General features: G+C 60.2%; 175 protein-coding genes, 40 pseudogenes and 2 riboswitches (2 of these 217 cut by a window edge). Of the genes and pseudogenes, 87 read left to right on the forward strand and 128 right to left on the reverse strand.

Annotation, left to right across the window (positions count from 1 at the left end):
* Both LHFGNBLO_RS01920 and LHFGNBLO_RS01925 read left to right on the forward strand, forming a co-directional pair.
* On the forward strand, nucleotides 1–383 hold the end of the coding sequence (locus LHFGNBLO_RS01920; protein WP_258599795.1) for an NAD(P)/FAD-dependent oxidoreductase. Its footprint begins 1,204 nt before the window's first position; the window shows 383 of its 1,587 coding nt (coding positions 1,205–1,587); the start codon falls outside the window, past its left edge; it ends in the stop codon at nucleotides 381–383.
* A 51-nt stretch (nucleotides 384–434) separates the two neighbouring features.
* Nucleotides 435–839: a c-type cytochrome gene (locus LHFGNBLO_RS01925; RefSeq protein ID WP_183455384.1), complete on the forward strand. Its 405-nt coding sequence runs from the start codon at nucleotides 435–437 to the stop codon at nucleotides 837–839.
* 642 nt (nucleotides 840–1,481) lie between these two features.
* On the opposite strand, the gene scpB is transcribed toward LHFGNBLO_RS01925, so the two are convergent.
* Both scpB and LHFGNBLO_RS01935 read right to left on the reverse strand, forming a co-directional pair.
* On the reverse strand, nucleotides 1,482–2,186 hold the full coding sequence (gene scpB / locus LHFGNBLO_RS01930) for an SMC-Scp complex subunit ScpB (RefSeq protein WP_258599797.1): 705 nt from the start codon (nucleotides 2,184–2,186) through the stop codon (nucleotides 1,482–1,484).
* Nucleotides 2,187–2,191: 5 nt separating this feature from the next.
* A complete protein-coding gene (locus LHFGNBLO_RS01935) occupies nucleotides 2,192–3,229 on the reverse strand; it encodes a DUF1403 family protein (RefSeq protein ID WP_258599799.1) in 1,038 nt (345 codons plus the stop codon).
* A 125-nt stretch (nucleotides 3,230–3,354) separates the two neighbouring features.
* Between LHFGNBLO_RS01935 and LHFGNBLO_RS01940 the strand changes: the two genes are divergently transcribed.
* A complete protein-coding gene (locus LHFGNBLO_RS01940; RefSeq protein ID WP_258599800.1) occupies nucleotides 3,355–4,563 on the forward strand; it encodes a site-specific integrase in 1,209 nt (402 codons plus the stop codon).
* Between the two features lie 31 nt (nucleotides 4,564–4,594).
* Here LHFGNBLO_RS01940 and LHFGNBLO_RS01945 read toward each other — a convergent pair whose 3' ends face one another.
* From LHFGNBLO_RS01945 to LHFGNBLO_RS01975, 7 genes are all read right to left on the reverse strand, one after another.
* On the reverse strand, nucleotides 4,595–4,942 hold the full coding sequence (locus LHFGNBLO_RS01945; protein ID WP_258599802.1) for a helix-turn-helix domain-containing protein: 348 nt from the start codon (nucleotides 4,940–4,942) through the stop codon (nucleotides 4,595–4,597).
* On the reverse strand, nucleotides 4,939–5,094 hold the full coding sequence (locus LHFGNBLO_RS01950; RefSeq protein ID WP_258599804.1) for a hypothetical protein: 156 nt from the start codon (nucleotides 5,092–5,094) through the stop codon (nucleotides 4,939–4,941). Before LHFGNBLO_RS01950 ends, LHFGNBLO_RS01945 begins: the two co-directional genes overlap by 4 nt.
* Before the next feature lie 125 nt (nucleotides 5,095–5,219).
* The gene (gene repC / locus LHFGNBLO_RS01955) at nucleotides 5,220–6,425 is read right to left on the reverse strand and encodes a plasmid replication protein RepC (RefSeq protein ID WP_258599812.1); all 1,206 of its coding nucleotides are present in this window, start codon (nucleotides 6,423–6,425) and stop codon (nucleotides 5,220–5,222) included.
* Nucleotides 6,426–6,580: 155 nt separating this feature from the next.
* Entirely contained in the window at nucleotides 6,581–7,546 is a 966-nt protein-coding gene (gene repB, locus LHFGNBLO_RS01960) for a plasmid partitioning protein RepB (RefSeq protein WP_258599814.1), read from the reverse strand.
* A gap of 74 nt (nucleotides 7,547–7,620) precedes the next feature.
* A complete protein-coding gene (gene repA, locus LHFGNBLO_RS01965; protein ID WP_258581083.1) occupies nucleotides 7,621–8,823 on the reverse strand; it encodes a plasmid partitioning protein RepA in 1,203 nt (400 codons plus the stop codon).
* A 1,336-nt stretch (nucleotides 8,824–10,159) separates the two neighbouring features.
* A complete protein-coding gene (locus tag LHFGNBLO_RS01970; protein WP_258599816.1) occupies nucleotides 10,160–10,618 on the reverse strand; it encodes a transposase in 459 nt (152 codons plus the stop codon).
* 75 nt (nucleotides 10,619–10,693) lie between these two features.
* The gene (locus tag LHFGNBLO_RS01975; protein ID WP_258599823.1) at nucleotides 10,694–11,023 is read right to left on the reverse strand and encodes an IS110 family transposase; all 330 of its coding nucleotides are present in this window, start codon (nucleotides 11,021–11,023) and stop codon (nucleotides 10,694–10,696) included.
* 488 nt (nucleotides 11,024–11,511) lie between these two features.
* Here LHFGNBLO_RS01975 and LHFGNBLO_RS01980 point away from each other — a divergent pair, with 488 nt between their 5' ends.
* A complete protein-coding gene (locus LHFGNBLO_RS01980; RefSeq protein ID WP_258599824.1) occupies nucleotides 11,512–11,973 on the forward strand; it encodes a MucR family transcriptional regulator in 462 nt (153 codons plus the stop codon).
* 129 nt (nucleotides 11,974–12,102) lie between these two features.
* Nucleotides 12,103–12,438, forward strand: a complete 336-nt coding sequence (locus tag LHFGNBLO_RS01985; protein WP_258599826.1) for a hypothetical protein — start codon at nucleotides 12,103–12,105, stop codon at nucleotides 12,436–12,438.
* Between the two features lie 222 nt (nucleotides 12,439–12,660).
* Here the strand turns inward: LHFGNBLO_RS01985 and LHFGNBLO_RS01990 are convergent, their stop codons facing one another.
* From LHFGNBLO_RS01990 to LHFGNBLO_RS01995, 3 genes and pseudogenes are all read right to left on the reverse strand, one after another.
* The gene (locus tag LHFGNBLO_RS01990; RefSeq protein ID WP_258599829.1) at nucleotides 12,661–12,864 is read right to left on the reverse strand and encodes a helix-turn-helix domain-containing protein; all 204 of its coding nucleotides are present in this window, start codon (nucleotides 12,862–12,864) and stop codon (nucleotides 12,661–12,663) included.
* On the reverse strand, nucleotides 12,843–13,142 hold the full coding sequence (locus tag LHFGNBLO_RS33575; protein WP_413774628.1) for an autoinducer binding domain-containing protein: 300 nt from the start codon (nucleotides 13,140–13,142) through the stop codon (nucleotides 12,843–12,845). The genes LHFGNBLO_RS01990 and LHFGNBLO_RS33575 overlap by 22 nt, the downstream gene beginning before the upstream one ends.
* Before the next feature lie 75 nt (nucleotides 13,143–13,217).
* Nucleotides 13,218–14,338: pseudogene (locus LHFGNBLO_RS01995) on the reverse strand (tyrosine-type recombinase/integrase).
* 143 nt (nucleotides 14,339–14,481) lie between these two features.
* Between LHFGNBLO_RS01995 and LHFGNBLO_RS02000 the strand changes: the two are divergent.
* From LHFGNBLO_RS02000 to LHFGNBLO_RS02015, 4 genes and pseudogenes are all read left to right on the forward strand, one after another.
* Complete coding sequence (locus tag LHFGNBLO_RS02000) at nucleotides 14,482–14,733, forward strand: DUF1403 family protein (protein ID WP_258599830.1); 252 nt, start codon at nucleotides 14,482–14,484, stop codon at nucleotides 14,731–14,733.
* An 85-nt stretch (nucleotides 14,734–14,818) separates the two neighbouring features.
* Nucleotides 14,819–15,190 carry a DUF1403 family protein gene (locus LHFGNBLO_RS02005; protein ID WP_258599831.1) on the forward strand — a complete coding sequence of 124 codons (372 nt, stop codon included), beginning with the start codon at nucleotides 14,819–14,821 and terminating at the stop codon, nucleotides 15,188–15,190.
* Nucleotides 15,187–15,288, forward strand: coding sequence for a DUF1403 family protein (locus LHFGNBLO_RS02010; RefSeq protein ID WP_258599832.1), 102 nt, complete (start codon nucleotides 15,187–15,189; stop codon nucleotides 15,286–15,288). The genes LHFGNBLO_RS02005 and LHFGNBLO_RS02010 overlap by 4 nt, the downstream gene beginning before the upstream one ends.
* Nucleotides 15,289–15,292: 4 nt before the next feature.
* Nucleotides 15,293–15,556 (forward strand): annotated as a pseudogene (locus LHFGNBLO_RS02015) (SMC-Scp complex subunit ScpB); the annotation flags it as partial.
* A gap of 160 nt (nucleotides 15,557–15,716) precedes the next feature.
* Here LHFGNBLO_RS02015 and LHFGNBLO_RS02020 read toward each other — a convergent pair.
* Together LHFGNBLO_RS02020 and LHFGNBLO_RS02025 are read right to left on the reverse strand one after the other, a co-directional pair.
* Nucleotides 15,717–16,103, reverse strand: a complete 387-nt coding sequence (locus LHFGNBLO_RS02020) for a hypothetical protein (protein ID WP_258599834.1) — start codon at nucleotides 16,101–16,103, stop codon at nucleotides 15,717–15,719.
* The gene (locus LHFGNBLO_RS02025; protein ID WP_258599836.1) at nucleotides 16,104–17,945 is read right to left on the reverse strand and encodes a type II toxin-antitoxin system HipA family toxin; all 1,842 of its coding nucleotides are present in this window, start codon (nucleotides 17,943–17,945) and stop codon (nucleotides 16,104–16,106) included.
* A 363-nt stretch (nucleotides 17,946–18,308) separates the two neighbouring features.
* On the opposite strand from LHFGNBLO_RS02025, the gene LHFGNBLO_RS02030 reads away from it, so the two are divergent.
* Nucleotides 18,309–19,337: an IS110 family transposase gene (locus LHFGNBLO_RS02030; RefSeq protein WP_258599837.1), complete on the forward strand. Its 1,029-nt coding sequence runs from the start codon at nucleotides 18,309–18,311 to the stop codon at nucleotides 19,335–19,337.
* 457 nt (nucleotides 19,338–19,794) lie between these two features.
* Here LHFGNBLO_RS02030 and LHFGNBLO_RS02035 read toward each other — a convergent pair whose 3' ends face one another.
* Nucleotides 19,795–20,160 carry a response regulator gene (locus LHFGNBLO_RS02035; protein ID WP_258581075.1) on the reverse strand — a complete coding sequence of 122 codons (366 nt, stop codon included), beginning with the start codon at nucleotides 20,158–20,160 and terminating at the stop codon, nucleotides 19,795–19,797.
* Between the two features lie 91 nt (nucleotides 20,161–20,251).
* Entirely contained in the window at nucleotides 20,252–20,497 is a 246-nt protein-coding gene (locus tag LHFGNBLO_RS33580; RefSeq protein WP_413774615.1) for an ATP-binding protein, read from the reverse strand.
* A 157-nt stretch (nucleotides 20,498–20,654) separates the two neighbouring features.
* On the opposite strand from LHFGNBLO_RS33580, the gene LHFGNBLO_RS02040 reads away from it, so the two are divergent.
* Nucleotides 20,655–20,828, forward strand: a complete 174-nt coding sequence (locus LHFGNBLO_RS02040; RefSeq protein ID WP_258599838.1) for a hypothetical protein — start codon at nucleotides 20,655–20,657, stop codon at nucleotides 20,826–20,828.
* A 330-nt stretch (nucleotides 20,829–21,158) separates the two neighbouring features.
* Nucleotides 21,159–22,316, forward strand: coding sequence for an IS110 family transposase (locus tag LHFGNBLO_RS02045; RefSeq protein ID WP_258599840.1), 1,158 nt, complete (start codon nucleotides 21,159–21,161; stop codon nucleotides 22,314–22,316).
* A 649-nt stretch (nucleotides 22,317–22,965) separates the two neighbouring features.
* Here LHFGNBLO_RS02045 and LHFGNBLO_RS02050 read toward each other — a convergent pair.
* Nucleotides 22,966–23,337: a hypothetical protein gene (locus tag LHFGNBLO_RS02050; RefSeq protein WP_258600549.1), complete on the reverse strand. Its 372-nt coding sequence runs from the start codon at nucleotides 23,335–23,337 to the stop codon at nucleotides 22,966–22,968.
* Between LHFGNBLO_RS02050 and panB the strand changes: the two are divergent.
* The 3 pseudogenes from panB to pmtA all read left to right on the forward strand — a co-directional run bounded on the left by panB (nucleotide 23,306) and on the right by pmtA (nucleotide 25,710).
* Nucleotides 23,306–24,152 (forward strand): annotated as a pseudogene (gene panB, locus LHFGNBLO_RS02055) (3-methyl-2-oxobutanoate hydroxymethyltransferase). The gene LHFGNBLO_RS02050 and the pseudogene panB overlap by 32 nt on opposite strands.
* Nucleotides 24,149–25,037, forward strand: a pseudogene (panC, locus tag LHFGNBLO_RS02060) (pantoate--beta-alanine ligase). Before panB ends, panC begins: the two co-directional pseudogenes overlap by 4 nt.
* A 76-nt stretch (nucleotides 25,038–25,113) precedes the next feature.
* A pseudogene (gene pmtA, locus LHFGNBLO_RS02065) lies at nucleotides 25,114–25,710 on the forward strand (phospholipid N-methyltransferase PmtA).
* A 661-nt stretch (nucleotides 25,711–26,371) separates the two neighbouring features.
* Here the strand turns inward: pmtA and LHFGNBLO_RS02070 are convergent.
* From LHFGNBLO_RS02070 to LHFGNBLO_RS02080, 3 genes are all read right to left on the reverse strand, one after another.
* Nucleotides 26,372–26,641, reverse strand: coding sequence for a bifunctional hydroxymethylpyrimidine kinase/phosphomethylpyrimidine kinase (locus LHFGNBLO_RS02070; RefSeq protein ID WP_258599842.1), 270 nt, complete (start codon nucleotides 26,639–26,641; stop codon nucleotides 26,372–26,374).
* Between the two features lie 210 nt (nucleotides 26,642–26,851).
* Nucleotides 26,852–27,100 carry a DUF982 domain-containing protein gene (locus LHFGNBLO_RS02075; RefSeq protein WP_183455314.1) on the reverse strand — a complete coding sequence of 83 codons (249 nt, stop codon included), beginning with the start codon at nucleotides 27,098–27,100 and terminating at the stop codon, nucleotides 26,852–26,854.
* Nucleotides 27,101–27,139: 39 nt separating this feature from the next.
* On the reverse strand, nucleotides 27,140–28,789 hold the full coding sequence (locus LHFGNBLO_RS02080) for an MFS transporter (protein ID WP_258599844.1): 1,650 nt from the start codon (nucleotides 28,787–28,789) through the stop codon (nucleotides 27,140–27,142).
* A gap of 821 nt (nucleotides 28,790–29,610) precedes the next feature.
* Between LHFGNBLO_RS02080 and LHFGNBLO_RS02085 the strand changes: the two genes are divergently transcribed.
* Nucleotides 29,611–30,066: a GGDEF domain-containing protein gene (locus tag LHFGNBLO_RS02085; protein WP_258599845.1), complete on the forward strand. Its 456-nt coding sequence runs from the start codon at nucleotides 29,611–29,613 to the stop codon at nucleotides 30,064–30,066.
* 321 nt (nucleotides 30,067–30,387) lie between these two features.
* Nucleotides 30,388–30,690: a DUF982 domain-containing protein gene (locus LHFGNBLO_RS02090; protein ID WP_258599847.1), complete on the forward strand. Its 303-nt coding sequence runs from the start codon at nucleotides 30,388–30,390 to the stop codon at nucleotides 30,688–30,690.
* Nucleotides 30,691–30,802: 112 nt separating this feature from the next.
* Here LHFGNBLO_RS02090 and LHFGNBLO_RS02095 read toward each other — a convergent pair whose 3' ends face one another.
* From LHFGNBLO_RS02095 to LHFGNBLO_RS02105, 3 genes are all read right to left on the reverse strand, one after another.
* A complete protein-coding gene (locus LHFGNBLO_RS02095; protein WP_258599849.1) occupies nucleotides 30,803–31,438 on the reverse strand; it encodes an FMN-binding negative transcriptional regulator in 636 nt (211 codons plus the stop codon).
* Between the two features lies 1 nt (nucleotide 31,439).
* Nucleotides 31,440–32,105: a B3/4 domain-containing protein gene (locus LHFGNBLO_RS02100; RefSeq protein ID WP_258599851.1), complete on the reverse strand. Its 666-nt coding sequence runs from the start codon at nucleotides 32,103–32,105 to the stop codon at nucleotides 31,440–31,442.
* A 184-nt stretch (nucleotides 32,106–32,289) separates the two neighbouring features.
* Nucleotides 32,290–33,528 (reverse strand): PLP-dependent aspartate aminotransferase family protein, encoded by a 1,239-nt coding sequence (locus LHFGNBLO_RS02105; RefSeq protein ID WP_319944147.1) that lies wholly within the window; start codon nucleotides 33,526–33,528, stop codon nucleotides 32,290–32,292.
* 40 nt (nucleotides 33,529–33,568) lie between these two features.
* On the opposite strand from LHFGNBLO_RS02105, the gene LHFGNBLO_RS02110 reads away from it, so the two are divergent.
* On the forward strand, nucleotides 33,569–34,168 hold the full coding sequence (locus LHFGNBLO_RS02110) for a helix-turn-helix domain-containing protein (protein ID WP_258599853.1): 600 nt from the start codon (nucleotides 33,569–33,571) through the stop codon (nucleotides 34,166–34,168).
* Between the two features lie 84 nt (nucleotides 34,169–34,252).
* Here LHFGNBLO_RS02110 and LHFGNBLO_RS02115 read toward each other — a convergent pair whose 3' ends face one another.
* The 4 genes from LHFGNBLO_RS02115 to LHFGNBLO_RS02130 all read right to left on the reverse strand — a co-directional run bounded on the left by LHFGNBLO_RS02115 (nucleotide 34,253) and on the right by LHFGNBLO_RS02130 (nucleotide 39,904).
* Nucleotides 34,253–36,649 (reverse strand): transketolase, encoded by a 2,397-nt coding sequence (locus LHFGNBLO_RS02115; protein WP_258599855.1) that lies wholly within the window; start codon nucleotides 36,647–36,649, stop codon nucleotides 34,253–34,255.
* Between the two features lie 53 nt (nucleotides 36,650–36,702).
* Entirely contained in the window at nucleotides 36,703–37,653 is a 951-nt protein-coding gene (locus LHFGNBLO_RS02120; protein WP_258599857.1) for a PDR/VanB family oxidoreductase, read from the reverse strand.
* Nucleotides 37,654–37,658: 5 nt separating this feature from the next.
* A complete protein-coding gene (locus LHFGNBLO_RS02125; protein WP_258599859.1) occupies nucleotides 37,659–38,150 on the reverse strand; it encodes an MOSC domain-containing protein in 492 nt (163 codons plus the stop codon).
* A 227-nt stretch (nucleotides 38,151–38,377) separates the two neighbouring features.
* A complete protein-coding gene (locus tag LHFGNBLO_RS02130) occupies nucleotides 38,378–39,904 on the reverse strand; it encodes a PLP-dependent aminotransferase family protein (protein ID WP_258600532.1) in 1,527 nt (508 codons plus the stop codon).
* 81 nt (nucleotides 39,905–39,985) lie between these two features.
* Here LHFGNBLO_RS02130 and LHFGNBLO_RS02135 point away from each other — a divergent pair, with 81 nt between their 5' ends.
* From LHFGNBLO_RS02135 to LHFGNBLO_RS02150, 4 genes and pseudogenes are all read left to right on the forward strand, one after another.
* Nucleotides 39,986–41,221: a trans-sulfuration enzyme family protein gene (locus LHFGNBLO_RS02135; RefSeq protein WP_258599861.1), complete on the forward strand. Its 1,236-nt coding sequence runs from the start codon at nucleotides 39,986–39,988 to the stop codon at nucleotides 41,219–41,221.
* Nucleotides 41,222–41,281: 60 nt separating this feature from the next.
* Nucleotides 41,282–42,184, forward strand: a complete 903-nt coding sequence (locus LHFGNBLO_RS02140) for a dihydrodipicolinate synthase family protein (RefSeq protein ID WP_258599863.1) — start codon at nucleotides 41,282–41,284, stop codon at nucleotides 42,182–42,184.
* A gap of 33 nt (nucleotides 42,185–42,217) precedes the next feature.
* Nucleotides 42,218–42,862, forward strand: coding sequence for an FMN-binding negative transcriptional regulator (locus LHFGNBLO_RS02145; protein ID WP_258599865.1), 645 nt, complete (start codon nucleotides 42,218–42,220; stop codon nucleotides 42,860–42,862).
* Between the two features lie 267 nt (nucleotides 42,863–43,129).
* Nucleotides 43,130–43,720 (forward strand): annotated as a pseudogene (locus LHFGNBLO_RS02150) (IS5 family transposase); the annotation flags it as partial.
* Between the two features lie 808 nt (nucleotides 43,721–44,528).
* Here LHFGNBLO_RS02150 and LHFGNBLO_RS02155 read toward each other — a convergent pair.
* On the reverse strand, nucleotides 44,529–44,855 hold the full coding sequence (locus tag LHFGNBLO_RS02155) for a hypothetical protein (protein WP_258581068.1): 327 nt from the start codon (nucleotides 44,853–44,855) through the stop codon (nucleotides 44,529–44,531).
* Nucleotides 44,856–46,566: 1,711 nt separating this feature from the next.
* Here LHFGNBLO_RS02155 and LHFGNBLO_RS02160 point away from each other — a divergent pair.
* Nucleotides 46,567–47,943, forward strand: a complete 1,377-nt coding sequence (locus LHFGNBLO_RS02160; RefSeq protein WP_258599867.1) for an AAA family ATPase — start codon at nucleotides 46,567–46,569, stop codon at nucleotides 47,941–47,943.
* Nucleotides 47,944–48,308: 365 nt separating this feature from the next.
* On the opposite strand, the gene LHFGNBLO_RS02165 is transcribed toward LHFGNBLO_RS02160, so the two are convergent.
* A protein-coding gene (locus LHFGNBLO_RS02165) for an IS630 family transposase (RefSeq protein WP_258599869.1) occupies nucleotides 48,309–49,257 on the reverse strand; the annotation gives its coding sequence in 2 pieces (ribosomal slippage) (nucleotides 48,309–48,920 and nucleotides 48,922–49,257; 948 coding nt in all).
* A 637-nt stretch (nucleotides 49,258–49,894) separates the two neighbouring features.
* Here LHFGNBLO_RS02165 and LHFGNBLO_RS02170 point away from each other — a divergent pair.
* On the forward strand, nucleotides 49,895–50,170 hold the full coding sequence (locus LHFGNBLO_RS02170; protein ID WP_258599879.1) for a hypothetical protein: 276 nt from the start codon (nucleotides 49,895–49,897) through the stop codon (nucleotides 50,168–50,170).
* 450 nt (nucleotides 50,171–50,620) lie between these two features.
* Here LHFGNBLO_RS02170 and fdxB (LHFGNBLO_RS02175) read toward each other — a convergent pair whose 3' ends face one another.
* From fdxB (LHFGNBLO_RS02175) to LHFGNBLO_RS02190, 4 genes are all read right to left on the reverse strand, one after another.
* Complete coding sequence (fdxB, locus tag LHFGNBLO_RS02175; protein WP_258599882.1) at nucleotides 50,621–50,938, reverse strand: ferredoxin III, nif-specific; 318 nt, start codon at nucleotides 50,936–50,938, stop codon at nucleotides 50,621–50,623.
* On the reverse strand, nucleotides 50,935–51,138 hold the full coding sequence (locus LHFGNBLO_RS02180; RefSeq protein WP_258599884.1) for a CCE_0567 family metalloprotein: 204 nt from the start codon (nucleotides 51,136–51,138) through the stop codon (nucleotides 50,935–50,937). Before LHFGNBLO_RS02180 ends, fdxB (LHFGNBLO_RS02175) begins: the two co-directional genes overlap by 4 nt.
* Entirely contained in the window at nucleotides 51,069–51,629 is a 561-nt protein-coding gene (locus LHFGNBLO_RS02185) for a NifX-associated nitrogen fixation protein (RefSeq protein WP_258599886.1), read from the reverse strand. Before LHFGNBLO_RS02185 ends, LHFGNBLO_RS02180 begins: the two co-directional genes overlap by 70 nt.
* 362 nt (nucleotides 51,630–51,991) lie before the next feature.
* Nucleotides 51,992–53,149, reverse strand: coding sequence for a TlpA disulfide reductase family protein (locus LHFGNBLO_RS02190; protein ID WP_258599888.1), 1,158 nt, complete (start codon nucleotides 53,147–53,149; stop codon nucleotides 51,992–51,994).
* A gap of 537 nt (nucleotides 53,150–53,686) precedes the next feature.
* On the opposite strand from LHFGNBLO_RS02190, the gene LHFGNBLO_RS02195 reads away from it, so the two are divergent.
* The 3 genes and pseudogenes from LHFGNBLO_RS02195 to tnpC form a co-directional block, all read left to right on the forward strand.
* Nucleotides 53,687–54,073 (forward strand): transposase, encoded by a 387-nt coding sequence (locus tag LHFGNBLO_RS02195; protein ID WP_183445375.1) that lies wholly within the window; start codon nucleotides 53,687–53,689, stop codon nucleotides 54,071–54,073.
* Complete coding sequence (gene tnpB / locus LHFGNBLO_RS02200; RefSeq protein WP_183445374.1) at nucleotides 54,070–54,414, forward strand: IS66 family insertion sequence element accessory protein TnpB; 345 nt, start codon at nucleotides 54,070–54,072, stop codon at nucleotides 54,412–54,414. The genes LHFGNBLO_RS02195 and tnpB (LHFGNBLO_RS02200) overlap by 4 nt, the downstream gene beginning before the upstream one ends.
* A 76-nt stretch (nucleotides 54,415–54,490) precedes the next feature.
* Nucleotides 54,491–56,014 (forward strand): annotated as a pseudogene (gene tnpC, locus LHFGNBLO_RS02205) (IS66 family transposase); the annotation flags it as partial.
* On the opposite strand, the pseudogene LHFGNBLO_RS02210 reads toward tnpC, so the two are convergent.
* Both LHFGNBLO_RS02210 and LHFGNBLO_RS02215 read right to left on the reverse strand, forming a co-directional pair.
* Nucleotides 56,003–56,137, reverse strand: a pseudogene (locus LHFGNBLO_RS02210) (transposase domain-containing protein); the annotation flags it as partial. The pseudogenes tnpC and LHFGNBLO_RS02210 overlap by 12 nt on opposite strands.
* A gap of 85 nt (nucleotides 56,138–56,222) precedes the next feature.
* Nucleotides 56,223–56,897: an omptin family outer membrane protease gene (locus LHFGNBLO_RS02215; RefSeq protein WP_258599890.1), complete on the reverse strand. Its 675-nt coding sequence runs from the start codon at nucleotides 56,895–56,897 to the stop codon at nucleotides 56,223–56,225.
* A 119-nt stretch (nucleotides 56,898–57,016) separates the two neighbouring features.
* Between LHFGNBLO_RS02215 and LHFGNBLO_RS02220 the strand changes: the two are divergent.
* The 5 genes and pseudogenes from LHFGNBLO_RS02220 to LHFGNBLO_RS02240 all read left to right on the forward strand — a co-directional run.
* Nucleotides 57,017–57,196, forward strand: a pseudogene (locus tag LHFGNBLO_RS02220) (ISL3 family transposase); the annotation flags it as partial.
* Nucleotides 57,197–57,961: 765 nt separating this feature from the next.
* Nucleotides 57,962–59,320 carry a dicarboxylate/amino acid:cation symporter gene (locus LHFGNBLO_RS02225; protein ID WP_258581065.1) on the forward strand — a complete coding sequence of 453 codons (1,359 nt, stop codon included), beginning with the start codon at nucleotides 57,962–57,964 and terminating at the stop codon, nucleotides 59,318–59,320.
* A gap of 113 nt (nucleotides 59,321–59,433) precedes the next feature.
* Entirely contained in the window at nucleotides 59,434–60,258 is an 825-nt protein-coding gene (locus LHFGNBLO_RS02230) for an IS5 family transposase (RefSeq protein WP_258599892.1), read from the forward strand.
* A 224-nt stretch (nucleotides 60,259–60,482) separates the two neighbouring features.
* Entirely contained in the window at nucleotides 60,483–61,514 is a 1,032-nt protein-coding gene (locus LHFGNBLO_RS02235) for a LacI family DNA-binding transcriptional regulator (protein ID WP_258599895.1), read from the forward strand.
* 166 nt (nucleotides 61,515–61,680) lie between these two features.
* A complete protein-coding gene (locus LHFGNBLO_RS02240) occupies nucleotides 61,681–62,484 on the forward strand; it encodes a TIM barrel protein (RefSeq protein WP_183455299.1) in 804 nt (267 codons plus the stop codon).
* A gap of 50 nt (nucleotides 62,485–62,534) precedes the next feature.
* On the opposite strand, the gene LHFGNBLO_RS02245 is transcribed toward LHFGNBLO_RS02240, so the two are convergent.
* From LHFGNBLO_RS02245 to LHFGNBLO_RS02255, 3 genes and pseudogenes are all read right to left on the reverse strand, one after another.
* A complete protein-coding gene (locus LHFGNBLO_RS02245) occupies nucleotides 62,535–63,452 on the reverse strand; it encodes a LysR family transcriptional regulator (protein WP_258599897.1) in 918 nt (305 codons plus the stop codon).
* A 527-nt stretch (nucleotides 63,453–63,979) separates the two neighbouring features.
* Nucleotides 63,980–64,897 (reverse strand): LysR family transcriptional regulator, encoded by a 918-nt coding sequence (locus LHFGNBLO_RS02250; protein ID WP_258599899.1) that lies wholly within the window; start codon nucleotides 64,895–64,897, stop codon nucleotides 63,980–63,982.
* A gap of 258 nt (nucleotides 64,898–65,155) precedes the next feature.
* A pseudogene (locus tag LHFGNBLO_RS02255) lies at nucleotides 65,156–66,427 on the reverse strand (IS256 family transposase).
* Between the two features lie 561 nt (nucleotides 66,428–66,988).
* Between LHFGNBLO_RS02255 and nifA (LHFGNBLO_RS02260) the strand changes: the two are divergent.
* Entirely contained in the window at nucleotides 66,989–68,812 is a 1,824-nt protein-coding gene (nifA, locus tag LHFGNBLO_RS02260; protein ID WP_258599900.1) for a nif-specific transcriptional activator NifA, read from the forward strand.
* A gap of 140 nt (nucleotides 68,813–68,952) precedes the next feature.
* Here nifA (LHFGNBLO_RS02260) and LHFGNBLO_RS02265 read toward each other — a convergent pair whose 3' ends face one another.
* From LHFGNBLO_RS02265 to LHFGNBLO_RS02345, 17 genes are all read right to left on the reverse strand, one after another.
* Nucleotides 68,953–70,857 carry an ABC transporter ATP-binding protein gene (locus LHFGNBLO_RS02265; RefSeq protein WP_258599902.1) on the reverse strand — a complete coding sequence of 635 codons (1,905 nt, stop codon included), beginning with the start codon at nucleotides 70,855–70,857 and terminating at the stop codon, nucleotides 68,953–68,955.
* Complete coding sequence (locus LHFGNBLO_RS02270) at nucleotides 70,857–72,725, reverse strand: ABC transporter ATP-binding protein (protein ID WP_258599903.1); 1,869 nt, start codon at nucleotides 72,723–72,725, stop codon at nucleotides 70,857–70,859. Before LHFGNBLO_RS02270 ends, LHFGNBLO_RS02265 begins: the two co-directional genes overlap by 1 nt.
* Nucleotides 72,726–72,793: 68 nt before the next feature.
* Nucleotides 72,794–73,705: an SIR2 family NAD-dependent protein deacylase gene (locus tag LHFGNBLO_RS02275; RefSeq protein ID WP_258599905.1), complete on the reverse strand. Its 912-nt coding sequence runs from the start codon at nucleotides 73,703–73,705 to the stop codon at nucleotides 72,794–72,796.
* 35 nt (nucleotides 73,706–73,740) lie between these two features.
* The gene (gene nifT / locus LHFGNBLO_RS02280) at nucleotides 73,741–73,953 is read right to left on the reverse strand and encodes a putative nitrogen fixation protein NifT (RefSeq protein WP_183455292.1); all 213 of its coding nucleotides are present in this window, start codon (nucleotides 73,951–73,953) and stop codon (nucleotides 73,741–73,743) included.
* The gene (locus tag LHFGNBLO_RS02285) at nucleotides 73,950–74,270 is read right to left on the reverse strand and encodes a nitrogen fixation protein NifZ (RefSeq protein WP_183455454.1); all 321 of its coding nucleotides are present in this window, start codon (nucleotides 74,268–74,270) and stop codon (nucleotides 73,950–73,952) included. Before LHFGNBLO_RS02285 ends, nifT begins: the two co-directional genes overlap by 4 nt.
* A 68-nt stretch (nucleotides 74,271–74,338) precedes the next feature.
* Entirely contained in the window at nucleotides 74,339–74,533 is a 195-nt protein-coding gene (locus tag LHFGNBLO_RS02290; RefSeq protein WP_183455291.1) for a 4Fe-4S binding protein, read from the reverse strand.
* Nucleotides 74,534–74,563: 30 nt separating this feature from the next.
* Nucleotides 74,564–76,045, reverse strand: coding sequence for a nitrogenase cofactor biosynthesis protein NifB (gene nifB, locus LHFGNBLO_RS02295; RefSeq protein ID WP_258600533.1), 1,482 nt, complete (start codon nucleotides 76,043–76,045; stop codon nucleotides 74,564–74,566).
* A gap of 239 nt (nucleotides 76,046–76,284) precedes the next feature.
* A complete protein-coding gene (gene nifA, locus LHFGNBLO_RS02300; protein ID WP_258599907.1) occupies nucleotides 76,285–78,024 on the reverse strand; it encodes a nif-specific transcriptional activator NifA in 1,740 nt (579 codons plus the stop codon).
* Nucleotides 78,025–78,191: 167 nt separating this feature from the next.
* Nucleotides 78,192–78,491 carry a ferredoxin family protein gene (locus tag LHFGNBLO_RS02305; protein WP_183455289.1) on the reverse strand — a complete coding sequence of 100 codons (300 nt, stop codon included), beginning with the start codon at nucleotides 78,489–78,491 and terminating at the stop codon, nucleotides 78,192–78,194.
* Nucleotides 78,492–78,502: 11 nt separating this feature from the next.
* Nucleotides 78,503–79,810 carry an FAD-dependent oxidoreductase gene (locus LHFGNBLO_RS02310; protein ID WP_258600534.1) on the reverse strand — a complete coding sequence of 436 codons (1,308 nt, stop codon included), beginning with the start codon at nucleotides 79,808–79,810 and terminating at the stop codon, nucleotides 78,503–78,505.
* Between the two features lie 10 nt (nucleotides 79,811–79,820).
* Nucleotides 79,821–80,930 carry an electron transfer flavoprotein subunit alpha/FixB family protein gene (locus LHFGNBLO_RS02315; protein WP_183455287.1) on the reverse strand — a complete coding sequence of 370 codons (1,110 nt, stop codon included), beginning with the start codon at nucleotides 80,928–80,930 and terminating at the stop codon, nucleotides 79,821–79,823.
* Nucleotides 80,931–80,946: 16 nt separating this feature from the next.
* Nucleotides 80,947–81,798 (reverse strand): electron transfer flavoprotein subunit beta/FixA family protein, encoded by an 852-nt coding sequence (locus tag LHFGNBLO_RS02320; protein WP_258599908.1) that lies wholly within the window; start codon nucleotides 81,796–81,798, stop codon nucleotides 80,947–80,949.
* Nucleotides 81,799–81,979: 181 nt separating this feature from the next.
* Nucleotides 81,980–82,360, reverse strand: coding sequence for a nitrogenase stabilizing/protective protein NifW (gene nifW / locus LHFGNBLO_RS02325; protein ID WP_258599910.1), 381 nt, complete (start codon nucleotides 82,358–82,360; stop codon nucleotides 81,980–81,982).
* Nucleotides 82,344–82,667 (reverse strand): hypothetical protein, encoded by a 324-nt coding sequence (locus LHFGNBLO_RS02330; RefSeq protein ID WP_258599912.1) that lies wholly within the window; start codon nucleotides 82,665–82,667, stop codon nucleotides 82,344–82,346. The genes nifW and LHFGNBLO_RS02330 overlap by 17 nt, the downstream gene beginning before the upstream one ends.
* 6 nt (nucleotides 82,668–82,673) lie before the next feature.
* Nucleotides 82,674–83,825: a homocitrate synthase gene (gene nifV, locus LHFGNBLO_RS02335; RefSeq protein ID WP_258599914.1), complete on the reverse strand. Its 1,152-nt coding sequence runs from the start codon at nucleotides 83,823–83,825 to the stop codon at nucleotides 82,674–82,676.
* Nucleotides 83,822–85,039 carry a cysteine desulfurase NifS gene (gene nifS, locus LHFGNBLO_RS02340; protein WP_258599918.1) on the reverse strand — a complete coding sequence of 406 codons (1,218 nt, stop codon included), beginning with the start codon at nucleotides 85,037–85,039 and terminating at the stop codon, nucleotides 83,822–83,824. The genes nifV and nifS overlap by 4 nt, the downstream gene beginning before the upstream one ends.
* A 755-nt stretch (nucleotides 85,040–85,794) precedes the next feature.
* Nucleotides 85,795–86,115, reverse strand: coding sequence for an iron-sulfur cluster assembly accessory protein (locus LHFGNBLO_RS02345; protein ID WP_183455281.1), 321 nt, complete (start codon nucleotides 86,113–86,115; stop codon nucleotides 85,795–85,797).
* Nucleotides 86,116–86,833: 718 nt separating this feature from the next.
* Between LHFGNBLO_RS02345 and LHFGNBLO_RS02350 the strand changes: the two genes are divergently transcribed.
* The gene (locus LHFGNBLO_RS02350) at nucleotides 86,834–87,901 is read left to right on the forward strand and encodes a hemin-degrading factor (RefSeq protein WP_258599920.1); all 1,068 of its coding nucleotides are present in this window, start codon (nucleotides 86,834–86,836) and stop codon (nucleotides 87,899–87,901) included.
* Nucleotides 87,902–87,906: 5 nt separating this feature from the next.
* Nucleotides 87,907–88,473 (forward strand): hypothetical protein, encoded by a 567-nt coding sequence (locus LHFGNBLO_RS02355; protein ID WP_258599921.1) that lies wholly within the window; start codon nucleotides 87,907–87,909, stop codon nucleotides 88,471–88,473.
* Between the two features lie 22 nt (nucleotides 88,474–88,495).
* On the opposite strand, the gene LHFGNBLO_RS02360 is transcribed toward LHFGNBLO_RS02355, so the two are convergent.
* Together LHFGNBLO_RS02360 and LHFGNBLO_RS02365 are read right to left on the reverse strand one after the other, a co-directional pair.
* Nucleotides 88,496–88,672 carry a hypothetical protein gene (locus tag LHFGNBLO_RS02360; RefSeq protein WP_258599922.1) on the reverse strand — a complete coding sequence of 59 codons (177 nt, stop codon included), beginning with the start codon at nucleotides 88,670–88,672 and terminating at the stop codon, nucleotides 88,496–88,498.
* 436 nt (nucleotides 88,673–89,108) lie between these two features.
* Nucleotides 89,109–90,326 (reverse strand): MFS transporter, encoded by a 1,218-nt coding sequence (locus tag LHFGNBLO_RS02365; RefSeq protein ID WP_258599923.1) that lies wholly within the window; start codon nucleotides 90,324–90,326, stop codon nucleotides 89,109–89,111.
* A gap of 615 nt (nucleotides 90,327–90,941) precedes the next feature.
* On the opposite strand from LHFGNBLO_RS02365, the gene LHFGNBLO_RS02370 reads away from it, so the two are divergent.
* From LHFGNBLO_RS02370 to LHFGNBLO_RS02410, 9 genes and pseudogenes are all read left to right on the forward strand, one after another.
* Complete coding sequence (locus LHFGNBLO_RS02370) at nucleotides 90,942–91,310, forward strand: hypothetical protein (protein ID WP_244662172.1); 369 nt, start codon at nucleotides 90,942–90,944, stop codon at nucleotides 91,308–91,310.
* An 11-nt stretch (nucleotides 91,311–91,321) separates the two neighbouring features.
* The gene (locus LHFGNBLO_RS02375; protein ID WP_258599924.1) at nucleotides 91,322–91,882 is read left to right on the forward strand and encodes a type II toxin-antitoxin system VapC family toxin; all 561 of its coding nucleotides are present in this window, start codon (nucleotides 91,322–91,324) and stop codon (nucleotides 91,880–91,882) included.
* 886 nt (nucleotides 91,883–92,768) lie between these two features.
* Entirely contained in the window at nucleotides 92,769–93,986 is a 1,218-nt protein-coding gene (locus tag LHFGNBLO_RS02380; RefSeq protein ID WP_258599926.1) for a cytochrome P450, read from the forward strand.
* Nucleotides 93,987–94,029: 43 nt separating this feature from the next.
* Complete coding sequence (locus tag LHFGNBLO_RS02385; RefSeq protein ID WP_258599927.1) at nucleotides 94,030–94,275, forward strand: ferredoxin; 246 nt, start codon at nucleotides 94,030–94,032, stop codon at nucleotides 94,273–94,275.
* Nucleotides 94,276–94,442: 167 nt separating this feature from the next.
* On the forward strand, nucleotides 94,443–95,048 hold the full coding sequence (locus tag LHFGNBLO_RS02390; protein WP_258599928.1) for a nuclear transport factor 2 family protein: 606 nt from the start codon (nucleotides 94,443–94,445) through the stop codon (nucleotides 95,046–95,048).
* Nucleotides 95,049–95,382: 334 nt separating this feature from the next.
* Nucleotides 95,383–96,984: an SDR family oxidoreductase gene (locus LHFGNBLO_RS02395; RefSeq protein WP_258599931.1), complete on the forward strand. Its 1,602-nt coding sequence runs from the start codon at nucleotides 95,383–95,385 to the stop codon at nucleotides 96,982–96,984.
* Between the two features lie 316 nt (nucleotides 96,985–97,300).
* Nucleotides 97,301–98,353, forward strand: coding sequence for an LLM class flavin-dependent oxidoreductase (locus LHFGNBLO_RS02400; RefSeq protein ID WP_258599932.1), 1,053 nt, complete (start codon nucleotides 97,301–97,303; stop codon nucleotides 98,351–98,353).
* Nucleotides 98,354–98,650: 297 nt separating this feature from the next.
* Nucleotides 98,651–98,948, forward strand: a pseudogene (gene fdxB / locus LHFGNBLO_RS02405) (ferredoxin III, nif-specific); the annotation flags it as partial.
* A 21-nt stretch (nucleotides 98,949–98,969) separates the two neighbouring features.
* Nucleotides 98,970–99,590 (forward strand): nitrogen fixation protein NifQ, encoded by a 621-nt coding sequence (locus tag LHFGNBLO_RS02410; RefSeq protein ID WP_258600535.1) that lies wholly within the window; start codon nucleotides 98,970–98,972, stop codon nucleotides 99,588–99,590.
* Nucleotides 99,591–99,611: 21 nt separating this feature from the next.
* On the opposite strand, the gene rpoN is transcribed toward LHFGNBLO_RS02410, so the two are convergent.
* From rpoN to LHFGNBLO_RS02430, 4 genes and pseudogenes are all read right to left on the reverse strand, one after another.
* Entirely contained in the window at nucleotides 99,612–101,075 is a 1,464-nt protein-coding gene (rpoN, locus tag LHFGNBLO_RS02415; protein WP_258599934.1) for an RNA polymerase factor sigma-54, read from the reverse strand.
* A 73-nt stretch (nucleotides 101,076–101,148) separates the two neighbouring features.
* Nucleotides 101,149–101,682 carry a peroxiredoxin gene (locus tag LHFGNBLO_RS02420; protein ID WP_258599935.1) on the reverse strand — a complete coding sequence of 178 codons (534 nt, stop codon included), beginning with the start codon at nucleotides 101,680–101,682 and terminating at the stop codon, nucleotides 101,149–101,151.
* 1,536 nt (nucleotides 101,683–103,218) lie between these two features.
* Nucleotides 103,219–103,389 carry a hypothetical protein gene (locus LHFGNBLO_RS02425; protein ID WP_258599937.1) on the reverse strand — a complete coding sequence of 57 codons (171 nt, stop codon included), beginning with the start codon at nucleotides 103,387–103,389 and terminating at the stop codon, nucleotides 103,219–103,221.
* Nucleotides 103,390–104,233: 844 nt separating this feature from the next.
* A pseudogene (locus LHFGNBLO_RS02430) lies at nucleotides 104,234–105,557 on the reverse strand (IS1380 family transposase); the annotation flags it as partial.
* A 158-nt stretch (nucleotides 105,558–105,715) separates the two neighbouring features.
* On the opposite strand from LHFGNBLO_RS02430, the gene LHFGNBLO_RS02435 reads away from it, so the two are divergent.
* Complete coding sequence (locus LHFGNBLO_RS02435) at nucleotides 105,716–106,468, forward strand: carbonic anhydrase (protein ID WP_258581040.1); 753 nt, start codon at nucleotides 105,716–105,718, stop codon at nucleotides 106,466–106,468.
* 900 nt (nucleotides 106,469–107,368) lie between these two features.
* Nucleotides 107,369–108,730 (forward strand): lysine N(6)-hydroxylase/L-ornithine N(5)-oxygenase family protein, encoded by a 1,362-nt coding sequence (locus tag LHFGNBLO_RS02440; protein WP_258599938.1) that lies wholly within the window; start codon nucleotides 107,369–107,371, stop codon nucleotides 108,728–108,730.
* A gap of 146 nt (nucleotides 108,731–108,876) precedes the next feature.
* Here the strand turns inward: LHFGNBLO_RS02440 and LHFGNBLO_RS02445 are convergent.
* The 3 genes and pseudogenes from LHFGNBLO_RS02445 to LHFGNBLO_RS02455 form a co-directional block, all read right to left on the reverse strand.
* Nucleotides 108,877–109,701 (reverse strand): annotated as a pseudogene (locus LHFGNBLO_RS02445) (DPP IV N-terminal domain-containing protein); the annotation flags it as partial.
* Between the two features lie 132 nt (nucleotides 109,702–109,833).
* On the reverse strand, nucleotides 109,834–110,529 hold the full coding sequence (locus tag LHFGNBLO_RS02450) for an OmpW/AlkL family protein (protein WP_258600536.1): 696 nt from the start codon (nucleotides 110,527–110,529) through the stop codon (nucleotides 109,834–109,836).
* A 191-nt stretch (nucleotides 110,530–110,720) separates the two neighbouring features.
* Nucleotides 110,721–112,811: a prolyl oligopeptidase family serine peptidase gene (locus tag LHFGNBLO_RS02455; protein WP_258599940.1), complete on the reverse strand. Its 2,091-nt coding sequence runs from the start codon at nucleotides 112,809–112,811 to the stop codon at nucleotides 110,721–110,723.
* A 487-nt stretch (nucleotides 112,812–113,298) separates the two neighbouring features.
* Between LHFGNBLO_RS02455 and LHFGNBLO_RS33585 the strand changes: the two genes are divergently transcribed.
* Complete coding sequence (locus LHFGNBLO_RS33585; protein WP_413774629.1) at nucleotides 113,299–113,664, forward strand: hypothetical protein; 366 nt, start codon at nucleotides 113,299–113,301, stop codon at nucleotides 113,662–113,664.
* Nucleotides 113,665–114,226: 562 nt separating this feature from the next.
* Here the strand turns inward: LHFGNBLO_RS33585 and LHFGNBLO_RS02460 are convergent.
* The 8 genes and pseudogenes from LHFGNBLO_RS02460 to LHFGNBLO_RS02495 form a co-directional block, all read right to left on the reverse strand.
* Nucleotides 114,227–115,216 (reverse strand): annotated as a pseudogene (locus tag LHFGNBLO_RS02460) (adenosine kinase); the annotation flags it as partial.
* 106 nt (nucleotides 115,217–115,322) lie between these two features.
* Nucleotides 115,323–116,498 carry a methionine adenosyltransferase gene (gene metK / locus LHFGNBLO_RS02465; protein WP_258599942.1) on the reverse strand — a complete coding sequence of 392 codons (1,176 nt, stop codon included), beginning with the start codon at nucleotides 116,496–116,498 and terminating at the stop codon, nucleotides 115,323–115,325.
* A gap of 55 nt (nucleotides 116,499–116,553) precedes the next feature.
* Entirely contained in the window at nucleotides 116,554–117,891 is a 1,338-nt protein-coding gene (gene glyA, locus LHFGNBLO_RS02470; protein WP_413774630.1) for a serine hydroxymethyltransferase, read from the reverse strand.
* 2,186 nt (nucleotides 117,892–120,077) lie between these two features.
* Nucleotides 120,078–120,232 (reverse strand): annotated as a pseudogene (locus LHFGNBLO_RS02475) (IS6 family transposase); the annotation flags it as partial.
* Between the two features lie 169 nt (nucleotides 120,233–120,401).
* Nucleotides 120,402–120,932, reverse strand: a complete 531-nt coding sequence (locus tag LHFGNBLO_RS02480) for a tetratricopeptide repeat protein (protein WP_258598550.1) — start codon at nucleotides 120,930–120,932, stop codon at nucleotides 120,402–120,404.
* A 15-nt stretch (nucleotides 120,933–120,947) separates the two neighbouring features.
* Nucleotides 120,948–123,053 (reverse strand): type III secretion system export apparatus subunit SctV, encoded by a 2,106-nt coding sequence (sctV, locus tag LHFGNBLO_RS02485; RefSeq protein WP_258599945.1) that lies wholly within the window; start codon nucleotides 123,051–123,053, stop codon nucleotides 120,948–120,950.
* A gap of 410 nt (nucleotides 123,054–123,463) precedes the next feature.
* Nucleotides 123,464–124,354: a hypothetical protein gene (locus LHFGNBLO_RS02490; RefSeq protein WP_258599947.1), complete on the reverse strand. Its 891-nt coding sequence runs from the start codon at nucleotides 124,352–124,354 to the stop codon at nucleotides 123,464–123,466.
* Between the two features lie 408 nt (nucleotides 124,355–124,762).
* Nucleotides 124,763–125,044, reverse strand: a complete 282-nt coding sequence (locus LHFGNBLO_RS02495; RefSeq protein WP_258598547.1) for a nodulation protein NopC — start codon at nucleotides 125,042–125,044, stop codon at nucleotides 124,763–124,765.
* Between the two features lie 2,306 nt (nucleotides 125,045–127,350).
* Between LHFGNBLO_RS02495 and LHFGNBLO_RS02500 the strand changes: the two genes are divergently transcribed.
* Both LHFGNBLO_RS02500 and LHFGNBLO_RS02505 read left to right on the forward strand, forming a co-directional pair.
* Nucleotides 127,351–129,492 carry a hypothetical protein gene (locus tag LHFGNBLO_RS02500; RefSeq protein ID WP_258599949.1) on the forward strand — a complete coding sequence of 714 codons (2,142 nt, stop codon included), beginning with the start codon at nucleotides 127,351–127,353 and terminating at the stop codon, nucleotides 129,490–129,492.
* Nucleotides 129,493–129,754: 262 nt separating this feature from the next.
* Nucleotides 129,755–133,288 (forward strand): indolepyruvate ferredoxin oxidoreductase family protein, encoded by a 3,534-nt coding sequence (locus tag LHFGNBLO_RS02505; RefSeq protein WP_319944148.1) that lies wholly within the window; start codon nucleotides 129,755–129,757, stop codon nucleotides 133,286–133,288.
* 23 nt (nucleotides 133,289–133,311) lie between these two features.
* On the opposite strand, the pseudogene LHFGNBLO_RS02510 reads toward LHFGNBLO_RS02505, so the two are convergent.
* The 12 genes and pseudogenes from LHFGNBLO_RS02510 to LHFGNBLO_RS02565 all read right to left on the reverse strand — a co-directional run.
* A pseudogene (locus tag LHFGNBLO_RS02510) lies at nucleotides 133,312–133,735 on the reverse strand (IS66 family transposase); the annotation flags it as partial.
* A 440-nt stretch (nucleotides 133,736–134,175) separates the two neighbouring features.
* A complete protein-coding gene (locus tag LHFGNBLO_RS02515; RefSeq protein WP_258599956.1) occupies nucleotides 134,176–135,213 on the reverse strand; it encodes an EscU/YscU/HrcU family type III secretion system export apparatus switch protein in 1,038 nt (345 codons plus the stop codon).
* A gap of 1 nt (nucleotide 135,214) precedes the next feature.
* A complete protein-coding gene (gene sctT, locus LHFGNBLO_RS02520; RefSeq protein WP_258599958.1) occupies nucleotides 135,215–136,024 on the reverse strand; it encodes a type III secretion system export apparatus subunit SctT in 810 nt (269 codons plus the stop codon).
* A gap of 8 nt (nucleotides 136,025–136,032) precedes the next feature.
* A complete protein-coding gene (locus LHFGNBLO_RS02525; protein ID WP_183465589.1) occupies nucleotides 136,033–136,281 on the reverse strand; it encodes an EscS/YscS/HrcS family type III secretion system export apparatus protein in 249 nt (82 codons plus the stop codon).
* 29 nt (nucleotides 136,282–136,310) lie between these two features.
* Nucleotides 136,311–136,976, reverse strand: coding sequence for a type III secretion system export apparatus subunit SctR (gene sctR, locus LHFGNBLO_RS02530; RefSeq protein ID WP_183455254.1), 666 nt, complete (start codon nucleotides 136,974–136,976; stop codon nucleotides 136,311–136,313).
* Nucleotides 136,969–137,811: a type III secretion system cytoplasmic ring protein SctQ gene (gene sctQ / locus LHFGNBLO_RS02535; protein WP_258599961.1), complete on the reverse strand. Its 843-nt coding sequence runs from the start codon at nucleotides 137,809–137,811 to the stop codon at nucleotides 136,969–136,971. Before sctQ ends, sctR begins: the two co-directional genes overlap by 8 nt.
* 260 nt (nucleotides 137,812–138,071) lie before the next feature.
* Nucleotides 138,072–138,608 carry a hypothetical protein gene (locus LHFGNBLO_RS02540; protein ID WP_258599962.1) on the reverse strand — a complete coding sequence of 179 codons (537 nt, stop codon included), beginning with the start codon at nucleotides 138,606–138,608 and terminating at the stop codon, nucleotides 138,072–138,074.
* The gene (gene sctN / locus LHFGNBLO_RS02545; protein ID WP_319944149.1) at nucleotides 138,584–139,942 is read right to left on the reverse strand and encodes a type III secretion system ATPase SctN; all 1,359 of its coding nucleotides are present in this window, start codon (nucleotides 139,940–139,942) and stop codon (nucleotides 138,584–138,586) included. Before sctN ends, LHFGNBLO_RS02540 begins: the two co-directional genes overlap by 25 nt.
* Nucleotides 139,939–140,562 carry a type III secretion system stator protein SctL gene (gene sctL, locus LHFGNBLO_RS02550; RefSeq protein WP_258599964.1) on the reverse strand — a complete coding sequence of 208 codons (624 nt, stop codon included), beginning with the start codon at nucleotides 140,560–140,562 and terminating at the stop codon, nucleotides 139,939–139,941. Before sctL ends, sctN begins: the two co-directional genes overlap by 4 nt.
* Nucleotides 140,559–141,191, reverse strand: a complete 633-nt coding sequence (locus LHFGNBLO_RS02555) for a nodulation protein NolU (RefSeq protein ID WP_319944150.1) — start codon at nucleotides 141,189–141,191, stop codon at nucleotides 140,559–140,561. The genes sctL and LHFGNBLO_RS02555 overlap by 4 nt, the downstream gene beginning before the upstream one ends.
* A 12-nt stretch (nucleotides 141,192–141,203) precedes the next feature.
* On the reverse strand, nucleotides 141,204–142,070 hold the full coding sequence (sctJ, locus tag LHFGNBLO_RS02560) for a type III secretion system inner membrane ring lipoprotein SctJ (RefSeq protein ID WP_258599968.1): 867 nt from the start codon (nucleotides 142,068–142,070) through the stop codon (nucleotides 141,204–141,206).
* Between the two features lie 9 nt (nucleotides 142,071–142,079).
* Nucleotides 142,080–142,625, reverse strand: a complete 546-nt coding sequence (locus LHFGNBLO_RS02565; protein ID WP_319944151.1) for a nodulation protein NolB — start codon at nucleotides 142,623–142,625, stop codon at nucleotides 142,080–142,082.
* Between the two features lie 134 nt (nucleotides 142,626–142,759).
* On the opposite strand from LHFGNBLO_RS02565, the gene LHFGNBLO_RS02570 reads away from it, so the two are divergent.
* The 4 genes and pseudogenes from LHFGNBLO_RS02570 (at nucleotide 142,760) to LHFGNBLO_RS02580 (ending at nucleotide 147,088) form a co-directional block, all read left to right on the forward strand.
* Nucleotides 142,760–143,464, forward strand: coding sequence for a secretin N-terminal domain-containing protein (locus LHFGNBLO_RS02570; protein ID WP_258600539.1), 705 nt, complete (start codon nucleotides 142,760–142,762; stop codon nucleotides 143,462–143,464).
* Nucleotides 143,465–143,757: 293 nt separating this feature from the next.
* Nucleotides 143,758–144,219: a hypothetical protein gene (locus tag LHFGNBLO_RS33425; protein ID WP_319944152.1), complete on the forward strand. Its 462-nt coding sequence runs from the start codon at nucleotides 143,758–143,760 to the stop codon at nucleotides 144,217–144,219.
* Nucleotides 144,200–145,597, forward strand: a complete 1,398-nt coding sequence (locus LHFGNBLO_RS02575; RefSeq protein WP_319944153.1) for an HrpF/NolX family T3SS translocon protein — start codon at nucleotides 144,200–144,202, stop codon at nucleotides 145,595–145,597. The genes LHFGNBLO_RS33425 and LHFGNBLO_RS02575 overlap by 20 nt, the downstream gene beginning before the upstream one ends.
* Nucleotides 145,598–145,836: 239 nt before the next feature.
* Nucleotides 145,837–147,088 (forward strand): annotated as a pseudogene (locus LHFGNBLO_RS02580) (IS256 family transposase).
* A 471-nt stretch (nucleotides 147,089–147,559) separates the two neighbouring features.
* Here LHFGNBLO_RS02580 and LHFGNBLO_RS02585 read toward each other — a convergent pair.
* The 3 genes from LHFGNBLO_RS02585 to LHFGNBLO_RS02595 are packed head-to-tail and all read right to left on the reverse strand — an operon-like array spanning nucleotide 147,560 to nucleotide 150,314.
* Nucleotides 147,560–148,123 carry a CpaD family pilus assembly lipoprotein gene (locus LHFGNBLO_RS02585; protein ID WP_258599970.1) on the reverse strand — a complete coding sequence of 188 codons (564 nt, stop codon included), beginning with the start codon at nucleotides 148,121–148,123 and terminating at the stop codon, nucleotides 147,560–147,562.
* Nucleotides 148,124–148,133: 10 nt separating this feature from the next.
* The gene (locus LHFGNBLO_RS02590; RefSeq protein WP_413774631.1) at nucleotides 148,134–149,597 is read right to left on the reverse strand and encodes a type II and III secretion system protein family protein; all 1,464 of its coding nucleotides are present in this window, start codon (nucleotides 149,595–149,597) and stop codon (nucleotides 148,134–148,136) included.
* 27 nt (nucleotides 149,598–149,624) lie between these two features.
* Complete coding sequence (locus tag LHFGNBLO_RS02595; protein ID WP_258599971.1) at nucleotides 149,625–150,314, reverse strand: response regulator transcription factor; 690 nt, start codon at nucleotides 150,312–150,314, stop codon at nucleotides 149,625–149,627.
* 630 nt (nucleotides 150,315–150,944) lie between these two features.
* Between LHFGNBLO_RS02595 and LHFGNBLO_RS02600 the strand changes: the two are divergent.
* From LHFGNBLO_RS02600 to LHFGNBLO_RS02610, 3 pseudogenes are all read left to right on the forward strand, one after another.
* A pseudogene (locus LHFGNBLO_RS02600) lies at nucleotides 150,945–151,292 on the forward strand (coproporphyrinogen III oxidase); the annotation flags it as partial.
* A gap of 50 nt (nucleotides 151,293–151,342) precedes the next feature.
* Nucleotides 151,343–151,594, forward strand: a pseudogene (locus LHFGNBLO_RS02605) (IS6 family transposase); the annotation flags it as partial.
* Between the two features lie 541 nt (nucleotides 151,595–152,135).
* Nucleotides 152,136–152,501 (forward strand): annotated as a pseudogene (locus tag LHFGNBLO_RS02610) (group II intron reverse transcriptase/maturase); the annotation flags it as partial.
* A gap of 51 nt (nucleotides 152,502–152,552) precedes the next feature.
* On the opposite strand, the gene LHFGNBLO_RS02615 reads toward LHFGNBLO_RS02610, so the two are convergent.
* Nucleotides 152,553–153,803 (reverse strand): IS256 family transposase, encoded by a 1,251-nt coding sequence (locus LHFGNBLO_RS02615; protein ID WP_258600489.1) that lies wholly within the window; start codon nucleotides 153,801–153,803, stop codon nucleotides 152,553–152,555.
* 151 nt (nucleotides 153,804–153,954) lie between these two features.
* Between LHFGNBLO_RS02615 and LHFGNBLO_RS02620 the strand changes: the two genes are divergently transcribed.
* Both LHFGNBLO_RS02620 and LHFGNBLO_RS33590 read left to right on the forward strand, forming a co-directional pair.
* Entirely contained in the window at nucleotides 153,955–154,593 is a 639-nt protein-coding gene (locus LHFGNBLO_RS02620; protein ID WP_413774616.1) for a reverse transcriptase domain-containing protein, read from the forward strand.
* A 10-nt stretch (nucleotides 154,594–154,603) separates the two neighbouring features.
* Nucleotides 154,604–154,651, forward strand: a complete 48-nt coding sequence (locus tag LHFGNBLO_RS33590) for a group II intron maturase-specific domain-containing protein (RefSeq protein WP_413774632.1) — start codon at nucleotides 154,604–154,606, stop codon at nucleotides 154,649–154,651.
* 15 nt (nucleotides 154,652–154,666) lie between these two features.
* On the opposite strand, the pseudogene LHFGNBLO_RS02625 reads toward LHFGNBLO_RS33590, so the two are convergent.
* Nucleotides 154,667–155,490: pseudogene (locus LHFGNBLO_RS02625) on the reverse strand (IS5 family transposase).
* Nucleotides 155,491–155,821: 331 nt separating this feature from the next.
* On the opposite strand from LHFGNBLO_RS02625, the pseudogene LHFGNBLO_RS02630 reads away from it, so the two are divergent.
* Nucleotides 155,822–156,286: pseudogene (locus LHFGNBLO_RS02630) on the forward strand (IS6 family transposase); the annotation flags it as partial.
* A 1,686-nt stretch (nucleotides 156,287–157,972) separates the two neighbouring features.
* Here the strand turns inward: LHFGNBLO_RS02630 and LHFGNBLO_RS02635 are convergent.
* On the reverse strand, nucleotides 157,973–159,190 hold the full coding sequence (locus LHFGNBLO_RS02635; protein WP_258599972.1) for an MFS transporter: 1,218 nt from the start codon (nucleotides 159,188–159,190) through the stop codon (nucleotides 157,973–157,975).
* 595 nt (nucleotides 159,191–159,785) lie between these two features.
* Here LHFGNBLO_RS02635 and LHFGNBLO_RS02640 point away from each other — a divergent pair.
* From LHFGNBLO_RS02640 to queC, 4 genes are all read left to right on the forward strand, one after another.
* Nucleotides 159,786–160,412 (forward strand): AAA family ATPase, encoded by a 627-nt coding sequence (locus tag LHFGNBLO_RS02640; RefSeq protein WP_258600542.1) that lies wholly within the window; start codon nucleotides 159,786–159,788, stop codon nucleotides 160,410–160,412.
* Nucleotides 160,294–161,019 carry a response regulator transcription factor gene (locus tag LHFGNBLO_RS02645; protein WP_258600543.1) on the forward strand — a complete coding sequence of 242 codons (726 nt, stop codon included), beginning with the start codon at nucleotides 160,294–160,296 and terminating at the stop codon, nucleotides 161,017–161,019. The genes LHFGNBLO_RS02640 and LHFGNBLO_RS02645 overlap by 119 nt, the downstream gene beginning before the upstream one ends.
* A gap of 450 nt (nucleotides 161,020–161,469) precedes the next feature.
* Nucleotides 161,470–161,823, forward strand: a complete 354-nt coding sequence (gene queD, locus LHFGNBLO_RS02650; protein ID WP_258600546.1) for a 6-carboxytetrahydropterin synthase QueD — start codon at nucleotides 161,470–161,472, stop codon at nucleotides 161,821–161,823.
* A 4-nt stretch (nucleotides 161,824–161,827) separates the two neighbouring features.
* Nucleotides 161,828–162,595: a 7-cyano-7-deazaguanine synthase QueC gene (queC, locus tag LHFGNBLO_RS02655; protein WP_258599973.1), complete on the forward strand. Its 768-nt coding sequence runs from the start codon at nucleotides 161,828–161,830 to the stop codon at nucleotides 162,593–162,595.
* A 556-nt stretch (nucleotides 162,596–163,151) separates the two neighbouring features.
* Here the strand turns inward: queC and LHFGNBLO_RS02665 are convergent.
* Entirely contained in the window at nucleotides 163,152–163,400 is a 249-nt protein-coding gene (locus LHFGNBLO_RS02665; RefSeq protein ID WP_258599974.1) for a hypothetical protein, read from the reverse strand.
* A 207-nt stretch (nucleotides 163,401–163,607) separates the two neighbouring features.
* Here LHFGNBLO_RS02665 and LHFGNBLO_RS02670 point away from each other — a divergent pair, with 207 nt between their 5' ends.
* Nucleotides 163,608–163,820, forward strand: a complete 213-nt coding sequence (locus LHFGNBLO_RS02670) for a cold-shock protein (RefSeq protein ID WP_095495993.1) — start codon at nucleotides 163,608–163,610, stop codon at nucleotides 163,818–163,820.
* Between the two features lie 197 nt (nucleotides 163,821–164,017).
* Here LHFGNBLO_RS02670 and LHFGNBLO_RS02675 read toward each other — a convergent pair whose 3' ends face one another.
* On the reverse strand, nucleotides 164,018–164,482 hold the full coding sequence (locus tag LHFGNBLO_RS02675; RefSeq protein ID WP_258599975.1) for a MucR family transcriptional regulator: 465 nt from the start codon (nucleotides 164,480–164,482) through the stop codon (nucleotides 164,018–164,020).
* Nucleotides 164,483–164,776: 294 nt separating this feature from the next.
* Here LHFGNBLO_RS02675 and LHFGNBLO_RS02680 point away from each other — a divergent pair.
* The 3 genes and pseudogenes from LHFGNBLO_RS02680 to LHFGNBLO_RS02690 all read left to right on the forward strand — a co-directional run bounded on the left by LHFGNBLO_RS02680 (nucleotide 164,777) and on the right by LHFGNBLO_RS02690 (nucleotide 167,273).
* A protein-coding gene (locus tag LHFGNBLO_RS02680; protein ID WP_258599977.1) for an IS3 family transposase occupies nucleotides 164,777–165,906 on the forward strand; the annotation gives its coding sequence in 2 pieces (ribosomal slippage) (nucleotides 164,777–165,035 and nucleotides 165,035–165,906; 1,131 coding nt in all).
* Nucleotides 165,907–165,968: 62 nt separating this feature from the next.
* Nucleotides 165,969–166,465, forward strand: a pseudogene (locus LHFGNBLO_RS02685) (cytochrome-c peroxidase); the annotation flags it as partial.
* 451 nt (nucleotides 166,466–166,916) lie between these two features.
* On the forward strand, nucleotides 166,917–167,273 hold the full coding sequence (locus LHFGNBLO_RS02690) for a hypothetical protein (protein ID WP_258600548.1): 357 nt from the start codon (nucleotides 166,917–166,919) through the stop codon (nucleotides 167,271–167,273).
* A 468-nt stretch (nucleotides 167,274–167,741) separates the two neighbouring features.
* Here the strand turns inward: LHFGNBLO_RS02690 and LHFGNBLO_RS02695 are convergent, their stop codons facing one another.
* Entirely contained in the window at nucleotides 167,742–167,870 is a 129-nt protein-coding gene (locus tag LHFGNBLO_RS02695) for a hypothetical protein (protein ID WP_258599979.1), read from the reverse strand.
* Between the two features lie 655 nt (nucleotides 167,871–168,525).
* Here LHFGNBLO_RS02695 and LHFGNBLO_RS02700 point away from each other — a divergent pair.
* The 3 genes from LHFGNBLO_RS02700 to LHFGNBLO_RS33435 all read left to right on the forward strand — a co-directional run bounded on the left by LHFGNBLO_RS02700 (nucleotide 168,526) and on the right by LHFGNBLO_RS33435 (nucleotide 170,914).
* Nucleotides 168,526–168,912, forward strand: coding sequence for a hypothetical protein (locus LHFGNBLO_RS02700; RefSeq protein ID WP_258599981.1), 387 nt, complete (start codon nucleotides 168,526–168,528; stop codon nucleotides 168,910–168,912).
* Nucleotides 168,913–169,304: 392 nt separating this feature from the next.
* Nucleotides 169,305–170,435, forward strand: a complete 1,131-nt coding sequence (locus tag LHFGNBLO_RS33430) for a transposase (RefSeq protein ID WP_319944154.1) — start codon at nucleotides 169,305–169,307, stop codon at nucleotides 170,433–170,435.
* Nucleotides 170,436–170,440: 5 nt separating this feature from the next.
* Nucleotides 170,441–170,914, forward strand: a complete 474-nt coding sequence (locus LHFGNBLO_RS33435) for an IS66 family transposase (protein ID WP_319944155.1) — start codon at nucleotides 170,441–170,443, stop codon at nucleotides 170,912–170,914.
* Nucleotides 170,915–171,267: 353 nt separating this feature from the next.
* Here LHFGNBLO_RS33435 and LHFGNBLO_RS02710 read toward each other — a convergent pair whose 3' ends face one another.
* From LHFGNBLO_RS02710 to metK (LHFGNBLO_RS02725), 4 genes and pseudogenes are all read right to left on the reverse strand, one after another.
* Nucleotides 171,268–171,570: a DUF982 domain-containing protein gene (locus tag LHFGNBLO_RS02710; RefSeq protein WP_258599986.1), complete on the reverse strand. Its 303-nt coding sequence runs from the start codon at nucleotides 171,568–171,570 to the stop codon at nucleotides 171,268–171,270.
* Nucleotides 171,571–172,093: 523 nt separating this feature from the next.
* A pseudogene (metE, locus tag LHFGNBLO_RS02715) lies at nucleotides 172,094–174,443 on the reverse strand (5-methyltetrahydropteroyltriglutamate--homocysteine S-methyltransferase).
* A gap of 93 nt (nucleotides 174,444–174,536) precedes the next feature.
* A riboswitch (cobalamin riboswitch) is annotated at nucleotides 174,537–174,736 on the reverse strand.
* Nucleotides 174,737–175,139: 403 nt separating this feature from the next.
* Nucleotides 175,140–176,126 (reverse strand): annotated as a pseudogene (locus LHFGNBLO_RS02720) (adenosine kinase); the annotation flags it as partial.
* A gap of 79 nt (nucleotides 176,127–176,205) precedes the next feature.
* Nucleotides 176,206–176,937 (reverse strand): annotated as a pseudogene (gene metK, locus LHFGNBLO_RS02725) (methionine adenosyltransferase); the annotation flags it as partial.
* A gap of 116 nt (nucleotides 176,938–177,053) precedes the next feature.
* On the opposite strand from metK (LHFGNBLO_RS02725), the pseudogene LHFGNBLO_RS02730 reads away from it, so the two are divergent.
* Nucleotides 177,054–178,306: pseudogene (locus LHFGNBLO_RS02730) on the forward strand (IS256 family transposase).
* Nucleotides 178,307–178,371: 65 nt separating this feature from the next.
* Here LHFGNBLO_RS02730 and LHFGNBLO_RS02735 read toward each other — a convergent pair.
* From LHFGNBLO_RS02735 to LHFGNBLO_RS02780, 10 genes and pseudogenes are all read right to left on the reverse strand, one after another.
* Nucleotides 178,372–178,809: pseudogene (locus LHFGNBLO_RS02735) on the reverse strand (S-adenosylmethionine synthetase N-terminal domain-containing protein); the annotation flags it as partial.
* Nucleotides 178,810–178,864: 55 nt separating this feature from the next.
* Nucleotides 178,865–179,273: pseudogene (gene glyA, locus LHFGNBLO_RS02740) on the reverse strand (serine hydroxymethyltransferase); the annotation flags it as partial.
* 739 nt (nucleotides 179,274–180,012) lie between these two features.
* Entirely contained in the window at nucleotides 180,013–180,774 is a 762-nt protein-coding gene (locus LHFGNBLO_RS02745) for a hydroxymethylpyrimidine/phosphomethylpyrimidine kinase (RefSeq protein ID WP_258599988.1), read from the reverse strand.
* Nucleotides 180,765–181,370, reverse strand: a complete 606-nt coding sequence (locus tag LHFGNBLO_RS02750; protein WP_258599989.1) for a thiamine phosphate synthase — start codon at nucleotides 181,368–181,370, stop codon at nucleotides 180,765–180,767. Before LHFGNBLO_RS02750 ends, LHFGNBLO_RS02745 begins: the two co-directional genes overlap by 10 nt.
* Entirely contained in the window at nucleotides 181,367–182,140 is a 774-nt protein-coding gene (locus tag LHFGNBLO_RS02755) for a thiazole synthase (protein ID WP_258599990.1), read from the reverse strand. Before LHFGNBLO_RS02755 ends, LHFGNBLO_RS02750 begins: the two co-directional genes overlap by 4 nt.
* A 3-nt stretch (nucleotides 182,141–182,143) precedes the next feature.
* Complete coding sequence (gene thiS, locus LHFGNBLO_RS02760) at nucleotides 182,144–182,341, reverse strand: sulfur carrier protein ThiS (protein ID WP_258599992.1); 198 nt, start codon at nucleotides 182,339–182,341, stop codon at nucleotides 182,144–182,146.
* Nucleotides 182,310–183,311, reverse strand: coding sequence for a glycine oxidase ThiO (gene thiO, locus LHFGNBLO_RS02765; RefSeq protein WP_258599994.1), 1,002 nt, complete (start codon nucleotides 183,309–183,311; stop codon nucleotides 182,310–182,312). The genes thiS and thiO overlap by 32 nt, the downstream gene beginning before the upstream one ends.
* On the reverse strand, nucleotides 183,308–185,143 hold the full coding sequence (gene thiC, locus LHFGNBLO_RS02770; protein ID WP_258599996.1) for a phosphomethylpyrimidine synthase ThiC: 1,836 nt from the start codon (nucleotides 185,141–185,143) through the stop codon (nucleotides 183,308–183,310). The genes thiO and thiC overlap by 4 nt, the downstream gene beginning before the upstream one ends.
* Before the next feature lie 103 nt (nucleotides 185,144–185,246).
* A riboswitch (TPP riboswitch) is annotated at nucleotides 185,247–185,363 on the reverse strand.
* A gap of 524 nt (nucleotides 185,364–185,887) precedes the next feature.
* Nucleotides 185,888–186,752, reverse strand: a pseudogene (locus tag LHFGNBLO_RS02775) (radical SAM protein).
* A gap of 37 nt (nucleotides 186,753–186,789) precedes the next feature.
* Entirely contained in the window at nucleotides 186,790–188,040 is a 1,251-nt protein-coding gene (locus LHFGNBLO_RS02780) for an IS256 family transposase (RefSeq protein ID WP_258600489.1), read from the reverse strand.
* A 162-nt stretch (nucleotides 188,041–188,202) separates the two neighbouring features.
* Here LHFGNBLO_RS02780 and LHFGNBLO_RS02785 point away from each other — a divergent pair.
* The 5 genes and pseudogenes from LHFGNBLO_RS02785 to glnA form a co-directional block, all read left to right on the forward strand.
* Nucleotides 188,203–188,404 (forward strand): annotated as a pseudogene (locus LHFGNBLO_RS02785) (cytochrome B); the annotation flags it as partial.
* A 157-nt stretch (nucleotides 188,405–188,561) separates the two neighbouring features.
* Nucleotides 188,562–189,385: pseudogene (locus tag LHFGNBLO_RS02790) on the forward strand (IS5 family transposase).
* Nucleotides 189,386–189,664: 279 nt separating this feature from the next.
* Nucleotides 189,665–189,895, forward strand: a pseudogene (gene tnpB / locus LHFGNBLO_RS33595) (IS66 family insertion sequence element accessory protein TnpB); the annotation flags it as partial.
* A gap of 257 nt (nucleotides 189,896–190,152) precedes the next feature.
* Nucleotides 190,153–194,820 (forward strand): glutamate synthase large subunit, encoded by a 4,668-nt coding sequence (gene gltB / locus LHFGNBLO_RS02795; RefSeq protein ID WP_258600492.1) that lies wholly within the window; start codon nucleotides 190,153–190,155, stop codon nucleotides 194,818–194,820.
* Between the two features lie 113 nt (nucleotides 194,821–194,933).
* A complete protein-coding gene (gene glnA / locus LHFGNBLO_RS02800; RefSeq protein ID WP_258599997.1) occupies nucleotides 194,934–196,343 on the forward strand; it encodes a type I glutamate--ammonia ligase in 1,410 nt (469 codons plus the stop codon).
* Between the two features lie 161 nt (nucleotides 196,344–196,504).
* On the opposite strand, the pseudogene LHFGNBLO_RS02805 reads toward glnA, so the two are convergent.
* From LHFGNBLO_RS02805 to LHFGNBLO_RS02820, 4 genes and pseudogenes are all read right to left on the reverse strand, one after another.
* A pseudogene (locus tag LHFGNBLO_RS02805) lies at nucleotides 196,505–196,735 on the reverse strand (hypothetical protein); the annotation flags it as partial.
* Nucleotides 196,713–196,952: a transposase family protein gene (locus LHFGNBLO_RS02810; RefSeq protein WP_413774617.1), complete on the reverse strand. Its 240-nt coding sequence runs from the start codon at nucleotides 196,950–196,952 to the stop codon at nucleotides 196,713–196,715. The pseudogene LHFGNBLO_RS02805 and the gene LHFGNBLO_RS02810, both read right to left, overlap by 23 nt.
* Nucleotides 196,953–197,057: 105 nt before the next feature.
* Nucleotides 197,058–198,308 (reverse strand): IS256 family transposase, encoded by a 1,251-nt coding sequence (locus LHFGNBLO_RS02815; RefSeq protein WP_258600494.1) that lies wholly within the window; start codon nucleotides 198,306–198,308, stop codon nucleotides 197,058–197,060.
* 216 nt (nucleotides 198,309–198,524) lie between these two features.
* Nucleotides 198,525–200,153 (reverse strand): ISL3 family transposase, encoded by a 1,629-nt coding sequence (locus LHFGNBLO_RS02820; RefSeq protein WP_258599998.1) that lies wholly within the window; start codon nucleotides 200,151–200,153, stop codon nucleotides 198,525–198,527.
* Between the two features lie 361 nt (nucleotides 200,154–200,514).
* Here LHFGNBLO_RS02820 and LHFGNBLO_RS02825 point away from each other — a divergent pair, with 361 nt between their 5' ends.
* A complete protein-coding gene (locus tag LHFGNBLO_RS02825; protein ID WP_258600000.1) occupies nucleotides 200,515–200,991 on the forward strand; it encodes a hypothetical protein in 477 nt (158 codons plus the stop codon).
* Here LHFGNBLO_RS02825 and LHFGNBLO_RS02830 read toward each other — a convergent pair.
* Nucleotides 200,907–201,625: pseudogene (locus tag LHFGNBLO_RS02830) on the reverse strand (IS5 family transposase). The gene LHFGNBLO_RS02825 and the pseudogene LHFGNBLO_RS02830 overlap by 85 nt on opposite strands.
* Before the next feature lie 214 nt (nucleotides 201,626–201,839).
* On the opposite strand from LHFGNBLO_RS02830, the gene LHFGNBLO_RS02835 reads away from it, so the two are divergent.
* Entirely contained in the window at nucleotides 201,840–203,090 is a 1,251-nt protein-coding gene (locus tag LHFGNBLO_RS02835; protein WP_258600489.1) for an IS256 family transposase, read from the forward strand.
* Between the two features lie 253 nt (nucleotides 203,091–203,343).
* On the forward strand, nucleotides 203,344–205,014 hold the full coding sequence (locus LHFGNBLO_RS02840; protein WP_258600001.1) for an AAA family ATPase: 1,671 nt from the start codon (nucleotides 203,344–203,346) through the stop codon (nucleotides 205,012–205,014).
* Between the two features lie 216 nt (nucleotides 205,015–205,230).
* Here the strand turns inward: LHFGNBLO_RS02840 and LHFGNBLO_RS02845 are convergent.
* The 3 genes and pseudogenes from LHFGNBLO_RS02845 to LHFGNBLO_RS02855 form a co-directional block, all read right to left on the reverse strand.
* Nucleotides 205,231–206,291 (reverse strand): annotated as a pseudogene (locus LHFGNBLO_RS02845) (site-specific integrase).
* 686 nt (nucleotides 206,292–206,977) lie between these two features.
* On the reverse strand, nucleotides 206,978–208,522 hold the full coding sequence (locus LHFGNBLO_RS02850; RefSeq protein WP_258600003.1) for a Fic family protein: 1,545 nt from the start codon (nucleotides 208,520–208,522) through the stop codon (nucleotides 206,978–206,980).
* A gap of 162 nt (nucleotides 208,523–208,684) precedes the next feature.
* Nucleotides 208,685–209,026, reverse strand: a pseudogene (locus tag LHFGNBLO_RS02855) (carbonic anhydrase family protein); the annotation flags it as partial.
* Nucleotides 209,027–209,256: 230 nt separating this feature from the next.
* On the opposite strand from LHFGNBLO_RS02855, the pseudogene LHFGNBLO_RS02860 reads away from it, so the two are divergent.
* Nucleotides 209,257–209,361 (forward strand): annotated as a pseudogene (locus LHFGNBLO_RS02860) (IS3 family transposase); the annotation flags it as partial.
* Between the two features lie 243 nt (nucleotides 209,362–209,604).
* Here LHFGNBLO_RS02860 and LHFGNBLO_RS02865 read toward each other — a convergent pair.
* A pseudogene (locus tag LHFGNBLO_RS02865) lies at nucleotides 209,605–211,255 on the reverse strand (MFS transporter).
* A gap of 62 nt (nucleotides 211,256–211,317) precedes the next feature.
* On the opposite strand from LHFGNBLO_RS02865, the gene LHFGNBLO_RS02870 reads away from it, so the two are divergent.
* Nucleotides 211,318–211,710, forward strand: a complete 393-nt coding sequence (locus LHFGNBLO_RS02870; protein WP_258600004.1) for a DUF309 domain-containing protein — start codon at nucleotides 211,318–211,320, stop codon at nucleotides 211,708–211,710.
* A gap of 356 nt (nucleotides 211,711–212,066) precedes the next feature.
* Here LHFGNBLO_RS02870 and LHFGNBLO_RS02875 read toward each other — a convergent pair whose 3' ends face one another.
* Nucleotides 212,067–212,489 (reverse strand): hypothetical protein, encoded by a 423-nt coding sequence (locus LHFGNBLO_RS02875; RefSeq protein ID WP_258600005.1) that lies wholly within the window; start codon nucleotides 212,487–212,489, stop codon nucleotides 212,067–212,069.
* Between the two features lie 247 nt (nucleotides 212,490–212,736).
* Nucleotides 212,737–212,940: a hypothetical protein gene (locus tag LHFGNBLO_RS02880; RefSeq protein WP_111548097.1), complete on the reverse strand. Its 204-nt coding sequence runs from the start codon at nucleotides 212,938–212,940 to the stop codon at nucleotides 212,737–212,739.
* Between the two features lie 453 nt (nucleotides 212,941–213,393).
* On the opposite strand from LHFGNBLO_RS02880, the gene LHFGNBLO_RS02885 reads away from it, so the two are divergent.
* The 5 genes from LHFGNBLO_RS02885 (at nucleotide 213,394) to LHFGNBLO_RS02905 (ending at nucleotide 219,575) form a co-directional block, all read left to right on the forward strand.
* Complete coding sequence (locus LHFGNBLO_RS02885; RefSeq protein WP_258600007.1) at nucleotides 213,394–213,780, forward strand: MHYT domain-containing protein; 387 nt, start codon at nucleotides 213,394–213,396, stop codon at nucleotides 213,778–213,780.
* Nucleotides 213,780–215,831 carry a putative bifunctional diguanylate cyclase/phosphodiesterase gene (locus tag LHFGNBLO_RS02890; RefSeq protein ID WP_258600013.1) on the forward strand — a complete coding sequence of 684 codons (2,052 nt, stop codon included), beginning with the start codon at nucleotides 213,780–213,782 and terminating at the stop codon, nucleotides 215,829–215,831. The genes LHFGNBLO_RS02885 and LHFGNBLO_RS02890 overlap by 1 nt, the downstream gene beginning before the upstream one ends.
* Nucleotides 215,832–216,452: 621 nt before the next feature.
* On the forward strand, nucleotides 216,453–218,411 hold the full coding sequence (locus LHFGNBLO_RS02895) for a putative bifunctional diguanylate cyclase/phosphodiesterase (RefSeq protein WP_258600497.1): 1,959 nt from the start codon (nucleotides 216,453–216,455) through the stop codon (nucleotides 218,409–218,411).
* Nucleotides 218,412–218,816: 405 nt separating this feature from the next.
* Complete coding sequence (locus LHFGNBLO_RS02900) at nucleotides 218,817–219,119, forward strand: DUF982 domain-containing protein (RefSeq protein ID WP_258600014.1); 303 nt, start codon at nucleotides 218,817–218,819, stop codon at nucleotides 219,117–219,119.
* 207 nt (nucleotides 219,120–219,326) lie between these two features.
* On the forward strand, nucleotides 219,327–219,575 hold the full coding sequence (locus LHFGNBLO_RS02905) for a DUF982 domain-containing protein (RefSeq protein WP_258600015.1): 249 nt from the start codon (nucleotides 219,327–219,329) through the stop codon (nucleotides 219,573–219,575).
* A gap of 249 nt (nucleotides 219,576–219,824) precedes the next feature.
* Here LHFGNBLO_RS02905 and LHFGNBLO_RS02910 read toward each other — a convergent pair.
* A pseudogene (locus tag LHFGNBLO_RS02910) lies at nucleotides 219,825–220,629 on the reverse strand (aldehyde dehydrogenase family protein); the annotation flags it as partial.
* A 474-nt stretch (nucleotides 220,630–221,103) separates the two neighbouring features.
* Between LHFGNBLO_RS02910 and LHFGNBLO_RS02915 the strand changes: the two are divergent.
* Nucleotides 221,104–221,316 (forward strand): cold-shock protein, encoded by a 213-nt coding sequence (locus LHFGNBLO_RS02915; protein ID WP_023749661.1) that lies wholly within the window; start codon nucleotides 221,104–221,106, stop codon nucleotides 221,314–221,316.
* A 249-nt stretch (nucleotides 221,317–221,565) separates the two neighbouring features.
* Here the strand turns inward: LHFGNBLO_RS02915 and LHFGNBLO_RS02920 are convergent, their stop codons facing one another.
* From LHFGNBLO_RS02920 to LHFGNBLO_RS02960, 9 genes are all read right to left on the reverse strand, one after another.
* The gene (locus LHFGNBLO_RS02920) at nucleotides 221,566–222,030 is read right to left on the reverse strand and encodes a MucR family transcriptional regulator (RefSeq protein ID WP_258600017.1); all 465 of its coding nucleotides are present in this window, start codon (nucleotides 222,028–222,030) and stop codon (nucleotides 221,566–221,568) included.
* Between the two features lie 1,144 nt (nucleotides 222,031–223,174).
* The gene (gene panD / locus LHFGNBLO_RS02925; RefSeq protein ID WP_111548091.1) at nucleotides 223,175–223,627 is read right to left on the reverse strand and encodes an aspartate 1-decarboxylase; all 453 of its coding nucleotides are present in this window, start codon (nucleotides 223,625–223,627) and stop codon (nucleotides 223,175–223,177) included.
* A gap of 58 nt (nucleotides 223,628–223,685) precedes the next feature.
* Nucleotides 223,686–224,669 (reverse strand): beta-ketoacyl-ACP synthase III, encoded by a 984-nt coding sequence (locus LHFGNBLO_RS02930; protein WP_258600018.1) that lies wholly within the window; start codon nucleotides 224,667–224,669, stop codon nucleotides 223,686–223,688.
* Entirely contained in the window at nucleotides 224,666–225,931 is a 1,266-nt protein-coding gene (locus LHFGNBLO_RS02935; protein WP_258600020.1) for an adenosylmethionine--8-amino-7-oxononanoate transaminase, read from the reverse strand. Before LHFGNBLO_RS02935 ends, LHFGNBLO_RS02930 begins: the two co-directional genes overlap by 4 nt.
* Nucleotides 225,931–226,566, reverse strand: coding sequence for a dethiobiotin synthase (gene bioD / locus LHFGNBLO_RS02940; protein ID WP_258600021.1), 636 nt, complete (start codon nucleotides 226,564–226,566; stop codon nucleotides 225,931–225,933). The genes LHFGNBLO_RS02935 and bioD overlap by 1 nt, the downstream gene beginning before the upstream one ends.
* Nucleotides 226,567–226,576: 10 nt before the next feature.
* Entirely contained in the window at nucleotides 226,577–227,755 is a 1,179-nt protein-coding gene (locus LHFGNBLO_RS02945; RefSeq protein ID WP_258600023.1) for an 8-amino-7-oxononanoate synthase, read from the reverse strand.
* A complete protein-coding gene (gene bioB / locus LHFGNBLO_RS02950) occupies nucleotides 227,752–228,762 on the reverse strand; it encodes a biotin synthase BioB (protein WP_413774618.1) in 1,011 nt (336 codons plus the stop codon). Before bioB ends, LHFGNBLO_RS02945 begins: the two co-directional genes overlap by 4 nt.
* A gap of 189 nt (nucleotides 228,763–228,951) precedes the next feature.
* Nucleotides 228,952–229,833 carry a carboxylating nicotinate-nucleotide diphosphorylase gene (gene nadC / locus LHFGNBLO_RS02955; protein ID WP_183455240.1) on the reverse strand — a complete coding sequence of 294 codons (882 nt, stop codon included), beginning with the start codon at nucleotides 229,831–229,833 and terminating at the stop codon, nucleotides 228,952–228,954.
* A gap of 1 nt (nucleotide 229,834) precedes the next feature.
* A protein-coding gene (locus tag LHFGNBLO_RS02960) for an L-aspartate oxidase (protein ID WP_258600025.1) crosses the window boundary here: on the reverse strand, nucleotides 229,835–230,686 show its 3' portion. The gene runs 690 nt beyond the window's last position; 852 of the gene's 1,542 nt are visible here — the last part of the coding sequence; the start codon falls outside the window, past its right edge — the gene reads right to left on this strand; the stop codon is at nucleotides 229,835–229,837.

Consider the following 230,686-nt stretch of genomic DNA (forward strand, 5'->3'; position numbering starts at 1 on the left):
GCACCGACTATCACAGCCCGGGCAAGGGCGTGCTTCTCGGCGCCTTTTCATTGGAGGCCTGGGCTTACGAGTTCACGTCGCTGCCGCCGGAAGAGCGCATCCAGAAGGCGCTGGAGTACGGGGCTCAGATCCATCCGCAATACAAAGACGAGTTCGACAACGGCGTTGCCGTCGGCTGGCACCGCGTGCCATGGACGCTCGGCTGCTATGGCGAATGGACCGAGGAGAAGCGCAAGGAACACTATCATGCGGCAAGCTCGATCGACGGGCGCATCGCCATGGCCGGCGAGCACATCTCCTACATGCCGGCCTGGATGGAAGGAGCGATCCTGTCTTCGCTCGATGCGATCGGGCGTCTCCACCAACGCGTGGTCAGCGGCTGACGGCCCGCCGCCAGCCAGCTCGCCCTGATCGCAATCTGGAGACTTTTGGACATGAACCGGATCACCTCTTTCGCCGCCACCGTTGCCGTTGCGGCTTTCGCTGCGTTTCCTGTTTTTGGGCAATCGTCCGACTCGACCGGTTTTGGCAATGCCTCGAAGATCCAACCCAGAGATGGCGCCGGCATTTACGCGGCGATCTGCCGGGGTTGCCACATGCCGGAAGGCGTCGGCGCAGTCGGGGCCGGCAAATATCCGGCGCTCGCCAAGAACGAGAAGCTCGAAGCGGGCGCTTATCCGGTCGTCATGGTGGTCAAGGGTCAGAAGGCGATGCCGCCGCTCGGCTCCTATCTCGATGACGAGCAGGTGACGGCCGTGGTTAATTACATCCGTACCAATTTCGGCAACAACTACACGGATGCGGTGACTGTCGAAGACGTGCAGGCGGCGCGCCCGTAAACCCGGCCTGAACAGGTCATTGCAGGCGCATTACCGGCGGGCGCACGCTGACCTTCCTTGGCTCCGCGGCTATCTCGAACAGGAGTTGGTGCCGCTACGCTCTAAACTCCAGGCCACGAAAGCACTGGGCTGGAAAACGCCCGCTGAGGCGCTTGACGAGTGGTTGCGGTAGGTCAAACAGATTGGTGTTGCGACGACCGGCCTGAATCCGCCGAATTTTCGTGCGCTGCCCATTCCGGTCTTCTCAACCTGCACGGCACCCAGCCAAGCATGAGCCGCGTTGGCACTAGGACAATGCCGAGGCGGAAAACTTCATGAAAACACTGAAGCAGGACGTAGTGCAGGTCCTCAAGCGCCTCCTTCGGGAATCTCTTCCCCAAGGTTGCAGGCTAGGCCTGAGTCCAGGAACGCCCTAAGATCGAAAAGTCGGGCAACCGAAAGGCGCGGAACGTCAGTGGTCTTGACCGATGCAACCGCTGGATCGATCATCCAGGCATATTTCCCCCACCATTTTCTAGGCAACGCCCCACGCCCGACAGCGTCTCCTCACGTCATCTCGCGAACCCCGAGTCGTAGATCACGTTGAGGACGCCGCGAACTGCGGCCACCGGCCAGGCAGCGTATTATTCATCAGTGCCGACGCTAAGCATGCTCTTCCTCGTCGTCGGATAATCCTGGCATGATATCACCTGCGAGTAGCTTCTCCTTCGAGAGCAGTCCAGCGTCCTCGAGGGCTTCGAAATCCGGCAGATCGCGCAGCGTGTCGAGCCCGAACTCCAGCAGGAATTCTTTGGTCGTAACGTAGGTGTAGGGCGCGCCGGGCGTCGGGCTGCGCGGGCCGGACGCAATCAGCTTCGCGCCGCGCAGGTGACCGATCAGGTCGCGAGAAACTTCCTTGCCAAAAAACGACGACAGTTCTCCACGCGTGATGGGCTGGAAATAGGCGATGCACATTAGCACCAGCACGTCCGACTGCGTCAGGTCCACGGCACGCCCACCGCCGCCGCCGGCCGTGCCAAATGCACTGCGGATGGCATCAGCATAGGCCGGCCGGGTCAGGTGCCGAAAACCGCCGGCAACGGCGACCAGGTCATAGGGCCGGCCGCGCAGCTCCTCGCGGATATCGTCGATGAGGAGGTCGATGCTGCAACCTTTGCCGACGATCCGGGCGAGCGTTTCGCGGCCGACGGGCTCGTTCGCCGCAAAGATGGTTGCTTCGACCCGATGCATCCATTCGCGCCAGCGCGCCTCCGGCGGCAAGTGATCCAGTTCCTGATCAAACAGGCGGTCACCTGATCGGCCGTCATCTGGCCGGCTCCCCCCTCGCCTGGGCGTTGCCTCTGCCATGGTCGTCACAGTCCGTAGATGCGGAAGGTTGGGCGGCCGGACAGTTCACGCACGGCGCCGAGTTCGACCAGCCGGTCGAACAGTCGGCGCAGGCCGCGATCACTCATGCCGGCGATCTTTTCCGAAGCAACAATCGCATCGTCGGACAACAGTCTTTCGACGACGAGAGCCGACGCCCGAGCACGCAACTTCGGCGCCACCGCCAGTAGTCGCTCCGATCGGCGCCCGAGTTCGGCGGAAAGATCAATCGCGCGCAACGCAGCGCGCGCCTGCGCGGCAAGCAGATTTTTGACACGATCAGGATCTGTGTCAATGCCTGTCGCCACAGAGCTGGCTGCCGATCGACGCGGGCGGGCGCTTGTCCCAAAGGCTGCCTCGGCGCCTAGCAGCGGCACCGCGTGGGCCCAACCCAGCCGTTGCGCTAGCAGGGCGTCGGCGAGCCAGCATCCGAAGGCTCGTGCGAAGCCACGGCTTTCGGCGGCCATGAATGCGCCGGTCAGCATGCCGACCATTCCGATGCCCGCGGAAAGCTGTCGAAGATCGTCCGCCAGATCGCTGGCTGCCTCGTCGTCGCGGGCGTAACCGAACTCTTCCAACATCGCGGCGAGACTTCTCTTCGTGAGAAGCTCCTCGGCGGGCCGGGCTGCCAGCCGGCGCCAGGCGAGCAGCAAAAGACCGGCGGGCCCGACAGACAAAAAATCGCCCGGGCGTGTGAGCAGCACGGCGTCGCGCAATTGGCTTTCATCCTCGACGCGGCCGGCCTGCCTAGCCGTCACCGCTGCGGCGGCAAGCGCCAGGCGCTGCCGCCAGGCGCCGGCCCACCGCTGCTGCCGGCGGACCACTGCATCGAGCGCGCCAATGGTGGCGCCTGCGGCGAGCGCGACGTCCTCAAGGGCATTTGGCCCTGCGCCTTTTCCCGCAAGGCTTTGCGCATCAGGGATGGCCCGGCGCAGCCAGGCCGGGACGGGGACTGCCGGAGTGATGGCGGCCGCGCCAAGAAGCGTGCCGGGGTGGCGCGAGAGAGATGTGGGCCGCAGAATCATCGTTTGCAGGATGAATCATTGCGGCGCTTCCTGCAAGATAGAATGCATAAAACCGCCGCGCCTGTCGTGCCAACATAACGAACGATAATGTTGCATTATCGGTCGTTCTGGTGTCTACCTGAGAAATGGCCGATTTCGTCGACAAGAAATCCGAAAAACGCGTTGGGCCGACTTTCGGACCGCGCCACAGCACGGGCGCGGAGGATGGTATTTCCGCCGCCTGGCCGACGGCCGCCGGCGAGCCGATCGCTGACGACCTGCCCGACATTATCGACGTCGTCATGGAGATGGGGCGTACGCCGGACGAAGTGCAAACGGTCCCTGCCCTGCAGCCCGCACCGGGTCTGTCGGCCCATCTGGAAACACTGGCCGATCACGCGCGAAAATACGTCGAGGCGGCGTGTTCGGCCAACACCCGCCGCGCCTACGCCGCCGACTGGAAGCATTTTTGTGCCTGGACACGCCGCCAGGGCCTGGAGGTGCTCCCGCCCGATCCGCAGAGCGTCGGCCTGTACATCACCGCCTGCGCATCCGGCAAGGTAACAGGAGACAAGAAACCGAACTCCGTGGCGACGATCGAGCGCCGTCTGTCGTCCCTGACCTGGAATTACGGGCAGCGTGGCCAGCCGCTGGACAGAAAGGACCGCTACATCGCCACCGTGCTGGCCGGCATTCGCAACAGTCACGCCAAACCGCCGGTGCAGAAAGAGGCGATCCTGCCCGAGGATCTCATCACCATGCTGGAGACGCTCGACCGCGGTACGCTCCGTGGCCTGCGCGACCGCGCCATGCTGCTTCTGGGCTTCGCCGGCGGGCTGCGGCGCTCGGAAATCGTCGGCCTGGATTTTTCGCGCGATCAGACCGAGGAGTCTTCGGGCTGGGTCGAGATTTTGGACAAAGGAATTTTGGTCAACATACGCGGCAAAACTGGCTGGCGCGAGGTGGAGATCGGCCGCGGTTCCGCGGATGCCACATGTCCGGTAGTCGCTCTGCAGATCTGGCTGAAACTGGCGCGGATTGGCCATGGCCCTTTGTTTCGGCGCGTCACCGGTCAAGGCAAGGCCGTTGGCGCCGAGCGCCTCAACCCCCAGGAGGTCGCGCGGCTGGTCAAGCGCGCTGCACTGGCTGCCGGTGTTCGCGGCGATCTGGCCGAAGGGGAGCGTGGGGCAAAATTCTCGGGGCATTCGCTGCGCGCCGGCCTTGCCTCCTCGGCCGAGGTCGATGAGCGCTATGTGCAGAAACAACTCGGCCATGCCTCCGCCGAAATGACCCGCCGCTATCAGCGCCGGCGCGACCGTTTTCGTGTTAATCTCACCAAGGCATCAGGACTGTAAACGGCGATAAAACCCCTCCCCTGCCCAATTTTCAGTGAGGCGCCGCGGCGGTTTGAATTTCCTCGGCAGACTTGTCGATTGACAGAGCCCGCAAGACGGCTTCGGGCTCTTTCTCCATGATCCGAAGCAAGGTTCGAGCAGCATCACTGGGTTGCCGCTTTCCTTGCTCCCATTTTTTGTAGCCGGAAGGACTTGTACCGAGCACAGTCGCCATTTCATCCTGAGTGAGGTCAAGCTGCTTGCGGATTGCCTTCGCATCAACCGTGCCGACATCCACAGCGCTCACGCGAACGCCGGGAACATTCTTGCCCTGCGCATGAGCCAATGCTTCAGACATGGCCTGGATCAGATCCGCACCGAATTTCGTCATCTCGCTCATGTCCTGCTCTTGTTTGCAGCCTTGATCGCCTTTGCAAATGCTGCAACCGCCTTATATTTAGCCTCTTCCGGCTTCAAATCCGTCTTTTCGTTCTTGCCGTCGGCCAAAAGGGCATAAATCGGGGCATCGTCACTGTACCAGTAGTAGATCACCCGCTCTCCGCCCCGCTATGTACAGAAGCAGTTCGGCCACATGTCGACAAATTGGTATTCTATCGACATGATTAAACGACGTGTCGATGCCCACGACATATGCACATTCGTGGATGACCCCCATACTATCCGGTCATCCTTGCTGTCGAGCCATTGGCCTTCAGCGCCGCCATGAGCATCGGTCCGACAGAAAACTGCCCTCCCCTCGCCTTTTCGGTCAGCACCCGCAGATAGCCGCCTGCCGAGTTGATATGTTGCGCTCTTTGCAGGATGCAGGCGATCACGATCGCGGCAACTTCCTGGCCCATCACATGGCAGGCCTCCTCATACGCTGAGGGCGAAACGCCAAGGTACCCCCGCACCTGGGCAGCGGTCATCATCAAGTCGCGCCAATTTCCGATCCCGTTGACGGCATAGTCCGCAATTTCGGGGCACGCTCTCAGCACAAGTCCTATCGGGTAGCCTTTCGGCTTCTCGGTCGAAACAGATGTTGGCTCGACCGCCGCCCTGCTTTTTTCAGAAGCTGGTTCAAATACAAAAGTGGAGTCTGTGTTTGAATCAGATTGCTGCCGCTCATTTTGGGACTCATTGCCGCTAGGATTCCTGGATTTTGTGAAGCTTTCCAGCATCCTGTCCACTTCATCGTGCAATGCGGTCAGCTCCGCAACGAAGCCCTCCAGGTCAGATAGGCCGGCTCGGCGGGGAATGCCCCCCACGATGGTTCGGAAACGCCTCCAGATGGCTCCCCAGTCCCCAGGAACGGCCTCCTCGATCGCAGCCTCGACAAGCTTATGGATGTCACGGCGATGGAGCGTGACCCGCTCACGCATCAATTTGAGCGCCCTCGAGTCGGCGCGGACCTGGTCGGCCGCCAGCTGAAACTCCGCAGCCCGTGTCAAAAGGGGCGCCAACGAGAACCCGAATGCTTCCACGACAGCCCCGCCCTGCCCCTTGCGAGCGAACCTTTTGCCATTGGGGCTATCGCGGCGGATGATCAGACCGCAATTGACCAGCTCCGCCAAGTTCCTGCGCAATGTGGAATCGGCCATGCCGTGTGCGCGCAACGACAGCTGAGCGTTCGACGGAAAGACCATCAGGCCGTTTTCCTCGCTGATCTGGTCGTCTGGGTAGAACGTCAACAGGCCGCTCAGCACCGCCAGCGCGCGGTCTCCCACGCCGAGAGCCGACTTTCCCTCACAGAGCCAACGATAGACCTGCCACTTCTCGACGAGAGATCCTTTCGGGATCTCCCGCGATGCCGTATTCGCTTGCACCAGGGCAAGCGTCATCGGCCGCCGCCCGAAGGGCGTCGTCGCGTACCCACTCTTCATTTCCCTCACCTTTCAATCAGGCAAAAAAAATCTGCTCGCCGAAACGGCGCCACGACTCTTGACAGTGATTCGGGGAAGTGCGATTCTCAGCTTGCTAGAGACATGAGAAGGGCTTCCGCGACGGTGACGTTCGGGGGCCTTTTTCTTTTGCGGTTTTAGTCTCCTGTTTTCTTCGCAATTTCCGATTCCCGAAAAGCCTCGAAAAGCTCGTCGAGCTTGCCGGCAATGAATGCGCCGAAGGGTGATGCTCCCTTGGATTTCAAGGCAAGCGTAAACACTTTTCCAGTGTCGGTGATGTTGGCCCGGACCGATTTGTCCCGGGGGATCCACGACTTTTGCTGAGACTTCGATGGCGCCGGCGGGCGTTTCACCGGGCCACTCAGATAGTCGAAGAGATGGGCGAAACGGCCATCACTCCCCGGTTGGGCAAAATCGGCGCTTTCCACATACTCTGTCGCCCTGGCTGCAGCCCCAGGATGCTCCAACAGTTTGGCAAGTTGCCACCAGCGATCCCGGCCAATACCCTTGGCGGCGCCGACTGCCAGAATGACCTGCTCAGGAATGCTGCTGGTAACGGAGCGCATCTTCGAGAAGGTCGTATCATCGAGTGCAAGAGCCGACTTCACCGTATCCGGCGAATGGCCCCGCTTGAGAATGCGCTCCGCGAAAAGCGTCCGCTCGATGAAGGACAAATCAGACCTGGCAGCATTCTCTTGACCCTGGGCGATGACATGGTCCTCATCGCCCATCTTCTTGACGACAGCACGGACAGGCCTGCCCAGTTGGCGGGCGACCCTGACGCGCCTGTGGCCAAAGACGGTCTGAAACCGACCGGAAATCTCCGGATGAGGTCTGACCAGTACAGGGGAATCCTGTCCTCGGTCACGAATCGCCACCAGCAACTCCTGAAAGGCCTCATCGTCACCGGCCATGCGGTCAGAGACGAATGACGTGTCGACCAATGCCGGATCGAGATCGACGACAGAACTCTTCGAGAGCTCCTCGAACGACTGTATAATCGACCGTGATGCGCCGCGAACGGCATACCCCGATACATCCTGGTTATTCGCGACTCCAGTCGCTGGGCCCATAACACTGCCGAATATGTCCTTGCGCGCCATTCAATCGCTCCCATTCTCGGTTAGTCGACTGATTTCACGAGCAAACTTGTCACTTTTTACTGCCGTAAAAGCCGTCATGACCGTCCCCATGCGCGATGGACTAATGTCGCAATCTCCGAGTTCACCGCGTCCAGCGATTCGAGCGCCCGGTCGTAGGTTGAACGGGTAAAAGACGATTTCTCCACCTCGTAGAGCGTCTGTTTCGTCAGGCCCGCGTCCGAAATCGCCGTCGACTTGAGCATGGGATTTTCGAGGATCTGGCCAGCAAGCATCGATTGCATGAAGCCGACCATCTGCGCCTGCGGAATGTCTGTCGGTTCGTAGCGCGTGATCAGATAGCGAAACCAATCCAGCTGTATCGATGCGCCGGCCGCTTTGATGGTCTTCAAGATGCCGCCGAGCATCAGCAGAAACTGGCTCATCGACATCAAGTCGAGCATCTGCGGGTGAACGGTGATGAGAACGGATGTCGCCGCCGACATCGCCGTCAAGGTGAGATAGCCAAGCTGCGGCGGGCAATCGACAACGACGACGTCATAGCGGCTGTCTACTTCTGACAGCGCCTTTGCGATCCTGGTGAAAAACTGGCGGCCGGCATTGGACGATTTGTCCTGCATGGCGAGCGGCGTGTCGTACTCATACTCCTGCAGCTCGAGATTGGCCGGAATGATATCCAGGCCAGGGAAATTCGTCGGCACGATCACCTCGGAGATCGGCTTGCGCTCATCATCGTAGCGGATCGCCTCATACAGAGAGAGGTTGCGATCGAGTTCCGGCTGAAAGCCATGGAGCGCGGAGAGCGAGGCTTGCGGGTCGAGATCGATTGCAAGAACACGGTGACCGGTCAGCGCCAGGTGCTGGGCGAGGTGGGCGGCGGTCGTTGTCTTGCCGCTTCCGCCCTTGAAGTTGACGACAGCAACCACCTGGAGCTTGTCGCCGGGCTTGCGGTGGGGGACGTACTTTTTCACCTCGGTCCGGCCGTGGCGGTCAAGGAAATGGCGCAGCTCAAGCATTTGCTCGGCCGTGTAAGATCGGCGGCCGGAGGGGACTTGATCGGGCAGCGGCCCTTTGCCCTCAAGATGAAGGCGCTTCAAATTGTTTTGCGACACACCAAGATAGTGGGCCACCTCAGCCATCGAAAAAGAGCGTAGCGTCTTCGTCGCGTTAGGTGGGAACTTCTCCATGCGTAGCTGGTTGAGGCGTCGCGATATCTCGGCACCCTGCTCGAGAATTTTGTCATCGAACTCAAAGCGTGGTAGCCGCATGGCGATGTTCATTCTCGTCGGAACCTGAATTGGCGCTTTTTGCGATGAAACTATTCAACAACCGCCATTAAGCTCCGATTCGGCCAACCCCCGCAAGAAGTTTTAGGTTAAGAGAATGTTAACGATGCGGTCGGCCCTTTTGCTGACAAAGTCCGTACCCATTAGCCGAAACCCGGAGGTTTCCGCTCTCCCATCTAAATGCATGTTTTCTCTGCCATAAGGATCAGTTTTTACGGCAGTAAATCACGGTCGTCAGCAGCCAAAGATTGCAGATGCCGGCTGCGCAGGGCAGTGCGTGTGGTTCCCGCCGGCGAGACCGGGGAGGGACCCTTCGGGCATGGGTCAATCTGGCCATGTGAGACAGAGGCAAGGGCCGCCCGTCGAAGGGGAGGCAGGTGGCAATGGTCGAAGGTCCAAGCTCAATTGGGCAGATTGGCTCCCAGCAAGTCGCTGGGCGGCGTGGATGGAGTGGCTGTCGGCCCCCATTATCATGTTCGAGAAATCAAGCAGCCGTGTCGATAGCGGATGTCGGTGGCGTCGTGCGGGTGCATGAGTATCTCGCATTCGTATGCTTGATAATCCCCTTCCTCGGCGCTCAAAGGATAGAGGGCGTATAAACCGCAATCCATTGCGCGTCACCAACGTTGGACAAGCTTCGCGCCCGGGATGGAGGCAATTCGCCCCCGTCGTGGCGGTGAGCGGGACATCGCAGGATGCGTTCTCTAATTGCGGGCCCGGGGTCAACCGTTTTCTAGCCTTGCCGATGTCCGGAACGTGCACAGCGTCTGGATCGAGGTGCAGCGCGACCAGGTCGGCAGGGTGACCTTCACGCAGCTCCTCGGCGGCCAGCTTACGGTGCTGAAGTGTCCACAGAACCTAAATAGCCGCTCACGCCCTTCATTCGCGGATCGTTCTAGCAACACGTCGATCGCCAGATAAAATTCCTACTGGCCCTTGGACGAATGACCTGCCTCCTGCCGGTTTCAGCGTTCTCTTCGTGGTCGAACAGTGCTCGCCACAGCATGGCATCGGACGCTGCGGCTCCCAATGTCAGCAACGCAGTCCGCTCCGATGGAACGGCTGCATAGCTCCTGGCGGGTTTGCCGCTGCTTGTCCCGGCAAGGGACAAGATTACCGTCGAGCGACGGATTTCTTCGGGTTCACCTCCATCTTCATGCGACTGCCTCCGCTTCAGCGGCCGACCATCGGAAGGATACGCCATCCACCCACATGCGGTGCATGACTACTGCCAGCTTTCGTGCGACGGCGATCTTTGCCTTCTTCAAGCCGCTTCGCTTGGCGATCCGGAGGCCCCAGGCTTTGAGCGCCGACCACTTCTCGACCCTCGTCAGAAGCGTGCCGGCGGCCTCAAATAATAGGTACGGACAAGACCGTCTCCGCATTTCGAGATGCCCCTGTTGCGATCGATTTCACCCGACTGGTAACATCGCGGTGTCAGGCCGAAGTACGCGCCAACGCTTCTGGATTTCGGAAACTTGGACGGATCATCGACCGCTGTCACGAACGCAAGGGCTGTGAGTACGCCCACGCCAGGAATGGCCATAAGCTGCCGGCACACAGCACTCCCACGAGCACGGCTCATCAGTTGGCGGTCAAGCTGCCGAATCAGCTCCTTCAGGCAGGAATGGACGCACAACATCGACCGCACGGTTTGATTGAGCATGGGGTCGCTATTGTCGCACGCCTCATCCACGAGACGTTCGAACGGCTCGCCCGTTCGTCTTGATAGAACGACGCCGAACGTTTTGAGAATGCCCCAGATCTGGTTGGTGACCTCTACCCGCATTCCGACGAGTTGAGCTCGTGCTCCAAGCATCGAGCGGACCGCGTGGCTGTCGAGACTCTTTACCCCGACCTCCCGTTACCAGCCCGCCTTGACGATCTGGGCCAATCCATATGCATCATTCTTGTCGGTCTTGTTTACCTGGCCACTCATGGTCGCCTGCGCATGGCGGGAATCAAGACACAGCACCGGTAGCCCCATCGCCTTCAATGCGTGCCAGTGCCAGGTGGACAGGGGACCGCTTTCGAGCCCAATGCGTAGAACATCGGGTGCTTTGGATCTGATGTTTCCGGCTATGTCTTCTGGCGTCGATAGGCACTTCCCTTGCCAGACAAGCTTACCGTCGCTGCCGATAACGCACACGTGGGTCATCTCCTGCGAGACGTCTAACCCAACAAATTGGTCCATGTTGGCCTCCATGAGAATCACTGACGGCGAAGAATCTAGCATCGCCCGCAATTACCCCATGTCAGCATAGCGACGGCTGACGGCCGGGACGCGGGACCGACTGTACCCGCCACGGCGGTCCGTAGACTGCCTCAGGGATGGAAGCGGAGCGGCCGAGACCAGCCGTCCGGCCGACTGGGCGCGATCCTGGGCCGACATAGTGAGTTGAAGAGGGCTGCTAGCGCGATGTTTGTTTAGTGCGCGGCGATGCAGATCGGGCCCTATTGTTGATAGAGGCCGGATATGGCCAACGTGGCGCCTTCGGCTACCCAACGAGCTTCCGGCGAGAACGACTACGCAGTATTCGAAAGACGAGAGCGATTTCGCTCAGGCAAGCGGCGACAGTTGGCGTAGCGATCAGTGGAAGAAATATTGCAGCCGTAGTTGTAGTGATTGCGACGTCAGAATATGCCGATTAGGAACTAATGAGATCAACGAGGAGACTGACCATGGCGGACGACGCGAGTGAACAGGCAAACAGCGATCTGTTGGGCCTGACGGCGGGTATCGTTGCGGCTTATGTCCAGAACAACGCGACGTCTGTGTCGGGACTTCCGGACCTGATCGCAAGCGTCAATGCTGCATTGGCAGGATTGCTGCAGCCTGCGGCGCCAACGGCGCCAGTGCTCACACCCGCCAGTAGCCCAAAGCGATCAGTGACCTCAGATTTCATCGTTTGTCTGGAAGATGGAAAGAAGTTCAAATCGCTAAAGAGGTATCTTGCTACACACTTCGGTACGACCCCTGCTGAGTATCGAACCAAATGGGGATTGCTAGCCGACTATCCAATGGTCGCACCAAACTACACTGCACGGCGTTCCGCGCTTGCAAAGTCCATAGGCCTCGGCCGCACGCCAGCCGCAAAGACACCTGCCGAGAAAGTGCCGACAAAGCGGAAAGCAAAGGCCTAGCCACTTTCCTCCATCTCGATTCTGGACTCGCCTGCCTGGCTGACGCATTCTTCGCAGGGGCGTTGGGGCGGGTAGTTTAAGCAAGCGACGAAGGCTTGGCGTTCAATAGCTGGGACTAAAAGGGGGCAGGTGGCGCAGATCGTGGCGGTCGCATGTATAAATCACCTTCAGACTGCTCGCGTGTCGATGTTCACCTTATTTGATCAAGGATCGCCTATGCGAGAATTGCCAAAGAATATCGATTCTGACCTTGTAATCGAGATTAGTCAATTGCTCGATGATCATCCTCCTTTGGTTCCGGTTCCGGTCTATCAACTCACCGTGCTGGTTCGCCAGCGGGTCAAGACTGGTTTGCCCGATCGGTCCATTGAAGAGTTGATCGTCGAGATGGCTACGACACGCTTGCTGGCAATGGCTTTTGATCTGCCAGAGGGAAATGTTGTGCCCCTCCCGGTGAGACGATAGGACAGAGGCTATGCCTACCCAGGGCGCCTCAGAGAGATCTGGTCCAGTGCTTTTCGGCGACAATCAAGATTGGCAATCCTTGGTCGCGCCAGCTGGTAGCCTTGACCATTTTGTCTCCAAATGACGAATGTTTCCATGATTCGGTGGCATAGGCACCTATCACCAGAACGTCTGTCTTCTAGCTCACACTTCCCGAGAAGCCACCGCGGTCTGCAATCGAGCTTAGATCCAATTGCGCTTTGTCGCGATGTCGAGGGCCTGGTAGGTAGTCATGACGTTGAGCTTCCGACGGATGTTCGGCAGTTGGAACTCGACCGCCCGTCTTCTGACATTGCCAAGTGCTGCGATATCGCCGTTGGTCTTGCCCTGCAGGAGCCATGCGAGGCATTCCAGCTGATAGCTCGTCAGTGGGAGGGGGCTGCGCATATCAACCCGTCGTCGCTGCGGCTCTGTAGGTAGCCATCGATGAAGGCACCAAGTGTCAGAACGGAGTACCCGTCCGCTACCATCGCGGGGTCGAGTTTCCGCTCACGGGACGGGAAGGTAAAGAGGGCACGCCTTCCGGACCCGTCGAAGATCGGGATCGACATCTCCGAACGGATGCCAAACTTTCGGGCTTCGCCACAGAACGTTGGGTGAGACCTTCTTGCTGGAACGGGCAAACCTTGCTCCGACCAGGCGTAGGCTCCGCGTCTCGGGGAGATTAGCGAGGCCGCTGTCGCCCTTACCCCCCGATGTCAACTGAAACGCTAAGTAGAACTCTCGCCCTAGGGGGCCGTTCAAAGCCCGGAAGCCTTGGTGAGGTTGGTGCGGAACCGCTTACGCCGGCGCTGATATTTGCGGGGCATCTCGGCCGAGGCGTGGCCGAGTTACTTCCGCACGTAGCGCTTCTCGATCTCGGCCGAAGAGGCGAGACCTGCTCGCAGCGAGTGTCCGGCGAACAACAGCGCGCTCCGCTTCCGGAAGATCGGCGCGGACGCCACCGGCGAGCGCCGTTTGCTTGACCAGGCGGGCGATTGCTTGTTGGACAACCGCTCGACGTCGACGGTCTTGTTGTCCTTGAAGATGCGGCGGAAAAGCGGGCCTCGCGCAATGCGGCCCAGCCTGATCCAGGTCTCCAGCGCCACCACGGGGCAAGACAAATCGCTGGAGCCGCTGCCCACCTCGACCTCGCGCCAGCCGGTCTTCCCACGCAGCGTCACCAGCACGCCCTTGTCCAGAAAAATCTCGATCCAGCCGGCGCCGTCACTCTTGTCGTCTCGCACGACGTCGAGGCCGACGATTTCGGAGCGGCGCAGGCCGCCGGCGAAGCCCAGGAGCAAAATAGCGCGGTCGCGCAGGCCGCGCAAATTATGGCCGAGCGTCGCGATCATCGCCAGGAGATCGTCGCCGAGCACGGCTCCCTTCTGCCGCGGTGGCTTTGCGTGTTTTCTGCGAATGCCGGCAAGCACCATGGCGATATGCCGATCGGATCGATCGAGCGCAAAACCGCGCTGGGTAAAGTTCCAGGCGTGGCCGGACAGGCGGCGTTCAATTGTGGCGACCGAAAGGGGTAGCAAGCCCCGGTGGGCCTCACCGGCGGCGCTGCCTGAGGCACAGGCGCTGATATAGAGGCCGATGTTTGTACCTCTGGGGGCAGGGGCTCGAAACCGTTGCGCCGGCACCAGGCTGAAAAATGCCGCCAATCCTTGGCGTAGGCGGTTTGGGTGTTTTCGGAGCTGGCGGCCCTGGCGTAGCCTGTTGCCGTCTCGACGAGCGCTTCGAGATTCGCCGGCGCCCACGGGGTGGTGGGTGGGGCCCCCATTTCCAGCACCAGATCGACGATATCGGGCAGATCGCCATCTGGATGGTCGGCGGGCGAGAGGTCGATTTTGGCGGGTTTCGATGGGGAATCTTCCATGATTTGGCAGGCTAGCGCCATACGTCCGATAACAAGATTATCGTTCGTAACAGTTGCACGACAGGCGCGGCGGTTTCTGCTAAATTACGCTGCCAAAAGCGCCGCGCCGATTCATGCTCTCGGCGATGATTCTCCGCCCGAAATTGATCCGCCATCCCCCGCTTGTCACCGCGAGCTCGGGCCCGGTTGCGCCGGTCGCTCCGGTGCCGGCCTGGCTGCGCGCCGCGGCGGCCGCTCCGCAATCGCTTGAAGATGCCGCTTTTGCCGCCGCCGCGGCGGCGGAAGCGGCAAAACGCGCCGGCCGCATGGAAGACGCAGCGGCGTTGCGCGACGCACTGCTGCTCACCCGCCCCGGCGATAATTTCGGGCCCGCCGGCCGCATGCTGCTGATCTAGCGCAGGCTGGCCTCGCGTCCGGTCGCGACTTTGGTTGGCGACACGGCGCTGGGCGAGATAGGCGCGGATCTGGGGAGTTTCCTCGATGAGGACACGGCAGGGCGTCTCGGCGATGAAATCAAAGGGCTTGCTGGCGCACACGCGAACGCGGTCGGCGTGGCCGCCGATGTCATCGCGACGCTCGAGCGCCTACCCGCCACCGCCGACAGCCAGCGATCGGTTGTCGCCAGCGGACCAACGGCAAGCGCAGCCGGCATCGCGCCAACCCATTTTTGGCGCCTATGCGCGGGCGGCGCTGCAGGCGGTGGATCTTGCCGCCGAGCTCGGCCGCCGCGCCGATCATCTGCTGGCTGTTGCGCCAAAATTGCAGGCAAAAGGTGCGGACGCGGTGATCGAGACGCTCCTCGGCGATGACGCCGTCGTCGCCTCGCGCGGTGATACAACAAGACCGGCATGAGCGATCGCGGGTTACGCCGGCTGTTCGACCGGCTGCTCGAGTTTGGCGCCGTGCGCGAACTGTCGGGCCGCCCGACCTTCCGCATCTACGGATTGTGATCGAATGGTGGAACCGACACGACGCACACGAGAAAAAAGAGATGTCCAGCGAATGCTGGTCGACCGCGAGTTGGATCATCTGCTGGCGGAGGTTCGCTGGCGCGAGTGGATGCATCGCGTCGAGGCGACCATTTTTGCCGCCAGCGGACCCGTTTCGCGTGAGGCTCTTGCGCGCATCGTCAGCAAGAGCTGCAATCTCGATCTGATCATCGATGACATCCGCGAGGAACTGCGTGGCCGCCCTATGTCGGACTACGCATCCCTTGGGTTCCTTGCGCAAAGCGATTTCGGACGCGATCAGTAGGACGGGTCGCGCCGCTGCCAGCCATCAGATCGCCTGCTCCGCCGCTCGCAATTCGGGCGTAACATCCATGACGCCGGGTATGTCCCAGACAGTGTCGCGCAGCATGAACCTCCAGCCTTTGACACTATCGACGTACGTCGCGCGCGGTTCGACGACTTCGTACGGAATGATGGCTGCCCTGGTGACACGGAACTTGCCATCGAGCAGCCGCGAGCCGGTCAAAAGGTCTGTCGGGGAGTCGGCGGATAAATCCGAGCTGACGGGAACCGCCCAGTGTTTCAAGCTTGCGGCACTTTATCTGATAGCGCACCCCCTCGGTATCGATGGCGTCAGCATCGGCGGAAGAATTGCTGTTGAGGGTCCACCCGAAGGCTCTGGAGAATAGGAGCTCTCCGTAGTCGCCGGTTGGATTGTTGGCACTGCGCACGATCTTACGACGCCGCAGCTCTGCCAACAAATCGCCGTGCAGTTCAAGGAGGGCAGAGACCGGCGCGTCGGTGAGATCGATCATCTACGCAAACCCTTCGATACGTTCGCGGACAATCGCGCGCATTTGCTCCGCCATCTTCGCGCCTTGAGACCCGTCTGATAGAGGCGATGGCAATTCTAGGTGATCGAGTGCGTGCGAAAGAGCGGCGACAAGATCGTCAATTGCGTTGTCTGCTTCGGCAGCCTTGAGGCCTGCAGTGCTGGCGAACGTCTTGAAGTCGGCGCGGCGCAGACGATCGTCCTTGCCGTTCAGTTTGAGCGCCATCCGGTCTCTTTCGAGACGTGGAAACACGCGGGTCGTGACAGCATCGTAGAGCGGTGCCATGCGAACCGAGCTGAATTGCGCGCTGCCCGGCTCTGCGATCTTGAGGAGCGCCATGTTCTTAAGATGCATGTCGCCATCGGCGATCAGCCAGGCGAACAGGGATCGCTTCAGCACAAGCAGAACATCCTCTTCCGGGGCGGTTGATAGAGGTCTCAGAGCCCGCGCGATGCGCTCCATCGTGCCGTCGTATTTTGCTTCGGTGGGCACACCCAGCACGGAACAGAAATCCTCAAGCGCAAGAAGATGCTTGTCATCAAGGCTCGTCGTGATGTCGAACCGCTCAACCACGAGCGCGGGCGGCATCCCGTCAGGCATGGGAACGAGTGCGGTCGGGGCCGTTGTGAAACCGGATCGGCGGCCCAACGCGAGCGACTGCCATTCAATAACCGGCAGAGCCTCAAATCCGCTCGTGCCAGCAGGTTTGAGGATATGGGTGAAGGGTTTGCCGGTGCTGGGCGACAAGGTGCCATCCGCATCGAGGAACATTGGCGCTTTGATCTGGACACCCGACAAGCGGGGTGTATCGGTGCGCTCGAATATCTGTGCGAGATTGCGTTCGAAGCTTTGCTCCAGGTCGCCGCGGCCCGGCCCGGCATACTGGCCAGTGAATAGAGAGTTCTTAGTGAAGCCACTGAGCCGGGTCAGCAGTATGTCAGGCGGCAGGGCGGCGAGATCGTTCGCGCGCTCAACGATCGTGATGTTCGACATGTAGCGCTTGCCCGAGCGCAGCATCGCGCGCTCGTCGCGGTCGTTCAAGACTGACTCAAGCCAGCCTTCGGGCAGCAGCGACAAAATGAAGGGCGGGAGTTTACCCGGCGTGGTCTGGCGGACGAGCGGCGGGCCGTCCTGATCGTTGGGATTCCAGCGCCATTCAAAACCGTCATGAGTGAGGTTGCCCAGGGGCGCGCCGTGCCATGCGACAATCAAATCAAGTGCGGCCTCGTTGCGCGCTGCTTCCGCTGGCGCGGGACGCCGGAGCAGGAAGCGCTCGGCATGCTCACCTTCGCGATACCACTTATTTTCGCGGGCAAGTGACCATATGGCATCGGCCGCACCCTGGGCGCTGCCGTACTCTTCGATGAGGCGGTTCGCGATTGTCTCGCGCATCGTTTCGTCGATGGATGCCGCGTGCTCGCTGCGCAGACGGAAGGCTTCGAGGAAGCGTTGGCGCATTGAGGAAACGTCGATCCGGAATTCTCCCATGCCGTCATCAACAATCGCCGCGGCCACAGATGGATGATCGGGAGCCGCGTTCTGGATGATTTCGAGCAAGCGGATGCGCGTGCGCTGTATCCGCCGCCCGCTTAGGAACAGGCGGCCGTCGCGGGTTGGCCCGAGAAGGACAGCGCTCGCCGCTGACAGGTAGGCGTTGGGGTAGAGATATTTTGCGATGCGGACGGCATGCTTGAGTGCCGTCGCCTCGATATCCTCCCCGGCATCGACGTAGATGCCGCGCATCAGCTGGACGAGTTTGCCCGTCTCAGCCTGATAGTGGCTGCGGGTTTTGTCGATGTTCTCTCCAACTAGGTGCAGGGGCATTTTCTAACTTTCGCGTATCTCACATACGGGAAAGTAACACGGCAGGCTTGAAAAGGCAATGATTTCTAACTTTAGCGTATTTCAAATACGGGAAAGTTAGGAATCTGAGGCCCATGCCTCCAAGGCCGAGCTGACCGAACTAAGGGCGTGGCGACAACAAGCCGTGCAGCGGCTCATCGGCGAGGTCAGCGGCCCAGCGCCATACCTCGCTTCAGATTCCACACGTCTGGCGAGCCGGTAACATTCTTGGTGAGGCAGCCGGTAACAAAATTACGTGAGATGGGGTGGTTGCCGTCCTCCCCTAACGGCATCGCAGTGTGCCAAAATGTGGTCTGTAGAAGCCACGAAGAAGAGGGACGGCAAATGAAAGATACAATGATCGGGGTCGATCTAGCAAAGAATGTCTACCAGCTTCACGGAGCGTCGATGACGGGCCAGGTAAAGTTTCGCCGGAAGTTGCTGCGCGGACAGTTTCTGCGCTTCATGGAAAGCCAGCCTGCGGCTGTCGTTGTCATGGAGGCCTGTGGTAGCGCCCATCATTGGGCACGCGAATTGGTCAATCTTGGGCATGAGGTCAAGTTGATCGCACCGCAATATGTGCGCCCCTTCGTCAAGCGCCAGAAGAATGATGCCGCTGACGCCGAAGCCATCGTCACCGCCGCGCAGCGCCCTGAGATGCGATTCGTGGAACCGAAAAGCGCGGATCAACAGGCAAAGGGGATTCTCTTTCGAGCCCGGGAGCGCATTGTCCATCAGCGTACGGAACTGGTGAATGCATTGCGTGCCGTGCTCTACGAATATGGTCACGTTGTCCCTCTGGGGATCGGGCATCTCAAGCGCATTGACGCGATCGTCGAGGATGTCAGTGTTGTTCTCCCGGAACTCGTGCGGGAAGAATGCCGTGATCTTCTGGTTCAAATCGCGGAAAAGACGACCAGGATCGAAGACAAGACGCGGAAGATCGTCGAGCTTGCCAAGCAAGACGATAAGGCGAAGCGACTTCAGACCATGCCGGGTGTAGGGCCGATGATAGCAATGGCCATCGAGGCATTTGCTCCCGCGATGGAAAGCTTCCGAAGCGGTCGTGATTTTGCGGCATGGCTAGGACTTGTTCCCCGGCAATTCTCATCGGGGGGCAAGGAAAGACTCGGCAAGGTATCGAAGGCAGGACAAGCCGATATTTGCCGATTGCTGATCATCGGTGCAATGGTCCGCGTGAATTGGGCGAGCAGAAAGCCTCCGGCGCAGGGTTCCTGGCTGGCGCGGATGATAACGAGGAAGCCACGGATGTTGGTCGCGATCGCACTGGCGAACAAGATGGCCCGAAGAATGTGGGCCATGCTGACGAAACAAGAGGATTATCGAGATCCGGTGTTAACCGCCATGACATGACCTGTTGGTCAGCATGGATGGGTAACTCGGTATTGGGGGTGTGAGAAGGCGATGACCTGAATGGGCGCATGATCGAACCGATCTGGATCGGGAAAACCAACTGTTGCCTCGGTGCTTTCAAGCACGCACGTGAGATTTGGACTCGATCCGCAGATCACCATACCGGCCAGCGGCTTCGACAAGTGCCGCACTCAAAGGCCTGACAGAAGACCGCACTCGATCACACGTTCAGAAAGTCAGAAACTCCTTGCACAACGGACGGCAACCACAGAAGGCAATACGACAACCATCTCGACACGAGGAAGATGCGACGGCAGTGCACCCGGTTGGCCCGACGCTTGACAGTCTTTGCCAGACGTTCCGTGGGAGCAGCCTGCTCGTTCTCCTTCTCGCCGGCCGCCTCGATCCGCTCGGCTGCTTGCCCTTGCCAGGGGGCCGTACTGTTCGCTAGCGCAACTTACATTTCTTCCTTGTCAAGGAACGCGGCAAGGACCTCCAGACTCAGTGGCTTCTCGGTGACTTTGGCGCCAAGGGCTTCGGCCGCCGCGACCACCTCGTCGGTCAGATTGCCGCTCATCAACATGACCGGGGTATTGATTTGCGACGAGCGGAGGATGCTCATTAGCTGCAAGCCGGTCATCCTGGGCATATGCTGATCTAGGATAATATGGTCAAAATTCTCCAGCTCAGCGTTGAGGAGGTCCGCGCCTGAAGAGAAGCCTTCCGCAGACCGCCCGAGCGCATCGAGAAGAAAGTTGAGCGCCTTCCGAGCGTCCTCGTCATCGTCCACAACGGCAATCATGTTCCGATTGATATTACTCATGCAGATACCTTTGCAGCGGTTCGAAATGGCGCATTATGCGCCAAGCAGCCCACAAGAATAGATTAGCTCTCCAGCTCGTCCTTGATGCTAATCAAGCGGGCGCGGCTTTTTGCAGCGTTGCTGTCCCGCCTCCTGCGTTGTGCTCGGCCCACAACTGCCTCCTCGACTCGACCATTCGCCGACAGATCGACAGACCAATCTCCATGCCGGTGGATTTGGTGGTCACGAAGGGTGGGAACAGGCGGTCGCGTCCCTCCGGCGCTAAACCGGCGCCGGTGTCGGCTACTGCCACTGCAACCATGTCATGTGCAATGCGGGAGGTTGAAAGCCGCAGCACGTCTTCCGGCGCCCTCCTTGGCTTCTATTGCATTAGGATCGAGGTCCAGCAGGTGCTGTTGAACCTTATCCGCTGAGGTCATCGACGCATTGCTGGCGAAGCTTCTCGAGATAGCGGGCAAGCGCTCCGTCCTGGATGTCGAGGTAGCCGTCGCCCGTTGGATGATCTTGTCTCTGAGGCCTCGCTCAAGCTGGGTGCGCAACTGCCGCAGTTGCTTGTCAACGTGGCCGAGCTCAAGCCATGCCTGATTGTCGTCGAGCTCGTGATAGCCACCGATCGCTTTGCGGATGACCTGGCGGCTTTCACGATCCACGAGTTCGCCGGTGCGTAGCGCTTTCTGCGAGACCTTGAGGGCCTGGAGCGTTGGGCGTCTCGCAATGGAGCGGTACTTCGAAAGCGGGACGCGCGAACGCCATGTCGCCCGCAGGAAGCTGACCCGTGGGCGGGTCTTGGGGTGAGCTAATGCAAAAAGCCGGTTGACGCCGCCCGATCAGGAGAACCCAATTGGGCCGTGCACCTTCGAGTGCGAGCTTTCGATCGGGACCTGAGCCGCGCGAATGGCATTATGGCCAGCGGCATATGAAGAGCCGCACCTACAGATCCCATGATTTGCGGCGCAGGCAGATTAGACTGCGCCATTTCAAACTCTGGAGGCCTGATCATGTCGCAATCATTCAACGGCGCAGAAGTTGTCCAATACGATCGTACGCTCGTGCTGGCTATCGAACTAAGCAACAAAAACTGGGTTTTGGCCGCCCAGGTGCCCGGCCTGCCGCAGACCAAGGCGAAGCGTGCCATTGAGCCAGATAAGCTTGCTCTTCAGTCCGCAATCGATGGCTATCGTGCTCGTGCTGCTGCTGCCGGCCACCCGGTAGATCGGGTGGTTGCGACCTACGAAGCTGGATGGTCCGGGTTCTGGCTTGCCAGATGGCTGATTGCCAAAGGCGTGGAGGTCCATGTCATCCAGCCTTCCAGCGTGCCCGTCGATCGTCGCATGCGTCGCGCAAAGTCGGACGGGATCGACGCCGAGTTACTGCTGCGTACGCTGCTGGCGTGGCTTCGCGGCGAACCGCGCGTCTGCTCCATGGTACCGATCCCTGACGAAGCCGATGAGGATGCACGGCGCTCTGTCCGCGAACGAACAGAGCTCGTGTCCGAACGTGTCAGCCTTGCCAACCGGATCGGTGCTGTCCTCGCGACGCTCGGCGTCGAGGATTACAACCCGCTCCTGAAAAACCGCCGGCGGCGTCTGGCCGACCTTCGTACCGGTCTGGGTGACCCAATGCCACCTCACGCCCTCGCCAAGATCGAACGGTTACTGAGCCGGCTGGAGCTCGTTCTCGATCAGATCGCCACGCTGGAACACGACCGCGATGCGGTAGCGGAGGTGCCCGCTTCGGATGATGCCAGTCGGATGATCCAGCAGCTGTGCAGTCTCCGCGGTATAGGGGTGCAGAGTGCCACAATATTGGTCCGCGAGGCCTTCGTCCGTCGCTTCGCTAATGCCAAAGCGCTCGGATCTTATGCAGGTCTTACTGCGACGCCTTACAACAGTGGTGGGGTGGAACGCGAGCAAGGGATCGGAAAGGCCGGGAACCGGCGGCTTCGAACGGTGATGGTGGAGCTGGCCTGGCTCTGGCAACGCTACCAGCCTGGTGCTGCCCAGGTCGCCTGGTTCCGGGAACGCACCGGCTCTACTGGCCGCCGCGTCCGCAAGGTCATAGTGGTCGCCCTCGCTCGCAAGTTGCTGATCGCTCTGTGGCGCTTTGCCGTCGATGGTGTCGTACCCGAGGGAGCGACCATGAAGCCCGCCGTATAATAATTATCGAGATCGGGCAGCTCTGCGACGGCAAAGCAGCCCGGTGACCGAGGGAACGTCGCCGTTGTCCGGCGTGGTGCTTCAGTGCCGTCTTCACAGAGTGGTGCCGTTCCTTTGGAGCTCTCCCGTCCCGAATGCGGGACAGTGGTTGGGATATCATCCCGCCGGATGTGAGGTTAGCAGGCAGGCCCTGCAGGAAGAGAGCTCACCTCGGATTACACCCATGGAAAAACATTGACTGGAGAATCATCATGTGAGGTCGGATACATGGCCGCACCAACCAGCAACTGCAGAGCGCTCAAATAGAACCCTTGCCAACGGAGAGCCGTCCATACGGCCCCAATCAAGACCTTCAACGCCGAGATTCTGATCGCCGTCCCTCGGCGCGAGGCTGACGTCTGGATCGGAGAGCAAAGACGTTTTCAGTCCTATGTTTGTGCTTCGATAGTCGCATAAAAAGGCAGTCTCGAATACGGGGCTGCTGCCACGGGTTCGAACCGATGGGGCCCCAATCGTCGCCTTTGGTCGTCAAAATGACTCGCCATTCGATGAACGTCCGCTCGTCGGTCGTCCCTCTGCCTGCCGACCGGAGCCAACGCGCTGGAACCTGCGTCTGCAGCGCTTTATCGGGCACTGAGCAATGGGTCCCTCAGGCTCCAGCGCGCTTGTATGGCGAAGCATTAGCCTGCCCGATGGTAAGCATGCCTGGCTCACCATTCGTCAGGGCGACCACGACGGCGATCAGGACCGCTTTGACGTCGTTCGCCTTGCCTCCCGATCTGCCTTCCTGGTTGGCTTTGCCTGATGGCCATGATCCCTGGGCCGGTTGGCAGGTGCGCTGCTGAAGCAGCTTGAACCGATTTGATTGATTCTGACGATGACTGTGGCCCGTCAACACCACGCGCATCGCGAATTTAACTCTTCGCACCTGCACAAAAATGTGCCAAACGCGGCACCCATGGTTGGTAACGTTGGGGAAGGAGTCCTTGTTGAGTGCGGTTGCTAACACCAGGGCGATCACACCGCCGGATATTCGTGCGCGGAAGGGCGGAACGCCGCTCGTCTGCCTGATGGCCTATACCACGCCGATCGCAAAACTCGTTGATCGGCATTGTGACATTGTTCTCGTCGGCGACAGCGTCGGCATTGGTGCTCCACGGCTTGCCGTCGACGCTGGGCGTGACGCTTGAGATGATGGTCATGCACGGTCAGGCCGTGCGCCGTGGCCTGGAGCAGGCGCTGCTGGTCGTCGACATGCCGTTCGGCTCCTACGAGGAAAGCCCCGAGCAGGCCTTCCGCAATGCTGCACGTATCATGGCGGAAACCGGCTGCGCGGCGGTCAAGCTCGAAGGTGGCGAAGCAATGGCGGAGACGATCCGCTTCTTGGCCACACGCGGCGTGCCGGTCATGGGCCATGTCGGCTTGACGCCACAGGCGATCAATATCTTCGGCGGCTACCGCGTGCAGGGCAGATGCGGTGATGCGGAGCGCGTCGGGGCCGACGCGCGTGCCGTGAGCGAAGCGGGGGCATTCGCGGTGGTGCTGGAGAAGGTCCCCGAGGCGCTCCCCCGCCGGATCACCGCAGAGGTGGCGATCCCGACGATCGGTATCGGCGCCTGGGCAGCCTGTGACGGACAGATTCTCGTCGTCGACGACATGTCGGGCACCTTCGGCGACTTCCGGCCCAAATTCGTCAAGCGCTATGCCGAACTCGGTGAGATCGCCGGGGAGGCGATTGCGGTCTATGCGCAGGAAGTGCGCGACCGCCGCTTTCCCGCGGCCGAGCATCTGTTCGGCGATGCGCCAAGGACGGTCAATGGTGGAGAAGGCGCATGAGCGTTCCGACCGCACGAACCGTCGCCGAATTGCGCATGGCTGTGGCCGGATGGCGTCAGAATGGCCTGAAGGTCGCTGTCGTGCCGACTATGGGTGCCTTGCATGAAGGCCATCTGAGCTTGGTGCGTGCCGCGCTTGCCAAGGCCGACCGGGTTATCGTGACGCTGTTCGTCAACCCGAAACAGTTTAACAGCGCGGCCGATCTCGCGGCCTACCCGCGCACTGAGCATGACGATGCCGCCAAGCTTGCGCCGCTCGGCGCTCATCTGCTCTACGCGCCAAATGCAGCGGACGTGTATCCGGAAGGTTTCGCCACTACGATCTCGGTGAGTGGGGTGAGCAGGGGCCTATGCGGCGCGTTTCGTCCGGGCCATTTCGACGGCGTGGCAACCGTCGTCGCCAAGCTCTTTTTACAGACGCGTGCTGATCTCGCCTTCTTCGGCGAGAAGGATTTCCAGCAACTGCACGTCGTTCGCCGGCTCGTCCGCGATCTCGACATTCCAATCGAGATTGTAGCATGTCCCACGGTACGTGAAGCCGACGGCCTGGCGATGTCGTCGCACAATGTCAGGCTCTCGGCCGCACAGCGCCTGGCAGCGCCAAGGCTCGCCGAAGTCCTGTCGGCTTCGGCCGGGCGATTGTCGGCGGGATTGCCAGCCGAGTGTGCTTGCCGAGGTCAGGCAAGCGATCCTCGCTGCCGGTTACGACGAGGTCGAGTATCTCGAGCTACGAGCAGACCATGACCTGTCGCCGCTTTCCGCCGCGGATCGACCGGCCCGCCTGATCGTCGCCGCCTGGCTCGGCGGGACGCGGCTTATCGATAACGTCGGAGTTCTTCCCGGGCAGCGCAAAGGCGAGTTGCTCGCGGCAGCCAATGCCGCATGATTGAAAATGCCGCAAGGCTTGTACAAAGGCGCCTCGGCAGAATGACTCAGACAAATAGCAGTAGCAGGGAGTGGATATGGTCTTTCGATTGAAGGAGCGCCTCGGCAGGAAGTTCGAAGAAGAAGTGCAATTCTTCAAGGGCTAGCAGAAGGACAAGAAACGAGTGGGTGCGCTTATGCCAACGTCCGTACATGCCGCGCGTCGTATGGCAAGCGTGATTAACCCGGCATCCGGATTGCCGGTTCTTGAACTTGGCGCGGGAACTGGCGTCATCACCAGGGCAATCCTGCAAAGAGGCATCAAGCCGCATCAGCTAATTTCGGTCGAATATTCCAAGGATTTCTATCGGCGCCTGACGCGAGCCCTTCCGGGCGTGGATTTTCGATTGGGCGATGCGTTCGCGCTGGGGGAAGTGCTGGCCGAGCGGAGCGGGGAGCAATTCGACTGTGTGATAAGTGCGGTGCCGTTGTTGAGCTTTCCAATGGAACAGCGCATTGCGTTGCTCGAGGATTTGCTCGCCCGAATTCCTCGCGGGAGGCCCGTGATCCAAATCACCTACGGACCTTTGTCGCCGGTGATCAAAATGCCCGACCGCTACGTCGTGTCTCACTATGATTTCGTCGTCCGCAACATCCCGCCCGCACAGCTCTGGACTTACCGACGAGCAGTCTGAGCCGCAGCACGCGCGGAAAGGCGGCATTCCGCAAAATCCTGCTGAAGGACACGACGGTGATCGTCACGAAATTCGCATCGATTGTGCTTTTGTAGCCGCCTCCGCTTTGCGGAAGCGGCTATGCCTTTTAGCGCACACTCATCTGCTACGGACTTCGCCCTGCGGAAAACAGACAGCGAAGCTACCGCCACCTCGAAAATCTCGCGACGGCGTCTCGATGCCGGGACCGGCCTGCCATTTTTGAGAAGTGATCCGTGCAGGTGCCTGACGCAAATCTTGCCATCCCGTCCTTGACCATGTCATAGCCATCGCCCTCTTTCAGCTGCCTGAGCCTCCCGGCAGCCGGATCAATGATGACGATCCCCCGAATATTCCTTTTTTTGAAGAGCGTGACGGTCTACGCCATCTTGTGGTGCCTCAGCTTGTACGATGGCCTCCTGGCCTTCCGTGCCATGCAAGCGACGAGGTTCGGTCACTTTACCGTGCAATGGCGTTCGGAAATACGACAGGCGAACCACAATAGTCATGTTTAGGCTGAAGACTTTTCAGTGGACCGCGAAAAAAGAAAACTGCAGCCCTTCCAGTTCTTGCAAAGCGCTTTAATTCGCTTTCGTTGGAGAAGCGTCGTCGCTAGTCCAACTCTTCCGATCGTCACTCGCTGTCATGTGACTGCATGCTTCAAGAGCTTCTCGAACACAAACAGCTTGCCTTCGCGCACGCTGTCTTCAAGGGGCCGCGAGTGCGCCAAGTGCGCCGCAATCGCGCCGGCCAGCATGCAACCCGTCCCGCGCATCGATGCGGTGAGGCGCGGCGTGTCGAAGCGGATCGGTTGTTGATCGCGGAGTAACAGAATGTCGGTCGATCGAGGTCCCGATGCGTGGCCGCCCTTGATCAGCAGAGCCTGAGGCCCGGCGGCCAGCGGCGCGTTCACCCTGGAGATCGGATACCACCTGATTTCGGGCGAAGGCTTTACGCTGCTTGCGGGCGTTGCTGAAGACGTAGACCGGTGCATTCTTGTCAGCCAAAGCGGCTCTTTACATATTTTCTCGCCGCTTCGGTCAGCGTCGGGCGACGCGGGCTCGACGTGTTAAACGCTCGTTCAGCTAATGGAGGAACTGATGAACGATACGATTTTTGACCTTTAATCGCCGCGTAGGATATTTGCTTCGCGCGCGGCCGCGACGAAGGCCCTTCGGGCGGCGGGTGGATGAGCCTTACCCCGTAGTGCCTTCAAACAGGCGTCCATCGCTGCCCTGCGCTTCTCCGTCTGACGACCAGAAACCTGCAGCAAGATGGCGGCCGCATCATTGACATCGAATACGGCACGTTCTGGGCTGTGGCGGCCAATCTGGACCACGACTTGCCTCTCAAATCTCACCAAACCGGTCATCTCGCTGTCCCCCAAGCTCTACCAACCCAAAGCCGGCGATCACAGCCGAAAGAAAAATCGCGTCGATTGATCCCGCCTCTGGGTTGCCACGGTCGGTCGTTCAATCGAAAGCTTGGTACGAGGCGGATTTGCCATGTTCAATTCGAGCAGATGTTGGTCCAACGCCTTGTCCGCCGTCGTCAGGCGATGATTCAGCCGCAAATAATCCATCCAGGTCGGCGTGCGGAAGGTTTCTGTCCAAAGCAAAGGATCCTGAAGATCGCGCTGGAGGTTCCAGTGCCGAGCACCGACGCGGCTTTGCACTCGCCGTCGTTCCTGCATCCGGTCCAGGAAAGCTTCGACGTTTGCCTCCGGTATTGAGTACTCGATCTTGACGACGATCGGCCCGCTTCTCGGCTTTAGGTCGAGAGCGAGCTGTGGCGTTTCGAAGCCAAAAGGATCCTGATCAGAGTCCTGCCATTGACGGATAGGCATCAGGAAGCCGGTGGCCGCGACCATTACCAGCGCTCCAGCGGAAACCTCGAGGGACAAGGTAAGCGAATAGGTCTCAGCCACTGAGCCCCACAGCCAGCTGCCGGCCGCGATACCGCCAGACGAGAGGGCATAGTGGATCGAGAGCGTGCGACCGACGACCCACCTTGGGCTTGCCAATTGGACACTCACGTCGAGCCCCGTCCAGGTGACGACCCAGCCCGCGCCGCCGAGCGCCAGCGCAATAGCCGCCACCGCCACTGAAGTAGTGAGAGCAAGAGATAGACAGCACGCCGCACAGGCAATGCATGCCAGTGTTGTCAGCCGCTCCTGGGACAGCGACCGCCTCAAGACATTGTTGCAAATGCCGACGCACAAGGCGCCCGTCCCGAAGCCGGCCATCAGGACACCATAAACGATTGGTCCTCCCCCTAGTTGATCGCGGGCAACGAGAGGCAGCAGCGCGAGTATCGAGATGCTGGTCAGGCCAAAAAGCGCTCCACGCGCGATTGCCGCCTTGATCTCCGCCGACAGGGCCGTGAAGCGCGCTCCGTCATGGATGGCGGTGGTCAAAGGCTCGCGCGGGAGAGGTGAGGTGCGAACATCCCATTTGCGACGCCCTATGGTCCACAGCAGCGCTACATAGGTCAGTGTCGCCACAGCGAAAGCTGTCAGAGGTCCAAAGGAGGCAACGACGATGCCACCGAGCGCCGGGCCGACGCTTCGAATGGCGTTGTATCCAACCGAGATGAGCGTGACCGCGGCTGGGACTTCGCGTTTTCGTAAGATATCGCCCACCGACGCGTGCCAAGCAGGATCGGTGAAAGCGGCGCCCGCTCCGGCCAAACAGCTGAAGGCAAGAACCATCCATGGATTGAAAATCCCGAGGGCCGCAAGAACAGTCAGCATCGCCGAGGACAACGCTATCATGCACCAGCCAGCGAACATGAGATTGCGGCGGCTGTAATTGTCCGCCAGGGCCCCGGCGATGATCGACAGGACGAATATGGGGAGTGTCGTCGAAGCCTGAACCAAGGCGACCATCACGTCCGAAGTCGAGATGGTCGCCATCAGCCAACTGATGGCGACAGTTTGAATTAGCCAGCCAAGGCTGGCGACCTGGGTGCCAAGCCAGATCGATCGAAAGGTCGCATTTTCGAGCGGCGCAAATGTCGCCGACGAAGCTGGACTCGCATCTGCGCGCGGCACCCTGCTCATTGGGTTGAGCCCTCCCTCGGTCTATCGGTCGTTTTAGAGGTGCCCTCCCGGCGCACGTGCCCATGGAGGAATGGCACCATGAGCGCATTTTGTCGGGGCAGCGCAAGATATTTCTTTACCGCTGGCACTCTGGCGCAAGCGATTACTTCATCTGGAATTGCCGCCAACGCGCTTTCATGATTGCTGGGTCTATGTCACGTCCTCGCGAAAAGAATTTCCCGGACTACGCATACCTGCCTGGCAACCATCCACATCCGGTTCGCGACCCCTTGGGTCACAGTTATCAAAGCGACCCAGTGACCGGTTGCGGTCGAGGAATCACTCGTGAGTCTTGGCCCTAAGCCTACAATCAGGCGTTCCCATATATGGCGCGACCGGCCCGTCCCATTCTGCAGCGATTTTAACCATCTAAAAAATCACCGCCCTCATCAAGGCCAGAATAATCTTAATAGAGTTGGTAACGGCTCCTTCAGCGCCAATGTCTAAAGAAACAACATGACACCGCGCGCCAAGCGTATTTTGGGAAAATCATTAGACGATAATTGCGGTCGTCGCGACCTTCGGTCTGTCGTTTATGGCTAGACTTGCGCTTCAGATGCCTATCGACTGGCTGAGTTGGGTGGAATGTACGTTCATTCCAATTCTGATCGGAATGCCGGTCAGTGCCTTCATCTTCACGCAGTCGGAAACGATCCAGGAAACATGTGACAAGTTGGAGAAGTCACATGCAGCCCTGAAAGAGACGCATGACAGGCTCACCTTCGTCACCAGTCATGTCCCGATGACGGGGCTCCTTTAGTCGCGGTGGATTTATGGCAAGGATGGACAGAAGCCGCGAAGAAGGGGAATGCGACACACTCCTTCTGATCGATCCAGATCACTTCTCTTCGTTCAACGATAAGTACGGACACTCCAAGGGCGACGAGGCTCTGGTTCGGATTGCAAAGGCGCTCGTCTATATGACTCGCCCTGGGGACTCGATTGGTCGCCTTGGCGGGGAAGAGTTTGGGGTCTTGTTACGCGGCGTGCGCATTGAGCAGGCAACTACCGTCGCGGAGAACATTCGTCGACTTATCGAGGGGATTTCTTGGGTGAAGGGGCAACAAGACGGCGTGAAGGTGACGGTCAGCATTGGTGGTGCGGAAATCCCGCATGATGCAGATACTCAGGATGTCCTTCGCACTGCCGGCCGATGCCTTTTTGAAGCGAAACAACGTGGGCGGAACCGCGTTTCGTTCGCCTTTGAAGCAGCCAAGTTGCGGGTCGTGGCACCGTAGCCGATCCGGTTTGGGCCGCCGAGGTGCAAAAACTGTCTGTGCCGAGATCCCTGATTCACGGCTTTCGAGATACTCCGCGGTGTAGCCCAGGCTTGTTCCCCTGACTGTACGGTAGACAAAAAAGAGCCTGGCCATCGCATCCCTATTGCGAGGATTCGGGAGGTACGGGATTGGAATCGGCCTGTTGGCCGCTACTCTCCTCTTGAAACCGTCATCTCTTGAAACCGTCATCGCCCTGACAACACATTCTGCAATGGTCGGCGGGTGTCGATGAGGCGCCTGTTCAAGCAAACCAGCTGTTCAGCAGGTCGGGAGGAACGAATGAACTCTGAGGCGTTCAGCAGCCCACTTTTCGTGAAGCGTGCAGCGTACATCGTACAAGAGATTGCCAGTCTTGCGGACGCTGTCGATTTCCTCAACGAATGGCCAGAAGATCGCAGAGACCTGGTCCACGAAGCCGCCCTCAGGGCGTGCTATGATGCATACGATGGGCGAAAACCTGTAAGCGCAGCGCGCAATGCCTTTTTCGGCTTTGCGAAACGGGTCGCTATATTGGAAGATGCAAGCTCCGCGATGCAGTGGCTCGCTGCCTGCAAGTCGGGCACTGGGAAAGTGCAAGTTTAGGCGTCGGCGCCGTGTGTGGCTGGCGGGGGCACGCCGAGGAGGGCATTGTGTCGAGATTTCATAGATAGTCGAATGCAGAAGCAGTTCGCCACATTACAGCAGAACGGCAGATCTACACGACCTTCACTCGCTCGGCGAGGGCTCGTGCCAAGATCTCGCCCGAGTGACCGGCGGCCTCAAGCCCGCGGCGTGTGCCGTCCAAATCGGCGTCGTTCTCTTCCTCATTCAGTTTCCATGCTCCCTCGAGGCGCTCGACGCGAAATTCCAACCCGACAACGCCCCGCATCATCCTGTCGATATATTCTTGCGGCGCATCCGACACGCTCCAGGGCGCTGGACGCGTGGCCTCGTGCCGGTCGGTCATGTCTTCAACCTGGCGCCGCAGCCAGGCCCTATCCTCAATCGCCGTCAAGCTTCCGTGCGCGTGTATGGCGATATAGAGCCATGTGGGGACGACCTTTCCCGTCTCGCGCTTGGTCGGATACCACTGCGGCGACATGTAGGTGTGAGGGCCCTGAAAAATCGCGAGACTGGCGCTGCCTTCTGGTACCCGCCAATGCGCGTTGGCACGCGCGACGTGGGCCGCGAGGATCAGGCCTCCATCCGGCGCCTGCCGCGCGATGGTCGGCACATGCGTGGCCTCGATGCCTGCAGGCGTCGGCGTCACGATCGTGGCGAAGCCGATCTCGCGGATCGCGGCCAGAAGCACATCGGGGCGGTCTTCGACAGATTGACGGGGCCGGTACATCTTAGTTTTTCTCGACTGCGCGGCTCAAGGACCCGGTTGACGTATTCAACCCAGCGATTTCGATCTGGGCATTTGGGCACAGTGCCTCAATCACCCCGGTCAGTTGCGCCCCAGCGGCCTTCAGCCGCTCCGAAGACATGGGCTCGAGCGCCTCGAGTACAAGCCAAAGGGAACGCGAATCGGCCGTCACCATAGTCCGCCGCCCCTGCCTCCAGTTCCAGCGGCGGCAGGTGACTCCGGCGTCATCGCACCAAACGATTTCGCCCGGCTCAGGATGCTCGGTGACCGGTTCGCCTCGGCTGACGGTGTCGAACGGCTCCACCCCCGTCGCGATCAGAAGTCTCGGAAGACCTTGATAGTGATCGAGGTCTTCGCCCCCAACCGGAATGCCGTAGAGCACGCTGACGGCGTTGTAGGCGTCCACCAGCGGGGAAATCCGTGGCAATGAGCCATCCTTGCGAATCCGCTTGAGAAGCGTCGCAGCCGAGCAGGGTGTCCGACTACCCTTGGCACCGAAGGCGCTGTAGGCTTCGACCCAAGCCGCAAGATGCGCATCCCTTTGGGCATCGTCGCCAAGCGCGGCCTGCTCCGCGGCCGCGATCGCGTCGGCGAGCGCCGGGGCCTGCGGCACGTCGACTTCAGCGTTTCGCACGACGATGCTCAGCAAGTGAAAGCTCGGGTGCCGGGCCTAAATCTCGGGGGTGATCATGGGCGTGAAAGACATGGGCTGCTCCGTCCTGCGGGAAGGCTCTGCGTTACGGTTCATTCAGGGCAATATCGAACATCGCGGGCAAGGCGAACTCCTCGGACTTGTGGGAATCCGGTCGCGCATGTCGCACAAGGCCGCCTGGTCATCCGGCCACCGACAAAGCCTGCTCGAGATCGTCAATGATGTCCTGTGGGTGTTCAAGCCCGACGGAGAGTCGCAACAGCCCCGACGGAGCCATCGACTTCGGCCCTTCGACGGAGGCCCGGTGTTCTATCAGCGAGTGCGTGCCCCCGAGGCTCGTGGCCCGCACCACGAGCTTGAGCCGGCCAGCAACCGCCATCGCGGCCTCGGCACCACCGCCGACGATGAAGGAAAGCATGGCACCATAGCCCGACATCTGCCGCCCGGCCAAGGCATGCCCCGGGTCGCCCGGTAGGCCAGGAAAGAGGACGGCTTCAACAGCGGAGTGCTTTCGCAAGGCTTCGGCGACCTTTTGAGCGCCCTCGCAATGGGCTCGCATACGAACCGGCAAGGTCTGCAGCCCGCGCAGCGCCAGCCAACAGTCGAAGGGGGCCGCAACGCTTCCCTTGTGACGTTGAATCATGCGCAAGGGGCGTTCGAGCGGCGAAGCCTCCGGCAGGACGACGACCCCTGCCATAAGGTCGGAATGGCCGCCGATGTATTTCGTTGCCGAATGAATGACGGCATCAGCCCCGAGCTCGAATGGGCGCTGTAGGATCGGCGTTGCCCAGGTATTGTCCACCACCGCGAGCGCACCAGCCTCGTGCGCGAGGTCACAAGTCGCCCGGATGTCCACGACACGGATAAGCGGGTTGGAGGGGGTCTCGATCCAGACGAGGCCGGTGGGCGCTGCACCGACAGCCGCGCGCAAGGCGTCCATGTCGCGCATGTCAACGGCGACGAAGTCGAACCTGTGCCCGATGTCGGTTTCATCGATCAGCGAGCGGATGCCGAAATACATGTCGTCCGGGACGACGATGCGATTTCCATTGCGAGGATGCGCTTCGAACACTGCGGTGATCGCGGCCATGCCGGACGAAAAGGCGACAGCGGCCTGGCCGCCTTCGAGCGCAGCCATCGCCGTCTCAAACGCGTGCCGCGTCGGGTTGTCATCCCGGATATATTCGTAGCCCGACGGGAAGGAGCCGTCCGCGCTTCGCTCGAAGGTCGTGCTGGGATGGAACGGAAGAGTGATGGCTCCGGTGGACGGATCGACCTTCCGGCCTGCATGAATCGCCTTGGTCTCGAGGTACATGGTGCGCTTCCTCAGCTTGATTTCAGAAGGAATAGGGCTGGAAAGACCAGGAACATCGATCCTGGCGTTTCGAGACAGCGCGGTTGAACTGTCCGCGCCGGTCATTATAGTGACCGTATGGGATCCGTCAGTGGAAGTCAATATAATGACCGACAATGAAACAGCAGCGGCAACGGAGAAGCAACTTGGGACGGCACTATCGTTGAGGGTGCAACATCTGCGCCGGGCCCAGAATTTGAGCCTGGATGGACTTGCTGCGCTCTCCGGCCTGTCGAAGGGCACCGTCGTAGCCATCGAACAGGGAAAGGCCAATCCGAGCATTGGAGTGTTGTGCCATCTGGCGGTCGCCTTCTCTCTGTCAGTTACCGATCTGTTGGGCGCGTCATCCGAGGAGGTCTCGGGTGGACCGATTGAGCGCACCAACCCCGCAACACTTTGGAAAACACCGTATGGAAGCGAGGCGAAATTGGAAGCCTCGACCGCAGGACGGACGATGTTCGAGATCTGGTCCTGGACGATTGTGCCCGGCGACGTTCATCGCTCGGACGCTCACAGTCGGGGCACCCGTGAGCTTCTTTCGGTCGTGCGCGGAAGTCTCAAGGTCACCGTCGGCTCGCAGACGATGACATTGCAGGCCGGAGAAGCCGCGCGGCTCGTGACCGATCAGCCGCATTCCTATGCTGCCGCGGACAATCAGCCTGTTTTGTTTTCAATGGCTGTGCTCGAACGCGGGGAGGAGGCATGACCCATCCGTCGTGATCAGCTTCGGATTGATCTGGCTCTTGCGCAACCGACATCGTGGGAACCGCGCAAGACATCCGGCGGCGGCTTAAGGGAGCGACTTCAAATAGCGAATGCTGCGTCCGGCACTCACCGCCTGCGCTGCATGCGCGATGGCATTCGCATCGAGCCCGTGGTGACGATAGAGGTCTGAAATCGTGCCGGTCTGGCCAAAATGCTCCACCCCCAGGGGCTTGACGCGATGACCGTTCACGCCACCGATCCAGGCGAGCGTGGCAGGGTGGCCGTCAATCACGGTGACGATCCCGCAATCGCGCGACAGCGGTGCCAGCAGGCGCTCGATGTGGCTCTTCGCGTCGACTGTTCCGCGCTGCCGGGCACGTTCCGCGGCCTGCCAGCCCGCATTGAGCCGGTCCGCAGATGTAATCGCCAACAGCCCGACATCGCGCCGGTCTTCCGCAATAAGACCCGTCGCGGCAATCGCTTCCGGCGCGACGACGCCCTGGTAGGCGATGACAACGCTGGCGTTCGGTCCGAGTGGGCGCAGCCAATAGGCACCGTTGACGATGTCGCGCGCCAGCTCCGCACCTATGTCGCGATGAGGTTGCTCCAAGGGCCGTGTGGACAGGCGCAGATAAACCGATCCGCCCGTCTGATCACGCAGCCATGTCGTCTCGTCTGGATCGCCTTCGCCGTTCCGCTGCATGTAGTCGAAGGCGAAACGCATGATCACCGCAAGCTCATCCACGAAGGCCGGCTCGAAGGCGCAAAGCCCGTCCTGCGCCATGCCGATCAGTGGCGTGCCGATCGACTGGTGCGCTCCTCCCTCAGGGGCAAGGGTTACGCCGGAGGGCGTGGCGACCAGCAGAAAGCGCGCGTCCTGGTAGCAGGCATAGTTCAGCTGATCGGCCGCGCGATAGATGAAGGGATCATACACAGTCCCGATCGGCAGCAACCGCACACCGTTCACGGAATGCGACAGCCCCAGCGCCCCGAGCATAATCATGAGATTGGATTCGGCGATGCCGAGTTCGAGGTGCTGCCCCTTGGGCCCGAACTCCCAGGTGTAGGTTGAAGGGATACGCTCGGCCTTGAAGGTATCGGCCATGCTCTCGCGGGCGAAGAGTCCGCGTCGATTGACCCAAGCGCCGAGATTGGTCGACACCGTGACGTCCGGGGACGTCGTGACGATGCGCTCGGCGAGCGGCGTTTCACTGCGCGCGATCTCGTTGAGGATCTGGCCGAAACCCATTTGGGTTGAGACCTGCTTGCCCCCCTGTGCCGGCGCGGGCAGCGCCTCGGGAACCGGAACCGCGGGTGCAGAGAGCCTGCGCCGGCCCTCGCTGAAAAACGGCGCTTGGGCGATGAAGGCCTCCAGTTCTGCCGGAGGCAACGTCGCCGCGGCCCATTTATCCCATTCCTCGCCGGGCCGGACTCCCATCCGCTGGCGGAAGCGTTCCATCTGGGTGGGCGTCATCTGGCCGGCATGGTTGTCCTTGTGGCCGGCCAGCGGCAAGCCATAACCCTTGATCGTGTAGCAGATGAAACAGACCGGTCGGTCATGCCGCGAGGCCGCCTCGAAGGCTTCGAGAAGGCTCGGCAGGTCGTGGCCGCCCAGATTGACCATGAGCGCCTGCAACTCGTCGTCAGAACGGCGTTCGATTAGCTCAGTGACCGACCCCTGATCGCCAATCTCGTCGAGCAGCCGCCTCCGCCAGGCGGCACCACCCTGAAAGGTGAGCGCCGAATAAAGCTGGTTGGAGCACCGCTCGATCCAATCGCGCAACTTCTCTCCTCCCGGCTCGGCAAAGGCGGCCTGCTGGAGGGAGCCATGGCGCAGGATCACCACGTCCCAGCCGAAGTTCTTGAATATCTGTTCGAACCGCTGCCAGAGACCTTCGCGGATGACCGCATCGAGCGACTGACGGTTGTAGTCCACGATCCACCAGCAATTCCGCAGCCCGTGCTTCCAACCCTCGATCAGGGCCTCGTAGATGTTGCCCTCGTCCATCTCGGCGTCGCCGATCAGGCTGACCATGCGCCCCTCGGGCCGATCCTTCATCCAACCGTGGGCGGATACATAGTCCTGCACGAGGGAGGAAAAGAGCGTCTGTGCGACACCCAGGCCCACCGAGCCGGTCGAGAAGTCGACATCATCCACGTCCTTCGTTCGCGAGGGGTAACTTTGGGCGCCCTTATAGCCGCGGAAGTTTTCGAGTTTCTCGCGTGTCTGGTTCCCGGACAGGTACTGAATTGCATGGAAGATCGGTGCGGCATGGGGCTTGACCGCCACCCGGTCCTGCGGACGCAGCGCAGCGTAGTAAAGCGCGGTCATGATCGTACCGAGAGAGGCGGAGGAGGCCTGGTGACCACCAACCTTGATCTCGTCGCCTTCCCGCACGTGGTTGGCATTATGTATCGTCCAGGCGGCAAGCCAGGAGACACACCGCTCGATTTGGTTCAAATAGGCAGTTTTCGATGTCATCCAATTTCCCCGCAATTGATGCGTCGCACCGCTGCTTCCAATTAGGGCTGTCTTCACAGATCTAGTCTCAGCACGCCGGTTGCGCGCGATATGCATGGAATGAACCGATGAGTCCGAGCGTCCTTGGACAGGACAGCATCCCGATGGATCGGCTGCCCTTCCAGAATTCCGCATTCGCAGGTCCCGCAAACCCCGTTCTCGCACGATGCCATGAGTAGCACGCCGGCGGCGCGCAACGCTGCGAGTGCCGAGGTATCGGCCGCGACAGGAACCACTGTCCCGTCGCGAAGGGTGATCGTGAAAGGTTCGGGTGGCCCATCGTTGTGTTCCGGCGGCCGAAAGGCCTCGAAATGCACGGTTCCTTCCGGCCAGAGCGCGGTTGCCCGATCCACGGCCGCCATGAAACCAGGTGGACCGCAATAATAGAGCTGTGCGTCGAGGGAACGCGTCGATAGCAAGGATTCAATATCCTGCCTGGTCTCCGGTTCGTCGTCGAAATGCAGCCACACGGTGTTGCAGTCGAGCTCCCGCTCGATGACCGACAACAGAGGCGCGAGTGCTCGGCTGCGGGTGAAGTAATGCAGCTCGTACGGCTTGCCCTGCCGCTCCAGGGCACGTGCCATTGCCAGGATCGGGGTGATCCCGATGCCTCCCGCCAGCAGCACGGTTGGCCCTTCGCGTTGGGCAAGCGGAAAATGATTGCGAGGAGCAGAGACTGGGAGCACGCATCCGACGGCCACTGCGTCATGGATCCACGCCGAGCCGCCGCGACCAACATCTTCGCGCTTCACCGCGATTGTGTAGCGGCTCAGTTCTGTCGGATCGCCGCAGAGCGAATACTGGCGCACTTTCCTATCAGGCAGATGAACATCGACGTGAGAGCCCGGTTCGAAGGGCGGCAGCAGAGGTTTGCGCGTGTGCTTCAGGTCGAGGACCAGGACGTCGCCTGGCTCCTTGCGGACGGCGGTCACGGTCAGTTTCATGATGATGCGGGGCGAGGCCATATCGATTACCCGTCAATTGGTAGAATCGGATCACCGGGGCGGATCACGCCGCCAACCTCGATCGCGCAGTTGAGGCCAGAGCGGTTCAGAAGCCCCTCGTAGAGACCGGGAATGCCGAGCAGTTGCTCGATATACTTGCAGGGAAAATTCATCCGCGCCGCCCGCAGGACGGTTTCCCCGATCCGAAAGCGCGTGCCGACCAGGTGCCCCAAGGGTACGCCGCGCGTGGTTAGGTTCCGCCGATGATCTTCGGGCGCGAGCTTGGCCTTGAAACCCGGAATCCTGGGTTCTCCCTGTGCCATGGCTTCCAGGACTTCGACCTCGATCAGTGTCACTTCGCGCACATCGGGTTTCGGAGAGTAGGTCCCCGTTCCAAGGTAGTACCGATCCCCGACAATGCCGCGCCCGGCAACGAGTTGTGCCTCCGTCAACTCTTCCATCTCGTAGGACGCCGCAGGTGCAACGTGGATGTGAAGCAGCGTTCCCTGCCAAGTCATGCATTGTCCTCCGAAACCATGGCCGCAGCCTTAAAGTGAGAGCCAGGATTTAGGATATGCACGGGCTGTTGTACCTCTGCCCCGACCCTTCGGGGAGTCATGGCAACGGACCTAATCCCGGGAGAACTCGGCCGGGGAACTGGTCTGATCGACAGTGCCAGTTTCTTGGTATTTTTCTAGTCCAGTACGCCTGAACGTGGCTGGATGCTCATGGTCACAAGACCGGCTTAGTCATCGCCTCGCGCCAAGCCACTGTCGCGGCCATCGGTCTCGGAGAATTCTCCTTTCACTTGTTCGACAGCCTCCAGCAGAATTCGAACACCCTTCTCGATCTGCTGTATGCTCAAGGCGGAATAGCCCATGACCAGCCCGACCTGGTCAGCACGGCCTTCGCCCGTTTCGCAATCGTATAGGGGGGAAATGGAGTGTATGCCCACACCTGAGCGTCGCGCGTTTCCAATCAGCGGTGCTTCCAGTGATCGCGACAGCTCCTTGAACCAGACGACAACATGTAGCCCGGCATCGGCGCCCTCGATGGCGATCCGATCTCCGAATCGGTGTCGCAGGGCATTCAAAAGGGTCTCCCGGCGCTCACCATTCAGCCGGCGCACGCGGCGCACATGGCTTTCATAGGCGCCGCTCTCGATGAGCAAGGCTAAAGCCTGTTGCTCGGCCACCGGAGAGTGCCGGTCCAGGAGTTGTTTGGCCGTCGCAAAGACGTCCTGCAATTCCGGGGGGACAACGAGATAGCCAATGCGCAGCATCGGAGAGAGAGTCTTGGAAATCGTGCCGAGATAAATCACAGAACCGCGGTCTTCGAGCTTGTGCAGTGGGGGCACCGGATTGATGTCGTAGCGGTACTCGCTGTCGTAATCATCCTCGATCACATAGGCGTCGTTGCGCCGCGCCCATTCCAGGAGCTGATGCCGGCGCGCGATCGGCATGACGCCGCCCAGTGGGAACTGGTGCGAGGGCGTAACATAAGCCAGCCGCGCCGCGACTCCTTTGAGTAACTCCGTCTTCATTCCACCCTCGTCGACAGCGACCGAGACAGGCGAGGCACCTGTGCTGGCAAAAACCTGGCGAGCCATCCTGTAGCACGGGTCTTCGATTACGAAGCGGTCCACGGGATCGAGCATCAGGCGCGCGCACAGATCGAGACCCTGCTGCGAGCCACTGACGATGATGATCTGGTCAAGGTCGCAGCTCAACGTTCGGGCGCGCCAGAGATAGCTCTGCAGCGCCTGGCGCAGGCGACGCGATCCGCGGGGATCGTCATAGGCCAGCCGCACGGGACGTTGCGCCATCGCGGCGTTCATGGCGCGCTTCCAGATCAGCGCGGGGAAATCGGACGGCGCCAGATCGCCATAGCGGAAATCAATCTTCAGCGCGTTCGGCAAGTAATCCGGCCAGGGCGGACTGGCGCGCAGGCGCCCGCCATAGTCGGACAGTCTAACCGGGGCGGCTCGTTTCAAGCGCGCGCTGCTCGGGCTTTGTTCGAGCAGCGATGATGCAACGCGGGGTCGTGCGCCTTGTCGAATTTCGATGAAGCCCTCCACAGCCAGCTGCTCGTAAGCGACAGTGACCGTCGTTCGCGAAACGCCGAGCTCATTCGCCAAACTCCGGGAGGACGGCAAGTGACTGCCGGTTTCATAAACACCGCCAAGAATCTGGTCTCGAAGCGCCATGTAAATCTGGCGCGCACCCATCGCGTGCTCACGGCCCGAAGAGCCGGGATCTTGAGACTGGACCATTTCAATCGTCGCCAACTGGACATTTCATATAAACCAGTTTGAGCGCATTCTGCCGAAAATCCAAGAGGACACCACAGACTGATGACCCGAACGACCGATCAAACTAAAATGTATGCTCCCGAGCAGTCGCAGAGCGACGCTGATCTCGGCTTCGCCACCCGCGCAATCCATTTCGGCTACGATCCGGTCGGATTTTCGAACGCAGTCCAGCCTCCGGTCTTCCTGACCTCCACATACGGCTTCGAGAGCGTGGCGGCCAATGAGGCTGCAGCCGCGCTCGGCGGCAGGCTTTATGCACGCGAATACAATCCAACAACTGAGATCCTTGAAAAACGGCTTGCCAATCTCGAAGGAGCTGAAGCCGGGCTGGTCGTCGCCTCGGGGATGGCGGCTTTCGGCACGCTGATCCTGTCGCTGCTGTCGCAGGGCGACGAACTCATCGTCCACAAGACCCTTTACGCGAACACGCTCGCCATGGTCGAACAGGCGGTCCCGCGTTTTGGCATCAAGGTCGTCGCGGTCGATCTGTCCGAGCCAAACAATCTCGATGGCGCGATCACTGACCGGACCCGGCTTGTTTTCTTCGAGACCCCGGTCAACCCGCTGAGCCGCATCCTCGACATCGCGGAAATCGCCGAACGCGCACACGCGCGCGGAGTAAAGGTGGCCGTGGACAGCACCTTCGCCTCGCCCGCGCTCCAGCGGCCGCTGGAACACGGGGCCGATATCGTGATCCACTCGCTGACGAAGTATATCAACGGCCACGGCGATGCTCTCGGCGGGGCAATCCTTGGTGACGCACAGACACTCAATACGCTGCACGAAACGGGTCTGCGCTATATCACTGGTGCAGCACTGTCACCGCTCTCGGCGTTCCTGATCCTGCGCGGGCTGAAGACGCTCGCGCTCCGCATGGAGCGACACAGCGCGACGGCTCTTTCGACCGCGCAAGCGCTCGAAGCGCATCCCGCGGTGGCATGGGTGAGCTACCCGTTCCTCGGTACGCATCCCGATCAGGCGATTGCCCGAAAGCAGATGTCCCAGGGATCAGGCATGTTGGCTTTCGGCCTCCATGCCGGGTTCGAGGGCGCGCGCCGCATGATGGACCGGCTTAACCTGATCACCCGAGCGGTCAGCCTCGGCGACGCTGACAGCCTCATCTACCATCCGGCCAGTGTGACACGTGCCCGCAAAAGCATCCGCAAGGATGCTCATCTTGCCGACGGCGTCGGCGAGGATCTCATGCGTCTTTCGGTCGGTCTGGAGGACGCCGGCGACTTGATCGCCGATCTGAGGCACGCGCTGGACGTGCTCTGATAAGCGGGTTCCCATCTCGCTTCCAACACAGGCGCTCATGCAGAAATCTGGAGCAACGCAATGGCATTCCTGAGCGGGCTTTCCGCATTCCCCATCACGCCGAGTGACCGTGACGGCCGCGTCGATACCAAGGCCCTGCGCAAGCTGATTACACGGCTTTGCGCCGCAAAGGTCGATTCCATCGGCCTTCTTGGCAGCACCGGCACCTACATGTACCTGTCGCGCGAGGAGCGGCGAAGGGCCCTCGCCGAAGCTTTGGACGAAGCCGGTGCGCAGACGCCGGTCGTGGTGGGCGTCGGCGCGTTGCGCACCGACGAGGCGGTAAGGCTGGCGCAGGACGCCAAGGCCCTCGGCGCTGCCGCAGGCTTGCTTGCGGCTGTCTCGTACGCCCCGCTCACCGAGGACGAAGTGTTCGAACATTTCTCGACCGTGGCGCGCGAAGGCGGCCTTCCGATTGTCATCTACGACAATCCCGGAACGACGCATTTCCATTTCACTCCGACGCTTGTCAGCTGCTTGGCCAAGGTGCCGCGGATCGTCGCCATCAAGAATCCAACCGACAAGAGCGACGCGATCGAGAGCCATCTGGCCGGGCAGAGAAGCATCGTGCCGGAAGGCTTTTCGATCGGTTACAGCGGCGATTGGAATGCTGCTGAGGCCATGATCGCCGGAGCTGACACCTGGTATAGTGTGCTGGCCGGCATCCAGCCCGAGGTCTGCATGAAGATTGTCAGGGCGTCGCAGGCGGGCGATGCGGCCGAAGCGCGCCGCCTCGACGCCGCATTGACGCCAATCTGGGATCTGTTCAAGCGGTTCTCTAGCCTCCGCGTCGTCTATGGGCTCGCCGAATTGCTCGACGTCTGCCGCACTGAGCCTCCGCGCCCGCTCCTGCCGATCTCCGCAGTAGCAAAGCGTCAGATCGCCGAGGCGCTGGAACGCCTGCCGGCGGGCATTGCTCGATGAACCGTGAAACCGGCCCACAGTGAAGGAACCGTCATGTATGTACCTCCACATTTCGACGAACCCAGCCAAGAGGCTCTCCACGATCTGATCGAGACGAGTGCCCTCGGCGTATTGATCACCCATGGCAGGAGCGGCCTCGATGCCAATCACATTCCCTTCGACCTCAATAGGTCGCAGGGTGAAAACGGCACACTTCACTGCCACGTCGCCCGTAACAACCCCGTCTGGCAGGACGTGTCGACCGGCGATGAGGTGCTCGTCGTGTTCCGCGCGGCCGACGCCTATATCTCGCCGCAATGGTATCCGAGCAAGCAGGAGTTCCACCGGCAGGTGCCGACCTGGAACTACCTCGTTGCACATGCATACGGACGGATCACCGTCCGTGACGACGAGAGCTATGTCCGTCACAACGTCGCCAGACTGACCCGCAGGCACGAGGCGGCCCAGCCTGTCCCGTGGAAGATGGGTGACGCGCCCAGGGACTTTATCGACACAATGGTCAAGGCGATCGTCGGGGTGGAGATCGAAATTACCCGTCTAGTGGGCAAAGCCAAGCTCAGCCAGAACAAAGAACCGCGCGACATTCGCAATGCCGGCGAAGTGCTGAACGCCAAAGGCGACCGGCGCCTAGGCGAAGCGATGCTTGCGGCCGCCGCCTCGAAGTCCGAACAGGGCTGAGGAAGTTGCCCGTCACATCGTGGCGGCAGAAACTGTGACCGGTCGTCTTGGCCCATCTTTCGTGAACGAAGCCTACGACTGGTGGGCCTTGGAGGATCACGGCACGCTGAAAAAATAGGTGTTGTTAGCCATTAGATGCTCAGCGCTCAAGGTCCTCTAGTTTTGCCGGTGGAAGCCCAGAAATAGCTTGGCGGACCAAGCGTCCTCGATTTTGTATCAAGCCTATTAAAACCGAGTTTTTCGCTCTATTGGCGCAGTTTGTTGCAGACGGTCTATAGCTGGTTCCGCGAGTTGGCACGGCGCTTCCTGTTTCACACGATCCACGACGTGGAACTGATGCTCGACCGCGAGCGGCAGGGTCGCGAACCTTCACCCAGCGCTGGTGTGATTGATAGTCAGTCGATCAAGGCACCCCATGCAAAAGCACGAGGCTACGACGCGGGTAAGAAGATCGTCGGGCGCAAGCGCCATATTGCGGTCGATACGGACGGACGGCTCCTGATGGTCAACCTGACCACCGCTGACATCTCCGACAGCGCGGGTGCGCAGGCGATACTCGACGGCATCCGCAAACGCTGGCCGTGGGTCAAGCATCTCTTCGCCGACGGGGCCTATGACCGGCTCAAGCTGATGGATAAGGCCTGCTATCTCGACTTCATCGTCGAGATCATCCGCCGCTCCGACGACCAGAAAGGCTTCAAGGTTCTACCGCGTCGCTGGGTCGTCGAACGGACGTTCGGATGGATGATCCGGTGGCGACGCCTCGTGCGCGATTACGAGCAGCGCATCGATGTCTCGCAGGCCATGATCCTCGTCGCCATGGGCGGCATCATGCTACGCAGAAACGCCCATCCGTGATTTTCCAAACCGACTCTGAGATCTCTTGTCGTTCGAGCAGGAGAAGCTGACAGGATACTGTTGAGATACGTGTCGAACTTACACGCAGCCAGCAACTTCATGCCAGTGTCGGTGGCGCTTGCTGCACCTAAGGGACCAGATATAAACATCGATGTTTTTTCGTCCTTACATAATGGCAGGAGTAATCATTTCGATAACCGTCTTTTTCTTCGCACTTTGGCGGTTTTCTTGTTCACAAAGGACGCGGGTAAGATCACATTTGCTGACAGCATGCTCAGAACAATAATTGGCTTCTACATCGGCATCGTCACCAGCCTTTTGGGATTACCGCGGTAGGCCAGTCCCTGCGCGAGCGCCTCGGCTGGCGTATTCGACGTTCCGCCGACCCCTCGATATCGCGGCGAAGAAGATCGCCGCGCGGCTCAATGAAGAAGGCGTGAATGCTTGGTAAAGTGCTCCTCTGGACCCCCTATTTCGCTTCTCCCACTAAAGTTCCAGCCGTTCTGAACGCGAGTAAGTCTGAACACGTATGCCCGGCAGGAGACTGAGCTCGCTGCCGGGCCGGGTACGCCTTGGGAGGTGGCGTAAGTCAGCGGCTCTCGTGGCGGTGGGACCACTCAGTCCGCGCGTTTGCTGAACAGCGCGCATGTAGCGTGCCAAGCCAAAAAGCATTCAACCTGTCAAAATCTCCTGACGCAACCTTCCCAAAGCACTTCAATGACGTAAAACAAACCCCGCCGAAATTCGACGGGGTTTGTCAGCGGTCTGAGGTCAGCCTCGAGGCTGACCTTTCCCTTTGCGTTGCGGGTCAGACTTTAAGAGCGTCCTCCTCGCAAAGATTGATATCCCGGATGACCTTTTTGCGGCCATCTTCGTACTCAATCAGCACATCGAAGCGGCACAAGCCGCCCGGCCGCTCCACCATGATCTCGGAGCCTGGATCCAAGTAGGACGAACCCAGAAGATCCGGACCCCAGCGCTTGGCGCGGATGGGCTTTATGTGGAGCTCTTCTACGGCAACGTCACTGTGATTTTCGACATCGATCCAACATTCGTAAATCTCTGACAGTGCAAAGGATGGAAGGGAAGAGGCAATGATAGCCGCCATTGCCAATACGCGAAGTCTGTTTTTCATGTTACTTCTCTGTGTAGTATTGCTTCATCTTCAGCAGGGCGGACAGGCGACCCTGTCGCCGTCGACGATGAGAACCTGGTCCGCCATGCTCGTTTGTCTGCTCCGATTCGAAACTGTGCAGGCCCGACATGTAGCTTTCCTTCTTCTGTTCGATTCATCGCGGCTGCCCGCGACATGAATGCCGGTCGGCAGCTCTCGCCGCCTCGAACCGAAGGGCTTCAAGACTCGTGCCAACTTGGCCGAGTTGGGCCGAAGTTCTCATTTTATAAGGTCTCCTGATTGGTTGTTCCGATAACACCCCCCTTTTGCCAGCCCTAGCTGACAGCAGCCTGAAAGCTACCGGCGATTTTGCGCGACGGTGATCCTGCGTGGTGTCGCGAACACGCGTGAGAAACGTGACGAAGGGAACCTTTTTTGAACGGTCATTCAGCTTGCTCCTCTAGAAAAACTGGCGCACTGGACTGAGCTGGCGGGAGTACCGCGCTGGGGCCCCGTACCAGGCGCGAGATGATGCCACGCGGCTCCCGATCCATGGGAACGGTCCGGCTCCAGATGTTCCTCACCCGAGCGGTATCGATGTGAGGGATGAGGGGACTTTCGAGCGGCTCGATCCGTCCTACCGCGACTGCGGCGCCGGAACCGGCATGGATCACCCACTGCTCATGCCCGGGGTGAAACTCTTGGCAGCCGGAAATGGCCAGTAGCGGGATAAGCGTATGAGCCGCAAATGTGAGTCTCCACGCCACAGACCGGCGTAGCTGAACTGGTTCAGCGTATTGGGTGGACTTGCCTGTTTCCGGCCGACGTGGGCTCTGGCGAAACTTTGAGGAGCCTCTTGGCCACTGACATGCAGATGCGGACCGGTACAGGGCAAATGCGCGAGCATCATCTGGCGTGTCGGCATCGGACCCCATCTGCAAAGCGACCTCCGAGGACGGATCTCCGAACCGGACGATGTCCCGGTCTTCAGCGATGACGACCACCGTCGCCTTTGTCGATCGTTTAGGGCTTCGCGTGTCAACCATGGTCCGGTAGTCGCTTTCTTCCTGGTTTGATGGGCTCTAAGCACGAGGAGCAAGCGGCATGCCATTTCCAATGAAATGCTTCTGCACAAACGCTTTGGCTTCGACGACGTGTTCGCCAAGGTAGGGTGCGCGCTATGGCCGCCCAGGTCATCGCATTGAAACAAAAGTCCTGTGTAGCGCGGAATTTCACGCTTCCGCACCGGCTGGCAAAAGACGGACCAGACAGCGCAACCCCATGCAATACCGCACACGGGGGGCATTGCAGCGATTGCACAGTGTCTACCCTAGCGTGTTTTTGTGTACGCAGAGCCGCGACTAGCGCGAACGCACGCCCGTGGCAGCACCCCAATGGCCAGCCGCTCTTCAGCAAGCGCCTTCGATGAGCATCGAATTGGGCTGGGGTGGGAGGTTTACATGCTTGGGGTTCCAATTTGGTCTCGCCGAGCGTGCGTATCGAGACCTTCTTGTGTCCGGAACTGGACTAGAATGTCGCAAGGCCGACCGAAAGGTCGCCAAGAAGCGCCGCTGGCTAGCGGGAAGCGGTGGAACGCCAACGGAGCGCCAACCGGGCACGCAAATTGCTTCCATAATCTTGCCGGTGGGAGCGATTCGGGGGAGCTCGGCGCCGTAACGACAAATGATGCAGTCGAATCGTTCTTCCCTCAACCGCAAAAAAGGATTCAGCTGTGACCGATATCGATCGCTATGCCTGGCAGGCACTAAATCGGCATTTCAAAACCGATGATTTGACGGGTCTCGCTAGCTCGCGCCGAAAGTTTGCTGCCCATATGCTGCCTGACCTTCAAACGGTCATTGAAGAGCAGATTACGACTTTATCTCCCAAGCTCATCGGCGTCCACCAGTGGGACGAGTTCGAAGCCATGAAGCTGTCGGACATGGTGATTCGCGACGGTGACGCCGTTGCGCTGACACCCTTGCAATATCAGGACATCGATATCGGCGAAGATGTGCCCTACGCGTCTCTGCACAATGGCCTCTGGTTGTTCCTTGTGGGCCAAGAGCCTGTCGCGATCCTCCTATCGCAGTTTTTTGACCACTGGGGCGGCCGAACGGTTCAAGTGGAAATCGCCTATCTGCCTGGCGAGCAGGCATGCGCCTTCTCGCGCGGATTTCTGAGCAAAATCCAGGCGGCAGGCGAAAGCTCGCGATACTACCGCAACAAGGTTCTCTCTTTCGAATTCGATGCACGAAACTCCGGGATGCCGGGAACGATTCGGGTTCATCGCCTTCCCGCCGTACCCCGGAACGACGTGGTGCTTTCGGAGGCAACTATGGCGCGTCTTGATGCCAACGTCTTCGACTTTGATCGACACCGAGAGGGGTTGAAGCGCCTCGGCCAACACGCGCAAAAGGGTATTCTGCTTTATGGTCCCCCTGGCACAGGCAAGACGCACGTCATCCGTTATGTTTCTGCCAACCTGCCCGGACGCACTACCGTTCTGGTTACGGCTGAGCAGACAACGGATATTGCGTGCTACATCGCGTTGGCCCGCACCCTTCAGCCGAGCATCGTCGTACTTGAAGACGTGGATCTGGTGGGTCGGTCGCGAGAAAACATTTACAGCTCAAAAGCCGAATGCTTGCTCAACCGTCTGTTGAACGAGATCGATGGCCTTGAACCAAATGCAGATATCCTCTTCCTCCTAACGACGAACCGGCCGGAGGACATTGAGGACGCGCTCGCCTCGCGCCCAGGCCGCGTGGACGAAGCAATTGAGATCCCGCTTCCCGACGCCGGTTGCCGCGAGCGGCTGATCGCGCTGTATGGTCGTGCGCTCGTCTTCGAAGACGGGGCGCTGGCGGATGCCGTCGCACGCTCGGAGAACAGCAGCGCGGCCTATGTCAAGGAGATGGTCCGTCGTTTGGCTCAACGGAGCCTGGCACGGGATGGCAGTGATGTCGTCTCGCGCGAGGATGTGGAGATGGTCTTCGGCGACACCCGAACATTGTCGAGCCGTCTCAATAGCCGCCTTCTCGGCCTCAGTGAGAAAACCTCAAGAGGGCAAAGAGCCGAAGAAGATGAGAGTGGGTGCTGCGGCTAATGTTCTGCGGCCAGAGTTCGCCTTGTGCTGGTTTTTCAATGCTGAGCTCTTGCACGGCGCCGAAGGTGCCGCATACGTGCGGCCCCTTTCGGGCGTCCTGCCCCCCGCCAGGCCACCTTAGCGATGCGCCCCTCGAGCACGACGCGCTTCCATCTCGGCCCAGTCCATTTCGACTCAGGTGGACCGCCCCGGTGATCCGACGGTCTCAATTCCGGCCGGGTGTGCTTGTCACTGGTCACACCGAGGCGCAAGGGCTTGCGCGCGCCGGCTCTGCAGGTCCAGAAGGCACTGAAACCCGATCCTTTGGGACTTCTTTTCTGTTTCGGCGGATCTTGAAGGTGATCTGGCACGGTGGCTAGAGCATTTCATGTTTTGACGGAAGCGTATCCCGCATTTTCGAAGTAATTCTTGCATTCGGCTGCCTCGATGGTTTCGACGAGGTGGCCGATGTGGCGCCAAGTTTCCTCGACAGTGCGTTTCTGAGCCTGGCGCATCCAGTGTTTGATCTTGGCGAAGGCCTGCTCAATCGGATTGAGGTCCGGAGAGTAAGGCGGCAGGTACCAAAGCCTGGCGCCGGCAGCCTTGATCATCTGCCTGATGGCCGCCGACTTATGACTTCCCAGATTATCCATGACGACGATGTCGCCGGGCTTCAGAACGGTGACGAGCTGCTGCTCGACATAAGCGCGGAAGCATTGGCCGTTGATCGGTCCGTCGAAGACACAAGGTGCTGCGAGCCGATCCCAGCGCAGCGCGCCAAGGAAGGTCAGCGTGCGCCAGTGGCCGTGCGGCGCCAGGCCGCGCAGCCGCTTGCCCTTCGGCCCCCAACCGCGCAGCGGAGCCATGTTGGTCTTGATCCAGGTCTCATCGATGAAGACCAGGCACTGTGGATCGAGACCGGTCTGCCAAGATCGCCATCGCTGGCGCCTGCGGGCAATATCAGCGCGGGCCTGCTCAAGGGCGAACAGTGTTTTTTTTGAAGCTCAGGCCCTCGCGGCGCAGGAACATCCAGATCGTATTGTGCGAGACCTTGACCCCGCGCGCTTCCAACTCGTCTTTCAGCCTATGCAAACTCAGCTCAGAGGTCTGATTGATCCGCTCCACGATGAAGGCCCGATGCGGCTCAAGAATGCGCTTGCGATGTCCGCCCATCTTGCCCGGCGCCACCGAGCCGGTCGCTCGATAGCGCTGCGACCACTTCACGACAGAGGAAACTGCAACGCCAAAGCGCGATGCCACGGTACGGCAATTCTCGCCTGCGCCAACTGCTTCAACAACACGCTCACGAAGATCGTTTGAAAGCGCTCGCGTCATTAGATGCTGGCCTCCAACCCAGCCTGCGTCTTGAATCACAAACAGCCTGATTTGGGAATCCTACGATTCTCTCAAAGTAGGAAACGCTCTAGAGGGGCATGCCGGTTCACCAAAGGGCTGAAGCTGGCTGCGATCACTGAGGCGCCGGTTCTGATCTCCACCGCTCGCCTCGCCCAGCTGCTCTTAGAAAGAGGCCAGTGCAGGCATTCCAACCCTTCTTAGGTTGCTCCACGGCGCTGCCTTCATGTTTTGGGAGGGATCCTTTTGGGAGCCGCAAAGAGAGCTCCATAACAAACGTTCTCTGGCTCGCCACCATAGACTATCGCAGGCCCGGATAATCCGCTGTCGCTGCGCCTCTCGCCGCCGGTTCAGTGATCTCTCAGGCCCGCCATCCGTGGAAAACGTCGGCTCCGCGACACGTTTTGTCGGGGTTGTCAGGTCCCCGCCACAGGCTCGGCGACTCAAGTCTGTGATTGCCGCAGGCTATGGGCTTGAAAACGAAGCATAAACTTCTGTCGCCGGCTCGGTCCGCCAGATTGGCACGATCTTTGAACTCTTCAGGGTGAGACGCCGGCAGCAACCGACGGCTCTCCTGTCGCGGGTGACGCGATCGACACAACCAAGGAAGGAACCCACCATGGCACAGCGGCACCGCAAGCCGAAGAACGCGGCGATTGCGGGCGCGAGCGATGGGTTGGCCGTAAATCGTCTGGCCGGCATCGACCTTGCTCGCGGCTTGGCTGTCTTCGGCATGTATGCCGTCCATGTCGGACCCGGCGGGGGCGAAGGACTGGTCGGGGGTGTGATGCAATTCGCCTATGGGCGCTCGTCCGTCCTGTTTGCCGTATTAACGGGTTTTTTCGCTCATCCTCATTACCGGCCGCAACGCGCCGCGATCGGGGGTAGCCGGTAGACAGGCCATTGCCAAAGTCGCAATTCGTGCCCTTATTTTGCTCGCCCTTGGCCAAATCCTGACCCACCTCAAGGCGCCGGTCTACGTCATCCTGGCATACTACGGAGTCTGCTTCCTGTTGGTCCTGCCGCTATATCGGCTGAACGCAAAGCAGCTCGGTTTGCTCGCCGCGGCGACAACATTGGTTCTCCCGCAAGTGCGGTTCCTCCTTCTCCCAATGTTTGGCTCCGAGAGCTCGGACCCCGAGGTGTTCAAGCTCCTGGTCAGCGGCTACTATCCCGCGTTGACCTGGGTTCCTTTGTTGATCGCAGGCATGGCCATTGCGCGCTTTGACCTTCGCACGCGCGCAATGCATTGTCGCCTTGGTCTAGCCGGCGTCGCGTTGGCCGTGTGGGGTTTTGGGGGATCCTCGCTCGCGCTGCACGCCGTTCTCCTGGTTTGTCCGCCAGATCATGCTGCGACCTGGTCGGCCGCAACATGGGTCTGGCAGTTCTTCGGGCAAACGCGGGCGCAGGCTCCGCAGCCAATGCAGCGGCCGGCATGATCGACAACCATGATCATGCGATTGAGCTTGCCATCGAAGTCGTCGTCCTCGCCGTCGCAGACGCCGAGGATTTCACCCGCGTCATCGACGCCGTGAAGGTGCATGACCTCGCGCGAGCAGACCTTGAAACAGCGGCCGCAGCCGATACAAGTCCTGCCATCTATAGCGGTCAGATATTCCGGCATCCATATGGAGCCGTCGCGGGTGGTGAATGTGCTCCTCATCGTAAATTCTTCATTGCAGCGAGCTCTCTCTTGGCATCATCCAACTCGGCAAAAACGGCGTACGCTTTCTCGGCAACCTCCTCTAGCTCAGTCCATTGGACCGGGAGATCCTCTGCAAGGTCGCGCAATTTCATCTTCGCAACTGCCGCGCGCAGCTGAAGCTTTCGGACTTTCTTCCCCATCTCATCCAGGTTTGACATAAATCCTCCTCGAAATCGGTTTCTTCACGGCCGCGCCACGGCGGGAAGCCAATAGCTGCAGTCGCATCGTCGACCAGTTTCGTACCGGCCTCCGCGAGTTTCCGGAACGTCTCGAAGCCAAACCGGTGGACGTCTCGACAGAACGACCAACCGCCCGGCCGTGGAAACCAGGCGCCCGAAGCCCCCATCGGTTTCATCTCCTTCATTGGCGATGTGATCAGGCCGGAGCGCTCCTCGATCGCAAGACTGACGGCGGTGTAAAACATGTCCAGCCTCCACAGCACGTCCGGATCAGGATCGCCGATGATGGGGATGGCACGGCGCTGTTCCTTCGTGATGATGAAGCCGGCCAGCAGCTCGGTGTCAGCCTTGCCTCGCCATGAGCCGTCGAAGTCTTGAGCACGGATCAGCCGCACGAGGCATTTGACAAACGGGGTGGCAAGGGCCGCCTCGTGCTCGTTTACAGCAGGGCTAACCGCGGCATCAGACATTTCACCTTCTCCTCAATTTCAGTCCTCGTCCTCGAAGGAGGATTTCTGTTTTCGGGGACCCCTGCTTCGGGCACACTTGCGCAGCCGACGTCCGGCTCCGGGCGGCCGATTCCACGCAATTTATGTCCCGCTGGCCGATCTTGAAGAGGTCCTCGACTGCGGGGTCTTCCACCGCGGCCAGAATCGCGTCGAGTATCCCGTCTCCCGCGATGCAGCCGGAGGGCATCGCAAGTTTTGAACTCCAACCTGCGGCAAGCGATGCGCCCTGTGCTGCAATGGACATACTTACCGCGGGCCCGCCGCAGAAACTGGACGAATTGGCCAGGGTTCAATTCCAATTGTCATCCCTTTGCGATCTTTGCTCATGAGGCGACTGCGGTTTGAGTTTCGGAAGTCTTGTTTTGCGGAACCACGCAAAGATCCGCGTAACAGGCGTGCTCACCCGTGTAGTTGGCCAGGGCTTGGAGCAATGGGCTAAGGTAGTACTGTTTGAAGTGGTCCGGCATTGTCTCCGGATCACCCAGAGATTTCAATGCCACCTCGATCAACTCCATCGCGCGATCCTTGTTGCCGCTCTCGTAATAATACTGAGCGACCGGGAGGTACCAACGGAATTTAAGGGGTCCGTCGCCTTGTGGGGGATTCAGTGTCAGGATCTGTTCCGAGAGCTTGTCGCCCATCGCAAAGCGCTCAGCACGGGGGAGATGGGAGTTGTCCATTTCCGGATCGAAGAGTTGGTTCAGGGCCATGACCATCCAAGACACGGCCTCGAATTTTTTGTCGATCGCGTCCTCGACTAATTGGCGCATGGCTGGCAAGCCGGCCCGCATGTCGCGCCGCTTGTGAAGCAGTAGATTCGCATGAGTTTCCCGGAACCCGCTATCATCTGGCATTAAGGCGAGGCCTTCTTCGATGGCCGTGAGTGCCGCCATCCAATCCTCGGCCTCCATCGCCGGCCGAAGTTTGGCGTATATCGGCATGGTCAGCGATAGTTCGCGTGCTGTGCGTTGGTTACTAGCGACTCGCCGTGTATCGGCGGCTTTCGCTTCATCGCTGCTGCGCCAGCTGCCGTTAAGAACCTTCGGCAAAACGTCCTCGAGGTCCGCCGGGTCGCCGATAAAGGCGATGTGGCCGTCTCGGTCGACCACGAACGAGGCCGGAATCCCGACGGACAAGCTGGGTTCCATCCAAAGCTTGTTCATTTCGCCTGTGTGGTCGAACGCGATCCGATAGTTCAGATTCGAGCACTTTTCGGTCAACCACGCGTCCAACTTGGTGCGGGCCTCTTCGGCCGTTGGAGCGTCTTCATCAGCCGCGACGCCGACGACCTCAAGTCCGCTGTCCTTGTATTTCTCCTGCAGCTGCACCAGGTGGGGCATCGCCGCCACGCATGGTCCGCACCAAGTCGCCCAAAATTCGACGATGTACACTTTGCCGGGCTGGAAGTTCGTGAGGGGCTGGCCACGCGGCCAGTCCTCCACTTTGATCGAAGGAGCCGGGGACCCCATCTGCAATATCATGTTGCTCTCCAAAGCTATTGCGAAAGGTTGCGCGCTTTATGCGCGAGCTTGTTTCCCTCAGGCGGGGCAACACGGGAAAGGAGAGCATCGCTCGTCTTGTTCGTCTGCATGCAGTCAGCCTTCACTCAGTGTTGCCGCATCTCAATTCGCAAAGGCCGTGCCAGCACGCTCAGCGCGCAATAAGCCCATGATTGCGCTTTGAAAAACCTCCAAGTGGCCAAGATGGCCGGTTGTATTGAACCCGACATGTTTTCTGCCGCTGTCAGGTTTTGGACACGCATCACGCGCTTCGCGCCGCCGGAAAAAGCGTGGCCTCGGACGACGCAACATATATTCGGATTGAGGGACGAGCAGATGGACATCATGACTGCGCGGGCCACGCCATGCTCCTATCATCGTCCGCTGCGATGGAATTCCTAGCTGGCGGCATAGGAGTTCTTCACGACGAAGCCGGTCCAGCGTAAGCGCGTAGGCATCCCCACGTAGCGTGCAGGCGGTTGATCGCTCATTTTCAGCATGAATCATGCGGAGAATCCTATGAGCGACAGTATGAGCCATCATCGAACATTCGAGATTTTGACGGCGGAGCCTGTGCCGTCCCGACGCAAGCCGCGCCATCGGTCGGACGAAGAGAAGGCACGGCTTGTCGCCGAAGCGTTCTCGCCAGGGGGTAATGTGTCGGCGGTTGCGCGTTCCGAGGGGCTGGACCCCTCGCAGCTCTATGCGTGGCGCCGCAAGGCGCTTTCGTCGGGCATGGTTGCGCCACTGACGGAGGGAGCGAGCAAGCCGGCGAAGTTCACGCGCTTTGAAGCGGTGGGCAGCGACACGGTGGAAATCGTCATTGGCGACGCAGTGGTGCGCGCCGGCGGCGATGTCGATCCCGATCGCCTGGCGAGGATCATCCGCGCGGTTCGTAAGGCATGATCGCTTCCGGTGTGGTGGTTTACGTGTCGTGCCAGCCGGTCGACTTCCGCAAGGGCGCGGCATCTTTGATGGCGCTGGTCAGGGATGGCGGCCTGGACCCATTCTCGGGGGCACTTCACGTATTCCGTTCGAAGCGTGCGGACCGGGTTCGCATCGTGTGGTGGGACGGCAGCGGGGTTTGTCTTTATTCGAAGACTCTGGAAGATCACAGCTTCTGCTGGCCGGGGATATCGGCCGCGCGCATGCGTCTCGACCACGCCCAGTTGATGGCGCTTCTGGCCGGACTGGACTGGAAAAAGATTCGTCCGGCCAGGGTCAGGCGGCCGTTATCGACGGGCTGAAACCGGCCTGCGGCAAGATGAATCATGCGGCTGGAACGGTTGGGAAAGCGGCTGTTTTTGTGCTCTGTTGCTTGCCATGGTTCTACCGGGTCTTGCCCTTCCCGACGACGTTGATGCGCTGAAGGCGATGATCCTTTCCATGGCTCGCGAGCAGGCTGCAAGCGAGGCCCGGATCGCAGTCGCCGACGCTCGGATCGCAGCATCTGAGGCGGAGGTCGCCCGGCTGAAAGCTGTCGAGAAAAGCGCCAGCGAGCGGATCGCCAATCTCACGTCAATCCTGAAAGTTTTACAGCGCACGCAACATGGCACGCGTTCCGAGCGGCTACGCCTGGCCATCGACGACGAGCAGGCCTCCTTTGCCTTCGAAGAGGTCGAGACCGGCCTTTCGGAAATCCGGAGCGAACTCGACCGCGCGGTCGGGAACAAGCCGAAGCGCGCCCCGCGTCCGCGCAAGGGCTTTGCTGCCCACCTCGAACGCATCGAGGAGGTCGTCGAGCCGGAAATCCCGGGCGACTGCGAGGGGCTTGAAAAGGTTCTGATCGGCGAGGATCGATCCGAGCGGCTGGACGTCGTGCCGCCGAAGTTCCAGGTCATCGTCACGCGCCGTCCCAAATACGCCTTCCGGGGCCGTGACGGCGTGGTCCAGGCTCTGGCGCCGGCGCACATCATCGAAAGCGGCCTGCCGACGGAGCGGCTGCTCGCCTATATCGCCGTCTCCAAATACGCCGACGGCCTCCCGCTTTATCGGCAGGAGGCGATCTATCTGCGCGACGGCGTCGAGATCAGCCGGTCGTTGATGGCGCAATGGATGGGGCATCTGGGCTTCGAGCTGCAGATGCTTGCTGATTACATACTGGAGCGCATCAAGGAGGGCGAAAGGGTCTTCGCCGATGAGACGACCTTGCCCACCCTTGCCCCTGGTTCCGGGAAAACCACGAAAGCCTGGTTGTGGGCCTACGCACGGGATGACCGACCCTATTGCGGAACCAGTCCGCCAATGGTTGCCTATCGTTTTGAAGACAGCAGAGGTGCGGATTGCGTGGCGCGCCACCTCGCCGGATTCAGCGGTATCCTGCAAGTGGATGGCTACTCGGCCTATACCAACCTGGTCAAGGCACGGGCCAAAGCCGGCAGCAATGAAACAATCCGGCTCGCCGGGTGCTGGGCTCACCTGCGGCGCAAATTCTACGACCTGCACATCAGCGGGGTCTCGCAGGCCGCGACGGTAACGATCATCGCCATGACCGAATTGTGGAAGCTCGAGGACGAGGTTCGCGGCAAGGATGCCGGAAGCCGCGCCGCGCTGCGTCAGGAAAAGTCCGTGGCCATTGTCGCGAGCCTCTTCTATCTATGGGAAGCGGAACTGGGCAAGGTCTCCGGAAAATCCAAGACCGCCGAGGCGATCCGCTACGCGCTCACCCGGCGGGAGGCGCTGGAACGCTTTCTGATGGACGGTCGCATCGAAATCGACTCCAATATCGTCGAGCGTGCAATCAGGGCCCAGACAATCACGCGAAAGAATAGTCTATTCGCCGGCAGCCAAGGCGGTGGACGAACCTGGGCGACGGTAGCCACCTTGCGTAAGCGGTCAGCCGATAACGTCAGGCCTAAAGTTCCAAGGCATGAGCATTTCGATCTCGGATGCCGGCCAGCCTTGAGCGATGCGGGTCAAGGTCTGCGAGAGCCAGTCGAGCGGATCGACGCTGTTCATTTTGCAGGTTTGCGATTGAAATGGATTGCGCGCAGATACATTGTGCGTCCTTATTCCACGCATCGTCTTACGTGCTCGGCGCCAGACATGACTGCGCTCAAAACGTCAGCTTGAAGCCGGCCGACACGGTGAAGGCATAGAACTCCATGCCAGCGCCATCCTTGAAGATCGCGCTTTCGGCGCCCCACATTGTGGTATCGCCTTTCTGGCGGAAGTACTTATCGAAATTGCCGGCTAGGAAGAGGCTGGCGCGTTCGGTCATTTGAAAATCGGCCTTGGCGCCGACCGAGATAAAGGGGATGACACCGAAGGCATCTTCAAACAGCCGAGGCTTGCCCGTCCAGTGATGGTCAATATCGTTTGCGTCGATGGTAAGGCCGCCGCGGAGCAGACCCGAGAGCGTCAAATTGCCGAATTTCGTGATCGATTCCGCACCAAGGAAAACGCCCGGATAGCGCTGTTCGTAACTGATGCCAAGTTCGCCGTCCTGGAACTTACCGCGAGTGTCGCGGAAGCGTATCTCACTATAGACGAACGAACCGCCATAGGCGCTCCACATCACGTTGGTGTACTTGAAGCCGCCATGCAGGTTGATGGCCGTGGCATCGTTGATCACGACGTCTCGGCCTACTGCCATGTCTAGGCTGATGTAGCGGTCAAGGTGAGTGTCGGGGTGGATCGACTGATGCCACCAATCGGCAGCAGCAAAGCTCGGTGCAACCCAATCATCGTCATCAACGGAATATGGTGCAACCCAATCATAGTCTACCATGTGACTGCGCGCCGGAACTCTTGAAGGCGGGTGACTTGGCTCGACGTTTCGCTGCACTGATACGCGGCGACGATGATGCCGGCCTCGAGCAATTGATCGAGGACGCCACGGACAGCGAACTGGCTTCCCTTGCAGCAGGCATCGGCCGTGACATTGCGGCTGTTCGGGCCGCAATCACCCAGCCCTGGAGCACCAGTCCCGTCGAGGGACAGATCAACCGTCTCAAGACCATCAAGCGCCAGATGTATGGGCGCTCCGGGTATCCGCTGCTGAGAAACAGGCTGCTGGCAGCCGCCTAACGACCGTAGAAACAGACGGGGGAACCAAGGGAACGACGCACCTGCACCAAATATGCGGAAGAACCCAGAATTGTCGCGCCACAGGTTGGGAACGTCGCCCGGCTTTGAAGCGCGGCGCTACTGTCGAAGTGCATCTTGGCTGACGCCGGCGTAATGCCGATCTTGTCGGACCTGACGTAGACCGTATGGAGAACCGCTGGAGTGCCATCAAATGGAGCCGTACGGGGAGAGCCTCCATTTGAGATCGGCGGCGGTGGCGTGGGAATGTTTGGTAGGCGTGTCTGAGCCCTCCTGACTCGACGAGTTTCTTCGTCTGGCGGGCTGAGCGGGCCCCACCCTCGCGCCGATCATCTGACGCCCGTAGCAGGGGGCGGAACAAACACCCAACCAACCTGACTTATGCTGTGAGGGTTGCAACTTGAGGTCAAGTGAGAGCGACACCCCACTCGGTTTATGGCCTGCGACTGGAATCAATGAGGGCGGAAACGTCCGTCTTCTGCCGCAGGGAGCTATGAAGAGCACGTCGGGAAACAAGTGGCTCGGCGATCTTCGACGCAATGCTCCGCTCAGGTGCCGCAAACCAGACGGAAAATGCGGGGTCATCCAACTGCTGGCAAAACGCAAGCCTGAGGGGCGTCTGGCGAAGGTTTTCATTTGGCACGGCACTTGCGGCCGAGATGGCAGCAGCGTTGGACCGGGGCGCCGCGTGGGAGAAGCCTGGGAAGGGAGGAAGCGCCCGCCCCGACCCGGTCAGGGAGAGAGACAGTGTTAGCTCCAGAGATCCGCAGCGCGAACGCAGGCCCTCATAAACCCCATTTTGCGCGGCTTTACGTGCAGGTGCTTGCCGCAATCGCGCTTGGCGTCGCACTTGGCTATTTCTATCCGGAGATCGGCGAAAGCGTGAAGCCACTCGGAGATGCATTCATCAAGCTCGTCAAGATGGTCATCGCGCCTGTCATCTTCCTGACAATTGCGACCGGCATCGCCGGCATGAACGATCTTCAGAAGTTGGGCCGGGTCGCCGGGAAGGCGATGTTCTATTTCCTAACCTTCTCGACGCTGGCACTGATCGTCGGCCTCATAGTTGCTAATGTCGTTCAGCCCGGCGCCGGCCTCAACATCGATCCGGCGTCGCTCGATGCCCAGGCGGTGAGCACCTATGCCGCAAAGGCGCACCAGCAGTCGGTGATCGGCTTCCTGATGAACATCATCCCGTCAACGGTCGTCGGTGCCTTCGCGGAGGGCGACATCCTGCAGGTCCTGTTCTTCTCGGTTCTGTTCGGCATCGCTCTGGCAAAGGGCGGAGACACGGGGAAGCCTGTGCTTTCTCTGCTCCAGGCGCTCATCGCGCCGGTGTTCAAGCTGGTCGGCATTCTGATGAAGGCCGCACCGATCGGGGCTTTCGGCGCGATGGCCTTCACCATCGGCAAATATGGAATCGGTTCGATGGTCAACCTCGCCCTGCTGGTCGCGACGTTCTATCTCACCGCGTTCCTATTCGTGTTCGGGGTGCTCGGCGCGGTCTGCCGTTACAACGGCTTCTCCATCTTTTCTCTCATTCGCTACATCAAGGAAGAGCTGCTGCTTGTTCTGGCAACGTCCTCTTCGGAGGCCGCGCTCCCCTCGCTCATGGAGAAGATTGAGCGGGCTGGCGCCAAACGTTCTGTCGTGGGTCTCGTCATCCCGGCAGGATATTCATTCAATTTGGACGGCACCAATATTTATATGACGCTGGCCGCCCTCTTCATAGCACAAGCGACGAACACGGATCTGTCGATCGTCGATCAGGTGCTTCTGCTGCTCGTTGCGATGCTTTCCTCAAAGGGTTCTGCAGGCGTAACAGGTGCGGGCTTCATCACGCTTGCCGCTACGCTCGCCGTAGTACCCAGTGTCCCCGTCGCTGGCCTCGCTCTTATCCTTGGCGTCGACCGCTTCATGTCGGAGTGCCGAGCGCTGACGAACTTGGTCGGCAACGCGGTGGCAGCGCTCGTCATCGCCCGCTGGGAGGGCGAATTGGATAAAGCGCAGTTGGAAGCCGCCTTCTCCGGTCATCAGCTTGCGGAGACATTAAACCGGCCGATCGATCGTGCGCCCATCGCGCCTGCTAAGTGGCCGGGCCCGTGACTAGATCTAACGATCGCCTCGCTGGCCTGAAAAAGCGCTTGGCGCTAAGAGGCTGTTTGGAAAATCGGATTTGAGGGGTTTCGTTTGCGCATGAAGTCTGATTCAGAGCGTGGATGTGGACCGAACAGAGCCGTGGCCGTGTTGCCAAGATCGCGCGTAAGACGAAGCGTTATCCGTGTGATCTGACAGATGAGGAATGGGAGCGGATCGCGCCACTGATGCCGGTTCCTGGTCGGCGTGGGCGTCCCCGCGAGGTGGATTTTCGGGAGGTAATCAACGCGGTGCGCTATCTGGTGCGCTCAGGCTGTGGGTGGCGGATGTTGCCTATTCATTTTGGGCCGTGGCAGACGGTCTATAGCTGGTTCCGCGAGTTGGCACGGCGCTTCCTGTTTCAGACGATCCACGACGTGGAACTGATGCTCGACCGCGAGCGGCAGGGTCGCGAACCTTCACCCAGCGCTGGTGTGATTGATAGTCAGTCGATCAAGGCACCCCATGCAAAAGCACGAGGCTACGACGCGGGTAAGAAGATCGTCGGGCGCAAGCGCCATATTGCGGTCGATACGGACGGACGGCTCCTGATGGTCAACCTGACCACCGCTGACATCTCCGACAGCGCGGGTGCGCAGGCGATACTCGACGGCATCCGCAAACGCTGGCCGTGGGTCAAGCATCTCTTCGCCGACGGGGCCTATGACCGGCTCAAGCTGATGGATAAGGCCTGCTATCTCGACTTCATCGTCGAGATCATCCGCCGCTCCGACGACCAGAAAGGCTTCAAGGTTCTACCGCGTCGCTGGGTCGTCGAACGGACGTTCGGATGGATGATCCGGTGGCGACGCCTCGTGCGCGATTACGAGCAGCGCATCGATGTCTCGCAGGCCATGATCCTCGTCGCCATGGGCGGCATCATGCTACGCAGAAACGCCCATCCGTGATTTTCCAAACCGACTCTAAATGCCATCAGGAGCGTTAAAAGCGGTGAGTGCATATTATAAGTGGCCTAAGCAAACCGAATCGTATGCTGATACGCGCTCGCAGTGCTGTCCATCGATAATGATGTCGACCACGGGCATGCCGAGCCCTTCACTTGCAGTCTGGGATCACCGCCCAGGCTGCTCGATCATAGAGCCACACCGCTCATAACCATTCAGATTTGATAATGGCCAAACGTCCCACAATTGTCGATCTTGCCCGCGAAGCCGGGGTCAGTGTTGCAACGGTCGATCGGGTTCTGAACGCCCGCCTTCCTGTGCGCGAGGAGACTGCGCGGCGCGTCCACGAAGCAGCCCACGCGATCGGCTATCATGCTGCCGGTCTCATCACGCACCGCTTGAAGCGGCACCTGCCGCGCTACCGGCTGGGCTTCATCTTGAGAAACCCGGCCCAGCATTTCTACCAAGAGTTCGCGCGCGAGGTCGAGGCCTCGGTAAGTTTGTCCCAATCCTTCCACGGCATTCCGCTCATCGAATTTGCTCCGTCACATTTGCCCGGGGATCTGATCCCGCTCCTTAAGAGCCTTGGGAACCGCTGCGACGCGATCGCCATGGTGGCGCCGGACCACCCGAAGATCACGGCAGCGGTCGAGGAGCTCAAGGCGAAAGGCATCCCGGTGTTCTCGCTGCTTTCTGACTTCGCCTGCGGGGTGCGCGAGGGTTACATCGGTCTTAATAATCGCAAAGTCGGGCGGACGGCCGCTTGGATGTTTTCCAAGGCCGCCAAACGGCCTGGGAAGGTGGCCGTGTTTGTTGGCAGCCACCGTTTCCAGGGGCATGAGCTCCGGGAGGTCGCCTTTCGTTCCTATTTCCGTGAGAACGCACCTACCTTCGAAGTGCTCGATACGCTCGTGAACCTGGAAGAGCGGCAGATCACTTACGAAGCCATGCTGGATCTCATTCAGCGGGAACCTGAGCTCGTGGGCTTCTATATGGCCGGCGGAGGCATGGAGGGCGCTATCTCCGCGCTGCGCGAAGAGGGCAAAGGTGTGGATCTTGTCGCGATCGTGAATGAAATCACGCCCGAGACGCGGGCAGCGCTCGCAGATGAAATCGTCACCATGGCCGTCGCCACTCCACTGCGTCGGCTTTGCCAGGAGCTGATGTTACTCATAGACCGAGGCATCAAGACCGGCACCGCGGAAATGCCGGGCCAGACATTTCTGCCGTTCGACATCTATGTCCCGGAAAACATCTGACATTGATGTGATTCTATCACGGAGCCCAAATTCCTTTCATAAATGCAAGGAACGCTCGATTGACTGGCTTGCTTCAATCAGGCTTGTGCATCGGCCTGCGCTGGGGGGCGCGGCATAAGCCAGACAGGCAAACTGGCGGCCGCACTTCTGAAAGGAAAGCCAAGCCATGCGCCAGGTATCTCCCCGCTTTGCGGTCAACCACATGGCAGCGCCCCCTCTTGACGTCAGTGCATTTTTCGCGCTTGCGCGTGACCAGGGCCTAACCGATGTTCAAATCCGTGACCTTCATTTCAGCAATCCTGTTGCATGCGCCATTCCTGCTGCGGACGTCCGGTCTGCCGCCACCGAAGCTGGCGTAACCATAATCTCGGTCAACGCCTTGCAGCGCTTCAACGACTGGACTCCCACGCGTCAGTCGGCGGCGATCAAGCTCGCCGACTATGCGGCGGCGTGCGGGGCCAAGACGGTCGTGCTGGAACCGGTCAACGACGGCTCGTGGGCGTGCAATGGCGAGCGCCATGACAGTCTGCGCGTCGCTCTAAACGCGCTCAAGCCGATCCTCCAGCCGCGCGGTCTGATAGGTCTCATCGAGCCGCTGGGCTTTCGCACCTGCTCGCTTCGATCAAAGAAGCAAGCGGCCGAGGCCATTGCCGCGGTTGACGGCCAGTCAGTGTTCCGCCTCGTGCACGACACGTTCCACCACACCCTGGCCGGGGAGACGTTCTTGTTCTCCGAGCTTACCGGCCTGGTGCACATTTCAGGTGTGAATGACCCGACGTTCTGGATTTACCCGGATCGCTTCCTTGGAGGTTCCGACAATGGCAGCCAGATCCAGGCGCTGCTTGATGGCGGCTATGAGGGACCCTTCTCGTTCGAGCTGATCGAGGTGGTCCGCACGCTGGACGATCTTGCAGGCGCACTTGCTGCCAGCATTGACTTCATTCAGCGCCGGCTATTGACGCCAGATTAAGGAGTGGCAGGGGTACCAAATGTAAGTTCGCCTGGAAGCCTCCCGTGGTTTCAGAGCGGAGGAGCCATCCGAGATGCCTCCTGCATCATGATCTCCCGCATCCAGATGCTTGCCGGATCGCTGTTGTGGAGTGACGGCCAACAGAGGGTCTCGGTGAATGCGGGAAGCGGCAGCGGAAGTTCGACGATCTGCAGGGGGAACGATTTTTCGAAATGCCTGACCAGCCGGGAGGGGATGGTCGCGATACGGGCCGTGCCGGACACCATCGGCGGGACCATGCTGAAGCCCTGCACGGCGACCTCGACACGTCTCTTGAGGCCATGTTCAAGCAAGAACCATTCCTCGATGGAGGGCTTCATTAGACGCCCGAACCTGACCGAGACGTGCCTCATCGACATGTATCTCTCGAACGTAAGCTGCCGTGGCAACTGCTTGTTGGTGCGACAGCCTACGCACACGAGCCTCTCCTCAAACAGTGCCACGCTTGAGTGCGCGCTCGACGTGAACAAATCCGGAAGAATTAGAAAATCGACGTCACCGCGCTGGAGAAGCTCATCGGGGCCGTCGTCGACAGGCAGCAATTCGAAGCTGACGCCGGGGGCTTCGCGCGCAACACGCTCAACGACTTTCTCAAAAAACACGAGCGTGGCGAAATCGGAAAGAATGATCCTGAAACGGCGGTCGGATTGAGCTGGGTGAAACGTATCCGAGGAAATAATCGAGCACTGGATCTGCAGGAGAGCGTCGCGAACCGCGGGGGCAAGTGCTGCCGCACGCGGGGTCAGAAAACGTTCGCGGCCGCTCGTCGTAAACAGCTCATCGCCGAAATAATCGCGCAGCCGGGCGACGGCCGCACTCATGGCCGGCTGGCTGAGGTTGATGCGGCGGGCCGCCGCCGAGAGATTGCGCTCCCCCAGCAGCGCGTCGAGCACAACGAGGAGATTTAGGTCAAGCCCTTTGAAACGCATGTCTTTAGCTATCCATAGCGTGGATGCCGTTGATCGAAACAAACCATTTTATCACTTTTCCGAAATCTCGCATGGACAAAACACCTGACGCACCGATCACCCGCTGCTCTATCGCGTGACCTGTGCCTTATGACCAGCTCGAAAGAGAAAAATTTTCTATTTACTGCGAAGTGGGGTGGGGTTGTGCGGGGAGAATGGCTTGCAACTGGCTAAGCATGTCGAATCCGCCCTTTTCCAAAAAGCCTGCGCAGCGCGAGCGCGGAGGTTCACGCAATTGGCAGCGACTCACGTCCCTCATCATCGGAGCCTCCGCCGTAGCCCGGCCGGAACTCACTGCGGCTTCTATGATTGCTGGGCTCGGTCCGTCGGACAAGCTTGAGGCGAATTTTCGCGACGCGACGGTCTTCAGGAAAGGGGCGCTCCGACCCGCGGATCAGAGTCCGTCGTCTCTTCACTCCTGACAACGACGTGAGAGTGGGTGGCGTGACGCTGAGTAAATCCAGGAGCGCCTGGAGCCTCCCTTGGTTTCACAGCGGAGCAGCCATCCGAGATGCCTCCTGCATCATGATCTCCCGCATCCAGATGCTTGCCGGATCGCTGCTGTGGTGAGCCGGCCATTGGACGGCTTCGGTGAACGCGGGAAGCGGCAGCGGAAGTTCGACGATCCGCAAGGGGAACGTTTTTTTGAAATGCCTGACCAGCCGCAAGGGCATGGTCGCGATACGGGCCGTGCCGGACACCATCGGCGGGATCATGCTGAAGCCATGCACGACGACCTCGACACGTCTTTTAATACCATGCTCAAGCAAAAACCATTCCTCAAAAGCCGGCTTCAGCATACGCCCGAACCTGACCGAGACGTGCCTCATCGACATGTATCTCTCGAATGTAAGCTGCCGTGGCAACTGCTTGTTGGTGGGACAGCCTACGCATACGAGTGTCTCATCGAACAGCGCCACGCTTGGATGGGGGCTCGACATGAAGAAATCCGGAAGAATTAGAAAGTCCACGTCACCGCGCTGGAGAAGCTCGTCGGGGTTGTCGTCGAGAGGTAGCAATTCGAAGCTGACGGCGGGGGCTTCGCGTGCAACACGCTCCACGACTTTCTCAAAAAACACGAGCGTGGCGAAATCGGAAAGAATGATCCTGAAACGGCGGTCGGATTGAGCTGGGTGAAACGGATCCGAGGAGATAATCGAGCAATGGATGTGCAGGAGAGCGTCGCGGACGGCGGGGGCAAGTGCTGTCGCACGCGGGGTCAGAAAACGTTCGCGGCCGCTTGTCGTAAACAGTTCATCGCCGAAATAATCGCGCAGCCGGGCGACGGCCGCACTCATGGCCGGCTGGCTGAGGTTGATGCGGCGGGCCGCCGCCGTGAGGCCGCGCTCCGCCAGCAGCGCGTCGAGCACAACGAGGAGATTTAGGTCAAGCCCTTTGAAACGCATGTCTTCCGTTATCCACATGGCGGATATATTTCGGCGAAACAATCGCAGTTTTGCAGAACGTCGCAAGCGCAACTTTCAAAAGCGCCCTAAACAAAACTTGATGTCTGCGTTGGCTGCGAGCACATTTATCTGACGTATGCCTTCCGGTTTAGGCCGAACAGCCGGGTCGCACGTCGGTTCCTGCTAAGCCCCTCGCTGATCTGGGGGATGTCCCGAAGCTTGTTGAACTTCGGCTGAGCGACGTTGCGCGATATCATGTTAGGCAGCCCTCGATGCCGGAGCAACGGGCTTTGCGGCGAGGCGCTGCTGATGGGCGATCAGCGCAGCGCCCAGGACCGGCAACTGCTTGTGAGCCTTGAGCTTGCGGAAGCCCTTGGTGGCCTCGATCATGCCGGCTGCGACCCATCTGAGGGCCATCTTGCTATTGCGCCAGCGCTTCACGTTGCGCGTGACGCGGCGGATCGTGCCCATCATGTTCTCGGCAATGTTGGTGCAGGCGAGCGAGCGGCGAAGCTGCACGGGCAGCTTCGGCCGGACGACGGTGAGGATCTCGTCCAGTCCTTCCAGGATGCTGGCCGCGACGCCTGGCCGATCCTGGTCGAGCCGACGCGCGAGGTTTCGGATGAGCTTCGGCCTTGCCGGCGTCGTCGAGCTCCCAGGCTTGGCGCAGCACCCGGCGCGTCGAGGCGTGAAGCTGCTTGGGCAGCCTATCCATGATGTTGCGCGCCTTGTGAATCTGGCAGCGCTGGATCAGGCTGTCCTTGCCGAAAGTCGCGCGGATCGCCTTGGACAGCGCCTTGGCGCCGTCGACGATGAACAACCGCGCTACCGCCGGATCGAGCCCACGTTCTACGAGATTGTCCAGAAGCGCCTGAACGGTGGCGGCGTTCTCGGTCGCGCCCTCGACCAGCGCGAGAGGATGCTTGCCGCCTTTGCCGTCAATGCCGATCGCGGCGACGAGCACGAGATCATCGCTCACATGCAGCCCGTCGATCTGGATGACCAGGAGGTCGAGATCAGACAGATCCGCGCTCATGAAGGCGTCGAGCTTCTCCGTCGACAAGGCCACGAAGCGTCGCGACACAGCCGATTTCGACACGCCGCTGCCATGACCCGCCGGCTCATCGCCTTCCGGAAGTCGCACCGCCCGTCCGAACCGCCGCGTCGAGACGTTGATCAGCATCAGGTTCATCGCCCAGCGGCCGAGCCAGTCCTCCGACATCGCGCGATCCCAGCTCGGCAGTGCCATCTCCCGCCCATCGAGGGTCCGGATCCGCGGACGCTCGACCGCGACCTTGCCGCCGTGAACCCGATCCGGCCGCGCGTCGAGCCCAAGCGGTGCGCCTCGCGCTCTTCAACCCGGCCGTGGCGCGGGCCGCAGGCTGCTTCGACGTCCGCCTCCATCATCGCGCCCAGCGCCTCCATTCCGGCCGCAAGGCAGAGCCTCTCGAAGCTCTCCTGAACGTCGGCGAACGCTTCTTCCAAAGCTCCGCTCGCCGCAGCCGTCGGCAATGTGATATTCCTTTTCATCGCGTTGCTCTCCTCAGTGGAATCGACACCCCGAGCCTACAGGCTCGAGGCGACCAACGCCGCCCCTTCAGAATTTCAACAATGACCGGGACATCCCCCTGATCTGCGCAAGCTATATCGCGTCAGCTCGATGTGTGCTTAGGCGCCTACTCAAGGAAACACGAAAAGTTACGAGGTCTTTCCATGCGCAGGGAGTGCGGTGGACGTTGTGCTTATCGTCAGCCTGCGCCTTCTACGAAGCCATTCGAAGCGGCCGTAGTGGGCCCGCGCGAGGCCGCAGGTCCGTAGCCTTGGCAGCGACGAGCACGGCCGTTACATCCACCTGCCACCTGCCCGAAAATTACATGATGGGATTCTCTCATGGGCGTCGAGTTTACTTTCACAAATGAAAGAAAGCTCGGTTGACTAGCTTCCCTCCTTCCCGTCTGTAGACCAAAGTATGGTTGCGCTCGGGAGGAGCCTGAAACGCGGCACGCCACTTAACGGGAGCGTCTACGCGCTGCGGCGTTGCAGGCCATATTGCGCGAGTGTTGCTTTTCGCGGCCCGAGATCGAGGATGACATGCTAGACTCAGACAATGCTCGTGAATCCGAACAGAGTGCCGGGGAGACGCCGTCATGCTGCATATCGCTTCAGGACGCGAAAAGGGCTAGCTCAGAGCCCGAGACGAACAACGCGGTCCCCATTGTGCCCTCGCAGGAGAGCACGCTTACCGGGATCTTCGAAATATCGAAAGCACTCACCGCCGACTCTCGGCTCGAAGTCGCGTTGGCCAAGGTCGTCGATCTTCTGCGGTCGTTTGTGCAGATGCGGCACGGCATGATCTCTCTCTTCGACGGTGATGGCGAACTGGACATTACCATAGGCGCCGGCTGGAGCGAGAGCTGCGATGAGCGCAGCCGGATGTACCTGCCGCGGAAGGCAATCGACCAGATTGTGACGACGGACACGCCCCTCTACGCCGAGAACATAGCGGTGCATTCGGCCTTCAGTGCCGCCGACACGGACGTGCTCGGGGTCTCCGACAACATGCCAGTGTCCTTCATCGGCGTTCCCATTCGCGTCGATGCGAATATCGTGGGCACGCTGACCATCGACCGCATACTGGACAACAGGTCAAGATCTTGGCTCGATTACAACCTCCGTCTGCTACCCGCGATCGCCAACCTGGTTGGACAGGCAGTGAAGTTGCATCGCTCATTCGCCTGCGACCGCGAGCAACCGATGGCGGAGAAGGAGCGGCTGCAAAGGCAATTCCGCGAGCTCAAGCATCCTGCGCGAGAGCGTAAGAAGGTTCACGTCAAGGGGATGATTGGCGACAGTCCGGCGCTACACGGTATGCTCGAGAAGGTCGCCGGGGTGGCCAAGGCGAAGATTACGGTTCTGTTGCGAGGCGAATCCGGTACCGGGAAGGAGCTGGCCGCCAAGGCTATCCACGAGTTGTCGCCGCGCGCCAAGCGGCCCTTCATCAAGTTCAATTGCGCGGCGCTGACCGAGACAGTCCTGGAATCCGAATTGTTCGGTCATGAGAAGGGTGCATTCACAAGCGCGTTCAACTCGCGCAAGGGGCGCTTTGAGCTCGCCGACAAGGGGACGTTGTTCCTGGACGAGATCGGCGAGATCTCGCCCTCGTTCCAGGCAAAGCTCTTGCGCGTGCTGCAGGAGCAGGAGTTTGAGCGCGTCGGCGGCAACCAGACCATTAAAGTCGATGTTCGCATCATTGCCGCCACGAACAAGAACTTGGAAGAGGCAGTTGCCAGCAATGAGTTTCGTGAGGACCTCTATTACCGCATCAGTGTGGTTGACTTGCTGGTGCCGGCGCTACGCGAAAGGCGCAGTGATATTTCGCTCCTCGCAGCCGAGTTTCTCAGGAATTTCAACGGTGAGAACGGCAGTATGCTGACCTTCGATCCCAGTGCGATTGAAGTGCTGATAAACTGTGATTTTCCCGGCAACATTCGCGAGCTCCAAAACTGCGTGAATCGGACAGCGGTGCTGGCCGCGGGACCATCAATCGGGAGAGACGACTTTGCATGCTACCAGGGCCAATGCTTCGCTGCGGCGCTGCATAAGGCCAAATCTGGCAAACTCGCGCTGCAACCCCGGCCGATCGTGCCGGTGCCAGTGGTTCCGGCCATACCGCCGGCTGCTGCCGGGAGTTCTGCCGCCGTCGCAGTCCCGCCTGAGACCGCAGGGGAGCCGCCGCTGGGCCCTGCCGGCGCAGTGCACTTAAATGGTGCGAGAACGACCGATGCCGAACGTGTCATCGCAGCGATGGAAAGATGTGGCTGGGTCCAGGCGAAGGCGGCACGCCTGCTTGGACTGACGCCGCGCCAGATTGGTTACGTGCTGAGGAAATACGGCATCGAGATCAAGCGTCTGTGAAAGGACGACTAAGCCAATAACCAAGACAATTCATGCGCTGGTGTTTCAGTGGGGCCATGCGCCAAATGGAAGAGGCAGGCGCCAACGAGACCAAGAAATTCGCTTGGAGATCAATTGGTGTCGCAGCGCAGAAGTTTGCATTAGGTCGAAGAGGAGGCTTGTACCCCCGTATCGGATTTCTTTTCGGGAATGTCGTCGAAGGATGAGTAGTTGAGATTGTATAGCTTGGAATAGAGCCCACCCAGGGCCGTTAGTTGGTCGTGGTTTCCGGTCTCAAAGACTTGGCCGTTCTGAAGCACGATGATGCGATCGGCACTGCGGATCGTGGCGAGCCGGTGGGCGATGATGAGGCCAGTGCGGCCTTTAAGCAATTTTGAAAGAGCCTTCTGGATCAGCATTTCCGTGTAGCTGTCGATATTGGCGGTGGCCTCGTCAAGAACGAGAATCTTGGCGTCGGCAACGAGAGCACGCGCGAAACTGACAAGCTGGCGCTGGCCGAGAGAAAGGTTGCCGCCGCGTTCGCCGAGCTGGGTATCGTATCCGTCTGCAAGGCTCATAATGAAGTCATGGGCGCCGACTGCCTTGGCGGCCTCGATCACGTTGTGCCACGTGGCATCCGTCTTGTGGTAGCGAATGTTTTCGAAGACCGTCCCGGTGAACAGGAACGGCTCCTGCAGCACCATGGCGACCTCTCGGCCGAGCGATTCCTGGGTGAGATCTCGCACATCGTATCCGCCGACCAGCACTTGGCCCTGCTGAACATCATAGAAGCGGTGGACGAGGGCCATCGCGCTCGATTTACCAGAACCGGTCGGCCCGACCAAAGCGACCGTCTCGCTGGGCATGACCCTGAAGGAAACGTTTTTCAGCACCGGATGGCCGGGATTGTAGCCGAACGTGACGTTCCTGAACTCGACCGAGCCATCCATTTCCGGCGAAAGCACTCTGGCATTCGGTTTGTCCTGAACATCGATCCTAACGTCCAGCACATCGGTCAGCCGCTTGCCGGAGGCCATGGCGCGCTGCATGACCGAATACTGGAGGGTAAGGGAGCGAATTGGGTCAAAGAAGCGCTGGATATAGAATAGGTAGGCGACCAAAACGCCCAAGTCGATGCGACCATTCATGATCATGGAGCCGCCGGCCACGATGACGATAGCCATGGCGAGCCCGGTGAGGCCATCGACGATCGGCACCATCACCTGTGCATACTTGGCAGCGGTCAGGTGAGCACTGAGGTCGGCATGCGCCTTGTCGTCATAAAGCATGAAATTTATCTGCTGGCGGTCCATGCACTGGACGGTGCGCACGCCATGAATGGCTTCCGCCAGCGCGCCATTGACGACCGAATTGGTTTCGTGTGCCGCCATGAAGGCTTCGCGGGCACGCGGCAGCCAGACGATGCGGGTGATCAACAGGGCCGGCAAGACCGAGAGTGTCAGGAAGCCGAGGCGGAAGTCGAGGCACAGCATCACGAAAACGATGCCGAAGAGAAGAGCAATGTCTCCTACGGAATAGACTGAGGTCTCGACGAATTCGTGGATCGAGCTAACGTCGCCTTGAAGGCGGGACATCAGGCGTCCCACCTCGGTCTTGTCCATGAAGGAGAGCGAAACTTTCTGCAGATGGGCAAACATTGCGCGGCGGATATCGAAGAGGACGTTGTCAGCCATTTTTCCGACTACGGTTTCCTGCGCGTAGGCGGCGCCGAAATTAACCAGAATAGCGAGCGCAAACGCGCCGGCGGCCCTGAGCAGGGCGGAGCGATCAACGCCTGCCGGAGTTATGGCGTGATCGATCGCGCGGCGGATGATCAGGGGGATGAGAAGCTGCGTGCCGACGAAGATCAGCAATGCGGCACTCGAGATGACTACCCTAGCACGGTAGGGACGAACGAAAGTCCAGATGCGTCGAACGATGCTCTTGTCGAAAGCCCTGCCGAACATCTCCTCCTTGATGCGGTGGGAGCCGACCACCGCGTGCGGGGGGCGTCCGCCGCCGTCATTAGGTTCGATTTCAAGTTCGGCGGCGTGCCCCTTGGTCATCAGGGCGCGCCTCTGTGCGTGATCGCACTGTCATCTTCCGGGCGCAACTGGAGATCATAAAGGGCCTTATAGCGTCCTCGCTTAGCCAACAGCTCTTGATGGGTGCCGCGTTCCACGATCTCGCCATTGTCAATAAACAGGATCCGGTCGGCGTGCCTGAGCGAACTCAGCCGGTGGGCAATGATGATCGTCACCCTATCCTTGGCGAATCGCCGTATCGCCGCGCGGATGCGCTGCTCAGTGGCGGCGTCGATCGCGGCCGTTGAGTCGTCGAAAATGACGATTGATGGGCGCAGCATCATTGTGCGAGCTATCGTGAGACGCTGGCGCTGGCCGCCCGAGAGGGTGGCGCCGCGTTCGCCAACGACCGTCTTGTAGCCTGCGGGGAGGCTGAGGATGTAATCGTGCAACTGGGCGGATTCGCTGGCGCGCTCGATTCGCTGTTCTTTCGCCCAGGGATCGCCATAAGCGATGTTGTTCTCGATCGTGGTAGTGAACAGGAATGCATCCTGCTGTACGACTGCGACTTCCTTGCGAAGTGTGGCAAGGGTGACCGCGCGGATGTCCTGCCCGTCAAGCGTGATGGTGCCCCCGGTGACGTCATAAAAGCGGGCGATCAGGTGAGCGATTGTCGATTTGCCCGAACCCGGCGGACCGACGATAGCGATCGTTTCGCCTCTACGGGCGCAAAAGCTGATATTCTTCAGAATGGGGCGGTTTCCGGTGCCGGGATATACAAACGAGACATTATTGAAGCTCAGAGTGCCTTCACTGATCTCGAGCGGTTTGGCGCCGGAAGCATCCCTGATCGTGATGTCCTGGTCGAGCAGACCGAAGAGGCGCGAGCCGCAAGTGTAAGCGCGGGCGAAGCCATTGACCATTAGGCCGATCTGCCGGACGGGCATTTGCAGAATGGTCATAAACGCAAGGAACGTGGCGAGCGTTCCGACGCTGATTTGGCCCGCGATGAGCTTGTTGCAACCGATCCAGAGGACCAACCCCATGGCCAAAAAGAATGACAGCGTCATCGCCGACGTGTTGGGCACGTAGACGTCAACCTGCTCGTGGGCGAGGGCGAGCGCGTTCTTCGAGGCGCGGTCGAACTTCACCATCTCATAGGCCTGTGCCGAAAACGCGCGGACAACGCGGATGCCTGCGAGATTCTCCTCCATCACGCGGCCTAGAACCGAAAGCCGCTCCTGCAGGTCGAGCCAGGTGGCGCGTAGCTTTAGCTGTGTGACCGACGAGCGCCAGGCTGCGAAAGGGACGAAACTCAGCGCGATCACCCCGAGCACCGGGTCGGTTGATATCATCGTGTAGGCGCCGATGCCCATCAGCATGGTGAGCAGAAGCATACGAACCAGGGCGGTGGAAAAATACATCCGCACGCCGTCGAGATCGAGCATGCCGAGGGTGATTAGATCGCCTGAATGAACCCGGTCGTGAAAAGAAAAGCTGAGACGTTGGATCTTGTCGTAGCAAGCAAGTCGCAGTTCGTACGCGACGTGATGCCCGACGGCCTCCGCAAAATAGTTCTGCGCCATCGTGAACAGGCCGCGTAGCGTACTCGCGGCGAGCAGCAGGAGAGCCGAAGTCCAGAGCGCTTGTTCTGCGGGGATCGCCGCAATACCGCCCTCAATCGCTACCTGAGTGTGGTCGACAGCCTGGCCGAGAAGCTGGGGAATGAGCAGCTGGAGGATTGCCGCTACGATCGTCGATCCGAAAGCGAAGGCGACCTGCCACCGGTTCCGCAAATTCATGCGGGTAATGCGCAGCAGCGTGCTGAAGCCACGGCCCCACCCGGCCGCTTGCTCATGCTTGGACGAATTCAGAGGCTTCGTCGCGCCGCCAATTGCATCAGTACCCACGTGTATGTTCCAGACTGAATTCCGACGCTTCCTGAGGCAAGCGAGAGACCCACAACTAACGACGCCCGTTAACGAAAATCTTGGCCACCATCTACAGCAGTGCCCGATCCGACGAGGCGAGCAGCGGCTTCACCTAAGGGCATATCGATGACCGTAATTGCGCTTGCCGCAAGGAAACGGCGTTCGTTCTTGGTCAGTATTGCCGCATCCATCACCGCATAGTGTGGCCCTTTGGAGCGCTTCATGATCTGTCGGGCGAAGGTGCGCAGCATCTGATCGTTGAAACGGCAACCGACGAAGAAAAGGCCTCGATAGGTGCGCCGTTCCTTCACCACATCAGGAATCGGCGTCTGGAGATCGATCTCGGTGAGCACTTCGACATAATCGGAATCCGCGACCAGAAAGTTTGCGGCCGGCCTAATGCTGCCGTGAGGCGTATAGAGAACCGTCTTTGCGGCTGATCCGGGTTCGAGTTCGCTCCCAGACAAGTCGTAGGCTTTCGTCCAAATGTCACCGAATTCGTTCGCCCGCGTGACGCCTTGTATCTCAACGACGTCCGTTCGACCGGCCTCTGCGAGGGTCGTGCGCATGGCACTGTCGTACCAGCTATCGATGATTAGGGAGAGCGGCAGTCTCGCGAGCCAGGTGTGGAGAACAGTCGGCGCCGCCGGCGCTGCGAATATCTCCGCCATCCATGCCTGAAGCGTCCGGCGATGCCGGCGCTGTTCGATGAACTGCGCGACGGACCACATATTGGTGCGAATCTTTGAAGGGGCTGGCGCCCGGCTATTTAGCGCCGCGGCGACGGCTTCCGGCGTGCACGGTACCGACGGTTCAGCGGAACTGAGGCGGAGAAGGCCCGGACCGAGATATGGGATCATCTCATCGGCCCCGAGCGCGTTGCGCGCAAGGTCAAGCAGCTTTTCGGCAAAACTGCCCTGGATGACGACGAGGTGGCCCAAGTTCAGGATCGTGTTCATGCTCATTGCTCTCGCACCCTCTTCCACCCGCAACATCAGTCCTCGTCGGAGATCTTTCTTGCCTCGACGGTGATCGGCAAACGCGTATCGGGCGGAAGGTCGGGTAGGACGAACTGCCAGCCGTTCCTGAGTGTTATGGCCCCGCCCCACAAATGTTCGTTCTCCAGCTTGATGATGGCCTCTTCGCAATCCTTCTTTGGGAGATACGCCGACAAGCCAGCACCGGTCCTGCGGATCATGACTTTCATCGAGCCGTTCCTTCACGGGCACTGCTTTCGGCACTGCAAGGAGCCTCCGCTTTGTCGAGGCTCATCAGTTCACGCGCTCGCATGCCGACCACCGTGCCGCGATCGATCCATTCGACCGCGTAGATGAAGAACTGCTGGAGAAAGGTGCCAATGTCGCGCACATAACCTTCGTCGCCCTTCCGCACGAGGTTTTCGCCGATCTCCCTGCCAGGATAGGTGCCGTCATTCTTTATGTGTCGTGTGGCACGCACCCGCTCACCCGGCGTAAATCGCGGAGGCTTGCGGATTTCGATGTCCTGTTCGCGTCCGAGCCACATGCGATTCATTCCTTTCGAGTTAGAGCCTCCTTCTGAGGCGACGCGGTCGCGGCGAAGCCGAAACGGAGTCAAGCAGGGACGCAGGTCTTCGGCACCGGACATACCGATACGCATTGCTGCGTGTCGGCGGCCTCCTTGCATTCGGTGCATTTGTTCGGATCGATCACATAGGCCTCGCCCTTGAATTTGATCGCTACAGAGGGACATTCGAACTCGCAGGCGCCGCATTGGGTGCATTGGGACGCGATGATCTTGAAAGCCATTTTAACTCCTGGTGGATTGGAATGAGACGGCTAGGCCGTTGCAGCCAGTGGTCCGATCGCAAACGCGGTGGCGTAAACTGCGCTAATTGCGGTTTCGATGTAGTCATGACCATAAGCGTCCGTTGCTCGGATTCCCGCTTCCGCGAGCTGATCCTTCGGGCAATTTCCGATCTTGGCGCAGAGCACGATGTCTATGCCATCCAGCGCAGCGATGACGCCGTCGAGGGTGGCCTTTTCGCCCCAGCCTCCGACGCAATACTGCTCGACCTTGCGATGCCCAACAAAGCTGATCCCTTTCGGCGAGGCTTCAAAAAGTTGGAATTCCCTTGCATGACCGAAGTGTTCATTGACACGGCCGCCCCCCTTAGTCGCCACCGCGACGAGAAGGGACTTGCCGGAGCCTGCTGCCTTGACCATTCCGATCGCCGCGCTCCTGGCCGCCACATGATCACGGCGCTCGTGCGCGACCACCTGTCGATAGGCCTCGCGCTTGCTGGAGTCGTAGGTGTCCTTGCCGGCAATCCGGTCGAGCGTGAATTCCTGGCCACGATCCCCGCCGAGCAGGCCGACGGCATCGGCCCGGCACTGCCGGCAGTGGCGCATCAACTTGGCGCCGCCGTCGAGACGATCCTGAAGCGCCTTCAACTCTGTTGCATTTGGACCGCGCTGCCCAGTCAGGCCGTAGTGCGTACCGTGCGCCGGGTCGGAAATCAGCGGCATGACGTTATGCAGGAACGCGCCACGCTCCTTGACCAATTTGTTCACGTCGATCAGATGCTCGTCATTGACGCCGGGAATCATCACCGAATTGATTTTCGTGAGGATGCCGCGCGCGGTGAGCATCTCCAGGCCCAACATCTGCCGCTCGTGCAGGATTCGGGCGGCCTCGATGCCGGCGTAGCGGCGATGATCGTAAAAGATCCAAGGATAGATCTTTGCGCCGACTTCCGGGTCGACCATGTTGATGGTGATAGTCACGTGATCGACGTTCATGTCGGCGAGCTCGGCGACATGGTCAGGCAGCGCGAGCCCATTGGTTGAGACGCAAAGCTTGATGTCGGGGATCTCTCTGGCGACGCTTTCGAAGGTTGCCCTTGTCTTTTTCCAGTCGTAACAGGCATCGCCCGGTCCGGCGATCCCGAGTACGGAAAGCTGCGGCACCTCGTTGGCGACCGCGATCACCTTGCGCAGCGCCTGGTCGGGTGTCAGTTTTTCCGAAACGACCCCAGGCCGACTTTCGTTGGCGCAGTCATACTTGCGATTGCAGTAGTTGCACTGGACATTGCAGGCCGGTGCGACCGCGACGTGCATGCGCGCGAAAAAGTGATGCGCTTCTTCCGAAAAGCACGGGTGATCCTTGATCTTGTCCCAGACAGCCGGATCCATGTCCTCCGGCTTTCCCGCCACGCCGCAGGTTGACGATGCGCAGCCACCGGACCTCGCGGTCGCCAGCAACTCGTCGAAGACTGTCGTGCTGGTCAGGCCCTGAAGCGAAATTGTCGGTGCGGACATCAAACGGCTCCGTTGCTGGTAACGTCGCAGTTCAAGGCGCAAGAGTTATGCCGGCTCAAAGAGCGGTTCTAGTTCCCGATTGGCTCTGCGTGTCGCATTCTGTCGGTTTGCTCCGGCACAATTTTGTCCGGCTTGTGACAGCGCACAAGCCAATCGGGTCGAGGAGGCACCGCGTCCTGGGCACGCACAGCGTGAGGACGACACTCCGAACTGACGTTTGAAGTCGCCAGCACGCCTGGCTAGAATTTCTTCACCTCGATACCATACCGGCGCAGAGCGTAGCCGACCTGCCGCGGCGTGAGGCCCAGGACACGAGCCGCCTTGGCCTGAACCCAACCGGCCTTCTGCATCGCGTCGGTCAGCCGCTCGCGTTCCGTCAGGTGCCGGCCCTTTGCGGGGCAAGCGGGATCATTGGGATCGCAGGCCTTCACGGGCGAGAACCCTTCCGGGGCCTCGATGCGCCGGATCGGCATCTTCGAGAGCTCGTCCGTGGCATTGCCGCCATGCGAAGGGCCGGCTCCTTTCCAGAGAAGCGAAGAAAGGCATTGGTTGTTCTGGCAAGCGAAATCCGATGGAGTGATCGTCGTCGAACGCGCAAGTGTCGCTGTCCTTTGAACGCAGTTTTCCAACTCGCGGACATTGCCAGGGAAATAGCATTGCGAGATCAGGTCAAGCGCCAGCGGCGCGAAGGCGAGCTCGCGATGGTTTTCCTTGTTGAACCGCTCGAGGAACGCGTTCGCAAGGCGTGGAATATCGCCGGCGCGCTCTCTGAGCGGGGGTAGGATGATTGGCATGACATTGATGCGGTAATAAAGGTCGGCCCTGAACTCCCCATTTAAGACAGCCGTCTCAAGATCCTTGTTGGTGGCGCATATGAGCCGGACATCGACCTGAAGCGTTCTCGTGCCGCCGACTCGCTCTAGTTCGCCTTCCTGCAGGACGCGCAACAGCTTGGCTTGAAAAGCAGGCGAAATCTCGCCGATTTCATCAAGTAGCAGCGTTCCGCCATTTGCCAGTTCGAAGCGGCCGGCGCGCTGCGAGATAGCCCCGGTGAAGGAGCCCTTTTCGTGCCCAAACAACTCTGATTCCAGAACGCTTTCAGACAGTGCTGCGCAGTTTAATTTGACGAAAGCCTTCTTCCCCCGGGCTGAAAGCTTGTGGATGGCTTGGGCAAAGAATTCCTTGCCAGTGCCGCTTTCGCCCCGCAGAAGCACTGTGGAATTGGTTCTCGCCACGACCGAGACGGTTTCGAGTACCCGCTTGAGCGCGAGACTTTCCCCGATGATCCCGTCGATTTTGATATGCCGATGCCGGGCTGCGTCGGCCCTGTTCTCGTCGAACGACTTCTCCGGTCGCCCTTGCTCCTCAATGTATCGCTGACCATCCATACTCAGCATACGATGGAGACGAATGGTGCGGCCGACAAGGTTGGCCACCATGGTCAGGAACCGTACGTCCTCGTCGCCGGAAGAGATGCTCTCGCCCTCACCGACGCGGTCGATCGACAATGTTCCAAGGATCTCGTGCTCGGCTACTAGCGGGATTCCGATGAAGGCAATTGGGATCGTGCCGCCACTCGAAGACGGCTGAACCTCAGCCTGAAATAGTTCGGACTTGCCAACGTCCTGTATTATGAGCGGCGCCTCCGTAGCGACGATCCGGTCTATCGCGGCTTGCGGTATGACGCGGCCAATTTCTGATTGAGATGGGTGGGAACTGCCGACGATTGCGGTAATCCCCGGCGCTGCTTCGGCGTCCAGGACGACGATGGCTCCATGGCGCAATTGCACAAATGAAGAAAGGGTATTCACGACATTGGCGATGGTAATCTCAAGCCGGGTGGGGGCAGTCAGGACCTGCGATATTTCGTAGAATCCCCTGAGGGAGATGTCCGGTTCGTGGATGGAGTTGATCCGTGGTTCAGGCAGGGTGTTCGAAGGTCCTTCTTCTTCGAGCCTATCGCTCGGCATGAGAGCCATGGAAACACCTCAGGGGTCTTCCAGAGTGCTCCTTCCATGCGCCATTTTGGATTCTGAAATTCGAAAGCACAGAATTCATGAGCTCCTCTCAAACTGCGAGATCGGTCTAAAAAATGCTTTGGCGTTTGCTTGCATTTCAGGTGCAGCCGAAACGGTGCGATCGCCGATCACCCGAATTTGAAGAGGACACCGAAGCCGCCGCGCGGGTAGTTCCACTCGATCTCGCCATTGCTCTCGCACAATATCCGGCAAGTGCCGCACTCCATGCAGCCGTCGGCGGTGATCTCCACTTGACCCTTGTCGTTCAACTCATAGCATTTCGCCGGGCAGATGTGGGTAAGCGCGCGCAAGTTCGCGCTCGGGCTCTCGTGCGGTCGCACTTTGATATGCGGCCGGCCAGGATCGACCAGATAGCGGTTCTGGTAAAGCTTGTCCTCGACGCGTAAATTCGTCACTGCGATCGTCATCCTGTCTTCCCTCAGCGCCAGGCCAATGCCAGGCGGACCGCGTCGCTGACCAGCCCCCAGCGAGAACGCACGTTGATAAAGGCGCGCGTGGTGGCCTTTTCCTTTTCAATCTTCGGTGTGCCGTCGACACGCATCAAGTTCTGCGCGGCCAGGGATATCAAGCGCGGATAAGTCGTGAAGAAGTTGCTGGAATTCGTGTGGATCAAGGCCGGCATGTCTTTGTATTTCCGAAGGTCTTTGACCACGAAGGAGTTGTCCAGCATGGTCTTGTAGATGGTGAGGTTTCGTCTGGTCATCGGATTGTTGCGGCGCTTGACCCCGACGATTGCCTCAGCCGCGATCCGGCCGGAGGTCATGGCGAGGTTCGAACCTTCGCGGTGAATCGCGTTGTTAAATTGGGCGGCATCACCGACCACGACCCAGCCGTCGCCAAAGAGCTGCGGAATCGCCTTGTGGCCGCCTTCGGGAATGAGATGCGCGGCATATTCCTTCACCTCAGAGCCGGCGATCAGCGGCCGGATCGATGGGTGGTTTTTGAACGCATCGAGAAGGACGTAAGGGCTCTCCATCGTCGCGGCGAAATCGGAGACGAGGCAGCCTATGCCCAATGAGATTGACTCCTTGTTGGTGTAGAGGAAGCCGAGCCCAGCCATGCTGCGGGAGATCGTCCCCACCGCCTCGATGACGCAGCCTTCATCGCCCTTGACGCCGAACCGCTGCTCAATGACCTCTTCGGGCAGGAAATGCATTTCCTTTACGGCGAGCGCCACGGTTTCTGGTTTCGGCATCTTGCGCAGGCCGGCGCGCGTGCCAAGCAGTCCCGAGACACCTTCTGCGAGAACGACCACGTCCGCGAAGATCGGCCCGCCGGCCCGGTCCGTGCGGACGCCGACCACCTTGTCCTGGGCATCACGGACGAGTTCCGTTACGGTCGTCTCGCACAGAACCGTCGCCCCGGCCTCGCGCACCTTGCGCGAAAACCATTTGTCGAACTGGGCGCGTATGATCGTGTAGCGGTTGGGCTTTGCCTCGTTGAAGTCATCCGACCGATAGTGAATCCCGGTGTGGGAGGTCTCGTCCATCACCCAAAGCCGCTGTTCAACCAGATGCCGCTCAAGAGGCGCATCATCCCGGAAATCGGGGATGATCTTCTCCAGCATGTTCGCGTACATGATGGCGCCCTGAACGTTCTTGGAGCCCGGATATTCACCGCGCTCCAATTGCAGCACGTTCAGGCCGTTGCTTGCCATGATGTAAGCAGCTGCGTTCCCGGACATGCCGGCCCCGACGACGATGGCGTCGAATTTCTCCTCGATCATATCCGTTTCCTTAGCTTGCAAGCTTGTCGCGACTGTGCGGAGACAGCCGCCGGGTAAAGGCTTCCGTAAGCGCGGGCAGGAAGCGGATGGCATCGGTCACGATCCCGAGGTGGGCAAAATCGAAAATCGGCGCGGTCGGGTCGGTGTTGATGGCCACGATGAGATCGGCGCCCTCAACTCCAACCCGGTGCTGAATGGCGCCGGAAATCCCCGCCGCAATGTAAAGCTTCGGCCGGATGGTCTTGCCAGTTTGGCCGATCTGTCGATCAGCCGGCATCCAGCCTTTCTGGACCAGCGGGCGCGAACAGCCATGTTCGGCGCCAATTGCTCGAGCGAGATTCTTCACAAGCTGCAGGTTCTCCGCCGCGCCGAGGCCAAGGCCTCCCGCAACCACGACGTCGGCATAGGCGAGATTTGCCTTTGCCGACTGGCTATCAGGCAGGAAGCCGAGGACTTTGGTCACGATCTCGTCCTCGGCCAGAGATACCTTGTGCTGGATGATACGCCCGACGGGCTTATCCGTGCGCTGCGGCATGGGCATGACCCTCGCCCGCACTGTCGCCATCTGCGGCCGGTAGTTGAGCGTGTAGATCGTGCATAACAGGGAACCGCCGAAAGTCGGACGGGTAGCCGCGAGCGAACCGTCGGTATCCACGTCAAGTTCGGTGCAGTCGGCCGTGAGCCCGGTCTGCAAGGTCGTCGCCACGGACCCGGCAAGATCCCTGCCGAGCGTGGTCGCTCCGAGAAGAAGGATCTCGGGTTTGTGGGTATCGACCAGATCCGTCATCACCTTGGTAAACGGCTCATTTCGATAATCGGCGAGCAGCGGTGCCTCGGCGATGTAGACAAGGTCGGCGCCATAAGCGAACGCCTCGGCAACGGCATACCAGGTGGCTTCTCCTGGCGGTCCGAGCACGACGCCCGCAAGCTGGACGCCAAGCTTGTCGGCCAGCTTGCGGCCTTCGCCGAGCAGTTCGAAAGACACGGGATGGACTTGGCCACGTTCGAGTTCGATGAAGACCCAGACGTGCCGGTAGTCCTTGAAACGGTCAGGCAGTTCTTTCTTTATGCCGGCACGGCCGGCGGCAGGGCGAGCGGGTTCTCGATTCGCTGTCGACATTGTCTACTCCTGGCCGTCACGCGCCGTTGTTGAAGGCGAGTTCATGTTCCAGCGGCGGCTGACGGGTGAAGATTGCGGCGATGAGTTCGTCAGCGGCATCGCGCAAGGTCTTCTCCGCGGTCTCGATTTGCTCCGCTTTTTCCGCCCGCGCAGTCGGGGCAAAAACGCGCTTGACGACCGTCGGCGAGCCGCGCAGCCCACATCTGGTAAGGTCCTCAATGCCAGCGGCGACCGCAGTCCACTTGACGATCTGACTGCGCGCGGCGCACAGCGCGTCCTCGAACGAGCCCCGCCGGATCTCGTTTGTGCCTTCCAGCATGGTGATGAGGCAAGGCAGCCTGCTCTTCAGCATCTGCGTGCCGCCTTCGCAGCGGCGCTCGACCTCGATCTCGCGGGCAGCAAGATCAATGGAGCCGATTTTCGCGACGTAGGTGAGTTGTTGGAGGTCGAGGCGCTTGGCTATGCCAGGCCCGACCTGGGCGGTGTCGCCATCGATCGTCTGCTTGCCGGTGAACACGATGTCGGGCGGGCCAAACGTTTCGCCAACCTTCGCTATTGCTTGGGAAAGAGCGAAGGAGGTCGCCAGCGTGTCCGAGCCGGCAAAATAACGGTCGGTCAAGAGCACCGCCCGATCGGCTCCGTAACCGAGCGCCTTGCGTAGCGAGTCTTCTGCCATGGGCGGACCCATGCTGAGCACGGTGACCTCGCCACCATAAGCGTCGCGCAGTCTGAGTGCTTCTTCCAGGGCAAACAAGTCATAAGGGTTGATGATGGTCGGAACACCCTGGCGCATGATCGTGTTCGTCACCGGATGGACCCGTATTTGTGCCGAGTCCGGCACCTGCTTGATGCAGATTACGATGTGCATTGGCGGTTTCTCTAGGCTCCTATCGGGATACGGGCTTGGCAGTTCATCTTCTCCCCCGCATCATTCGTGCCAATTTTGCGTGCCCATATTCCTGGAAGTTCGGTTGGTTGCGCTGAGGGCGGCGTCGTGATGACCGGATTTGTCGGCTTCTCGACAATGTCCCGTCGCAATCGTGTCGCGCTCATTCCTTTTCGAACCGCTTCAATGCGGCGTCGAACGGGACGAAGGTGCGGCCCGGCATGGCAGGTTTGTTCGGATCGTGGTCCTTAAGCACCTTAAAGACACGGTGCGTGAGCGGCGAGGAAGCAGCGAAATCCTCGTAGGCGCGTTCCAGCTTGGTGCGCACCCGCGCGGCGATCACCCGGTCAGGCAGACCGGAGAAATCTTCTTCGGCAAGGTATTCTCCCACGCGCTTCATAATATGGAGCCGTGAGACGTTGAGCACCTTCGGGTCATAGGAAGCGCCAAGGACCGCGAAGAACTCCTCCGCAGCCGAAAGGCCCTTCAGTCGCGCGAGAATGTCCGTCACGTCGACGGTATGGCCATCAGCAGAACAAGTCATTGCACTCTCCCTTGGGTCGGAAACCGTGGTGTCTGGTGCGTTCGTCGCACCGGCTAATCTGCAGTCGCGAATGGGATGCCGTCATCGGGCAGATGACGTCGAGATCGAAGCGGCCATTCAGGAACGCGGCAACGCCGACCAGCGTCACGCGAGGCGGGACGTTCTCCATCAGCGCATGGGCGCCGACCCGGCGGTCGCGCGCCTTCACATCGGCGATGACCTTATGGACCATCAGGGCTAGCCGAGCGGCTTTACGCCGCCCCGCGCGGCTACCAATCCGGAGGAAATGGTCGAGGATAAATGACATCGCCACCTACTCCTTTCCAAGGTCTCGGCCGGCTGCCTCGCTGCGCAGTGTGTCGTAGAGCTCGACCAGTTGAGTTGCGGTGACGGTCGATTTGATCTCGGTCGCCTTGCGGCGGACGCGGGCAACCATCGCGGCTGCCAGATCCGGGTCGAGATCGCGGCCACTATCGCCCAGCACATAGGCGATCGCGGTCGCACCGGAATGCTTGCCAATGACGATTCGCCGGCAGCGGCCCACGAGAGCCGGATCGAGCCCCTGATAGGTACGCGGGTCCTTCAGCAGCCCCGCGACGTGAATGCCGGACTCGTGGCTGAAAACATCGGCGCCGACGATCGGCTTCATGGCCGCGGTCTGCCGGCAGGCGGCCCAAGCCACCTGGGCGGCGAGGTCCGGCAATGCGGTCAGCTCGATGCCTGTATCCGCGCCGTCGAGAACGGCCATCGCGGTGGCCACCTCTTCCAGCGCGGCATTGCCCGCCCGCTCTCCGAGCCCCAGGACGGTGACGGAGGCATGGCGGGCGCCGGCGCGTATTGCTGCCAGCGTGTTGGCGACCGCAAGGCCGAGATCGTTGTGTGCATGGAATTCGAGGTCGATGGGAGACAGCGCCGCGAGCTGAGCGACAATCTCGAAGGTCGAAAAAGGGTCGAGAACGCCGACCGTATCGGCCAGCCTGACGCGCTTTGCGCCGGCTCGCGCGGCCGTCTCAATGACGCGGGCCAGATGATCCCGATCGGCTCGCGAGGCATCCTCGCAGCCGACGGCAACGAAAAAGCCGTGGGCGGCTGCGCGCCCGACCATCTGCGCGATGATCTGGAGCGCTGCCCCCTGATCGAGGCCGAGTTTGGCGGCCAATTGGATGTCCGATGCAGGCAGCGACAGATTGACGGCGGTGACGCCGCTCTCGATCGCCGCCTCGAGATCCCGCGACGTCATCCGGCACCAGGCCGTGAGCCGCACCGGGAGACTCCTGGCGACCGCGGCGCGAATTGTTTCGATCTCGTCGCCGCCCATGCTCGGCGTGCCAATCTCGATCTCTGGGATGCCGGCTGCCGCGAGAGACTCGGCGAGCTCCAGCTTTTCCGCAATGGTGAAGGAGACGCCGGGTGCCTGCTCGCCATCGCGCATGGTGGTATCGTTGAGGAAGACATCACGGTTCATGAAAGGAAGTCTATTCTGCTGCCGCTCTGGCCTAGACCCGATTGATGATCTTCATTACCTCGCCTCGCCGGCCCAGGACTGGGTGAGCCACGCACCTTCTCCACGATCGGCGGCAAGACCTCGAGCACTCGGTCGATGTCCGCTTCGCCGTTGTCGCGCGCGAGGGAGAAGCGGACTGCGCCGTGCGGCGTTTTCATGGCCCTCAGAACGTGGCTCGATTCCAATGAGCCGGAGGTGCACGCGGAGCCGGAGGAACACGCAATTCCGGCGCGGCTGAGGAGAAGTGGGATTCTATCGCCTTCGACATGTGCAAAGCCAATGTTTGCGGTGTTTGGCAACCGCTCCAGCGGATCGCCATTGACGAAGGTGTTTGGGACGCGCTCGAGTATCCCGTCTTCAAGGCGGTCGCGCAGCGACTTTACCCGTGTGGTCGCGTCGTCCACGAATTTCAAGGCGAGTTGGGCCGCCATGCCCAGCCCGGCTATGCCAGGCGTATTCTCGGTGCCCCCACGCCGATCGTGCTCTTGGTGCCCGCCTTTGATCATCGAGCGGAAGGGCACGCCACGTTTTACAAAAAGCGCTCCAATCCCTTTCGGGCCATGCAGCTTGTGGCCGGACAGCGACAGCATGTCGATTGCGGTCGATTTCAGGTCCATGGGAACTTTGCCGACCGCCTGCACAGCATCAGTATGGAAGAGGGCGCCGGCTTCCTTGGCCAACTCAGCAAGCTCGCCAACAGGGAAGATCGTGCCGGTCTCGTTGTTTGCCCACATGATCGAGACGATTGCCACGCGTGGGCTCAGGGCGGACCTGTAGGCGTCGAGGTCGAGCCGGCCCTGGCGATCCACCGGGATCCTGTGCACCGTGACGGCCCGCGTCTTCTCAAGATGCGTGCAGAGTGTCAGCACCGCAGGATGCTCGACCGCGGAAATCAGGATCTCTGTCCGGCTGGGCAACACCTCCAGCGCCGAAAGAATCGCTGCATTGTCGCTTTCCGTCCCGCCCGATGTGAAGATGATCTCATGGTCGAGCTCGGCGCCGATCAGCGCTTGCAGCTGCAGGCGCGCCTTATTCACCGCCGCAAAGGCCGAGGCGCCTAAATCATGCGTCGACGAAGGGTTGCCGAATCGATCCCTAAAGAACGGCAACATCGTTTGAACGACCTCAGGATCGACCCGTGTCGTGGCGTTGTTGTCGAGATAGACAGGTCTCATGCTGTGATCCCTCAGTTGACCAGAACGAAGCGACGCGGGAGATCGGTCGCATGGAGCTCTGGCGCAGGCCCTTGGTGGGTGATGGAGACTGTCGGCCGGTGCAGGCGTCCGAAAGTCTGACGTCGACATGGTCGCCGTCGATATCGTCAAGTTCGCCTCCCCGGCGAGGGCCTCCGGTTAACTCCCCACAGCGTCTACTATCAGTCGAGTTTGCTGCAGCGCCGTCACTGGGCGGCCGGCAACTTCGGGCCCTCCAGGAGCTGAACTGTTTCGGGCGGGGACGTTCCGCGCATCCCACCTGAAGCAATCGCCGGTCCCGAGACGGGCTTCGACCTTGCCTCCTTGTTGAAGGCGCGGGCGTCTGTTTTGGCGGGCGTCTAGACCGGCTCTGCCGCAATAGACCCCGCCGCAGGCATTTCTCCCTGGACCAGTACAAGCACTTCCACGATGGCTGCGAGGCATCCCGGGGCAGCCTTTGTGTAGCAACTGATCTGCTCCATGGCGGTTTGCCGATGGTGAGTTCGATAGCCGCCGACAATGAGGCGACCGCGGCGCGGCCGCTGAAGGTCTGGCGCTCGGCGGCAGTGATCCTTGACGTCCCCCGGTCGATGCCGTTGACAGATTCAAACATGTCGCCGTAGCGGATGGTCCCGAGCTTACCTCCTGAATTGGCTGTTTCCAGAACGTCGGCATGCGTCCGGTTGAAGTGTTCCTTGGCCTTCCCGCTAAAGTTCCACATGCGGCTTCTCGGGCGATCAGCCGAAGGACTTGCCGCAAGCGCACTTCTCCCGCGCGTTGGGATTATCGAAGACGAAGCCGGAGGACTCCAACCCCGTGACAAAGTCGACGGTCATGCCTGCTACATGGGGTTGTGACCCTACGTCCACGAATACCTTGACCCCATCTGCCTCAATGATCGCATCGCCCTCGCGCAAGACGCTCTCGGGGCCCATCGAGTATTTGAAGCCGGCGCAGCCGCCGGTCTGGACCATGATCCGAAAGCCTTCCGCCGGCTCGCTGGCGCGGGAAAGGACGGTCTTGACGGCAGCAACTGCGGTGTGGGTGAGCGTAATCATGGCTCGAATTTCTCCTCAATCCGTTACGCATTTGCGGACGACAGTGCACGTGCCATGCCAAAGTAAAACGTTTTTAAAACAAAAGCTTGGCCCTTCAGCCCTGTGTCGGATGTGCGACATTGTCGGAAGTGCGTACGTCGCTCGTCACGTGAATTGCGCCGTAGCAATCCCGTCCTCGTTCCTGGAAGACGGCTGGGCGACACAACTGATGGTTTGTCTAACCCGCGACACAGTGGTCTCGGCGTGGGTCGTGCCACTCCTGCCTAAACCCTTGACCCGTATGCGAACGTCTTTCCGAGGTCGTTTCTACGCAATTGGCACGACTTTTGAAGCCCCGCTTTGGAAGGCGGCACAACTGCCGACCGACACTGATTCGCGGGTGGCCTCGCGATCAGTGGAACGATGTAAGGGAAGCAAGATGTCAGGTTTTGACCAGATCCGCTTTCTGAAGGAAAGCAGCCCGGCCCGTCCACCCCCAAACGCGGGATCGCTCGGTTGGCGTCGACCTCTACAATCGCTCGCTACCAGCCAGTCGCCGGCGACCGCTTGATGGGAGACCGACATCTCGCTGTCAGTCTCGTTGCGCCGTCGTACAGGAGCCAGCGCCTTTCGAGCCGGTGGTCCTGGCCGAGCAAAAGATCGGCATCGAGCACACGGGCGCGCTCGATTGGAACAGGACAGCTGATCCTCAACAATTATGTGGAAGCAGGGGTAAGACATGGACCAGCGCGAGAAACCCTCTCCGGACCAAATCCGGCGGGCACAGGAAGACAGTCCGAAAATCCGCGAGCATGATCTCGCCGCCAAATTGAGCATTTCGGAAGCGGAGCTGGTCGCGGCGCATTGCGGTTCCGGCGCGGCGCGCATCGAGCCGCGCGTCAATGATCTGCTGATAGGCCTCGAAGCCGTGGGCGAGGTGAGGGCGGTGACCCGAAATCAAAGTGCCGTGCACGAGAAGATTGGCTTGTACAACAAGGTCGTAACCGGCAGCCACCATGCCATGGTTCTCGGCGACGACATCAACCTGCGCATCTTCCCGAAGGGTTGGGCGCATGGCTTTGCCGTTGAAAAGCGCGACGACGGCAACATCCGCCGCAGCCTGCAATTCTTCGACGCTGCCGGCGCAGCAGTGCATCAGGTGGATGTCAGGCCGGCCTCCAACCTCTACGCCTATCAAAAGCTGGTGGCGGAGCTCGCATCCTCGAACCAGGAGCCGATCTTGCGGGTTAAGGCAAACGGAGCCGACTCTGACGCAGAGGTTCGGGACCAAGCCGCCATGGTCACGGAGCTGCGCGAGCACTGGAGCCGGCTGACCGACGTGCATCAGTTCTTCGACATGCTGAAGACGCTGAAGCTCAGTCGCTGCCGGGCGCTGCGCATGGTTGGCCAGGATTACGCCTGGCAACTCGACAATGCCGCCGTTGGCGCCATGTTCCAATGCGCGAGCGAAGACGAGATGCCGATCATGTGCTTCGTCGGCAACCGTGGCTGCATCCAGATCCATTCCGGCCCGATCAAGTCGGTCAAGCCCATCGGGCCGCGGATCAATGTGCTGGACGAAACCTTCCGCCTGCATCTCACAACCCACCACATCCGCGAGGTTTGGGCCGTGCGCAAGCCGACCAGGGACGGTCACCTCACCTCACTCGAAGCCTATGGCGCCGACGGCAGAATGATCATCCAGTTCTTCGGCGAACGCCGCGAAGGCGAATGCGAGCGCGGCGACTGGCGGCTCCTGGCCGAGACCCTGCCGCGTATTCCAACCCCGACGGACCGCGTGAGGTAAGACCGATGCATGGTGATTTCCGTTTTCGCTCGGTGCCCGCGCCGGTAATGTGGGTTCTGCTGGCTACCGCTCTGCCTGCCGCTGCCACCGAGGGCGCAGCTGTCTTTTCGGATCCGCCGCGGATCGCCTCGATTGGAGGTTCCATCGCCGAGATTGCCTATGCCGTTGGAGAGTATGGTCATCATAGCTCCCGTTTCGACGACCCGAACGCCGCGCTGAAGCTATGGCTCAGCTGCCCCGCGCAGGGGGGGTCTGTCGCTCCAGGGTCCAACATTCTGGCCTTGCTCGACGGAGGGCAAGTGATGGACGTGAAATCGATTGGTCCCATTATCACTATGCCAGAGCACTGCCTCCACAAAGGCATACTCGAAAGATCCGCGTCGCCGGCAAGGCGCGGTCGACGCCAGGGCCAGGAAGTCCTGTGCCGACAGGGCATAGGCCGAAAAGCAGACGGCCTCGATCAAAGGACGCGGAAAGACCGCGAACGCTTGGTCTATGCAGCCGCACGCAAGGTATTCATTGCGCCATTCCTTGCTTGTGACCTGTACAACCTCTGGAGGCGCAACATCTAGCTACAGACAAAATCCAGTGTTTTCAGCATTGATGGTAGTGCTGGATGTACAGCAGGTCGGCATGCCTTGGGCGGCCGGGCCGGGGTTGGCGGGACCAGATGAGCTGGAGGCGGTCCTCTCCTTCGACCTGGATGGCAGCCGGGAAGCTCGAGTCGTTGATGTCGCGACGCCGCGCCAAAAAAGGCCCGGCATTCAGCATCGGCACCAATCCTGCTCATCGCGTAAACTGCAATTTGTCGCCGGGAGGAGCCATGGGTAGACAAGCTGTTCATCTGTGAGATCAAGCCGTCCGAAACTGGCAACCAGAATAACGCGATCCGGGGAGACGTCGCTCCTCAAGCGTGTCGCCGCCATTGCGAGAGACCGGAAACGAGTCGACGCTTCTAGAACCGCGCCTAGTCACCATCAGCTGCCAAGCGCGACCGGCGCTCGCCCGGGCTGCGTAACCCTGACCAACTCCGCCCGGGCGAACGCTGACCGCTCCCCGTAGGCGCGGAGGTGGGCCGGTGAGGGCGCTGGCGCTTGTCCATGCCCGATCTGAAGCCGACGTTGAAGTGACAGTAGCCGCGATCCAGGCGGCTGATGCGATTGCATCTCTCAGCGCGCTGAGCTGAAGGCATTGCCTGTCGGGCCGTCTAGGTTGCGCGCTTCGGGCCAAGCAGGAAAACTGTGAGGGCGGCGAGGAACGTGGCAACCGCGCTGTAGGCAAAGACACTGTGAACGCCGGCATATTTCACCAGTAGTCCGCCGAAAATCGCGCCCGCCGCGATGGCCACTTGGAACGTTGCGGCCGTCAGCACACCGGCGCTTTCGGCCTGCCCGGGAACGGCGCGCAGCACCATCCACGTCTGTAATCCCACCGGCACCGCACCGAAGGCAAAGCTCCATACGACAATCGCAATCGCCGAGGCCCAGGCCGATGCTCCCAGCATCAGCAACGAGACAGCGGCTATCGCCATGAGCAGGGATGGCAGGGCCGCGACTGCCTTGAGGCTGTGTTGGGCCAGGAATGCGCCAGCTAAATTGCCGAAGATGCCGCCTATGCCAGAAGCGAGCAATACCAGCGGGATTGTCTTGCTATCGAGCGCGGGAATCCTCTCAAGGACGGCGCGGATGTAGGTGAAGCTGGCAAAGTGCCCAGAAGCGACCAGGACTATGACTAAAAGGGCGACCTTGACGGTCGGCTTTTTGGCCACATCCAGCAGACTTCGGAATCCAGCCATTTCAACCGGAGGCAGCGTCGGCATCGTTACGAGTTGCACCAGCAGTGTAACGGCATTAACGACCGCGGTGATCATGAAGGGCTCTCGCCATCCCCAGATGTCGCTGACATAGGCGCCGATTGGAGGCGCGCATACGACAGCGACCGAAACGCCGGTGAGGATGATTGACATGGCGCGCGGCAGAAGGTGATTTGGAACGAGCCGCATCGCCACCGATGCCGAAATCGACCAGAAGCCTCCGAGCGCAATGCCGAACACGACGCGCGCCGCCAGGAAAACCGGCAGCGACCACGCGACTTCCGCCAGAAGGTTGGACAGGATCTGCAGCAGCATCATCGCCCACAGTACGATCCTGCGGTCCAGGCGCTTTGTGATGATGGCCATCGTCGGCGCCGAGATCGCCGCAGCAATCGCGGTCGCTGTCATCGTCTGTCCAGCCGCACCCTCGGTGATACCGAGATCGTGCGCGAGCAGCGTCAGCACGCTGGCCGGTAGAAACTCTGCCGTCACCAGCCCGAAGGTGCCCAAGGCAAGCGAAATGACCGCACCCCATGCGGGACGCGACCGTTCATCTGGCTTTTTTGGGTCGTGCGGAACAGCCTCCAGGAAGCCTGTCGCGGATTCGGTCATCGATAAGCTCGCCAGTTTGGATGCTGCAAAATGGATTGGCTGCGTTGACGCATTAAAGCCAGAAGCGCCGCTGCTCCCGGCGTTCCACGGAAGATGTTCATCGCTGCCGGACATGTTGTGATAGTGCCGCGTGCAATATCCGTGCCGGCTTCTCTGAGCTGGACGAGGGTGTCATTGTTGGAAGGCACTCCATCGGGCGATTCTATGGCTACCATCACCTTCGGTCTCGGGCCGGCCATGCGCAAAGCAGCTAGCGAGGACGGAAGTCTGAAGGAAACGATGTCCCGCGGCGGGAACGGGGGCACGCTCTCCTCAGCGCTCCTACAGAGCTTCGCGTCTCGGCCATGGTTCTGCTTGTAGCTTTCTTCGTGCCATGATGGGCTTTAACGATGAGAGCAAGCGCCATACCGCTTTACTTGGAGGCACCCGATCGATTTTTTGCAGCGACCCTTTTTGGCTTTAGCAGGAGCCCTTCGCCGAGACCGAGCACGCCGCACATTTGCCGGAACGAATGACTGCTCAGCAATCTGAGCGAGCTTCCGAGTGACAAAGCAGCTCCCACCTGTTATGTTCGACAAAACACACGCCTTGGCTAACAGCGTCGGAGATGGCGATATGACGAAGACCCTGGGAATGCGGTCGTTATCGACTGCTCCGCAACAGCGCCTCGTTGCGAAAAAGAAGCGCAAGCGGAGTCTGATCCGTAAGGACGCCAACAAGGACATGCCGGGCGAGCAGAAGTTTGTCGTTCGGCAGACGCTTCGTGCTGCCATTCGCAAAGGCCTGATCGGCTCTAAAGACGAGCGGATCACAGCACGTTTGAGCCATGCCCTCATTGAGCAGGCTAAGCGCCAGACGGGCATTAAGGGTGACACCGAGCTGCTTGAATTCGCTCTTGCGAATGTCGCGCTCGAGGACAATTTCCCCGCGACCATGGACAAGCTCGCGGGAACCATCGATCCAGACATCAAGCTCGGCTTCTGATTGAGGTTTGAGTGTCAGAATTTGATGTTGAAGCAGCCCTTCGCTCGCTTCGTGGCTTTCCAACCAAAACACTTGCTCGCCGACCTGATGATCAGCTGCCCTTCGTGAACGAGGGCGAGCTCGGCGGGCAAGCGCTATTGCTCGACACCTGTGTGTACATCGACAGGCTCCAAGGCAAAGCGCCTGCGTTGGTGAAGCAGATTATGGACGGTCGGCACAACAACCATTCAGCCATCTGCATCCAGGAGTTGGCCCACACGCTTGGTGTCCTGAAGCCCGACGATCCCCGCACCGGGGGCGTGCATAAGGCTGTGTCCGAGGTAATCCGATCCATGCCCGGACACCGGATCCTAACGCCCGATGCCGACGTCCTTGGCCGCGCTGCTGTTCTGAATGGCGTGCTCTGTCGCCTGCAGCGCTACCAGGATGACCAGAAGCTGCGCTGCCTGCATGACTGCACTCTGTATCTGCAGGCATCGAAATCGGGGCTTGTCCTGTTGACTCGGAACACCGCCGACTACGACTTCTGCCGACAAGTCACTCCTGGGGGCAAAGTGCTTTTCTACAGGTAGCGCCACTCTCAATGGATTGAGGAGGAAGGTTTATTCTTTGACACCGACATGCCTATCAAAACAATCTGCACGTCGGGAAGCACGTCTTTAGACAACACCAAAATCGGTCGGGGCGACGGTTTAGAAATGCCGCATAGCAGCTGTTCCGCACGGCTGCGTCCAGCCTCCGTCCGCCACCCTCTGAGACTTGAAAATAGCCATTCGCTATCAACGGGTTGAATAAGCTTTTGCTACCTCTTGCCGCACATTCGCTTGGTCACCGGGACCGAGCAATGGTGCTATATGGTTAGGGTAAATCTGCACTTCCGCACCGGCTCGGGAAAGAGGTAAGCCGTTCCGGACGGGCCGGCCGATGCATTGTCGCACACTGGCTGGCACTGTGTGTCGACCGCGTAAGGAGCGCTGTCTCTAGATCGTGCGCAGTCGCGAACACACGCTGTGGCAGCATCCACGACGCGCACTGTTGCTATTCCCGCTCTGTCGAGGGGGCTTTGACATCCTCCAGCTCTTCAGCAAGCGCGCCACTCCGGAAGTGGTGAGGACCAAATTCGGCTCGGGTCGCGGCGTTTGCATGCTTGAGGGTCCTTTCATTTGCTCCTTCGTGTGTCCGAAGCTGAACAAGAATGTCGCAATCCGACCAAAAGGCCGCCAAGACCGGGCCACCGGTTCGGGCCAACTGGTGCAACGCAAACGGTGCGCTAATCGGCACGCAACTTGCCCCGACAAGTTTAGTCAGGGGACGTCAGCACTGCTTGATGGAGTTCAGCGGTGACGGCCAATCTTTACGGCGCCTGAGCCAGGACGTGCCGAACGCTGGTAATCGACGTGTGACCAGCCGTGGGATCCCGATCGAGCGCCAGAACGCCTGACATTGAGGAGAAGCCAAATGGCGATTAACTGGGTTCCAGATCACATCCCGCCCGAAATGGTGAGGGACTTCAGCCTGTTTACGTCGCCAGGCATGCTGCCGGCGCCCAACGGGGACCCGCACGCAGCGGTCGCTTGCGTCCATGCCGGGCCGCCGATCTTCTATTCTCCCTACAACACGCGCGATGGCCGCGGCACCTGGGTCATCACTCGCGCCAGCGACCAGCGCCGGGTGCTGCAGGACGCTGAAACCTTTTCGAGCCATCGCAGCATCTTCGCATCCGCGCTGGGCGAAAACTGGCCGATGATCCCGCTCGAACTTGACCCACCGGCCCATGGCGTTTTTCGCTCACTGCTCAATCCGCTGCTTTCGCCAAAGCGGGCCATGGTATTGGAGCCGGCTATCCGCGAGCGAGCGGTCGCGCTGATCGATAGGATTGCGGCAGCGGGCACAAGCTGCGACGTCATGAAGGAGTTCGCCTTTCCTTTCACGGCCAACATCTTCCTTCGCTTTCTAGGGTTGCCGGATCACCGGCTCGATACATTTGTCGGCTGGACGAAAGATCTCATCCACGGCGACCATCTGAAACGACCGGCCGCTGCCCAGGCAATTGTTGCCTTTATCGACGAGCTTGCGACCAAGCGCCGCAAGGACCCGGTCGACGATTTTATGACCTTCATAGTGCAGGCACAGGTCGAGGGCCGCCAGCTAAGCGACGTGGAAGTCCGTGGCATCGGCGTGCTTGTGTTCGTCGCGGGGCTCGACACGGTGGCAGCTGCTATAGGCTTTGACTTGGCGTATCTCGCCCGCAACCTCAAAGATCAGGAACTGCTGCGGAGCGAACCGGACCGGATCGCGCTCGCAGCTGAAGAATTGCTGCGCGCCTATCCGACCGTTCAGATGATCCGAGTGGCAACCAAGGACATCGACTTCGAAGGCGCGCCGATCCGTAAGGGGGATTACGTTTCCTGCGCCACGATGATTGCCAATCGTGACCCGGCAGAATTCGAATGCCCCAACACGATCGATCTGGCGCGAGAGAACAACCGCCACGCCGCCTTTGGCTATGGTCCCCACCGCTGTCTTGGCTCACACCTTGCCCGGCGAGAGATTGTCATTGGCCTGGAGGAGTGGCTGGCGCGCATTCCGGCCTTCCGGATCAAGAAAGGTACGGCACCCATCACCTCTGGCGGCCATGTATTCGGGATCAAAAATCTGATCCTGCATTGGTCCTGATGGAGCCCAGCCCCGAGCGGGCACGGAAATTGAAGGTAGCGGTATGCGCATCATCGTCCATAAACCCAAATGCCAGGGTCACGCGCGATGCTCGGCGCAAGCGCCCGATATCTTCAAGCTCGATGACGAGGGCTACATCCTGCCTGGTGACATTGAGGTTGCGGAGGGGAAGCACCTACTTGCGTCACGAGGCACGCGATCTTGCCCCGAACGTGCACTGGAACTCGACGCTACACCCGCTGCGCGGGCTGAATCGGATGTCATTAAACCGAGAGGCCGGCGGGTTTGATTGCGGGTCGACCATGTGGCCGCACACTGGAAAGAACGGCATGCGGCGCGCCGCCGTCCTGGGCCAACGGTGCAGGGGCATCTCCGGAAACGAGGTGCTCCCATGGTGTGAAAAAACTTGGGCGGTTTAGCGAACCTCTTCCGATCACAGGATTTGCGACAAAGACGATGGACCAGGGAAAAATTACCGAACTACTCGACCGTGAAGCGATCCGCGACTGCCTCTATCGGTACTGCCGCGGGATAGACCGCGCGGACGAGGCGGCGTTGCGCAGCGCGTACTGGCTCGATGCGCATGACAATCACGGCGCCTATTGCGGCTCGGCAGAGGGCTTCATCCGGTTTGCGCTCGGGGTCTTCCAGACCGGGCCTCGCAACATCCATCAGATCACGAACATCCTGATTGAATTCATCACCCCGACAGAAGCCGCGGTCGAGAGCTATTTCACCGCGCTGCAACGCGGACCGGACAAACACGGAGAAGTACGCCAGACGCTCCTCTGCGGGCGTTACTGCGATCTGTTTCAGAAAAGGGAAGGGGAGTGGCGGATTGCCGAACGGACGGTGGTCTACGATTGGCTCGAGGAGCAGATCCCAGCAGCGATCCCTGAGGCAGAACGGTTCGGGTCGCGGCAGCCTATCGGCGCACCTCATCCGGATGACCCAGTCTACGCGCTTGAGAAGCATCGCATCCTCCTCGCCATCAGGCCTGCAGAGGTTCCGAACGGAGACAAAAGCTATGATGATTTTGCAATGGCACAGCGATCCCGGTGAGAGCCTGCCCGGTAAAGACGTAGCCGAGAGGATTGTCTTTCTGCCCCGTAGCGGTGTGACCGCAACAGCGGTCTGCTCTGTCGCTGATAAATTTGCTGACGCAAGAACGGGACTCTGTTGCGCGGCAGTCACCGACCCCCAAGCTCAGACCGGAGGACCGGTTCGCAGAGGCAAGTGGCTTACCTGGATCCAGATCGCCTCTCATCAAAGGGTCCGTCGCCAGCTTCGCCGGCCAACTGGCCATCACCAGGACGTGCTGCTTTGCCGCAACGGATCATTTGGCCGCCCAATATTGATGGGGTGACATCGCAGAGGCTCGGCGCGGAGAAGTTCTATGAAGCGGGCAGGACGCATCGTCATCATTACAGGCGCCGCGGGCGGGATCGGCCGGGCCCTGGTCGATATTCTTGCCGGGGGTGGAGACACTGTTGTTGCAGTGGACCTTCCGGGCAGCGGCGTGGTTGAACTGGCCCGTGGCCTCGGCGACCCGCATCTTGGCCTCGAATGCGACGTCTCGCGAGACGTGGAAGTCCTCGCCCTTTATGGCCGGGTCGAAGCGCAGTTCGCTCAGATCGACGTTCTCATCAACAACGCGGCCATCGGACCGACCATGACTGCGACTGTCGACACGGCAGCCGATGCCTTCCGGCGCGGCTTGGCAGTAAACCTGATTGGGCCGTTTGTCATGGCCCGCGAAGCGGCGAGGCGGATGAAGCCGGACGGCGCCATCGTCAACGTCGCTTCGCTGGCGGGGATGGTCGGCAGTCCCAGGCGCAATGCCTACGCAGCCTCGAAAGCGGGCCTGATCTCGTTGACGAAGTCGCTTGCATGCGAATGGGCTTCGCGCGGGATACGCGTGACGGCGGTTGCGCCAGGCTATGTGCGCACGCCGATGGTCGCAGAACTGGAACGCGCGGGTAAAATGGACCTTGCGGCGATACGCCGCCGCGTGCCGATGGGGCGCATGGCTCGGCCCGACGAGATCGCCCGGGCCGTGCGTTTTCTGACCAGCGTTGAGGCGCGCTACATCACCGGATCAGTGCTGGTGGTCGACGGCGGCTGGACGTCATTCAACCTGCCGGGGGACGCGCACCCGGCGGTGGAAGGGACGCCCAGAGCCGAGCTCTCTTCTGAGAGCGAACGAACCGATGCGCGAATCGTGCTCGTCACGGGTGGCGCGAACGGCATAGGCGCCGCCATAGTTCGCCGTTTTGCAGCGACCGGCGATACCGTCGTGATTGCTGATAAAGATCGCGCTGCCGCCACTGTACTCGCTGGATCGCTCGGCGGAAAGAACCTGGCGAAACTCGTGGATGTGGCCATCGAGAGCGAGGTGGTGGCGCTGTTCGAGGAGATGAGGGGACGCTTCGGGCGCATCGACATCCTCGTCAACGGTGCTGCTATTGCCGACACCTTTGTGGCGGGCATCGAACAAATGCCGGCAGAAATCGACCAGGTCCTGGGTGTCAACCTCACCGGCGCCTTCACTTGCGCGCGTGAGGCGGCCAAAGCGATGCGCCCCGGCGGCGTGATCCTCAATCTCGGATCGATCAACAGCTTTCTGCCCTTTGCGCCGCGCCATGCCTACGGCGCCTCGAAAGCGGGGTTGGACATGCTGACCCGATGCATGGCGGCCGAACTCGGGCCGGTCGGCATTCGGACAGCCACCGTCGCTCCCGGTTACATCCGCACGCCTGCACTTGCTCAGTTGGTGAAGGCCGGCCGCATCGACTCAACAGCGATCGCACGACGAATCCCGATGGGCATGATGGGACGGCCGGAAGACGTCGCAGACGCGGCGTTTTTCCTCGCTTCGTCTGACGCCTCATACATCAACGGCTCGATCCTCTATGTGGACGGCGGCTGGACCTCGTTCGGCGATGCGGGAAATGCCAGCGAATTCTATGACGAATATTTTGCGGAGGACGCGGGTTGATTATCGCCATTCGCCATTCGCCATTCGACGGCTGCGGCTCGTCGAAGCCGACGACATCCAAGGCTTCAAGCTCGGCCCGCGCCGCGCCCGCAGCGCTGTCTACGATCGAAGATGTTCGGCGGCGACGAACACGTCCGCATCGCGGTCGAAGCAGTTCCACCCGCTCGCGGGCGCGCGTGCAACCGCAGAATGCGAGCGGTTTGCCGCAAGACTATGCCGCCGCCAAGCATCGGATCCACACCGTGGCCAAAGCCTTCTGTGCGCATGCCGATCGCATTCCCTGATCTACCAATTCCCTCTGGAGAGATGAAAGACCATGGAATTCGCAACCTTCATCCTGGCCGCCCAGCGCGGCTATCATCAATCTTCCGACAGCGTCATCCGCAACTCAATCGAACAAGCCGTTCTTTCGGAGCAGGCTGGCTTCAACACCGCTTGGTTCGCCGAGCACCACTTCAACAATTACAGCCTTGTTCCGTCGCCCTTGATGATGGTAGCGCACTGCGCCGGCCTGACAACCACCATTCGCCTCGGCACTGCCGTCTGCGTGTTGCCGCTCTATCACCCGCAGCGACTGCTTTCCGAGATCGGCTTCGCCGACGTCGTGGCGAACGGCCGTCTCGAGCTCGGAGTCGGCGTGGGATACCAGCAATTCGAGTTCGAACGCTTCGGCGTCAACATCGATGAGGCGCCGGCCATCTTTTCGGAATATCTGGACATCCTTCTGAAGGGCCTCAACCAAAATATCTTCGAGCACGATGGCCGGTATGAGAAGATACCCCCGACGGCGATTTCGGTGCCCACCGTCCAGAAGCCGACCCCGCCGATCTGGATCGCCGGCGGTCCCCCGCGCATGAGCCGGGCCTATCGCGAGGGACACAATTTCTTTGTCACAGCATTCCACAACGGCTTAGAGACTTTGAGCACGCTGCGCGAATCGATCGAGGAGGCGGCGGCTTCCGAAGGTAAGAATGTCACGGACGCCAAGATATCGCTGCTGCGTTGCTGCTATGCCAGCGACGACCAGGCAGAGATAAACAGCTATCTCGACAATGCCCGCTTCCAGCGCCGGCTGTCTGAGGCACTGCATCAGCGCCGCCAGCAGAGCCTGGACGGCTATTTGCTGCAGGAAACGCCGACGCAGCAGGATCTGTCATTGGAGACTATGCGCGAGAACCTGCCGATCGGCAGCGTGAATCGCGTGATTGATCGCCTACTGGAAGAGATGGATATCCTGAAACCGGACCAGATCGCAATTCAGACCCAATTGGGGGATTTCGACCAAAAGACAATGCTGCGCCAGATCGAGCTCTGGGGAGACAAGATCATCCCGGCGGTCAACAAGTCCCTCCCTCAGGCGAGGGTTTGAAATCCGCAACGGCTTGAGCTTCCACCTCATCTGCTTGTCGTCTCGAAAGGGCAGAAGCGCGCGCACAAGGTAGGACGGATTCTCCAGGTCGCTTGTCGCGATGGGGTTGGGGGTAACCTATGTCGAAGATCAGTCAAACCAGTGCCTTGCCAGGCTATCCATCGCTGTGGCTCCGGTCTGCGGCCCGGAAGCGGTGTCACTACGCCGCTCGCATAGTGAGGATGCGGCTTCCGCATGCCCGCGGTACCCCGGGCGCTCAGCAGCTGCAAGAAAGCTCCATGCATTGGGGAACTCCCGATGAGCGCTTTCGTCACCCGCGACGCCTCCAGATGGGTGCCGCGATATCTGACCACTCTCGACGGCACGACCTGCATCGGCTTCGGCCGCTGCTTCAAGGTCTGCTCGCGCGCGCGGTGCACCTCCATAGCGTCGATCAGCGAGTGAACCCCTCGGTGCCGGCGAGGGCGAACACCTCGACGCCGAGCTCAACCGCATGATCATGCTCGTCGACCAGGCCGGCCGCTGCATTGGCTGCGGCGCCCGCGTTTACCCAAAGAACTGCCAGACGCATGTTGCGGCCGACAAGGTCGCGGCAGACGACCAGGAGAACGGCACCATGTTCGCTCATCACTATGGTTGGCTCTGCGCCCGCCAATGGCCGCGGATCGAGTTGAAGAGGGGGTTCGATCAGCATGTGCTTGCCTGTGTGCTTTCGTGTGCGCTCGAGGAGGTCGAGGCCGGCGAGGCGACGGCGACGGAGTCGACTGGCCTTTCGCGCGCAGAGCTGCGCGACGTGCTGACCCACAGTTTCCGCGCTACCGCGATGAACGCCTTCGCCTTGGACGAGCTATGCGACCCCAAGCCGGAAATGGAAGAAGAACTTCTGCACAGCCTGCTGCTGGCGCATGCCCGGCCGGGCGACCCGGCGAGCGCCTGGTTCGCTAAGATCGTCGCCCGGCGTGCCATGCGCAACAACCATCTCTGGCAGGATCTTGGCCTTCTCAATCGGGCCGAGCTCAGCCGCCTGCTTTCCACGCATTTTCCGACCTTGGCAGCCGGCAACACCCAAAACATGAAATGGAAGAAGTACTTCTACCGCAAACTCTGCGAGGCCGAAGGTTTTTCGCTATGCACCGCGCCCACTTGCCGGGAATGCAATGATTTCGAAAGCTGCTTCGGCCCCGAGCAAGGCGAAAGCCGCCTCGCACACATCAAGAACGGGATCGCTTTGGATTAAGCGCCGCTTTCGTCAGCGCTGCTAGGCCGCGGAGCCTTGATCGCCCTCTAGCCATAAGCGCTTTTCCCGTCGCCGTTGCACAGAGGAGGGGATGTTCATCGCTTCGCGATATTTTGTGACGGTGCGGCGTGCAACATCGATGCCGGTTTCCTTGAGCCGGGCAGCGATATCATCGTCGGAAAGCACGTCAGCAAGCGATTCTTCGGCGACTATCGCTTTGATCCGATGACGCACAGCTTCGGCGGAGTGCGCGTCGCCGCCTTCGCAGGAGGCGATCGCGACAGTGAAAAAGTACTTCAGCTCGAAAACACCGCGTGGGGTAAGCATGTACTTGTTGGATGTCACCCGGCTTACCGTCGACTCGTGCACGTTGATCGCTTCAGCGACAGTCCTGAGATTGAGAGGCTTCAGGTGGGAGACGCCATGTTCCAAAAAGGCCTCCTGCTGGCGCACGATTTCAGTCGCAACCTTAAGAATCGTGTTGGCGCGCTGATCGAGGCTGCGGATTAACCAGTTCGCGTTTTGCAAGCATTCGTGGAGAAATGCTTGATCTTTCGAATTTTGGACGGCCGCGCGCGAGACTTCGGCGAAGTAGGTATGGTTGATCAGCAGCTTGGGTAGCGTGTTCGGATCAAGTTCGATTTGCCACCCACCGCCAGGCGAGGGCATGACCCAGACTTCGGGCATGACGCATTCCGGCCCTCCGGTGTGGAACTGATTTCCAGGCTTGGGGTCGAGAGCACGGATTTCATGCAACATGTCTAGAAGGTCTTCTTCATCGACGCCGCAATGCTGCTTCAATGCCTGAAAATCGCGTCGCGCAAGCATCTCAAGGTTGGCAACCAACGCTGCCATCGCCGGGTCGAACCGGTCTCGCTGGCGCAACTGGATCTCAAGGCATTCGCTGAGCGTTCGCGCAAAAAGTCCTGGTGGATCAAAGTGCTGCAAGATTCCGAGCACCCGTTCCACATCGTCCGCCCGGACGTTTAGGCTGCTGGCCAGTTCCACAAGGCTTACCTGAAGATAGCCAGTATCTTCCAGGTGAGTGGCAAGCTGGCCAGCAATCAGCCTCTCCTGCGATGTGAACGCAGTGAGGGCGATCTGACGCGCGACGTGGTCGTGCAATGTTTCGGCGGAGACGGAAAAATTGTCGACTGCATTGCCCGCGCCCGGCGGGGCGTTGGCTGTGTTGCCGGTCGATTTCGATTGCATGAGCCTTTCCGGGGCCTCGGCACTGATCGGCTTGTCAAAGTCCTTTTCACGTACGCCGATGTCGGGAACCACTTCCGGAATCGACCAATCATCTCCAGACGGCCCTTCCTCGCTTGGTGCCAACTCCAAAAGCGGGTTCTTTGCGATTTCCTGCCCCACGTACTGATGCAGCTCGGTATGCGCCAGTTGCAGCAATCGGATCGACTCAATCAGTTGAGGCGACGCAATCATAGATTGCTTCTGACGTTGAAGCAGGCTTGCTGAGGATTGCATGGTGGGCGCGACTCCTGTCGAGCGTTGCTCTGGCGGTGGCCAATGGGATCTGCGAGGCTTTGACGCTGCTAGGTCATGCGGCAGCCTTGAGGGTTTCAAGAACGTTCTGCGGGGATGATACGCCATAGGGGTCGGCCTCGCAGTTGTCGGAGAAACCATCCTCCTCAAACCACTGCTCCACCACGCCATTGTTGATAAGGGCGGCGTAGCGCCAAGAGCGCATACCGAAGCCGAGATTGTCCTTGGCAACCAGCATGCCCATTTTGCGCGTAAACTCGCCCGATCCATCCGGGATGAGCCGTACCTTCTGCAGGCCCAAGGATTTCCCCCACGCATTCATGACGAAGGCATCGTTGACGGAAAGGCAGTAGATGGCTTCAATTCCCTCCTTCTCAAACTCGTCATAGAGGTCTTCGAATTTGGGCAGTTGGTAGGTCGAGCAGGTCGGCGTGAAGGCGCCAGGTAGCGAGAACAGGATGACGCGCTTGCTGGCAAAGTAGTCGTCGGATGTCTTTTCTTCCCAGCGATATGGATTGGGCCCCTGAACTGACTCATCGCGCACACGCGTGAGAAAGGTGACGAAGGGAACCCTCTTGTGGACGGTCATCAGCTTGCTCCTTTAAATGAAAACTTGTGCACGCCTTCTGGGCGTGCCGACATTTGTCGGCCTCGGCGCCCCAGGCACCAGATAAGGCCTTGCGGTTCCCGACCCGCTTCGATTCTCGTGGGATGGGAGCATCTTGGCTTCTGGTCTTCATCACCCGAACGACGTCGACATAGGTGATCTTGGTGGCTTCGGGCGGCGCCGACAGCCTTTTGCGGCGATCGCCTGAAGGGGACATCGACGACCCGCTGCTCGTCATCGAGGAAACAGGCGTGGTGATTAGAAGGGTCAGTTACGAAATAGGGCTGTGACGCGCCAACTGTTGGGTTGCGAGAGAGCCCCGATTTCGGAGTACCGAAGGTGGTTGGCAGTGACGCGCCGACGTCAGCTTGGGCATCCCTTTTTGGGAGTTCTTTGACACTCACACATTGATCAGGACCGGCCAGCAATTGGGGGAGCGCCATGAATTGGCGCGTCGGTCCCAGAACAGCCATGCGCAAGACAGCTACCGAGCACGGAGGTCTGGAAGAGATGATACTTCGATGTATAGCCGGAATGGGCATAGTTTCCTCAGGCGCTTGCATGCAGCTTCGCGTATAGGCCATGGTTCGTTCGTGGCTTTCATATGTGCTGGATGCCTTCTAGGGACTACATCGCAAGCGCCATGCCATTTGACTTGAAGCAGGGGTTCACTGCTTCGCAGGCAACCGTTCGGCGCGAGCAGGAGCGGGGCGCGCCTTTAGTCGTTTACTCGCCCCTCAGCAAAGGTACTGAGCTCGACCAGGTCACCGTATCAGCGTTCCCTGGATCGAAGTGGTATCGATCGGCTATGTCGTAAAGCTCGGAAATCCGCGGGCTCGCAAGACAGGCAGTTTGCGGTGGGCGTCCAATCACACCCCGAAGGTCGCACAACGGGCGCGTACTGTCAGGCGGTCACAACTTCCGCTCTGGCTCAGGTGGCTGCCGCGTTCGTTCAGGGCAGGTCGGTCCGTTTGCGCGACTGAGGTGGGGTGAGGTGAGGTATCTACCAGCAAACCATGTTGTGTCTGAGACTGGACGAGAATGTCGAAAGCCCGACGAAATCGTGACCTGGCCGGGCCGCTCGCACGGAGAAGTGGTGCAGCATCATCGGCGCAAGTCCGGCACGCAACTTGCTTCGATAATTCTGCCTGTCGGCCGCGCGTCGCGGAGGGCCCAAGCGGCTTGAATTCGCGACCGATCTCATCCGCGCTTGTGGCGGGTGGACTGCCTCCGCAACAGCCGCCTCCGGCGGGACTGTACAACCTACTGGTGACCGACTGTGTGATCAGCAGTGCGATCTCAATCCGGTGCATGAACACTGACCTCCGAGATAAACCAGATGGCGACCAGACCGGTTTCAGACCATGTTGGGTTCGAAGTAGCGATGGACCCCAACCTGTTTATGTCGCCAGGCATGCCACCGACGCGCAGAAACGCAGCTGGTCGCCAGCGTCCCTGCCCGCCGCCGCCCGTCGCCTTTTTTTGTTCGCCGTATAACACGCGCCATCGTCGGGGTGACTAGATCATCACTTCCTCTAAAGAGACCAGCGCGGGGTGCTGCAGAACACCGAAACCCATCTTCGCCTCCGCATCCGCCGGATCCTTGCTGCTCATCCGCCGCTGCCGCGGCATTGGTAAGCAGAAAGGCGAACGCGACATCAAGATATCCATCCCGTAAATGTGCGCCATCCAACCAATCGATTTTCCAAAGCTCCGCCGAGAAATATATGAAGGCGCTTGGTTTTGGTGGGCCGTATCACAAGTAGTATTGGGATAACAATGGGTATTCGGGTAGCTCAAGTTCCGAAACCCTCGGCAGCGAGGGTCACGACGTGCTCTTGGATTTTCAAGAGCAATGTCTGGAACGACGTTTAGTCGAGGCGATGACGCCACCTTGGCTTGCGAGGGCAAGGATCAATCGGTCGCGAACAAGGCTGGGACGCACTCTCCCGTGACAGCGGCCGCGACAAACCGCGTAGTTTCTGTGAGGAGAATGAGAAGTTCTACGATCCCGGCGAAAAGTCCCCTACGCTGGTGACGGCTGCCGTGGGCGCCATGTTCCAGTTCCACGATCGAATGTCGAAGCACTTTTGCCTCTGCCGCCGCGAATGGCGAGAACAATTCGCAAGATTGTACGCAACCCTAGATGGGGTACCGCCGCGAGTCATTGGTGTGCCACCAAGTTCAGGTCTGCTCAATGTCAATCTGTAATCGGTTAGCCTAAATCAGCGCGGTTGCGGGGTCGAAGCCGCCAGTCTGCTTCATGGACGGAAGCCAAGGCTTGCGCCAGGCGTCGCCCCGCACTTGACCACATGCGTCGCCCTATTGGCGATCAGGGGCCTGCTAGCCGCCTTAATGCACGGCGATAAGCTTTTGACGGCCTGAAGCGACGCTGTGGTCGCCGTTGCGGTGCTTTTCCACGCGCCTCGTCAGGCGCCGGAATTGCTCCGTCGTGATGGCAGGCGGGGGTTTGCAGGTTGCGGTCGACGGGTTCGTTTCGGGGCGTCTGCGCCCCATCGTTATGTCGCGAGTTGGGGATGCGATCGAGGACGATGCGCAGAATACGCTGGTCGGGGCAGGATGTCGGCAGGTGCAGGCGGATTTGCGTTTTCATCTCGACCACCCGCGCGGCGATTTTGATGAGGCGCAATCGCAGCGTGTCGAATTGGGCGACGGCAAAGCTCGAGCGTTTCGGCATCGCAGCGCGCAGCCCCACATCAGCCAGTAGGCGCCGGCATGCAGGAAGAGCCGGAACTGGTTGGCCGTCGCTCTTGTGCAGGATGTGCGGTCGGCGGCAAGATGCGTCTTCCAGGACTTGATGTGGTTCTCGGCCGCGCCGCGCCGGCAGTAGAGGTCCTCGTAGAGCGTCTTGGCCTTGCCACTGGCCAGATTGGTGACGATGAAGCGGGTGTCGGCTCCTTTGGCGCCGACCTCGACCCGCGCGATGATGCGCTCGACGCGGCTCCAACTAGCGGCGCCGTCAACGAACTCCTTGAACCTGCGGACCTTGCCTGTCTTGGCCGACGCTTCGAAGCGCGCCGTCGTGCTGGCCTCCAGATCCGCGACATGCTTGCGCAGGGTCGTGGTCGGCGCGAGGCCAAAGATGAAGTCGACGTCGTTGGCGCGGCACCAGTCGATGACCTGCGGGCTGCAATAATGGCTATCGCCGCGGAGCAGGATTCGAATGTTCGGCCAGTTGATCCGGATCGCCCGCACCAGACGGCGCAGGTGGGGGCGGATCTCAGCCCCGCTCGGCCGCCTGGCCGGTCGCAGGATCGCGCTGACGAACCGGCCCGCACCGTCGAACACTACGATCGGCTGGAAGCCGTATTGTCGTAATGCGCGTTGAACAGGCGAAGCTGTTGGCCTCCGTGCACAGCGTCAAACGTGTCGTCGATGTCGAGCACGATCCGCTTCGGCACCTGCCGGAAGGAGGCGCAATAGAGATCGACCATCGCCCGCCCCATGGCGACCAGCTCCCGCACGCCGGGCAGGTTCTCCAGCCGGCACAGCGTCGATTGTGAGGCCAGATCCCGACCCGACGGCAGCGCATCCTGGGCCATCTTGAAGACCGGATCGCGGCGCAGCCGGTTGGCGTCGTTGCCGTCCTCGTAGCCGGCGGCAATCATCTTCATGCGAAAGCCGATCATGTCCGCCAGGCTGTGGACGACCTGGTCCGGGCAGCGCGGATCGTCGATGCAACGCGCCAGACGCTCGGCCACCCGCAACCGCTTTTCCACCTCGGCCAAAGCCAGAACGCCGCTGTTGGACGACAGCATGCCGCCGTCGAAACGGGCGACGACGGACTTGCCGCCGACTGATGACAAACCGCTCAGCGGCAGCGTAAGATCGTTCATGGTGGGTGTGGTCTCCGGGAAATGGTTCGGATCGGCTTAAGCAACCAAATCCTAAGTCATTTCAACGGCTTGCGCCACATCCACCAACCCCCATGAATTTTTCAGGCTAGGACAGCCGCAATCGGAAACATCAGTTCGCATTAAGGAGCAAAAACAATATGCATCGTCGTAATCTGATTAAAGGGTTCGTCGCCCTCGGCGCATGCCCGGTTTGCGTTCAAGCCGCGCATGCGGCCAGCACTCATTGGGGATATACAGGCCCGGACGGACCGGAGCACTGGGCCGATTTGGACAAGAAAAATTTCGCCTGCTCGGCAGGCACGCAGCAATCACCGATCAATATCAAGAGCGCAGTCAAGGCCGAGATTCCACATATCGCCATCGGTTGGGGAAAAGGCGGCGGCAAGATGGTGAACAACGGCCACACCATCCAAATCAATATGCCGGAAGGCAGCACGCTGACTCGCGGGGATCGTGTCTACGAACTGGTACAGTTCCATTTTCATGCGCCGAGCGAACACCAGATGGCGGGCAAGACCTTCCCGATGGAAGCGCATTTCGTTCATAAGGACACACAGAGCGGTGGTCTGGGTGTGCTGGGCGTCTTTTTGAGGCCGGGCGCGACAAATGTCAGCTTTGCCGGCCTTGCCGCGGCCTTTCCCGGAAAGTCAGGCGAGGAGATCGCGGTCGACGAGGTCGATCCCAACGGGCTCCTGCCGGCGTCGCTTGGCTACTGGACCTACGAGGGGTCATTGACGACACCGCCATGCACCGAAAACGTCGAGTGGATGGTGGCAATGGAGCCGGTCGACGTCGACCCCGCAGACATCGAGCGATTTACCTCACTCTACCCGTTGAACGCGCGGCCTATCCATTCACCTAATCGGCGCTTCATTCTAGGCCTCGGTTGAGTCGGCTCTGTTGCGGTTCCATCCAGCAAAGCTCAGCAAATGGCACGAGCTTTGAAACTTAAGTGCGAGTCGGCGAGAGCTGCCGACCCGCATCACTTCCAACCAGGAGAACGGCCTTGCCCTTTGGAACTTTTATCGCGTCTGACGCGTCACTGGTCCTATGCAGTAAAGCTCTAATTGTCTCGTCCAGCATTCCATCCGCAACAGTCTGCACAACGCTGCGGTTTCGGGCGGCGCATATTCAGCTGGTCGTTTACCCACCCTTTCACCGTTCACGATTATGACCGCACCCTCAAACTGGCAGGCTTCAATAGTCGCTTTCTCGATTGACCGGATATCGTGAACGTGAGGCAAAATCACTTTTGCTGTGAGATCGGCCTGGCGGGCAACACTAATGATCTGCTTATCGGGGAATCGTTCTCTAAACATTTTGGCCGTTGCAACTTGGTCTGAGTCTGCCGTGAGCAGATACCCGACCCGATCACGAACCTGCTGCCCGTTGGTTTGACATAATTTCCTTCTGGCACGTTCGATGCAGGGGACATTCAGAACGCCCCAGCGGATGTCCTCCTATGATCAGCCTCATCGAAAAATACTGTCGCTGCATTCAACACCGCAGCCTTGACGGTCACCAAGCCGGTCGAAGGTCGGCGCATCATGGCCAAGGCGGGCGACTGCGCCGATTAGATACGGGAGGCTTGGAAGCATGTCGCTGACGGCGACGTGGCGGACATACGACAATCCGCCCAAGCGCGACATGTCGCCGGCATGAGTTGTTGATCTTATCACTGGGCTGGATCCACGGGCTTCACACCCGACAACACGAACGCGAGGACAAACTGCTGCAAATCCAGCGGCACCAAGGTCGAGAATCCCTGCTGGAGGGTAAGCCCAACAGCTATGGCCGATACTTGCCGCGAACATCCCTTATTGGGAAACGCTATAGGAGCAAGACAAGTGGAGCACTCTTGCATTGGGGTCGGTGCTGGCCCGTCTAATTTGAGCCTTGCGTGTCAGTTACACGAGGAAATCGGGCAAGGGGCACTGTTCCTGGATCGGCAAGTCGACTTCCGCTGGCATCCAGGCAGCGCATTCGATTCCTCGGAGCTCCAGGTCAGCCACTTCAAGGATCTGGTCACGCTGGTGAATCCGCGATCGGCCTACACTTTCGTAAACTACCTGCACGAGAACGGGCGTCTGTACCACTTCCTGAACGCACAGTTCGAGGCCGTGCTCAGAGCTGAGTTCGAGCAGTACCTGAACTGGGCTTTCCAAAAAAATCCGCTTGTCCGCGGCGGAAAGACGGTGCGCGAAATCCGCTTTGACGGCGAGTTTCGGGTGCGGACGGACGACGCGGTTCTTGGCGCCAGAAACGTGGTGGTCGGCATTGGCAAGCAGGCGCAAATTCCGCCTCAGTTTCAGGGCTGGACTGGGGCCAACCTGTTCCACTCATCTGATGTACTGCACATCCATCCAGAAGTGCGGAAAAAGGATGTCTGCGTGGTTGGCGGGGGACAGTCGGGAGCCGAGGTGCTGTTGCATCTTGTCAGCCGGCCGAACGAACAGCGGCCTGCCTCGATCACTTGGGTCTCACAGCGCGAAAACTACCTGCCCATCGACAACAGCCCGTTCACAAACGAGTTGTTCATGCCCTGCTTTTCGGATCGTTTCGCGGCGATGAGCGAGTCGCAGCGGAAGCTCTTCCTTCGGCGTTTTGTGCTTGCCTCGGACGGCATTTCGGAAAGCACGCTGCGCGCTGTGTATCAGGCGCTGTACCGCCACGAATTTCTCGAGCCAAACCGATGCGAAATCACACTGCGGCCGGGTTGCAACGTCTCGCGCTGCATCAACGCCGGCGCGGGTCACAGGCTGACCCTGCAGCGCGGCATTGACGATATCGAAGAAGTCACGGCCGACATCGTCATCCTGGCCACCGGTTACGAGAACGCGGTGCCAGGCTTCTTGGAACCGATCGCGGACCGGCTGGAACAGATCGACAAAGAGATGGTTATTGGCGAGGACTTTTCGGTGTCCTGGGACGGACCGCGTGACAGACGCATCTTCGTACAGAACGCGAACCTCGGGCAGCGCGGGCTGGCCGATCCGAATCTTAGGCTGCTGGCCTGGCGCGCACGTCGCATCCTCAACAGCCTTCTTGGGCGCTCGCCATACGCGAACCCCGAGCATCCTGGATTCATCAGTCGTACCTCCCTTGAGAGCTGGTGCGACACCGCAGGCGAAGAAATGGGCAGCGGGATATGACTCGTCGACTCTTGGTCATTGGCGGTGGCATCCAAGGAATGATGTCCGCCGCGGTTGCGGCCAAGTTCGGCGCCTGCTCAAAAATGACCGTGACGGAACGAGGCCTTGGACCCATCTGCGCATCGCACTGTTCCGGGAGGGTGTATTTCTCGCGGGTTCAACCCGCTCGCCTCGAACCGGATCTGGCGCCTGACCGAATCGACATGGTTTACCCCCCGGACCACGTACTCACCTCGGGTGATCTGGCTCTTGAGCGCGCCCGTCCGTCCGTCGAACAGGTACAGGTGCTCGTGCCCGTCGCGCTCGGACACCCAGATGATCTCCTTCCCGTCATCGACATCGTGACGAAAGGTTTTTCCGGTACCTTCCTGACCCCGCCGCCAGCGGCCGGTAATCGACGGAGGTCTCACTGGTTTCATCGATCAGGCAGCGCGCGCGGCAGTGGCGGCGTCTACCTCGACGAGCCTATAGAGCTGATGCCCGCGCTGGTTATATTCGAAAGTGAAGCCGCGCCTTCCTCCCACCATTGGAGAGAGGAAACTTCGAAAGGGTTCGAGAACAGGGCGTTGTCAATCGCGACCTAGCGCTGGCTGGCAATGTCGAACAGGTCCAGCTGGGGCAGCGGAAGGACATGCCCGGCTTGGGATAGACCATCGTTGAATATTCGCGCTGCAACTGGTCCGTCGACGAATTGAGGTAGGGGATCTCCCGCTTGTAGCCGGGGCGAACGCGGTAAGCCGCGAGGTGGCGCGAGTCCGGCGACCAGCTCAGTGTCGAAAAGACGTAGTAATTGCCCTCGGATCCGTCCCGGCTCAGCGCAACATCCTGCAATCGATAGAGGCGATCCATTTGCCGTCCGGCGAGACGCTCCTCTGGTCGGGGTTATTCTCAGCCGGTGGCGTGTAGTCATGGCTGAGCTGCGTGTCCGGGGCCTCCACATCCCATGTTGTGCTGGTGCAGGCATAGGTCGCATATCCGACAGCTCGGACAACCTGGGGGGACGGTTGGTTGACAAAAGTGGACCGGCGGGCCGACGGCAAAAGGGCGCACGAGGCGCCCTTAATGTCAGATCGGCTGTCGGAGAGCCACCTTCGCCTTCCGTATCAGAAGCGGTAAGTGACACCTGCGCCTATCAACCATGGATCGAGCTCGGCCTTGCCCGTCAGTTTCGCCCCGGCCACGGTGACGTCGAAGTCTGGCTTCAGGAAAAGCTTCTTCACGTCGAAGTTGACGCCCCAGTGTTGATCCACCATGTAGTCGAACCCGACCTGCAGCGCGGTGCCGAACGTGTTCTTAACCTTGAGAGCATCGGCGCTGCCGGCATGCTGGTTATAGAAGATCGTGTAGTTCACGCCGGCACCGACATAGGGCTTGAAGGCGCCGAAATCGGTAAAATGATACTGCACTGTGAGCGTAGGCGGCAGCAGCCAAACCTTGCCGATGTTGCCCAGCCCGCCGAGCGTTCCTTGGCCGTCGATGTTGGCATAGGTGGTGCCGAGTATGAGTTCGGCGGCGATGTTGTCCGTGAAGAAATACGAGATATCGAGTTCCGGGATCACGGTGTCCGAATAGGAAAGACCGGAGCCGGGCACTCCGTTGACGTAGCCCGAATCCTCAGTGATGACCCCCAATCCACGCAGGCGGATCTGCCAAGGGCTTGGCGCTTCCGTGACCGAGACCCCTGCCTGCGGGACGCTTGCGGCTACCGGAGGCTCCGCCGCGACGGCCTGCTGTCCCACCATCATCAGGACGACGGCCGCTGTTACTCCCCGCGCCACGCCCATTCGCTTTCTCGCCATGATATTCTCTCCTTTATCTTCAGAAATGATGAACTGCACTACTAAGAATCTCCTCTGGTGAATGTATATTGAAACAACCTCTAATGCTAACTTGCACGAGACTGTGCCGACATTACTCGCGCCTTCGCACAATCACCGATCTGTGCTCACTTTTGTTTGACACGTTGTCATTGTTCGGGTTGCGCGCCCACCTATCGAACGCCATCGCCGTGCCAGCCGATGGCACTGCGAAGGAAATTGTTGCCCAGGGCAATGAATGCGGCCCGCTCCCGGTTGTCCTTGCCGTGGCTGTGCCCACCCGCGCTGGGCTCGTAGAAGTAGGCGGGATAGCCAAGAGCCTGCAGCTTTGCGGCCATCTTACGCGCGTGGCCCGGGTGGACGCGGTCGTCCCGCTTCGTGGTGGCGAGCAGGATCGGCGGATAGGGCTGCCCTGGCGCCGCGGCGTGATAGGCGGAGATTTCCTTTAGGAAAGTCCAATCGGCCGGCTTGTCGGGATCGCCATATTCGTCAATCCCGCTTGCGCCCAAAAGCCTGGTGTAGCGGCGCATGTCGATAAGCGGGACTGTGCAGAACAGCGCGCCGAAACGCTCAGGATAGCGGGTAAGCATATTGGCGATCAGCAGGCCGCCATTTGAGCCGCCCTCGGCGGCAATCCGCCTCGGCAGCGTAATGCCCCTTCGCACGAGGTCGGCCGCAACGGCGGCGAAATCGTCATGGGCGAGACGCTTGCCCTGTCTGCGCCCGGCGTCGTGCCAACGGGTGCCGAACTCGCCGCCCCCACGGATGTTCGCCACCACGCACGTGCCGCCGCGTTCGAGCCACAGCTTGCCCAGCGCGGAGTTGTAGGAGGGCAGGAGCGATATGCCGAACCCGCCATAGGCAGTGAGATGAACCGGGGCATCGCCTTTCCCGTCCGCCGGACCGACCTGCGTATAGGGAATCATCTCACCATCGATCGAGACTGCCTCGTGGCGCGTGACCGTCAGTCGGGATGCGTCGAAATTCTCCGGGTTGAGCTTCAGGATCACTGGCTTACCGAGAGGCGGCGCGGCATTGAGGTCAAATAGGAGAAGCTGCGGCGGCGTGATCGGGTCCTGAGCCGAAACGAGGATCTCTCCATTGGTCTCGTGATCTTCCGCATCGAGGGACCACAGGTGGACAGTCCCTTCGGCGGGCACGGTGTCCAGGGCTCGACGCGTCCATTCCTGCCGGCCCGGAGTGAACGCCTCGAAACGCGGAACGAGGTTCGCCAGATAGGAGATGATGAGCTTCCCGTCGTTCCAGAAAAATGACTGCAGAGAGCGCCTGTCGCCAGGTTCGAACAGGGTGACAAAGCCGCGCTCGCCGGCGATGAATGAGGAAAGCGAGATGCCGATCAGTACGTCGGGGGCATAGGTCGTCCCTCCCACCGTCCAGGGTTTGCCCGGCTTTACCGCCAGCCAATCGCCGAAGACACCCCACCAGGCGTCCCGAGGAAAGTCGATTTCAATCTTCGGCCCGCTCTTGTCGCCGGTTCGGACTATCTGCTCGAAGAAGCCAGTATTCTCGATGAACCAAAGGCGCTCGCTCTCGGCGGTGCGGTCCACATGACCAGACACGCCTAGGGATTCGGAACAGCCGGTCTCGAAGATTGCCGGCGCGGTGAGGGGATCCGCGCCACGCTTCCACAACCGCACGGTACGCGCGAAGCCGGAGCGGGTGACCATGCCATCACCAAGCGCACTGGAAAGCAGAAGCGTGTCAGGGTCGAGCCAATCAATGAAGCCCTTGGCCTCCGGGAGATTGAAACCGTCAGCGACAATGCTCCGAGACCTCAGGTCGAATTCGCGATGTACGACCGCGTCGCTGCCGCCGCGCGACAGGCGCAGAACGGCCTTTTCGCGTCTCTGCGGCTCGATCGACGCGCCGCCCCAGATCCAGTCCTTTCCGTCGCTAGCCGCGAGGGCATCCAGATCGAGCAGTAGCTCCCACTGGGGATCCGCCTTCATGTAGGCGGCAAGGGTGGTCCGGCGCCACAATCCGCGCGGATTTCCGGCATCTCGCCAGAAATTGTAGAGGTACTGACCGCGGCGCGTAATCGCGGGAATCCTGTCGAAACGGTCGAAAATCATCGTCAGAGCCGCGCGGTCGCGCTCGAACCGCGCTCCCCCGCAGTGCTTCAGCGTCCTTGCCGACTGGCTGGCGGTCCAGTCAAGGGCCCGTTCGCCTTCCACATCTTCGAGCCAAAGGTAGGGATCGTCGTCGGGATCATTCAGCGTTGGACGGAAATCGAATGCGGTCATGTCCGCACAACCCAGGAAAGAAAAGCGCAATGGCTTCCGTCGGCTTGGGAAAGCTCAGTGTTTGCGGGGGCGACCGCATGTTCGAAAAGGGTGATCATGGGATGAGGTCTTCTCAGTCGGTGCGGCGCGGCAGTGCGATTGCGGATAGGACCGCATGTGTCGTGCCAACTGAGAAAATCGTTTCAGAACAAGCGATCACGCTGATAGCGTTGAGTCTCATGTCCGACATCGTCGGAAATCCGACAACGAGTGGGTAACGCCTGATCGGTCTCCTGCGCGAGCTCGTTGGGCATTGCGGAAGACTCAAGCAGTAAGGCTCATCGTCAACTGCATTGCCCACGCCGTCATCCCCGCCGGCATGGCTGGTGGACCGCTGACACCGCCAGCGTACCATCCAGAACTCCAGCACGATCGCCTGGCGCGGCTCGTCGGCTGCCGCTCCTGTCTCAAACCTTGATTATGAGCTACCTATGCTCTACGCTGCCCTATTCAGCCGCACGGCGATCCAGGTTTGGCGCCGGAGATCGTCGCGAGTTCATTGAGCCCGATCCGCTTGCCATTACCTTTGATCCGGCAATCGGGTCATGCTGGTTCCGGACAACCACACCTTGATCAAGCCATCGCTTTGTCCGGGCAGTATATCGGCACGGCCGTCATGCGCGTCCCTGCCACGCGGTATTCGGATGGGGTAGGTGCTTCCTTGGAGCTGAAGCCCGACCTGGCGGACGCCTGCGCCAACATCCGTATGGCATGGAGCTTTCGGCAAGGCTACGGCATCAATACAGATGGTACGGCAATACGATCGATGAGGCCTCGACGGGAAAAGGCGGCGGAGGGAGCAACGAGGCGATGATAGGCAGCCGTTGCGGTCGACATGCGCGACGAATTCTTGAAGGGGGCGCCGAGATCTGTCTCGTACGATCCGCTTATGAGGGAGTCATGCGCAGCACTTGCCCATTTGAGACCCGCGGCCGAGAAGGCGCAAAGGGCTAAGGCGGGCTAGCTGAAGGGCGTAGCGCCGAGACGCAGCTATCTCGCGAACTGCCCTGTGTCGGTCCTAACTATTCAAAAAGGAAGAACAGGTCGACCGCGAGGGATCGGTGCGCGATTTCTGTGGGTGTTTTAAACCGCCCGGCCAGAATCTGGCACGGTGGTGCCAAAGGAGAACTGAAGCACGGCTCCGGCGCCAAGGTTTCGCGTTGCCCAGCAGCAACTCTCTGCCTAAATCCGATTGAGACGAGGCTTGGCTCTGCCGCCGCGAAGACACGATGGAACCCAGATATTATCCCTCTGCTGATCTGGACGCAGACGGAAAGCCGCCGCCTATCGGGGATCGCGGGGTTTCAATTTACCCGCGGTCCCTGGACAGCCTTCTCAACGGGAAGGCGAGAGCCAGCGATTGGAACGTGCGGATGGACGAGTCCCGCCTGCTCGGCCTCGCGGCGCAGGTTCTGGCGCGGGCGCGGGCCGATCTGCTGGATCACCAATCCGGCCGCCAGTGAGCCAAGATCGCCGCAGGTCTTGAGGTCGCGGCCTTGCGTGTAGCCATGCAGGAAACCGGCGGCATAGAGGTCGCCGGCGCCTGTCGTGTCGACCAGTTCCTTGATCGCCGTCGCCTGGATGACCACGGTCTCGTCGCCGCGCACGATGACCGAGCCCTTTTCCGAGCGGGTGACGGCGGCGATCGTGCAATCCTTGCGGATCTGCGCCAGCGCCTCGTCGAACGACGATGTCTGGTAGAGCGACTTGATCTCGTGGCTGTTGGCAAAAACGATATCGACGGTGCCCGAACGCATCAGGTCGAGGAACTCGTCGCGGTAGCGGTCGACGCAGAACGAATCCGAAAGCGTCATCGACACCTCGCGGCCCGCTGCGTGCGCCAGCTTCGCTGTCTGCCGGATCGCTTCCTTGGCACGCGGAGGATCCCACAGATAGCCCTCGAAATAGGTGACCTTGGCGCCGGAAGCCTTGTCGGCCTCGACATCTTCCGGCCCTAGCTCGACGCAGGCGCCGAGATAGGTGTTCATAGAGCGTTCGCCGTCGGGGGTGACGAAGATCATCGAGCGCGCCGTCGGCGGCAGGCCCTTGAGCGGCCTGGTGTCGAAGGCGACGCCCTGGGCATGGATGTCGTGGATATAGATTTCGCCGAGCGGATCATTCGACACCTTGCCGAAGAAGGCGGCGCGACCGCCGAAGCTGGCGACACCCGCCGCCGTGTTGCCGGCGCTGCCGCCGGAGGCCTCGATCGCCGGCCCCATGCGGCTGTAGAGCAATTCGGCGCGCTGGGTGTCGATGAGGTTCATCGCGCCCTTGATGATGCCGTTGGTCTCGAGGAATTCCTCGTCGCACTGGGCGATGATGTCGACAATGGCATTGCCGATGCAAAGCACGTCATATTCCGGCATCAAAGTCTCCGCTCAACGGTCCGCTGGCCTTCTGCCATGCCGGCCGGGCGCGGGTCTCGGGAGTTGGAATGGGTTGCCGCATGTAGCTGGATCCAACATCGGCGCCTCACGCAGCTGCCGGTCCTGCCTCACGCAGCAAGTCGTCAGCTCTGTCCGTCTTCTCCCATGTGAACTCAGGCTCTTCACGGCCGAAGTGTCCGTATGTCGCGGTCTTGCGGTAAATCGGGCGCAAGAGATCAAGCATCTTGATGATGCCTTTCGGTCGGAGATCGAAAAGATCGAGAATAAGGTGCTCGATCTTTTTTTCCTCGATCTTTGCGGTCCCGAAAGTGTTGACGAGGATAGACACCGGGGCAGCCACGCCGATTGCGTAGGCAAGCTGAACCTCGCAGACCTCCGCAAGGCCGCTGGCAACGACATTCTTTGCGACGTACCGCGCGGCATAGGCGGCCGAGCGGTCAACCTTGGATGGGTCCTTGCCCGAGAAGGCGCCGCCGCCGTGACGACCCATCCCACCGTAGGAATCGACGATGATCTTGCGTCCGGTGAGCCCGCAGTCGCCGCGTGGCCCACCGACCACGAACCGGCCGGTTGGATTGACCAGGAACCTGATCCCCGTCGTGTCCAAGTTGGGAGGCAGGACCGGCTTTATGATCTCCTCGATGACGCCTTCGCGGACCGTTTCTTGTGAGACTTCCTCCGCATGCTGCGTCGACAGGACTATGGTATCCAGCGCCACCGGGCGCAAACCTTCATAGCGGACGGACACTTGAGATTTTACGTCCGGGCGCAGCCAGCCAAGCTGTCCCGCCTTCCGCACCTCCGCCTGCCTTTTCGTCAGACTGTGGGCGAGTTGGATCGGCAAAGGCATGAGTGTATCGGTCTCGCTGCATGCGAAGCCAAACATGAGGCCTTGGTCCCCCGCTCCCTGGTCGAGATCCTGCCCTCGTCCCTCGTCAACGCCCTGGCTAATGTCGGGCGACTGCTCGGTGAGAGCCAGAACGACGGCGCAACGGCGACCATCAAAGCCGATGGCATCGTCATCGTATCCAATATCGAGTATCGTCTCGCGGGCAACTTGGCTGTAATCGACCTGCGCATCGCTAGTGATCTCGCCAGCCAGAACGACCATCCCTGTTTTCACCAACGCTTCGCACGCGACGCGCGCCTTCGGATCGGTGCGGAGGATCGCATCCAGGATGGCATCCGAGATGTTGTCGGCCATCTTATCCGGGTGTCCCGCGCCGACGGATTCGGAAGAGAATACGAACTGCCTAGTCATTGAATGTCCTCGCTTCAGATGTTGGAGTTAGGTGGCAACCTTCGATTTGCCCGCCTTACCTGTCGGTGATGCCAGGGACCTCGAACGCAGCGCAGAAGTCGGCGACCTCTCTCCGCACCCAGGCATGGACATCCGGATCATTGGGCTGGCGGCAGACCAGGTCGATGAAGGCGGCAATCTGCACCATTTCCGCCTCGCGCATGCCCATGGACGTCATAGCTGGCGACCCCAGGCGAATTCCGCTTGTGACCGCCGGATGGCGCGGGTCGCCCGGCACCATGTTAAAATTCGTAATGATGCCTGCCTTTGCCAATCGCTCCGCATAGGCTTTGCCTGACAGTGGTCGATCGCGCATATCAAGGATCAGCATGTGATTGTCAGTCCCCCCGGTGACCAGGTCATACCCTCGCTCCAGAAGCGCCTGGGCCAGCGCCTTGGCATTCTTGACGATCTGCTGACCGTAGACACGGAAGGACGGGTTCGCGGCTTCCTGCAAAGTGACAGCTAGAGCGGCGATGATATTCATATGCGGTCCGCCCTGCAGGAGAGGGAACACCGCACGGTCTATACGTTTGGCCAGATTGTGTTTGCTTTTCGGATGATAGAGCGCCTGATAGCGATCTTCATTCCTTGACAAAATGAAGCCCCCGCGGGGACCGCGGATTGACTTGTGAGACGTGCTGCTGACGACGTCGCAATGGCCGACGGGGTTCGGGTGCGCTCCCGCGACAATGAGGCCGCTTATGTGCGCGATGTCGGCCACGAGATAGGAGTTCACCTCCGAAGCGATTTCCGCCATTGCCGCATAGTCAAAAACGCGGGCATAAGCAGTTCCGCCGACCCAAATGAGTTTCGGCCGTTCCCGCTTGGCCGTCTCGCGCAAGCGGTGATAGTCAATCTGCTGCGTCTTTTCGTGCAGCCCATAGGGGACGCGTTTGTAATCAGCGCCGGAGAAGTTGACGGCCCATCCATGTGTCAGATGACCCCCACCGGGGAGAGACAAGCCCATCACCTTGTCGCCCGGGCTCAAAAGCGCGCGATAGACAGCCTGATTGGCCGGCGAGCCGGAATAAGGCTGGACGTTGGCGTGTTCGCTGCCAAATAGTGTTTTCAAGCGCTCAATGGCGAGGTTCTCAAGCTCATCGACGATCTCGTTTCCCGCGTAGTAGCGCGCACCGGGGTATCCCTCGGCGTACTTGTTCGTGAAAATCGAGCCGGTCGCTTCCAGCACGGCCGAAGAGGCGAAGTTCTCAGAAGCGATCAGTTTGAGCGTCGTGCGCTCCTGCCGCTCCTGTCTAAGAAGCAGTTCGTGAGCGCGGCAATCGACCGCGGCCAAGGGAGACCGTCCGTAGGTGTCGGGCTGCGCGATGGCGCCGTCGGCGGAGTTGTCAATGATAGTTTCGCGCTCCGCTTTTTTGGGTTGGTCTGTCTCGACGATTAAGCAGGAGGTCCCCTTCGCCCGAGCGTCTTGCATCGTCGCTTCGAGGCGTTGTAGGTCTCGTTTATGATGGCCATGGTTGGGGGGCAGGAGATCGACCAAGAATTGAACCAGACCGCCGTCCTTGCCTCCTGCTTTCAGATAGTAGGACCGACGTTGATCGTCGCACCAAAGAAAATCGGCTCTGGCGAGCAGCCTAAGGTGTCGCAGAACGTGCTCGCGACGCAGACCCATAATCTCGGCCAGCTCGCAGACAGTTAGGTCTGCATGCGCGCAAAGGCCCAGGATTCGAAGGCGATCAAGATGCGCTGCCGTCCGCAGACGTCTGACCAGTGTCATCATCGGTCAGCACCAATCCGGGTAGCATAAGCAAACATTGCCACTTCCATCTCCTTCAACCAGGATGAGATCTCTTCTTGGCATTCGCTCAATCGAAGACTAAATGCTGCGCGGCGGTCGGACATATGAAACAAGTCAGGGTTTTGCCGCCAGGGACTTGGATGTTGTGGCGAGCGTATCATTGCCGACAATTTTTTGCGCTAAGTCTCTGTGAATTTCGTTGAAGGATATATTTCAACCCCAGAAAATGGACATTGCGATATGCTGGTCAGGCAGTGGCCGGCGAACTGCTTGGCCAGGCAGGTATGCGGAATCAAACGTCTACCTCGTCTGTCGTTTTTGCACGACTGGATCAGTGTTTTTGGAAGCGCCGGCCGGTAAACCTTTCGATGCCGTCCTTAGCCCGGCCAGTAGGGGGCGCCGCGCTGTTTGCGAAACGTCCTGTCACGTTGAGGGAGTGTCTGTTGGGATTGGTGACAATGTGACACGGTTTCGCCACAATTTAGCCGCGCCGATGCCTCAATGTTTGACGAGATACGCGGCGTTGCCTGAGACGGTTCGGTCCGGCACCGGCTCGTAGCCCCCCGCCCACGGGTCAGCGTCGGATCGAACCTCGGCTTTCCTGGAAAATGAAACTACTCCCCAGAATAGCCCTCCCGAAATTGCAGAGGCTTCTTCTGGAGATAATTCGGTCAAACCGTAAGCTGACATATCCGCCCTTGTCTCCTTTCTAGAGCTCAAATAGGACGATGAATCCGTGATGCCGGTCCGCGGCAGGTGCCGCCGCACAATGAGAACCTCAAGAGTCATGCCAACCCGCGCAGGAAGCGCCTCAGAACAACCGTTCCGAATGTCTATTCAATGGCTCAACTGAGAGTGCGGCGGCACGCCGACTGAAACATCACCCTGTTTGGGACGCGACAAACCCGACAACACGGAGCGCGAGGTGCGAGAACGGCAACGAGTAAATTGTGCAATCGGGCGAGCCGCTGACGCTTGTGCTGAACCGCGCGGCCCGCGAAGTCAGTCTGTCGTCCGGATGCTCGACCGCAGTTGCCCCCGCCCAGAGGGCCAAATCACCGCGGCCCTCATTGGCCTTCGACGACCTTCGACTCGTCGGCTTCTCGAAAGCGCCAGTTGTCAGAGCAATGAGGAAATTCATGGCAGGGTGGCAATTTGCGAGCCTTGATCAACCAGAGGGGCCATAACAGTGTCGGCTGTGAGTCCTGCCGGAACGCACACGCCAGACAGTGACCCACGCAGGGCTGCCGGATCCGCTCCCCCGGAGTGCGCCACCGAACCGGTGGATCTCGGTTCCGGCGGCGACAGGCGTGCCGATCTCGACGGCCGCCACCTCGTTGGCCTCAAGCCCCCCATCTGACCTGCTACCACCACGCGACAAGCGCCCCCGCCATGGAAGAGATCGTCTCGACATCAGGTGCAGTTCCGGCATCCCGCTCGAACACATGCGGTGCTCGCCTCAGCGCCATCGCTTCTCGCGTGCACGCCTCGTGAGGCTAGCAAAGGGGATGGAATGTGCCCGACGGCTCGGCCGCAGCATGCAGGATCAGGAACGACCATGGCTGCCGCGCCCGCGATCGTGCCAGTGCACTCCGCTCGACTTCCCGGAGTGCAACGTCTCTGTTTCGAGAGCTTGCCAAGATAGCGCTTGTGCCGCGCCATGTCGCATCATAGATGCGCCCCGCATAACCACCAGGGCGGGGACGCCGCAGCAGATTGCCGCTTCGCTGCAAGAGCCGCCGCCCCGCGCTGCAATACCGTCTCAAATACTTTGTCGATCATCGCCTGCTCAGTCGTCGAATGTACTCGATCCGGAACTTCCTGACCCAACGACGGATTGTCTCGTAGGGGACCACAATGCCGCGCTCCAGCAGCATTTCGTCAACCAGACCCAAGCTCAGCGGAAATCGGAATAAAGCCGGACCGCGTGAGCAATGACCTCGGGCGGCGGTGGCGATTGTAGCTAACGGGCGAACCGTTCATACCGTCGCCCTATGCTCCAAAAGCTGACCGCCAGTTAACGTAACACCGCCTGCATACCTGCTGTGTCTGCTTGTGTAGGTCCAATGCCGTCACAGCTCGCGTACAGCGCTCCCGCTATGCCTCTATCGCGATGGTGCCAACGCACTCCGTTTGGACTTCCCGTCAAACGCTAGCGACAGGTTGAGATTATGGTGCAACATCTGATTCTCTGGCTCTGCTTCGAGAGCTTGGCGGTATAGCGCTTGTGCCGCGTCATGCCGCCCCTCGTTATCCAAGACAACTCCCTTCGCATTCAATGCACGCAAATTTCCTGGGACGGCAACTAAGACGCTGTCGAGTACCTGAAGCGCCTCATGCGCGCGTTCCTGCGCCAGCAAGGCCTTCGTAAGACGGATTGCCGCATCGACATTGTCCGGATGCTGCTTCAGATCATCCCGCAAAGCCTGCACTTGAGAATCCTGACTGACTGCGCGCCAAATGCGTTCGCGCATAGCCGGATCGATGTTATTGGCGCCCAGCAACTCTGGTGGCGATGTCTCCTTCACTGAAAGACCCGGCTTATTCCAGCTAGCGCAACCCGCGAGAGGCAGAATGGCGAGCACTGCGAAGAGAACTGAGTACGGCGCAGCGACTGCATTCTCATGTGAATTCATGCTTGGTTTTCCCTATCATCGAGCGCTTTGGCTGTCAGTTGGCGGCAACGCCGATATTGCGCGGTTTCCGTGATGTTCCAATATTGGTTCCAGTCGGAGCTTGATCGATCCGGCGGGCTGAATCGTGAAGTCGGAGGCGAGGTCCTGATAAGACAGAACAGCAAGATCGATCCCGTTTCGGCTTAGAAAACCGCGGACGAAGCGTCGGACATCCATTGAAGTCAATACGACAGGGAGGGTCTGACCTGGTGCTGCGCTGGAAAGGATCTGACGCATCTGTGACAGCAGCGCTTCGCTTTGCCGATCCTCTAACACGAGATATGGGCCTGCAGCCGAATCCCGAACCGCGCTGCGCATGAAATCCTCAGTCTCACGTTCGATAACGAAGGCGGGCACGATTCCGTGTGTGGCATAGCGGTGACAGATCTGCCGCTTCATGCCAGAACGAACGTATTCCGTGAGCAGTGCGACGTTTTGCTCACGTTCGCTCCATTCGGCCAATGCCTCCAAGACGAGTCGGGTATTGCGGATGGGGATACCTTCATCCAGCAGGCGGCGCAGCACATCGGCAATCCGAGGGATTGGCGTGGTGCGCAGCACCTCCTTCACCAGATCAGCGTATTCCTGCTCCATGCGACCCAGCAAATGGCGGGTTTCTTGGATGCCCACCAAGCGCGGTGCATAGCGGGTCAAGGTCGCATGGATACGCAACGCGAGGCGTTCGCTGGGACGGTGATGCCCGATGCCGGCGGCATTGAGAGCCGGCGCATGGCTTTGTTCGACCCAGATTTTGTCCATTTCTGGATCATGCCGAAATGGGATGCCGCTCGATTCAATGCTCGCCAGATCGTCTGTGAGGGTGAGCTGTGTCGGATTAATCAAATCCTGTTCGACTGGCACGCCCTCGACATCTATCCTGAATTGCGACTCGGGCAGCTGCTGGTCGACCGCGACTGGGATGCGCGGAACGACAATGCCGAGATCGGCTGAGACTAGTTGCGAAACGCGTGCAATGTGCTGTTGTAATTCAACTTGGTCGATCGCATGCGTAAGGCTCGGCGCAAGGAAGAAGGCGATCGGACATGCCTCTGCAGGGACGGTTTCCTTCTCTACTGGCGCTGCAGTTGCAGCATCGACCTTGCCGGCGCCCGGCACATCACCCTTGACAATGCTTGCCGCGGCGAAGACTGCGGCCAAGATCAGAAAGACGGGCAGGGGGAAACCAGGAACGAACCCCATCACAACCAAGACGCAGGCCGCCAGCCGCAATGCTCGCTTACTGGCGGTGAGTTGCTTGACTATGTCCGTACCAAGGTTGGAACTTGCAGCCCCAGTTACGCGAGTGACGATGGTCGCCGCCGTAATTGAGAGCAGCAGGGCCGGAATCTGCGAGATCAACGCATCACCTATCGTCAGCAGAGTATAGTGATGCAGCACCTCGCCGAACGACATGCCCTTCGAGAGCAGGCCGATCGAAATCCCACCCAGCATGTTGATGAAGATAACCACCAGCCCCGCAATGGCGTCGCCCTTCACAAATTTCATCGCGCCATCCATCGCGCCATAAAGTTGGCTTTCCCTCTCCAATGTGGCGCGCCGCCTGCGCGATTCGTTGGCATCGATGTGGCCGTTGCGTAACTCTGCGTCGACCGCCATTTGCTTGCCCGGCAGAGCGTCGAGCGTGAAGCGCGCCGCCACTTCTGCGACACGTTCAGCGCCCTTCGCGAGGACCATGAATTGCACCATGGTCACGACCAGAAATATGACAAAACCTACGACGATATTGCCTGAGATTACGAAATCGCCGAAGGTGTGGATGATGCTGCCTGCCTCCCCCTCGGCCAGGATCAGTCGCGTCGTTGCGATGGTGAGCGCCAGACGGAATACCGTGGATATCAAAATGACGCCGGGCAACGACGAAAAATCGAGTGGCGTGCTGACATACAGGGCGACCAATAGCAGCAGTATGGCCAATCCCATATTGAATCCGATCAGCGTGTCGATCACCATGATCGGGATTGGCATGACCATCATAGCTACGGCTAGAAGCAGCATCAACGCGACCATTAAGTCCGGGTTGGCCGGCGCACGCTCGATGAAGTTACGCAAAACGTTGGCCATCCGAGGCCCCTCTATGATGGTTTGAGAATTGCTCTGCTGCTACGCAGCTTTCGAAGACCCATCAGAGGGCATCGCTTGCGCTTGAGAACGAGAGGCAGGCACGAGGACGTGCTTGCCAGGAGGTACCCAGTCTGTCCAGAACCGTAAGGGCCTCACCGCTGATGACCTTCGAGATGAACGCATACGCGATCAGCTGTATATCCCGAAAACTACCGTGGGCAGCGAGCCGCAACCGGAGCCGCTAGCCTTTGATCAAGCTGCTCCGGTTCTGCCGGAGCAGCACAATTCGCCGTAACTCGTCCCGCGGGACGACGATGCCTTCACGCACCGCACGATAGCGAGGCGACAGGATAGATGGGGCAGCTTGACCACGGCGTTCTCCTTAATATGGCCTGCGAACTTGGAAATCATTAATACGGGAGAGCAGCAAGGCGGCCATTTCGGCTGAGCAGGACACGACGGTCCTCGATCCGATCGACCATCCACCCATCACCCAAAATGGCGCCGACAAAATACTTCTCACCAGCGATTACGACATACGGCAGGGGCCCGCGCCAAACAGCTTCAACGGCGATTGCGGATGGCGCCTTCTCCTCTTTGATGACCACTCCATTGACCAGTGTTAGAGCGCCCTTCGTGCGATGATCGAACCACTGCTGAACCTTCTGCCAACCGATGACCGATGCAGACGTGACGGTCCCTTCAGCGGTCACAACACCCTTTGCGGAGCCGATCTTAATATCGAGCAGGCCCGCTTTGTCGACTTCCTGTTGCAGGTCTTTGGCCGCTGCCACGTTAGTCTGATCGTCAGCGCGGTTACTGCTCAGCTTGGACTCAAGGTCGGCACCAGGTGAATTGGTGCTCAATGCACCAGCGTTGCCGTAGTAGGAGAAAATGGCCGAGAGCGCGCCGATCCCGAGAGAGCCGAGTAACACCAAGGCAAGCACGGAGATGGAAAGACGTGGTATGCCGATCGCACTGGCTGGCGCAGCATCCTGCACTGACCAGAGAATGGACATCGCGCCTGCATGAATGACGACCGGAAGGGGCACCACAACGCACTCCCCTGCCGCAATATTCCTGTTGTCTTCCATCCTGAGGCCGGCTGCAAGCGCCTCGACCTCGATCGAATTGCCAAGAAGAGCCATACGAAAATGATGCGGCGCGAGTCCTTGCTCGACGAAGATTATATCCGCATCGAGGCCACTGCCGATCAAGCCCGTTTCTAGAGCCGCCTTACCGGTCAGTCCGCAATAGAGCCCCGACAGAACTTCGAAATGAAGGGAAACGGCGTCATTCAAGGATGATCTCCCGAACAAGAAGAGAAGCCGCACGGCAATTGCCATGCGGCTCATCTTGGTTCCACATCGCGCCACCTGGGGGGGGGCACGTTCGGGGCTACTCTAGAGCCCCGCTTCCGACACTACTGAACGCGTTCGTCGGCCGCCTTCTTGATTGTGTTGAGGTTGGTCGTAAGAGTGCGCAGCTGGATACTCCTAGCCGTAGCCTCCAAGCTAACCGCCGTTAGCTCCGCGAGTTGCGCCTGGAACGCGGCAGCCCCAGCAGCTTTGGTAGCTACGTCTACAGCACCTGAAGCGGCAGTACCAGCCGCACTAGTAGCAGTACCTACTTTACTCATGTTGTTTTCCTTTCTGTTCAAACTGTGCCGTCACCAACAGCACGCACCTCCTGACGCGGACCATCCGACGTCAGGCATCCTCTTCAGTTTCTGCCATAGCATCCTCCGCTTCATCCATGGCATCGCTTGCAATTTGCAGCGCAACCGCACGAAGAGTGCTTTCGAACTCGCTTTGAACTGCAGCTTGGTCAGAAATGGTTGGACGATCCGCCGGTTCGCTCCCGCCAACCGGCCTGCTCTGACCAGAAGACCCGGTGGATCCTTGATGCGGCTGTCCATCCGAATGTCCATGGCCCTTTTGGGCCAAGGAAACACCGATGTTGCCACCTCCACTACCAATTGCTGCGACCATCAGTTACTCCGGCATCTGTTTCCATTGGTGGCGACGCGTAACAAGCTCAATCTCCTCAAGCTATGAGCGTGAGCTTTCGAGAAGCTGACGAGTCTCAACAAAATGCGGCGCTACCGCAAAATAAATGGTCGTGCACGATCTGGCCTTCGTGCGCGGCAAGGTCATGATGTGGACAGTCGGTTCTAGCGCGGCAGTTGTAGTGACGCGAATGATGTTGTCGCCTTAAGATGGCGCAAAGAAAGCCAGGACATGTCAGGCCGTGACTGAGCGCCCACCGTCGGTGCGGTCCTCCTCACAGGTGACGCCGGTTGCCGCCTGCCATCAGGCTGTGCTGTGGCCGTACTCCTGCTCTCCGCTCTCTCTTAGTCACCGATTGCACGCACGCGACGCCTGTTTGTGCCGGTATTAAACGTCTGCGATCCGCGCGTCGGCCGCCCAACCTACGGCGCTACCGCGTGCGCATCACCTGGATATCCATTCGGTCGTCCTACGCTTCCGGCGCGTCCAGGCTGCGCCACTGCGCTATCAATAGCCGCTGCCGGTCAGTGACCCGCCGGCCTGAGCGCGTCTGTGCTCCCCGCCTTCGATGCGAAGTTTTTTCAGCGGGCCACCAACGCAGCTTCGGGGAACTAAACGCGGTGTCCACTGGATCATTGCCATCCTTCTTGCGCGAGTTGACATCAAGCAGGGCGCCACGCCGGAATCGACGTGGCACGAAGAGAGGCGGCGGTTGCGTTCATTTGGGCCAGGCAGCGCTCGACGACCAAGCGTCTAAGGATCACCGACAACGCTGAACGTATCTCCCCTGCATCGGAGCTAGACCATGACTGGTATTGGCCGAACCGGGAAATCGTTCATTTGGGAACCTGCAGCCGACCGCATCAGGGGAGGGCACGGCTCTCGCGCTGATCTTGTGAGGAGGCGCTGGGGTAGACGCACGTTCATGGGTTGTGGCGGGCTGTCGAGCAGGACTGATATGTTCTCGACGGGAACGTCCAGGATCGCCGCAGTACCAAGGCCGCTAGGCGCCTGCTCACCGTCTGTTGAACAACAGGCCTGGCACCAACGCGCATCATTACCGACAGCTGCGCTCCTACAGAGCGACGAAACGGCAGGTCATCCCGGATGTCGAGCACCGCGCGCACAGGGGCCCTAACATTGGGCCAAGAATTCCCACGAGCCGCTGCAAAAGCGCACGAGCAAGGCTTCCGTTCGCTGGAAAACCTGCAGCACTTCTTCGATCTTCTCAACCTTCCGTAATCTGTTCGCGCAGCCGGCTCAAAGCGCTCCATCGGTCAACGCTATCGCGGAACGGAAAGTTATGGCCCGAGCCCCCGCCTGACATTTCCGTCTGCGCTCCCTTCACGTCCAACTAAGATACCCCAATCGCTAACGCATGAGCCAGGTCGGTTTTTGCGTCCCGAGGAGCCCTTCGTCAGCTAATCGTCAGATAGGCGGTCTAGACCTGCCACGCCAAGCCAGCCTGAACTCAATGCGAAATATAGGAGTGCGAATCGTCATGTATGGTCAATTGGTGGCTCGTCCGATGTGCACTACCCCCACTTTGGCTAAGCTGACCTTGGTAACCGCCCGGCGATCGGACGCAGAAGCCAAAGGCTTGCAGACATGGCTGCCCGGATGCGCTTAGCCGGAGCAGGTTCCAGCGGCAGCTCATTTTCGGCGTAAGTGGGCGAACAACCGTGCCGGTGAAGGCAGCAAGCAAGCCCACACTAGTCTCTGCTGAGGACAAAGAGCAGTGGTACAGGGCGCACCAAGCTCCCGCAGGTCAGGGCCCAGATCCACTACGGCTGAGCGACATCAGCCCCAACACAATGGCGCATTCTTGCCAATATCGGAGATGTAATATGACGGGCATTGGTCGATCTGGCAGATCGCGCATAGGGAATGCTGGAGCCGACAGCACGTTGGGGGCGAGCAGTTCGCGCTCGCAATCCAGTGTTGCTCCTGGGGACGGCAGTCAATCGTTCGGATCCGTTGTCGAGCGGATCCGCTCTGGGGCTCAAGATAGAGGGACGTCCTCCGCGCGCGGTGCCGATGATGCCCTGGGCGACGGGTCTTCCGGCCACTCCGTTGGCGCACATCGAACCCTGACTGCTGCGCCACGTGAAGCCGCTGCGCCACCTGCGGCGGTTGCGCGGCAACGCGATTTTCCCTCAGTCTCGGAGGGTGGAGCCACGGCGTCCGAGGGCGGAGCTACGGCGCCGGTCGCCAGCCAGCCTGCAAGTTCGAGTGTGGCAGTTCCCACTTCTTTGACAGGCGAAGAAATCAACGCGGCAAAGCTACGAATGCTCGGCCTGCTTAACGAGCTTGACGGTTGCCGTGATGCGGCCCTGCGCGGACACAACTCGTGGGAGGAGGCGCAAGATCAGATGGATCGGCTCATCAATGCAGGCTCGACAGTTCTGAACTACTACGCAAGCCTGCCCCCGGCAGTGGCGCGTAGCATTCTGTCCGACGATCGGGCGCGTGAATTCCGCGACGAAACGCTCAATCGGGCGAAGCAATGCAACACGTTGGCCACCAATATACTCTACAACTTGCGCGAAAAAAGGGAGGCTGCGGACGCGGTACTCCACAAGTTGCGCGCATCCAGCACTCCCCGCGACCAGCTGAGCCGAGCAGTTTCCAGTGTGGCGAAGCACTATGTGGCCCTCATGGAGTGGTGGGAAAAGAAGCTGCGGCGCTGCGAACGGATGCGGTCCGTCTGCGCCGCCACTGCCAACTTACCGAGCGCAACGGCCGAGATGCGAGAGGGCGAACAGGCCGCACTGCGCGTGCACACCGGCTGGGCAGCGAATTTGAAGGTCATGGTGCTGCAATCGCGGGTCGCTCTCGCGCAGCTCAAGATTGAGCCGCTGGCGAGCACATTCGAAACAGCCGTGAGGGAAATCCTCATAGGTGAGGACCGGAAGGTGCGTCTGCTGGGGACCTTCATCAGCGACGTTTTTCCGGCATTCCACTCGACCCGCGACGCTGTGATGTCCAGCGAAGGGCGTCCACTCGACGCAGAGCACCGCGCCGTGCTGGAAGGAGTCATGGAGCGGCTTTCGGAATTTGGATTGGCGTTGCACGACATGCTTGCCAAGTTAGGCGATGACCGAACAGGTGCCGGCCTCCCATTGGAACTGTTGGGCCAGATCGTGGACGACGCATGGATCACTGCGCACGAGGTCATGCACTTCCTGGAACTGCAGCCGAAGTCGCCAGCCATCATTGCATCGCCGGCAGCCGCTGGTGCTGCAAAACCGGCCGGCACTGCCGGCACGGCTACAATCGCCGAAACCTTGGCACAACAACTGCAGACCAAAGCCATCATTGCACCGCCGGCCGACGCTCGCGCTGCGATACCGGCCGACACTGCCAGCGAGGCTGCAGGGGCCCAAGGCACTGCAGTGGGCAAGAAACGGAAAGCGAAAGGGAAAGACAGGCAGGCCGCTGGCGCCGGCACTTCGGCCGCCGGTGCTAGCTCTTCGGCCGCCGGCCAGCCGGAGCCGCAAGTCGCTGCAAACGACGGCGATCCGGCGCCAGCAGCCAAGGTTGTCGTGCTTTCCGATCTAGGTACGAAAAAGCTCGTGAGTGCGGAGGAGGCGCCGGATGCGAGTGCGTCGGCGGCGGCTGCACGCTTGGCGATCTGGCAGGCCCCGGCTTCGGAGCAGATGCTGGCACGGTTGGCCGAACTCCTGAAGTTCGATCTGGCTGGTCAGCAAAAGGCCGTCTCGCAAGCGCGCCAGATGAAACCCGAGAACGCCGAACACGTCGTGGACACCGTGGTCGAGCGTCTGCAGACCCAGGCCGCCGAGATGCAGGCCTGTCTGGCCGCGTTTAAGCAGCATGATAGTCTCCTCCGACTCTCGCCTTCGCAAGTACCCAAAGTGCACGAAGACACAGAACAGCTCAAGAGAATGTTGGGCCAGGCGCAGGGACTGGCCAAGGCTTTGAAAGAGCAAAAGGCCACGATTACGATCGAATGCATGAAGACCTACGCATTTCCGTCGCAGAAGTACCTTGAACACTTGCGGCAGGCCAAGGAGTTGACGCCTGCGGATCCACCGCAGCCGTTGAGGGGGGAGCCAGGGACGCTGTTCGAGATCCGGCTGCAGCCCAAGGCGCTGCGCAATGGTGCAAAGCCGAAACCGATGTGGGTGCACATCCATACGAAGGAGTCGGTACATGCGGGGCAGTTGGCGACGCTGAATGACGCCGACTTCGTCGCTTGCCACGTCAAATCCAATGAACAGCGCGGCCACAATCGCCAGTGGCAGGACGCCCGGGCTGCGATCGGTCACGAGAACGTCGTAATCCACCGCGGCAAGCTCACCCCTGCGTTCTGCAAGTCCCTGTTGACCGGAGGGCTCAGCGGCTACCCACGCCATCCGCTTGCCGCGGTGGAGCACCGGTCAACACCGGCTGCTCGACACGCGATATAGTCGGGGGCTCGCAGTAAAGTGCCGCTTGTGGTGACACCATGAGTCATACCTCCGAAATCTGGAGGCCAGAGGGTCGTTGGTCCAGATGCTGGCAGTTGAGCCTCTCTGGTCTTGAGCCAAACAGCGTATGCCGCGAACTGCACGGGTTGCCGGCCCCGCACCTCAATTATCGCAAAGAGGGCGAGCGGCGCTGGTGCGCGGAACACTCCGGCCAAAACTTGCCTGAAGCGGACGCCCGATTTGAGCTGTCGCGTCGAAGGAATTGCAGATGACGCTTCATGACATTGCGCTCGACGACAAATTCGACCTTTCCAAGGAGCGCATCTTCCTGTCGGGCGCGCAGGCGGTCGTGCGTATGCTCCTCATGCAGCGCGAGCGCGATCGCCGCGCGGGGCTTAACACCGCCGGCTTCGTTTCGGGCTATCGCGGCTCGCCGCTCGGCGGTCTCGACCTCCAGCTCTGGAAAGCCAAACGGCAGCTTGCCGACGCCAGCATCGTTTTCCAGCCCGGGCTGAACGAGGAACTGGCCGCTACGGCCTGCTGGGGTACGCAGCAGACGGAACTGCTCGGTGAAGGCAAATATGACGGCGTTTTTTCGATCTGGTACGGCAAGGGTCCGGGCGTCGACCGCTCCGGCGACGTTTTTCGCCACGCCAATCTCGCCGGATCGTCCAGGTATGGCGGTGTGCTCGCCCTGATGGGCGACGACCACATGGCGGAATCATCCAGCAACGCGCACGCCACCGAGTTCGTGTTCGTCGATACCATGATCCCAATCCTCAATCCGGCGGGCGTGCAGGAACTGATCGAATACGGCCTTTACGGCTACGCCATGTCGCGCTTCGCCGGTACCTGGGCGGCGATCAAATGCGTCAAGGACAATATCGAATCGACGGCTTCGGTGGATGCGTCGCTTGACCGGCTGAACATCATCATCCCCGAGTTCGACATGCCGCCCAGCGGTTTGAATATCCGCCACGAGCTCGACCAGCTCGGCCAGGAAGCGCGTCTGCACGAACACAAGCGTGCCGCAGCGGCGGCCTTCATCAAGGCCAATGATCTCAATCGAATCGTCTATTCGGGCGGCCGAAATCCGAAGATCGGCATCATCACCATCGGCAAGAGCTATCTTGACGTACGCCAGGCGCTGGAGGATATCGGCGTCGACGAGGCCCGCGCCAACCAGCTCGGCGTGCGGCTGTTCAAGATAGGCTGCCCGTGGCCGCTCGACTTCGAGCACATTGCGGATTTCGTGCGTGGCCTGGAGAAGGTGATCGTCGTCGAGGAGAAGCGCTCGCTGATCGAAGTCCAGCTGCGCGAGAGCCTCTACAACACGGCCATGCAGCCCATGGTGATTGGCAAGAAGGACGAGCGCGGCGGCTGGCTTTTCCCGGCCAAGGGTTCCCTCGACCCTAATGATATCGCGATCGCGCTCGGCGAGCGCATCGTCGAGACGATCGGACCGTCGGAGGAGATTTCTGCACGGGTCGCTCGGCTAAAGCAGTTCCAGGCGATGCTTGCCGACAAGAAGGACATTGGCGCGCGCACGCCATTCTTCTGCTCCGGCTGTCCGCACAATTCCTCGACCAAGGTGCCGGACGGCTCGATCGCCGCAGCCGGCATCGGTTGCCACTTCATGGCGCTGTGGATGGACCGCAACACCCTTGGCTTCACCGCCATGGGCGGCGAGGGCGCGCAATGGGTCGGCCAGGCGCCGTTCTCGAAGCGCGACCACATCTTCCAGAACCTCGGCGACGGCACCTACAACCATTCCGGCACGCTGGCTATCCGCTTCGCGCTGTCGACCGAGGCCAACATCACCTACAAGATTCTCTACAACGACGCCGTCGCTATGACTGGTGGCCAGCCGCTCGAAGGCAATCTGACCGTCGACATGATCGCGAGCCAGGTGCACGCCGAGGGCGTCGAGCGCATCGCCATCGTCACCGACGAACCCCGCAAGTATGCCGCCGCCGGGATAGGGTTTCCCGCCGGTTCCACCATCCACCATCGCGATGATCTCGACCTGGTGCAGCGGCAGTTGCGCGAGGTGAAGGGCGTGTCCGTGCTGCTTTATGACCAGACCTGCGCGGCCGAAAAGCGCCGCCGCCGCAAGCGCGGAACCTTTCCGGACCCCGACAAGCGCGTCATCATCAATGAGCTCGTCTGCGAAGGCTGCGGCGATTGCGGCGTCCAATCCAACTGCGCCTCGATCCAACCCGTCGAAACTGAGTTCGGCCGCAAGCGCCGCATTGACCAGTCGAGCTGCAATAAGGATTTCTCCTGCGTCAACGGCTTTTGCCCGTCCTTCGTCACCGTGCATGGCGCGAAGATTCGCAAGGCCGAAGGCATTGCAGGAAAATTCGATCCGCTCGAAGGCGTGCTGGAGCCACAGCTTTTTGCGCTCAACGGCGACGGCTGGTCGTCGATCATCGACGGCGTCGGCGGCACCGGCGTCGTCACAGTCGGCGCCATCCTCGGCATGGCGGCGCATCTGGAGGGCAAGGGCTGCGGCATGATCGACATGGCGGGCCTGGCGCAGAAGGGCGGGGCGGTCTTTTCACATGTCCGCATCGCAAAAACCCCTGAGGATATCCACGCCATCCGCGTCTCGGCGGGCAAGGCCGACCTCGTTCTCGGCTGCGACCTGGTCGTGTCGGGCAACAAGAAGGTGCTGGCGGCGGTGCGCGAGGGCCATACGATCTTCGTCGCCAACACCGCCGAGATCATGCCGGGCGACTTCGCGCGCTCGGCCGATTTTTCGCTGCCCGTGGAGCGGCTGAAGGAGGCCATTCGCGAGGCTGCCGGCGAAAACAAGGCGCATTTCTTCGACGCCACGCGCACTGCGTCGGCGCTGTTCGGCAATTCGCTCGGGGCCAACATGTTCATGCTGGGCTTCGCCTACCAGCATGGCGGGCTGCCGCTGCCGGCGGACGCGATCGAACGCGCCATCGAACTCAATGGCGAGTCGGTCGCCATGAATATCGCAGCTTTCCGCTGGGGACGGCGCGCGGCGCATCAGCCGGATTTCGTCAAAGGAATGCTCGGCCGACATGGCCAGGCGGCGGAGCCCGGTATCGCACAGACGCTTGACGAGATCGTCGCGCGTCGAGTGGAGTTCCTGACCGCCTATCAGAACGCCGCCTATGCGAAGCGTTACGCCGATCGTGTCGCGGCCGTCCGCAAGGCCGAGCAGGCAGTCTTGCCGGGCTCCGCCCCGGTCGCCGAGGCCGTGGCGAAAAACCTCTTCAAACTGATGGCTATCAAGGACGAGTATGAAGTCGCCCGCCTCTACACGGACGGATCGTTCCAGCGCCAACTGGCGGCGCAATTCCAGGAATACGACCGGCTGGAATTCCACCTCGCGCCCCCGATCATGGGCCGGCGCGGCGCGGACGGAAAGCCAAAGAAATCAAGTTTCGGGCCGGGGATGATGAAGGCATTCAGCCTGCTTGCGTCGCTGAAGGGCCTGCGCGGATCAGCGCTCGATCTGTTCGGCTATTCGGCCGAGCGGCGGACGGAGCGCGGCCTGCTCGCAAGCTACGAGGCCGATGTCGACCTTATCGCCCGCATCCTGACGCCAGCGAAGTTAGAGGCGGCTGCTGCCTTGGCGTCAGTCCCGGCTCTCATTCGCGGCTACGGCCACGTCAAGCAGGCCAGCGTGGAAAAGGCTGCGGGAGAGCGGGCCCGGCTTCTGGCGCGCCTTGAAAGCGCAGAGGCGAAACCGGAGCCGGAACGGCGGAACAAGCCGCTTTCTGTGGCAAGTATATCCTTGTACAATCCGACCTTAACGTAAAGATTTCCCTGGTACGCGCATGGTCCTCTTTTAGGCGATTGTGGCAAAGCTTGGCTCCCGGCGAGCTCGAACAATTTGCGCGCGCATTCGCCCTGCTTCGAGTACCGGCGGCGCGTAGCGTTCGCCATAGCCGCCATAGGCGTCGGCCTGCAGGATCGCGGACCAGGTGCCAAGATGGGCCCGTGGATGTTCGGCACGCCGGTAGCGCGAATAATGAAACAGCCCGGCGGACGGATCGACACCGCCGAACGCTGACATAGACCCGCAGCCTGCCATTATCGGCCTTGCCCTTGGCGAGGACCCGCACGTTTGTATCGCCGCCGTGCCAGCGGTCGGCGAGGAGGACATGAGGCTCGATCGACGATGGATGGGCACGAGCGCGAATGTGGCCGCGCCAACCTGGTCGGCGAGCGTCGGCAGGCTCAGCGGCACTCCTTCACGCGCAAAACACCCGGTCCTGGCGGTCTAATGGCCAAGGTCTCTCAAGTCGCCGCGATCGAGGTCGATCCGGTGATACGCCCTCCTGCATCCGTCTGCCCGGTGGCACTACGCGTGCAGGGATATCGGACGAGCCACCAATTCGACCATACGAGGCGGTCGCCTACTAGGCCGGCTTCGGCTACAAGGCGAAAGCCTTCGCGAGGATTGCCGCATCCTTGGGCTCAAGCCCATCCGCATCAAACCTACACGCCAAGACCAACGCAAGGCCGGGCGCTTCATCAAGCGTGGTCTTGGGGAATAGGCCTATGCCGTCCCATGCCCGACTTCCCAGCGCCGTCGAGCCGCCTGCCTGGCTTAATGGCTAGTGGAACAGACCCGCAGCCTAAACCCACAACGCCAATCAGCAGACGCGGCCTCACCGAGGACAGCCTGTTGAGGCGCCACATCTAGGCTAAGCCTGCGGCGAAGAGTGCTCTCGCGACGGGCTCGAAATGTTGCCTAGGAACGGCGTTGCCCAGTTTCGTCGCGCTGATGAGCTGATGCGCTAGGACATGATCATCGACAATAGTGAGATGTAGCGCCTGCGCCTCACAGAACATGTGCGAAGCGGCCTCGCCCTCGGCGCGGCAAACTAGGACCGGCACCCCGGTCTCACCACGAATGTAGCGGAGACCGACCAGTATCGCCTTTCCTTTGAAGATCAACGTGGCGCGATTCAACCCAAGCGGAGCCTCGCCAGCCGTCTCGTCGCGGATGCGACGCCGTTCACTCTTCAACTCTGGCGTCCCCTGCTGTTCCTTCAACTCGCGCGTCACTTCGGTCTTGGTCATGCGCATTTCGCGCAGAAACAACGAACGCTGCAACAGGAGATCGATCAGCCCGCCCACCAGAAGTGCACCGGCGCCAATCCCCATCAGCAGTTTCGCCTCCGTAAAGACCAAGCCGAGACAGCCCATGCCGCAGACTGGCAGATAGATCACCGTCTTCCACATGCCGAAAAGCAAGATAAGAAAGGTGGTGCTGAGGACCACTACCTTAAACAGTGTCTTCCCAAGCTCGACTGCTGAACGCGCAGACACCATGCGTTTCAGCCCTTGAAAAGGGTCAATCTTCTCAAACTTGGGCTTCATAGGCTCGAGAGAGAAGACAAATCCACCATTGGCTATCAATCCCGCCAAAATTACCGCGGCGACGAGAGCTCCAAGCAGCGGGCCAACGGCCCCCAGGGTGAGTTCGATCAGCAGGACCAATGCCTGCCGGACCGCGATATCGAAAGGAAGGTTCTGCAGCTTGTCGACCAATAATAGCGCTTCCTGGCATTTGTCTTCGATCACGCTCCCTCTCAGCCAAAGGTAGCCGAACCCAGCGCAAGTGCCGGCCGCGCGGACGAAATCGGCGCTGCGCGGTATCTGCCCGTTTTTGCGCGCTTCCCTTAGCTTCGTCGGGGTGGCGGCGTGATTCTTTTCTTCACTCGTGTCGCTCATTTCAGTTGCCGAACCACTCAAGCGCGCCATTCGCTTGTGCAATCTCCAGTTTCATGCCCTCGACCAGATAGGCGGTGTAGGTGACCATGATAATCGGAAAGCCGATATTCTTGAGCGTCGGGGACAGTTGGCTCGACTTGAATTGCGGCGCAAAGCGACGGAGTATCATCATTGATACATCCACCAGCAGCAGGAAGATCACTACAGGGCCGGAGACCAATAATGTCGTGCGCATAATGTGGTCGAGGAGCCCTAATAGCTCCATTGCTCCTTGCGGGCTCAATGTGGGGTGAAACCGAAAAACGGGCCAGATCAGGTAGCTGCCATAAAGAGCACTGATGACAGCCTCCATACCTCCTGATGCGACGAAGATCGTGATTGCAGTGATCCCGAGAAAAACGCCCATAGCGGAAGCCTGGCTGTTCGTTGCGGGGTCGGTCGGAGCGGACGGGCTGGTGATGCCACGTTGGTTATCGATAAACTCACCAGCCGCCTGAAGGCCCCATAGGGGGATGCCGAGCAAAGTGCCAAGTAGCACGCCGACAAAAACCTCCTTCAAACCGAGCAGAGTTACATGGATTAGAACCGTTTCAGGATCCAGCGCGTGCAGCCCCTCGCTCACCTGTGCCAAGCACGGCAGTCCGAAGGCAACAGCCAGGCAGCTGCGGATCAGCCCACCGACCTGAGATCGTGTAAATACAGGAAGTACCAGCATAATGCCTATCGCGCGGGCTGCGCCAAGACTGGCCGCAACGACGAGCTCGAGAGCCGCATGGATCAGGATTTGTATCTCGCCCGATGACGCATACATGGCGGAGGCTAGTAGCTTGGTGTCATTGCGGGAAACTCAGTAAAGATCTGGTCGGCAAGCTCTATGAGCGGGGCGCTCAGCACAGGGGCAAACAGGCCAATTACCGCGACAACGACCAGAAGCTTCACCGTGAGCGGCAAGCTTTCATCCTGAATCTGCGTTGCCGCCTGGATGATGCCAATGCCCAGGCCAACAACCACCGATGCAATGAGCGGCGGCAGAATCCAGATCATGAAAACCATCAAAGATTGGCTCATAAGTGTGACAATAGTCGATTCAGTAATAGTTAACCTCCCGGTATCGTGTAACTCAACACAAGTCCGTGCATCAATCTCGACCAGCCATCAATAGCGACAAACAAAAATAGTTTGAAAGGTACAGATATAACCGTCGGGGATACCATTGACATGCCCATCGCCATCAAGATTGTCGTTACGATAAGATCGATGACGATAAAGGGCAGATAAAGGAGAAAGCCGATTTCGAATGCACGCTTGAGTTCTGAAATTAGAAAAGATGGTACGAGAATGGCAAAATCATCAGGTGTGGCTTTGGCGCGCATTTCCTCTGGCCAGACTTTTTCAGTCGAGGAAAGGAAAAATCGCCGCTGCTCTTCGTTCGTGAACTTCTTGAGATGATCGCGCAAGGGTTCACTTCCTTCTTGAGCGGCACTTATCCAGTCATCGATCGTCTGATAACGCAGTTTCGGATCTGTGAGGCGATCATAGGTCTGTTCAATAACAGGCGCGCTAACGAACATGGTGAGGATCAATGCCGCGGCGTATAGTACCACGTTCGGTGGTATCGTCTGGGTCCCGAGCGCATTGCGGACGAGGAATAGAACAACCGATACCTTTACGAACGCCGTCGTCGTGGCGACTGCTAAAACCAGCAGCCCGAGTCCGGCGGTAACCGCAAGAAGCGTCAGGATGGCCGGCTGAATCTCAGTCATTGCATGCCAATCTGCCGCAGAGTCTGATGCCCAGCTCATCTCCGATGCGCACAATGTCGCCACGCCCGATACGCCGACCATTAGCAACTATGTCGACTGGACCATCGATCGGCCGACCAAGTTCGAAAACATGCCCTTCGCCGGCACTCCTCAATTCTCCTAGAGGGATAGGCCAGCGGCCGCATTCAAAGACAAGCATGATCTCGATTTCGTCGAGATCGGCTTCCGACGGCCCTAGTTGAGATTCGGGTTGTTTCATATGCGCATTCTCCAACGGGCACGATCGCGGGCGGAAAGGCGCCCGCAGGATTAGGTGGTCGCCCTCATGATCTGCCTCGGTCCATAACTGACCCACTGATAGGGTGATCTGGCCACGGCCGAACGGCGCTATGTCTGGTATCAGAGCATCACCGGCACATGCTCTTCGAAGAAGCGCCGCCGGAACGCGAAGCGTGCCGATCTCTCCTGCAACTACGACCGGAAGCTCTGTGGAAAGCCCGCGCGGCTGTCGCGGCAACTGCCCAATCAGTACGCCCAAAGCGCGGAACGCAGACGGCACCAAGCCATCAAGAGGCGAGAACAGGCACAGACGACCCTTGCCACTGACGGGACCGAAGACGATATCCAGCTCGAGATAAGGTGCCGGTGTCATGGCTTCACGCACGCAAAGGAGGTGCACGCTCCGCTGTGTCCTATGCTCCAGGCGAGCTATCAGCGGCTCGAGTGCAAGTTCGAGAATGAGCGAAGCAGTTGGCTCGGAAGGGAAAGCAAGGTCACTCTGCACTGTCGAGACGAGCGCCTCTACAAGCGGTCGGGACAGCGACAAGACGACCATTTCACCTCCCACCCGCCAAATGCAGTCAAGCATCGGTATGGCAGTAGGTTCCTGCTGCCACACAACTCCGCCCATCCGCAGCGATAGCGACTTGGCGCCCATCCGGCTCTGAAACGGCGTGCGGGAAGTCGCTATATCATTGAGCCACGAGGCGACCTCGTGGGACAGTGTTAGCGCTGGTTCGAGTATAGCGGGTCTGACCACAGTGGTTACCAAAGCGGCTCTAAACTGCACGAGCGCGTCATTCACAGAACCTGCGGTTATCGGATCTGGTTGCGCGACATCTGGGCGAGAGAAACCCTCCCATACCGAAGCAACATTTCATCGTCGGCCTCTATCTCGCCTGCGGCATCCGACTGAATATCGACGGCGCGCCTGACGTCATCGTCGATTTGTTGCCATTTGTGCGTTGCCGCCGAACATCTGACCCATAGCTCCCTCTTCTCAGATGCCGCTATCTCGGCCTTTTCTTGAGCAAGGCGTGCATCATCAAGCATCTGGCGTTTGAAAGCGATCTCAGCCGCAAGCCGGTCAATACAAAGGTCGTGACGGTCGAGTGCTGCGCTGGACAAGCTGTCGAGCGTCATCAGCTCTTGGTAGAGCGCTGCTTCGGCCGAAGCGCAATGTTGCTGTGCGATTGCAAGCCCCTGCGAGGCATTGTGTACGGCTAAGGTGGCCATATGGCGCTCGGTTTCCTTCCTGGACAGCTCCCTACGGGCACCACGCTCTTGCATTTCCTTCAGGAGCCGTAACCTCGAGGCCTGAACACGATTCACGCGGTCAGACGCGACATCCATGCGACCGTCTCCTCGAAATGCGACGCCTCGCCTTCGGTCTGGCACAAAAATTCCCTCAGCTCGCCAATCGACGCGACAGCCCGGTCAGTTAGGGGATCGCCGCCTTGCTTGTATTCGCCGACATTGATCAAAAACTCGTTCTCGGCATAGCGCGACAGGAGATCGCGGAAGAAGGATGCTGCCTTGCGATGTGTCCCAGAAACGACCGCATCCATCACGCGGCTGCGACTCTGCAGCACATCGATAGCGGGGAAATGCGATCGCGCCGCGATAGCGCGTGAGAGGACGACATGGCCATCGAGAATGCCGCGCGATTCCTCGGCGATTGGATCACCTGTGCCATCACCTTCGACAAGCACAGTGTAGAAGGCCGTGATCGAGCCGCGCTCACCCATGCCGGCCCGCTCCAGCAGGCCTGGCAGCATGCCAAACACGGAAGGAGGAAAGCCCCGTCGGGTCGGCGGCTCACCAGCAGCGAGGCCTATTTCTCGCATGGCGCGGCAGAAGCGCGTCAGCGAGTCCATCATGAGAGCGACGCGTAGTCCCTGTTCGCGAAAATATTCGGCGAGCGCAGTCGCCATAGGAGCACATTGCGCCCGCTCCACTGCTGAGCGGTCGGACGTTTCAACGACAACGACCGTACGGCGCAGGCCGGCCTCCCCAAGATGCCGCTCGATGAATTCACGAACTTCACGTCCGCGTTCGCCTATGAGGGCGACTATGACAACGTCAGCGGCGGCACCTTTTACGATCTGCGACAATAACGTCGACTTGCCACAACCAGGCTCGCCATAGATCCCGATTCGCTGACCCTCGCCGCATGTCAGGAGACCATCCAGGGCACGGACTCCGAGCGGGAATGGCCGCTCAACAATGCGCCTTGTCATCGGATTGGGTGCCCTGCCGCGCAGCGGACGAGTTTCGGACGTTTTAACTTCGCCTTTGCCGTCAAGTGGACGGCAACGGCTGTCAATCACGCGGCCGAGCAAATCGGGGCCGACTGGCACTTCACGCATTCGTCCGGTGGCCACGACTTCTGTGCGGCTGGACAGGCCGACCAAGTCGCCGATCGGCGTAAGCAACACCCCATCATCCAACAGGCCGATCACCTCGGCTTCCAGCGACAGTCCGGTTCGCGGATCCTGTAGGAGACAAAGTTCCCCAATACGAGTGTCCGGCAAGACAGCATGGACCAGTGTACCGATAGCCCGCGTGATCCGTCCGCGCACCACACGCGTGTCGATTTGCTTTGCTGCAGACCTCAAAGACGAGATCGCCGGATCGGGAGCCCGGATGCCAGCGAAATTATTATGCTCTGGTACCGGCGTGGTCACGGTTCGCTTTCCTCAGACAGCAACCCGAAGCCGAGACGCAGCGCGCGCATCTGTGCGTCAAGTCCCAGATCGACATTGCCATACTCGCTCCACAGCACGCACTGTTGAAGCGACAACGTCGGATCCGGATCGATCCGAACCCTCGGCCGACCCTCCCTTCCGTCGCATCCAGCAAACTCGCGCGCGAGCATATCGACTTGCATGGGGCATACATGAAGGCAAACTTCCGCGCCGCTGTATTTGCGCTCAATGGCGTGACGAACAGCCCTCACCAACAGCTCACCCGGGTCGAAAGCGCCCAGAATATCGCTTAGGACCTCCATCACGAGCTGTGGCAGTTCCTGCTCCAGAACCGCCTTTCGTTGCGCCACTTCGGAGACTGTCCCCGCAATCAGCCGTGCCAGTTCCTCCGCGCCTGCATTCAAACCCTCGATTTGGCCGCGCGCCCGCTCACGCTGATAAGCGGCGCGTGCCCAACTGCGAACCCGCCGCTGATGCCGTTCTGCCGCAGCGCGCGCTTCTGCGGCGCACTGCCAGATTTCGAGCTCACTTGCCGGTATCAGTGGCCCAACTGGGCGCATCTGCGGTGCGACGGGCGCCGCGGAAACATCGGCTGTCATAGCGCCGGGATCTCCGTCTCTAAATGGGCTAGCACGAGCGAAAACAACTGGCCGGAGGCATTGCCGTGCTCGGGCGCTGGATTCTCGGCGGCTGTCCCGAGGGGCAACCGTAGAAGCACGCGGTTACGCTCAAGCACTGGACTCTGATCGAGCCAAGCACCAAGGCAGGCATGTCCATCGTGTTCAATTTGGAGCACGAGTTTTTTCGGATCAGCGATCAAACTGCCTGTGATCGCATACGCCAGATGTCGGATGCCAAAAGCGTGCGCATCAGCGCCGATATGTTCAACTAGCACCGTGAGGTGACGTTGTGAAACAAGCTTCAGCAGCGAACGAGCATGCCAAACACTGCCCGCAAAGAGGGCAGCCCGACGCGGGTCATGCCCCTGCAGAAGATCCGGCCGCCAGCCGCATCCGTTCGAATCCGTGTCATTGTCAAGCAGCAATTCTGCCAATTTTGGCTGCAGCCTGGCACAGGTCTGCAACTGCACCACTGTCGCAGCCGATAACGTCGGATCCAGACAGGCGGCAATACGAGTCGGATGGGCCGAAGCAGCAAGCTTGCTCCAGTACACGGAACGTAATTGCGACGAATGATCGCGATCGCTAGTCTGCATCGAAATGGGCATTGAGAATATCACCTATGCCGCACGGCCAATGATTTTTTTTCGAATGGCCTCGACAGCGGAAACACCCGAGCGGCCCCCGATCTTGGATAATTCGCCCGATGATTGTCTGCGCCGATGCCGAAGAACACTTGCTAAGAGATAGCACGCCACAGCGAATACAGCTGCGGCAACACCCATCACGATCGCCAGAAGTGGCGCAGGAAAGGATTTAGACGCTTGGGCCAACGCAGTCGCCGGTACGGAGGGTTGCTCATGTACGGACCGTTCCACTGGCACCAAAACCACTTCGACCTTTTCGTAGGACAAGCCTTCGATGCTGTCGGCGACGAGCATCTTTATTTTCGGCAGCAGAACGGAAATATTTGCTTTGGCGTCGTGCCGGATAAAGACCGAGGCCGAGGATGGCGTGCCGCCCGCTCGTAACAGGTCGTTATTCGGCAGAACGACATGAACACGTACTGAGAAGACGCCATCAATATCGCTGATCGTGCGCGACAACTCTTCGCTCAGAGCATAAACGTAACGGGCGCGCTCCTCGGTCGGCGAGGCAATCACTCCTGATCCTTCGAATATCTCGCCGATGTTCTTGAAAGACTGGCGCGGCAGCCCCTTGGCATTCAAGAGGTTGATTGAGAAGGCAAGCCGCTTTTCGTCAACCTGGATCGTGCTGGTCCCGTCCTTAGCGGCAACCCGGACCGCGTCAACTCCGTTGTCTATCAGAAGCGCGAGCATCTCATTCGCCTCGCGCTCCTGCAATTGCGCGTAGAGATCGACCTTGCAACCACTCAAGGCGAAGAGAAGTGGCAGCACGACAAAATGAACCGATCGCCGACCAGACGGGCGACTACGCATGATTTCGCCATGGGCTAAGCCAATCATTCGCGCCGTTCATCCTTCTTTTATTAGTTTGTTCACCGATGAGGTGATGCCGCTGACACCTTTGGAAACAAGGGCAACCTGGGTGACGCCGTTGTAGAGATCCCGCAGACCAGCAACCATCGCTTCGAAGTCACCCCCTGCTCGCGGAACGTCCGACGTCCCCGTTGCCCCACCTTCGACCGGAAGCCTCTCAGCCGCACCCGGTAGAGCGCCCTTCGGAAGGGCTACCTGATGGTCGGGCGCGGCAGAGGTAACTGCATTGTCCCCGTGCATCGAAGAAATCGCCTGCAGCACGCGGTGTCCCAGCGGACTTGTCTGCGCAGTCGCACGTTGAACATCCAAGGGCGGAGGAACAGGCGCCGCCGCAGCGGCATCGTTTTTCATCGAGGCAGCCGCCTGGGCTAGAGCGTGGTCAAACTGGGCCTGCTCGCCGAATGACGGTGAGCCAACCCTGGAGAGACTGTCAGTAACACTGGCAGGGATCGACGTGACAGGCATCATCATACAAGGACTCGATTGCTTCTCTTTAACGTGTGATGAGTCCAGCCGGTTCATCGCCCGCTGTTGAGTCAATCCCTTAGGGAGGCGAGCTGACGACAAGCTGACGGGAGCGTCGGTTGGCCATTTAAAGTCACTTTGACGACTTTGGTGACTTGTGAAAATTCCATCCTTTGGTTTATCAGGGCGAGATGCCAAGAACGTTCATACGATCCACCATCCTGCACAGCTTGAAAAGACTTCTCTGTGTCGGGTTTTTTCTCTCCGCCGGCATCCAAACAACTGTCGGCGCCCCCCTATCGCTTCCCTCGACACCCTATAGGTATACGGTTCTAGATCAGGATCTCACTGCCGCGTTGCAGGAATTCGGCAACAACCTGAACATCAGGGTCAATATCAGCGCCGAGGTGAAGGGGCGGATTCGCGGGCGTATGCCGGATTTGCCACCGCGCGAGTTCCTGGACCGCTTGACCAACCTGTACCATCTCCAATGGTACTATGATGGGCTTGTGCTCTATGTGTCTGCTGCAAAAGAAGCGCAAACTCGGATGCTTGTGCTCACTTCGGTTCGTTTCGATGCCTTCAACGGCGCCCTCGATAGGCTTGGCATCTCCGATGACCGCTATGTAGTGAGACCCACGCCCGGAAATGGCCTCGTCCTTGTTTCCGGTCCACCGCGCTTCATCGCGCTCGTGGAGCAGACGTTCAACGGCCTTGTGGCCGAGGCGCAGGCGCAGCCTCACGTCGCTGAGACGCCGCCAAGGGAATCGGTACTGATATTGTTTCGGGGTTCCTCCACCACGGTCGTCCGTAACGGACAACCGGAAGTCTCTTATTCTTCTGACGTGCCGCAACCGGATAGCGTTGCAGGGAAGCCTGAGCTGAGCCAGAAATGACATCTAAGGAGACGCCGCAGCTTCTGGAGAAATCATCACGTCGGCCGCTCCTGATTGTGAATTCTTCTGAAATTCGTCAGTTTCTCGAAAGCTAAGCCGCTCATGATGGGAATCGGAAGCCCCATGTCGCTGGCTTTTGGCTGGAATTGACCTTGGGGCTAACAACGAGCGGAGCAATTAAAGGCACTGCTAGGGGCCATTTTTGGCGACCGGCCAACGCTCGGAACGTTCGTGAAACATTGGCTTACATGAGGCCTTTGTTGGGATTTCAACGTCACGTCTGAGGATGCACAATGTCGGCCAGCAACCTTTCATCATCCATCACCTCGAATCTCCCACAGCCCGTACAGGCATGGTCGGGCCTGAAGCCTTCTGCCGCGGTATTGCAGACTCAGCAAAGCGCATCGTCCTTCGAGGCAATGCTGTCCACCTACTTGCTCGGAGACATGACCAATCCTGGCGCGCTCCGGGGTCCGCTGGCGCCGGATGTCGAATCGACGTTGGAAGATTTGCGGCAGCACCCATTGGACCTGCTGCCGTCGCATATGAAGGCGGCAATCGAATCGATGGATCAGGCCCCGCAGCCTCCTGCGATCGCCTCCGATTTCATATCGCCGGCTCCCGTGCCAAGCTCGACGATCACGTGGAACGGCGGCTCGCTAACCAAGGCCGAGTTGCAGATCGTGGCAGTGCTGAACCGTCACAAGGACCAATGCCCACTCAGTTGGGAGTCGCTTGGCGATAAAGCCAAATGATCCCTCTACGCCGCCGGATCTGAAAGCGGCGATCGAAGGACTGCAGCAGGATCCCGAACTCTTTTACGCGATCGGATCGCAGGGCGATGGTCGCTGTGGAGGCAAAATCACGGCGAAGGATTTGTCTGGATTTTCCCACCATCACTCACAAGTTGCCGAATTTCAGGACCGGCAGGCGCAAAGCTACCAGCAGAACTACATTCCATCCGACAGCGCCGGAAATGCTCAGCCTTCGGTCATGACCTTGAGCGATGCATTGCGCGAGCTTTACCGGTACTCCGACGACCTGCCTAAGGATCTAAGCCTGGCTGATTTCAAGCGGATCGTCGACGGCCAAGCGAAAACCGGCAAATGTCCGCCTCAGGTCATTGCGGCTGCTCAACACTTCCTAAATCACCCGGATGCCTGGAAGCAGCTGTGCGGTGGTTCAGATACGGTCCATAAAGACGAGTTCCTCAAAGCCGCTACATCGTCAATGAGCCTCACGCAAACCGAGCTGAACACGCTCAAGATGATTAACAGCAATCAGCGCGCCTTCTTTGGGAGCGGTGACCTGACTCGTGACAAGCTGGCGAGCATGGCCGACGACAAGAGCCTCGATCCGAAGGTACGCCAAACGGCCTCGCAGTTACTCTCCGATCCGCTTTTGTTCGGTTTGCTGAACAATTCAATTACGGGCTATAAGACCCACAATGAGTTCTTCGACTTCGGCGGCGGGCATACGGTCGATTCCGGCAACATCAGCAAAAAAGACTTCGCGCAATTCTACGGCAACATGTCTGTTGCGAACAGCACCGTTCAGAAAACGAAAACCCATGTGCCTGAAGCCGCTGCAGAGCAGGAGGCCGTCGCGGACATGATGATGGGTGCGGCGGACCAGCCCGATATCAAGTCTTCCAAAAAGAACGGCGGGGCCTTCATCCACACAGTCGGCGACGTGCTCAAGGTGTACTCGACAGTGGTTGATTGGACTGCGACGGCGGTTGGTCTACTCAGCTTCATTCCGGCCGTGGGCCAAGTGGCCGATCTCGCATCCATGGCGCTTGCGTGCGAGGCGCAAGCGTTGAATGTTGTCCGTACAGCTATTACCGGAGGCAATATGAAGCAGGCGCTGCTAGAAGCTGGCCTCGGTGTCGCAGCGCAGGCGGTCAGTCTTGTCGCCGGCCCCCAGGTCAAACTCGCGATTCGCAACGGGCTCATCAGGAAGGCAATGGAAGAGGCTGCGACGGCCGGCATCAATCTGCCGCTTTCAACGGCGCAAACCTACGCAGAAGAGTATTTGAACAATCTGCAGGCACGCCTGAATGCGGAACCTGTCCACGCCGCAGGTATTCCTAGCCCGATCGGCACGCCGCAATTATCTCAGAACGTGGCCTGATAAACGGATTGCGCTTCCTCGGCGCGATCCCCCATCCTGCCAATCAGCGGCCGCGTAAAGCTTTGCTGCCGCGGCGCTATCGATCTGACCGGCGCGCCTGGAAGATCGCCAGATCGCCATCTAGGTGCCGTCGCAGGAGTGGTTGGAATTGTGAGTTGGCGTAGTCTCCGGGGTGTCAAACCTCGAATCATCCGGCGTTAGAGCGCCGGACAGGAGACTACGCCATGACAAGGACTACCATGAATGCGGAAGCCGTTCATCCTGGGGATGAGGCGACGAGCTATCTTTTCGACAACTGGTTTGATCCGATTGAAGCTGGCCTGCGCGAGCGGGTGCGCGGCTTCATCGAGACGATGCTCGAGACCGAGCTGGACGCGGTGCTTGCCCGTCCCCGTTATGGCCGGGCAGCCGGCGGCGCGCAGTGATGAGACCACCGGTGTCGCCGGCCACCGCCACGGCAGCCGGACGCGCACGCTGACGGGGACCTTCGGCACCACCGAGCTCACGGTTCCGCGGGCGCGCCTCGATGCCGGCGAGGACAAGACGGTGGAATGGAAGAGCAAGGCCTTGCGCGCCTATCAGCGGCGCACGATGGCCGCCGACGCGCTGATCGCGTCGAGCTACCTGGCGGGCACGAACACCAGGCGCGTGCGGCGTGCGCTCGCCGCGCTGTTCGGCGGCGCGATCGGCAAGGACGTCGTCAGCCGCACCTGGCGCAAGGTGAAGACGGACTGGGACGCCTGGAATGCCCGCTCTCTGGCCGACGAGCCGATCGTGCGCCTGATCCTCGACGGGACGGTGGTTCGTGTCAGGCTCGACCGCAAAGCGACCTCGATCTCGCTGCTCGTGGTCATCGGTGTGCGCGCGGACGGCCAGAAGATCCTGCTCGCGGTCAAGAATATGGGTGGCGAGACGACGGAGGCCTGGCGGGCCATTCTCGACGATCTCGTCGGGCGCGGCCTGCGCCGACCTGAGTTTCTCATGGTCGATGGCGCACCTGGCTTGGACAGGGCGATCGCCGCGCTGTGGGACGGGGTGCCGGTGCAGAGATGCACGGTTCACAAGCACAGGAATCTGCTTGCCCATGCTCCCGAGCGGCTGCATGAGGAGATCAGCGCCGATTACACCGACATGATCTACGCGGCCACGCCGGAGGAGATCGAGAGCCGCCGCAAGGCGTTCCTGCGCAAATGGCGGCTCAAGTGCCGGGCGGTGGCCGATAGCCTGGAGGAGGCCGGCGAGCGTCTCTTCGCCTTCACCCGGCTGCCGCCGAGCCAATGGAAAAGCGCCAGAACAACAAACGCGATTGAGCGTCTGCATGAGGAGTTCAAGCGGCGCATCAAGACCCAGACCGTTCTGCCTTCGGCCGAAACCGCGGCAATGTTGTTCTGGGCGTTGATGGCGTCCGGTCAAATCTCGATGCGAAAGATCGACGGCTGGCAGACGCTTCCTACGAAGCCACGCGATCAGCAGATTGACCTCGCCGCATGAGCCGATAATCTTAACCTACCGGAGGCTGCTCCGCCGAATTCCAACACGACCCGCTACGGCACCGCGGCGCCGCGCCATCTTGTTCGACACGAACCGGCCAATATTTGGGCGCCTGGCCATTGATCCAAGCGGTGGCACTTCAGGTACGCGAAGCTTAAAACGCCAACAAAGGGTCCGTTCAGTGCGCATGCCATCGTCTTGCCCTCAAAAGGTGCCTTGGAGCGGATCCTCTCAAGTCCGTTCACACCATCAGCGTGACAGTAACGGCTGTCTCACCAAGGAAAGTCGCGAGCCTGCAGCGTCCACTCAAGTGCGCCCTAGTGTGGTGAGGGAGCAGCTTTATCCATCTGGATCGTCGCAAGGTCAACGACCTCGATGAGGCGATGATCGGGCGCCAAATCCGATGGGTCCGCGCGTTAGGTGCTGGAGCAGCTGCCGGGGTGTACCAGGCAGAGGCGAGACGACTTGACATCAGCCGTCTTTGCCCTTCGCGAACGTCCTGTATCTGGCTACTGGTACAGCCGCACGATCACCATCGCTTGGTTTGACAGCCTTGTTGTCGAGCAAATCGCGCGGATCGCTGACCATTGCCGCCAGGTTATGGCGTATCGAACAGCCAAGCGTCTGGTCGAAGGACTTGTCATTGAGTAAAGGGCCGGAATACGAAGGACAGACAGGAGGGCGGGCACGATAGACAATCGCCTCTATTCGCACTGCGCCGCCGTTGGTTTGGTCGAGCAAATGGATGTTATAGGCGCCGATGCCCATCTGCCTGGCCTCATGGACGGCCTCTGCGCTGAGCCCGAACGCCCCGCTGATAAGGAGGTGAAGGGCATCGCGCCGGCCGTGACTTGCCGTTTCAAGGAAAACGCGCAAACGCCGCCGTTCGGAAGCGCGAAGGCTGTGTAACGTTAGTACGGTGGTCTCCTGCCCGATAAGGATCGGTGCCAATGGCTCGACAATCGGCGCGGTGCTTGTGCAGCCACTTACGCTTACCGTCAGAGTGATCACCAGACTTATGATCCGCAACGTCATTCGTAGACCGCTATTCAATGATAAAGCCGAGGCCGCCCTTGGCGCCTGACGCACCAGTGCGGGGACTAGGGCGCTGGTCTCCTGGCGGACTTGCCAACGAATTCGTCAGAGTGGCCCCCTGGTCCAAAGGCGCCCCCATCCGGTCCGTCGGTGCGCTCATCTGGTTGGGGTTCGATCCTGGCCTTACGATGTAAGGCGTCACCAGAATAACCAGTTCCGTCTCTTGCTTTTGAAATGAGGACGAACGAAACAGGGCGCCAAGGACCGGCAACTCGCCCAGCCAAGGAAAGACACTGATATCAGTGTTGACGCTCCGCCTGATGAGTCCACCAATCGCGAAGCTCTGCCCGCTGGCGAGTTCGACGACCGTGTCGGCACGGCGGGTGGAAATTGCCGGCACGGAGATGCCGTTGATTTGAACAGCCCCTTGAGACGATAGTTCGCTGACTTCCGGCTTTACGCGAATATTGATTTGGTCGTTGTTGAGAACGGTTGGCACGAATTCTAGGCTGACACCGAAGTGACGGAATTCAACCGAGACTTGCCCCTTTTCCTGCAAGACAGGGATGGGAAATTCGCCACCGGCCAGGAAGCTGGCAGTTTCACCTGACATAGCGGTGAGGTTTGGCTCGGCCAACACGGAAGCGATGTGCTCCTCGGCGAGCGCATCGAGAACCGCGCCGACGTTCACAGCACCATTGTCGAATCCGATTTCTGCTGTACCGCCCCCATTCGCCGCACCAGCGCCAGCACCTTTGCCGCTTAATAAACCCACTTTGAAATTGCCGACTTGACCGAAGGCGGACAGGTTAATGCCGAGTGCCTTCATCGCGCTACGGGAGACCTCCGCTACGCGGACACTGAGGTTAACCTGCAAGGATCCAGCGACCTTGATGTTATTGACGACCTGCGCACCGTCCCCGAGAAATTGCTCAGTAACTCTTTTCGCCGTGTCGACGGTCTCGGCATCGGGCGCTGTACCGCTTAAGATGGCACCGCGCGGCGTATAGCTGACTCGGATCGGATAGTCGCCGACCTGGTCCCTCAACATGGCGCGCAGTTCCCCGATCGGTTGCGTGACGACGATACGAAACTCAGCGAGAGCCTCGCCGTTTTCGTCCAGGGCGAATAGGCTCGTTTGCCCGGATTTCTTGCCAAATACGAAGATGGTTTTACTTGAGGGTGCCTGATAATCGGCGATCTCCGGGTCGGCAACAAAGATAGTCGCGGCTGCCGCGGGCAAATGAACTGTCTTGCCGAGCGAAGAGGAAAGGTTCAGCGTGGCGTTGATGCTGTTGGAAGCGGCACGCGGTGCCGCTTGAACCTGCTTGTTCTGGGCAGTGGCGGGAAGAGGAGAAAACAAAATGAGCGCGCAGAGGACATGGCTCAAGTAGCGCGAAAAAATAAGTCTCTGGCCGACGATGAGCGGCGGCCGCGGATCAGTGCCCGCATGACCAGTTGGAATTATTTTCAAGGCAGTCTTTTCTTTCAATTCGACCAACTATGCGGATGTCACGCTAGTCGGACACTCGAGAATGTAACCAATGCCGCGCACCGTCTTGATCCGCGGCGTTGCACCTGACCTATTGAGATGTCCGCGTAAGCGATAGATTCCGACTTCAAGCGCGTTGGCAGATACTTCATCGTTGAACGAATAGAGGTGATCTTCCAAGTGCGCACGCGGCACGATGCGGCCTGCACGGTTGAGCAGATGCTCTAGAATACATAATTCACGGCGTGCGGCCATCAGCGGATGACCAGCAACGGAAACCTGACGGCCGATCGGATCGAAGTGGAGATTGCCAAATACGATGATCGGGTCGGTCATCTGTGTCGACCGGCGCAGAACAGCTCGCATTCTGGCGATGAGTTCGTCCGTAAACACCGGCTTGACCAGAAAGTCGTCCGCGCCACCATTGAAAACCGCAATTCGCTGCTCAAGATGGTCGATGTTGCTCATCACGACGGCAGGAACTGAATGTCCCTCGCTCCTTAGCTGCCTCAGCCAATCCAGACCATCGCCATCCGGCAGAACCAACTCCAGCAGAAGAATTTCATAGCTCGCGCAACAAAATGCACTCGACGCCTGTTCCAGTGTACCAACGACGTCAACGGCGAAACCGCTATCGCCGAGCGCAACTCGCACGGCGCGCGTAAGATCCGCATGATGGTCAACGAGCAGCGTTCGCATTTCTTCTCCTATCAAGGTAGGACAGGTGACCGACCGCTATGGGACGGCGCGACAGCAGAAGTCGCGCAACTCGTCGCAGTATTCGTAACCCTCTCTCCGACGGGTAATCGCAGGAGCATGCAAGCCGCACTCCTGCAATAGGCGGGGATGGGACATGTGAAGACGAGTTGACGGGCCGAAATGCCGCTGGGTCAACCCAAAATGCCACAACGCCTGCAATTTCTCTGCGCATCGCCCACCTACGTGCGGCCCCTGCATTCGTTAGGCCGAGGTCGCCCTCGAGAACCCCATGATTCCGTGGCTACGAAGGGTTAGCTTTCGAGAAGTGACTTGAACAATCGAATGTTCGGATCGTAGGTATACACATAATGGATGCATTCGCATTTCACCCAGGCGCGGCGAGTCGCACGCTGCCCTGCCGGTGGCATGATGGTTCGCACCGAAGGGCGGGCCCGATCAAGCTCATCTAGGGTGACACGCCGCGGCCAGAGGCTGATGCTCGTGCCGCGGCCGGGAGCTTGCGCTCGGTCATCAGAGCGTCGAGAGCGGCGATCACTGACCAGGCTGCCGCCCCATCTGAGCGCGGAGAAACCGGCTCTGATGGTTTCAAGGCGACCTCGGTGACCGTTTCTGGCCAAATATCGCGAGGCCCGCCCGCCTTGGTACACCATCTATCCGACTGTGCCGGAGTTCTCCGCGGCGGTCAGTGCCGGGGCTTATGGGGAATGGCTGAGGGACTTACCGGCTGACAACTCAGTGTCGCTCTATCTCCACATTCCGTTCTGCCGATCGGTGTGCTGGTATTGCGGCTTCCCTACCACCATCACCCGCCAAGATGCTCCGATCCTCAATTATCTGGCGGTGGTGCGTGACGAGATCAGTTTGGTCTCGGAGCAAACGCCGCAGCCGCTGCCCGTGAGCGACGTCCATTTCGGCGGCGGAACGCCGACCCTCATCGGGCCAGCGGAGTTCTTGGCCAGGCACCGTAACGTTAACCGGGCATCGATCAAAATGTGGGATCTGGCGGCATGACCAGATTTTCCCGTGATCCTCTTTATCGTCGCCACCGATTTCCGGCGCAGGTGATTGCCCATGCCGTTTGGCTCTATTTCCGGTTTCCGCTCAGCCTGCGGATGGTCGAGGATATGCTGGCAGCTCGTGGCGTCATCGTCTCTCACCAGACCGTGCGACTTTGGGCTGAGAAATTTGGCAGACACTTTGCCAATGATATCCGGAAGCGATCGGCCGGCAAGCTCGGCGACAAATGGCATCTCGATGAGGGTGCGCCACGAAGGCGCGAAGGAGGAGCTATGATTTAGGCACTTCCCAAGCAGCCATGCTGCACAGGAGATGAGGGCTGGCCCCTCGAAGCCGGCTTGCAGGAGCGGGTTTCAAACCACCTCAAGCTGCTGTCGTAAAGAGCGATGGTGGTGAGCGTTGAGGAAAAGGCCGGACTTGATCCGGTCAGGTAAGATGCAAGGAGACGAGCGTGAGCGAACCGCTGACGACGTGTCGAAAAGTGCATAGATGGCGTCAAAACCGGGTGGGCTTCGTTAACCCGGGAGAAGTCTGGGAGATACCTGTCTACTGCCCAGATGGCGTCCGGCATGAAGGCGGCGTGACCTTGCTTCAGGCTCTTGTGTGGAACGTGGGAACCTGTCGCCCCGATGCGAAGGGAGACATCCAAGTGGAAGCACCATGAGGATCCGAGTACCGATGCGGGGCACAGGGACGGAGTTGCGTGTAGTAGTGAAGAAGGTGCTGTAATGGCGTTGGAGCGAAGGCGCAACACTGTCCAGCTTTATCGAAAGGTCAACCGTCATGCGGGAGGAGCCTTTGGGTAAAGCAAAGCCGTTCGATATTCCTAAACGGGCTGTTTGGGAGGCTTATCAACGGGTAAAGGCGAACCGGGGTGCAGCCGGGGTCGATGATCAGTCGATCGAGGATTTTGAGCGGGATGTGAAGAACAACCTGTTCAAGCTCTGGAACCGATTGTCATCTGGCAGCTACTTTCCGCCGCCAGTCAAACGGGTCGCGATCAAAAAGCGGCAAGGTGGTACAAGGCCGTTGGGCATTCCCACGGTCTCAGACCGGATTGCGCAAGGGGTGGTGAAGGCATACCTGGAACCGGAACTGGAAAGACATTTCCATCCCGATTCCTATGGGTATAGGCCCGGTGCCGTAGCGGGTCGTGTTGGAATTCGGCGGAGCAGCCTCCGGTAGGTTAAGATTATCGGCTCATGCGGCGAGGTCAATCTGCTGATCGCGTGGCTTCGTAGGAAGCGTCTGCCAGCCGTCGATCTTTCGCATCGAGATTTGACCGGACGCCATCAACGCCCAGAACAACATTGCCGCGGTTTCGGCCGAAGGCAGAACGGTCTGGGTCTTGATGCGCCGCTTGAACTCCTCATGCAGACGCTCAATCGCGTTTGTTGTTCTGGCGCTTTTCCATTGGCTCGGCGGCAGCCGGGTGAAGGCGAAGAGACGCTCGCCGGCCTCCTCCAGGCTATCGGCCACCGCCCGGCACTTGAGCCGCCATTTGCGCAGGAACGCCTTGCGGCGGCTCTCGATCTCCTCCGGCGTGGCCGCGTAGATCATGTCGGTGTAATCGGCGCTGATCTCCTCATGCAGCCGCTCGGGAGCATGGGCAAGCAGATTCCTGTGCTTGTGAACCGTGCATCTCTGCACCGGCACCCCGTCCCACAGCGCGGCGATCGCCCTGTCCAAGCCAGGTGCGCCATCGACCATGAGAAACTCAGGTCGGCGCAGGCCGCGCCCGACGAGATCGTCGAGAATGGCCCGCCAGGCCTCCGTCGTCTCGCCACCCATATTCTTGACCGCGAGCAGGATCTTCTGGCCGTCCGCGCGCACACCGATGACCACGAGCAGCGAGATCGAGGTCGCTTTGCGGTCGAGCCTGACACGAACCACCGTCCCGTCGAGGATCAGGCGCACGATCGGCTCGTCGGCCAGAGAGCGGGCATTCCAGGCGTCCCAGTCCGTCTTCACCTTGCGCCAGGTGCGGCTGACGACGTCCTTGCCGATCGCGCCGCCGAACAGCGCGGCGAGCGCACGCCGCACGCGCCTGGTGTTCGTGCCCGCCAGGTAGCTCGACGCGATCAGCGCGTCGGCGGCCATCGTGCGCCGCTGATAGGCGCGCAAGGCCTTGCTCTTCCATTCCACCGTCTTGTCCTCGCCGGCATCGAGGCGCGCCCGCGGAACCGTGAGCTCGGTGGTGCCGAAGGTCCCCGTCAGCGTGCGCGTCCGGCTGCCGTGGCGGTGGCCGGCGACACCGGTGGTCTCATCACTGCGCGCCGCCGGCTGCCGGCCATAACGGGGACGGGCAAGCACCGCGTCCAGCTCGGTCTCGAGCATCGTCTCGATGAAGCCGCGCACCCGCTCGCGCAGGCCAGCTTCAATCGGATCAAACCAGTTGTCGAAAAGATAGCTCGTCGCCTCATCCCCAGGATGAACGGCTTCCGCATTCATGGTAGTCCTTGTCATGGCGTAGTCTCCTGTCCGGCGCTCTAACGTCGGATGATTCGAGGTTTGACACCCCGGAGACTACGCCAACTCACAATTCCAACCACTCCTGCGACGGCACCATAGGCCCGGCAAGTCGGCACTCGAGGCAGTGGGTATGGCAAGGCAGAGATGCTGGCGCCATGACTGGGTTCTCGATCTCGACATTCAGGCCTTCTTCGACACCATTCCACACGACCTGTTGCTACGGGCGGTGCGAAAGCACACCGACTGCACGTGGGTGTTGTTGTACATTGAACGGTGGCTGACGGCTCCCGTGCAACTGGAGAACGGCACTTTGGAACCTCGGGAGAGGGGAACTCCGCAGGGGTCAGTTATCTCACCCTTGCTGGCGAACCTCTTTTTGCACTATGCGTTCGATCGGTGGATGGCCAAACACCGTCCTGAGATTCCGTTTGAACGCTTTGCCGATGATGCCGTTTGTCATTGCAGCAGCGAGCGTCAGGCCCAAAAGTTGCAAACGGATCTTGAGCAACGGTTTGCTGAATGCGGACTGAAGTTACATCCAAACAAGACACAGATCGTGTATTGCAAGGATAACGTTCGGCGGGGGCATTGCCCCAATCAGAAGTTCGACTTTCTCGGCTACACCTTTCGACCGAGACTGGCAATGAACCGATGGGGCAAGACCTTCGTCAATTTCAGTCCGGGTATCAGCAACCGAGCCGCGAAAGCCATCCGTCAGACAATGCGGGACTGGCAGCTTGACCGCCGTATCGACAAAGCGCATCAATGATCTGGCCAAGATGTTCAATCCGATCCTTCGTGGTTGGATGAACTACTATGGTCGTTAGAGTCGGTTTGGAAAATCACGGATGGGCGTTTCTGCGTAGCATGATGCCGCCCATGGCGACGAGGATCATGGCCTGCGAGACATCGATGCGCTGCTCGTAATCGCGCACGAGGCGTCGCCACCGGATCATCCATCCGAACGTCCGTTCGACGACCCAGCGACGCGGTAGAACCTTGAAGCCTTTCTGGTCGTCGGAGCGGCGGATGATCTCGACGATGAAGTCGAGATAGCAGGCCTTATCCATCAGCTTGAGCCGGTCATAGGCCCCGTCGGCGAAGAGATGCTTGACCCACGGCCAGCGTTTGCGGATGCCGTCGAGTATCGCCTGCGCACCCGCGCTGTCGGAGATGTCAGCGGTGGTCAGGTTGACCATCAGGAGCCGTCCGTCCGTATCGACCGCAATATGGCGCTTGCGCCAACGATCTTCTTACCCGCGTCGTAGCCTCGTGCTTTTGCATGGGGTGCCTTGATCGACTGACTATCAATCACACCAGCGCTGGGTGAAGGTTCGCGACCCTGCCGCTCGCGGTCGAGCATCAGTTCCACGTCGTGGATCGTCTGAAAAAGGAAGCGCCGTGCCAACTCGCGGAACCAGCTATAGACCTTCTGCCACGGCCCAAAATGAATGGGCAACATCCGCCACCTACAGCCTGAGCGCACCAGATAGCGCACCGCGTTGATTACCTCCCGAAAATCCACCTCGCGGGGACGCCCACGCCGACCAGGAACCGGCATCAGTGGCGCGATCCGCTCCCATTCCTCATCTGTCAGATCACACGGATAACGCTTCGTCTTACGCGCGATCTTGGCAACACGGCCACGGCTCTGTTCGGTCCACATCCACGCTCTGAACCAGACTTCATGCGCAAACGAAACCCCTCAAATCCGATTTTCCAAACAGCCTCTTACCACAAATCGGCACTTTCCCGAGCATTGATGCACCTCGATCTGCGCCTGGCACGCTGGGCCATGTCGAAATATCGACGCCTGAGACGCCATCGTCGGCGTGCGCGGTACTGGGTCCAGGACGTAAGGCGTCGGGAGCCAGCGCTGTTTGCACATTGGCGATTGCTGTATCGGGCAACGGCTGGACGGTAGGAGCCGGATGAGTGGAGACGCTCACGTCCGGATCTGTGAGAGCCTGGGGGTGAAATTCCCCCGGGCCACTCGACTTGTCATCACCATCGGTGGAAAGAAACACTGGCTTTGGCGCGCCGTTGATCAGGACGGGTTTGTTCTCGACGTGTTGGTGCAAAGCCGTCGCAATGCCAAGGCCGCAAAGCGCTTGATGCGAAAGCTTCTGAAAGGGCAAGGCCGTTCGCCGCGTGTGATGATCACCGACAAGCTTCGATCCTACGGTGCGGCGAAGCGGGAGATCATGCCAGGCGTCGAGCATCGCTCGCACAAGGGCCTGAACAATCGGGCGGAGAACTCTCATCAACCCGTCCGACGGCGGGAGAGGATCATGAAGCGCTTCAAGTCAGCGCGACATCTTCAGCGTTTCGTTTCCGTCCACGACCCGATCGCCAACCTCTTTAACGTTCCCCGCCACGATATTCCATCCACCCACCATCGAGAACTGCGAGCAACTGCCATGCAAGCATGGCGCCAAATCGCGCGCCTTCACGCCGAATGAACCAAAGCCTCATCCCAGATCTTGTCTTCACAGCGTTAAGTTTACGGTGCCTGCTGCGCGCCACATGCCTGGGCAGGCGCTGGTAGCAGTGCAGAAGTTTTGCACCCGCATTGACGAGCCGATCGAGCTGGTCTTGCACAACCTCCAACGATGTTCGTTTTTGCAGGCTCTTTTCCTCGAGAAGCTGAATTTCCACAACCAGCCGATGCATTTGTCGCTTTGTCTCGTTCATATCTTCGTCTGGCGAGGAAATGGTGACTGTCACACCCGAAGTTGACGGCTGGCTGGCGACCGGCGTCAGGGCTTCACCATCCGACGTTGAGGGAACACTGCGCCTCCGCGAACCGGCTGCACGTGGCCCGGCGGCTGCACGTGGCGCAGCCGTCGGGATTGCATGTGGGGAACGGAAGGGCCTGAAGATTTGCCGCCAAGGTCATCATGGGCACCTCGCGCAGCGCCAGCCGAGGGTGAACTTTTACCTGGCTCAGAGCGCATCCGCTCCAGGACGGAACCGAACCCTTGGCTGCCTTCCCCGGAGGCAAGACCTGATTGCGAGCGCGAACTGCTCGATCCGGCTCCAGCATCTCCAATGCGCGATTTTCCAGATCGGCCAATGCCCGTCATTTTTTATCTCCGATATAGGCGAGAACGCGCTGCCTATGAATTGGGGCTGATGTCACTCAGCCGTAGTGCATCAGGGCTTTGGCGGGTAAGTGCAATCGCCCAGATGACAGGTGGCATGACGTCTGAGAACCAGCGGCATGTTTTCGTCAATCCCCATGGCCAGCCCGGATCGACCTGCCGCGCCGGTCCAGTCTGAAGCCAATGCAAAACACGCAACGACCCGTCGATCTCCACGATAGGAGGCCGCGAAACTAGCGAGTACGGGGGTGCCGGCGCTTGAGACGAACTCGCATTGAGATCAGGCGGCGCCATGTGCGCAAGTGCTTGCCAAAGCCGTCGCTCCCCTTTGACCGTACCGAGTCGCTAGCTTGGTTGGAGCTTTCGGATGAGCCACTTTTCCGACCGTACATGGCATTCGTTCCCTTCTTTTGGCGGAAGTCTATCAATATGATTTTGAGTTTGTTAGATCGCTCTCGAAGAGGGCTAATCGAAGGAGCTGACGGTGAGCTGCCGCGCTGTAAGCTCGTTCCGGCGGCGCGACGCACATTGTGCGTGCGCTTTTGCTCTCAGGGCCGTCGAATTCGCTCGCCTACGGCACTCGCGCAATGCATCGCGGATCGGAATTAACTTTCGGATCATGCGGGTGTGCTGTCGGGAATGCCGCCCTCTCGACTGTTGCGCACGATGATGATGGCGGGCGCAACCGTCGACCTACTGCCGGCTCGGCTTTTCTCGTGGCGGGTTTCAAATCGAGACAAGAACCGCGCGTATTCACCCATCAGCTGGCAAACGCGATCCGCGCTCGGCCGGGCTGCGCAACCTGACCAACTCCGCCCGGCCGAACGCTGATCGCTCCCTGTAGTCTCGGACGGTGAAGGCCGGCGAGGCGCCGGCGCTGGTCCATGCCTGGTCGGCCCCACGCGGAAAGGGCAGTAGCCGCAATCCATGTGGCCTATCGATAGGCGAGACGAAGGCCCGGATCGAAAAAGTATCGGGGGCAGGACCGCGTCGCGCGGCTGGTGCGATTCCACCTCAGCGCTGAGCTTCTCTCCCATCAGGAGGTTAGGTTGCGCGTTTCGGGCCGAATAGGAACACTGTGAGGGCCGCAAGCAATGTGGCAATCGCGGTGTAGGCAAAGACACTGGTGACGCCGGAAGCATCCACCAGTAGTCCGCCGAAAATCGCGCCGGCTGCGATGGCTACCTGGAACGCTGAGGTCATCAGCACGCCGGCGCTTTCGGCCTGCTCGGGAACGGCACGCAGCACCATCCAAGTCTGCAACCCCACCGGCACCGCACCGAAGGCAAAGCCCCATACGGAAACCGCAATCGCCGAGGCAAAGGTCGATGCTCCAAGCATCAGCAACGAGATAGCGGCTATCGCCATAAGCAGGGATGGCAGGGCCGCGACCGCCTTGAGACTGTGTTTGGCCAGGAATGCTCCGGCTAAACTGCCGAAGAAGCCGCTTATGCCAGAAACGAGCAACAGTAGCGAGATCTCCTCGATATCGAGCTCGGGATTGGTCCCGAGGAAGGCCCGGATGTAGGTGAAGCTGGCGAAGTGCCCAGAAGCGACCAGCAGTACGACCAAAAGTGCGACCTTGATGGTCGGATTTTTGGCCACATCCAGCAGACTGCGGAATCCAGCCATTTCAACGGGAGGCAGCGTCGGCATCGTTACCAACTGCACAAGCAGTGTAACGGCATTAACGACCGCGGTGATCATGAAGGGCGCCTGCCATCCCCAGATGTGGCCGAGATAGGCGCCGATGGGAGGCGCGCATACGAGAGCGACCGAAACGCCGCCGAGGATGATTGACATGGCGCGCGGCAGAAGGTGATTTGGAACGAGCCGCATCGCGAGCGATGCCGAAATCGACCAGAAGCCTCCGAGCGCAATGCCGAGCACGACACGTGCCGCCAGGAAGACCGTGGGCGACCACGCGACTTCCGCCAGAATGTTGGACAGGATCTGAAGCAGCATCATCGCCCACAGGACGATCCTGCGGTCCAGGCGCTTTGTGATGATGGCCATCGTCGGCGCCGAGATCGCCGCAGCAATCGCCGTCGCTGTCATCGTCTGTCCAGCGACGCCCTCTGTGATACCGAGATCATGCGCGAGCCGCGTCAGCACGCTGGCAGGCAGAAACTCTGCCGTCACCAGCCCGAAGGTGCCCAAGGCCAGCGAAATGACCGCACCCCATGCGGGACGAGACCGTTGATCCGGCTTTTCTGGGTCTTGCGGAACAGCACCCATGAAGCCTGTCGTGGATCCGGTCATGAATATGCTCGCCAGGTTTGCGTTGCGCTGCAACATGGGTTGGCTGCGATGACCCGAATTAAAGCCAGAAGCGCGCCGTCGCTGCCCGACATGTTGTGACAGTGGGGCGTGCAATTTCGGTGCCGGTTCTCCGTGCCGGACGAGGATGTCATCGTCGGGAGGCAACTCGTCAGGCCGTTCCATGCCGACGTCGCCGTCCGTCTCGAACCAGCCATGCGCAAGCAGCTCCGAGCACGTCTGATGTTGCGCGGCGGGAACGACGCAAAGCCGGTCGCTATGCCCGCCGCCTTTAGGCAGCCAAAATTGGCTCTGACTCGAAGGCCCAACTTCTGGTAGCGGCTCGAAGCTGACGCTTTGTGTCGGGCATTGTCGGGTCCGCTACACGGCTTGTTCCTACCATCATTTATCTGGCAGCGAGCACTTGTTAGAGCCCCAAGCTAACCAGCTGAAAAGAAAAAGGAAGATCCCAGTTAGCTATGCATCGGAAAAGTTGGCACGAGTCTTGAAACCCTTCGTTGTGAGGCGGCAAGAGCTGCCCATCGGCATTTATGTCGCGGGCAGCCGCGACCGATGGAACGAAGGAAGGAAATCTATAATGTCAGGTCTGCGTCAGATCGCCTTTTACGGCAAGGGCGGCATCGGCAAGTCCACCACCTCCCAAAATACGCTCGCCGCACTTGTCGACCTTGGGCAGAAGATCCTCATCGTCGGCTGCGACCCCAAAGCCGACTCCACCCGCCTGATCCTGAACTCGAAGGCGCAGGATAGGCGGTCACCAGGAAAACGTTCGACATTTTTGCCGAGTGGACGCTGCCAAGGAGAGAACTCGCCGCATTGGAGAATTCATGATGCGGACCTCCTTCCGTCACCCGCGACGGCCCCAGAAGGATCCCGGAATATGCGACCCCCATCAACGCGACGACCTGCATCGGTTGCGGCCGCTGTGACAAGGTCTGCTGGCGCGAGGTCATGCACCTCCACGCCATCGATCATGCGGGCGAAGTCCTCGGCCTCCGCGCCGTCCAGGGCGACGACTTCTATACCGAGCTCAATCAATCCAAGCGGCCGAGGCAGAATTGATGTCTTCAGACAACTCAGCACCGATGAAGCCACTGGTCCTGATCTGTTCGCAAGATCGGGAGTTCTATCTGACCTACGGCCACATCCTGGAGGCGGATGTCTTCACGAAAGAACTGGCCGACGGCGTGGAGGACGCGCTTAAATTGGCAGTTGAGCGGGAGCCGAAGGCCGTGCTGCTGGACTGCCAGCCGGCAAGCGCGACAGGATCCAACATCTTTGCCCAGCTCAAGGGGGACCCCCGGACCGGCGGCCTGCCCGTTATTGCTCTGATCGGGCCCGGCGCCGAGAAGCAACATATAGATCTCTTGAAGGCAGGCATTGACGACAGCTTTGTGCGGCCAATCGACCCAGCGAAGCTGCTCGATTGCCTACGGGCGAAGCTTGCGCTGGCAAAGCCGGGTTCAAACGGGATTGCAAACGGCAGATTGCTCCGCTGTGGCAGCCTTGAGATGAACGTCGATGCCCGCCGAGTCCACGCTAACGGCCACGACATCCACCTCGGACCGCTCCAGTTCAAACTGCTGCAGCATTTGCTCGAGACTCCCGGCAAAATGTTCAGCCGATTCGAGTTAAAGAGCGCAGCCTGGGGGGAAAAAATCCATATCGGTGAACGCACCATCGATGTCCATATCAGCCGGATCAGAAAGGAGCTGAAGAGGACGTCGGCCGGCTGCGTCATTCGTACCATCAGGTCCGACGGCTACTCGGTTGAGGAGGCTGACGCTGAACCTGAACCTGACGGTGAATAGGCATCGGTGCGCTGCCACTCCCCTCCGTCGCGCTGAGCGCAAAGCTAAGGGGGCCGAACGCGCTTAAACGGCCCGACATATTCAGAAAGAAGCATTCAGATGCCATTTAAAACCGTGCTCAGTGTGACGGGAGCTGATCACTCCGATCAGGACGTCAGAATAGCTGCCAGCCTTTGTGCCGAGGTCGACGCGCATCTTTCCGTACTGATTATATCGCCTCCGCCGCTCCTCGTGTGGCTACCGCCGCTCTGCGATGGCGTCCCCGTGTGGCCTCAACAATATGCATTGAACAGACTGGAAAAACGGTCTTGGCAAATCGGCCGACTTTCACACGACATGGACAGATGGGAAAAACAGTCCTGGCAAATCGAGAGACCTTCACACCGCCTATTGCCTTGCCAACCCACGCTGGCGGCTCGCTCTTCAAACACACAAGTTTCTTGGAATCCCATGAAAATTACACAGGCTTTCACGTTCGAGGCAGCGCACCGTCTTCCCCGGGTGCCCGAGACCCATCGCTGCCATCGAATGCACGGCCACTCATACCGTGTGGAACTTCGTCTCGAGGGGCCAGTGGATCCGGACACGGGCTTTGTTGTCGATTTTTTCGACGTGGAGACTACTTTCGGCCCCCTTTTGCAGCGCCTCGACCATCACTGCCTGAATGAGATCGAGGGCCTCGAAAATCCCACCGCCGAAAATATCGCAATCTGGCTCTGGGACCGAATTAAACCGATCCTGCCGCAAATTGCGTCGGTGACAGTCTACGAGACCCCCCAATGCTGGGCTGAATATGAAGGGTGAGACGATGCAACAGGATTCTCAGACTGCGCTCGTTCTCTTCTCCGGCGGCCAAGATTCAACCACCTGCTTGGCTTGGGCTCTCGACAAATTCGAGCGGGTCGAGACGATCGGCTTTGACTACGGGCAGCGGCATCGGGTCGAACTCGAGGTCCGGCCGCGAGTGCTCGATCGAATGCGGAGGGGCTTTCCGGGTTGGAGCAGTCGACTCGGCGACGATCACCTCATCGACATAGCGGTGCTTGGACAGGTGAGCGAAACTGCGCTTACCCGTGGTGTCGAGATCGCGATGCAGGAGAACGGGCTCCCCAATACGTTCGTGCCTGGTCGCAACCTTCTCTTCTTAGCCTTCGCGGCCGCCGTTGCGTATCGTCGGGGCGCGAAGCATCTGGTCGCTGGCGTCTGCGAGACGGATTACTCGGGCTACCCCGATTGCCGAGACGACACCATCAAGGCGATGCAACTCGCCCTGAACCTTGGGATGGAGACACGCTTTGTCATCCACACTCCCTTGATGTGGATTGACAAGGCGCAGACCTGGGCGCTGGCGCAGCGCCTGGGGAACGAGGCACTTGTTCACCTCATCTGCGAGGAAACCCACACCTGCTACAACGGCGACCGCACCCACCGCCATGCCTGGGGTTTCGGTTGCGGGAACTGCCCAGCGTGCGAACTACGCGCTCAAGGGTGGGAGCGCTTCTGCTCCTCTCCGGCGAGCGCGCGCCGCAACCGATCGGCGCCCGTGCCGCCGTGCGGGCCGGCACGCTCAATCTGACAGGACCGCTGACGATCGAGGCCACCGCTGCAGCGACGATTCGGTCCTGGCCGAAATGGTTCGGCTGATGGGGGCAGCCAAAGGCGGACGCCCTCGCTGTCGCCGGATCGCCGGTTGCGCTTCCGCCTTTTATTCTTCGGTCGTCGACCTTACGGCCTTCTGGCGTTTCTTGGCTGGGTCGTCGTCGCGGGAGATTGGCAGCAAGCGATCACAATCGCGCCGACCAGCGCGCTGCAACGCTGTAACCGGCCGGGTCGCAGTTCAGGAAGGCGAATTTCCTGAAAAACGTTCACCGGACGTGAAATTGATGCTCCGATTTTTTTCGTTGTCGGCGTGTAGATTTAGGCAGGCCAGGGTCGACGCTGAACGAGCAGAGGAGTCAGGAGCCTGGGTCGTAGGAAAGGGGAGGTGGCCGCCGGACTCTTCGCAGTAGAGGTGGCGAGAGGCTGGCTGAGGAGGCGACGGCATCTTGCACGCGCCATGCAGGTAGTTTTACGCGCTGGTTAGCCGACGAACAGATCGATGTTTCTAACCGGGACCGGCTCCAAGCTCAACGCTATGATGCCAACAACAGCCTGATCCTGGTCAATTTCAGATGTGCCAACCGCCGCGCTGGATAATGGAACATCTCTTGGGTGCTTTCTATAACAAACACCAGGGTCATTAAATCAAGCAGGAAGTCGTCGATCGCCTGGGCGATTGTTTGTGACTTATCGTCGAACTGATCCAGCAAAACGCGCGCCCTATCGATCGCATCCGCGCTGGCCGCATCGACTAACGCCTCGATCCTTTCGAAACAATCCAATTCCGAACTCCTTCAAGCCCTCGCCAGGGTCATGCACCAAGGTGGCGACGTGAACCACCCGGCCGTTGACCCGTGGCGCGAGCCACTATCAGCAGATCGAGCCGGGGCCGTGCAATTTTTCGTTTTTGCTTTGCCTATAGTCTCGGCTATGAAGCGGACTGGCCTTATGGCCTGCCCACGCTGCAATTGTTACAAAGGAATACCCATATGGCGACCGGAACGGTGAAGTGGTTCAACAGCTCCAAGGGATTTGGATTTATCCAGCCCGACAATGGGGGGCAGGATGTTTTCGTCCACATCTCCGCTGTCGAGCGCGCGGGCCTTTCTACCCTCAATGAAGGTCAGAAGATCAACTATGAGATCGAACAGGACCGCCGCACTGGCAAGTCATCCGCTGGCAGTCTCAGCAAAGCTGGCTGATTTTCAGGTCGCGTCCCGCGAGAGCCGGAAGCACGCGGTACGTCCCGGATGGGCTAACCCGACCGGAAGGCCGGAGCAGCAGATTGCTGCAAGCGGTCGCGAAGGCTGTCTGCAAAGGTAAGGCGGGGGTTGCTCCCCCGCCTTTCATATTCCGCGCAGATCATGCCAATGGCAGCAGCGAATCTCGGTTGCCGAGATTAAGCCGCGACCTTCTTGCGAGTCCGCTTCGCCGGCACCGGCGTTTCCGGCTCCTTCGGTTTGCGGCCGAGCCCCATCGTCTTGGCCAAGGCCGAGCGCGCCGCTGCGTAGTTCGGGGCGACCATGGGATAATCCGCCGACAGGCCCCATTTGGCGCGATACTCATCCGGCGTCAGCCCATAGTGGGTCGACAGATGGCGCTTTAGCGATTTGAATTTCTTCCCGTCCTCAAGTGAGATGATGTAGTCCGGTGTCACCGACTTCTTGATCGGGACCGCAGGCTTGAGAGCCTCAGGCTCTGCTGCGGAGACGCTTCCGGTCGTGCCTTTCAAAGCTGCGTGCACTTGGCCGATCAGAGCAGGGAGATCCCCCACCGGAACCGGATTGTTGGAGACATAGGCTGAGACGACATCGGCGGTGAGCTCGATGAGGGTGTCGATGTTCTTGTCGGCTTCTTCTGTCATGAAACTCTCCGGTCGGCTTGAAACGTAGTCGGCGAAGCGTCGCTTCATAGTGGCGGCTGCCGCTGAAAGCAACAAATGTCTCGACAGGATTATTGCGATGCTCGTCCAGCATCGAGGTCTATAGCCGCATCCCACCATTCCCGGGTGAGGCCGATCGCGTCACCTTCGACAACTTGGCCAAGGCAGTTGAAGCCTTTGAGGCGACGTTGAGAGGTGGCTCGGCAAAATTGGACAGGGTGATAAGTGGAATTTCTGCCTGAGATCGGCATGAGTGCCGGAACAGGAGAATCACGAATGAGCAGACGACCACGCCGGAACCACAGCCCGGCTTTCAAGGCGAAAGTTGCGCTTGCGGCGATCAAGGGAGAAAAGACGCTGGCCGAGCTGGCGCAGCAATATGATGTGCATGCGAACCAGATCACGGATTGGAGAAAGCAGCTTCTGGACGGGGCCTCGAACGTGTTTGGCGCGGCGGAGAAATCGGAGCCGACGGTGGACATAAAGGCCCTCCATGCCAAGATCGGAGAGCTGACGCTGGCCAATGATTTTTTAGGCTCGGCGCTCGGCAAGGCCGGCTGGTCGGGGAGCGCAAGACGATGATCGACCGGGAACATGAACTGCCGATTGCCAAGCAGGCGGCCGAACTGGGGATCAGCCGCGGCAGCGTCTACTCCCTACCCAAGCCGACATCGGCGGCAGACCTGAAGCTGATGCGGCGCATCGACGAATTGCACCTGGATTACCCGTTCGCGGGCAGCCGCATGTTGCAGAAGCTTTTGAAGCGCGAAGGCTATGAGACGGGTCGCCTGCATGTGCGCACCTTGATGAAGCGCATGGGTATCGAGGCGCTCTACCGCAAGCCGCGCACTTCGAAGCCGGGCGACGGGCACAAGATCTATCCGTATTTGCTGGGCAAGCTGGCGGTGACGCGGCCCAACCAGGTCTGGGCGACGGACCTGACCTATATCCCGATGGCCCGCGGCTTCTGCTACCTGGTTGCTGTCGTCGACTGGTTCACGCGCAAGGTACTGAGCTGGCGGCTGTCGATCACCATGGATGCGGCGTTTTGCATTGAAGCCCTCGAGGAGGCGCTGGCGACATACGGCAAGCCCGAGATCTTCAACTCCGATCAGGGCAGCCAGTTCACCAGCCATGACTTCACCAAGGTCCTGCTCGACCGGGAGATCAGGATCAGCATGGATGGCAAGGGCGCCTGGCGCGACAACGTCTTCGTCGAGCGTCTCTGGCGGTCGGTGAAATATGAGGAGGTCTATCTCAAGGCCTATAACAGCGTTCGCGAAGGGCGGGCGTCGATCGGAAAATATCTCGATTTCTACAATCGGCGACGTCCGCATTCCAGCCTTGACGGCAGAGCGCCAGATGAGGCCTACTTCACCCCGCTACCGCTTCCCGAGGCGGCCTAACCAGAGGCAGTGTTCCACTTATAAATCGGGAATTCCTGTCCAAACAAACCGAGCCACCTCTGTTGGTCACGCCGGCCCCCTTCGATGCCTTCCTCAATGGCGATGATGCAGCCATGACTTCCGAACAGAAACAGGGCCTGGCGCTTTTCATGGAGAAGGGTGCTCGTCCTGCCATGCCGGTATCAACGTTGGCGGGCAGGACTTTTACCAATTCGGCCTTGTGGAAAAGCCCAGCGCGAGGTCCTGCCGAAAAAGGACAAGGGCCGCTTTGCGGTCACCAATACAGCTGACGATTCCTATGTTTTCCGCGCGGCGCCGCTGCGCAACGTAGCACTCACCGCGCCGTACTTTCATTCGGGCAAGGTTTGGGATCTGAAACAGGCCGTGGCCATTATGGGCGCCACCCGGCTCGGGCGAAGAATTGAAGGCAGAAGAAGTCGACCTGCTCGTTGCCTTCCTCAACTCGCTGACCGGAAAGGTACCGGAGGTGGTCTTGCCCATCTTACCCGCCGAAACGGCGACAACGCCTCGACCTGCATCTCAGATCTTAAGGAAATGAATAGCCGGAGCTGGCTACGGAAAGCTGCAATCAACAATGATTGCGACCATCACTGGGAAGAGATGATCGCAACCTCCTTGAGAAGGCAATGCCTTGCATGATCCCATAGTGCAGACAATGCTTCCGCCGCCAGCCCGTTGCGACGGCATCATGCTAGGTATCTGGCGCGAGACAGGCCAAAGGTTCCAAAAGTTGAGGATTGGCGCAGATACCTACAACGAGAAACGCCCATATGGGGCGATAGGGCACATGGCCCCGATCGCCGGTCTCAGACTATGCCAAAGTCAACGGCGTTTGACCGTCCAGTTCCGCTAATTCCCCGCGCAGCCACCGGTTCGCTTTGCCCGATCTCCGAAGGTCTCTTGACTAATTGGCGGCGATGTAGAGGGTTTTTCCGAGAGCTTAGTCGCAAACTGTGCAAAGCCTGCCACGGATAGGGAGGAGAGGGACGCTGGACGAGCACGATCCGAAGGAAGAGCTGATCGAGACAATTTTCCGCAACGGCACAATCACCGTTGTGGGCATCCTGCTCGCCTTTTCGCTTGGCTTCGTCACGCATTGGGCGGCGAATCCCATGCCATGGCGGCTCTACGACCTGTTCGCCATTGTGCCGATCCTGGTCGGCATCGCGTTGCAGATGCGGGCGCTGTCCATACTGCTCGACATGAGTTCGCTGCGCCGACCCATCTATGAACGCGCCAACCGCTTCTTCATGGCCGGCGTCATCCTGACCGCGTGCGGCGTCGGGCTGGCCATCCTGCTCGATGTCTTCGAGATGTCAGCGAAAGGCGCACTGCCCGGCGCTTAACGGCCTGTCACTCGCTTTGACTCTGCCGCACATCGCTGTCAGTCGACTATTGCATCCGCCCAGGTTCGGCATCTTGGCAGTGTCGCACCATTGGACGCCTTACCCGCTGCATTGGCTTTGCCGGGCGCCGACACCGCTCGATCGTAGGCGTGCAGCGACACATCGCAGCAGTCGCGAGGCACCTAGGCCGAAGGGGTAGACGCCGCTAACTGGGTGGCCGGTGATTTCTACCACCTTCTCGGCGTCCAGCGTGCATGGCTTGCCGCCGAACGCATCACCCGATTTGCGGTTGTCGATGGGCGTCAAGCCGAACGCCGACGGCGATACCCGATGCCGATGCGACTAGATTTACATTAGCGGATGTTAAATTTAGAGCGTTTCGGCTTGCCGGAAATTAGGGTCTCGGTGGCATGTCCCGCATGGTTTCGGGGCGGTTGGCAGGAAGACCGATGCGCGGGCGTGGATGGATCAAAGGCGTCGCGTCAGGACGAGGCTCGACAGGTGCGTGCGCGCATAGCCGAACTGGAGCGCGACCTCATGGTGACCACACCAATGGGGCGCCATCGACGTTTCGAAGCCGGACATGAACTTCGCCATGCGAAGTTCCGCCTGGAGCGTCTCGAGGAATGCATCGCCGGAATACCGGAGAAATGTAAGCGTTAGCGAAGCTTCGTCGCTCACAATCCTTGCCGCGCAGTCAGCTCGTCGGCGCGGAACATATGACGCGGGTCACCCTCGGAAAGAGCCGACTGCCGGAAATCCGGCCGCGCAGATCTGTGAGGGCGAAAGCCGAATGGCTGAGCTACTCGACCACGAGCCGACGAAATGTCGCGCTCTACAATACGCCCATTGATCTCTCGGCGACGATGCCGGGTCAAAGAAAGGCAACTAAGCTTCGGAACAGCCAGACTGGTGACCTTTCCCCAGCCAAGTTCAAGCGGCGTCTTGAACACCAAGAGCTGTCGTTTCCTTTTTCGAGGGTTGCCCGAAAAATCTTTAGCTCAGACGTGATTATTGTGGTCCACCTGTCGTATTTCCAGTGGGTGTTGCACGGTAGAATGACAGCGCTTCCCCGTGTGCGCGGCAGGAAGCGCAGGAGGCCAACGCAAAGGCTGAAACACGGTAGGACGGCGCAGACCGTCACACTTTTCAAAAGAGACTATTCTCCAAGGGGATCATCATCATCGATCCGGCGATCGGGAGGCTCGGCCGGGCTGGAGGAGGGCGATGGTAATGATGATGCGGTCAGGAGATGGATGGCGTGATCCAGGCCAGGCACCACGGATCACATCCGCAAAATGGCGGTCCGGCCCCGGAATCGAGCCGCCGTCGCGAGATTTTCGCGGCCGTGGAGGCTTCGCTGTATCCTGTCCGCAGGGCGAAGCGCGCAGCAGATGAAAGTCAACGGAAGGTGCACCACGCGCGGAGACTTGCAAGCCGCGGCAAGGGCTTCGATTATTCGGTGAAACAAGTCGAAAATTTTCGTCCGAACTCGCAGTTTTCAGCAAGTGCGGAATCCGATCGCATGGTGGAATACGAGACCTCCGCCCCGGTGTTCCTTGCCGAGGTCAGACGACCATGGACGGGAGGGGTTTTTGCTCGCAAAAACCACTGGTGCAGACGGCAGCGCGCACCGTAGAGATTCTGAAAGACGTGCCCATCAGAGTAGCGCAGGCAGCTCCGCGAAAAAAATGTGGCGATCCCTCGGCATCACGGCATGGTCGATTCTCACACCGATGAAAACCGAGTGCTGAGAAAGATCATCGGCAGCTCATGTATTGGGCTTCGACGCCGCTGCCATGGGTTAGTAGACCACGACATCTCAACATCAAAGTAAATTGCGGCACGGAACGTCAACATCGGCACTCGCGACGATCCATATGCACCATGATGATGGATCAATGCCGGAGCTGGCTCGTCGGCCCGTCAAAAACTGAGGAGGGGAGCAGTTAAACGCTGTAGCTCGTAACCGGGGCAGATTACCGGGCGGTGGGGGTTTGCAGGCGCGTGCGTTCGTGATTCACCCTTTGCGTGACGCTACCACCGACTGATTCGCTTGAAGGCCTGTCGCTCGCGGAACTCCGCGGGCTGGTTTCTGCGCTGATCGGCGAAGTGCGCGGTCTTCAAGGCCGGGTCGAGAGCCTTGAGATCGAGAACCAGGCGCTACGCGCCGAGAACCAGACCCTGAAGGATGAGATCGCCCGGCTGAAGGACCTGCCGCCGCGTCCCCCGGTCAAGCCGACCAAGCCATCGGGCATGGAGAAGGCGACGCAGCCGACATCTGGCAAGGGCAAGCGCCGCCGGCGCGGCGCCAAGCGCGACGGCGGTCGCGTGAGCCGCGAGGTGACGGTTGCGGTGAGCGCTCCTGCGGGCTCTCGCTTCAAGGGGTATGAGACGATCCTGGTGCGCGATCTGGCGTTGTCGGCCGAGGTGGTGCGCTATCGCCGCGAGCGCTGGGTGACACCGACCGGCGAAACGATGGTGGCGCCCTTGCCGGCGGGGATCATCGGCGGCTGGGGCGCGAACCTGCGCCGCTTCATTCTGGCCTGTCACATTCAAGGCCAGGTGACGACGGAGCGGTTGACGGCGTTGTTGACCGGGATCGGGGTCGACATTTCGAAGCGCCAGGTGGTGCGGCTGATTTCGGAGGGCCTGGAGGCCTTCGCGGCAGAGGACCGTGACGTGCTGCGCGCCGGGCTGGCTACGGCGCCCTGGATCACCGTCGATGATACGTCGGCGCGCCACGCCCACCAGGACGGCTACACCACCCAGATCGGCGATCGCCGCTTCACCGCGTTCCGCACCGGGCGATCGAAGTCACGGGAGGCGTTCCTGGCGACGCTGCGTGCCGGGCACAGCGATTACTTCATCAATGAAGAGGCCCCGGCCTATATGCGCGGCCGCAACCTCGCCGGTCCGGTGATCGCGCGGCTGGCGGCTGCGCCGCACAAGGCATTTGCCGACAGCGCCGCATGGCAGGCGCATCTGCTCGCGGTTGAGCCCAACCAGTCAGGATCGCCACCGAAGGGGCGATGTGGGGAGCGATCCGCCACCACGGCTTTCTTGGCGATACCGTGGTCGTGTCCGATGATGCCGGCCAGTTCCGCATCGGCGACCATGCTCTGTGCTGGGTCCACGCCGAGCGGCTCGTCCACAAATTGATACCCGTGACCCCGGATCAACGTCAGGCCGTCGACATCATGCGCCAGTTGATCTGGTGGTTCTATCGCGACCTCAAGAGCTACCAGCGTGCTCCTTGTCCGCGCCACGCGGCGGCCCTGCGCGCCCGCTTCGAGCGCCTGTTCAAACGACGAACCGGCTACGTCATGCTCGACCGGCTTCTTGCCAGGCTGCATCGCCGCAAGCATGAACTCCTGCGCGGTCTCGATCGTCCCGAGATACCACTCCACACCAATGGTTCGGAAAACGACATCCGCGCCTTCGTCACCAAGCGCAAGATCTCCGGCGGAACCGTCAGCGAGGCAGGCAAGAATGCCCGCGACGTCCTGCTCGGCCTGATGAAGACCTGCATCAAGCTCGACGTCTCATTCTTCCGCTATCTCGGCGACCGCCTCGGCATACCAACACAAGAGTCGATTCCGCCGCTCCCGGATCTCGTTAGGCAAGCCGCTCAAGCCTGACTGCCCGGTAATCTGCCCCGGTTACCTGTAGCTCTTGCCATCTCGATCAAATGCCGGCGTGCAAGCGACAGTTTCCATGATGACACGCGGATCGAGGGTAGCCATAAACTTCGGAGCACGCGCCCAGCACGGCGGCAGAGCGAGTCTAAACCGTCGATCCCCTTTCAAACAGCCCGATTTTGCCACCAACGACCGATGTGCAGTGTCTGGTTCATGGTCGGGGTTGCGCGAAATCTGCCCTGTTGCGGTGAGTTTTGCTTTCGGCGAACTCTGAAAATCTCGAACAGCGAAATCTCGAACAGCGCCCTCCTCAGCGTGCTGCCCCGCGCCAGCCTCATACATTTCGCCGACGCCTACACTTGCACTTTTCCACTGCCCGACTTGCAGGCAGCGAGCCACTGCATCGCGGAGGTTGCATCTTCCAATATGGCGGCCCGTTTCGCAAAGCCGAAAAAGGCATTGCGCGCCGTACTTACCGGTTTTCGCCCATCATATGCATCGTAGCACGCTCTGAGGGCGGCTTCGTGGATCAGATCTCTGCGATCTCCCGGCCACTCATTGAGGAAATCGATAGCGTCCGCAAGGCTGGCGATCTCTTGCACGATGTACGGTGCACGCTTCACGAAAAGGGGGCTGCTGAAAGCCTCAGAGTTCATTCGGTCCTCCCGATCTGCCGAACAGCTAGTTTGCGTCACGAGGCGCCTCATCGACACCCTCCGACAATTGCAGAATGTGTTGTCAGGGCGATGACAGTTTCAAGAGGAAAGCAGCGGGTTGCAGTCCTCTGGTGCAGTTTGTTGGACGGGGAGATCTGCACGCGTTTCGGGCGTGGCATGGCACTCCCATTCAGGCGCTCGCATACCAATGTGGCTTCGCACCCGCGATCGGTCAAAGTTCGGTGATAGTCGCCAGGCGCCGGGATTTCTGGGATCCACCGGCCGTCCGCGCGGCGTCCGGGATCAAAGCTCCATCCGCTCCGGCGTTCGAACCAACCGAGATTTTCCAATTGAACCCGGCTGCCATATGTTTGACAAGCGCAGCGTGCTGCCCGCCCGTACCCCTGAACAGCAACGTGACACCTGCCGAAGGAACATTATATGTTTTTCCTCGAATGACTATTTCCAGTAAAGTAATCGGTTGGGCATGCCAACACGCGGCAGCCGGTAAATCACCACATGGTTAGGACTCAGGAAGGCCTCCGGCCGGCACTTTCTCCCGAAGCGCCCGGGCTGCAGCGACCATGTTCATGAGGGCAGGGCGGACCTCCTCCCATTTGCGTGTTTTGAGGCCACAGTCCGGATTTATCCACAGCTGGCCGTCGGACAGTCGCTCGCGGGCAAGCGTGACGAGGTCCGAAATCTCCGCGACTTCCGGGACACGTGGTGAGTGAATGTCGTAGACTCCGGGACCGATTTCGTTCGGATATTTGGAGCTCGTGAAGGCGTCCAGCAGTTCCATTTTCGAGCGCGACGTCTCAATCGAAATTACATCCGCGTCCATTTCGGCGATCGCGTCGATGATCTCGTTGAATTCCGAATAGCACATGTGAGTATGGATTTGGGTCGCGTCCTTTACACCCGTTGAAGCGAGCCGGAAGCATTCGACGGCCCAGTCGAGATAGACTTTCCAGTCGGACTTGCGCAGTGGCAGGCCATCGCGAAACGCGGCCTCGTCGATCTGGATCATCCTTGCGCCGGCTCTTTCAAGGTCCGTCACTTCATCGCGCATGGCGAGCGCGATCTGGCGGCAGGCTTCGGAGCGAGGTACGTCGTCGCGAACAAAAGACCAGTTAAGAATGGTCACTGGGCCTGTGAGCATTCCCTTCACCGGCTTTTCCGTCAGCGACTGGGCAAATTGCCACCAGCGCACCGTCATCGGATTGGGCCGCGATACGTCGCCGAAGATGATGGGAGGGCGCACATAGCGGGAGCCATAGCTTTGCACCCAGCCATGCTGGGTGAAGGCGAGGCCAGACAGCTGCTCGCCGAAATGCTGCACCATGTCGTTTCGTTCGAACTCACCGTGCACCAGCACGTCCAGGCCGATCTCCTCCTGCCAACGGATAGCAGCCTCGGTCTCCTTCTTCAGGAAGGTCTCGTAATCGACATAGCTCAGCAAGCCCTTCGCATGAGCGGAGCGCGCCTTGCGCACCTCCGGCGTCTGCGGGAAGGACCCGATGGTCGTCGTTGGGAATGGCGGCAGGCCGAGCGTGCCAGCCTGGACTCTGGAACGCTGGGCAAATGCGCTCTTTCGTTGCTTCATGGCGTCGTCGATGCTGATGATCCGTCCCTCAACGAGCGGATCATGGACCTTTGTGGACGTTGCGCGCGCGGCGGCCGCCTCGGCAGAAGCTTTCAATGCGCCTGCTGCGGCCTCCCTGCCTTCCGACAAGGCCTGGGCCAGCACGACCAGCTCATCGATCTTCTGGGCCGCGAATGCCAGCCAGGATCTGACGTCCACATCGAGCGCGGTCTCCATCCGCAGGTCGATCGGCACATGAAGCATCGAGCAGGAAGGCGCGATCTCGACACGGTCCAGGGGCCAGCCTGCGACGATCGGCTTGATGCGGTCGAGAATCGCAGGCAGGTTCGCGCGCCAGACGTTGCGGCCGTCGATCAAGCCAAGCGAGAGCACCAGATCCTTCGGTGTGAGCCGACCTACCGTCTCCAACTGCTCGGGAGCGCGCACGAGATCGAGATGCAGGCCCGCCACGGGCAGAGAAATCGCGGTCTCGAGGTTGTCTCCCAGCGGTCCGAAATAGGTAGCCAGCATGATCTTCAACTCGGGCGCGGCTTTCGACAGCTGGCCGTAGGCGAACTCGAACGCAGCTCGTTCGTTCGGGTTAAGATCGAGCACAAGCGCTGGCTCATCAATCTGCACCCAGTCGGCTCCCGAGAGCTTTAGCCTGCGCAGGAGTTGCTCGTATACAGGCAGCAGCCGCGGCAGGAGCGCTATCGGATTGAAACCTTCGGCAGGTGATTTTGCCAGCTTGAGGAAGGTGACCGGTCCAAGGATGACTGGGCGTGTGTGAATATCGAGGGCTTTGGCTTCGAGGAAGTGGTCGACCGGTTTCGCAGACAAGAGGGCGAAGGTCTGATCGTCGGTCAGCTCCGGCACCATGAAGTGATAGTTAGTGTCGAACCATTTGGTCATTTCCATCGCGGTTAAGCGGTGCCCCTGAGCCGCATGCTCGTGGCCGGCATGTCCACAACCCGCGGTCTTTCGCGAAGTAGATGTCGAGTGGGACCTCGCCGCCCTTCCAACCGTAGCGGGATGGCACGGCACCGACCATGGCCGCGGTGTCGAGCACATGGTCGTAGAGTGAGAAGTCGTTCGACGGGATTTTTGATACGCCGCGATCTTGCTGCTCCCTCCAACTGGCGGCACGGAGGGCCTTCGCCGTCGTCAGAAGGTCGGCAGCGGAAGATTTTCCGGACCAGTAGCTTTCAAGCGCGAATTTCAGTTCTCGCCTGCGACCGATACGCGGCATACCGAGCGTTGCTACAGGAATCTGCTGAGTGATGGTCATGTCATACCCCGATGGTCGGGCGTGGGGACAAGGAAGGCGCTAGCAGGCCGGCACGAACGCCGGGCTGACCGCGACCATCGAGACACCCCGCCCGTGGACGTTGCTCGCCGTGGCAGGTCTCCTGGCTCGCGGGTCATAACCTCTTCCCGTCTTCCCGAGGCTTTTTGCCTCAGTGACATTGGGCGGTGGGCTCGCCGCTAACAGTTGCGGGGGCAGCGCCGGCATCGCACCGGCTTCCCTCTTAGCTCCGCTGCGGCAGTGCCGTACGGAGAACCACGACACGCAGATAATCACAGTAGTCTACTCTCTTGTCAATACCGCATAAAGAAATGTTTATGTGGTTATGTGATTGCGTCTTTGACTTGTGGGCAATGTTGCCCAAAATCGCTTGGATCGTTATCGTCAGCTGTTGCCTTCCAGGCGCTCCCCGGCAGGCGTGGATGCCGATAAGGGGCCGGCAAATCAGCCAATCACATGATCCCGGCTCTTGAGCGACTTGCGGCAGGCGTCGGCGTCGTGATGATCAAGATCCTGGACTGCTACCGGCAGGTGTCGTCAAAGTTCTGAATTTCGGCAACTTGAAACACAGCGGAAAACCGGCGGATGCGCGTGCGACATTTTGATTTATCCGCCCTCGCCTGGACCGCCTGCATAAGGGGGAGGTGAGCAGCTACTCCTCGAGATGTCCGCCTGACGCAACCCCGCCTGTTCAGCCTCGCGGCGCAGGTTCTGGCGCGGGCGCGGGCCGATCTGCTGGATCACCAATCCAGCCGCCAGTGAGCCAAGGTCGCCGCAGGTCTTGAGGTCGCGGCCTTGCGTGTAGCCATGCAGGAAACCGGCGGCATAGAGGTCGCCGGCGCCTGTCGTGTCGACCAGTTCCCTGATCGCGGTCGCCTGGATAACCACGGTCTCGTCGCCGCGCACGATGACCGAGCCTTTTTCCGAGCGGGTCACGGCGGCAATCCGGCAATCCTTGCGGATCTGCGCCAGCGCCTCGTCGAACGACGATGTCTGGTAGAGCGACTTGATCTCGTGGCTGTTGGCGAAAACGATGTCGACGGTGCCGGAGCGCATCAGGTCGAGGAACTCGTCGCGGTAGCGGTCGACGCAGAACGAATCCGAAAGTGTCATGGACACTTCGCGGCCGGCCGCGTGCGCCAGTTTCGCCGTCTGCCGGATCGCTTCCTTGGCGCGCGGCGGGTCCCACAGATAGCCCTCGAAATAGGTGACCTTGGCGCCAGAGGCCTTGTCGGCCTCGACATCCTCCGGCCCGAGCTCGACGCAGGCGCCGAGATAGGTGTTCATCGAGCGTTCGCCGTCGGGGGTGACGAAGATCATCGAGCGCGCCGTCGGCGGCTCGCCCTTGAGCGGCCTGGTGTCGAAGGCGACGCCCTGCGCATGGATGTCGTGCGCGTAGATATCGCCCAGCGCATCGTTCGAAACCTTGCCGAAGAAGGCGGCGCGGCCGCCGAAGGAGGCGACGCCGGCCGCCGTGTTGCCGGCGCTGCCGCCGGACGCCTCGATCGCCGGGCCCATGCGGCTGTAGAGCAATTCGGCGCGCCGGGTGTCGATGAGGTTCATCGCGCCCTTGATGATGCCGTTGGTCTCGAGGAATTCCTCGTCGCACTGGGCGATGATGTCGACAATGGCATTGCCGATGCAAAGCACGTCATAATCCGGCATCAATGTCTCCGCTCAACGGTCCGCTTGGAATGGACTTTCCGCATGGCGATCGATCCGGCGTCGGCCCTTGCGCGCCGGCGAGTCCCGCCTCGCGCCGCAAGTCGTCCGCTCTGTCCGTCCTCTCCCAGGTGAACTCAGGTTCTTCGCGGCCGAAGTGCCCGTACGTAGCGGTCTTGCGGTATATCGGGCGCAAGAGATCAAGCATCTTGATAATGCCCTTCGGTCTGAGATCGAACAGCTCAAGAATGAGCCGCTCGATCCTTTCTTCCACGATCTTCGCGGTCCCGAACGTGTTGACCAGGACAGACACCGGAGCGGCCACACCGATCGCGTAGGCAAGCTGAACCTCGCAGACCTCCGCAAGTCCGCTAGCCACGACATTCTTCGCGACATACCGGGCCGCGTAGGCGGCCGAGCGGTCAACCTTGGACGGGTCCTTGCCCGAAAAGGCTCCGCCGCCGTGACGCCCCATCCCACCATAGGAATCGACGATGATCTTGCGTCCATTGAGGCCGCAGTCACCGTGCGGCCCACCGACTACGAACCGCCCAGTTGGATTGACCAAGATCCTGATCCCCGTCGTGTCCAAGTGGGGCGGCAAGACCGGCTTAATGATCTCCTCAATGACGCCTTCCCGGACTGTTTCTTGTGTGACCTCCTCGGCATGTTGCGTCGACAGGACTACGGTATCCAGCGCCACCGGGCGCAAACCTTCATAGCGGATGGACACTTGAGATTTTACGTCCGGACGCAGCCAGCTCAGCTGTCCCGCTTTGCGGACCTCTGCCTGTCTTTTCGTCAAGCAGTGAGCGGTGCCGTCGCAGGAGTGGTTGGAATTGTGAGTTGGCGTAGTCTCCGGGGTGTCAAACCTCGAATCATCCGGCGTTAGAGCGCCGGACAGGAGACTACGCCATGACAAGGACTACCATGAATGCGGAAGCCGTTCATCCTGGGGATGAGGCGACGAGCTATCTTTTCGACAACTGGTTTGATCCGATTGAAGCTGGCCTGCGCGAGCGGGTGCGCGGCTTCATCGAGACGATGCTCGAGACCGAGCTGGACGCGGTGCTTGCCCGTCCCCGTTATGGCCGGCAGCCGGCGGCGCGCGGTGATGAGACCACACCGGTGTCGCCGGCCACCGCCACGGCAGCCGGACGCGCACGCTGACGGGGACCTTCGGCACCACCGAGCTCACGGTTCCGCGGGCGCGCCTCGATGCCGGCGAGGACAAGACGGTGGAATGGAAGAGCAAGGCCTTGCGCGCCTATCAGCGGCGCACGATGGCCGCCGACGCGCTGATCGCGTCGAGCTACCTGGCGGGCACGAACACCAGGCGCGTGCGGCGTGCGCTCGCCGCGCTGTTCGGCGGCGCGATCGGCAAGGACGTCGTCAGCCGCACCTGGCGCAAGGTGAAGACGGACTGGGACGCCTGGAATGCCCGCTCTCTGGCCGACGAGCCGATCGTGCGCCTGATCCTCGACGGGACGGTGGTTCGTGTCAGGCTCGACCGCAAAGCGACCTCGATCTCGCTGCTCGTGGTCATCGGTGTGCGCGCGGACGGCCAGAAGATCCTGCTCGCGGTCAAGAATATGGGTGGCGAGACGACGGAGGCCTGGCGGGCCATTCTCGACGATCTCGTCGGGCGCGGCCTGCGCCGACCTGAGTTTCTCATGGTCGATGGCGCACCTGGCTTGGACAGGGCGATCGCCGCGCTGTGGGACGGGGTGCCGGTGCAGAGATGCACGGTTCACAAGCACAGGAATCTGCTTGCCCATGCTCCCGAGCGGCTGCATGAGGAGATCAGCGCCGATTACACCGACATGATCTACGCGGCCACGCCGGAGGAGATCGAGAGCCGCCGCAAGGCGTTCCTGCGCAAATGGCGGCTCAAGTGCCGGGCGGTGGCCGATAGCCTGGAGGAGGCCGGCGAGCGTCTCTTCGCCTTCACCCGGCTGCCGCCGAGCCAATGGAAAAGCGCCAGAACAACAAACGCGATTGAGCGTCTGCATGAGGAGTTCAAGCGGCGCATCAAGACCCAGACCGTTCTGCCTTCGGCCGAAACCGCGGCAATGTTGTTCTGGGCGTTGATGGCGTCCGGTCAAATCTCGATGCGAAAGATCGACGGCTGGCAGACGCTTCCTACGAAGCCACGCGATCAGCAGATTGACCTCGCCGCATGAGCCGATAATCTTAACCTACCGGAGGCTGCTCCGCCGAATTCCAACACGACCCGCTACGGCACCCAGTGAGCGAGCTGGATCGGCAAGGGCATCAGTGTATCGGTCTCGCTGCATGCGAACCCGAACATGAGGCCCTGATCCCCCGCTCCCTGCTCGAGATCCTGCCCTCGTCCCTCGTCAACGCCCTGGCTAATGTCGGGCGACTGCTCTGTGAGAGCCAAAACGACGGCGCAACGCCGACCATCAAAGCCGATCGCATCGTTATCATATCCGATATCGACAATCGTATCGCGCGCAACCTGGCTGTAATCGACCTGCGCATCGCTAGTGATCTCGCCAGCTAGAACGACCATCCCTGTTTTCACCAATGCTTCGCAGGCCACGCGCGCCTTTGGGTCGATCCTTAGGATCGCATCGAGGATGGCATCCGAGATGTTGTCGGCCATCTTGTCCGGGTGTCCCGCGCCGACGGATTCGGAAGAGAATACGAACTGCCTAGTCATTGAATGTCCTCGTTTCAGATGTTGCAGTTAGGTGGCGACCTTCGATTTGCCCGCCTTACCTGTCGGTGATGCCAGGGACATCGAACGCAGCGCAGAAGTCGGCGACGTCTTTCCGCACGCAGGCATGGACATCCGGATCATTGGGCTGGCGGCAGACCAAGGTCGATGAAGGCGGCAATCTGCGCCATTTCCGCCTCGCGCATGCCCATCGACGTCACTGCTGGCGACCCCAGGCGAATTCCGCTTGTGACCGCCGGATGGCGCGGGTCGCCCGGCACCATGTTAAAATTCGTAATGATGCCGGCCTTTGCCAGCCGCTCGGCATAGGCTTTGCCAGACAGTGGCCGATCGCGCAGATCAAGGATCAGCATGTGATTGTCAGTCCCACCGGTGACCAGATCATACCCTCTCTCCAGGAGCGCCTGAGCCAGCGCCTTGGCATTCTTGACGATCTGCTGACCGTATGCGTAGGCGACTGACCAGTGTCATCATTGGTCAGCATCAAGCCATATGGAAAAATTGGGCGCTCGTCCTACTGACTTTGTCACTTGGCGTTCTCCGTCGATGCTACAGCTTTCGAACAAATCTGTTTTTGCTTCCAATGCCCAGACAATCACGCTTGTCGCGAGGCATACGCCTGTTTTGCAAGCATGTACTTGTTTTGAGAAGACGGTGGCGGTGTTCGAACGACCAAGATGAGAGCTGATCTTCTTGCCATTGCCGCTAAACAGAGATTGAATGCTGTTCGGTGGTCGCGTCACCTCGGTTTTGACCCGCTAACCTCAGATGTTGCGATAAGAGTAACATTCACAGCGGTTTTGAGTTGCTAAGAGTCTATGAATTTCTTTGAAAGATCTGTTGCAACGCTGCACGCGAATGGCGAGGTGCTGATCAGGTGGCGAGCAGCGGTAAGACAGGCGGCCAAATCGACAAGCGCTTAATATACCGGCCATCTGATCGCGGCGACCACCGGCTCGCATCGGACCGGCTTCGACAATTTTGGTCGGACGTGGATCTCGCTTGTTACAGCGCGGTTGAACCTTCGCGGTCCCTCCAGCGGACGAGAGCTCAACCTTCAGTGACGAGAGGTCGTCGACGCAAGGAACCCACGTCCGAAGGCTGTCCATGAGTGTCAGCGCTTGAAGACTACACTGGCGATATGACCAGGCGGACCGCCTCGTGGCGCACATGGAGCGGTCGCTATCACGCGGCCGCATTCTCCTTCAGCGTCTCGAAAACAAACAGCTTACCTTCGCGCACGCCGTCTTCGAGTGGGCTCGCTTTCGCCATATTCGCCGCAATCGCACTGGCCAGCATGCATCCCGTCCCGCGCATCGACGTAGGCAGACGCGGTGTGTCGAAGCGGACTGGTTCGTGATCGGAGCGCACCAGAATATCGGTTGATCGAGGTCCCGATGCATGGCCGCCCTTGATCAGCAGGGCCTGCGCTCCGGCGTTCAGCGATTCCTGGCCTTGCCACACCGCGCTGTCCTCATCCACTGCCAGTTCCGAGCCAACCAGGAGCGCCAGCTCGATGAGATTGGGTGTGACGAGACGGCAAAGCGGTATCAGATTGCGCTTCATGACGGCGATGGCACCTGCTTCCAGCAGCGCCCGGCCTGAGGTCGAGGCGAGCACGGGGTCGAGGATTGCCGGCACCTGCGGATTTTCGCGCAGCACGCCGGCAACGGCAACGATGATCTCGGCCGTTGCCAGCATGCCGATCTTGATGGCCGCCACCTCGTTGGCCTGCAGCGCGGCGCGCATCTGATCGGCCACCAGACTGGGTTGCGAATGATGGATTTCCATGACGGCTTCGTGCGTCTGCACCGTTAGCGCGGTGACAGCTAGGCAGGTTCGCACGCCAATCGAAGAGATCGTCTCGATATCGCGCGCAATTCCGGCACCCCCGCTGGAGTCCGAGCCACCGACGACAAGCACATAAGGGTCTCGCCTCAGCGCCATCGGTCTGTCTTTTCGATCCACTCTCGCGTGCGCGCTTGGGGATCGGCATTCAATGTGATGTCGGTGACCACCGCCGCGCTGTCCGCACCGGCCGCAAAGGCGCCGTCGAGCCGGTTAGGGTTGAGGCCACCAATGGCGACCAGAGGAACCGGTGCTACGCGACGCTTCCACTCGTTGATCCGTTCGACGCCTTGCGGGGCCCATTTCATCTTCTTCAGGATGGTCGGGTAGATGGGGCCGAGCGCGATATAGTCGGGCCCGGCGGCCATCGCCGTTTCCAGTTCGATATGATCATGCGTGCTCAGTCCGAGCCTCACGCCGGCTACCCGAATCCGCGAACGATCGGCGGTCTGCAAATCCTCCTGGCCAAGGTGGACGAAGTCGCAGCCTTCCTCGATGGCCAGGCGCCAATGGTCGTTGACTATGAGCTGGCAGTGGTGCTGGGCGCACAAGGCCTTTGCCTTGCGGATCTCCGCGCGCAACCGGGCCTCATCCAAGGTCTTGATGCGAAGCTGAACCAGATTGACGCCGAGTGGGACCAGCCGTTCGATCCAGGCAGCGCTGTCGACGATCAAGTAGAAGGGATCGAGCTTCATGAAAAAACCGCCCTGCCGATTGTCGGCGTCGATGGCACGGCGACGTCACGCGGTTCGAGCATTCCCGAGCTGTAAGCTTCACGACCGGCCTCGACAGCCTTGCCGAACGCACGCGCCATGCCGACCGGATCAACCGCCCTGGCGACCGCTGTGTTCAGCAGCACGGCGTCAAAGCCGAGTTCCATGACGGTTGCCGCATGCGACGGTCGTCCGAGCCCCGCATCCACAATCAGCGGGACGCCAGGGAAATGTCCGCGCATCGAGCGCAGTGCCATGATGTTGACCGGGCCGAGGGCGGAACCGATCGGCGCGCACCAAGGCATCAAAACCTTGCAGCCCGCCTCCAGCAGCCGCTCGGCGACAACAAGGTCATCGGTGGTATAGGGGAAAACCGCAAAACCGTCCTCGCACAGGATGCGGGCGGCTTCGACAAGGCCGAACACGTCCGGCTGCAGCGTGTCGTGGTTGGCGATCACTTCGAGCTTGATCCAGGTCGTACCGAAAACTTCGCGCGCCATTTTCGCGGTCGTGACCGCTTCCTTGACGGAGTGACAGCCAGCAGTGTTGGGCAGGATTCTGACGCCGAGCGAGCGGATCAACGACCAAAATTGTTCGCCGGCCCTGCCGCCCGCCATCTCACGGCGCAACGAGACGGTCACCACCGACGTGCCCGACGCCTTGACTGCATCGGCAAGGATGGCCGGCGAAGGATATTGAGCGGTACCGAGAAGCAGGCGGGAAGGGAGCGTCGTTCCAAGGAGATCGAACATGGTCTAACCGCCCTGCATGGGTGAGAGGATTTCGATCCGGTCGCCGTCGCTCAACTGGAATTCCGCGCGGTTGGCTTTGTGCACGAGATCGCTGTTGACGGCCGTTGCCAGCCAATCGCCCTCATAGTCGAGCGCGGTAAGCAGCTCGGCCAGTGTGGTGGCGGCAACCTCATGCGCTTCGCCGTTGACCATCAGTTTCATGAGCAAGTCCCTTGGTTCTGTCTTGATTGAAAATCAGGTCGGCCGCCTGGCGCGCCATGGCGGGGGCGAGAAGAAAACCATGGCGATAGAGCCCGTTGATCGCGACGGTGCTTCCACATGCCTCGACACGCGGCAGATTGTCGGGAAAGGCCGGACGGACGCCGGCGCCGGTCTCAATGATGCCAGCCTCGCCGAAGGCCGGATGGAGAGCATAGGCCGCGCCCAAAAGCTCCATCATCGAACGCGCCGTGACCGGTCCTGTGGACTGGCTTTCGATCATCGTCGCGCCAACCATGAAACGGTGATCGGTACGCGGCACCACGTAGAGCGGAAAGCGCGGATGAAGCAGTCGGACCGTGCGTGACAGCGAAATGTCCGGCGTGCGCAGGATCAGCATCTCGCCGCGAACGCCGCGCAGGCCGTCGTCTTCTGCCGCCATCCCCGTGCAGTCGATCCGGCGATCGAAACCGGAAATGTGCCGGGCATCGGCGCCGAAGCGGAATTCGACACCCATGGCAGCGAGCCTGTCATGAAGTGCCGCCATCGCGTGCCGCGGGTCGAGATGAGCCTCATCGGGGAACAACAGTCCGCGCCTGAAGCGGCCGGCGAGGTCGGGTTCCAGGAGCGCAATCTCATCTTCATCGACACGCCGATGGCCGGACGTGCGGCTGGCGAACCGGTCAAGCTCGCCCGCATCGCGCGGTGCAGCCACAACCAGCGTTCCGGCCCGTGTCACCTGGCCGGGCAGCACTGCATCCCACCAGCCGGCGGCATCGCGTCCGAGATCCAGCACCGGCTGCTCGGCGCTTTCACGCTCGCACCATGGCGCCAGCATGCCGCCGGCGAACCACGATGCATTGCCACCGATGCCATGCCGGGTCTCGGCGACTGTGACTGTCGCGCCGCGGGCGGCGAGCTCGAAGGCGGCGGTGAGGCCGGCGACGCCGGCCCCTTTGACCAACACCCTCATGACGGTTCCGGCGCCTCTGGCATGAGCGGTGCGTCGGTCTCGTCTACCGGTAGGTAGAGATCGCCGCCCTCGCGGTATTTCGCCGCCATTGCCGCCATGCCCTCTTTCTGTGCCTCGGCGCGGATGTCGTGAGAGATACGCATGGAACAGAATTTCGGTCCGCACATCGAGCAGAAGTGCGCCAGCTTGTGCGCCTCCTTGGGCAAGGTCTGGTCGTGGAAGGATCGCGCCGTTTCGGGATCGAGCGACAGGTTGAATTGGTCCTCCCAGCGGAACTCGAAGCGCGCGCGGGAAAGGGCATCATCCCTGACTTTCGCTGCCGGATGACCCTTCGCCAGATCGGCGGCATGGGCGGCGATCTTGTAGGTGATCACGCCAATCTTGACGTCGTTGCGATCGGGAAGGCCGAGATGCTCCTTGGGCGTGACGTAGCAGAGCATGGCGGTGCCGAACCAGCCGATCATGGCCGCGCCGATGCCGGAGGTGATGTGGTCATAGCCCGGCGCGATGTCGGTCGTCAGCGGTCCAAGCGTGTAGAAGGGCGCCTCGCCGCAGACGGCGAGCTGCTTTTCCATGTTCTCCTTGATCTTGTGCATCGGCACGTGGCCGGGGCCTTCGATCATTACCTGGCAATCCTTCGCCCAGGCGATCTGCGTCAGCTCGCCGAGCGTTTCCAGCTCGGCGAATTGTGCTGCGTCATTGGCGTCGGCGATCGAGCCGGGACGAAGACCGTCGCCGAGCGAGAAGGACACATCATAGGCACGGCAGATGTCGCAGATCTCCGCGAAATGCTCGTAGAGGAAGCTTTCGCGGTGATGGTGCAGGCACCATTTGGCCATGATCGAGCCACCGCGCGAGACGATGCCCGTGACCCGGTCAACGGTCAGCGGGATGTAGTGCAGCCGCACGCCGGCGTGGATGGTGAAATAATCGACGCCCTGTTCGGCCTGCTCGATCAGCGTGTCGCGGTAGACCTCCCAGGTCAGGTCCTCGGCGATGCCGCCGACCTTCTCGAGCGCCTGGTAGAGCGGCACCGTGCCGATCGGCACCGGTGAATTGCGCACGATCCAGTCGCGGATGTTGTGGATGTTGCGGCCGGTCGACAGGTCCATCACCGTATCGGCGCCCCAGCGGATCGCCCACACCATCTTTTCGACCTCCTCAGTCATCGAGGAAGTGACAGCGGAGTTGCCGATATTGGCGTTGATCTTGACCAGGAAATTGCGACCGATGATCATCGGTTCGCTCTCCGGGTGGTTGATGTTGGCGGGAATGATTGCCCGCCCGCGTGCTACTTCGTCGCGCACGAATTCCGGCGTGACGAAGTCGGGGATCTCGGCGCCGAAGGCCTCGCCGTCGCGTTGCAGCTTGCCGCGCAGGGCCTCGCGGCCGAGGTTCTCGCGGATGGCGACGAATTCCATTTCGGGGGTGACGATGCCGGCGCGCGCATAGGCAAGCTGGGTCACCACCTTGCCTGATCTGGCCCTGAGCGGCCGGCTGCGAACGGAAAATTCCGGCGTCAGGCGCTCGCCAGCCACAAATCCATTGTCTTCCGGCCGGACATGGCGGCCGTCATAGGCTTCGACATCGCCACGCGCCGTAATCCATTCCTGGCGAAGCCGGGCGAGGCCTTTTTCGATACTGGTTTCGACGGTCGGGTCGGTATAGGGGCCGGACGGATCGTAGACGGTGACAGGCGGTTCGCCCGCCGTCGGATGGACGGAGATTTCGCGCATCGGCACCTTGATGTGCGGATGGAGGATGCCGGGCTTGTGGATTTTCCGTGAGGCGGGCAGTGGTCCCGTCGAGACGGCGGGGGTGAGGGCATTCATCTTGAGGCTCCTTTGCTCATGCATTGGAGACCCAGTTCCGTGCCGGAAGGATGAAAAGACGCTTTGGCCGCCCGTTCGAAACAGGACTTCGGGCGTGAACTCCCGCAAAGCGCTTGCACCGTCCCTACGCCAGTATGAACTGGATCAGGTTCAACGGGTCACTGCGCCGCGAAAGCCAGCAGTATCTCAGCCCCTTGCCGGGACTCCCCTGGTGAATGCTCCGAATTGAACGAGCCGGCGCTACTTTGTCAAGCGCCTTCGGGCCGCGGGAGTGGTCGACGGCCAATCAGACCGGGCAGAAAAGCTCGCGCATGCGTCGGCGACAATCACGCCCCGAAAACCTGGGCAGGGATACGGGGATCGCCAAACCTTCGGGGCTTAAAGATCGATTCTTATGATGGTCTCGCCTTCAATCGGCACTAAACGTTTGCGCGTAGATCGCCTCGATCCGACCTGCCGTCGTCATTGGTCAGCGGCGAATTCATTTTCGTGGGCGCCGGTTCGACAGATGACCACCAGTGAAGGAAACGGAAGGGCAGACTGGCCAGCCGCGGCATGTCGATAAGGACAGCCAACTGTTGCCGAATCGAGCTGCAGAAAGGCGGTTTCTTCGGCAGGGTCCGTTCGAAAGGATTGCGACCACCACGCTGCCACGGAACGGTCGTCGAGAACATCGCCAAGCTACCCAAGCCGCTAGCGAAGAGCGGTAATCCCTTTGGCCTCCGCTCATGCCGATTGCTGTGCTTACGGGGCAACCCGGTCGAGAAATGCATCGAATGCGGCAGCAACAGCGCGAATCACAAAGCGATGCTCCTGCCGCACGCGAATGAAACCCTTTTCGATGTCCACTATGCCGTCCTCGGCCAGCATCGCCAAGCCTTCGGCTGAATCGAGAAAACGGATCGGATCAGATCCGTGACCGGCACAGATTGCCGGCACATCCGCCTCGAGATCGCACATCAATCGCTCGATGATTGCCGCTCGCACGCGGTCTTCGTCGGTGAGACGGTAGCCCTTTGACGTCGCCAGACGGCCAGCTGCGATGTGCCGGGTGTAAGAATCCCGTGTAACCTCGTTCTGCACCCGGTTGACCGCTTTTTGAACAACGGATCTGCACGCCGAGGCTTGCGCGGTTCACGCCGGCTGCTCCCCAGGCTTCGGCCATCTCGGCCGTGAAGGTGCGCGGATCAATCTCGACCGCAACCGCAGCCGTTTCCCTGAGCGCGAAGCGGTCGCGCAGGAAGTCCATCAGAGCGAGGAACTCAGCTGGCCCGATGAGGGTCGGCGTTCCGCCGCCGAAATGCACGTCGCACACGGCCAGCGCCTGCGGCGCTTGCTCCGAGACCAAACGGATCTCGTCACGTAGCATCGCCAGATAATTCAGGATCGGCGCATCATGGCGGGCTATGGTGTTAGGGAAGCCGCAATACCAGCACATCGATCGGCAGAACGGAACGTGGAGATAGAGCGACGCCGGATCGTCGGCCGGCAGGCCCCTGAGCCATCCCTCATAAGCGTCGGCACCGACCGCCGCGGAGAACTCCGACACAGTCGGATAGATAGTGTACCAGGGCAGGCGGGCCGGTGCCGTAGCGGGTCGTGTTGGAATTCGGCGGAGCAGCCTCCGGTAGGTTAAGATTATCGGCTCATGCGGCGAGGTCAATCTGCTGATCGCGTGGCTTCGTAGGAAGCGTCTGCCAGCCGTCGATCTTTCGCATCGAGATTTGACCGGACGCCATCAACGCCCAGAACAACATTGCCGCGGTTTCGGCCGAAGGCAGAACGGTCTGGGTCTTGATGCGCCGCTTGAACTCCTCATGCAGACGCTCAATCGCGTTTGTTGTTCTGGCGCTTTTCCATTGGCTCGGCGGCAGCCGGGTGAAGGCGAAGAGACGCTCGCCGGCCTCCTCCAGGCTATCGGCCACCGCCCGGCACTTGAGCCGCCATTTGCGCAGGAACGCCTTGCGGCGGCTCTCGATCTCCTCCGGCGTGGCCGCGTAGATCATGTCGGTGTAATCGGCGCTGATCTCCTCATGCAGCCGCTCGGGAGCATGGGCAAGCAGATTCCTGTGCTTGTGAACCGTGCATCTCTGCACCGGCACCCCGTCCCACAGCGCGGCGATCGCCCTGTCCAAGCCAGGTGCGCCATCGACCATGAGAAACTCAGGTCGGCGCAGGCCGCGCCCGACGAGATCGTCGAGAATGGCCCGCCAGGCCTCCGTCGTCTCGCCACCCATATTCTTGACCGCGAGCAGGATCTTCTGGCCGTCCGCGCGCACACCGATGACCACGAGCAGCGAGATCGAGGTCGCTTTGCGGTCGAGCCTGACACGAACCACCGTCCCGTCGAGGATCAGGCGCACGATCGGCTCGTCGGCCAGAGAGCGGGCATTCCAGGCGTCCCAGTCCGTCTTCACCTTGCGCCAGGTGCGGCTGACGACGTCCTTGCCGATCGCGCCGCCGAACAGCGCGGCGAGCGCACGCCGCACGCGCCTGGTGTTCGTGCCCGCCAGGTAGCTCGACGCGATCAGCGCGTCGGCGGCCATCGTGCGCCGCTGATAGGCGCGCAAGGCCTTGCTCTTCCATTCCACCGTCTTGTCCTCGCCGGCATCGAGGCGCGCCCGCGGAACCGTGAGCTCGGTGGTGCCGAAGGTCCCCGTCAGCGTGCGCGTCCGGCTGCCGTGGCGGTGGCCGGCGACACCGGTGGTCTCATCACTGCGCGCCGCCGGCTGCCGGCCATAACGGGGACGGGCAAGCACCGCGTCCAGCTCGGTCTCGAGCATCGTCTCGATGAAGCCGCGCACCCGCTCGCGCAGGCCAGCTTCAATCGGATCAAACCAGTTGTCGAAAAGATAGCTCGTCGCCTCATCCCCAGGATGAACGGCTTCCGCATTCATGGTAGTCCTTGTCATGGCGTAGTCTCCTGTCCGGCGCTCTAACGCCGGATGATTCGAGGTTTGACACCCCGGAGACTACGCCAACTCACAATTCCAACCACTCCTGCGACGGCACCCATTGGTAGTGGTTGCCTTACTGACCTCGACGACACTCGTGGTCGTACCGGCTGGCCACAAACGACTGACGCCTCTTGGGGCATCGAATGGGTCGGGGACGGCGCATGAGGCGCTTGCCAATCGCATGCTGGCTCTGGTCGCGCTTCATATCGGCGGTGTCCTGGGGAGCTTCAGTCACAGCGAGAACCTCGTGCGCGCCATGATCACTGGACGCGAGCGCGTGCCGGAAGGGGGCTACGTCGCTTGACAGGAAACCGTTCCCGGAGTGCGGCCAAAGCAAACGTCCGAAATTCGCAAATGCACCGACACAGGAGCCTCGTTCGGGCCAGCCTTCTCTTAGAGGCTGTTTGGAAAATCGGATTTGAGGGGTTTCGTTTGCGCATGAAGTCTGATTCAGAGCGTGGATGTGGACCGAACAGAGCCGTGGCCGTGTTGCCAAGATCGCGCGTAAGACGAAGCGTTATCCGTGTGATCTGACAGATGAGGAATGGGAGCGGATCGCGCCACTGATGCCGGTTCCTGGTCGGCGTGGGCGTCCCCGCGAGGTGGATTTTCGGGAGGTAATCAACGCGGTGCGCTATCTGGTGCGCTCAGGCTGTGGGTGGCGGATGTTGCCCATTCATTTTGGGCCGTGGCAGACGGTCTATAGCTGGTTCCGCGAGTTGGCACGGCGCTTCCTTTTTCAGACGATCCACGACGTGGAACTGATGCTCGACCGCGAGCGGCAGGGTCGCGAACCTTCACCCAGCGCTGGTGTGATTGATAGTCAGTCGATCAAGGCACCCCATGCAAAAGCACGAGGCTACGACGCGGGTAAGAAGATCGTTGGCGCAAGCGCCATATTGCGGTCGATACGGACGGACGGCTCCTGATGGTCAACCTGACCACCGCTGACATCTCCGACAGCGCGGGTGCGCAGGCGATACTCGACGGCATCCGCAAACGCTGGCCGTGGGTCAAGCATCTCTTCGCCGACGGGGCCTATGACCGGCTCAAGCTGATGGATAAGGCCTGCTATCTCGACTTCATCGTCGAGATCATCCGCCGCTCCGACGACCAGAAAGGCTTCAAGGTTCTACCGCGTCGCTGGGTCGTCGAACGGACGTTCGGATGGATGATCCGGTGGCGACGCCTCGTGCGCGATTACGAGCAGCGCATCGATGTCTCGCAGGCCATGATCCTCGTCGCCATGGGCGGCATCATGCTACGCAGAAACGCCCATCCGTGATTTTCCAAACCGACTCTTAGGCCCGATGGCACTCGCCCTGAGCTTGTTGCTGCTGCTATCTGCCTCTGAAAGGGACAACAATGCTCGCCCGGCATCTTGTCCCGATCCTGCCCGCTCCATTCGCTGCGCTCCCGTGTTGGGTATAAGTCCGCTTTGAGCGCCGTCTCCTTTGGAACCGTCCTCCGGGACAGAAACCATCAACCAAAGGAAAAGACCATGACCAACAACCGCAACACCAAGTCCGAGGCGAAATTGCGCGCCACATAACCGTTCAACGGCGCGCTTTACGTGTTCCGCTCGAAAAGAGCGGACAGAATCAAGGCGGTCTGGTGGGACGGGTCCGGGGTATGCCTGTTTGCCAAGACGCTCGAGGAAACGAAGTTCTGCTGGCCACGCATCGGGCCCTCGCGTGTTCAGCTGAACCACGCTCAGCTCTTGGCGCTGGTTGACGGGCTGGACTGGAAGAAGGTCCGGCCGGCGGTGGTGAGGCGGCCGCAATCGGTAGGCTGAAGAGCCTGTGGCAAGTTGAATCAGGCCATTGAAAGCGTTGGGAAAACGGCTGCGAACATGCTGTGATGCCAGTCATGGCGATGGCTGCCGAAGAGCTTCCGGACGACGTTGATGCGCTGAAGGCGATTGTCGTGGCGCTCGCCGAAAAGGCCGCCCTTCTGGAGGTGATACCAAGTCGACATCGACGCGAATCCAAAGCAGAAGAGGGGCTAAGGTCGATGACAACACCAATTGCCGATACCAATGCCAAGACGATTATGGCCACAGAGGCACGCGATTGGGGCCAGGTTGGTGCGCGGGGGCTCTACGATCCGCGAAACGAACACGATGGCTGCGGGGTCGGCTTCGTCGCGCATCTCAAGGGTGAGAAGTCGCATCAGATCGTGCGCGATGGCCTCTCCATGCTCAAAAACCTGACCCACCGCGGCGCGGTCGGTGCCGATCCGCTGATGGGCGATGGCGCCGGCATTCTCGTTCAGATCCCGGACCTCTTTTTTCGCGAGGAGATGGCGAAGAAGGGCGTTACCTTGCCGAAGGCAGGCGAATATGCCGTCGGCTATCTCTTCATGCCGCGCGACGAGAAGCTTGTCGCCCATTTCCAGGATGTGATCAGCGAAGTCGTGGCCGAGGAAGGCCAGATTCTACTCGGCTACCGTGACGTGCCGGTCGACAATTCGTTGCTCTCCAAAGCGCCGGACATCGCTGCGACCGAGCCGCATCATGTCCAGGTGTTCATCGGTGCCGGCCGCGAGGCAGCCACGAAAGATGAATTCGAACGGCGGCTGTTCACGCTCCGCAAGGTGATCTCCAACCGCATCTATGCGGAAGCCGGCGGCGATCTCGGTTTCTATATCGTGTCACTGTCGACCACCACCATCGTCTACAAGGGCATGTTCCTCGCCTATCAGGTCGGGGCCTATTACAAGGACCTCGCCGACGAACGCTTCCAGTCGGCGGTTGCGCTCGTACACCAGCGCTTCTCGACCAACACCTTCCCGTCCTGGAAGCTCGCGCATCCTTACCGCATGGTCGCCCACAATGGCGAGATCAACACGCTGCGCGGCAACGTCAACTGGATGGCGGCACGACAGGCGTCCGTTTCCTCGCCGCTCTTCGGCGACGACATTTCCAAGCTCTGGCCGATCTCCTATGAAGGCCAGTCGGACACGGCCTGTTTCGACAATGCGCTCGAATTCCTCGTGCGCGGCGGCTATTCGCTTTCGCATGCCGTCATGATGCTCATCCCGGAGGCCTGGGCCGGCAACCAGCTCATGGCGCAGGAGCGCAAGGCCTTCTACGAATATCACGCGGCGCTGATGGAGCCGTGGGATGGGCCGGCGGCGGTCGCCTTCACCGACGGCCGCCAGATCGGCGCCACGCTCGACCGCAACGGCCTTCGCCCGGCGCGCTATATCGTCACCAGCGACGACCGCGTCATCATGGCGTCGGAGGCGGGCGTGTTGCCCGTCGCCGAGGACAAGATCGTCAAGAAATGGCGTTTGCAGCCCGGCAAGATGCTGCTGATCGATATGGAAGAGGGCCGCATCATTTCCGACGAGGAAGTGAAGTCGTCGCTTGCCGGCAAGCATCCCTATCGCCAATGGCTCGACAACACCCAGCTGATCCTCGAAGAGCTGAAGCCGGTCGGGCCCCGGGCACTGCTGCACCGCGACGTCTCCTTGATCGACCGGCAGCAGGCCTTCGGCTACACGCAAGAAGATACGAAGCTCCTGATGTTGCCGATGGCGACGACCGGTCAGGAGGCGATCGGCTCGATGGGCACCGACACGCCGATCTCGGCGATGTCCGACAAGCCGAAGCTGCTGTACACCTATTTCAAGCAGAACTTCGCCCAGGTCACCAACCCGCCAATCGACCCGATCCGCGAGGAACTGGTGATGAGCCTCGTCTCCTTCATCGGTCCGCGCCCGAACATCCTCGAACACGAGGGCATGGCACATGCGAAGCGGCTCGAGGTCCGCCAGCCGATCCTTACCAATGGCGACCTCGAGAAGATCCGCTCGATCGGCCACACCGAAGACCGCTTCGACACCAAGACGCTCGATTTCACCTATGACATTACCCGCGGTGCCGAAGGCATGCCGGAGATGCTCGACCGTCTGTGCGAAAGGGCGGAAGCGGCAGTCAAGGGCGGCTACAACATCATCGTGCTTTCGGACCGGCAGATCGGCCCGGACCGCGTCGCGATCCCGGCGCTGCTCGCCACCGCAGCCGTGCACCACCACCTGCTCTGCAAGGGATTGCGCACGTCGGTCGGCCTCGTCGTCGAATCCGGCGAACCGCGCGAGATCCATCATTTCTGCCTGCTCGCCGGTTACGGTGCGGAGGCGATCAATCCCTATCTCGCCTTCGACACGCTCATCGACATGCACAAGCGCGGCGAGTTTCCGAAGGAACTCGACGAGAAGGAAGTCTTCCACAACTACATCAAGGCGGTCGGCCAAGGTATCCTCAAGGTCATGTCCAAAATGGGCATCTCCACCTATCAGTCCTATTGCGGCGCGCAGATCTTCGACGCCGTCGGCCTTTCGTCCGAGCTGGTCCGCAAGTACTTCTTGGGTACGGCGACGACGATCGAAGGCATCGGCCTCGAGGAGTTCGCGGCGGAAACCGTCTCTCGCCACAAGGCCGCCTTCGGCAACGATCCGGTGCTCGCCAATGCGCTCGACGTCGGTGGCGAATACGCCTTCCGCATGCGCGGCGAAAGCCACGCCTGGACGCCGGCCGCCATCGCCTCGCTCCAGCAGGCGGTGCGCGACAATGCCGAGGACCGCTATCGCGAGTTCTCCGCGATGATGAACGAGTCGGCGAGCCGCATGAACACGATCCGCGGGCTCTTCACGATCAAGGACGCCGAGGCAGCCGGCCGCAAGCCGATCGCTGTCGAGGAGGTCGAGCCGGCATCGGAGATCGTCAAGCGCTTCTCGACGGGAGCGATGTCCTTCGGCTCAATCAGCCGCGAGGCGCACACGACGCTGGCAGTCGCGATGAACCGGATCGGCGGCAAGTCGAACACTGGCGAAGGCGGCGAGGAGAGCGATCGCTACCTGCCGCTGCCGGACGGCTCGACGAACCCCGAGCGGTCGGCGATCAAGCAGATCGCCTCGGGCCGCTTCGGCGTCACCACCGAATATCTGGTCAATGCCGACGTGCTGCAGATCAAGGTGGCGCAGGGCGCAAAACCCGGCGAAGGCGGCTACCTGCCGGGCCACAAGGTCGATGCGACCGTCGCCAAGACGCGGCACTCGACTCCGGGCGTAGACCTGATCTCGCCGCCGCCGCACCATGACATCTATTCGATCGAGGATCTGGAGCAGCTGATTTACGATCTGAAGAACGTCAATCCCGAGGCTGACATCTCGGTCAAGCTGGTTTCCGAATTTGGAGTCGGCACGGTTGCGGCCGGCGTTGCCAAGGCGCGCGCCGATCACATCACGATTTCCGGTTTCGACGGTGGCACCGGTGCTGCGCCGCTGACCTCGGTGAAGCATGCGGGTAGCCCCTGGGAGATCGGCCTTGCCGAAACGCAGCAGAGGCTGGTGCGCAATGGTCTGCGCTCTCGCATCGCTCTGCAGGTCGACGGCGGCTTGAAGACCGGCCGCGACGTCGTCATCGGGGCACTGCTCGGCGCCGACGAATTCGGTTTCGCCACCGCGTCGTTGATCGCGGTCGGCTGCGTCATGATGCGCAAGTGTCACCTGAACACCTGTTCTGTCGGCGTCGCTACCCAGGATCCGATGCTCCGGAAGCGTTTCAAGGGGACGCCGGGGCATGTCGTCAACTACTTCTTCTTCGTTGCGGAGGAAGTGCGCGAAATCCTCGCATCGCTTGGAGCCAGAAAGCTTGACGACGTCATCGGGTCCTCGGACCTGCTGGATCGCGACGGAATGATCGAGCACTGGAAGGCGAGGGGCCTCGACTTCTCGAATATCTTCCACAAGGAGGAGGCTCCGAAGGAAGCGACCTATTGGACGGAGCGCCAGAACCATCCGATCGACGACATTCTCGACCGCAGGCTGATCGAGAAGGCGAAGCTCGCGCTGGAGACCAAGGTGCCGGTCGCCTTCGAGGCCGAAATCAAGAACGTCGACCGCTCGGCCGGCGCGATGCTTTCGGGCGCACTTGCCAAGCGCTGGGGCCATAGAGGGCTGAAGGACGATACGATCCACGTGACCATCAAGGGCACGGCGGGCCAGTCCTTCGGCGCGTTTCTCGCCCGCGGCATCACTTTCGACCTAGTCGGTGACGGGAACGACTATGTCGGCAAGGGGCTCTCGGGTGGACGCATCATCGTGCGGCCGCCGGAGAACGCGCGGATCGTGCCGCATCAGTCGATCATCGTCGGCAACACCGTGCTTTACGGTGCGATTTCCGGCGAGTGCTACTTCAACGGCGTCGCCGGCGAACGCTTCGCGGTGCGCAACTCCGGAGCGATCGCGGTCGTCGAAGGCGTCGGCGATCACGGCTGCGAATATATGACCGGAGGCGTCGTCGTCGTTCTCGGCGGCACCGGCCGCAATTTCGCGGCCGGCATGTCGGGCGGTGTCGCTTATGTGCTCGACGAGGAGGGCGATTTCGCCCGGCGCTGCAATATGGCCATGGTCGAGCTGCAGCCGGTGCTGGAGGAGGACGACATGCTGGAGAAGCTGCATCACCACGGCGGCGACCTCATACACGAAGGCATGGTCGACGTCTCGGGCGACATGACGCGGCATGACGAGGAGCGGCTCTACCGACTCATCTCGAGCCATCTGCACTACGCCGGTTCGGCCCGCGCCAAGGAGATCCTCGATCACTGGGCGGACTACCGGCCGAAGTTCCGCAAGGTGATGCCGGTCGAGTACCGCCGCGCGCTCGAGGATACGGAGCGCATGAAAATGGGCGGTGGAGAAAACGTTCCATGATCACATCCACAAAAAGCGCCGTTACTCCGATCGGACGGGATCTAAGCTCACCTTCACCAATCCTAGGCCTCAGTGCAGAGGGCAATCTTAACAGGCAGAAGAGGCCAGACATAATGCAGACCGCCAAGACTGTGCTTAAGTTTATCAAAGATGACGACGTCCAATACCTCGACTTCCGTTTCACCGACCCGCGCGGCAAGTTGCATCATATCACTGTCGACGCCTCGACAGCCGACCAGAACACGTTTGCTGACGGCATTATGTTTGACGGCTCGTCCATTGCCGGCTGGAAGGCGATCAACGAGTCCGACATGACCCTTATGCCCGATCCGACGACCGCCCAGATGGACCCGTTCACCTCGGCGTCCACCCTGACGATCAACTGCGACATTCTCGAGCCGGAGACGGGCGAGCCATACAACCGAGATTCGCGCCGCATCGCGAAGAGGGCCGAGGCCTACCTGCAGTCCACGGGAATTGCCGATACGGTCTATGTCGGCCCCGAATCCGAGTTCTTCGTGTTCGACTCCGTGGAGTTTGCGTCTGACCCCTACGACACCGGCTTCAAGCTCACATCCTCCGAGCTGCCGGTCAACGGCGATCCGCATCGTGAGGGTGGCAACCACGGTCACCGCATCCAGACCAAGGCCGGCTACCTTCCGGTTCCGCCGCTGGATTCCGGTCAGGACATGCGCGGTGAGATGCTGGCAACCATGAAGGCCATGGGCGTGATAGTCGAGAAGCATCACCACGAGGTGGCTCCCGCCCAGCACGAACTCGGCATAAAGTTCGACACCCTAGTTCGCAGCGCCGACGCGATCCAGATCCTTAAATATTGTGTTCTCAATGTCGCGAAGTCCTATGGAAAGACGGCGACCTTCATGCCTAAGCCGGTATTTAGCGAGAGCGGCTCGGGCATGCACGTGCACCAGTCGCTGTGGAAGGGCGGCAAGCCTCTCTTCGCCGGCGACAAGTATGCCAGCCTGTCCCAGGAATGCCTGTGGTACATCGGCGGCATCATCAAGCACGCCCGGGCGCTCAACGCCTTCACCAACCCGACGACGAACTCCTATAAGCGTCTCGTCCCCGGCTACGAGGCTCCGGTTCTGCTGGCCTACTCAGCCCGTAATCGCTCTGCCTCCTGCCGCATTCCGTTGGCGACCTCGCCGGAGGCCACGCGGGTCGAGGTCCGCTTTCCTGATTCAGCCGCCAATCCTTACCTCGCCTTCGCGGCGATCCTGCTGGCCGGTCTCGATGGCATCCTGAACAAGATCGATCCCGGAGTACCGATGGATCAGGATCTCTACGAATTGCCGCAGTGCGAGCAGCAGAAGATCCAGACTGTCTGCGGTTCGCTGCGCGAAGCTCTTACCAGTCTTGACGAGGACCGCGCGTTCCTTAAGGCTGGCGGAAGCTTCGATGACGACTTCATCGATAGCCATATCAAGCTGAAGATGGAGGAGGTCACCTGCGTCGAGAGGACCACGCAACCCATCGAGTTTAAGATGTACTACTCCGTCTAATGACCTTCACAAGAGCGGTGACCGGCAACGTTTGGCGCATCTAAAGCCGGAGCAGTTCGAGGGCGCCATCCGTCGGCAAGTACAGGCACCGTGCATGGGGTCAGCTCGCAACGGACCGTCCTCGTCGAGGTTTTCGGCGGAGACCGGTAACTTCTCTGGGGTTAGGCGGCGCGCAGGAGAGGCGGTTTGGGCTTGAATAGTGGTGGCACGTTCGGCTCTGGCTGTCGGAACGGTGCCCGCAATCGATTGCGAAGCTCGCCGTTGAGATCTGCCGTCCTGACCTGCATGAGCATGTGAGCACCGTGGAGCGACCAACGGATCTGCTGTTTCTTGACCATCCGCTTGCCGACAAGTGAATTCACCGCCGATTCAGCCAGAGTCGTTGCGACGCGAAGCACTGTCGTCAAAGCGCTCGGCGAAGATTCGTCGACGGCACAACGTTGCATCGCAGACGAAGCGCCGCGCGACGAGGCGGAGCTCTACCTTCGTCCCACTACAGGGAAGATCGGACACGCGTCGAACATAGCGGCTGTGGACCCGGCTCGACACTCTGCTGCAAAGAGGGCAAGGCCGCGCCGGCGTCCCTGACCGCGCGGTAATGACGATCACTCCTTCGTTCTCAGCGATGGCCTCGACGACCAATCCCGCCGGGGTGCCGTAGCGGGTCGTGTTGGAATTCGGCGGAGCAGCCTCCGGTAGGTTAAGATTATCGGCTCATGCGGCGAGGTCAATCTGCTGATCGCGTGGCTTCGTAGGAAGCGTCTGCCAGCCGTCGATCTTTCGCATCGAGATTTGACCGGACGCCATCAACGCCCAGAACAACATTGCCGCGGTTTCGGCCGAAGGCAGAACGGTCTGGGTCTTGATGCGCCGCTTGAACTCCTCATGCAGACGCTCAATCGCGTTTGTTGTTCTGGCGCTTTTCCATTGGCTCGGCGGCAGCCGGGTGAAGGCGAAGAGACGCTCGCCGGCCTCCTCCAGGCTATCGGCCACCGCCCGGCACTTGAGCCGCCATTTGCGCAGGAACGCCTTGCGGCGGCTCTCGATCTCCTCCGGCGTGGCCGCGTAGATCATGTCGGTGTAATCGGCGCTGATCTCCTCATGCAGCCGCTCGGGAGCATGGGCAAGCAGATTCCTGTGCTTGTGAACCGTGCATCTCTGCACCGGCACCCCGTCCCACAGCGCGGCGATCGCCCTGTCCAAGCCAGGTGCGCCATCGACCATGAGAAACTCAGGTCGGCGCAGGCCGCGCCCGACGAGATCGTCGAGAATGGCCCGCCAGGCCTCCGTCGTCTCGCCACCCATATTCTTGACCGCGAGCAGGATCTTCTGGCCGTCCGCGCGCACACCGATGACCACGAGCAGCGAGATCGAGGTCGCTTTGCGGTCGAGCCTGACACGAACCACCGTCCCGTCGAGGATCAGGCGCACGATCGGCTCGTCGGCCAGAGAGCGGGCATTCCAGGCGTCCCAGTCCGTCTTCACCTTGCGCCAGGTGCGGCTGACGACGTCCTTGCCGATCGCGCCGCCGAACAGCGCGGCGAGCGCACGCCGCACGCGCCTGGTGTTCGTGCCCGCCAGGTAGCTCGACGCGATCAGCGCGTCGGCGGCCATCGTGCGCCGCTGATAGGCGCGCAAGGCCTTGCTCTTCCATTCCACCGTCTTGTCCTCGCCGGCATCGAGGCGCGCCCGCGGAACCGTGAGCTCGGTGGTGCCGAAGGTCCCCGTCAGCGTGCGCGTCCGGCTGCCGTGGCGGTGGCCGGCGACACCGGTGGTCTCATCACCGCGCGCCGCCGGCTGCCGGCCATAACGGGGACGGGCAAGCACCGCGTCCAGCTCGGTCTCGAGCATCGTCTCGATGAAGCCGCGCACCCGCTCGCGCAGGCCAGCTTCAATCGGATCAAACCAGTTGTCGAAAAGATAGCTCGTCGCCTCATCCCCAGGATGAACGGCTTCCGCATTCATGGTAGTCCTTGTCATGGCGTAGTCTCCTGTCCGGCGCTCTAACGCCGGATGATTCGAGGTTTGACACCCCGGAGACTACGCCAACTCACAATTCCAACCACTCCTGCGACGGCACCCCCGCCGGGATCAAGGACGACAAACGCAAATTTCTCACCATGGTGCTGATTCCCCTCAGAAAACAGCACCACGCCGCCATGCAAAATCATCAAATGTGAGTCAGACCCAAAATTGGACGCCGATTCCCCGGCTCATGGGGTCAATTTTGGGGTCTGACGCACTCTCGATGATATTGGCAGCACCGATCAAACGTGCTTGGAGAAGGTCAAACTTTCCGCGGCCGTACATCTGCCGCTTCACAAGCTTGAGCTTGGTGATCTGTCCTTCCGTCTGCCCGTTGGACCATGGCTCGGTGATCGCGGCGCGGACGGCAGCACGGTCGCGAATGATGCCATTGGCGAAAGACGCAATGAGGCTTTTGCTGGCGTCGGCGATCCACGGCTCGAGCTCATCGGCGACTTTCTTGCGGATCATGGAATGGAAACCAGCGATCAGATTGCGTGCTTCCACCAGCATGGGCACACCCGCCTCGATGACGGCGATCATCACAGTGTCGGTTTTGTTCAGATGATCGCGCGCCGTCGTCATTAACCGTGCGATCGTTCTGGCTGATGGCACCTTGTGGAGCTGCTGATCGGATGCCTGTTCGGCGCGTCGTCGTCGCCTTGCCCATTCGCTGACGACACCCAGACGTCCCCGAAAGCCCTTTGTCTTCAGCCGTCGCCAAAGCTCGCTTGCATTGTGGCAACCAGATTTCCATTGCCCGTCCAGGAAGGGCAGCCAGGCTTCGAGTGAACTCTGGCGGGCGCGGAAGATATCGGTCCGCTGGCCACGGACCACCTGACGGACCAGCTTACGGCTGTGGCCGGTGCGACGCACGATCTCCTTGATGGGGATGTCTTTGCTGGCAAGTTTCATGATTGCCGCATTTGTCTCCTCACGCCGCAGATAGCCTTCGTATTGCCGCTTCTCCGCGTAGGTGAGCAGATCGGGATTGATCGTCGTAGCGCCGATCGCAGTTCGGATTGTCCGCATCGACTTGCGGACGGCGTCGAGGAAAGCCGCACTCGCATTCTCCATGAGATGCCAGCGGTCGGCGACCTGAATCGCTTCGGGCAACGCCTTCGCGGTCGCTTCACCGTAACCGCCGCCGCGGTCGCGCGAGACGGTTTCGATCTGAGGATGGTCGGCGAGCCAGGCCTCGACGGTGGCAACCTCACGATCAGGCAACAGCGTCACGATCCGCCGCCGCTCCAGATCACAGACGATCGTGCCGTAACGATGGCCGCGACGGAAGGCCCAATCATCAATGCCGACAATTTTGAGAGGATCTGTTTGCAAACAGGCCCGTCGCCGCACCACCCGCAGCAGCGTGTCATTACTGACCGGGACCATCAGCCGCTTCGCAAAACTGGCCGCCGGCCGGCCGCCGAGCGCCAGCCCAAGATGATGAACGATACACTCCAATCGCGAGGTCCGGCGGGATCGCTCGGCGACAACGCAGTCGTCAAAGCGTTCAGCGAAGATTCGTCGACGGCACAATGGCGCATCGCAGATAAAGCGGCGGGCGACGAGGTGAAGCTCTACCTTCATCCCGGTACAGGGAAGATCCGAAACTCGTCGAAGATAGCGGCTATGGATCCGGTGCGACACTCTGCGGCAAAGAGGGCAAGGTCGCGCTGGCGCCCCTGAGCGGGCGGTAACGGCAATCACTCCTTCGCTCTCGGCGATGGCCTCGACGGCTAATCCCGCCGGGATCAACGACGACAAACGCAAATTTCTCACCATGGTGCTGATTCCCCTCAGAAAACAGCACAACGCCAGCAGCGAAAATCATCAAATGTGAGTCAGAGCCAATTTTGCACGCCGATTCACAAGTTGACGAGCCCAGCCCAGACGAAATCAACACGGTTTAGTTCGGCGAGTAGTCACGAAAGGGTTGCCTCGTTTGACGTTGCTGTAGCCCGCCTACCGAGGTCGCAGCCCTCCGAGTACGGGTTTCGGGACCTCAATCCCTGAAGTGCTGATCGTTCGCTTCGAACTTGCGCAGGCACAGCCGAAAAATAACGCATACCATCATTCCCACCGAGACACGTTCGTGGCACTTTTGCCGTCGGTTACGTGCGGAGGGGTTAGTGTTGGAAAAGGGTTGCTAGATCTCGAACATTGTTACGGGATCAAGAAACTGAAAGCCGATCTAGATTTTGGTAAGACGAACGCGATCGCGATCTATGCGCCAAACGGTGCAATGAAGTCATCATTGGCCAAAACATTCCAAGATATCGCTGATGGCAAAGACAGTGGTGACCGGATATTCAAAGACCGTATCAACAAACGAATGGTTACCGACGAAAAGGGCAACGCGCTTCCGCCGGAAAGCGTCATGGTCGTGCTTCCTTACGAGGAAGCATTCGGCCACAGCGAGAAGACGTCCACTTTGCTGGTGAACAGCAAGCTTCGCGCGGAGTACGAAAAGCTTAATCTTGGCTTTGAAGACGCCAGGCAGCGGCTACTCGCGGCCCTGAGAGTCGGTTTGGAAAATCACGGATGGGCGTTTCTGCGTAGCATGATGCCGCCCATGGCGACGAGGATCATGGCCTGCGAGACATCGATGCGCTGCTCGTAATCGCGCACGAGGCGTCGCCACCGGATCATCCATCCGAACGTCCGTTCGACGACCCAGCGACGCGGTAGAACCTTGAAGCCTTTCTGGTCGTCGGAGCGGCGGATGATCTCGACGATGAAGTCGAGATAGCAGGCCTTATCCATCAGCTTGAGCCGGTCATAGGCCCCGTCGGCGAAGAGATGCTTGACCCACGGCCAGCGTTTGCGGATGCCGTCGAGTATCGCCTGCGCACCCGCGCTGTCGGAGATGTCAGCGGTGGTCAGGTTGACCATCAGGAGCCGTCCGTCCGTATCGACCGCAATATGGCGCTTGCGCCAACGATCTTCTTACCCGCGTCGTAGCCTCGTGCTTTTGCATGGGGTGCCTTGATCGACTGACTATCAATCACACCAGCGCTGGGTGAAGGTTCGCGACCCTGCCGCTCGCGGTCGAGCATCAGTTCCACGTCGTGGATCGTCTGAAAAAGGAAGCGCCGTGCCAACTCGCGGAACCAGCTATAGACCGTCTGCCACGGCCCAAAATGAATGGGCAACATCCGCCACCCACAGCCTGAGCGCACCAGATAGCGCACCGCGTTGATTACCTCCCGAAAATCCACCTCGCGGGGACGCCCACGCCGACCAGGAACCGGCATCAGTGGCGCGATCCGCTCCCATTCCTCATCTGTCAGATCACACGGATAACGCTTCGTCTTACGCGCGATCTTGGCAACACGGCCACGGCTCTGTTCGGGGTGCCGTCGCAGGAGTGGTTGGAATTGTGAGTTGGCGTAGTCTCCGGGGTGTCAAACCTCGAATCATCCGGCGTTAGAGCGCCGGACAGGAGACTACGCCATGACAAGGACTACCATGAATGCGGAAGCCGTTCATCCTGGGGATGAGGCGACGAGCTATCTTTTCGACAACTGGTTTGATCCGATTGAAGCTGGCCTGCGCGAGCGGGTGCGCGGCTTCATCGAGACGATGCTCGAGACCGAGCTGGACGCGGTGCTTGCCCGTCCCCGTTATGGCCGGCAGCCGGCGGCGCGCAGTGATGAGACCACCGGTGTCGCCGGCCACCGCCACGGCAGCCGGACGCGCACGCTGACGGGGACCTTCGGCACCACCGAGCTCACGGTTCCGCGGGCGCGCCTCGATGCCGGCGAGGACAAGACGGTGGAATGGAAGAGCAAGGCCTTGCGCGCCTATCAGCGGCGCACGATGGCCGCCGACGCGCTGATCGCGTCGAGCTACCTGGCGGGCACGAACACCAGGCGCGTGCGGCGTGCGCTCGCCGCGCTGTTCGGCGGCGCGATCGGCAAGGACGTCGTCAGCCGCACCTGGCGCAAGGTGAAGACGGACTGGGACGCCTGGAATGCCCGCTCTCTGGCCGACGAGCCGATCGTGCGCCTGATCCTCGACGGGACGGTGGTTCGTGTCAGGCTCGACCGCAAAGCGACCTCGATCTCGCTGCTCGTGGTCATCGGTGTGCGCGCGGACGGCCAGAAGATCCTGCTCGCGGTCAAGAATATGGGTGGCGAGACGACGGAGGCCTGGCGGGCCATTCTCGACGATCTCGTCGGGCGCGGCCTGCGCCGACCTGAGTTTCTCATGGTCGATGGCGCACCTGGCTTGGACAGGGCGATCGCCGCGCTGTGGGACGGGGTGCCGGTGCAGAGATGCACGGTTCACAAGCACAGGAATCTGCTTGCCCATGCTCCCGAGCGGCTGCATGAGGAGATCAGCGCCGATTACACCGACATGATCTACGCGGCCACGCCGGAGGAGATCGAGAGCCGCCGCAAGGCGTTCCTGCGCAAATGGCGGCTCAAGTGCCGGGCGGTGGCCGATAGCCTGGAGGAGGCCGGCGAGCGTCTCTTCGCCTTCACCCGGCTGCCGCCGAGCCAATGGAAAAGCGCCAGAACAACAAACGCGATTGAGCGTCTGCATGAGGAGTTCAAGCGGCGCATCAAGACCCAGACCGTTCTGCCTTCGGCCGAAACCGCGGCAATGTTGTTCTGGGCGTTGATGGCGTCCGGTCAAATCTCGATGCGAAAGATCGACGGCTGGCAGACGCTTCCTACGAAGCCACGCGATCAGCAGATTGACCTCGCCGCATGAGCCGATAATCTTAACCTACCGGAGGCTGCTCCGCCGAATTCCAACACGACCCGCTACGGCACCCTGTTCGGTCCACATCCACGCTCTGAATCAGACTTCATGCGCAAACGAAACCCCTCAAATCCGATTTTCCAAACAGCCTCTGAAACAGCACACAGGCTCGAAGAAAGATCTGGGGCGCGAGATATCTTCGACCTTCACGCCTGGCGTGGACCAATTTTACAAGGCACTGTTGCGCGTTCAGGATGAGCTCTTGAAGCAGAAGACCGCACCGTTTGCCACGGTCAAATATGACGTTATCTTTGATGACAAGGTTTTAGCCTTGCTGGACAACGCAAATGTGAAGGCTAGCATCGAAAATTACATCAAGCAGTACAACCAGCTGATAGCAAAATCGACGTACTTCAGGAAGGGCACGTTCACTTACTACAATGCCTCGGAAATCGCGAAAAATTTGGCTGACAACGGTTTTTTCAAGGCCAAGCACTCCATCAATCTTAACTCAGGAGCGAAGCTTGAGATTACAACCGAGAAGCAGCTGCAGGAGCTGGTGGACAAAGAAAAGGAGGCGATCAACAACGATCCAGACCTACGGAAGAAGTTCGCGGCGGTTGAAAAGCTGATCACCAAAAATGTCAACGTCCGGCAGTTTGAGACCTACGTAACCGACAACGAGGACCTGCTGCCCCACTTGGCAAACATGCCGGCTTTTAAGGAAGAGGTCTGGAAGAGCTACCTGTTCACGTTCCTGGATCTCTATAAGGACGTGATCGAAAAGTACCAGGCAGCGGAGAAGCGGCGTGGCGAGATTGAAGCTGAGGCTGCAAAGGAACGGACGCAGTGGGCGGACGTGATCGAGATCTTCAACGACCGCTTCTTCGTGCCGTTCAAGCTGGTGCCTAAGAATTTCACGGAGGTTGTGCTCGGCCAGGAACCGATCCTCAGCGTAGGATTCACATTTGAGGACGGGGCGGATACTGCGTCAGTGGAGCACGCTGATCTGCTTGCTACGCTCAGCACGGGCGAGAAAAAGGCACTCTACATCCTCAATATCATCTTCGATATTCGCGTCCGCCAGGAAGCGAACCAGGCCACTCTGATGGTCGTTGACGATGTGGCGGATTCCTTCGACTACAAGAACAAGTATGCCATCATTCAATACCTGAAGGACGTCGCTGAGGGCGATGGCTTTCAGCAGGTCATCCTAACTCATAATTTCGATTTCTTCCGGACTATCAAGAGCCGCTTCGTTGGTTACGGAAATTGCCTGATGGTTTCACGCAACAGCGACGGCATCACGTTGGCAAAAGCAGCCGGTATCGACAACGTATTCGTTAACGACTGGAAAGCTCACTTCTTCGACGACGCAAAAAAGCGGATCGCTTCCGTCCCGTTCATGCGGAACCTGATTGAATTCACGAAGGGAGATGGAGATGCGGGCTATCTCAAACTGACCTCGCTGCTTCATTGGAGGGCCGACACGGCAATGATCACGGAGGCAGAGCTGGACGGGATATATCAGGGTTTGTTTGGGTTAGCGCAGGTTCCAACTGGTGACCGCACGGGCTCAGTCGTCAACGGGATGTACGCTGCGGCTGGCGAGTGTCTGGTGGCCCCTGATGGCGCTAACTTTGAGAACAAAATCGTGCTCTCTATCGCCATCCGGCTAAAGGCGGAACAATTCATGGCTGGCAAGATCAACGATCCGTCGTTCCTCTCGGCAATTTCCCAGAATCAGACGCCAAAGCTTCCCAAGCGCTATGCGGCACAGTTTGGTGGCGATCCCTCCGTGAAGGTGCTCGACAAGGTGGTCTTGATGACCCCGGAAAACATCCACCTCAATGCTTTTATGTACGAGCCAATCCTAGATATGTCGGATGAGCATCTGCGCAAACTTTATGGTGACGTGAGCGCCCTTGCCTAATCGCGGCGCACTGACCGATCAAAGCTGAGATGCCGGTGCAACCAACTGAACGGCACTTTCAAGAATGCTCCGAAGGCATGGGGCGGACATTCGGTGTTTCAACGGTGGAAGCATTCTAGCCTGTGCTCGAAGCAGCATGATCTTAGCTGCAGCCGTCAATTGGATTTGCGTTTAGAATACCGGTGAATGGACTCTTTCCTGTACACGGAACCTATCTTACGCTGCTCTTGATGTGCGAACAGTGTGAAGCATTTCAGGCTTGAGATGCGTATACCGCCGAAGCATCTTCCAATCCTTGTGGCCTGTAACCAGCGCCACTTGTTCAATCGTGAATCCAGCTTCGAAAAGCCGGCTCGTCCCTTCGTGGCGCAAGTCATGAAAATGGAGGTCGTGAATGCCCAGGTCAGCGCATCCTCGACGAAAGGAATGCCGACTGACCTATGATTGAATGGGAAAATCCGATCGTCGTCATTGCTGCGTTTTGCCCGCTGCTGCTCGACTATGGCCCACGCATCGTATCCGGTTGCCGCGAATAGCGGTATGCGCTGATTGTTGCCGCTCTTGTTTCGAGGGTCTTTCCGGTCACGGATAAGAAGCATTCGCGTGCGAGATTCCAAGTCGGACCAACGCACCTTGCAGATTTCCTCCTGGCGCATCGCGGTTGCAACAGCGAAACGTATGATCTGGCTAACTGGCGCCATTTGACGAGGGTTTGCGTCGAAGTGAGCGATCAGCCTATCGAGTTCATCCTGCGTCGGCCGCCTGTCGCGCTGATGGCCTTTCCCAACGAGGCCAAGCCTCTTTAGCGCGATACGCGCGAGATCAACCGGTTCGACCTTGACGGGCAGGCCGTGCACCGCGGCAGCATGAGACAGGATAAGTTTCACAAAGCCAATGTCGATACCGAGAGTCATCGGCCCGGCACCTTGGGCAGCTCTATCACGACCAAAGCGAATGAGCCGTTCACGATCGAGTGCAGAAATGTTGCACTTCCCCAGGTGTCTTTGGAGCATATCGAGGGCTGCCGCCTTGGAGCGGCGAGGGGACTTGCCTACATCGCACATGTCGTCGATATGAAGGTCGATGAGTTCGCCGAAAGTTTTTTGGCGCGTTATGCGGGACTTGGTCGGCGTCTCGCCGCGATCGACTTGGCGCTCGGCGTCGGTTGCCCAGCGCCGTGCATCGTCTCGGCGCAGGAAGGTCTCGCTGACGTAACGACCTTTGCGACGGACTTGGACACGCCAGGAACCGGACGAGAGTTTAGTGTAGGTGGCCATTTTTTCGTGTGCGCTCCGTGTGCACTGAGAGATCGAAACGTGGCGAAAAGGGTCGTATTCTGGCGTAAATTCGTGTGCACTCGGCAGGTTCTAACGATTTGATGTTAAAGAAAAAATGCTGAAAAATCAAGGTCATAGACTGGCTATTGCACCCATGATGGACGGGCGGCTCGCCGGCCGTCGGATAGACAGAAATTTTGCGCACCGGCACCCTGATCTGCTGGTGGATCAAGCCGGGTAGGTCTGTGGACCTACCTCGAGGCCGGCAGCGGCCCCGTGGACACGGTAGGGATGATGGCACTCATTGAGCTCCTTTGCTCATGCATTGGAGACCCAGATCGATGCCGGAAGGATGAAAAGACGCTTTGGTCGACCCTGCCCAAACAGGACCTCGGGCGTAACTCCCGCAAAGCGTTTGTGCCGTCTCTAGCAGCAGTATGAACTGGATCAGGTTCAACGGGTCACTGCGCCGCGAAAGCCAGCCGTATCCCACCCCCTTTGCCGCTCGGATGAATGACTCTGATTGAACGGGACGGTGCTATATTTTGTGAAGCGCATTTGGCCGGCGGAAAAAACTGGGACGGAAAGCTCGTGCATGTCGGCCACAAATCACGCCTCGGACCAAGAGAGGGAAGGGGATCGCCAAACCGCCGGACTAAAGATCGATCGTTATGATGATCACGCCTTCAATCGATACCAAAGGTTCGCGCGTAGATCGCCTCGATCCGCCCTGCCTCGTCATTGGTCAGTGCGGCGAATTCGTTTTCGCGGGCGCGGTTCGACAGATGACCACCATTCTGGTGAAGGAAACGGAAGAGCAGATCGGTCAGACGTTCGGGCATGTCGATAAAGGCATCCACCTGTTGCCGGAATCGATCGTAGCGCTGCAGAAAAGCGGATTCCTCGGGAAGGTCTCGTTCGATCGTCCGCTGAACGCAGGCATAGAGGAATTCGGCGTGTGGGGTTGCATCGAAGAATCGATAGAAATCCCCCGTGTCATTCAGCACCCGGACGTTGAATTGAGGCGTCGGTTCCCATTCGACCAATGGCAGAAGGCGCTGCGAATAACTCTCGAGCACCCGCCTGTACTCGTCGATCCGGTCCAGGATCGCGGCCGAGACGGGAAACACCACTCCCGACGGATTGAAGCCGTACATGGCAAGGACATGGTGGATTAGGTAGCGGTGAATGCGGCCGTTTCCGTCCTCGAACGGGTGGATGTAGACAAAGCCGAAGGCGAGGATTGCGGCGGCGATAACTGCATCAAGGTTTTGCGCTGGGCCTTGATCGAAGGCCACCATCCCATCGATGAGCCGCGGCAGGTCCTCAGGCCGAGCGCTGATGTGATCGGGCAGGGGCATGCGATTATCTCGGTCATGCTGGCCGACGAAGCCTCCTTCCTTTCGGAAGCCAAGTCTCACGAAACGGGCATCGCCGAGTACAATTCTTTGCAGACGCAGCAGCTCATCGCGATCGATCGGTTGGCGGCCGGCTTCGCCGATGGCGCGGCCCCAGCGTTGGATTCGGTCTTGCGGCGGGCGCTCGCCCTCGATCGCGTAGCTTGATCGCGAGTCTTTGAGCAAAAGAAAGGCGGCGGTCCGAGCAAGGAGGTCGCGCGGCACGTCCGCTACGATTGCCTCCGCCCGCCTCGGCAGTTCAAGGCCAATGAATTTTTCGAGAGCCTTGGTGCGGAACACCAGAGGGCAGAACTCAGGCGTGCCTGGGAGATTGTCCCTTATGCGGTAGCGCGAAGCGGTCTTCACGGGTCCGGACCATTGCAACTCGGGATCGACAACCGGAACGTAGCGTCCGGCATCCGCGTCGGGCAGATCGAGACGCGCGCCCGTCAGCCATTCATATAGAAACCAGATGCGGCGGGCATAACTGCCGGTTGGGCGTTCACGGACCAACGCCTCGATCGGTACGGGACCGGTGACCTGGAACAGCCGCTTGAGGACGGCAAGGTCGAGCCCCTCGTACTTGAGCGCGAAGGTAAGGTGGCCTTCGACGGTTGGATGTGGGGCATGGCGGGGCGTCATGATCCTCCAGCCGTCCCATTCAGTAATTCGATGATGCTCGCCAATGGCGGACAACGTGCGAGGCAAGGGAACGGCGAGCCCGTAGGCTCCTATCAGGGCGCTGTATCCGGCCGGGGTCGCGGTCTCCGGAAGGCGTATTTCCTGAAAAACGATAACAGGTCCTGAAAATTGGTGCTGCTGCGCTGCAGCCATGAAAATCGGACCCTTCGCTCGAATTTTGGTTTCAAGTTAGCCAAAACCATGAAGAATGATCTTACGACGCGAAAATTGGTCCTACAAGACGAATTTCGCCGAAAACAGATTCCCAGGCATTTGCATAGGACCGCTGATTTGTCCTCCAGCCCCTAACGTCTGTCAGCTCGTGGTCAGGATGAAACGGCGGTTCGGCGCCAGGACCGGCCGCGCATTCATCGGGTAAAGCGCGGTGAACTTGTCGATGTCGGCGCCAACCTGCAGCGGCTCGCGTGCCACCATCCAGTCGACGATCTCCGAGCATGGCGGCGTCGTCAGCGAGCCCTCGTAGCTCCAATAGGCCAGCGAGGCGGGTAGGAGACCGTTCGGATCCACATCCTCAACCAAGGCCTTGGCGACAGCCTTAGCCGGGAAAGCTGCCGCGAGGCTTGCAAGTGCCTCGTTTTTCGCACCCGGTGTCAGGAACACGCCAAGCACGCCGAGCCCGCTCGAGCTCGCTTGCTTTGGAGAAGGGAGGTTGCTCGTCAGCTGTTCCGACTTCCTGAAGGTTGAGCACAGTCGCTGAACAAAGAAGCCCCGTCAATGAACTGCCCTCCGAAAGTTGGACACAACCTTCGGGGTTTTGCATGTCCAGACACAGTGCGAGTTTCAAGCGATCAGTTGTCGATAAGTATCTGAGCGGAGATGAAAGCTACGCGAGTGCGGCGTCGGACCATGGAGTTGACGCGGCGACTCATGCGGCGCTGAAGGAGGCGATCAAGGCTATCTTCGACAGCCACAAGGGCCGCTACGGCTATCGCAGGGTGACCGCGCAACTGCGCCGGCTAGGCCGGCGCGTCACTTCGCAAGACCGCGGTTGCGCTGATGGCACTCGGAAAGAACCATTTCTTCGGCGTCCGGGATAGTCGCTTCCAACTGCAGGTCATAGCGCGCGCCTCGTAACCGGGGTAACCCAGCGCCACGGCCGCACAGGTGTTGCGGAACACCTGTTTCTCATCGGTTTGGCTTACTTCCAACCATTCGCGGACCACAAGCGATCATGCCGCCGCGCCCACCAAGCCCTACCGGCCCAAACCCTGCGTTCACAGCCGGAAGAAAAATCGCGTCGATTGATCCCGCCTCTGGGTTGCCACGGTCGGTCGTTCAATCGAAAGCTTGGTACGAGGCGGATTTGCCATGTTCAATTCGAGCAGATGTTGGTCCAACGCCTTGTCCGCCGTCGTCAGGCGATGATTCAGCCGCAAATAGTCTATCCAGGTCGGCGTGCGGAAGGTTTCTGTCCAAAGCAAAGGATCCTGAAGATCGCGCTGGAGGTTCCAGTGCCGAGCACCGACGCGGCTTTGCACTCGCCGTCGTTCCTGCATCCGGTCCAGGAAAGCTTCGACGTTTGCCTCCGGTATTGAGTACTCGATCTTGACGACGATCGGCCCGCTTCTCGGCTTCAGGTCGAGAGCGAGCTGTGGCGTTTCGAAGCCAAAAGGATCCTGATCAGAGTCCTGCCATTGACGGATAGGCATCAGGAAGCCGGTGGCCGCGACCATTACCAGCGCTCCAGCGGAAACCTCGAGGGACAAGGTAAGCGAATAGGTCTCAGCCACTGAGCCCCACAGCCAGCTGCCGGCCGCGATACCGCCAGACGAGAGGGCATAGTGGATCGAGAGCGTGCGACCGACGACCCACCTTGGGCTTGCCAATTGGACACTCACGTCGAGCCCCGTCCAGGTGACGACCCAGCCCGCGCCGCCGAGCGCCAGCGCAATAGCCGCCACCGCCACTGAAGTAGTGAGAGCAAGAGATAGACAGCACGCCGCACAGGCAATGCATGCCAGTGTTGTCAGCCGCTCCTGGGACAGCGACCGCCTCAAGACATTGTTGCAAATGCCGACGCACAAGGCGCCCGTCCCGAAGCCGGCCATCAGGACACCATAAACGATTGGTCCTCCCCCTAGTTGATCGCGGGCAACGAGAGGCAGCAGCGCGAGTATGGAGATGCTGGTCAGGCCAAAAAGCGCTCCACGCGCGATTGCCGCCTTGATCTCCGCCGACAGGGCCGTGAAGCGCGCTCCGTCATGGATGGCGGTGGTCAAAGGCTCGCGCGGGAGAGGTGAGGTGCTAACATCCCATTTGCGGCGCCCTATGGTCCACAGCAGTGCTACATAGGTCAGTGTCGCCACAGCGAAAGCTGTCAGAGGTCCAAAGGAGGCAACGACGATGCCACCGAGCGCCGGGCCGACGCTTCGAATGGCGTTGTATCCAACCGAGATGAGCGTGACCGCGGCTGGGACTTCGCGTTTTCGTAAGATATCGCCCACCGACGCGTGTCAAGCAGGATCGGTGAAAGCGGCGCCCGCTCCGGCCAAACAGCTGAAGGCAAGAACCATCCATGGATTGAAAATCCCGAGGGCCGCAAGAACAGTCAGCATCGCCGAGGACAACGCTATCATGCACCAGCCAGCGAACATGAGATTGCGGCGGCTGTAATTGTCCGCCAGGGCCCCGGCGATGATCGACAGGACGAATATGGGGAGTGTCGTCGAAGCCTGAACCAAGGCGACCATCACGTCCGAAGTCGAGATGGTCGCCATCAGCCAACTGATGGCGACAGTTTGAATTAGCCAGCCAAGGCTGGCGACCTGGAATGCCAAGCCAGATCGATCGAAAGGTCGCATTTTCGAGCGGCGCAAATGTCGCCGACGAAGCTGGACTCGCATCTGCGCGCGGCACCCTGCTCATTGGGTTGAGCCCTCCCTCGGTCTATCGGTCGTTTTAGAGGTGCCCTCCCGGCGCACGTGCCCATGGAGGAATGGCACCATGAGCGCATTTTGTCGGGGCAGCGCAAGATATTTCTTTACCGCTGGCACTCTGGCGCAAGCGATTACTTCATCTGGAATTGCCGCCAACGCGCTTTCATGATTGCTGGGTCTATGTCACGTCCTCGCGAAAAGAATTTCCCGGACTACGCATACCTGCCTGGCAAACATTCACATCCGGTCCGCGACCCGTTGGGTCACAGTTACCAAAGCGATCCGGGGACTGTTGTTACGGTCGAGGAATCACTCAGCTCAAACGTGTTCCGAGGAATCGACCTTTTCAACCACGGCTATTACTGGGAAGCTCATGAGGCTTGGGAGCCTCTATGGCATGCTGCGAAACAAAGCGCCCAGCATCCCTGTTCTTCAAGGGATTGATCCTATTGGCGGCGGCCGGGGTGAAGATCCGCCAGGGAAAGCGGGTCGCTGCCGCGCGCCATGCCGCAAGAGCTGCAGCGCTCTTTCGTCAGGTGGCGCTTCTGCCGAGCCGGCTCTTTGAGGCCGCAATTGGAATGAAACCCGCCGCCCTCGCGGTCGAAGCCGAAGCGGCCACAACTCTCCCGGTTGTTTTGCGAGAGCCGATGCCGGGCCAACCGCCTCAGCCAGTCTTCGATTTCATCCTCGCACCCAAATCCGAGAGCGGCTGACAGGGCGGCTCTTCGTTAGCTGGATGAGCTGCCGATTGTCATGAACAGTGACAAGGGCAGTTTCAATCTGGAGCGGTCTATCTACCGCTAGGCCCGGATCTGGCGGAGCACCCAAGGCAGGCGCCGCTTCCATCGCTGACCTCGCGGCAAAGGAACATCTTTCTGCCACCGCTTTAACTTGCGGGTTCGTCTGCCTCCCGTCAGTGCGGTCGGTGCCTCAGGAACCAGCGCTTCCTCAACCGTCGGCGGCTTAGGAGACGATCCGTCGGGCATGATCACGTCCTTGGCGTCGGATACCGCTTCGCTCGTGGTTGGCACGGGCTGAGAACGAAGATCTTCGGAAAAAGTCGGCTGCGGCGTCGCTTTGGCGATCGCACCTTCCGTCTTCGCTTCCGCGACTTCGTTCGCGATGGCAGCCAGGTCGATGCCGCCCCAGATCGACTGTGGCCGCTTCACCAGCCCACGCTTCTGTTTGATCTCGACGACAAAGGGTCGCTGCGGCTGCCTCATAGTGATCTCGCGGACTTAGGGGAGTTGCGAGTGTCCTCTAGGCGGAGCGCACGCTTTCGTCCACCCGCCGCCACGCATTCTCCAAAGGTTTTCGGAGGCGTTGCCGCCGTCCAAGCCACGACGAAAGCGGCTCCCCGCCGGCACCCGGGCCCGCGCTCGCGATCTCTTGTCCAGCTTTCAGGGTGATCGCCATCATATCGCCTACGCAGCCGCCTTTGTTGGGCCCATCGGCGAATCCGTAAAATATTCAAAATGCAATGAAGATGACCGCCACCCTTGTCCATACTCCCATGTTCCTGAGCATATCGGTCCCGTCCAACGCATTTTTGGAATCGGTCACCTGCAATTGATTCATGCTGCTGATGGAAGCATGCTGGATGTCATGAGTGGGCGGACACAGATTGCCGATCGGCAAGCGCTCGGCAATCCCAAAGCCGCAGTTGGTGCCCATCGCATCGGCTTCCCTCCACCGGGTTGAGAAGTCGCAAGAAGGTGGCGCTGACCAGGCTTGTTCCGCAGCCCTCATTGTCGTTGATCCAGACGCGCGGGGTGGTACGGCACCCTGCTCGATTGCCTGGATCACCGGTCGTCAGTGTAGAGTGGTAGCGTAGCCCCTTCGCTGGACCTCGAGCTCCGCCGGCGACATCGCCGACCGCAAGCGCACCTCGACATCGACGGCCTCCGCTGAGTTCGCCTCACGCCCGTAGCCTTAGGCAAACATACTGCAAAGCCTAGAATCAGGCGTTCCCATTTACGGCGCTACCGGCCCGCCCATTCTGCAGCGAGCCTGTGGAGTTCCTTCACGACCTTCGGTAACGATGATCAAAGCGGATTTTCCGCCTAAACTAAGCGCTTTATTCAAGTTTTGGCCGTAGATTTCTCCCCAAGCGGGTGATCGTCCTGCGTGGGGGAAGAGAATGTTGAAAGTCTACACCTAATTGCGACGCAGCATGATCTGCGTCTGGTCGCGCTAGCGGCCTTGATCTGCGCCCTAGCCTCCTTCACGGCCGTGAACCTCCTCCACCATGTCGGGCGCAGTGAAAGCGAAATGCGACGGATCTGGCTAGCCGTCGCCGCGGTCGCCACCGGCTTCGGCATCTGGGCGACGCATTTCATAGCCATGTTGGCCTTCCAGCCCGCCGTACCGAGCGGCTACAACATCGCTTTGACGATCATGTCGTTGCTGGCCGCGATCGCTTTGACCGGGACGGGTCTCACGATCAGTACCTCGCCACGCGTTCCACATGGACGCTGGATCGGCGGTGCGATCGTGGGAGCGGCATCGCGGTGATGCACTACACTGGCATGGCCGCATTCGAGATCGCGGGCCGCGTCGTCTGGGATGTGCCGCTCGTCGCCGCCTCAATCATTCTTGGTGGGCTGTTCGGCGCGGCCGCATTGCCGGTTGCCCTTCACGCCAACACGGTCAAGTGGAAGGCGCTCGGCGCCCTCGTGCTGACGGTAGCGATTTGCAGCCACCATTTCACGGCGATGGGCGCGGCCGCAATCATGCCAGACCCGCGCATTGTCATTTCCGCAAGGGCGTTGCCCGCGGACTGGATGGCCGCTGGCGTAGCCCTCGTTTCGATCGTCATCATCCTTTTGGCGATCATCGGCCTCGCCCTCGATGTGCGCGATCTCCGTCGCGCCGGCGAAGCAGCGCGTATGCAGGAGCTGGCCGACGCGGCCGTCGAGGGGCTGATCGTGTGCAACGAAACCGAGATCGTGGCAGCCAATCGCAGTTTCGCCGCGCTTGCCTGCGTCAACGGCTCTCAGCCGGCCGGCCGGCCGCTCGCGTCCTTCTTTCCCACGGTTTTCCAAGGCGAGCTCTCGGGCACTACGCAAACGCCGCTGGAGGTGGGACTATGCGCGACGGACGGCAGCACGGTCCCGGTTGAGCTGATCCGGCACAGCATCCTCTATGCCGGCAAGCAACACCAGGTTCTTGCCGTGCGCGATATCCGCGGGCGCAAGCGGGCGGAGGAAGAGATTCATTTCCTTGCCCACCACGATCCCTTGACCAAGCTTCCAAACCGCACGAGCTTTAACGAAAAGCTGGAGGCCGAGTTTACGACGCATCGCGGCGCTGAGCGGTGCCTTGCCGTTCTCTTCCTCGACCTCGACCTCGACCGCTTCAAGGAGGTCAACGACCTCTTCGGCCATCTCGTCGGAGACGCCGTGCTGCAGTGTGTGGCCGAGAAGATCAGGGGCGTCCTTAAGCCAGGGCAGATGGTTGCGCGCTTGGGCGGCGACGAGTTCGCCGTGATTGTTCCCGGTCTGCCGAGCGCGGGCTATGCGACGCGCACTGCTGAAGCCATCCTGGACGCATTCAACGACACAGGCGCTAACCTGCCCGCCGGTGTCACCATCGGCACCACCATAGGCATCGCTGTATTCCCGAACGATGCACCCGATCGGGAGACCCTTCTGAGCCATGCCGATGCTGCGCTTTATGAGGCAAAGATGCAGGGGCGTGGCCTTTATTGCGTTTTTGAGCCGTCCATGGGTGAGCATCTGCGCGATCGCCGCCAGTTCGAGCACGACATCGGTCACGCGATCTCGCGCAAGGAACTCCGCCTCGTCTATCAACCGCAGGCGGAACTCCTGTCCAACAAGGTCTTCGGTTTCGAAGCGCTGCTCCGGTGGGATCATCCGGAACGCGGCGCAGTTCCGCCGGCGGTGTTCATCCCGGTCGCTGAAGAATGTGGCGCCATTCTGAAGATCGGTGAATGGGTGCTGCGGACCGCCTGCGCCGAAGCGGCAAGCTGGCAACAACCGCTAGCAATCAGCGTCAACGTTTCGGCCATGCAACTCCACGGCGGGAATTTGCCCGAGCTGGTCGGGGCAGTGCTGAAAGAAACCGGTCTCGATCCGTTCCGCCTCGAGCTGGAAATTACCGAAACTTGCCTGATCAAGGATATCGGGCGGGCGCTCGCTGCCCTGCGTCAGCTCAAAAGCCTTGGGGTTCAAATCGCCATGGATGATTTTGGCACCGGATACTCGTCGCTATCGAATCTGCGGGCATTCCCGTTTGATAAGATCAAAGTCGACCAGTCTCTAGTCCGGGCGGTGGATACCAGCGATGAGGCGGCTGCCGTCATGCGTGCGGTCTTTGGCCTCGCTCGGGGCCTCAAGCTCCCGGTCCTGGCAGAGGGCGTCGAAACGGACGCGGAGCTGACCTTCCTGCGGCAAGAAGCCTGCGATGCGATCCAGGGTTACCTACTTGGCCGACCCTGCCCGATTTCCGACTTCGCTCAGCATACGAGCGGCAAAGGCCGGACGCCCGCTTCCCGACGGCTGAGCAACCACGAACTGGGCGTGGTCAAGAACAGCGCGGCCTAGTGCGGAAGCGGGTCGCACGTTCGTGGTGATACTCGCGAGCATTCGGAGATGATGCTGGGTTCTACAGGTCAACAGCTCCTATGCTGAGATGGTGGCGCATTTCGGCAACTCGGTTCTGCCCGCCCAGCCGCGATCGACGGCTGCGCCTTCCGCGTTACATCGAACGGGCGTAGCGCCTCGAGCAGCGGTTCGCCGTGCCGCTGATGCTTGTCCTGGAGAGTACGCGGTTCGGGCGCATGCAAACGTCACACCAATAAGACAGAACGCGGTGTCGGGATAGCGGTGTTCTCCCAAGCGACGAGCTCGAAGATGACGAGGTCGAAACCATCGACTAATTTCGATCCCTTCGAGAATGAGCCGGCTCATTAAACCAGCTTAGCCAACAGGCGTCGAAACAGAAAGCGCGATCGCCAACGCCACAATTGCGAAAACATGGATCACGTTAGGTCGACGATGCCCCTAAGTAAGCATTGCGGTTTTCGCTATCTTCGAATTTCCGAAGGCCTCGGTTTCCAAACTGGGCTGTCCAATTTTTGCGGCTGAAATTTACTTTTTCCGAAGTGTTCGGTGCTAGGAGACCAACACGCAGCTACTACTCTAGCGTGGGGGAGTGAAAGAGTGATGCAGCGTCTGTATGCCGCAAGGTTTGGTGACCTTCTGGCGGGAGACCTGCGAGTTTTTGGCGGGCCCTCGACAATCGAACCACTTGCCGGCCGAATCAGGGCGGAGCAGGTCAGTATCGTGCTTCGCAACACGCCTCTCGGCATGGTTGCGAACATACTCAATGCGGCCACTCTTGTTATGGCGCTTTGGGGCTCCCCGGACCAAACGAAAGCCATCCTCTGGGCGAATGTTATCATCGTCGCCGCCGGGTTCGTAGGCCTAAGAGCGAGATTATCGTTTCAGCCAGTCAAACCAAGGTCAGTGTCTCGCCAAACAACGCAAAACCTGGTGCGGAACGCCTTCCTGTTCGGCACTTGGTGGGGAGCACTTCCCGTCCTGTTCTTCAGCGGGGCAACAAGTGCCGCCCAGGTCGTCATTACCTGCCTGAGCGCCGGGATGATCGCAGGCGGCGCCGCTTCTTTCTCCACGATTCCTATTGCGGCCATCGCGTATACGCTGCCGATCTTCGTCGGTTCGGCGGTTGCGATTGTGTGGATGGAAGGCGCCGTCAATCTGCCCGTTGCAATCCTGATAGTTAGCTACGCCATCACGCTGTTTCGTGCAGTGCTTGCTCACGCGGTCGAATTTACCCAACGCTTCATTCTGCAAGCGGAAAGCGAAAATGCCATTCGCAGGGATGTTCTAACGAGACTGCCAAACCGGTTCAGCTTCAACGAGCGGCTGGAGAACGCGTTGGTGGACGCAAAGCAGTTTGACCAGCACTGTGCGTTGCTTTTGTTCGATCTTAACAATTTTGCCGAGGTGAATGATCGCTTTGGCCGAGCCCTGGCGGATGCCCTTTTGGTCGAAGTGGCTGCGAGACTTCGGAGATCGACGCGGGAGAGCGATGGCATTGCCAGATTGGAGGGCGGCGAATTTGCAATAATTGCTACGCGCGATATCAGGCCAGATCAGATCAGGTCCTTGGCCAAACAGATCATAGAGTCCATGCGCGCCCCTTTCTTGATCGAAGGACGTGAAATTTATTGGAGGGCCTCTATCGGTATCGCTTTGGCGCCCACTGACGGTTTGGATGCCAACCAACTCCTGCGGTGCGTCGACACCGCGCTATACAGGGCTAAGACGCTGGGGGCGGGGTCCATCCAGTTTTTCAGCGCAAGCGACGATGAAGCCGCTGCAAGGCGCCGTGCCCTTGAACGCGATCTGGCATCTGCGCTCGCCAACGACCAGCTTTGGCTCGCATTTCAACCCTTTCTCGACCTCGGGAGCGATCGCATCCGAGGTTTTGAAGCGCTTCTGCGGTGGCAGCATCCGACCCTTGGCCCAATCCCTCCGTCGGAGTTCATACCCATCGCTGAAGAAACGGGTTTGATTCACTCCATCGGACACTGGGTCGTCAAAACGGCTTGTTTGGCGGCGGCGCGCTGGCCGCGCGACTTACGGGTCTCCGTCAACTTGTCGGTAGTGCAGCTTAAGAACAAGGCCTTGCTGGATGGAATTGTAGTGGCCTTGGCTGAAGCCGGCTTGGAGCCCCGAAGACTCGAGGTCGAGATCACAGAAACTGTGCTGATTTCGAATTTTGAAGAAACGATTTCATTCTTACAATCGTTAGTTTCTCTATCCGTCACAGTTGCTCTTGACGATTTTGGCACCGGCTATTCATCACTGACCTATCTTCGTAAACTGCCTCTTTCGCGCCTCAAGATCGACCGATCTTTTGTCCAGGATATGCTCACCGATGCGGACTGCGCTGCGATTGTAAGATCGTTGGTTGAGTTGGCGCATGAGCTTCGAATCGAGGTAACAGCCGAAGGCGTAGAAACTCCCGAACAGCTCGACTATCTGCGCTGCGTCAGATGTGATGAAGCTCAAGGCTATTTAATAGGGAAACCTCTCCGGATAGGCGAAATTCCTGGCATTGCCGCGGAGCCGGTGGGTCAGGAGCTAGGTACTTGAATAGCAGGACCGGCACTTTTGCGGCGATGGTCTGGTTGTCTCGTATCTCGACGGTCACGTTGCCTTGCTCAGGTAGGCTGAAGGCCGCAAGTCCGTACAACCATGGGAGTAGCCCTGTGACGAAGCGGAGGGTGCGGAGCCGCTTCCTCGTGGCGGGTCAACGCCGGAAGATGTACCAAGCGTTTCGTGCGAAATGGTCGGAACGATGCAGATTTTTTTGCCACCTGATCAGCCGCTCTTGCAACAGTATGTATGGAATCGGCCTGCTGGCCTACCGGAGGGCATCACGCCGCTGCCTTCCTCTTGAACCGTCATTGCCCTGACAACACATTCTGCGAGTGTCGGCGGGTGTCGATGAAGCGCCTGTTCACGCAGACCAGTCGTTCAGTAGGTCGGGAGGAACCAATGAGCCCTGAGGCTTTCAGCAGCCCAGTTTTCGTAAAGCGTGCAACCTACATCGTGCAGGAGATTGCCAGCCTTGCGGACGCCATCGATTTCCTCAACGAATGGCCAGAAGATCGCAGAGACGTGATCCACGAGGCAGCCCTCAGGACCTGCTATGATGCATACGATGGGCGAAAACCTGGAAGCGCAGCACGCAATGCCTTTTTCGGCTTTGCGAAACGGGCCGCCATATTAGAAGATGCAATTTCCGCCATGCAATGGCTCGCTGCCTGCAAGTCCGGCCGTGGAAAAGTGCAGGTTTAGGCGTCTGGCACGGGGCACGCCGAGGGGGCATTGTGTCGGGATTTCACGGATAGCAGAAAGCAGAAGCAGGTCTCGACATTAGCGGCGCAACCCCGCCATGAATCAGGTACCGCCCATCGATCGCGAGGGGCGAGCTTCAGTGAGCAGCGGAACCGTTCGGCCGGGCCAAGGTGCGATCGAGGCTATTTGCCTCGCAGGAGCGGAGACATGACCGGATTGAGCAGATTTGAGAGGCCAGTCGTTGTTCGGCTTAGCCTTCACAGCTCAAAGCGGATCGTGTTCGAGGTCAATGACGCGGCCGCTATTTTGCTGCGTGATCTTCAACGTCAGACCGCGAAACGGAAGGCCGCGATGGATGCCTGTCTGCAGGTATTGCGCGGTGAGGCTTATCCAGCGGCGGCTCGAAGAGCTTTCGTGGCAGCCGCGCTTGAAGCAAAGATTCTGCGCAGCGATTAGAAAGCTGGGATGCTCAGGACCTGCTGACGGCCATCGCCGGGACAGCCGGTGGGGTGGAACGATGATGTGAACGCTTGTCCAGGTCCGATACCCGACGCTTCCCGGGACGTGCTCACCTCGAGGCGACTGCCTTGCTTGACTGTGGCACAACAGCGGCGTCGGTGCGAAGCTGACCTCAAGGTGACGAATGCGACAGTTTCAGCGGGTCCGGAGCCGCCGCCCATCGAGGTGCGACCTGCTTCACATGTTCGAGGACCCGCCGAGCTCGAGACTGACCTTCTTGATCTGGTCCGAGCACTGGCGCATGAGCAGCCGGCCAACCTCGGTCGAGCGGGTGAAGCTGATCTTGCGGACCTTGAGGTTTGTGCAGAGTTCGCATCCGACGGCATCGCCCTCAGACGCGTAGATCAGGTTGACCACGCCTTCGGGAAAGCCGGCCTGATGCGCAAGGGCAAACATTGCACCGGCCACGAGCGGCGTCTGTTCAGCGGGTTTCAGCACGATCGCGCAGCCTGCCGCCAAGGCCGGCGAGATCTTGCGCGCCACCATGGAAGCCGGGAAATTCCATGGCGTAATCGTGCCGACGACGCCGATCGGCTGCTTGATCACGGGCAGACGGCGGTCCGTCGATGGTGCGGAGATCGTCTCCCCATAGATGCGGTTGGCCTCTTCGGCGTACCATTGCAGGTAGGCCGCCGCATGCGACACTTCCAATTTGGCCTCGGCAAGGGGCTTGCCCATTTCCGCGGTCAATATCGCGGCAAGGTCATCGGCGTGGTCGATAATCAGCTGATGCCAGCGCCACAGAACGTCGCTGCGTTCACGGGCCGTCAATGCCGCCCATCCAGGCTGCGCGCTATATGCTTTGTCGACCGCAGCCCGCGTCTCCTCGACACCCATATCGGGGAAGCTCTGCCAGCACTTCGCCCGTCGATGGGTTGAGGACCTCAAATGTCCGCTCACTGACTGCTTTGCCAAGCGCCGGCACGCGGTCAAGGCTGCCAAACAGGTCAGGAGATTTGAGGTGGCGGATCAAAGGTGGGAGCAGCGGCAATGTCGATTCCCCAAAAGGCTCTTGGCCTGTCCGGCCGGGTGGACATCTACTGCGCACGTATGGCTTTTGCATAGGACCACCTCTCACGAAAAGTCGCGCATGCTTGGGCCGAGTGGCCCTGCCGCGGGACAGGCCGACGGCCAGCTTCCGTCCATACCGGCGAGGCCCGAACCGTCCGCCAGCGGCGTCGTCCATAGCCCCCATTTGCCCCAAACGATCAACTTCCCGTCGCCCTGCCTGGTAGCTATTGCGCTTCCAGCCCCGTCCGTCTTGGGTATCGCATCGAGGCCGTAACGCGTGTCGTTGTGAGCCTTTACGGGCGGACGCTGGACGGTCCATGAGGAGTTACAGCCGCCGGTCAAATTGAGCCTTGCAGATTTCTCGTTTTTGCGGCGTCTTACTCCAAAGTCGGTTATGAATCGGGACAGGCCTGACGGCCTGCCCACATTGCAATTGTTACAAAGGAAAACGCACATGGCGACTGGAACGGTAAAATGGTTCAACAGCACCAAGGGATTTGGATTTATCCAGCCCGACAATGGCGGTCAGGATGTTTTTGTCCACATTTCCGCCGTTGAACGGGCGGGCCTCTCGACTCTCGCTGACGGCCAGAAGATCAACTATGAAATCGAACAGGACCGCCGCACTGGCAAGTCCTCAGCTGGCAGCCTCAGCAAAGCCGGCTGAATTTTTTTCCCTGACTCCTATCAGCAGCGGAGGGATGCGGTCCGCCCGGATGTGCTGGTCGAGCGATATAAGGGGAGAACAGGGCTCACCGGACGGCTTGAGGAGCAGGCTGCTGTAAGCCCGCGCGAAGTCCTTGGGAGCCAGGCTGCTTGCAAGAGAAGGCGGGTAGACCCCGCCTTTTCATATTCCGGACAGATGCAGATTATGCCAATGGCAGCTGCGCCCCAGAACAAACCTCGATTGCTGAAATCAAGCTGCGACCTTCTTGCGCGTCCGCTTCGCCGGCCCAGGGTTTTCCGGCTCTGCCGGTTTGCGGCCGAGCCCCATCGTCTTGGCCAATGCCGAGCGCGTAGCGGCGTAATTCGGCGCTACCATGGGATAATCCGACGGCAGACCCCATTTGGCGCGATAGTCGTCTGGCGTCAGCCCGTAGTGGGTCGACAGATGGCGCTTGAGCGATTTGAATTTCTTGCCATCGTCAAGGCAGATGATGTAGTCCGGCGTCACCGACTTCCTGATCGATACGGCAGGCTTGAGAACCTCCGGTTCTTCCGCCGAAACGCTAGTGCCGGCCGTGCCTTTGAGTGCCGCGTGCACCTGGCCGATCAGGGCAGGGATTTCGCCCACCGGGACCGGATTGTTCGAGACATAGGCAGAGACGACATCGGCGGTGAGCTCGAGGACGTCGATGTTGTTGTCGGCTTCTTCTGTCATGAAACTCTCCGGGTGGCTTGAAAGACAGTCGGCGAAGTGTCGCTACATAGTGCCGGTTGCCGCTGAAAGCAATAAAGCCCCGGCAAGACTGTTGCGATGCTCGTCCTGCACTGCGGTCAATAGCGACGCTTCCCGCCGTCTTGTGCATTCTGATCCGACCGCGGTTGGCGCATCCCTGCTTGATGTAGCATGAGGGAGCGATCCTGACCTGAAACGCTGGCAAGCCTGTTCTCGATCTCTTTCTACTGAAGATCGGAATCGATCATTCGAAGAATTCCGGTCCGGCACGCTGGACAATGGCTCCCTCTGCGAGCAGAGCTGGCCGCCTGTGAAGCAGCAGAATCGAACTCGCCGGTAGGACAGGCGTTCTCCTGTTCCTCTGCAACCATCTGGTCGAGACCGGAAACGATTGCCACGAGAACCCGGGCGCCAAGGCTCGTGCACCGGGGAGGGGTCCGGTGCCCAGCATCAGCAAGAGCCGGCGGCTCGCGCGTTCAGCTTCGTCCTAGACGAGCCTTCGCCCCGAAAAGCAGCACCGCGCCATTGACGGAGGGGGGCAGGGATGACGCCACGGCGCTTGTGCTGTGGCAGCATCCGCACCGACCGCACCAGTGCTCACAACCGAAAAACCCGCCACTCTTGAGGGCAAGAGCGGCGGGCTTTTTGCAGAGTTACTCGAACTGAATACGCGTTCCCATTCACATTGGCCGCGGATAATTAAGACTGCATTAAAATGCAAAATTTGGGCATCTAAATCGATCCGAGCGCAAGATACCGCGTGCCCGGACGTTCCGCGCCTGAATTGCCTCCGTAGTCATATCGACAAGTCATCAGCCGTCAGAAAATCTTTGCTTGACGTAACGTAAGGTCCCGTGTTTTTCGCCGTGCATGGAGCGACTTCCAGTCTCGGTCCAGGGCGACGAAAATGAGGGGCGGCAATGGTGGCTGGCGAACCAAACGACGTGCGCGTCAAGCGTTGTGGTGGGGGATGGGCCGTTCATATTGTTGAGAACGGCAAACTGACAGTTCATCGGTTCAAGACGCAGTCGCCCGCCGAACATTTTGCCGATGACCAACGAGCCAGGCTCGGCCTTGCTAGCAGGCCACCAATTGACGAACACTGATGTCACATGTGCGGCGGGTGTCACGCCCCGGAGACCATGGCAGGAATGGCCAAAGCCTCATCAGTCTCGTCAAGGATCGAGAAGGTGTAGCGGCCATCTGCGTCAAGATCGACGGAGTAGCTTAGGCGGTCGAGTATGTTGTTATCCTGGTCGAACGTAACGATCCGGGGCTTCAGAGAGGTAATATGCGCTTCGTCCAGGTAGATGGAGTTGCAGACAATGATCTGGTCGTCGGGCTGGCAAGTGCGGGCCGCTGCTCCATTGAGAATACAGCATCGTGAACCGCGCTCGCCCAGGATGACATAGGTCGAAATCCGCGCCCCGGAATTCTTGTTCCATATCTCCACGAATTCCATGGGCAGGATCCCCGCTTCTTCGCAGTGGTCAGGGTCAAGCGTTATCGAACCGTGGTAGTTGAGGTTCGCTTCGGTGACGTAGATGCCGTGCAGCTTGCCGGCGACTAGTTTTCGCATGGGTCTGTTGTCCTATCCATAATGAATCCTGCCGTCCTCGGAGCAGCCAGGTGTTCGGCTAAATTCCGACGACGAGTGCACCGCCGCTGAGACCCGCACCCGCTGCCGCCAGCAGGATTTTCTCGCCCGGTCGAAATGGGTCCGTCCGATGGGCCAGCGAGAGCGACAGTGGGATCGTCGCGGCGGAAGAGTTGCCGTAATCGGCGATCGTCTTGACGATCGCTTGATCTGCTATGCCGAGGTTCCTGCCGACCGCATCGAAAATGCGGGCATTGGCCTGATGCGGCACGAACCGGTCGATGTCCTGCGGCCGCATTCGGGCAGCAGTGAGCGCGTCCTGCGAGCAGGCAGTCATCATCTCGACCGCCTTGGCGAACACTTCACGGCCGTCGGTGATCGTCATTCTAGTCTGCTCGAGGTCGAGGTCGCCGTGGAACGGCTTGTTGCTTCCTCCGGCAGGAATCTGGATCAGCCCGTAGCGCGAGCCATCGGAATCCACCGAGGCACCGAGAATGCCGCGATCGGGGTCCTCGCAGGGGCCAATCACCAGGGCGCCGGCGGCATCGGCAAACAGCACGGCGCTGGCGCGCTCAGCCGGATTGATGCGACGGCTGAGGATGTTGGCAGCGATGACAAGGGCCGATTTGCCATGCAGGCGGGTGAACCCGTCCGCGAACATCAGCGCATAGATGAAGCCGGCGCAAGCACCAGCGAGGTCGACCGCGCCTGCACGGCCGAGACCCAGACGATGAGCTACGAGCGGCGCGCTGGGCGGCAGGAGGTGATCGGGTGTCGAGGTGGCAAGCAACAGCAGCCCGATGTCGCTCCGCTCGATGCCGGCATTCGCCAGCGCCATGTCGCCGGCATGCGCGGCAAGGCCCGACAACGTGTCCTCGTCGTTCGCCCAGAAGCGTGACCGTATCCCGGTGCGTCGCTCGATCCAGCCCGGTTCGAGCCCGAGACGGCTTTCGATTTCCGGGTTCTCGACTTTTCGCCCAGGCGCGTGATGACCGAACCCGAGAATGCGCGACGACCTGCTCATGGCTTTGAGCCGAAGCGTTCGCCGGCCACCTCGATCGCGTCATAGAGCCCGTCGAGCTCCTCGCCGGTGATGCAATAGGGTGGCAGAAGATAGAGGACATTGCCAAGCGGGCGCACAAGCAGACCCTTGTCGAGGAAGAACGCGCGCAGTTTCGGCCCGATCTCGGCCAGATAGCCGGCTGAGCCGGCGCGCAGGTCGAGAGCCACGATCGTGCCGGTCGCCCGGCTGTCGGTGAAGAAAGGGTTGTCGAGAAAGCGTCGAAGCCCGGTGGCCTGCATCGCGCTCAAGTCCGCAATGCGCTCGGCCACCGGCTCGTCGCGCCAGATCTCGACATTGGCAAGTGCTGCCGCGCAGGCAATCGGGTTGGCGGTGTAGGAGCTCGAATGAAAGAAGGTCTTCGTCCGGTCCGTCGAATAGTGAGCCTGGAAGATGGCATCGGTGGCAAGCGTGGCGGCCAGCGGGATGGCGCCGCCGGTCAAGCCTTTCGAGGTGCACAAGATGTCCGGCGAGATGGACGCCTGCTCGCAGGCGAACATGGTTCCGGTGCGTCCCCAGCCAGTCATCACTTCGTCGGCGATCAGGAGCGTGCCGGAGGCTTCGGCGATTTTCTTCAATTCGGTGAGAACCCAGGCCGGATACATCAGCATGCCGCCGGCGCCAAGCACCAGCGGTTCGACGATCAGCGCGGCGGCGCGCAGGTCGCGGCAGACAGCCTCGAACCGATCCAGTGTCTCCTGCGCGCGCCCGGCGGCCGGGAAGGGGATGGTGTCGACCTCGAATAGCAAAGGCTCATAGGCGGCGTTGAACACACCGCGGGCGCCGACGCTCATCGTGCCGATCGTGTCGCCATGATAGTTGTGCTCCATGACGACGATGCGCGAGCGCGGGGCGCCGATATTGCGGAAATAACCGAGCGCCATCTTCAGCGCGACTTCGACGCAGGTCGAGCCGCTGTCGGAATAGAACACCCAATCGAGTCCGCCGGGAGCGAGTCCGACAAGCGCCTTGGCCAGGCGCTCTGCCGGCTCGTGCGTGAAGCCCGCAAAGATAATCTGGTCGAGGCTCGACGCGGTTGTCTCGATAGCCTTCATGATGCGCGGATGGCGGTGGCCATGGGTAACGACCCACCAGGAGGAGATGGCGTCCAGGATGCGCGCGCCGTCGGCCTTGTGGAGATAGGCGCCTTCGGTCATGACGATTTCAGGAATCGCCGGCTCGAGCGCATGCTGGGTGAAGGGGTGCCAGACATGGGACTGCGACATCAGTCACCTCCCGCAATCGAGGCGAAGGCGAAGCCGGCAATCATTGCATCCCTCAGCGTTTCTCTCGTCAAAGGATCGAGGTGCGGCAGCCTGCCGAGCTGCGGCGCACCGCTGAATTCCACGATTGTCCGTTGTGTATCGGCCATCTCATCGCCGATGAAAGCGATGCCGGCCAGCGGGATGGAGCGGGCCCGCAGAGCTTCGATTGAGAGGAGCGTGTGGTTGATGGTGCCGAGCGTGGTGCGGGCACACAAAATTACTGGCAGCCGCCACTCAGCGAAGATGTCGATGAACCTTGTGCGCCGGTTGAGCGGCACCATCAGCCCGCCCGCGCCCTCGATGACGAGCGGCGTCGGCAGGACGGGAAAAGTAAGATCGGCACCCTTGATCGCGAGGCCGTCGATCTCGGCCGAACGATGCGGCGACAGCGGGCTCTTCAAGCGGTAGGCTTCCGGCAGCACGCGCTCCGAGGGCAAGCCGGCAAGCCGCGCAACCACCTCGCTGTCGGTCTCGCCGTCGAGGCCCGATTGCACCGGCTTCCAGTAGAAACCGTCGAGCAGGCCGGCGAGGCCAGCCGCAAACACGGTCTTGCCAATTCCGGTGTCGGTTCCGGTGATGACGATGCGTTGGGTCATACCGCTCCGGTCATGTTTGGGCCAACACCTCAACGAGCGCGTCGACCATGGCCGAGATGGCAGCTTCGTCGACGTTGAGCGTCAGCGAAATGCGCAGGCGCGATGTGCCCTCTGGCACGGTCGGCGGGCGGATGCCGCGGATGTCGAAGCCGCGGGCCTGCAGTGCCGCCGCCACCACCATGGTGCGCCCGACATCGCCGATGGCAAAGGGCTGGATCTGCGAGCCGCTCGGCTTCACGCCGCAGCGCTCGGCCAATTGACGGCCGGCGAAGGCAACGCGATCCTGCAGCTGAACGCGACGCATGGGCTCGTCGGACAGCATGGCGAGCGCTTCGCGCACTGCCACCGCCATCAGCGGCGATGGCGCGGTGGCGTAGATGAATGGCCGGCACCGATTGATGAGATAGTCGCACAGCGTTCGCGGTCCGGTGACCAGTGCGCCCGACGCGCCGAGCGCCTTGCCGCAAGTATGGAGCGCGACGATGTTGTCGCGGCCCTTCAATGCGGCGGCCAGCCCCCGGCCATCCGGTCCCCAGACACCGGTGGCATGCGCTTCGTCGACGACAAGGAATGCCTCGTGCCGATCGGCAAGCGCGACAAGACTTTTTAGCGGCGCGCGGTCACCATCCATGCTGTAGAGGCTTTCGATCGCGATCCAGACGCGACCCATGCCGCCTTCGGCGCGCCAGCGCGTGATCGCGTCCTCGGCAGCATCGACGTCGTTGTGCGCAACCAGCTTGAACTCGGCGCGTCCTGCCCGCGCCCCCTCATTTATGCTGGCATGGGCGAGTTCGTCGAGGACCAGCAGGTCGCCCTTCTGTGGCAGCGCGGTCAGAAGGGCGAAGTTGGCGATGTAGCCGCTGCCAAAGAACAGCGCGCGTTCGGTGCCGAAGAACGCCGCCGCGTCTGCCTCCAGTTGCTCATGCTCCGGCGCGTTGCCGCGCAACAGCCGCGACCCGGTTGCGCCAACCGGCGTACCCCGCGCAATGGCAGCCGCAACCGCCTCGCCAAGTCTCCTGGAGGCGGCCAGCCCGAGATAGTCGTTCGACGAGAAGTCGAGCCCGGCGCGTGGCGCAAGTGTGCGCAACCGGTCCCTGCGCCCGGCGCGTGGCGCAAGTGTGCGCAACCGGTCCCTGCGCGCCAGTCCCTGCAAGGTTGCCTCGTAGCGGGCACGCGGTGCCCCGTTCATTGCGCCTCGACTGCCATCGGCTCGATGCCAAGGCGCCGGAAGAGCAAAAGATCCTTGTCCTCGCCGGGATTTTCCGCCGTCAGCAGCGTGTCCCCAACGAATATGGAATTGGCGCCGGCGAAAAAGCACAGTGCCTGCATTTCGTCGCTCATCGCCGTCCTGCCGGCGGACAGCCTTATAAAGGACTTGGGCATCATGACGCGAGCGAGCGCAATTGTACGCACGAAGTCGAGCGGGTCGAGGGGGCCGGCCTCGGCAAGCGGCGTGCCCTTGATGGGGATCAGAAGGTTGATCGGCACGCTTTCGGGCGGCTCAGGCAGGTTGGCCAGCGTGACCAGCATGTCGATGCGGTCGGCCTTTTCCTCGCCCATCCCGAAAATGCCACCGCAGCAGACCTTTATGCCAGCCTCGCGCACGTGGCCAAGCGTTTGCAGCCGGTCGGCAAAGGTGTGGGTGGAGACAACCTCTGGGTAGTAGCGCTCGGAGGTGTCGATGTTGTGGTTATAGTAGTCGAGGCCGGCCGCCTTTAAGCGTTGCGCCTGGCCAAGTTCGAGCATGCCGAGCGTCATGCAGGTCTCCATGCCGAGTGCCTTTATGCCCTCGACCATGGCGATCAGGGCGTTCATGTCACGCTCCTTCGGGTGGCGCCAGGCCGCGCCCATGCAATAGCGGGTGGCGCCGGCGTCACGCGCCTTGGTCGCCTCAGTGATGACCCGCTCGACCTCCATCAGCTTCGTGGCCTTCAGGCCGGTTTCGTGATGCGCCGACTTGCTGCAATAACCGCAATCCTCCGGGCATCCGCCGGTCTTGATGCTGAGCAGCCGCGACAGCTGCACCCGGTTGCGATCGAAGTTCTGGCGGTGAACCGTCTGAGCCAGGAAGAGCAGGTCATTGAACGGCATGCCGTGGATCGCCTCCGCCTCCTTGCTGCTCCATCGGGGTAGCGCTACGTCGATGGTGTCCACAACCTGGTTCACATCGGTTTCCGCGTTCATTTCAATCGTCATCTTCAAAAGCCTTTGTTGCTGGTCGGCGAGCGCGTGCAGGGGTCAATCGACAGGCGGGGCTCGCAGCGCTATGACCGTCGTCAGCGCAATGCGCCTCGAATCTCACGTCGTTGAACGGTAACAGGCTCGCTTCGAGCACCTTTTCGCTGCGTGCAGGTCCGAGGGGTACTGCTCTTCATTTCGTATCCATCAGTTCAAGCGGGTGCCGATGTTTCCCAGGGCTGGCATGTCCAGGCCGATATCGAGGATCGGCGCGCTGTGGGTCAGCCAGCCCATGGAAATGAGATCGACACCGGTGGCTGCGATTGCGGGAGCCGTTTTCGGTGTCACCCGACCTGAGGCCTCGGTGATTGTGCGGCCGCCGACCGTTGCCACGGCGCGGGCAAGGTCCTCGACTGACATATTGTCCAGCAGCACCGCGTCGACTCCAACTGTAAGCGCGATATCCAGCTGTTCCAGCGTGTCGACCTCAACCTCGATCTTCACCATGTGGCCTGCGGCGGCGCGCGCCCGCTCTATAGCTGTGCGGATGTCACCGGCGATCGCTATGTGGTTGTCCTTGATAAGCACGCCGTCGTCGAGCCCGAAGCGGTGATTGGCGCCGCCGCCGACGCGCACGGCGTATTTCTCGAGCGCGCGCAGGCCGGGAGTCGTCTTTCGAGTGCATACGATCCTCGCCTTGTGGCCACGCACGGACTCCACCATCGCCGCTGTGGCTGTGGCAATGCCGCTCAGGCGACACAGGAAATTGAGCGCTGTGCGCTCGGCTGCGAGCAGGCCGCGCGCCGGTCCACACAGCTTCGCGATGGTTTCGCCCGCCCCGACATCACTGCCGTCAGGACGCCAAATGTGAATGTCGATCGCGGGCTCCACGAGCAGGAAGGCGTACGCGACCAGATCGAGCCCGGCAACGATGCCCGCCTGTCGCGATTTGAGCACCAAGGTGGCAATGCAATCGTGGGGGATCACTGCATCGCTGGTCAGGTCGCCGCATCTGCCAAGGTCTTCGAGAAGGGCACCGCGCACGATCGGTTCGATCAGTGTCGAGGGGAGGGGTGAGAATGAAACCATATCACGTGCTCCGTATCGGTGCCCGGCAACTGAGTGCGGCGGCGGCCTGCATTGCGCTGTTCAGCGTCAGCCGTGACGTACACGCGTCTGCATCGCGCCGGGGGAAATCGGATCGACAGTGCGCGCCGCGGCTCTCTTCTCGCCGTAGGGCTGCAACGGCCAGCATCAGTGAGACCAAAGCCGGGCCGGACTTGGGGCCGTCGTGACCTGCCATCGGCAGCAGGGTCGCCACCGCTTCGCGCATCGTCTGGCCATCGCGGATGATGCCGAGTGCGGCGGAGACGACCGCCCTGATGCCTGAAGCGTCTGGCCGTGAAGGCACCAACGTGGAACATACACGCCGTCGCCGGGTATACGATGCGCCGGCAACGCTTTCAGCAACCCAGCTCGCGGTGACCGCCGCTTCGGTGAGCGAGTTGCTTGCGAGACGATTGGCGCCGTGCAGGCCAGTACAAGCAACCTCGCCGCACGCCCACAATCCCTCGACGGAGCTGCGGCCGCCGGCGTCTACGGCAACGCCGCCCATGTGATAATGTGCCGCTGGGCGCACCGGAATCGGGTCGGTCGCAGGATCTACGCCTGCCTCGCGGCAGAAACCGGCAATGCCTGGGAAGCGCTTTTCAAAACTAGGGCCGAGACATCGCCGCGCGTCCAGGAACACGCGGCCCCCGGCAGCAAGCTGATGCCAAACAGCGCGCGCCACCACGTCGCGAGGCGCAAGCTCGCCGCCAGGCGTTTCAGCGAGGAAGCGCTCTCCTCGCTCGTCAATGAGCATCGCGCCTTCGCCGCGCACTGCTTCGCTCACCAGCGGCATCGGCCGACACGGGGTGTCGAGGGCGGTCGGATGGAACTG

This window comes from Mesorhizobium sp. AR10, from assembly GCF_024746795.1.
GTDB lineage: Bacteria > Pseudomonadota > Alphaproteobacteria > Rhizobiales > Rhizobiaceae > Mesorhizobium.

Coding starts and splice junctions, on each gene's coding strand:
- LHFGNBLO_RS02420 (WP_258599935.1), bottom strand. CDS start 101,682: ATGACCGTCCACAAGAGGGTTCCCTTCGTCACCTTTCTCACGCGTGTG.
- LHFGNBLO_RS02380 (WP_258599926.1), top strand. CDS start 92,769: ATGGCGATTAACTGGGTTCCAGATCACATCCCGCCCGAAATGGTGAGG.
- LHFGNBLO_RS02905 (WP_258600015.1), top strand. CDS start 219,327: ATGACCGGATTGAGCAGATTTGAGAGGCCAGTCGTTGTTCGGCTTAGC.
- LHFGNBLO_RS02835 (WP_258600489.1), top strand. CDS start 201,840: ATGAATGCGGAAGCCGTTCATCCTGGGGATGAGGCGACGAGCTATCTT.
- LHFGNBLO_RS02440 (WP_258599938.1), top strand. CDS start 107,369: ATGGCCGATACTTGCCGCGAACATCCCTTATTGGGAAACGCTATAGGA.
- LHFGNBLO_RS02030 (WP_258599837.1), top strand. CDS start 18,309: ATGAAAGATACAATGATCGGGGTCGATCTAGCAAAGAATGTCTACCAG.
- LHFGNBLO_RS02250 (WP_258599899.1), bottom strand. CDS start 64,897: ATGCGTTTCAAAGGGCTTGACCTAAATCTCCTCGTTGTGCTCGACGCG.
- thiO (WP_258599994.1), bottom strand. CDS start 183,311: ATGAGGGTGTTGGTCAAAGGGGCCGGCGTCGCCGGCCTCACCGCCGCC.
- nifV (WP_258599914.1), bottom strand. CDS start 83,825: ATGAACCGTGATGTCTTCCTCAACGATACCACCATGCGCGATGGCGAG.
- sctQ (WP_258599961.1), bottom strand. CDS start 137,811: ATGGTCGTCTTGTCGCTGTCCCGACCGCTTGTAGAGGCGCTCGTCTCG.
- LHFGNBLO_RS02240 (WP_183455299.1), top strand. CDS start 61,681: ATGCGCCAGGTATCTCCCCGCTTTGCGGTCAACCACATGGCAGCGCCC.
- LHFGNBLO_RS02190 (WP_258599888.1), bottom strand. CDS start 53,149: ATGATATTGCAGATGGGGTCCCCGGCTCCTTCGATCAAAGTGGAGGAC.
- LHFGNBLO_RS02355 (WP_258599921.1), top strand. CDS start 87,907: ATGCATGGTGATTTCCGTTTTCGCTCGGTGCCCGCGCCGGTAATGTGG.
- LHFGNBLO_RS01980 (WP_258599824.1), top strand. CDS start 11,512: ATGGCGGACGACGCGAGTGAACAGGCAAACAGCGATCTGTTGGGCCTG.
- LHFGNBLO_RS01975 (WP_258599823.1), bottom strand. CDS start 11,023: ATGGACCAATTTGTTGGGTTAGACGTCTCGCAGGAGATGACCCACGTG.
- sctV (WP_258599945.1), bottom strand. CDS start 123,053: ATGGCCAACGTTTTGCGTAACTTCATCGAGCGTGCGCCGGCCAACCCG.
- LHFGNBLO_RS02675 (WP_258599975.1), bottom strand. CDS start 164,482: ATGACAGAAGAAGCCGACAAGAACATCGACACCCTCATCGAGCTCACC.
- LHFGNBLO_RS02315 (WP_183455287.1), bottom strand. CDS start 80,930: ATGTCGACAGCGAATCGAGAACCCGCTCGCCCTGCCGCCGGCCGTGCC.
- LHFGNBLO_RS02320 (WP_258599908.1), bottom strand. CDS start 81,798: ATGCACATCGTAATCTGCATCAAGCAGGTGCCGGACTCGGCACAAATA.
- bioB (WP_413774618.1), bottom strand. CDS start 228,762: ATGACGATTGAAATGAACGCGGAAACCGATGTGAACCAGGTTGTGGAC.
- LHFGNBLO_RS02010 (WP_258599832.1), top strand. CDS start 15,187: ATGAGCGATCGCGGGTTACGCCGGCTGTTCGACCGGCTGCTCGAGTTT.
- LHFGNBLO_RS02400 (WP_258599932.1), top strand. CDS start 97,301: ATGGAATTCGCAACCTTCATCCTGGCCGCCCAGCGCGGCTATCATCAA.
- LHFGNBLO_RS01990 (WP_258599829.1), bottom strand. CDS start 12,864: ATGCGCAGCCCCCTCCCACTGACGAGCTATCAGCTGGAATGCCTCGCA.
- nifA (WP_258599900.1), top strand. CDS start 66,989: ATGCTAGACTCAGACAATGCTCGTGAATCCGAACAGAGTGCCGGGGAG.
- LHFGNBLO_RS02115 (WP_258599855.1), bottom strand. CDS start 36,649: ATGACATCGAAAACTGCCTATTTGAACCAAATCGAGCGGTGTGTCTCC.
- LHFGNBLO_RS02020 (WP_258599834.1), bottom strand. CDS start 16,103: ATGATCGATCTCACCGACGCGCCGGTCTCTGCCCTCCTTGAACTGCAC.
- LHFGNBLO_RS02195 (WP_183445375.1), top strand. CDS start 53,687: ATGAGCGACAGTATGAGCCATCATCGAACATTCGAGATTTTGACGGCG.
- LHFGNBLO_RS02945 (WP_258600023.1), bottom strand. CDS start 227,755: ATGAACGGGGCACCGCGTGCCCGCTACGAGGCAACCTTGCAGGGACTG.
- LHFGNBLO_RS02005 (WP_258599831.1), top strand. CDS start 14,819: ATGAGGACACGGCAGGGCGTCTCGGCGATGAAATCAAAGGGCTTGCTG.
- thiS (WP_258599992.1), bottom strand. CDS start 182,341: ATGAAACTGATGGTCAACGGCGAAGCGCATGAGGTTGCCGCCACCACA.
- LHFGNBLO_RS02305 (WP_183455289.1), bottom strand. CDS start 78,491: ATGACGATCGCAGTGACGAATTTACGCGTCGAGGACAAGCTTTACCAG.
- LHFGNBLO_RS02215 (WP_258599890.1), bottom strand. CDS start 56,897: ATGGTAGACTATGATTGGGTTGCACCATATTCCGTTGATGACGATGAT.
- LHFGNBLO_RS02235 (WP_258599895.1), top strand. CDS start 60,483: ATGGCCAAACGTCCCACAATTGTCGATCTTGCCCGCGAAGCCGGGGTC.
- LHFGNBLO_RS02425 (WP_258599937.1), bottom strand. CDS start 103,389: ATGGCGCACATTTACGGGATGGATATCTTGATGTCGCGTTCGCCTTTC.
- queC (WP_258599973.1), top strand. CDS start 161,828: ATGCAACAGGATTCTCAGACTGCGCTCGTTCTCTTCTCCGGCGGCCAA.
- repB (WP_258599814.1), bottom strand. CDS start 7,546: ATGGCGCGCAAGGACATATTCGGCAGTGTTATGGGCCCAGCGACTGGA.
- LHFGNBLO_RS02455 (WP_258599940.1), bottom strand. CDS start 112,811: ATGACCGCATTCGATTTCCGTCCAACGCTGAATGATCCCGACGACGAT.
- LHFGNBLO_RS02750 (WP_258599989.1), bottom strand. CDS start 181,370: ATGAAGCTCGATCCCTTCTACTTGATCGTCGACAGCGCTGCCTGGATC.
- queD (WP_258600546.1), top strand. CDS start 161,470: ATGAAAATTACACAGGCTTTCACGTTCGAGGCAGCGCACCGTCTTCCC.
- LHFGNBLO_RS02670 (WP_095495993.1), top strand. CDS start 163,608: ATGGCGACCGGAACGGTGAAGTGGTTCAACAGCTCCAAGGGATTTGGA.
- LHFGNBLO_RS02155 (WP_258581068.1), bottom strand. CDS start 44,855: ATGAAAAACAGACTTCGCGTATTGGCAATGGCGGCTATCATTGCCTCT.
- LHFGNBLO_RS02105 (WP_319944147.1), bottom strand. CDS start 33,528: ATGACCGGCGCGGACAGTTCAACCGCGCTGTCTCGAAACGCCAGGATC.
- LHFGNBLO_RS02275 (WP_258599905.1), bottom strand. CDS start 73,705: ATGAACACGATCCTGAACTTGGGCCACCTCGTCGTCATCCAGGGCAGT.
- LHFGNBLO_RS02565 (WP_319944151.1), bottom strand. CDS start 142,625: ATGAACCGGCTGGACTCATCACACGTTAAAGAGAAGCAATCGAGTCCT.
- LHFGNBLO_RS33425 (WP_319944152.1), top strand. CDS start 143,758: ATGTCGGCCAGCAACCTTTCATCATCCATCACCTCGAATCTCCCACAG.
- LHFGNBLO_RS02895 (WP_258600497.1), top strand. CDS start 216,453: ATGCAGCGTCTGTATGCCGCAAGGTTTGGTGACCTTCTGGCGGGAGAC.
- LHFGNBLO_RS02395 (WP_258599931.1), top strand. CDS start 95,383: ATGAAGCGGGCAGGACGCATCGTCATCATTACAGGCGCCGCGGGCGGG.
- nifT (WP_183455292.1), bottom strand. CDS start 73,953: ATGAAAGTCATGATCCGCAGGACCGGTGCTGGCTTGTCGGCGTATCTC.
- LHFGNBLO_RS02500 (WP_258599949.1), top strand. CDS start 127,351: ATGCTCGGCCTGCTTAACGAGCTTGACGGTTGCCGTGATGCGGCCCTG.
- nifS (WP_258599918.1), bottom strand. CDS start 85,039: ATGAGACCTGTCTATCTCGACAACAACGCCACGACACGGGTCGATCCT.
- nifB (WP_258600533.1), bottom strand. CDS start 76,045: ATGTCCGCACCGACAATTTCGCTTCAGGGCCTGACCAGCACGACAGTC.
- LHFGNBLO_RS02595 (WP_258599971.1), bottom strand. CDS start 150,314: ATGCGAACGCTGCTCGTTGACCATCATGCGGATCTTACGCGCGCCGTG.
- LHFGNBLO_RS02125 (WP_258599859.1), bottom strand. CDS start 38,150: ATGACTTGGCAGGGAACGCTGCTTCACATCCACGTTGCACCTGCGGCG.
- LHFGNBLO_RS02540 (WP_258599962.1), bottom strand. CDS start 138,608: ATGGATGTCGCGTCTGACCGCGTGAATCGTGTTCAGGCCTCGAGGTTA.
- LHFGNBLO_RS02710 (WP_258599986.1), bottom strand. CDS start 171,570: ATGAACTCTGAGGCTTTCAGCAGCCCCCTTTTCGTGAAGCGTGCACCG.
- LHFGNBLO_RS02120 (WP_258599857.1), bottom strand. CDS start 37,653: ATGGCCTCGCCCCGCATCATCATGAAACTGACCGTGACCGCCGTCCGC.
- sctT (WP_258599958.1), bottom strand. CDS start 136,024: ATGTATGCGTCATCGGGCGAGATACAAATCCTGATCCATGCGGCTCTC.
- LHFGNBLO_RS02875 (WP_258600005.1), bottom strand. CDS start 212,489: ATGAGGCAGCCGCAGCGACCCTTTGTCGTCGAGATCAAACAGAAGCGT.
- LHFGNBLO_RS02620 (WP_413774616.1), top strand. CDS start 153,955: ATGGCAAGGCAGAGATGCTGGCGCCATGACTGGGTTCTCGATCTCGAC.
- LHFGNBLO_RS02900 (WP_258600014.1), top strand. CDS start 218,817: ATGAGCCCTGAGGCTTTCAGCAGCCCAGTTTTCGTAAAGCGTGCAACC.
- LHFGNBLO_RS01935 (WP_258599799.1), bottom strand. CDS start 3,229: ATGATTCTGCGGCCCACATCTCTCTCGCGCCACCCCGGCACGCTTCTT.
- LHFGNBLO_RS02450 (WP_258600536.1), bottom strand. CDS start 110,529: ATGGCGAGAAAGCGAATGGGCGTGGCGCGGGGAGTAACAGCGGCCGTC.
- LHFGNBLO_RS02555 (WP_319944150.1), bottom strand. CDS start 141,191: ATGCCCATTTCGATGCAGACTAGCGATCGCGATCATTCGTCGCAATTA.
- LHFGNBLO_RS02265 (WP_258599902.1), bottom strand. CDS start 70,857: ATGACCAAGGGGCACGCCGCCGAACTTGAAATCGAACCTAATGACGGC.
- LHFGNBLO_RS02480 (WP_258598550.1), bottom strand. CDS start 120,932: ATGAATTCACATGAGAATGCAGTCGCTGCGCCGTACTCAGTTCTCTTC.
- LHFGNBLO_RS02700 (WP_258599981.1), top strand. CDS start 168,526: ATGGATGGCGTGATCCAGGCCAGGCACCACGGATCACATCCGCAAAAT.
- LHFGNBLO_RS02145 (WP_258599865.1), top strand. CDS start 42,218: ATGTATGTACCTCCACATTTCGACGAACCCAGCCAAGAGGCTCTCCAC.
- LHFGNBLO_RS01925 (WP_183455384.1), top strand. CDS start 435: ATGAACCGGATCACCTCTTTCGCCGCCACCGTTGCCGTTGCGGCTTTC.
- LHFGNBLO_RS02745 (WP_258599988.1), bottom strand. CDS start 180,774: ATGGCGCTGAGGCGAGACCCTTATGTGCTTGTCGTCGGTGGCTCGGAC.
- LHFGNBLO_RS02080 (WP_258599844.1), bottom strand. CDS start 28,789: ATGAGCAGGGTGCCGCGCGCAGATGCGAGTCCAGCTTCGTCGGCGACA.
- LHFGNBLO_RS02880 (WP_111548097.1), bottom strand. CDS start 212,940: ATGGGCACCAACTGCGGCTTTGGGATTGCCGAGCGCTTGCCGATCGGC.
- thiC (WP_258599996.1), bottom strand. CDS start 185,143: ATGAATGCCCTCACCCCCGCCGTCTCGACGGGACCACTGCCCGCCTCA.
- sctJ (WP_258599968.1), bottom strand. CDS start 142,070: ATGATTGGCTTAGCCCATGGCGAAATCATGCGTAGTCGCCCGTCTGGT.
- LHFGNBLO_RS02495 (WP_258598547.1), bottom strand. CDS start 125,044: ATGGTCGCAGCAATTGGTAGTGGAGGTGGCAACATCGGTGTTTCCTTG.
- LHFGNBLO_RS02285 (WP_183455454.1), bottom strand. CDS start 74,270: ATGTGGCTCGGACGCGAACAGGACATCGAAATCCGCAAGCCTCCGCGA.
- LHFGNBLO_RS02410 (WP_258600535.1), top strand. CDS start 98,970: ATGTTCGCTCATCACTATGGTTGGCTCTGCGCCCGCCAATGGCCGCGG.
- LHFGNBLO_RS02360 (WP_258599922.1), bottom strand. CDS start 88,672: ATGCTGAATGCCGGGCCTTTTTTGGCGCGGCGTCGCGACATCAACGAC.
- LHFGNBLO_RS02570 (WP_258600539.1), top strand. CDS start 142,760: ATGCCAAGAACGTTCATACGATCCACCATCCTGCACAGCTTGAAAAGA.
- LHFGNBLO_RS02870 (WP_258600004.1), top strand. CDS start 211,318: ATGGAGGAATGGCACCATGAGCGCATTTTGTCGGGGCAGCGCAAGATA.
- LHFGNBLO_RS02110 (WP_258599853.1), top strand. CDS start 33,569: ATGACCGACAATGAAACAGCAGCGGCAACGGAGAAGCAACTTGGGACG.
- LHFGNBLO_RS02390 (WP_258599928.1), top strand. CDS start 94,443: ATGGACCAGGGAAAAATTACCGAACTACTCGACCGTGAAGCGATCCGC.
- LHFGNBLO_RS02085 (WP_258599845.1), top strand. CDS start 29,611: ATGGACAGAAGCCGCGAAGAAGGGGAATGCGACACACTCCTTCTGATC.
- LHFGNBLO_RS02330 (WP_258599912.1), bottom strand. CDS start 82,667: ATGTCATTTATCCTCGACCATTTCCTCCGGATTGGTAGCCGCGCGGGG.
- panD (WP_111548091.1), bottom strand. CDS start 223,627: ATGCGAAAACTAGTCGCCGGCAAGCTGCACGGCATCTACGTCACCGAA.
- nadC (WP_183455240.1), bottom strand. CDS start 229,833: ATGGTTTCATTCTCACCCCTCCCCTCGACACTGATCGAACCGATCGTG.
- tnpB (WP_183445374.1), top strand. CDS start 54,070: ATGATCGCTTCCGGTGTGGTGGTTTACGTGTCGTGCCAGCCGGTCGAC.
- LHFGNBLO_RS02640 (WP_258600542.1), top strand. CDS start 159,786: ATGTCAGGTCTGCGTCAGATCGCCTTTTACGGCAAGGGCGGCATCGGC.
- LHFGNBLO_RS02365 (WP_258599923.1), bottom strand. CDS start 90,326: ATGACCGAATCCGCGACAGGCTTCCTGGAGGCTGTTCCGCACGACCCA.
- LHFGNBLO_RS02755 (WP_258599990.1), bottom strand. CDS start 182,140: ATGTTCGATCTCCTTGGAACGACGCTCCCTTCCCGCCTGCTTCTCGGT.
- LHFGNBLO_RS02435 (WP_258581040.1), top strand. CDS start 105,716: ATGCATCGTCGTAATCTGATTAAAGGGTTCGTCGCCCTCGGCGCATGC.
- LHFGNBLO_RS02245 (WP_258599897.1), bottom strand. CDS start 63,452: ATGCGTTTCAAAGGGCTTGACCTAAATCTCCTCGTTGTGCTCGACGCG.
- LHFGNBLO_RS02820 (WP_258599998.1), bottom strand. CDS start 200,153: ATGGTGAGAAATTTGCGTTTGTCGTCGTTGATCCCGGCGGGATTAGCC.
- LHFGNBLO_RS02045 (WP_258599840.1), top strand. CDS start 21,159: ATGTCGCAATCATTCAACGGCGCAGAAGTTGTCCAATACGATCGTACG.
- LHFGNBLO_RS02290 (WP_183455291.1), bottom strand. CDS start 74,533: ATGGCTTTCAAGATCATCGCGTCCCAATGCACCCAATGCGGCGCCTGC.
- gltB (WP_258600492.1), top strand. CDS start 190,153: ATGGCCACAGAGGCACGCGATTGGGGCCAGGTTGGTGCGCGGGGGCTC.
- LHFGNBLO_RS02815 (WP_258600494.1), bottom strand. CDS start 198,308: ATGAATGCGGAAGCCGTTCATCCTGGGGATGAGGCGACGAGCTATCTT.
- LHFGNBLO_RS02095 (WP_258599849.1), bottom strand. CDS start 31,438: ATGTACCGGCCCCGTCAATCTGTCGAAGACCGCCCCGATGTGCTTCTG.
- LHFGNBLO_RS02075 (WP_183455314.1), bottom strand. CDS start 27,100: ATGACCGGTTTGGTGAGATTTGAGAGGCAAGTCGTGGTCCAGATTGGC.
- LHFGNBLO_RS02645 (WP_258600543.1), top strand. CDS start 160,294: ATGAAGCCACTGGTCCTGATCTGTTCGCAAGATCGGGAGTTCTATCTG.
- repC (WP_258599812.1), bottom strand. CDS start 6,425: ATGAAGAGTGGGTACGCGACGACGCCCTTCGGGCGGCGGCCGATGACG.
- sctL (WP_258599964.1), bottom strand. CDS start 140,562: ATGACAGCCGATGTTTCCGCGGCGCCCGTCGCACCGCAGATGCGCCCA.
- scpB (WP_258599797.1), bottom strand. CDS start 2,186: ATGGCAGAGGCAACGCCCAGGCGAGGGGGGAGCCGGCCAGATGACGGC.
- LHFGNBLO_RS02935 (WP_258600020.1), bottom strand. CDS start 225,931: ATGTCGCAGTCCCATGTCTGGCACCCCTTCACCCAGCATGCGCTCGAG.
- LHFGNBLO_RS02915 (WP_023749661.1), top strand. CDS start 221,104: ATGGCGACTGGAACGGTAAAATGGTTCAACAGCACCAAGGGATTTGGA.
- LHFGNBLO_RS02615 (WP_258600489.1), bottom strand. CDS start 153,803: ATGAATGCGGAAGCCGTTCATCCTGGGGATGAGGCGACGAGCTATCTT.
- LHFGNBLO_RS02130 (WP_258600532.1), bottom strand. CDS start 39,904: ATGGTCCAGTCTCAAGATCCCGGCTCTTCGGGCCGTGAGCACGCGATG.
- LHFGNBLO_RS02035 (WP_258581075.1), bottom strand. CDS start 20,160: ATGAGTAATATCAATCGGAACATGATTGCCGTTGTGGACGATGACGAG.
- LHFGNBLO_RS02635 (WP_258599972.1), bottom strand. CDS start 159,190: ATGACCGGATCCACGACAGGCTTCATGGGTGCTGTTCCGCAAGACCCA.
- LHFGNBLO_RS02180 (WP_258599884.1), bottom strand. CDS start 51,138: ATGTCAAACCTGGATGAGATGGGGAAGAAAGTCCGAAAGCTTCAGCTG.
- LHFGNBLO_RS02930 (WP_258600018.1), bottom strand. CDS start 224,669: ATGAGCAGGTCGTCGCGCATTCTCGGGTTCGGTCATCACGCGCCTGGG.
- LHFGNBLO_RS01940 (WP_258599800.1), top strand. CDS start 3,355: ATGGCCGATTTCGTCGACAAGAAATCCGAAAAACGCGTTGGGCCGACT.
- bioD (WP_258600021.1), bottom strand. CDS start 226,566: ATGACCCAACGCATCGTCATCACCGGAACCGACACCGGAATTGGCAAG.
- LHFGNBLO_RS02025 (WP_258599836.1), bottom strand. CDS start 17,945: ATGCCCCTGCACCTAGTTGGAGAGAACATCGACAAAACCCGCAGCCAC.
- rpoN (WP_258599934.1), bottom strand. CDS start 101,075: ATGCAATCCTCAGCAAGCCTGCTTCAACGTCAGAAGCAATCTATGATT.
- LHFGNBLO_RS02890 (WP_258600013.1), top strand. CDS start 213,780: ATGCACTACACTGGCATGGCCGCATTCGAGATCGCGGGCCGCGTCGTC.
- LHFGNBLO_RS02780 (WP_258600489.1), bottom strand. CDS start 188,040: ATGAATGCGGAAGCCGTTCATCCTGGGGATGAGGCGACGAGCTATCTT.
- LHFGNBLO_RS01970 (WP_258599816.1), bottom strand. CDS start 10,618: ATGCGGGTAGAGGTCACCAACCAGATCTGGGGCATTCTCAAAACGTTC.
- LHFGNBLO_RS02695 (WP_258599979.1), bottom strand. CDS start 167,870: ATGGCGAAGTTCATGTCCGGCTTCGAAACGTCGATGGCGCCCCATTGG.
- repA (WP_258581083.1), bottom strand. CDS start 8,823: ATGAACATCGCCATGCGGCTACCACGCTTTGAGTTCGATGACAAAATT.
- LHFGNBLO_RS02090 (WP_258599847.1), top strand. CDS start 30,388: ATGAACTCTGAGGCGTTCAGCAGCCCACTTTTCGTGAAGCGTGCAGCG.
- LHFGNBLO_RS02140 (WP_258599863.1), top strand. CDS start 41,282: ATGGCATTCCTGAGCGGGCTTTCCGCATTCCCCATCACGCCGAGTGAC.
- LHFGNBLO_RS02135 (WP_258599861.1), top strand. CDS start 39,986: ATGACCCGAACGACCGATCAAACTAAAATGTATGCTCCCGAGCAGTCG.
- LHFGNBLO_RS02185 (WP_258599886.1), bottom strand. CDS start 51,629: ATGTCTGATGCCGCGGTTAGCCCTGCTGTAAACGAGCACGAGGCGGCC.
- LHFGNBLO_RS02385 (WP_258599927.1), top strand. CDS start 94,030: ATGCGCATCATCGTCCATAAACCCAAATGCCAGGGTCACGCGCGATGC.
- metK (WP_258599942.1), bottom strand. CDS start 116,498: ATGACTAGGCAGTTCGTATTCTCTTCCGAATCCGTCGGCGCGGGACAC.
- LHFGNBLO_RS02850 (WP_258600003.1), bottom strand. CDS start 208,522: ATGGCTGCAGCGCAGCAGCACCAATTTTCAGGACCTGTTATCGTTTTT.
- sctR (WP_183455254.1), bottom strand. CDS start 136,976: ATGACTGAGATTCAGCCGGCCATCCTGACGCTTCTTGCGGTTACCGCC.
- LHFGNBLO_RS02310 (WP_258600534.1), bottom strand. CDS start 79,810: ATGATCGAGGAGAAATTCGACGCCATCGTCGTCGGGGCCGGCATGTCC.
- LHFGNBLO_RS02230 (WP_258599892.1), top strand. CDS start 59,434: ATGTGGACCGAACAGAGCCGTGGCCGTGTTGCCAAGATCGCGCGTAAG.
- LHFGNBLO_RS01945 (WP_258599802.1), bottom strand. CDS start 4,942: ATGAGCGAGATGACGAAATTCGGTGCGGATCTGATCCAGGCCATGTCT.
- nifA (WP_258599907.1), bottom strand. CDS start 78,024: ATGGCTCTCATGCCGAGCGATAGGCTCGAAGAAGAAGGACCTTCGAAC.
- LHFGNBLO_RS02585 (WP_258599970.1), bottom strand. CDS start 148,123: ATGACGTTGCGGATCATAAGTCTGGTGATCACTCTGACGGTAAGCGTA.
- nifW (WP_258599910.1), bottom strand. CDS start 82,360: ATGACTTGTTCTGCTGATGGCCATACCGTCGACGTGACGGACATTCTC.
- LHFGNBLO_RS02515 (WP_258599956.1), bottom strand. CDS start 135,213: ATGAGCGACACGAGTGAAGAAAAGAATCACGCCGCCACCCCGACGAAG.
- fdxB (WP_258599882.1), bottom strand. CDS start 50,938: ATGAGGAGCACATTCACCACCCGCGACGGCTCCATATGGATGCCGGAA.
- LHFGNBLO_RS02350 (WP_258599920.1), top strand. CDS start 86,834: ATGGACCAGCGCGAGAAACCCTCTCCGGACCAAATCCGGCGGGCACAG.
- LHFGNBLO_RS02920 (WP_258600017.1), bottom strand. CDS start 222,030: ATGACAGAAGAAGCCGACAACAACATCGACGTCCTCGAGCTCACCGCC.
- LHFGNBLO_RS02170 (WP_258599879.1), top strand. CDS start 49,895: ATGGCACAGCGGCACCGCAAGCCGAAGAACGCGGCGATTGCGGGCGCG.
- glnA (WP_258599997.1), top strand. CDS start 194,934: ATGCAGACCGCCAAGACTGTGCTTAAGTTTATCAAAGATGACGACGTC.
- LHFGNBLO_RS02525 (WP_183465589.1), bottom strand. CDS start 136,281: ATGAGCCAATCTTTGATGGTTTTCATGATCTGGATTCTGCCGCCGCTC.
- LHFGNBLO_RS02345 (WP_183455281.1), bottom strand. CDS start 86,115: ATGATTACGCTCACCCACACCGCAGTTGCTGCCGTCAAGACCGTCCTT.
- LHFGNBLO_RS02370 (WP_244662172.1), top strand. CDS start 90,942: ATGACGAAGACCCTGGGAATGCGGTCGTTATCGACTGCTCCGCAACAG.